At 33.2% G+C, this 230,686-nt stretch carries 180 protein-coding genes, 17 tRNA genes and 2 pseudogenes (2 of these 199 only partly in view); 93 read left to right on the top strand and 106 right to left on the bottom strand.

Annotation, left to right across the window (positions count from 1 at the left end; all coding sequences use genetic code 11):
- From D1818_RS18820 to D1818_RS18795, 6 genes are all read right to left on the bottom strand, one after another.
- Positions 1 to 398, bottom strand: partial view of a hypothetical protein gene (locus D1818_RS18820; RefSeq protein ID WP_118460689.1) — the 5' portion only. The gene continues 181 nt to the left of window position 1, outside the view; the window shows 398 of its 579 coding nt (coding positions 1–398); its start codon is at positions 396 to 398; its stop codon lies off the left edge, out of view.
- A 70-nt stretch (positions 399 to 468) separates the two neighbouring features.
- Positions 469 to 1,062 carry a transposase gene (locus D1818_RS18815; protein WP_118460686.1) on the bottom strand — a complete coding sequence of 198 codons (594 nt, stop codon included), beginning with the start codon at positions 1,060 to 1,062 and terminating at the stop codon, positions 469 to 471.
- Between the two features lie 196 nt (positions 1,063 to 1,258).
- Complete coding sequence (locus D1818_RS18810; protein WP_118460684.1) at positions 1,259 to 1,777, bottom strand: hypothetical protein; 519 nt, start codon at positions 1,775 to 1,777, stop codon at positions 1,259 to 1,261.
- Entirely contained in the window at positions 1,777 to 5,556 is a 3,780-nt protein-coding gene (locus D1818_RS18805; protein WP_118460682.1) for a DUF6443 domain-containing protein, read from the bottom strand. The genes D1818_RS18810 and D1818_RS18805 overlap by 1 nt, the downstream gene beginning before the upstream one ends.
- Before the next feature lie 6 nt (positions 5,557 to 5,562).
- The gene (locus D1818_RS18800) at positions 5,563 to 9,252 is read right to left on the bottom strand and encodes a hypothetical protein (RefSeq protein WP_118460680.1); all 3,690 of its coding nucleotides are present in this window, start codon (positions 9,250 to 9,252) and stop codon (positions 5,563 to 5,565) included.
- 295 nt (positions 9,253 to 9,547) lie between these two features.
- Positions 9,548 to 10,741 (bottom strand): hypothetical protein, encoded by a 1,194-nt coding sequence (locus D1818_RS18795; protein WP_118460678.1) that lies wholly within the window; start codon positions 10,739 to 10,741, stop codon positions 9,548 to 9,550.
- A 613-nt stretch (positions 10,742 to 11,354) separates the two neighbouring features.
- Here D1818_RS18795 and lysS point away from each other — a divergent pair.
- Positions 11,355 to 13,046 (top strand): lysine--tRNA ligase, encoded by a 1,692-nt coding sequence (gene lysS / locus D1818_RS18790; protein ID WP_118460676.1) that lies wholly within the window; start codon positions 11,355 to 11,357, stop codon positions 13,044 to 13,046.
- A gap of 117 nt (positions 13,047 to 13,163) precedes the next feature.
- Here lysS and D1818_RS18785 read toward each other — a convergent pair whose 3' ends face one another.
- From D1818_RS18785 to D1818_RS18775, 3 genes are all read right to left on the bottom strand, one after another.
- Positions 13,164 to 14,894 carry an alkaline phosphatase gene (locus D1818_RS18785; protein ID WP_118460674.1) on the bottom strand — a complete coding sequence of 577 codons (1,731 nt, stop codon included), beginning with the start codon at positions 14,892 to 14,894 and terminating at the stop codon, positions 13,164 to 13,166.
- 150 nt (positions 14,895 to 15,044) lie between these two features.
- On the bottom strand, positions 15,045 to 16,043 hold the full coding sequence (locus D1818_RS18780) for a type IX secretion system membrane protein PorP/SprF (RefSeq protein WP_118463935.1): 999 nt from the start codon (positions 16,041 to 16,043) through the stop codon (positions 15,045 to 15,047).
- Positions 16,044 to 16,078: 35 nt separating this feature from the next.
- The gene (locus tag D1818_RS18775; protein WP_118460672.1) at positions 16,079 to 20,455 is read right to left on the bottom strand and encodes a T9SS type B sorting domain-containing protein; all 4,377 of its coding nucleotides are present in this window, start codon (positions 20,453 to 20,455) and stop codon (positions 16,079 to 16,081) included.
- A gap of 406 nt (positions 20,456 to 20,861) precedes the next feature.
- Here D1818_RS18775 and D1818_RS18770 point away from each other — a divergent pair, with 406 nt between their 5' ends.
- A complete protein-coding gene (locus D1818_RS18770; protein ID WP_118460670.1) occupies positions 20,862 to 21,488 on the top strand; it encodes an SPOR domain-containing protein in 627 nt (208 codons plus the stop codon).
- A 93-nt stretch (positions 21,489 to 21,581) separates the two neighbouring features.
- Here D1818_RS18770 and D1818_RS18765 read toward each other — a convergent pair whose 3' ends face one another.
- The 5 genes from D1818_RS18765 to yiaA form a co-directional block, all read right to left on the bottom strand.
- On the bottom strand, positions 21,582 to 21,926 hold the full coding sequence (locus D1818_RS18765; RefSeq protein WP_118460668.1) for a DUF6515 family protein: 345 nt from the start codon (positions 21,924 to 21,926) through the stop codon (positions 21,582 to 21,584).
- Between the two features lie 74 nt (positions 21,927 to 22,000).
- On the bottom strand, positions 22,001 to 22,552 hold the full coding sequence (locus D1818_RS18760) for a GDYXXLXY domain-containing protein (protein ID WP_118460666.1): 552 nt from the start codon (positions 22,550 to 22,552) through the stop codon (positions 22,001 to 22,003).
- Complete coding sequence (locus D1818_RS18755) at positions 22,549 to 23,847, bottom strand: DUF2157 domain-containing protein (protein ID WP_118460664.1); 1,299 nt, start codon at positions 23,845 to 23,847, stop codon at positions 22,549 to 22,551. Before D1818_RS18755 ends, D1818_RS18760 begins: the two co-directional genes overlap by 4 nt.
- Positions 23,848 to 23,901: 54 nt before the next feature.
- Positions 23,902 to 24,699, bottom strand: a complete 798-nt coding sequence (locus D1818_RS18750; RefSeq protein WP_118460656.1) for a ceramidase domain-containing protein — start codon at positions 24,697 to 24,699, stop codon at positions 23,902 to 23,904.
- Between the two features lie 139 nt (positions 24,700 to 24,838).
- Positions 24,839 to 25,315, bottom strand: a complete 477-nt coding sequence (yiaA, locus tag D1818_RS18745; RefSeq protein ID WP_118460654.1) for an inner membrane protein YiaA — start codon at positions 25,313 to 25,315, stop codon at positions 24,839 to 24,841.
- Between the two features lie 180 nt (positions 25,316 to 25,495).
- On the opposite strand from yiaA, the gene D1818_RS18740 reads away from it, so the two are divergent.
- Entirely contained in the window at positions 25,496 to 26,995 is a 1,500-nt protein-coding gene (locus D1818_RS18740; protein ID WP_118460652.1) for a hypothetical protein, read from the top strand.
- On the opposite strand, the gene D1818_RS18735 is transcribed toward D1818_RS18740, so the two are convergent.
- Entirely contained in the window at positions 26,992 to 28,278 is a 1,287-nt protein-coding gene (locus tag D1818_RS18735) for a hypothetical protein (RefSeq protein ID WP_158596897.1), read from the bottom strand. The two genes, D1818_RS18740 and D1818_RS18735, sit on opposite strands and share 4 nt — an antisense overlap.
- Before the next feature lie 178 nt (positions 28,279 to 28,456).
- Between D1818_RS18735 and D1818_RS18730 the strand changes: the two genes are divergently transcribed.
- The 4 genes from D1818_RS18730 to D1818_RS18715 all read left to right on the top strand — a co-directional run bounded on the left by D1818_RS18730 (position 28,457) and on the right by D1818_RS18715 (position 34,454).
- Positions 28,457 to 30,946, top strand: a complete 2,490-nt coding sequence (locus tag D1818_RS18730) for a zinc-dependent metalloprotease (protein ID WP_118460647.1) — start codon at positions 28,457 to 28,459, stop codon at positions 30,944 to 30,946.
- 151 nt (positions 30,947 to 31,097) lie between these two features.
- Positions 31,098 to 31,511 carry a hypothetical protein gene (locus D1818_RS18725; RefSeq protein WP_118460644.1) on the top strand — a complete coding sequence of 138 codons (414 nt, stop codon included), beginning with the start codon at positions 31,098 to 31,100 and terminating at the stop codon, positions 31,509 to 31,511.
- Positions 31,512 to 31,715: 204 nt separating this feature from the next.
- Positions 31,716 to 32,267 (top strand): GNAT family N-acetyltransferase, encoded by a 552-nt coding sequence (locus tag D1818_RS18720; RefSeq protein WP_118460642.1) that lies wholly within the window; start codon positions 31,716 to 31,718, stop codon positions 32,265 to 32,267.
- A gap of 210 nt (positions 32,268 to 32,477) precedes the next feature.
- Positions 32,478 to 34,454: a tetratricopeptide repeat-containing sensor histidine kinase gene (locus tag D1818_RS18715; protein ID WP_118460640.1), complete on the top strand. Its 1,977-nt coding sequence runs from the start codon at positions 32,478 to 32,480 to the stop codon at positions 34,452 to 34,454.
- A gap of 98 nt (positions 34,455 to 34,552) precedes the next feature.
- On the opposite strand, the gene hemL is transcribed toward D1818_RS18715, so the two are convergent.
- From hemL to D1818_RS18700, 3 genes are read right to left on the bottom strand one after another with little or no spacing between them, the layout of a single operon-like run.
- Positions 34,553 to 35,839, bottom strand: coding sequence for a glutamate-1-semialdehyde 2,1-aminomutase (gene hemL, locus D1818_RS18710; RefSeq protein WP_118460638.1), 1,287 nt, complete (start codon positions 35,837 to 35,839; stop codon positions 34,553 to 34,555).
- Between the two features lie 6 nt (positions 35,840 to 35,845).
- A complete protein-coding gene (locus tag D1818_RS18705; RefSeq protein WP_118460636.1) occupies positions 35,846 to 36,712 on the bottom strand; it encodes a glucosaminidase domain-containing protein in 867 nt (288 codons plus the stop codon).
- 1 nt (position 36,713) lies between these two features.
- Positions 36,714 to 37,655 carry a 1-aminocyclopropane-1-carboxylate deaminase/D-cysteine desulfhydrase gene (locus D1818_RS18700; protein ID WP_118460634.1) on the bottom strand — a complete coding sequence of 314 codons (942 nt, stop codon included), beginning with the start codon at positions 37,653 to 37,655 and terminating at the stop codon, positions 36,714 to 36,716.
- Positions 37,656 to 38,053: 398 nt separating this feature from the next.
- Between D1818_RS18700 and D1818_RS18695 the strand changes: the two genes are divergently transcribed.
- On the top strand, positions 38,054 to 38,938 hold the full coding sequence (locus tag D1818_RS18695; RefSeq protein ID WP_118460632.1) for a polysaccharide lyase family 7 protein: 885 nt from the start codon (positions 38,054 to 38,056) through the stop codon (positions 38,936 to 38,938).
- A gap of 65 nt (positions 38,939 to 39,003) precedes the next feature.
- On the opposite strand, the gene D1818_RS18690 is transcribed toward D1818_RS18695, so the two are convergent.
- Entirely contained in the window at positions 39,004 to 39,330 is a 327-nt protein-coding gene (locus D1818_RS18690) for a hypothetical protein (RefSeq protein ID WP_118460629.1), read from the bottom strand.
- A 28-nt stretch (positions 39,331 to 39,358) separates the two neighbouring features.
- Here D1818_RS18690 and D1818_RS18685 point away from each other — a divergent pair, with 28 nt between their 5' ends.
- From D1818_RS18685 to D1818_RS18670, 4 genes are all read left to right on the top strand, one after another.
- Complete coding sequence (locus tag D1818_RS18685) at positions 39,359 to 39,529, top strand: DUF5522 domain-containing protein (RefSeq protein WP_158597013.1); 171 nt, start codon at positions 39,359 to 39,361, stop codon at positions 39,527 to 39,529.
- Between the two features lie 80 nt (positions 39,530 to 39,609).
- Entirely contained in the window at positions 39,610 to 40,140 is a 531-nt protein-coding gene (locus D1818_RS18680; protein WP_118460625.1) for a DUF4136 domain-containing protein, read from the top strand.
- A gap of 92 nt (positions 40,141 to 40,232) precedes the next feature.
- Entirely contained in the window at positions 40,233 to 40,838 is a 606-nt protein-coding gene (locus D1818_RS18675) for a DUF4230 domain-containing protein (RefSeq protein WP_118460623.1), read from the top strand.
- Between the two features lie 94 nt (positions 40,839 to 40,932).
- The gene (locus D1818_RS18670) at positions 40,933 to 42,060 is read left to right on the top strand and encodes a T9SS type A sorting domain-containing protein (RefSeq protein WP_118460621.1); all 1,128 of its coding nucleotides are present in this window, start codon (positions 40,933 to 40,935) and stop codon (positions 42,058 to 42,060) included.
- Here the strand turns inward: D1818_RS18670 and D1818_RS18665 are convergent, their stop codons facing one another.
- From D1818_RS18665 to D1818_RS18605, 13 genes are all read right to left on the bottom strand, one after another.
- Positions 42,061 to 42,594: a DUF2867 domain-containing protein gene (locus D1818_RS18665; protein WP_118460619.1), complete on the bottom strand. Its 534-nt coding sequence runs from the start codon at positions 42,592 to 42,594 to the stop codon at positions 42,061 to 42,063.
- A gap of 1 nt (position 42,595) precedes the next feature.
- Complete coding sequence (locus tag D1818_RS18660; RefSeq protein ID WP_118460617.1) at positions 42,596 to 43,474, bottom strand: ABC transporter ATP-binding protein; 879 nt, start codon at positions 43,472 to 43,474, stop codon at positions 42,596 to 42,598.
- Positions 43,471 to 44,142 (bottom strand): molybdate ABC transporter permease subunit, encoded by a 672-nt coding sequence (gene modB, locus D1818_RS18655; RefSeq protein WP_118463932.1) that lies wholly within the window; start codon positions 44,140 to 44,142, stop codon positions 43,471 to 43,473. Before modB ends, D1818_RS18660 begins: the two co-directional genes overlap by 4 nt.
- A complete protein-coding gene (locus tag D1818_RS18650; protein ID WP_118460615.1) occupies positions 44,142 to 44,543 on the bottom strand; it encodes a molybdopterin-binding protein in 402 nt (133 codons plus the stop codon). Before D1818_RS18650 ends, modB begins: the two co-directional genes overlap by 1 nt.
- Complete coding sequence (gene modA, locus D1818_RS18645) at positions 44,543 to 45,310, bottom strand: molybdate ABC transporter substrate-binding protein (protein WP_118460613.1); 768 nt, start codon at positions 45,308 to 45,310, stop codon at positions 44,543 to 44,545. The genes D1818_RS18650 and modA overlap by 1 nt, the downstream gene beginning before the upstream one ends.
- 6 nt (positions 45,311 to 45,316) lie before the next feature.
- Positions 45,317 to 47,602, bottom strand: coding sequence for an aminotransferase class III-fold pyridoxal phosphate-dependent enzyme (locus tag D1818_RS18640; RefSeq protein ID WP_118460611.1), 2,286 nt, complete (start codon positions 47,600 to 47,602; stop codon positions 45,317 to 45,319).
- Positions 47,603 to 47,719: 117 nt separating this feature from the next.
- Positions 47,720 to 48,169 carry a GNAT family N-acetyltransferase gene (locus tag D1818_RS18635; protein ID WP_158597012.1) on the bottom strand — a complete coding sequence of 150 codons (450 nt, stop codon included), beginning with the start codon at positions 48,167 to 48,169 and terminating at the stop codon, positions 47,720 to 47,722.
- Positions 48,170 to 48,197: 28 nt separating this feature from the next.
- Positions 48,198 to 49,043 (bottom strand): hypothetical protein, encoded by an 846-nt coding sequence (locus D1818_RS18630; protein ID WP_118460606.1) that lies wholly within the window; start codon positions 49,041 to 49,043, stop codon positions 48,198 to 48,200.
- A gap of 98 nt (positions 49,044 to 49,141) precedes the next feature.
- Positions 49,142 to 50,443: a M20 family metallopeptidase gene (locus D1818_RS18625; protein WP_158597011.1), complete on the bottom strand. Its 1,302-nt coding sequence runs from the start codon at positions 50,441 to 50,443 to the stop codon at positions 49,142 to 49,144.
- A gap of 75 nt (positions 50,444 to 50,518) precedes the next feature.
- Positions 50,519 to 51,109, bottom strand: coding sequence for a Crp/Fnr family transcriptional regulator (locus tag D1818_RS18620; protein WP_118460602.1), 591 nt, complete (start codon positions 51,107 to 51,109; stop codon positions 50,519 to 50,521).
- Between the two features lie 57 nt (positions 51,110 to 51,166).
- The gene (locus tag D1818_RS18615; protein WP_118460599.1) at positions 51,167 to 51,772 is read right to left on the bottom strand and encodes a hypothetical protein; all 606 of its coding nucleotides are present in this window, start codon (positions 51,770 to 51,772) and stop codon (positions 51,167 to 51,169) included.
- A 178-nt stretch (positions 51,773 to 51,950) separates the two neighbouring features.
- Entirely contained in the window at positions 51,951 to 52,367 is a 417-nt protein-coding gene (locus D1818_RS18610) for a hypothetical protein (protein WP_118460597.1), read from the bottom strand.
- A 28-nt stretch (positions 52,368 to 52,395) separates the two neighbouring features.
- Positions 52,396 to 53,775 carry an IS110 family transposase gene (locus D1818_RS18605; RefSeq protein ID WP_118456823.1) on the bottom strand — a complete coding sequence of 460 codons (1,380 nt, stop codon included), beginning with the start codon at positions 53,773 to 53,775 and terminating at the stop codon, positions 52,396 to 52,398.
- Positions 53,776 to 54,471: 696 nt separating this feature from the next.
- Between D1818_RS18605 and D1818_RS18600 the strand changes: the two genes are divergently transcribed.
- Positions 54,472 to 55,590: an acyltransferase gene (locus tag D1818_RS18600; RefSeq protein WP_118460595.1), complete on the top strand. Its 1,119-nt coding sequence runs from the start codon at positions 54,472 to 54,474 to the stop codon at positions 55,588 to 55,590.
- 473 nt (positions 55,591 to 56,063) lie between these two features.
- On the top strand, positions 56,064 to 56,474 hold the full coding sequence (locus D1818_RS18595; RefSeq protein WP_120752635.1) for a hypothetical protein: 411 nt from the start codon (positions 56,064 to 56,066) through the stop codon (positions 56,472 to 56,474).
- 9 nt (positions 56,475 to 56,483) lie between these two features.
- Here the strand turns inward: D1818_RS18595 and D1818_RS18590 are convergent, their stop codons facing one another.
- Positions 56,484 to 57,332, bottom strand: a complete 849-nt coding sequence (locus D1818_RS18590) for an AraC family transcriptional regulator (RefSeq protein ID WP_118385764.1) — start codon at positions 57,330 to 57,332, stop codon at positions 56,484 to 56,486.
- 86 nt (positions 57,333 to 57,418) lie between these two features.
- A complete protein-coding gene (locus tag D1818_RS18585) occupies positions 57,419 to 57,874 on the bottom strand; it encodes a DinB family protein (RefSeq protein WP_118460593.1) in 456 nt (151 codons plus the stop codon).
- A 230-nt stretch (positions 57,875 to 58,104) separates the two neighbouring features.
- Between D1818_RS18585 and D1818_RS18580 the strand changes: the two genes are divergently transcribed.
- The 3 genes from D1818_RS18580 to D1818_RS18570 all read left to right on the top strand — a co-directional run bounded on the left by D1818_RS18580 (position 58,105) and on the right by D1818_RS18570 (position 61,419).
- Complete coding sequence (locus D1818_RS18580) at positions 58,105 to 58,437, top strand: single-stranded DNA-binding protein (protein WP_118460591.1); 333 nt, start codon at positions 58,105 to 58,107, stop codon at positions 58,435 to 58,437.
- Between the two features lie 587 nt (positions 58,438 to 59,024).
- Complete coding sequence (locus tag D1818_RS18575; RefSeq protein WP_118460589.1) at positions 59,025 to 60,635, top strand: glutamate synthase-related protein; 1,611 nt, start codon at positions 59,025 to 59,027, stop codon at positions 60,633 to 60,635.
- Between the two features lie 37 nt (positions 60,636 to 60,672).
- Entirely contained in the window at positions 60,673 to 61,419 is a 747-nt protein-coding gene (locus D1818_RS18570; RefSeq protein ID WP_118460587.1) for a hypothetical protein, read from the top strand.
- A gap of 154 nt (positions 61,420 to 61,573) precedes the next feature.
- Here the strand turns inward: D1818_RS18570 and D1818_RS18565 are convergent, their stop codons facing one another.
- A complete protein-coding gene (locus D1818_RS18565; protein WP_118460585.1) occupies positions 61,574 to 62,584 on the bottom strand; it encodes a YafY family protein in 1,011 nt (336 codons plus the stop codon).
- 164 nt (positions 62,585 to 62,748) lie between these two features.
- Here D1818_RS18565 and D1818_RS18560 point away from each other — a divergent pair, with 164 nt between their 5' ends.
- From D1818_RS18560 to D1818_RS18490, 16 genes and pseudogenes are all read left to right on the top strand, one after another.
- Positions 62,749 to 62,979, top strand: coding sequence for a hypothetical protein (locus tag D1818_RS18560; protein ID WP_118460583.1), 231 nt, complete (start codon positions 62,749 to 62,751; stop codon positions 62,977 to 62,979).
- Positions 62,980 to 63,403: 424 nt separating this feature from the next.
- Complete coding sequence (locus D1818_RS18555) at positions 63,404 to 63,601, top strand: hypothetical protein (protein WP_118460581.1); 198 nt, start codon at positions 63,404 to 63,406, stop codon at positions 63,599 to 63,601.
- 470 nt (positions 63,602 to 64,071) lie between these two features.
- Positions 64,072 to 64,221, top strand: coding sequence for a DUF5989 family protein (locus D1818_RS25955; RefSeq protein WP_370449375.1), 150 nt, complete (start codon positions 64,072 to 64,074; stop codon positions 64,219 to 64,221).
- Positions 64,222 to 64,304: 83 nt separating this feature from the next.
- Entirely contained in the window at positions 64,305 to 65,705 is a 1,401-nt protein-coding gene (locus tag D1818_RS18550) for a tetratricopeptide repeat protein (RefSeq protein ID WP_370449374.1), read from the top strand.
- Between the two features lie 12 nt (positions 65,706 to 65,717).
- On the top strand, positions 65,718 to 66,383 hold the full coding sequence (locus tag D1818_RS18545) for a response regulator (protein ID WP_118460577.1): 666 nt from the start codon (positions 65,718 to 65,720) through the stop codon (positions 66,381 to 66,383).
- A gap of 425 nt (positions 66,384 to 66,808) precedes the next feature.
- Positions 66,809 to 67,375, top strand: a complete 567-nt coding sequence (locus D1818_RS18540) for an RNA polymerase sigma factor (RefSeq protein WP_118460575.1) — start codon at positions 66,809 to 66,811, stop codon at positions 67,373 to 67,375.
- Between the two features lie 505 nt (positions 67,376 to 67,880).
- Positions 67,881 to 68,007: transfer RNA gene (locus D1818_RS25480), tRNA-OTHER, on the top strand.
- Between the two features lie 180 nt (positions 68,008 to 68,187).
- Complete coding sequence (locus D1818_RS18535; protein ID WP_118460573.1) at positions 68,188 to 70,431, top strand: hypothetical protein; 2,244 nt, start codon at positions 68,188 to 68,190, stop codon at positions 70,429 to 70,431.
- A 280-nt stretch (positions 70,432 to 70,711) separates the two neighbouring features.
- Entirely contained in the window at positions 70,712 to 71,350 is a 639-nt protein-coding gene (locus D1818_RS18530; protein ID WP_118460571.1) for a hypothetical protein, read from the top strand.
- Positions 71,351 to 71,374: 24 nt separating this feature from the next.
- Positions 71,375 to 73,840 (top strand): hypothetical protein, encoded by a 2,466-nt coding sequence (locus D1818_RS18525; RefSeq protein WP_118460569.1) that lies wholly within the window; start codon positions 71,375 to 71,377, stop codon positions 73,838 to 73,840.
- 68 nt (positions 73,841 to 73,908) lie between these two features.
- Positions 73,909 to 74,645: pseudogene (locus D1818_RS25950) on the top strand (DNA polymerase beta superfamily protein).
- A gap of 151 nt (positions 74,646 to 74,796) precedes the next feature.
- Positions 74,797 to 75,849, top strand: coding sequence for a DNA polymerase beta superfamily protein (locus D1818_RS18510; protein WP_118463928.1), 1,053 nt, complete (start codon positions 74,797 to 74,799; stop codon positions 75,847 to 75,849).
- A 64-nt stretch (positions 75,850 to 75,913) separates the two neighbouring features.
- On the top strand, positions 75,914 to 77,305 hold the full coding sequence (locus D1818_RS18505; protein ID WP_118463925.1) for an RtcB family protein: 1,392 nt from the start codon (positions 75,914 to 75,916) through the stop codon (positions 77,303 to 77,305).
- Positions 77,305 to 77,934, top strand: a complete 630-nt coding sequence (locus tag D1818_RS18500; RefSeq protein WP_118460563.1) for a hypothetical protein — start codon at positions 77,305 to 77,307, stop codon at positions 77,932 to 77,934. The genes D1818_RS18505 and D1818_RS18500 overlap by 1 nt, the downstream gene beginning before the upstream one ends.
- 1 nt (position 77,935) lies before the next feature.
- Complete coding sequence (locus tag D1818_RS18495) at positions 77,936 to 78,598, top strand: hypothetical protein (RefSeq protein WP_118460561.1); 663 nt, start codon at positions 77,936 to 77,938, stop codon at positions 78,596 to 78,598.
- Between the two features lie 66 nt (positions 78,599 to 78,664).
- Positions 78,665 to 79,546, top strand: coding sequence for an aldose 1-epimerase family protein (locus D1818_RS18490; RefSeq protein ID WP_233558517.1), 882 nt, complete (start codon positions 78,665 to 78,667; stop codon positions 79,544 to 79,546).
- Between the two features lie 64 nt (positions 79,547 to 79,610).
- Here the strand turns inward: D1818_RS18490 and D1818_RS18485 are convergent, their stop codons facing one another.
- The gene (locus D1818_RS18485) at positions 79,611 to 80,036 is read right to left on the bottom strand and encodes a hypothetical protein (RefSeq protein ID WP_118460559.1); all 426 of its coding nucleotides are present in this window, start codon (positions 80,034 to 80,036) and stop codon (positions 79,611 to 79,613) included.
- Positions 80,037 to 80,110: 74 nt separating this feature from the next.
- Entirely contained in the window at positions 80,111 to 81,241 is a 1,131-nt protein-coding gene (locus tag D1818_RS18480; protein ID WP_118460557.1) for an ARPP-1 family domain-containing protein, read from the bottom strand.
- Between the two features lie 201 nt (positions 81,242 to 81,442).
- On the opposite strand from D1818_RS18480, the gene D1818_RS18475 reads away from it, so the two are divergent.
- The 15 genes from D1818_RS18475 (at position 81,443) to D1818_RS18405 (ending at position 100,245) form a co-directional block, all read left to right on the top strand.
- Entirely contained in the window at positions 81,443 to 82,132 is a 690-nt protein-coding gene (locus D1818_RS18475) for a DUF2064 domain-containing protein (RefSeq protein ID WP_118460555.1), read from the top strand.
- 169 nt (positions 82,133 to 82,301) lie between these two features.
- On the top strand, positions 82,302 to 85,520 hold the full coding sequence (locus D1818_RS18470; RefSeq protein WP_158596915.1) for a TonB-dependent receptor: 3,219 nt from the start codon (positions 82,302 to 82,304) through the stop codon (positions 85,518 to 85,520).
- Positions 85,521 to 86,441: 921 nt separating this feature from the next.
- Entirely contained in the window at positions 86,442 to 87,131 is a 690-nt protein-coding gene (locus tag D1818_RS18465) for a hypothetical protein (RefSeq protein ID WP_118460551.1), read from the top strand.
- Complete coding sequence (locus D1818_RS18460) at positions 87,116 to 88,507, top strand: RtcB family protein (protein WP_118460549.1); 1,392 nt, start codon at positions 87,116 to 87,118, stop codon at positions 88,505 to 88,507. Before D1818_RS18465 ends, D1818_RS18460 begins: the two co-directional genes overlap by 16 nt.
- Positions 88,508 to 88,563: 56 nt before the next feature.
- Positions 88,564 to 89,259, top strand: a complete 696-nt coding sequence (gene prfH, locus D1818_RS18455) for a peptide chain release factor H (protein ID WP_118460547.1) — start codon at positions 88,564 to 88,566, stop codon at positions 89,257 to 89,259.
- A gap of 4 nt (positions 89,260 to 89,263) precedes the next feature.
- Entirely contained in the window at positions 89,264 to 89,818 is a 555-nt protein-coding gene (locus tag D1818_RS18450; protein ID WP_118460545.1) for a tetratricopeptide repeat protein, read from the top strand.
- 50 nt (positions 89,819 to 89,868) lie between these two features.
- Entirely contained in the window at positions 89,869 to 90,417 is a 549-nt protein-coding gene (locus tag D1818_RS18445) for a hypothetical protein (protein ID WP_118460543.1), read from the top strand.
- A 62-nt stretch (positions 90,418 to 90,479) separates the two neighbouring features.
- Positions 90,480 to 91,043: a 3'-5' exonuclease gene (locus tag D1818_RS18440; RefSeq protein WP_118460541.1), complete on the top strand. Its 564-nt coding sequence runs from the start codon at positions 90,480 to 90,482 to the stop codon at positions 91,041 to 91,043.
- A 201-nt stretch (positions 91,044 to 91,244) separates the two neighbouring features.
- Positions 91,245 to 91,991 carry a DUF547 domain-containing protein gene (locus D1818_RS18435; RefSeq protein ID WP_118460539.1) on the top strand — a complete coding sequence of 249 codons (747 nt, stop codon included), beginning with the start codon at positions 91,245 to 91,247 and terminating at the stop codon, positions 91,989 to 91,991.
- 214 nt (positions 91,992 to 92,205) lie between these two features.
- Complete coding sequence (locus D1818_RS18430; protein WP_118460537.1) at positions 92,206 to 93,111, top strand: hypothetical protein; 906 nt, start codon at positions 92,206 to 92,208, stop codon at positions 93,109 to 93,111.
- An 84-nt stretch (positions 93,112 to 93,195) separates the two neighbouring features.
- The gene (locus D1818_RS18425) at positions 93,196 to 94,578 is read left to right on the top strand and encodes a cytochrome-c peroxidase (RefSeq protein ID WP_118460535.1); all 1,383 of its coding nucleotides are present in this window, start codon (positions 93,196 to 93,198) and stop codon (positions 94,576 to 94,578) included.
- 184 nt (positions 94,579 to 94,762) lie between these two features.
- Positions 94,763 to 96,154 carry a cytochrome-c peroxidase gene (locus D1818_RS18420; protein WP_118460533.1) on the top strand — a complete coding sequence of 464 codons (1,392 nt, stop codon included), beginning with the start codon at positions 94,763 to 94,765 and terminating at the stop codon, positions 96,152 to 96,154.
- Positions 96,155 to 96,692: 538 nt separating this feature from the next.
- Positions 96,693 to 97,577, top strand: a complete 885-nt coding sequence (locus D1818_RS18415; RefSeq protein ID WP_118460531.1) for an rRNA adenine N-6-methyltransferase family protein — start codon at positions 96,693 to 96,695, stop codon at positions 97,575 to 97,577.
- Between the two features lie 32 nt (positions 97,578 to 97,609).
- Positions 97,610 to 98,935, top strand: coding sequence for a hypothetical protein (locus D1818_RS18410; protein ID WP_118460529.1), 1,326 nt, complete (start codon positions 97,610 to 97,612; stop codon positions 98,933 to 98,935).
- 11 nt (positions 98,936 to 98,946) lie between these two features.
- Positions 98,947 to 100,245 (top strand): hypothetical protein, encoded by a 1,299-nt coding sequence (locus D1818_RS18405; RefSeq protein WP_118460527.1) that lies wholly within the window; start codon positions 98,947 to 98,949, stop codon positions 100,243 to 100,245.
- Here D1818_RS18405 and D1818_RS18400 read toward each other — a convergent pair.
- From D1818_RS18400 to D1818_RS18355, 10 genes are all read right to left on the bottom strand, one after another.
- Positions 100,237 to 101,145, bottom strand: coding sequence for a 2OG-Fe dioxygenase family protein (locus D1818_RS18400; RefSeq protein ID WP_118460525.1), 909 nt, complete (start codon positions 101,143 to 101,145; stop codon positions 100,237 to 100,239). The genes D1818_RS18405 and D1818_RS18400 overlap by 9 nt on opposite strands.
- Positions 101,142 to 103,859 (bottom strand): ATP-binding protein, encoded by a 2,718-nt coding sequence (locus D1818_RS18395; RefSeq protein ID WP_118460523.1) that lies wholly within the window; start codon positions 103,857 to 103,859, stop codon positions 101,142 to 101,144. The genes D1818_RS18400 and D1818_RS18395 overlap by 4 nt, the downstream gene beginning before the upstream one ends.
- 11 nt (positions 103,860 to 103,870) lie before the next feature.
- Positions 103,871 to 105,775: an AAA family ATPase gene (locus tag D1818_RS25630; protein WP_199726269.1), complete on the bottom strand. Its 1,905-nt coding sequence runs from the start codon at positions 105,773 to 105,775 to the stop codon at positions 103,871 to 103,873.
- 22 nt (positions 105,776 to 105,797) lie between these two features.
- Positions 105,798 to 106,325, bottom strand: coding sequence for a hypothetical protein (locus tag D1818_RS18385; RefSeq protein WP_118460521.1), 528 nt, complete (start codon positions 106,323 to 106,325; stop codon positions 105,798 to 105,800).
- Positions 106,326 to 106,429: 104 nt separating this feature from the next.
- Positions 106,430 to 107,239, bottom strand: coding sequence for an ABC transporter ATP-binding protein (locus D1818_RS18380; protein ID WP_118460519.1), 810 nt, complete (start codon positions 107,237 to 107,239; stop codon positions 106,430 to 106,432).
- Position 107,240: 1 nt separating this feature from the next.
- A complete protein-coding gene (locus D1818_RS18375) occupies positions 107,241 to 108,209 on the bottom strand; it encodes an ABC transporter permease (RefSeq protein ID WP_118460517.1) in 969 nt (322 codons plus the stop codon).
- Positions 108,209 to 109,762 carry a phosphate ABC transporter substrate-binding/OmpA family protein gene (locus tag D1818_RS18370; protein ID WP_118460514.1) on the bottom strand — a complete coding sequence of 518 codons (1,554 nt, stop codon included), beginning with the start codon at positions 109,760 to 109,762 and terminating at the stop codon, positions 108,209 to 108,211. Before D1818_RS18370 ends, D1818_RS18375 begins: the two co-directional genes overlap by 1 nt.
- 22 nt (positions 109,763 to 109,784) lie before the next feature.
- Positions 109,785 to 110,798 (bottom strand): hypothetical protein, encoded by a 1,014-nt coding sequence (locus D1818_RS18365; protein WP_118460512.1) that lies wholly within the window; start codon positions 110,796 to 110,798, stop codon positions 109,785 to 109,787.
- Positions 110,799 to 111,479 (bottom strand): hypothetical protein, encoded by a 681-nt coding sequence (locus D1818_RS18360; RefSeq protein WP_118460510.1) that lies wholly within the window; start codon positions 111,477 to 111,479, stop codon positions 110,799 to 110,801. It lies immediately after the preceding gene.
- 128 nt (positions 111,480 to 111,607) lie between these two features.
- Positions 111,608 to 112,111, bottom strand: a complete 504-nt coding sequence (locus D1818_RS18355; protein WP_118460508.1) for a hypothetical protein — start codon at positions 112,109 to 112,111, stop codon at positions 111,608 to 111,610.
- 828 nt (positions 112,112 to 112,939) lie between these two features.
- On the opposite strand from D1818_RS18355, the gene D1818_RS18350 reads away from it, so the two are divergent.
- The 12 genes from D1818_RS18350 to D1818_RS25450 all read left to right on the top strand — a co-directional run bounded on the left by D1818_RS18350 (position 112,940) and on the right by D1818_RS25450 (position 114,290).
- Positions 112,940 to 113,012: transfer RNA gene (locus D1818_RS18350), tRNA-Lys, on the top strand.
- Positions 113,013 to 113,018: 6 nt separating this feature from the next.
- A tRNA-Ser gene (locus D1818_RS25475) sits at positions 113,019 to 113,105 on the top strand.
- Between the two features lie 4 nt (positions 113,106 to 113,109).
- Positions 113,110 to 113,196 (top strand) — tRNA-Ser (locus D1818_RS25470).
- A gap of 7 nt (positions 113,197 to 113,203) precedes the next feature.
- Positions 113,204 to 113,276, top strand: a tRNA-Asn gene (locus tag D1818_RS18345).
- 4 nt (positions 113,277 to 113,280) lie between these two features.
- Positions 113,281 to 113,354: transfer RNA gene (locus D1818_RS18340), tRNA-Cys, on the top strand.
- Positions 113,355 to 113,366: 12 nt separating this feature from the next.
- Positions 113,367 to 113,448: transfer RNA gene (locus tag D1818_RS25465), tRNA-Tyr, on the top strand.
- A gap of 20 nt (positions 113,449 to 113,468) precedes the next feature.
- Positions 113,469 to 113,541: transfer RNA gene (locus tag D1818_RS18335), tRNA-Asp, on the top strand.
- 70 nt (positions 113,542 to 113,611) lie between these two features.
- Positions 113,612 to 113,685, top strand: a tRNA-Pro gene (locus D1818_RS25460).
- A gap of 6 nt (positions 113,686 to 113,691) precedes the next feature.
- Positions 113,692 to 113,763, top strand: a tRNA-Glu gene (locus D1818_RS18330).
- A 12-nt stretch (positions 113,764 to 113,775) separates the two neighbouring features.
- Positions 113,776 to 113,846: transfer RNA gene (locus tag D1818_RS18325), tRNA-Leu, on the top strand.
- A 169-nt stretch (positions 113,847 to 114,015) separates the two neighbouring features.
- Positions 114,016 to 114,087: transfer RNA gene (locus tag D1818_RS25455), tRNA-Arg, on the top strand.
- Between the two features lie 131 nt (positions 114,088 to 114,218).
- Positions 114,219 to 114,290, top strand: a tRNA-Ile gene (locus D1818_RS25450).
- Positions 114,291 to 114,332: 42 nt separating this feature from the next.
- Here D1818_RS25450 and D1818_RS18320 read toward each other — a convergent pair.
- The gene (locus tag D1818_RS18320) at positions 114,333 to 115,190 is read right to left on the bottom strand and encodes a bile acid:sodium symporter family protein (protein ID WP_118460506.1); all 858 of its coding nucleotides are present in this window, start codon (positions 115,188 to 115,190) and stop codon (positions 114,333 to 114,335) included.
- Positions 115,191 to 115,271: 81 nt separating this feature from the next.
- Here D1818_RS18320 and D1818_RS18315 point away from each other — a divergent pair.
- From D1818_RS18315 to D1818_RS18260, 14 genes are all read left to right on the top strand, one after another.
- Positions 115,272 to 115,349, top strand: a tRNA-His gene (locus D1818_RS18315).
- A gap of 3 nt (positions 115,350 to 115,352) precedes the next feature.
- Positions 115,353 to 115,425 (top strand) — tRNA-Phe (locus tag D1818_RS18310).
- A gap of 21 nt (positions 115,426 to 115,446) precedes the next feature.
- Positions 115,447 to 115,767, top strand: a complete 321-nt coding sequence (locus D1818_RS18305; protein WP_118460504.1) for a hypothetical protein — start codon at positions 115,447 to 115,449, stop codon at positions 115,765 to 115,767.
- Between the two features lie 29 nt (positions 115,768 to 115,796).
- Positions 115,797 to 115,961, top strand: coding sequence for a hypothetical protein (locus D1818_RS25445; protein WP_158596867.1), 165 nt, complete (start codon positions 115,797 to 115,799; stop codon positions 115,959 to 115,961).
- A 159-nt stretch (positions 115,962 to 116,120) separates the two neighbouring features.
- A complete protein-coding gene (locus D1818_RS18300) occupies positions 116,121 to 116,447 on the top strand; it encodes a DUF6331 family protein (RefSeq protein WP_118460502.1) in 327 nt (108 codons plus the stop codon).
- A 35-nt stretch (positions 116,448 to 116,482) separates the two neighbouring features.
- Positions 116,483 to 116,570: transfer RNA gene (locus D1818_RS25440), tRNA-Asn, on the top strand.
- 95 nt (positions 116,571 to 116,665) lie between these two features.
- A tRNA-Leu gene (locus D1818_RS18295) sits at positions 116,666 to 116,765 on the top strand.
- Between the two features lie 440 nt (positions 116,766 to 117,205).
- Positions 117,206 to 118,315 (top strand): slipin family protein, encoded by a 1,110-nt coding sequence (locus tag D1818_RS18290; protein ID WP_233558479.1) that lies wholly within the window; start codon positions 117,206 to 117,208, stop codon positions 118,313 to 118,315.
- Positions 118,316 to 119,467: 1,152 nt separating this feature from the next.
- A complete protein-coding gene (locus D1818_RS18285; RefSeq protein WP_118460500.1) occupies positions 119,468 to 120,061 on the top strand; it encodes a DUF3575 domain-containing protein in 594 nt (197 codons plus the stop codon).
- A 68-nt stretch (positions 120,062 to 120,129) separates the two neighbouring features.
- Complete coding sequence (locus D1818_RS18280) at positions 120,130 to 120,642, top strand: RNA polymerase sigma factor (RefSeq protein ID WP_118460498.1); 513 nt, start codon at positions 120,130 to 120,132, stop codon at positions 120,640 to 120,642.
- 60 nt (positions 120,643 to 120,702) lie between these two features.
- Positions 120,703 to 121,614 carry a FecR family protein gene (locus D1818_RS18275; RefSeq protein WP_118460496.1) on the top strand — a complete coding sequence of 304 codons (912 nt, stop codon included), beginning with the start codon at positions 120,703 to 120,705 and terminating at the stop codon, positions 121,612 to 121,614.
- A gap of 62 nt (positions 121,615 to 121,676) precedes the next feature.
- Positions 121,677 to 122,216 (top strand): carboxypeptidase-like regulatory domain-containing protein, encoded by a 540-nt coding sequence (locus tag D1818_RS18270; protein WP_120752360.1) that lies wholly within the window; start codon positions 121,677 to 121,679, stop codon positions 122,214 to 122,216.
- Positions 122,129 to 124,264 (top strand): TonB-dependent siderophore receptor, encoded by a 2,136-nt coding sequence (locus tag D1818_RS18265; RefSeq protein ID WP_118460492.1) that lies wholly within the window; start codon positions 122,129 to 122,131, stop codon positions 124,262 to 124,264. Before D1818_RS18270 ends, D1818_RS18265 begins: the two co-directional genes overlap by 88 nt.
- Positions 124,265 to 124,368: 104 nt before the next feature.
- Positions 124,369 to 127,038, top strand: a complete 2,670-nt coding sequence (locus D1818_RS18260; protein WP_147406091.1) for a TonB-dependent receptor plug domain-containing protein — start codon at positions 124,369 to 124,371, stop codon at positions 127,036 to 127,038.
- A 52-nt stretch (positions 127,039 to 127,090) separates the two neighbouring features.
- Here D1818_RS18260 and D1818_RS18255 read toward each other — a convergent pair whose 3' ends face one another.
- From D1818_RS18255 to D1818_RS18135, 25 genes and pseudogenes are all read right to left on the bottom strand, one after another.
- The gene (locus D1818_RS18255; protein WP_158596865.1) at positions 127,091 to 127,516 is read right to left on the bottom strand and encodes a lipocalin family protein; all 426 of its coding nucleotides are present in this window, start codon (positions 127,514 to 127,516) and stop codon (positions 127,091 to 127,093) included.
- 550 nt (positions 127,517 to 128,066) lie between these two features.
- Entirely contained in the window at positions 128,067 to 129,638 is a 1,572-nt protein-coding gene (locus D1818_RS18250) for a T9SS type A sorting domain-containing protein (RefSeq protein ID WP_118460486.1), read from the bottom strand.
- Positions 129,639 to 129,911: 273 nt separating this feature from the next.
- Positions 129,912 to 130,076 carry a hypothetical protein gene (locus tag D1818_RS25945; RefSeq protein ID WP_158596863.1) on the bottom strand — a complete coding sequence of 55 codons (165 nt, stop codon included), beginning with the start codon at positions 130,074 to 130,076 and terminating at the stop codon, positions 129,912 to 129,914.
- A gap of 311 nt (positions 130,077 to 130,387) precedes the next feature.
- Positions 130,388 to 132,496 (bottom strand): thiamine pyrophosphate-dependent enzyme, encoded by a 2,109-nt coding sequence (locus tag D1818_RS18240; RefSeq protein ID WP_118460484.1) that lies wholly within the window; start codon positions 132,494 to 132,496, stop codon positions 130,388 to 130,390.
- A gap of 75 nt (positions 132,497 to 132,571) precedes the next feature.
- A complete protein-coding gene (locus D1818_RS18235) occupies positions 132,572 to 133,645 on the bottom strand; it encodes a branched-chain amino acid aminotransferase (protein ID WP_118460482.1) in 1,074 nt (357 codons plus the stop codon).
- 227 nt (positions 133,646 to 133,872) lie between these two features.
- Entirely contained in the window at positions 133,873 to 135,159 is a 1,287-nt protein-coding gene (locus D1818_RS18230; RefSeq protein ID WP_233558478.1) for a dihydrolipoamide acetyltransferase family protein, read from the bottom strand.
- A 146-nt stretch (positions 135,160 to 135,305) separates the two neighbouring features.
- A complete protein-coding gene (locus D1818_RS18225; protein ID WP_118460478.1) occupies positions 135,306 to 135,902 on the bottom strand; it encodes a transferase hexapeptide repeat family protein in 597 nt (198 codons plus the stop codon).
- Positions 135,899 to 136,651 carry an enoyl-CoA hydratase/isomerase family protein gene (locus D1818_RS18220; RefSeq protein WP_118460476.1) on the bottom strand — a complete coding sequence of 251 codons (753 nt, stop codon included), beginning with the start codon at positions 136,649 to 136,651 and terminating at the stop codon, positions 135,899 to 135,901. Before D1818_RS18220 ends, D1818_RS18225 begins: the two co-directional genes overlap by 4 nt.
- Positions 136,652 to 136,816: 165 nt before the next feature.
- A complete protein-coding gene (paaZ, locus tag D1818_RS18215) occupies positions 136,817 to 139,312 on the bottom strand; it encodes a phenylacetic acid degradation bifunctional protein PaaZ (RefSeq protein WP_118460474.1) in 2,496 nt (831 codons plus the stop codon).
- 9 nt (positions 139,313 to 139,321) lie between these two features.
- Positions 139,322 to 140,122 (bottom strand): hypothetical protein, encoded by an 801-nt coding sequence (locus D1818_RS18210; protein WP_118460471.1) that lies wholly within the window; start codon positions 140,120 to 140,122, stop codon positions 139,322 to 139,324.
- Between the two features lie 12 nt (positions 140,123 to 140,134).
- The gene (locus D1818_RS18205; RefSeq protein WP_118460469.1) at positions 140,135 to 141,175 is read right to left on the bottom strand and encodes a hypothetical protein; all 1,041 of its coding nucleotides are present in this window, start codon (positions 141,173 to 141,175) and stop codon (positions 140,135 to 140,137) included.
- A gap of 2 nt (positions 141,176 to 141,177) precedes the next feature.
- Positions 141,178 to 142,392, bottom strand: a complete 1,215-nt coding sequence (pcaF, locus tag D1818_RS18200; RefSeq protein WP_118460467.1) for a 3-oxoadipyl-CoA thiolase — start codon at positions 142,390 to 142,392, stop codon at positions 141,178 to 141,180.
- 6 nt (positions 142,393 to 142,398) lie between these two features.
- Positions 142,399 to 142,959 (bottom strand): hypothetical protein, encoded by a 561-nt coding sequence (locus tag D1818_RS18195; protein ID WP_118460465.1) that lies wholly within the window; start codon positions 142,957 to 142,959, stop codon positions 142,399 to 142,401.
- A gap of 34 nt (positions 142,960 to 142,993) precedes the next feature.
- On the bottom strand, positions 142,994 to 143,413 hold the full coding sequence (locus D1818_RS18190) for a PaaI family thioesterase (RefSeq protein WP_118460463.1): 420 nt from the start codon (positions 143,411 to 143,413) through the stop codon (positions 142,994 to 142,996).
- A gap of 56 nt (positions 143,414 to 143,469) precedes the next feature.
- Positions 143,470 to 143,739 (bottom strand): annotated as a pseudogene (locus D1818_RS18185) (four helix bundle protein).
- A 90-nt stretch (positions 143,740 to 143,829) separates the two neighbouring features.
- Positions 143,830 to 145,038: a 3-hydroxyacyl-CoA dehydrogenase NAD-binding domain-containing protein gene (locus D1818_RS18180; protein ID WP_118460461.1), complete on the bottom strand. Its 1,209-nt coding sequence runs from the start codon at positions 145,036 to 145,038 to the stop codon at positions 143,830 to 143,832.
- A gap of 3 nt (positions 145,039 to 145,041) precedes the next feature.
- A complete protein-coding gene (locus tag D1818_RS18175; protein WP_118460459.1) occupies positions 145,042 to 145,821 on the bottom strand; it encodes an enoyl-CoA hydratase-related protein in 780 nt (259 codons plus the stop codon).
- A gap of 67 nt (positions 145,822 to 145,888) precedes the next feature.
- Entirely contained in the window at positions 145,889 to 146,272 is a 384-nt protein-coding gene (locus D1818_RS18170; protein ID WP_118463912.1) for a VOC family protein, read from the bottom strand.
- A 1-nt stretch (position 146,273) separates the two neighbouring features.
- Positions 146,274 to 146,777, bottom strand: coding sequence for a 1,2-phenylacetyl-CoA epoxidase subunit PaaD (gene paaD / locus D1818_RS18165; protein ID WP_118460457.1), 504 nt, complete (start codon positions 146,775 to 146,777; stop codon positions 146,274 to 146,276).
- Between the two features lie 62 nt (positions 146,778 to 146,839).
- Complete coding sequence (gene paaC / locus D1818_RS18160) at positions 146,840 to 147,595, bottom strand: 1,2-phenylacetyl-CoA epoxidase subunit PaaC (protein ID WP_118460455.1); 756 nt, start codon at positions 147,593 to 147,595, stop codon at positions 146,840 to 146,842.
- A 43-nt stretch (positions 147,596 to 147,638) separates the two neighbouring features.
- On the bottom strand, positions 147,639 to 147,989 hold the full coding sequence (locus D1818_RS18155) for a four helix bundle protein (RefSeq protein WP_118460452.1): 351 nt from the start codon (positions 147,987 to 147,989) through the stop codon (positions 147,639 to 147,641).
- Positions 147,990 to 148,036: 47 nt separating this feature from the next.
- Positions 148,037 to 148,321 (bottom strand): 1,2-phenylacetyl-CoA epoxidase subunit PaaB, encoded by a 285-nt coding sequence (gene paaB, locus D1818_RS18150; RefSeq protein ID WP_118460450.1) that lies wholly within the window; start codon positions 148,319 to 148,321, stop codon positions 148,037 to 148,039.
- Between the two features lie 56 nt (positions 148,322 to 148,377).
- Positions 148,378 to 149,334, bottom strand: coding sequence for a 1,2-phenylacetyl-CoA epoxidase subunit PaaA (gene paaA, locus D1818_RS18145; RefSeq protein WP_118460448.1), 957 nt, complete (start codon positions 149,332 to 149,334; stop codon positions 148,378 to 148,380).
- Positions 149,335 to 149,414: 80 nt separating this feature from the next.
- Positions 149,415 to 150,488: a 1,2-phenylacetyl-CoA epoxidase subunit PaaE gene (paaE, locus tag D1818_RS18140; protein WP_118460446.1), complete on the bottom strand. Its 1,074-nt coding sequence runs from the start codon at positions 150,486 to 150,488 to the stop codon at positions 149,415 to 149,417.
- 78 nt (positions 150,489 to 150,566) lie between these two features.
- Positions 150,567 to 151,136, bottom strand: coding sequence for a TetR/AcrR family transcriptional regulator (locus D1818_RS18135; RefSeq protein ID WP_118460444.1), 570 nt, complete (start codon positions 151,134 to 151,136; stop codon positions 150,567 to 150,569).
- Positions 151,137 to 151,279: 143 nt separating this feature from the next.
- On the opposite strand from D1818_RS18135, the gene D1818_RS18130 reads away from it, so the two are divergent.
- A complete protein-coding gene (locus D1818_RS18130) occupies positions 151,280 to 151,708 on the top strand; it encodes an META domain-containing protein (protein WP_118460442.1) in 429 nt (142 codons plus the stop codon).
- Positions 151,709 to 151,780: 72 nt separating this feature from the next.
- Here D1818_RS18130 and D1818_RS18125 read toward each other — a convergent pair whose 3' ends face one another.
- Positions 151,781 to 153,457 (bottom strand): T9SS type A sorting domain-containing protein, encoded by a 1,677-nt coding sequence (locus D1818_RS18125; RefSeq protein ID WP_118460439.1) that lies wholly within the window; start codon positions 153,455 to 153,457, stop codon positions 151,781 to 151,783.
- Positions 153,458 to 153,665: 208 nt separating this feature from the next.
- Here D1818_RS18125 and D1818_RS18120 point away from each other — a divergent pair, with 208 nt between their 5' ends.
- Positions 153,666 to 155,426 carry an aromatic amino acid hydroxylase gene (locus D1818_RS18120; protein WP_118460437.1) on the top strand — a complete coding sequence of 587 codons (1,761 nt, stop codon included), beginning with the start codon at positions 153,666 to 153,668 and terminating at the stop codon, positions 155,424 to 155,426.
- A 127-nt stretch (positions 155,427 to 155,553) separates the two neighbouring features.
- Here D1818_RS18120 and D1818_RS18115 read toward each other — a convergent pair whose 3' ends face one another.
- The 4 genes from D1818_RS18115 to D1818_RS18100 all read right to left on the bottom strand — a co-directional run bounded on the left by D1818_RS18115 (position 155,554) and on the right by D1818_RS18100 (position 158,270).
- On the bottom strand, positions 155,554 to 156,159 hold the full coding sequence (locus D1818_RS18115; RefSeq protein ID WP_118463907.1) for a hypothetical protein: 606 nt from the start codon (positions 156,157 to 156,159) through the stop codon (positions 155,554 to 155,556).
- Positions 156,160 to 156,260: 101 nt separating this feature from the next.
- The gene (locus tag D1818_RS18110) at positions 156,261 to 157,238 is read right to left on the bottom strand and encodes a hypothetical protein (RefSeq protein ID WP_118460435.1); all 978 of its coding nucleotides are present in this window, start codon (positions 157,236 to 157,238) and stop codon (positions 156,261 to 156,263) included.
- Positions 157,239 to 157,438: 200 nt separating this feature from the next.
- On the bottom strand, positions 157,439 to 157,849 hold the full coding sequence (locus D1818_RS18105; protein ID WP_118460433.1) for a phage holin family protein: 411 nt from the start codon (positions 157,847 to 157,849) through the stop codon (positions 157,439 to 157,441).
- Positions 157,842 to 158,270, bottom strand: a complete 429-nt coding sequence (locus D1818_RS18100) for a TIGR02594 family protein (protein WP_118460431.1) — start codon at positions 158,268 to 158,270, stop codon at positions 157,842 to 157,844. Before D1818_RS18100 ends, D1818_RS18105 begins: the two co-directional genes overlap by 8 nt.
- A gap of 267 nt (positions 158,271 to 158,537) precedes the next feature.
- Here D1818_RS18100 and D1818_RS25430 point away from each other — a divergent pair, with 267 nt between their 5' ends.
- Complete coding sequence (locus tag D1818_RS25430; protein ID WP_158596861.1) at positions 158,538 to 158,690, top strand: hypothetical protein; 153 nt, start codon at positions 158,538 to 158,540, stop codon at positions 158,688 to 158,690.
- A 72-nt stretch (positions 158,691 to 158,762) separates the two neighbouring features.
- Here D1818_RS25430 and D1818_RS18095 read toward each other — a convergent pair whose 3' ends face one another.
- The 6 genes from D1818_RS18095 to D1818_RS25425 all read right to left on the bottom strand — a co-directional run bounded on the left by D1818_RS18095 (position 158,763) and on the right by D1818_RS25425 (position 169,038).
- The gene (locus tag D1818_RS18095) at positions 158,763 to 161,996 is read right to left on the bottom strand and encodes a M14 family zinc carboxypeptidase (protein WP_118460429.1); all 3,234 of its coding nucleotides are present in this window, start codon (positions 161,994 to 161,996) and stop codon (positions 158,763 to 158,765) included.
- Positions 161,997 to 162,277: 281 nt separating this feature from the next.
- The gene (locus D1818_RS25810) at positions 162,278 to 162,412 is read right to left on the bottom strand and encodes a hypothetical protein (protein WP_256371965.1); all 135 of its coding nucleotides are present in this window, start codon (positions 162,410 to 162,412) and stop codon (positions 162,278 to 162,280) included.
- On the bottom strand, positions 162,396 to 162,683 hold the full coding sequence (locus tag D1818_RS18090) for a hypothetical protein (protein ID WP_118460427.1): 288 nt from the start codon (positions 162,681 to 162,683) through the stop codon (positions 162,396 to 162,398). Before D1818_RS18090 ends, D1818_RS25810 begins: the two co-directional genes overlap by 17 nt.
- Positions 162,684 to 162,690: 7 nt before the next feature.
- Complete coding sequence (locus D1818_RS18085) at positions 162,691 to 165,330, bottom strand: zincin-like metallopeptidase toxin domain-containing protein (RefSeq protein WP_118460425.1); 2,640 nt, start codon at positions 165,328 to 165,330, stop codon at positions 162,691 to 162,693.
- Between the two features lie 124 nt (positions 165,331 to 165,454).
- Complete coding sequence (locus tag D1818_RS18080) at positions 165,455 to 168,880, bottom strand: hypothetical protein (RefSeq protein WP_118460423.1); 3,426 nt, start codon at positions 168,878 to 168,880, stop codon at positions 165,455 to 165,457.
- Between the two features lie 2 nt (positions 168,881 to 168,882).
- Complete coding sequence (locus tag D1818_RS25425) at positions 168,883 to 169,038, bottom strand: hypothetical protein (protein ID WP_158596859.1); 156 nt, start codon at positions 169,036 to 169,038, stop codon at positions 168,883 to 168,885.
- A gap of 291 nt (positions 169,039 to 169,329) precedes the next feature.
- Between D1818_RS25425 and D1818_RS18075 the strand changes: the two genes are divergently transcribed.
- On the top strand, positions 169,330 to 170,133 hold the full coding sequence (locus D1818_RS18075) for a S24 family peptidase (RefSeq protein ID WP_118460421.1): 804 nt from the start codon (positions 169,330 to 169,332) through the stop codon (positions 170,131 to 170,133).
- A 196-nt stretch (positions 170,134 to 170,329) separates the two neighbouring features.
- Complete coding sequence (locus tag D1818_RS18070) at positions 170,330 to 170,755, top strand: hypothetical protein (protein WP_118460419.1); 426 nt, start codon at positions 170,330 to 170,332, stop codon at positions 170,753 to 170,755.
- Positions 170,756 to 170,783: 28 nt separating this feature from the next.
- Here the strand turns inward: D1818_RS18070 and D1818_RS18065 are convergent, their stop codons facing one another.
- Both D1818_RS18065 and alaS read right to left on the bottom strand, forming a co-directional pair.
- Positions 170,784 to 171,731 carry a GSCFA domain-containing protein gene (locus tag D1818_RS18065; RefSeq protein WP_118460417.1) on the bottom strand — a complete coding sequence of 316 codons (948 nt, stop codon included), beginning with the start codon at positions 171,729 to 171,731 and terminating at the stop codon, positions 170,784 to 170,786.
- Between the two features lie 56 nt (positions 171,732 to 171,787).
- Complete coding sequence (gene alaS, locus D1818_RS18060; protein ID WP_118460415.1) at positions 171,788 to 174,418, bottom strand: alanine--tRNA ligase; 2,631 nt, start codon at positions 174,416 to 174,418, stop codon at positions 171,788 to 171,790.
- Positions 174,419 to 174,592: 174 nt separating this feature from the next.
- Here alaS and D1818_RS18055 point away from each other — a divergent pair, with 174 nt between their 5' ends.
- Genes D1818_RS18055 through D1818_RS18045 form a run of 3 tightly spaced genes read left to right on the top strand, consistent with a single transcriptional unit; the run spans position 174,593 to position 177,026 of the window.
- On the top strand, positions 174,593 to 175,570 hold the full coding sequence (locus D1818_RS18055) for a M23 family metallopeptidase (protein ID WP_118460413.1): 978 nt from the start codon (positions 174,593 to 174,595) through the stop codon (positions 175,568 to 175,570).
- A gap of 5 nt (positions 175,571 to 175,575) precedes the next feature.
- Complete coding sequence (locus D1818_RS18050; protein WP_118460411.1) at positions 175,576 to 176,694, top strand: CapA family protein; 1,119 nt, start codon at positions 175,576 to 175,578, stop codon at positions 176,692 to 176,694.
- A 2-nt stretch (positions 176,695 to 176,696) separates the two neighbouring features.
- Entirely contained in the window at positions 176,697 to 177,026 is a 330-nt protein-coding gene (locus tag D1818_RS18045) for a MerR family transcriptional regulator (protein ID WP_027395257.1), read from the top strand.
- 11 nt (positions 177,027 to 177,037) lie between these two features.
- Here the strand turns inward: D1818_RS18045 and D1818_RS18040 are convergent, their stop codons facing one another.
- From D1818_RS18040 to era, 5 genes are all read right to left on the bottom strand, one after another.
- Positions 177,038 to 177,649 carry a hypothetical protein gene (locus D1818_RS18040; RefSeq protein WP_118460409.1) on the bottom strand — a complete coding sequence of 204 codons (612 nt, stop codon included), beginning with the start codon at positions 177,647 to 177,649 and terminating at the stop codon, positions 177,038 to 177,040.
- 11 nt (positions 177,650 to 177,660) lie between these two features.
- Complete coding sequence (gene der, locus D1818_RS18035; protein ID WP_118460407.1) at positions 177,661 to 178,968, bottom strand: ribosome biogenesis GTPase Der; 1,308 nt, start codon at positions 178,966 to 178,968, stop codon at positions 177,661 to 177,663.
- A 247-nt stretch (positions 178,969 to 179,215) separates the two neighbouring features.
- Entirely contained in the window at positions 179,216 to 180,739 is a 1,524-nt protein-coding gene (locus tag D1818_RS18030; RefSeq protein ID WP_118460405.1) for a choice-of-anchor I family protein, read from the bottom strand.
- A 154-nt stretch (positions 180,740 to 180,893) separates the two neighbouring features.
- On the bottom strand, positions 180,894 to 185,687 hold the full coding sequence (locus D1818_RS18025) for a collagen-binding domain-containing protein (protein WP_118460403.1): 4,794 nt from the start codon (positions 185,685 to 185,687) through the stop codon (positions 180,894 to 180,896).
- Between the two features lie 395 nt (positions 185,688 to 186,082).
- The gene (gene era, locus D1818_RS18020; protein WP_118460401.1) at positions 186,083 to 186,964 is read right to left on the bottom strand and encodes a GTPase Era; all 882 of its coding nucleotides are present in this window, start codon (positions 186,962 to 186,964) and stop codon (positions 186,083 to 186,085) included.
- A 238-nt stretch (positions 186,965 to 187,202) separates the two neighbouring features.
- Here era and D1818_RS18015 point away from each other — a divergent pair, with 238 nt between their 5' ends.
- Complete coding sequence (locus tag D1818_RS18015; RefSeq protein WP_233558477.1) at positions 187,203 to 189,215, top strand: OmpA family protein; 2,013 nt, start codon at positions 187,203 to 187,205, stop codon at positions 189,213 to 189,215.
- Between the two features lie 118 nt (positions 189,216 to 189,333).
- On the opposite strand, the gene D1818_RS18010 is transcribed toward D1818_RS18015, so the two are convergent.
- The 3 genes from D1818_RS18010 to D1818_RS18000 form a co-directional block, all read right to left on the bottom strand.
- On the bottom strand, positions 189,334 to 189,870 hold the full coding sequence (locus D1818_RS18010; protein WP_118460399.1) for a hypothetical protein: 537 nt from the start codon (positions 189,868 to 189,870) through the stop codon (positions 189,334 to 189,336).
- A 112-nt stretch (positions 189,871 to 189,982) separates the two neighbouring features.
- A complete protein-coding gene (locus tag D1818_RS18005) occupies positions 189,983 to 191,335 on the bottom strand; it encodes a sodium:alanine symporter family protein (RefSeq protein WP_118460396.1) in 1,353 nt (450 codons plus the stop codon).
- 144 nt (positions 191,336 to 191,479) lie between these two features.
- On the bottom strand, positions 191,480 to 191,953 hold the full coding sequence (locus tag D1818_RS18000) for an RNA methyltransferase (protein ID WP_118460394.1): 474 nt from the start codon (positions 191,951 to 191,953) through the stop codon (positions 191,480 to 191,482).
- Between the two features lie 196 nt (positions 191,954 to 192,149).
- Here D1818_RS18000 and D1818_RS17995 point away from each other — a divergent pair, with 196 nt between their 5' ends.
- The 7 genes from D1818_RS17995 (at position 192,150) to D1818_RS17965 (ending at position 206,958) form a co-directional block, all read left to right on the top strand.
- Entirely contained in the window at positions 192,150 to 192,716 is a 567-nt protein-coding gene (locus tag D1818_RS17995) for a hypothetical protein (RefSeq protein WP_118460392.1), read from the top strand.
- 281 nt (positions 192,717 to 192,997) lie between these two features.
- Positions 192,998 to 196,039: a two-component regulator propeller domain-containing protein gene (locus D1818_RS17990; protein ID WP_118460390.1), complete on the top strand. Its 3,042-nt coding sequence runs from the start codon at positions 192,998 to 193,000 to the stop codon at positions 196,037 to 196,039.
- An 8-nt stretch (positions 196,040 to 196,047) separates the two neighbouring features.
- Positions 196,048 to 196,797: a LytTR family DNA-binding domain-containing protein gene (locus D1818_RS17985; RefSeq protein WP_118460388.1), complete on the top strand. Its 750-nt coding sequence runs from the start codon at positions 196,048 to 196,050 to the stop codon at positions 196,795 to 196,797.
- Between the two features lie 185 nt (positions 196,798 to 196,982).
- Complete coding sequence (locus D1818_RS17980) at positions 196,983 to 198,434, top strand: S41 family peptidase (protein WP_118460386.1); 1,452 nt, start codon at positions 196,983 to 196,985, stop codon at positions 198,432 to 198,434.
- 293 nt (positions 198,435 to 198,727) lie between these two features.
- Entirely contained in the window at positions 198,728 to 199,057 is a 330-nt protein-coding gene (locus D1818_RS17975; protein ID WP_118460383.1) for a hypothetical protein, read from the top strand.
- A 410-nt stretch (positions 199,058 to 199,467) separates the two neighbouring features.
- Positions 199,468 to 204,771, top strand: coding sequence for a CHAT domain-containing protein (locus D1818_RS17970; RefSeq protein ID WP_118460381.1), 5,304 nt, complete (start codon positions 199,468 to 199,470; stop codon positions 204,769 to 204,771).
- Between the two features lie 576 nt (positions 204,772 to 205,347).
- Positions 205,348 to 206,958: an isocitrate lyase gene (locus D1818_RS17965; protein ID WP_118460379.1), complete on the top strand. Its 1,611-nt coding sequence runs from the start codon at positions 205,348 to 205,350 to the stop codon at positions 206,956 to 206,958.
- A gap of 163 nt (positions 206,959 to 207,121) precedes the next feature.
- On the opposite strand, the gene D1818_RS17960 is transcribed toward D1818_RS17965, so the two are convergent.
- The 3 genes from D1818_RS17960 to D1818_RS17950 form a co-directional block, all read right to left on the bottom strand.
- Complete coding sequence (locus D1818_RS17960) at positions 207,122 to 207,538, bottom strand: response regulator (protein WP_118460377.1); 417 nt, start codon at positions 207,536 to 207,538, stop codon at positions 207,122 to 207,124.
- A gap of 34 nt (positions 207,539 to 207,572) precedes the next feature.
- Entirely contained in the window at positions 207,573 to 207,995 is a 423-nt protein-coding gene (locus tag D1818_RS17955) for a response regulator (protein ID WP_118460375.1), read from the bottom strand.
- A gap of 61 nt (positions 207,996 to 208,056) precedes the next feature.
- Positions 208,057 to 208,518: a hypothetical protein gene (locus D1818_RS17950; protein ID WP_118460373.1), complete on the bottom strand. Its 462-nt coding sequence runs from the start codon at positions 208,516 to 208,518 to the stop codon at positions 208,057 to 208,059.
- Between the two features lie 514 nt (positions 208,519 to 209,032).
- Between D1818_RS17950 and D1818_RS17945 the strand changes: the two genes are divergently transcribed.
- Together D1818_RS17945 and D1818_RS17940 are read left to right on the top strand one after the other, a co-directional pair.
- A complete protein-coding gene (locus D1818_RS17945) occupies positions 209,033 to 212,578 on the top strand; it encodes a sensor histidine kinase (RefSeq protein WP_158596857.1) in 3,546 nt (1,181 codons plus the stop codon).
- Between the two features lie 8 nt (positions 212,579 to 212,586).
- On the top strand, positions 212,587 to 213,741 hold the full coding sequence (locus D1818_RS17940; protein ID WP_118460369.1) for a hybrid sensor histidine kinase/response regulator: 1,155 nt from the start codon (positions 212,587 to 212,589) through the stop codon (positions 213,739 to 213,741).
- A 590-nt stretch (positions 213,742 to 214,331) separates the two neighbouring features.
- On the opposite strand, the gene D1818_RS17935 is transcribed toward D1818_RS17940, so the two are convergent.
- From D1818_RS17935 to D1818_RS17920, 4 genes are all read right to left on the bottom strand, one after another.
- Complete coding sequence (locus tag D1818_RS17935; protein ID WP_118460366.1) at positions 214,332 to 215,876, bottom strand: ATP-binding protein; 1,545 nt, start codon at positions 215,874 to 215,876, stop codon at positions 214,332 to 214,334.
- A 224-nt stretch (positions 215,877 to 216,100) separates the two neighbouring features.
- Positions 216,101 to 217,276: a PepSY domain-containing protein gene (locus tag D1818_RS17930; protein WP_118460364.1), complete on the bottom strand. Its 1,176-nt coding sequence runs from the start codon at positions 217,274 to 217,276 to the stop codon at positions 216,101 to 216,103.
- Between the two features lie 190 nt (positions 217,277 to 217,466).
- Entirely contained in the window at positions 217,467 to 218,750 is a 1,284-nt protein-coding gene (locus tag D1818_RS17925) for a DUF4374 domain-containing protein (RefSeq protein ID WP_118460362.1), read from the bottom strand.
- 31 nt (positions 218,751 to 218,781) lie between these two features.
- On the bottom strand, positions 218,782 to 221,118 hold the full coding sequence (locus D1818_RS17920) for a TonB-dependent receptor (protein WP_118460360.1): 2,337 nt from the start codon (positions 221,116 to 221,118) through the stop codon (positions 218,782 to 218,784).
- Positions 221,119 to 221,268: 150 nt separating this feature from the next.
- Between D1818_RS17920 and D1818_RS17915 the strand changes: the two genes are divergently transcribed.
- Positions 221,269 to 222,270: a helix-turn-helix transcriptional regulator gene (locus D1818_RS17915; RefSeq protein WP_233558476.1), complete on the top strand. Its 1,002-nt coding sequence runs from the start codon at positions 221,269 to 221,271 to the stop codon at positions 222,268 to 222,270.
- Positions 222,271 to 222,332: 62 nt separating this feature from the next.
- Here the strand turns inward: D1818_RS17915 and D1818_RS17910 are convergent, their stop codons facing one another.
- The 5 genes in view from D1818_RS17910 to D1818_RS17890 are tightly spaced (at most 18 nt apart) and all read right to left on the bottom strand, a layout consistent with a single transcriptional unit that may run on beyond the window.
- Positions 222,333 to 223,439 (bottom strand): heparan-alpha-glucosaminide N-acetyltransferase domain-containing protein, encoded by a 1,107-nt coding sequence (locus D1818_RS17910; protein WP_118460356.1) that lies wholly within the window; start codon positions 223,437 to 223,439, stop codon positions 222,333 to 222,335.
- 18 nt (positions 223,440 to 223,457) lie between these two features.
- Positions 223,458 to 225,908 carry a GNAT family N-acetyltransferase gene (locus D1818_RS17905; RefSeq protein WP_162897287.1) on the bottom strand — a complete coding sequence of 817 codons (2,451 nt, stop codon included), beginning with the start codon at positions 225,906 to 225,908 and terminating at the stop codon, positions 223,458 to 223,460.
- Positions 225,909 to 225,921: 13 nt separating this feature from the next.
- Positions 225,922 to 228,363, bottom strand: a complete 2,442-nt coding sequence (locus D1818_RS17900) for a GNAT family N-acetyltransferase (protein WP_233558475.1) — start codon at positions 228,361 to 228,363, stop codon at positions 225,922 to 225,924.
- A 10-nt stretch (positions 228,364 to 228,373) separates the two neighbouring features.
- Entirely contained in the window at positions 228,374 to 229,555 is a 1,182-nt protein-coding gene (locus D1818_RS17895; protein ID WP_233558474.1) for an MFS transporter, read from the bottom strand.
- Between the two features lie 11 nt (positions 229,556 to 229,566).
- Positions 229,567 to 230,686 carry the 3' portion of a lysine N(6)-hydroxylase/L-ornithine N(5)-oxygenase family protein gene (locus D1818_RS17890; protein ID WP_118460352.1) on the bottom strand. It continues 215 nt past the right edge of the window, so 1,120 of the gene's 1,335 nt are visible here — the last part of the coding sequence; the start codon falls outside the window, past its right edge; its stop codon occupies positions 229,567 to 229,569.

Here is a 230,686-nt window from a genome sequence, read left to right as displayed (position 1 = left end):
AAGTTAATATCATTAGGATTATTCGCTGTATAATCATCTAGATTTGTTTGTTGGAATGTAGATTTTCCTTCTTTTTTAGAAAAAACGAAAACATCACTATCATCTACTAGAATAACTCCAGTGTAAGATTTATTAATGCGATTCGTTTCAATTAATTTAAATTCTGATTTTTCTAAATTAACCTTCGAAAAGAACTCTTTTCTAAGTTCTATAATATCTGAAAGAGCTTTTTGTCGTGCTTCAATATTATCTCTATTAACCTTATTTATCTCATTATCCTCATTAATAATATGTGTCAGTTCCCTATTTAGAGATTCTAAAATTATGACATCCTGACTTTTACATGATAGAAAAGTGAACAATAAAATCGTTGTAATATGAATATATCTTTTAATCATTATTTAAAGCTTTACTTGCTAGCGCGAGCGTCTCGCTCGTGATGTTATCCATTAGTTAGTTAGTCCTCTGCTAGCGCGAGCGTCTCGCTCGTGCCGAATCTACTAACCCATACAAAAAACCATTAGTATCAATTTCTAAGACTGTATGATCATCCTGATAATTTCTGGCACTGCTATACTTCCAATCTACAGGATCGGTTACAAAACCAGATTGGACCGGATTGTTATGAATATAGTCTATCTTTTGTTGGATCACTTTATCTGTCCAAAGTTCTATAGGTTTGTTATGTTGTTGCCAAAACTGGTATTTTACCACATTACTATTTTCTTTCCCTGCTTTTCCCATCATTGATACTAACCATTCTTTTCTACTTTCCTGCGGATTTTCCTGTATTGTCTGTATCATTTTTCGAGCAGTGAATCCTTTAATATCTCTTATGAGATCGGATGGGTTTTCATTAGCTGCTCTAAATAGTAAATGAATATGACTTGGCATAACGCAATAAGCATAGATTTCCATCCCTTTTTCTTTTCTACAATAATCGAGACTTTCTGCAAGTACAGAAAAGTAAACCTGACGTGAAAAGACGTCCATCCAATACACGGTAGCAAAGCTTATAAAATAAGCTGCCGATGGATTATGAAATTTATACTTTCTGCTCATCCTACCAAAATACAAAAAAGACTGTCGTTATAAACAGTCTTTTTAGCTATAATTATTGTTTGTCTTTACCCGCTAACCTGTATTAGTACGAGCATGAGAACACAACTTTTACTATTGTGCCTTTTCTTTATTTTTTTTCTCATACCGCTCACTCTTTATCGGCACGAGCGTGACGCTCGCGCTAGCGGGGGGAGATTCATTTATCATTGGTTAAATAACCGGGAGGTAAGGGAACATCTCCCGCAGGTGTAGGTGTTAAGCTAAATATATCTATTTTAACTATGCCTTTATCACGAATAAATTCAAAAACATTTTTTGTTAATACCTGATTATAACCCTCATCAATATACCCCAAATCTAAGGAAGATTGATATGAATATTTACTACCTAAAATCGTAATACTTAGGGTATCCATATTTAAGGGATTGAAAACAATTTTTTCCTCACTATTATCTAAAAACTGATTAATTGTTTGAAGTTTTATCTTCTCAATTTCCTTTAATAATTCTTGTCCTATATTACTACCTTCAGAAGGTAGCAAAAATTTTGAATGAGCATCTGAAAAAGAGGAGTTTTTCTTTCTTATCAACTCATTTGTTTTGTAATTTTCGTAACCTGAATAGAATAGAACAGTTATAATTATAATAATCAGTAAAATTAAAATAATTTTTAAATTCTTTTTTACTTTGCTCAAAATATGTTTACTGTTTTTCATTATTTAATATCTAAATTTATTTTTTTTCGAAGTTCCTCAAAAAAATGTTCTTCATTTCTATAAGTATTTCTTCTATCTCTATAAGTATTTCGAATTCTCAAGTATCTTTTACCTTGTTCTGAATTTTCGTCGTAAGGATTATCTCTACCAAAACTATTGTATAAGTTATCAACTTCATCCTTTAAATTAGCAAGCCCAAATAATTTTGCAAGTTCTGGATTTTCTTGAATTAAATTATTCAAATAATCTTCTCCAGATTTATTTAAAAGATTTTCAAAAATCTTGTGAGTTTCTGCATCGGGAAGATAAAGTCTCATGATGGTTGTTGTACCTCCCGTCAACTCGACAACAAATCCTCCATCAAATCCAGATGCATAAGAAGTATATCTGCTTCCATCCTTCCCAGTTAGTACATCAACTGAATTAATCTCGTGATAACTATTATTACTTTTTTTATGAAAGGAGCCTATTATATCGAAATTTCTTCCGTTCAGAGCGACCTTCCCATCAAAATTGACTTCATTTGTTCCTAACAAAGCATTTAAATAACCTTCTTCAAATATGTATTTTTTTTCTCCTTTAGGTATTGAAGAAATTACTGGGCGATCTAAACTTGTTTTACCAAAAACTTTTTGATGAGCAGCATTAATTTTATTTATTGCATAGGTTACAGCAAAATTTTGTATAGCATTTTGTACAACTTTCAATAAAACGGGATCAGGAGCTTTTCCATCAAAATCAACGAAATTAAGAGGATTATTCAAGGCATAATTATATGGTGATAAAGAAGGGAATTGATCTGCCAATGGATCAATATTCATCCATCTACCAATTTCAGGATTATAATTACGTGCGGTAATATCTATCCATCCCAAACCAAGTTCATCCTGTTCTTCTTTACCAGTAAAACCATAGTTATGTTCTGATACAATGAGGTCATTGTACCCTTTATGTTGTAGTCCAAAGGGATAATAATTCTTTTCTTGTAAGATTTCGTGAGCATAATCATTATCACCGTCTGCATCTGCATTATTTCTCAGCACATCAATTTTCCCATCTTTATCCTTATCAGAAAATGAGAGTCTTATATTTCCCAGATGGTCTTTATATTGGTATACGTAATCAAACTCACCTTCTCCATTAGGTTCTATATACCCTTCTGCATGGTTAAAGAACTTAAGTTGTCCGTTTTCATACACGTGGTTACCAGCGTATTCTGTTGCTAAAGAACTTCCTCCAGAGACAACTTTCTTTTGTTTTACTCCGGTGGCATCGTAAATATAAGTAATATTTCCTGTTCCTTCACTATTAGAAATGGCAACAGTATTAGGTAAGTTTAAATGATTATAACTAATACTGGATATTCCTTTATTATGATCCACAGTCATATTACCGTTAACATCATATTGATACTCATCTCCTGCAACTGTGGCATTCTTGGTAAACCCAAAAGGCATAGTTACCTCGTCGGTAACTTTTAATAACCTGTTCCCTGCATCATATTCGTAGGCAAGATGATCCATCATGCCAAAATCACCAGATCTACTTCGATCTGGGTTTGTTACAATGGCACCGGTTCTTTGTAAGGTTTCGATATTTCCGTTTTTGTCATAGGATACATTACTTAAGTTATACCTACCATCACTACTCGTTCCGGCAAGAATTCTATTCAATGCATCATACTGGTATCCATAAGCCCTTTTGGTATTATCATTAGCAGTTTTCCAACTGGTTTCACTAATATTACCATTATACAATGCAATTGCTCCTAAGTTTTCTGTAGTGGTGTTGTAATTAATCGTAAAACCAAATAAATCTCCATTATCTGTGGTGCCCTCATTAATTTCTTTTAACCAACCTCTAACATTATAGGTATAATCTACATCTTGTAATCCACCGCCTATTTCTTTAGACTCCAATTGTCCTAATGCATCATAGGTATTTGATATGATTCGCTCTTCTGCTTGATTATTAATCGTTTGCTTTTGATCTAACAATCTCCCCATATGATCATAGATAAAGGTATCAATGGTTACTATCGCAGCATTGTTGTCTTTGGTGTGGGTAGTTCGGGTTTTTAAAACCTTGCCCACAAAATCCAATTTATTTAAAATCCAATCTTCAGTACCGAGATAATCATTTTTTATATGGGTTTCCCAAGCTCTTCCTTTATTATCATAATAGGTAGCGGTAGTAATCCATTGATCAGTTCCTAACACTCTAACTTGGGATACCGTTGGTAAGCCTTTTACTTCTGCAGTTGCTGTCATACCTTCCCAGGTTCCGGAGCCATTAGCTGGATTAAAAGTTACTAGATTTCCAACTTCATAATTATCGTAGTAGTTGACGGTTAAGATCTTATCAATATACCCAGGAATAGTATTATTCGTATAATATACCGATGTTGCTGCTATTGTGCTGCTATTACTTTGCTTAGTTTCATACTGGGTATAACTTGTATTGTTATCTGCCGAATCTTGTATTGTTAAACGATTTTGATCATTTTTTATAATTCCAGTATACGCAACTCTGCCCAAAGCATCATATTTCGTAAACAACCATTCTTTTGGGGATTTTGCTCTTTGGTTGGCATCCTGAGTTAGCACCGGCTGATCGAGTTTATTATATACAATATACTCCCATCCTTTTCCTGGTATTTTCTTTTCGATCAATCGGTTTCTATAATCATAGATATATTGATAACAGAGCTCATTGAGCTCACTTGAAGAAATTCCATCACTTACTATAACTTTTGGAGGAATGACATAGGTAAGATTCCCAAAATCATCGTATACATAATAGGTATCGTGTGCTCCCCCTCCGCCTGCGGCACCTCCCCCAGAGGGAGAGGAGTTAAAAGTACGCTTTAGAATGACTCTACCAGATTTATCAGTGAATTCCTGTGTAGTGTGATTATCACCATCACCCGTGACCCAATTCTCATCTTTGGTAATGTTTACAAAGAGTTCATTATCTGGATAATCTCCCACTTTTACCAAGCTAGGCGCTTCGGTATTGCCGTCTATAAAGTTTACTCTAAAATAGACCACATCATCCGCGGCATTATTGGCCCTTCTATCTAATTTTATGGTATGATCATCTCCTGTAGTTTTTGCAATCCAGTCTAATCCTGGTGCAGCCTGTTTTAAAGGTCTACTTAATGGAGATTTCTCAAAAATAGTCTCTGAATAGGCATTGACATCAGCTTCTGCCATTCCGATAAAATCATTAGGATATTTTGTTTTATAATAACTATTAATATCTGTAATAACATCAACGGGGTCATAACTTCCTATAACTTCATTTTGTCTCTCGAAAGGTAAATACTGTTTTGCTTGTCTTCCATAAGTATCATATTCCATATGAGTTACAATATCCTTTTTATCAGGAGAGGCTTTGATCCCTATTTGTTGCGTAGCACGACCTAATCCATCAAAGTAGGTAATGCTTTCGATCACATCACTATTATTGCTAACTTCAGAAAAACTGGTCTTCTCCTTTTGATACACTCGTGTAAATACATAATTCTCGTCAGTGCTTAATAATGGATTTACATAAGGATCTCCAGAAATCGTTGCAGAAAATACAGTACCCGGTTGTATCCAAGTGGTTGGTTTAATGATAATTTTTTGACCTGCGCTTATATTAAGTAATGCCGGATCGCTAGATGCATTAATGGTTTCGTTTTCTATAATTACTGTATCTGCTGTTTGGGCAGTTACCACTACGCTTACTAAAACTAGCAAGACTGTAGCAATTTGTGTTACAATATTTTTCATCTGTTACTAGTTTTTGTAGTTATACTTGTTTTCTGATATCAAATTATCATCCTGATCTTTTACCGTTGATAATCGATTAAAACCATCATATTCGTAATACATCGTATATCCCCTAGGATCTGTGATACTAGTCACACCAATTTGTGGGTTATAGGTATAACTCGTTATTTCTGCATTAGCAAAGAATGTGTGGGATCTTAAATCCTTGAACTTAGATCGCATAGCAATCTCCTCAGAAGCAGTATCCTCTGCATTAGAGATTGTTTTGATCTGATCAATCAAATCGATAACCTCTGTAGGCATCCCTATATAGGTAGCGTTGGCAATTTTGGCAATCGGATATCTATTGTTGTATCCCCAAATAAATATAACTGGACTTCCTAAGGTCTGTACAACTTCTAATGGATGTCCTAGATTATCATAATCTACATATCGCATGCGCTCTTCCAGCGTTGCATTTCCTTTACTGGTATACACAAATTCTGGAGATACATGTTTTTCGGTACCCCATAATTTATAATCTGTTCTTTGTGTAGCCAGTAGGATGTTTTCAGTTCCTTGCTTGGTGTACTGCTCTACTTGCAAAGGCATTCCAATACGATGGGTATCTATCATTACATCAATAGCTTTGTTGGCATTAAGAGGTAAGGTACCGAGCGCTGCTCTATCCTGAGGGTAATACATTTTAGAGATCCCGATCTCCCCATTGTTTTTGGTGGTTTGCGTACGTGTCATTTGTTTATGAGTATCGTTATCATAGAAGTATTCTGTTTTTTGCTCTATGAGCTGATCCTCAAAAAACTGTTTTTCTGTTTTTGCCTCTAATCGTGTCCATACAGGTGTTAAGCGGTACTTGTTGGCGAAATAGATGGTATATGGCCCTGATTCTCCTCCTCCAAAACAACCACCCACTATAGGGTCAGCAAGTGAGACGGAAATAGTATAGACGCCATCCTGGTATATTTTTTTCTTACAGGCTTGATGTGCAACTGCCTCTGGGATCATAAAGACTCCGTTGTGTGGCATGGTGGTACTCAGGGTTTGTTGTGAGTACAGCTGTGAGCTTTGCTGCACCATTTTTCTTTGATCATTATAATGGGTCGTCGCTCTCAGTCTTCCGTTTAGATGGTATCTGGGGAAATAAGGACGGTTTGCTACCGCAACACCATCATCTTGATTGTAAAAGGTATAGGTGGTATGCCCTTGATATTGATTATTTTTGAATTGTATTTCAGATACGTTGGTATAGGCGATATTGTATTTTGTTTTTGGAGCCAGGTTGTTGCTATAAAACTTATACAAATTCACATCAGGTACATTGACACCATCACGCACAAGACCACTATGTATTTCTACATCAGAAAAGAATAGTTTTTGATGCACCACTCCGGAAGAAGCATAGTTCCCTTCTATAATACTAGGAGTAATTACTCCATTTTCAGGCAACGTATTATAATAATAATACTTAGTCAATACATCAGTAGCATTTTCTGAAGGTTTGTCTTCTGTTTTAACCAATCGTAAACCTCCTACCATATTGTTTCTTCGTATTTCCCGTTCTACCAGTAATTCATATTGAATATCTAAAGCGGTATTGGAATTTCCATTGACTAGTAAAATGCGATAATCTCCTTCTTCTAATTGTAAAATAAAATCACGATCAGGAATAGTAGTACTGAAATACACAATCTTTGGGTTGGTAGCAGGATTACTGGTCATAATATCACAATAGGTCAGTGGTGCTTCTCCTCTATCACAAATCGTATAAGTATCACCTGATACATCCAAGGAACATCCATTAGGTTGTAAATCTCCTTCAGGGCAAGGACGTGTCTCACACTGACCCGTTCCTATTCGAGATTTATACACACAGACAAATGTCACTCCATTGCCTGCTAATGGGGGCCCGGGATTGTAATTATTGAATGTCACATCAAAAGCAATTGCTTTGTTGGCATTTAACGCATCAATGGTAAACTCCCCATTGGCAATATTCTGAAGGTTGTGTAAGTATCCGATATCATCAATATTAGGACAATCATCGAGATCATTGGTACTGGCTATTGGGTTATCACTTCCTCCCTGAACGGTAGTGGTGTATCTTTGTAGATTAATTGTTGCCTCTTCTTCTAAAGGCCCACTATGTCCATTAAAAAAGAATTCCGTGCTTCCTCCAGTAGGATATGTGATTTTTTGTAGCGTTCCGTTAATTGCAAATTCCGGTTTAGATGTGCGGTCAGCCCCTTGGAAGTCATAATCTAATCGCCTTAATCCATATTGTTGGTTAAAAAGGAACCTGTTCCCCACCACATTGGTTATACTCCCTGTTCCTCCATTATAATATCCCCAAAGATCCATATGATTAGAACTTATGTGAGGAAGTTGTGTCGGGTTAAAATAGTCAAAACTATGCGTTTTCTCTTTAGGAGTTGTAGGTGATGTATTAACAGTTCCTTGATTCTGAAACACCTCAATCTCACGAATTGCATCTAGTTTTAAACGTTTATCACCTGCTGAATATATCCCTGAACCGGATTCTGACACGAAATATGAATAATCAAATTCAAAGGATTTTATAGGCTGTCCTAAAATGTTATAGGCATTGACACCTGTAATCGCAGATTGCCCAAGCAAATCTTCTCGCTGCAGAGTACTTCCAAAATCTACTGCCAGCTTCCCATTATGAAAAATAGCTGTTGGGTTAAATTGTTTGATCTTATAGATCGTTTGCTTATGTTGTTCTACAATTTCTTGTGTAAAAACTGAAGAATTCACGTTTTGATAAAATTGAACAATATGGTCTAAAGGCAACCGCTGATTCTCTGCATAGTAGGCCCCATTACCGTAGTAGTATACGATTGTATCTTCTTTGTCAGCAGTTTCTATGTTGGTAACATACCAACTGGAGATATATTCTGCGGTATACTCATTCTGTTGGGTGCTATAGGATGTATGGGTGTATTCTGCTTTGGCAAACTCATATCGTGTTCCCTGGGTATCAGTAATAATCCAATTGGTGATCTGATCTCCTAACAAGGTATAATCAATTTTGACTTCTGGATTATCAATACAAAAAACTTGATATTTTCCATTTTCAGTCACATCATAGTTGATTCCGATGGTACCTGATAATCCGTTAATAGAAAAACTAAAGGTATCTGCCTGGATATCGATATTGTTCATACTATAATTGGTTAACAAAGCATCGGCAGCATCCATCGCCTCTACGGTAGAAAAAGCAGTCATATGCGCATTGTTGTAGGCAGCATCAAGACCCGCTCGAGTGCCTGGGTCTGTAATTTTAGCATAGGTTCCATCCGCTTGATCAGGAAGTCCATGTACCTGACGAGAAACTACCCCACCATAGTTCAGGTTCCATCCCAAACCAACCTTAGTAGCTAATTGATTCACCTTGATCCCAGAAGCGTCGTAGGTCATCGATATCGGTAGCGAAATACTTTTACCAGAAATTTGACAAATCGGAATCGAAACATTAGGAGTACCTGTATATTGGTTTAATGGAACATTTCCATATTTAATAAATGCTGCTGCTTCTGGAGAGTTAGGAATCGTAACTGCTCTAGAAAGCTCTGCTGTATAATCAAATGCAGTAGTGCCTCCACCGTCATCGCCAGTCTGTGCATATCCCAAACTTGTAATCAAAAAAAGTGTGAGAAATAATGAAATGTTTTTCATAAAAAATACTATTTAATAATTGTTGCCTTACTTATTTTTTTAAATGGATACCCCATCAATTTATTAATATGTTTAAGAAATTTTCTAAGGTGAACTTCGCCTCCCTACTTGTACGTGTCTTAGGAAGGAGAAATGTTACCTCTGTTTTTTTACTTTTTTTATTTATGGTCTATTGTTGGATTATTATATCACTGATTCGTTCTATTATATGAATAGGAACCGTAACTCTAGATATGTATTCATTGGTATATCTCCATATTTCACGAATGAATATATACTAGAAGCAATTGAGATTCTATTTCTTTACTAATAATGTCTCTAATTTTTTAAGACGTTCTTCTTGTTTTTGCAATTTCTTCTCCTGCGCAATCGTATACAGCGTCAATTCTTCTATTTTTTCTAGGAGTTTCGCATTCATAGCTCCTAATTGGATACCGTTTTCTGCTACTTCTGCGGCGGATGGAATATTGATTAAATGACCTTTTGTAGCGATATGATCTTCTACTTGTTCTAGCGTTGGTAAATTGTAACCTTCTTTAAACACATAATCTGCCCAACCGATTAAATCTACTTTTACTTCTTTGGTGTGGATATTTCCGTTTACAGCTAGTTTAGCGTCTGGGGTGCTTGTGCCGATGCCAACATTTCCATTGTCTTTTGCAAAGAATATTGCCTCATTATTTTTGTTATAAACTCCAAAACCAGGCAGATTGGAAATTCCATTACCATTTCTATCAAGTTTAAATATAAAGGCTCCATCTGATTCAAAAAGCATATCATCTTTCGTAGAAGCATTTGTAAAACCATCAGTCATACTTATCCTACCTGGAAATCCGCTAGCACTGTCATCGATAAATAGTCCAGTATTATTAGCAATATGCAATCCTGCCTGTGGACTATTGGTTCCAATACCCACTTTACCATCAGCCTTAATAACAACTTTATCGCTAGTTGAGTTTTCAGAAATGGTTCTAAACTTAATAATATCACCTGTTTTGGATCCGATATGCAAAGTCCCATTACCATAAATTTCATTAGAATCCATAATCATTTTTGAACTTCCTGAATCCGAAATTGTTAAAAAACTCCCAGAAGGGTTCCAAGTCCCTCCGATCGTTCCGCTTTGTTTTATTTCTAGTTTTGATTGAGGTGAGGTTGTTCCAATACCAATATTACCATTAGTCATAATTTTTAAGAATGAAGTGCTAAAATCATTTTTGCCAAAATCAAAACCTTGTGCATCACTTATCCGAAAACCATAAGTTCCGGCTTCTGTATTACCTCCTCCGTGTTTAAACGACAAGTAATCCCCTATACCAGATAACCATCCTGATTGTAGCAGAATTCTATCATATTGTTTATCCGTTAATCTAAATAAAAAGTCCGTGTCGATATCTTTTACTCTTCCTGAAGAAGAATTTAAATTAACTTGCCCAAAAACACTAAAACCAGACACTAACACACACAGAAATAACAATACTTTTCTCATAATTGTAAAATTGATATAATTAAAAATTGTAATAAAACGCTTCTAAATTTCCAATTAGATGCTATTTTATACTAGATAGTGTCATACAGTCTACTTATGTTACTACCAAAATTCAATTTTTTTCATTTTTTTATTGAAAGTTTACGCTTTGGCAGTGTATTCTCACCCTTCGGCTACGCTCAGGGTTCGGATAGGTTCAGAATTGAGGACTGGTTCATATCAGGGTTCGAGAACCTCACCCTTCGTAGATGTATAATAGTTACACCGTAATATCAAGCGAGGACTGAGGTTCTCGAAGTCCGGTTCATATCAGGGTTCGAGAACCTCACCCTTCGTAGATGTATAATAGTTATACCGTAATACCAAGCGAGGACTGAGGTTCTTAGCTGATTACACATTGTATATGCGTCAGGGGTAGGAATGGAAATCCCGCATCCGCCTCAGGCGGAGAGGAATTGTATTGGATAGCCCGCCAGGACGCCCTAATTCATAGAAAATCGATTTTTGTACTGTGTTAAAACATTCTTACATACGATTGTCCTGACTATCCTTAAAAATCAATTGAAAGATTATATCATACTTCGTATCTTTGCACGCTTAAAACGGCAGCATTATGCAATTATCAGAACAAGAACTTGTAAGAAGAGAGAAGCTAAAATCTTTACGCGACTTAGGTATCAATCCATATCCTGCAGCATTATTTCCTGTGGATCATACTTCTGAGGACATAAAACAGAAATATGAAGAAGGAAAAAAAGTAATCATCGCAGGAAGATTAATGTCCAGACGTATACAAGGGAAAGCTTCTTTTGCAGAATTGCAAGACTCTAATGGCCGTATACAGGTATATTTTAACAGAGACGAAATCTGTACTGGTGAAGACAAAACCAAATACAACGAAATCTATAAAAAATTACTGGACATTGGTGACTTTATTGGTGTAGAAGGCGAGCTTTTTACCACACAAGTTGGTGAAAAAACGGTGATGGTAAAAGATTTTACCTTATTAAGTAAAACGCTTAAACCACTACCTCAACCTAGAACAGATGCAGATGGCAAGGTTCATGATGCTTTTACGGATCCAGAATTGAGATATCGTCAGCGTTATGTAGACTTAGTCGTCAATCCCGGTGTAAAAGATGTATTTGTAAAAAGGACAAAACTCTTTAACGCTATGCGTGAGTTTTTTAATACCAAAGGATATTTTGAAGTAGAAACACCAATTCTACAGCCAATCCCCGGTGGTGCTTCTGCGCGTCCTTTTATAACACACCATAACTCTCTAGACATACCTTTATACATGCGTATTGCTAATGAGTTGTACCTAAAACGATTAATCGTTGGTGGTTTTGAAGGCGTATATGAGTTTTCTAAGAACTTTAGAAATGAAGGAATGGACAGAACTCATAATCCTGAGTTTACCGCAATGGAAATTTATGTAGCCTATAAAGACTACAACTGGATGATGGAGTTTACCGAAAATCTGGTAGAACACTGTGCAATTGCTGTAAATGGAACGACAGATGCTACTTTTGGAGAACATAAAATAAACTTCAAAACACCTTATGCTCGTGTAACGATGACTGATTCTATCAAACATTTCACTGGATTTGACATCACAGGAAAATCTGAAGAAGAGATTCGCGAAGCGGCAAAAGGAATGGGGATCGAAGTGGATGAAACCATGGGTAAAGGAAAGTTGATCGATGAGATTTTTGGAGAAAAATGCGAAGGAAACTATATCCAACCAACATTTATTACAGATTACCCAAAAGAAATGAGTCCTTTATGTAAAGAGCATAGAGATAATCCAGAGCTTACAGAGCGTTTTGAGCTTATGGTGTGTGGTAAAGAAATTGCCAATGCATACTCTGAGCTTAATGATCCTATTGATCAACGCGAACGTTTTGAAGCACAACTAAAATTGAGCGAAAAAGGAGATGACGAAGCGATGTTTATTGACAATGACTTTATTAGAGCTTTAGAATATGGTATGCCTCCTACCTCTGGAATGGGAATTGGTATGGATAGGTTAATCATGTATTTAACCAATAATCAATCGATACAAGAGGTATTGTTTTTCCCACAGATGCGTCCTGAAAAAAAGGCTGTAGAATTGAATGATAACGAAAAAGCTATTTTTGAAATTATCAAAAAAGAACAAAGCATGGCTTTAGGTGATCTAAAAACTGCTTCTGGTTTAAGTAACAAAGCTTGGGATAAAGGAATGAAAGGTCTTTCTAAATTAGGATTAACCAAAGTAACTAAAACTGAAGATAATCTTATCGTAGAGGTCGCAGAGTAAATCATATTCTTTTTAAATAGGAAAACGGCTCAGTCAAAATAATATAAAACCAATAAATACAAAAAACGTAACCTCTTCAGGTTGCGTTTTTAGTCACTACTTCTAAATTAAGGCTTTCTAACTATACGAAACTGTTTTCCCAACACTTACAGTGTAGTTTTCTGCAGCGATGGTATTAATAAAATTCCATTGTGCCTGACTACTACTAGTCGTAAAGGTAACCTGTAAAAATCCTCTTTGTGTAGCATCCATATATTGTAAGTCATCAATCAGGATCTCCAAAGCTTGCTGAAAACCTTCGGCCTGATTCCCATCTACACCTAGAAAACCTTCGAATCCCGGAGAAGAAACTGAAGATGTAGCAAATTCTGCTCCTATTTCTTTTCCACTTACATCTTTTAACGCACTATACCAAGCGTTATGAGTATCACCAGCTAGACAAACTGTTTTTCTTCCTCCCAGCATTGCAAAAAGTTGTTCTCTCTCGATAAAATAACCATCCCAAGCATCTAAGTTATAAGGAATAACTGTTTGTACCCTAGCGATCTCTTCGTCGGTCAATGTAATATCTCCAGCTAGCAATCTTGTTTTAATCGCTGTTAGCTCCGTTAATGAAGCTTCAAAAGCAGCAGCCGTTTCTGGAGTAGCAGCTCCTAATGCTCCAACTTCTCCTACGACCCTACCGATAAGAATAAGTAATTCTGCTGGCATAAACATTTTACCCATTAGTACTTGTTGTCCTAATACTTGCCAGTTTGCATTACTTCCAGCGATTGCTCCAGACAACCAATTTAGCTGTTCCGATCCTAATAAAGCTCTACTAGGGTCTTGCAAGGCTGTCTGAAATGCAACTGTATCTAATCCTGTACTTGGGCTAAAGAAATCATTATAAGAAAGTTGCTTATCTCTACCTATAATTCGGGTATCTAACATATGTAAACTTAATACACTACCAAAATCAAATGTTCTGTAAATCTTAAATGGATCTGTAGATCTTAGAGGCAAAAATTCACTATATACTTGTATTGCCGTTTGTTTTCTAACTTCATAGGATCCTTCAGTATCTTGATGATTCTCTGCACCATCTTTATAAGCATCATTGGTAACTTCGTGGTCATCCCACACACAGATAAATGGTTTTTTCTGATGGGCTAATTGTAGTTGAGCATCACTTCTATATTGCTTATACCTCGCTCGATAATCTGTAAGTGATACAATTTCATTTGCTGGTTTATGAACTCTATCTAAGGCTACAGTATTTTCATTAGTACCGTACTCACCTTCTCCATATTCGTAGATGTAATCTCCCAAATGCACGATCACATCTGCTTCAGAATTAGCCATGGCTCCGTACACATTAAATAATCCTGCTGCAAAATTTGCACAAGAACAAACGGCTAACTTCACATCAGTTATCATATCCCCAGATGCTGGAAGTGTAATCGTTTCACCGACTACAGAAGTTGTTTGTGTTTCCAACTCAAAGAACCGATAGTAAAATTTGCTATTAGAAGGTAGCTCTTGAACATCTATCGCTACTGTATAATCCCTGTCTGCTCCCGTTACAAACTCACCACTTCTCACTACATCGTTAAAATTTTGATCTGAAGCAATTTGCCAATTAATTACAGTATTAGAACTACCAGTATCAGGAGTAAATCGTGTCCATATAATGACTTTAGAATCAGTAGGATCAAAACTTGCAACTCCTTCAAAAAATTTGTCTGTACTAAGATCCGGAATACCAATATCTATATCGTCATCTTCATTACAACTGATGTATATAGGAGCTATCATAAAGCCTCCTGCAACTAATAAAGATTTTTCAAAAAAATTTCTTCTGTTCATTGTGTGTATTTATTTTTCTTCAAAAATATTTTATCACAATAAACTTGATGTTATCTCTTCTTTAAATAAAGATCAAACTATTTTTCTTCCAATTAAAGAAGTTAACCATTACATAATGTTTCATTAAAATGGTTTTACCTGACAAGAAATTTATTCTACCCAAGGGCAATAACACGCATACTTTTTAGATCTACAAGAAAAGTCAATACCTAATGTTATTTGATGAAAACCGCCATTATTAAACGTTACTGGATTTGATTGATATGAATAGGTATATGCGAACATATATTTCCCGAAATTAACGCCAACAAAAGGAGTTATATAATTCAAGCTCTGGCTTTGTATTTCAGAATTTTCCACAAAATCTATAGAGTCAAAACTTCTTCTATAAGATAACCCACCCCATAGCTTTCCAAATTCCATATCACTATATACCTTTAGGTTAAAATCAATACTAGACTGCTGGACGCCTTCCCTATGCGAATATAATATAGAAGGTTCGTATGAAAAGGTTTTTCCTGGACGGTCAAAAACATACCCGACAGATACTAGATAGTTTCTTAAATTATTAACCAATTGCAGGTCATTATTGACCCCAGAGTTTTCTAAAAGATTCTTTACGGTAACATGTGTATAAAAATTATATAGATTATATGAAAAACCAACGTCTATATTAAATTCACTTTCACTTAGAGATCCTGGTCCTACCAAAGGATCATTAGGATCGAATCTGGTTTGATCCAATCTGTATTGAATGACTCCTGCACTTAATCCAAAAGACAGTTGATTTAAATCTACCTCACTTCTGGAAAACATCAAATGATGAGCATATGTTACATATCCTCCTGTCTGAGAAGAAAATCCATTTTTATCATTATAAACAATCGCTCCGATTCCTGATTGAGAATCACCAATTCTCCCATTATATGCTGCAGTATACAATCCTGGACTATCTTCTTCTCCAACCCAGTTTCTACGACCGGTTAATCGAACCTGAGAGCAATTAGCTGCCCCAGCCATTGATGGATGTAATAGATAATAATTATCAGTGAGATAATCTGAATATATAGATAAGCCTTCTTGAGCATTTCCAAATCCTATAAACAACAATGTTATTATTGCTACTAGATTTATTTTTGTAAATTTCATCTTGCTTGTTTTGAAATAGAGAAATAATACTCCCATTATCGTTTTAGTGTAAAGTGTCTTCTATACGTAGCTGATCCATCTCTGAACTCTGCTACAAACCAATAATCCGTTGCGGGCAGGGGTTTTCCTCCATATGTACCATCCCATTGATTATCCCTATTCAATTGTTGAAGTAGTTTTCCATACCTATCGAAAATGTAGATATCCATCTCTGGAGTGTCTTCATTTCCAACAACTCCCCACTGATCATTAAATCCATCATTATTAGGAGTAAAGAAAGTAGGAAACCCAATTACGAATATAGATCCTGTTATAGAACCACATCCATCTATGCTAGTCGCAGTAACTTCCCTGAGTCCTACAGGGACATTAGTAAATACATTACTGTCCTGAGGAAAACCACCATCTAGACTAAACTCATAAGGACCATCGCCATCTACCGTTGCTATAATATCATTACTATCTGCAAAAGATCCGTTAGATAACCGAAGGTCTAGGGTTTGTGGACCATTAATCCCTTCAATTATTACTTGAGTAATTCCAGAGCACATTGATACTACATCTGTATAAACTATCGTATACATCCCTGGTGTATTAGCGTCATAGAAAGATTGAGTAGCTCCTGGAATTATGGTTCCGTCCAGACTCCATTCGAATGAAAAATTCGCATCGTTTAATTCTGTGTCAATAGTAAATGAATCGGAAAAGTCTACTCCAAGACATATAGAACCCGGCTCTATCTCTAATTCTTCTATCGTTTGTATTTCGACAAAGAAATCAACTTCATTTTCACAACCATTGGTATCAACTTCCTGTAAAAATATAGTTTGGCTTTCTCTAATTTCTTGCCCAGCACTTAATTGTGTCCCTGTTCCATTAGGTCCGGTATAATAACTTTGCCCTGCTTGTAAAGCTGGTAATGTATAACTTTCACAAAAACGATCTCCAGGATTAACTGGCGCTATAGGATTTGGTAAAGGATTTATGGTAATATCCAATACTTCTTCATCAAAACAATTGGGTGTCGTCGCTGTTTCGGCATACACATATATCACCTGGCTTATATCAATAATATCACCGGCATTGAGCTGAGTACCTGCTCCGTTGGTTTGGGTAAAATAATCCCCAACTGCTAATGTTGGCAATTCATACGACTCACAAGCAGAAACTGGATCTATAGGGTCAATAACCGGAACACTAAGAATTTGATATAAAACCTCTATACGATCACTAGCACAGTTTTCTGTTGTATCAAAAGCTTCTACATTATATACATAATCTCCTACTGCTGTATCTGTAGGAGTAAATGTCGTACTGTTTGTAATTAAAGGACTCCCATTCTCATCATACCAGTTTGCCGTCTGACCAGGCAACACATCTACAGACAAAACAGGTGTTGTAGAACCGACACATATACTCTCGTTACTTGGGTTGGTAGGTTCTACAATATCCGGACAACTACAATCTGGCGCCGTAACTACCAACATCGCTTCGCACGAATCATTACTTGGATTCATAGCGATTATTGTAATATCAATTCCATCCGTAATTCCGGTAATCATTGAATTAGCTACATCAACAGTTCCTTCATTAGCTGGATCTACCGAAATATTCCAGGTACCGTTAGTGGTAAAGGACACATCATAAGTAGCTCGGTCAGCAGCACAGCTTGTAGCTCCAAACGCTAAAGTAGGTACTGTACTAATAGTTACGTTTATTACAGCTGTATCTGTACAACCATTACTAGTTACCGTGTATGTATAATCTCCAGCAATATTTGCATTTGCAGAAATAGCACCACCTGGAATAACTGTATCCGTTGAATCTGTCCAAACACCTCCTGTATCTTCTCCAGTTAATTCTTCAAATAAGTCAATAATCATATTATCTCCTTCACATAGAGCAACCGGTACTGGTGGCATATCATTAGGCTCACCGGCTTCTGGCGGAGCTGTCACTGTAATAATTACATCTACAAGATCACTCGTACACATTCCTACAGGTTCATAAGCTTCTACTCTAAATGTATTATCACCTACTACTAACTCAGATCTTAAGGGCGTGAATGTATCTGTATTTTGAGCTCTTGCTATAGGAGTTACTCCATCGGCTAAATACCAGCGCCCTTCTAAACCAGGTGCTAGTGTAACCGTCACAGACGGTAAGGGTGTTGCATCAATACAAGTAGTTACAGGTGCCGTGGGTACGACAGGTTCATCGATATCCGGGCATTGACAAGTATCATCGATTGTAACATCTATTAGATATCTAATGGGTGGACACCCTGTAGATAATACCGGAAGCGTATAAATATATTCTCCATCCAAAATACCTGCTAAGGCAGGATCTAATGTCCCTAAATGACCTCCAGTTAGCGCAGTACCTGTTGCTGGTACACTCCAAGTTCCTGTGGTCAATGTTCCCATTGGCAACTGATCAAATAAATTGACCGGATCACATATCGTAATATCAAGTGGATCCACATCTACATCTCCTATTTCTTCTCTCCAATCTCTTTCTTCTGTTAGAGGGTTATGATTATTTGGAAAATCAGTAGGAACTGTTCCTCCATTATTTGCATTAATTTGTACAGTCACTCTATCCAGTACAACTGTATCGAATGCATCATCCAATCCATCACCGTCTCCATCTGCTCCACCTGCTACTACATCAGAAACTCCATCTTGATCAGTATCATATCCCTCAATAGTGTCATCTAAACAATCACCAGTTACCGGGTCTGAGTTTGTATCTATATAATCGGGAGCTGGCGTAGTGTTAGAATTTACGGGTGTTATTGCAGAACCATTAGTATCGTAACTATCATCGACTCCATTAAAATCTCCATCGACTCCACTTGGCGCGATATAACCTGCAGTAGATTGCCCTTCTATGTTATCAATAATACCGTCACCATCAGCATCAATATCAAGGAAATCTTGATTAGGATCACTATCAGAATTGATAACATTATGCACTACTGTAGTAGATGTTCCATCGGTATTGATTCCTCCATCAAATTGTCCATCTCCATTCCCATCTGCTGCTGCATTTCCTGATTCTACGATATCATAAATACCATCATTATCGGCATCTAAATCCTGAGAATTAGGAATCCCATCTCGATCGAAATCACAACCTGTGGTAGAAAGGAAAATATTATCAATCCCAATATCATTACCGTTACCATCTATATTTTGTCTATTAATTACTCTTATGGTTACTACTGTAACTCCAGGATCTGGTGTAAATACATCTTCCACTAAGTTCCAAACGTCAGTACCATTTGCTATTTCTCCTGAATCTTCACTAAAAATCGCGATACCTGTATTTTGATCTACTACTTCTATTGTTAGATTAGCGGGGCGTTCTCCCATATTATTATTTAAACTAGCAATAGACATACTAAAAGTATACTCTATTCCTGGAGTAACTGGTAAATTATCCGCTACAAAAATAGGCGCATCTGCGAATACACTGGATTTCATATTTATAGCTAAATATCTACCATCTATATCTCCATTGGCGTCTTCTTCGCCAATAAGATCTGTTGATAAAAATGTCGCATCAAAACCACCAGCTGTTCTGAAATATGTGGAAGTTGCTACATTATATTCTCCATCGTTACTTATATCTTGTGGCAAACCTGGTTGATATGTCAGACCTAAACCTTCGGCATATCGACTCCTGGTAGGGCCTCCAAAACCGAAATCTTCCTCTAAAACAAAAATAGGAGTTATTGTCGCGGCAGTGCAAAAGCCATCTTCTATTATATCTGGAATCCCATCATTATCATCATCATCGTCATCAACGTTTGAAACGCCATCATTATCTGTATCATTATCTTCACATGGTCTAACCGTAATAACTGCATTTACAGTCGGGCAAGAGCCACTTCCTCCAACTGTATAGGTAAACGCTCCTCCATTTGGATTAGAAGTATCATATGTATCAATCCCATTTTCCCATGTTCCTCCTGGGTCTGGTCCTCCATCTAATTCATCAAACAAATTAATAATACCTGTTCTACCACATAAAAATATTGTTGTATTGAGACCTGGATTTCCTGGATCTTCTGTTTGTATAGTGATTCTTTCTTGTGCAAATCCACCACCACCAGATACCTGAACTTCAAGCGTAACAGGTTGCTGTAATGCATCGAAAACAAGGAAAGTTCCATCATCTCCTGTTTCTCTTTTTAATTCTTGTCCCGTATTAACATTCCTCCATACATATAGATAGGCATCATTCGGCGGACTTGCAATAGCATTAATTTGGATCCTTGAACCTCTACATATTGAAGTAGGTCCGCCACCATCAACCTCTAAAACAAGGTTAGATTGTGAATATATTAAATTAGATAGAAGAAAAAGCAATAATAATTGCGCCCTTAAGTATGTCTTTGTGCTCACGATGGTTAAGTTTTGAGTATGGTAATAAAATCCGTATTCTATTTCGATTAGGGTGGGAGGATCGTTAAAATAGAATACCGAAAAAGAAATAACGCGCTATTGAGCATAATATTTTCGTGTCTTAAAAATATTCGACATGGTGTCATTTAAAATCGTCAGGAGTACATTAATAGACTTTTTCTTCATTTATTTGACAAAAAATCCTACACAGGTTTTATGTAATACTTAGAAAGTTAGATTTTATAAGATTTACTTCAGGTATCATTCACTTTATAATTTGTTGATTATTCTACATCTCTAACAATGAAAACTTATCAGTACACCCAACCAATTACGGTTAATCAGTAATTTAATTTTTGGATAAAGCAATAATCTCCTATATTTGAACATATTAAAACCACAAATCATGCCTTATATTAGTGATGACGAACTATTGGATTTCCAAGTTCAAATAGATGAAGCTAAAGAAGAAAAACGTGTTTCTAATTACACTCATACCAAAGCACTTAGAGACGAACAAGAGAATGCTAGAAAGTTTAAAATCGCTACGATTATTTTAGGCATTATTGCACTTCTAGGAGTTGCAGGAACGGTATATTTTATGAAATTCAGCACTTCTGACGGGATGATTTCCAAAAGTGAGTCTAATAAGCAGTCTGCCATGCTTAAGAATAAAATCACGGAACTGGAAGAAACGATCAAGAACCTATCAATGGATCAAGAGATCAATGCTTCAGAAAATGAAATTGATAATCAGGATAACGAATTAGAGAAGGCTTCGTTACAAGATGAGCTGGTATATGCCGTACAAATTGGAGCTTTTGAGGAAAAAGATTTATCGTTATACTCAGATAAATTTGTTAATTTCAAAGAAATCAAAGCAGGAAGTTTTAATAAATATGCTCTTGGTAATTTTGCATCATTATCTGAAGCTAAAAAGTTCCGTAGAGAACTAGTCCGTTTAGGTTTTAGAGGTGCTTTTATAGCTTCTTACCAAAATGGAAAACGTATAAAAATTGAAGAAGCTTGGTAATACAAGTTCTTAAATAAAAATTCCTCGAGATTTTGTTTTAAAAACCTCAAGGAATTTTTCTTAACTAAACTAACCAACTCAATCTAAAACTTACTATACATTTACTACTACATAACTCCTTCCGGTTTTTTTGTAGTATACTCCTTTATGCTTGTAGTATCTCACACCTCTTACCTTAACAGATTTATATCCTGCGGGTAATACATTTATACGTGCACCAACAGGTGCTGCAACAGTCACATATCTTCTATTCTTTTTTACATACCAAACGCCTCCACTTCTGTAATACTTCACATTCTTATGAACTACAATTCTTGGCTTATGCACTTTAGTAACTACCACACGATTCGAGGGGCGTACTCTTACAGTAGTCGCACAAGACGCTGTTAGCGTAGATAACAAAATACCTAATACCAGGGTTCTCAATAATGTCTTCATAATAATTATCTTTTTTTGTTCTTCGTTATTATGACTATTGCTATCAAAAAAGGTTTAACCTTAATCCAAAAATTTTATTTCTCTACGTACTCTTGTATGGGAACATCATCAATGAGTACATCTTTGAGAACTACATTATCTCCTTTGATATATACCAACGCATATACATTATTAGATGAGCCACTCCTATTAGCTTTAGTATATGCCAGCTCCGCATCATATGCCTTCGTTTCTTCCATATAAAAAGTATTAAAAGGCAATTGAAAATTCACTTTACCTTTATAATAATAGGTTACTCGAGCAGTCACATAATCGGCTTCTATTTGTAAAGGTGTTTTGCTGATTTGAGAGACCTCTGCGAAACCTTCACTATCATTTTTAAGATAAATATAAATCTCTTCTCCTACCACATACGTAGAATCTTCTGTATTAAAATGATTCATCTCATACTGCAGTGTAATGTACTTACCTCTAAAAGGATCTGTCGGATCAATCGGTCTTGTTTTAAACTTATAGGCTTCTCCAGAAATCATTACATCCTCACTATCCATAACCATTTGGATAGGAACAAAAATCTGAGCCAACGCTACTATAATAAATAGTATAAATAAATAGATGATTTTCATTTCAGTATATTTTTAGTGTACTTATTTTTTTGCTGTCTTTTTAGCATCATATAGTTGGTCATAAAAAACCCAATCCCCACAATGACAAATAACAGTCCTCGTATTACAAAACTCATATCGGTATCAAAAAATCTGCATATTATCAGTATGGAAACAACTAATAATCCATAGTTAAGAATCCCAAAATTAAATGTATCAGCACCCATCTTGATAGCTGTAATTCCCAATACAAATACCAACACATTAGTTAGAATCATAGGCAATGTAATCATATCAGAAAGCAAGAAGAATAGCACTCCAAATATTATAAATGAAACTTGAAACAGATTTATCGATCGGATCCCTGTTTTAATGAGCGTATATCCCAAAACGGTAATTGCTATGACTCCTAAAAACAGCGAAGTATAAAACTCTTGAGAAACATACATCGTCGTATCATATATTTCTCCCCAAGGCCATCTGAATGTAAATATCATTAGCAAAATAATAGTTCCTAATGAACCGATAATTAGATGACCATTTCTTAGTGTTCTTAATTCTCTATATACAGACAATCTGCCTATATTATAGAATATTCCAAAAAGGGTCATATACATAACAAAACCTAATTCTTCATTACCTTTTACAAATGCACTCAAGCCAACTGTAATACTTGCGGGTATAATCCAGCTAAAAATTGTTGTTGTATTACTGAGTAGGTTATTCTTTATCAGCAACCAATAATGTGGTATGATTACCAAAATAAAGAGCACATATAACCAAGGTGTATCATTACCTCTATTATTCCAAAGACCTACCTCTGTAGCGTAATAAGTACTTGATAATATCAGCAGCAATGTAACTGCATGAGATCTAAGAAGGTAGATCAATGGTAAGCAAAGTATAATCCATGTGCGTAAAAAAGAACCTAAATCACCTGATATATTATAAATCTGACTCACTAAAGATATACTGGCTCCAACAGCAAAAAACAAGAAAGTTCCTGAGGCTTCTTTCCAGGTTCGGCTTTTATTTTTTAGAATAGAAAAGCCTGCTGTGCATTGTCCTATTAGCAATGGGATAAATGCCAAAATTGTCTTTGTCATTCTTGAGAAATCATCCCAATTGTGCGCTAACATCAGGATAATACCTGACCCTACAAGTAATGCTCCAAAAACCCCAAATATCGTAAACAATCTATTAGGTTTAGCAGCCTGCTTCTGATCGTAATATAGCGCTATCTTATCTGAAATCTCAGATGAGATCACTTGATCTCTGACCAATTCTTTTAATTCTTTACTAAATTTTGAACTCATAATTTTTATGATTGTTACTTATAAATTTTGGTCTATTAACAAAATAGCTACCCTTTATGATATTTTTTCCTTTTGCAATTGAGAAGAAAATCCTAAAGGCCTTTTAAAGCTTTTTTCGAAAGTTAAATTTCTTTTCTTATAAGCACTTAATAAGAAATAAAGACCTAAAGCTGCAACTAAATGTTTTAATGAATGACCACTAACAAACCCTAGTAACTTATAAATTTCTGTATCAAAATATTCCAATAATTTCGCAATTATATATGCCGTTAAAAGTATCCAATACTCAAAATCGTTACCATATTTAGATTTGAAAAAAATTAAGATTATAGGAATAGACAACATTGGATAAAACTGTACTAATGCATAAATTCTCAGATCTCCTGATTCACTGAAAACCCAATATCCTACAGAAAATATACCTATTAAAATTAATGGCCATAAAAACAACCCACCTATCCTCTCTGATATATACTCTTTAATTACAATAGAAAACAATGTCATAAATACTACAGTCATTGGTAACCTGTCCCAAACCAAGGATTGAGTAGTAGGGTATAAATGATAGTAACCCGAACCAATTCCAACTAATACTATACCAAAAAAAAGTAATGTATAAGATAACATGGATTTTTTGATAGCCATAAAATTGATTATACCTAAACCTCCAACAACTATAAACGGATAATTAGAAATCACATTCCAAAAATTTGGAATATTCATAAAGCTTCTAGAATCACTAAACAAATGATAATATTCTTTTTGTATAATTGGATTTATAAAAAACATTCCTATTATTACAATCAAACCCAAAATAAGTAGTAAGGAAACTCCTATTTTTTCTTTTTTCAAAACTTCTTGATTTTAATATTAAGTAAAAACTATCAATCAACTTTAAATTAAAAAGACAGCCACAGCAGCAGCTGCCTTTTCTAATCATCAAAACAAGGAACTACAAAAATGCAGTTCCTCCTTTTGATTAATATTCCAATTATGCATCCTTACTTTCAATGAATTTTTTATCTCTAGTGTTTTTTTGCACTGCAATGGCAGCAAACAAACTAAGTGTGAATGACATCCCGTAAAATCCTTTTTCACTAAGATCTAGATCTGCATTCCATAAACCTATGATCAATAACACAATAGATGCTAATGCCGCGAACCAACTGATACCGTAATAGATTTCTGTAACCTGCAATCCCTCTAGCTTATCTCGTACATTTTTCTGAACCGATACTGCAGAGAATAGACCAAATAATAAGATGGTAAAATAATATCCCTTTTCATTTAATAGCATTTCTGCATTCCACAAACCAGTACAGAATGAAATCATACCCGCAAACAATGCTACCCAAGAAGCACTTATAAATGCTGGTGTTGGTTTTTGATCATATACTTTAGTTTCTTTTTTAGCGATGTCATCTTTTTTAATTTCTTCTGTTACATCGTTACTAAACTTGTAGTCCATAATAATTGATTTTGATGATTAAATTTTTATTTCAATTGTTTGTTTTGAACAGGACAAATTTGCAACGACTTGATCGGTTAAAAAACTCAATATTCACAAAAAACTTATGATATATTTGTGATTATTAAGTAATTTATTCAATATTTACAGTATAATCACCCTACATATACTTACGATATAATGAACACAATTTCTTCTATAATTGCTACCTTATCTTCTGAAGAGAAAAGAAGTTTTATAAGCACCCTTAAACAGAAAAATAAAAGAAATGACACTAAAAACATTCAATTATTCAAACTATTAGATCCTATAAATGATAATAGAAAAGACTTAGATATACAGTTATACGGAAAAAGAGCTAAAGGTGCTTTTCACGCTCTCTGTAAAAGATTACACGATAACTTAATCGATTTTATTGCTACCAAAAGTTTTGACAGTGAAACCTCTGAAGAGATGGAAATATTAAAACTACTCCTCGCCAGCAGAATTTTCTTCGAACAAAAACAATATAAAATTGCAATAAAAACCATTAGAAAGGCAACATTAAAAGCTAAAACCTATGATCTATTTAGTATACTGCATGAGATTTATTATACTAAAATTCAATATTCACATGTAGATCCAGACACATCTTTAGATCATTTAATAAAGGATTTTAGAAATAATCAAAAGTTATTACAACAGGAGGAGAACTTAAATCTTTTTTACGCTAACATTCAGGATAAGCTTTCTCAAAATCGTAGCAATATTGCTCAAACCATTAGTGATTCTTTGGATAATTTCGACCTTTCAATTACAAATGACTTGACGTTTCGATCATTATTCAAAATACTCGAAATCATAAATCAAGCAGCAAATGCAGCTCGTAATTTTCATTCGATTCTTTCTTTTGTAGAAGAGACTTATCAACAAATTGAATCAAAGGAACAATTTACTGATAAGCATCTATTCTACCATATTCAGATACTATATTATGTTGCTAATTCTTATTTTAGAAATAAAAACTTTGTCACATCGCAAGAATATCTAAAAAGAATGGAGCAACAGATGACAAAGCAAAGAGGTAAGTACTACAAAAGATTCCTCCCTCAACTTGAACTACTGAAAGCTCTGAATTATAATTACACTGGCCAAGCAGAAAAAGCAATATTGTCTTTAGAAAATTTTGACTTCAACAAAATAAAAGATCAAACCTCTTATATTTTAGATCTAAAACTAACCCTAATTGTATTCTATTTTCAGCAATCTCGATGTAAGGAAGCCTTAAAATTACTAAATGAATTACATCATAGCGATACTTGGTACACTGAAAAAGCCGGAATTATCTGGGTGATTAAAAAAAACCTTACAGAAATACTATTACATATCGAACTAGATCATATAGATATTGTAGAATCGCGAGTAAAAGGATTTAGAAAAAAGCATCGAAATTACCTTAAAAACAATAATGAAGATCGAGTTTTGGAGTTTCTATCATTAACAATGAGCTTTTACTTACATAGTGACACTATAAATACAAAAGAGTTTTTAGCTAAAATAAAAGATTCCTTAAGTCGAAATAATCCTGAACAGGAAGATATTTTTACGATGAGTTTTTATGCCTGGTTAAAAGCCTGGGTATTAAAATCCGATCTATATCAAACCACACTAGAAGTAGTAACTCAATCTAATAAAGATTAATTTTCTGATGCAGAAATAGGATATAATCTTTTACCAATCACATCTAGAAATAAAATAAGTAAAACAGGAAGCATCCATTGATGATAAATCATATATCTACTTATACTATGCTGTACAATACATACCAAAATGACATTACTAAAAGTGAACAACATCCATATAAATGCTATTAAAGCCAATTTTTCTTTATACTTCATCCAAAAATATAAAGAACCTATTAAGAGCAATAGCGATAACCATATCATATAAAATCCTCCAAAAGCATTTTCTACGTTCTTATAAAAAAGATCTAAGCACTTCCAGAAATTATCTAACAACAAAGGCAACCACATATTCATTAAGAATTTATCATTAGCAATCAATGCTTCAGGAGAATCTGGGTTTGATGGCATTAAAAACTTTCTTCCTTCTATAGAAAGTACTCCATAAGATATATTGACAAAATTATAATCAAAATGATGAAATACATTATCATTCACTGGGACATAAAAATCATCCAGTAATTTTCGATCCATAGCAATTTGATACATATGCTTATAATATTCCTGAGTTTTGGAATCATCATAAATCTTATAATCCTCTTGATCCGCTACAAAAAAAGGCATAATCATTACCTGAAGTCCTGTACTTGAAATATTTATATAAGTATCGTGAACAACATAGTTAAATGTTTTTTGCACTAATGAAATTAACATTGGGAACAGTACTATTACAATGATTGGAATTGCAAATTTTCTGAAATTTTTAGTAGCATACCACTGATATCCAAAAATCAACAACAATACTGGAATGATAAAGAAAAACTGTGTTCGTATTAACATTCCTATAAAAACACTAGATAGTAGATAGATGATTACTTTTTTATTGTTCAAAAAAAGATATTGAATCAAAAATGCTGCAATGACCAAAAAACAAGGATACGCCAAACCCTGGGTTACGATGCGATTTACGGTCAAATATTCAGGAATAAAAATAGGGGCTAATAAAACAACATCAATTAAAATCAATAATCTCTTATCTACCTGAAATACATTTTTTATAGTTCTAACTAAATATATAGAAGAGGCAAATCCTAAAACCAATTGAACGAATACTATAATGGGATAATAATGACCTTCTCCAAATAACTTCCGAAAAACAAACAAAAAAGTACCATATCCTGGCGGTGTAATCAAAGACAGACCTACATAACTTATCGTATCAGGTTCGATTATCACTCCAAGCCAAATAACATATACACAAACAAGTAGATAAAGAAATATTCTAAGTAAATGATTTGACACACTATACTGCATAAGGCACTTTAATAATTGAAGACTAAAGTAATTTAATTATTCTAATTCTTATAAGATTATGCTTTTCAATGCTTAAAACACTAAACATCTGACGTATAGGTTTTAACTTTCCTTTCACTTATAACCCATATGTATTTCTTTATCTTCGGCCGATAAAAAATAACTCATGCGCAAAAGTACTCTATATCTATTACTAATAGTAGTAGTTACATTTTCTAGTTGTTCTGCTTTTCAGAATAAAAAAGGAAAAACTCCTGCAACTGCAGGAGCAAAAAAACCTGGCAAAGACAAAAATGCTATCAAACCATATAGTGAAGTCATTACCAAAAAAGCAAAAAGTGATCCAGGGCTTTTTACAGTTCATAACATAGAAGACAAATACTTTTATGAAATACCAGATTCTTTGTTCAACAGAGAAATGTTAATGGTTACAAGAATTGCTAAAACCGCCACAGGAATTGGTTTTGGTGGTGGCAAACAAAATACACAAGTACTTAGATGGCAAAGAAAAAACAAACAAGTATTACTTCGCGTTGTATCTCATCAGATATATGCTGCTGATTCTTTACCTATTCATGAGGCCGTTGAGAATTCGAATTTCGAACCTGTATTGTTTTCGTTTCCTATAAAAGCATTTCATAAAGATTCTGTTAATAACGCCACGGTTATTGATGTCACAGATTTATTTAAAAAAGATGTGAAAGCACTTGGTTTCCCTGCTTCCAGAAGAAAAAGATACAAGATTACACGATTAGATGCTAGCTTGTCGTATATAGATTCTATTAGAAGTTACCCTCTTAATATAGAAACACGACATGTAAAAACATATAACGCTGGAGAGCCTCCTTCTAATGCAAGTACAGGAACAATTTCTTTAGAAATGAGTAATTCTATGATTTTACTTCCAGAAACACCTATGAAACGTAGAATATTTGATCAACGTGTTGGATGGTTTGCTAGAGGTCAAACGGATTATGGACTAGAGGCACAAGAAAGTAAAACGATACGATATTTAGATCGATGGAGACTAGAAGTACGAGATGAAGATGTTGAAAAATTTAATACTGGAGAGTTAGTAGTTCCTAAAAAACAGATTATTTACTATATCGATCGAGCTACACCAGAAAAATGGAGAAAATATATTAAACAAGGTATAGAAGACTGGCAAGTAGCTTTTGAAAAAGCTGGTTTTAAAAAAGCAATCATTGCCAAAGATCCTCCTACCAAAGAAGAAGATCCAGATTGGAGTCCTGAAGATGCACGCTACTCAGTTGTTCGTTATTTAGCTTCTCCAATACCAAATGCTAATGGGCCGCACGTAAGTGATCCAAGATCAGGAGAAATTCTAGAAAGTGATATTAACTGGTATCATAATGTAATGTCGTTATTACGTAACTGGTTTTTTGTGCAAACAGCAGCGATCAATCCAGATGCGCAAGGAGTAGCTTTTAAAGACGAAGTTATGGGGAGGTTAATTAGATTTGTATCTTCTCATGAAGTTGGTCATACACTAGGATTACCACATAATATGGGAAGCAGTGTTGCATATCCCGTAGAATCACTTCGTGATCCTGAGTTTACTAAAAAATATGGAACAGCCCCATCCATTATGGATTATGCTCGTTTCAATTACATAGCACAACCAGGTGATGGCGATGTAGCACTCATGCCAGAAATAGGAATCTACGATAAACATGCCATTAGATGGGGGTATCGTCCAATTCTTGGAACTACAGCAGAAGAAGAAAAGAAAACCTTAGATAGCTGGATTCTAAAACATGCCGATGATCCTAAATACCGTTTTGGTAGACAACAATTTGGAGTAATAGATCCTAGTTCACAAACAGAAGATCTTGGCGACGATGCCGTAAAAGCAAGTACTTATGGTATTGCCAATCTAAAAAGGATTGTACCTAATCTAATAAAATGGACCGCAGAAGATGGAAAAAACTATGATGATCTAGAAACCATGTATGGTCAGGTTCTAAACCAATTTAACAGATACATGGGACACGTTGCGTCTAACATAGGTGGTGTATACGAATACTACAAAACCTACGATCAAGAAGGTGCCGTATATACGCATGTAACTAAGGAAAACCAAAAACGTGCCATGGCATTTCTACAAGAGCAGTTGTTTTCTACTCCAGATTGGTTATTAGACAGTACTATTTTTAATAAAATAGAATCTGCCGGTAGTGTGGAACGTGTAAGAGGATTTCAGACCAGAACATTAAACAATTTACTTGATCAGGGTAGAATGGCGCGATTAATAGAAAACGAAGCTATCAATAACAAGGATGCTTATAACCTGATTGATATGATGACAGAACTAAGATCAGGCATCTGGAGTGAGTTACGAAAAGGTACTGTAATTGATGTATATCGTCGTAATCTTCAGCGAGCATATATCGAAAGGTTAGAATTTTTAATGACAAAGGAACAAGCGCCAATACCACCAAATTTTAGACGTTTTGTAAGACGAACTAATGTAAACGTTTCACAAAGTGATATTCGACCAATTGTTAGAGCAGAACTAAAAAACCTACAGCGAGATCTCAGAAATGCTATAGGTAGAACAGCAGACCGAATGACACGTTATCACTTACAAGATGCTGCAGAGAGAATTTCATTAATACTTGATCCAAAAAAATAACGGAATAATCTCCGTACTATATTTTATACAAAAACCACGATACCCAATGTCGTGGTTTTTTATATTGAGAATTTTTAGTTTCTTTAAAAAAAACATTAATCGTAAATTATATGTTTACATACAATTACAATTCGCTACAAAAGACCATTGAATGTCTAAGACTAATTTAGCCAATACAAAACAAGGGAAACAGATTACTGAATTGAGGAATCAATTGGAGAAATCAGGGTGGACAATAATTGAAGAAATTGAAAGAGAGTTTAAAGGAAAACCTAGATGGGAATTAAATGATAAAACACCTAATCTAATATACTCTTGGTCAATTCGTAGAAATCCTGTTTATGAACCAATTTGGTTAGATTTTATAGCTTGGTGGGATTATATGACCTACGAAACTTACATAAATGATTGTACACATTGCATAATTAGAAATACCGAAATACAATTAGACTTTAATAAAGATAGGAACTTAAGGAATGAAAATATCAAATTGGACTGGAAAAATAATCTTAAAAACTTTGTGCACAAACTAAATGGAATTGAAAAAAACAAAAAGAGTATATAACGCTATATACAGCAGATAAGGAGATTTAAGTTAATTCGAAAGATGGTTGTTTATTGACAAAGTCGCGAAATCTTTTGATCTAGAACTTCTTTTATTATATATTTTAGTAATTGTAGTTCTTAGGTAGGTATTAAATAAGAAAAACAAAAGTAATCACTTGTTTCCTGCCCGACTTGACACATATTAAACATTATAAGCAATAAAATGAAGACCTTAATTGAAACAGAAAGACTATTGTTAAGAAGAATTACTCTGGATGATAAGGAGAAACTATTTAGGTTGTATTCTGATCCAGATGTACAAAAATATACTGGGGAACCTGTGGTTGAATCTATCGAAGAAATAGAAAAGGCAATACAGATAAGAATTAACGATTATGATAAGTATGGATACGGAAGATGGGCTACTGTTCTAAAGAATGGGATGCAATTTGTAGGTTGGGCCGGTTTAGCCTATTTACCAGAATTTGATGAAATTGACCTTGGTTATAGATTCTTGCCTGAATTTTGGGGATCGGGTATTGCAACAGAAGCATCTCAGGCAATTTTGACTTACGGATTTGATAAACTCAAATTAAAAAAGATAATTGCAATTGCAATGAAAGAAAATAAAGCATCAATCAGAGTGATGGAAAAAATTGGCATGGAATTCGACAAGTTTGCTCCGTATGAACCTGGGAGTGAAGATGCCGTATGGTATTGGTGCGACCAAAAGCTTATATCAAAACATAATACATCTACTGAATATACTAAATAGATTATAATCAATAAAATATTGATTACACGCACGTTAATTTCTGCAAGTAAACTCTACTATTAAAATCCGAAAAACATATCAATTACGGCAAAACCATAAAAAACAACATATTTTAGAAAGAATAGTACTACAAATAAATAGTTAATAAGTAAAATATTAGTATTTTGCGGATCTAAATTGCATTTAATCTGTTTTCCCAAAATAGAATATATGAAAAAAACTACTCTTATCGTTGGCCTACTTATGCTATTATGTTATTCTGGATTTTCGCAAAACAAATCTTTGGATAGTATACTTCCTACAATTAAAACACAGAAAGATTCTGTTGTTTTTGATAACGCCATGAAACATTTTAAAAAACTTTGGTTAACAGGAAAGTATGAGACAGCATTATCTTATGAGAATAAACTACTATCTATTTCTAAGAAAATACAGTATAACAAAGGAATTGGTGATGTATATACCCAAATTGGAAATGTTTATAATTATACGCAGCAGCATATAAAAGCATTTCATAATTATGACAAAGCCATTATTTATTATAAAATAGCAAACTACCCGAGAGGCCTAGCCATCATAAATAATAATAAATCAACAATAGAACAAGGAAGAGGAAACTCAGAACAAGCAATACATTATATCCTAAAAGCTAACTTATATTTTGAAAGAATAAAAGACGGTTTAGTTTTATCTAGTACCTATAATAACATGGCTAATATCTACTCGGATATAGATAAATTAGAACTGGCAGAAAAATATTATAAAAAATCAATTGCTCTAAAAAAGCAACACAATTCAAAAAAACTAGGAGCGTCCCTTAATAATTTAGCTTTAGTCTACATTGCACAGAAAAGAATAGATAGTGCAGAAATATTGACTAAAGAATCCTTAAAGATTAGTAAACAAAATAATAGTACATTAAGTGAGTCTTTAGCATATAACAGACTTGCATCTTTAGCATTGGATAAAAGAGAATACCAAAAATCCAAAAAATACTATGACTCTTCGTATTACGCCGCTCTAAGAGCACAAAACAATAAAGTTGCTGCAAATACAAAACAACAATTAGGTTTAATCGCAATCAGAACAGAAAAATATGAAGAAGCAGAACGTCTATTGACAGAAGCGCGCAAAGAATTAATAAAGCTAAAAACTACCCCTTTATTACTTACTAATTATAAATATTCTGCAACATTAGATTCTGCAAGAGGTAATTTTACAAAAGCATTCGCATGGCAAAAGAAATATCAGGAGATAGCAGATCAAAATTCATCTGATGAAACTACAGAAAAAATCACACAAGCAGAAGCTCGTTTCAAATCTGAACTAGAACAACTAAAACTTCTGGAAGAACAGAAAAAAAGAGAACTACAAACAAAAGAAGAATTATATAGGTATCGAATATTTACTTTTATAAGTTTAGGCGTTTCGATTCTCATATTCATCTTTTTAATTTTCATCATAAAAACACGTAAAGAAAGAAAAAGATACATAAAAGAATTGAACGAGTCTAATCAGGTGAAAAACAAACTATTCTCGATCATCTCTCATGATCTAAAAAATGAGATTCACGGTCTTGATGGCACATTAAATTTATTAAAAGAAGATGCTATATCTACAGAAGAGTTTCAGGAAATTATTCCCTTGCTTGCAAACAAAACACATCAAACTTCGATTATGTTGAATAATTTGCTGAACTGGTCTAAATCACAAATGAAAGAGTTGAATGCAAAACCAACTGAGTTTAATATCAAAGATGTAATCCATAGCAAATTTACCTTTTTCGAACCTAAAGCAGAGCTTAAGGATATTAAACTGGAGAATCAACTAGATTCTACAATGGTGTTTGCTGACAAAGACATGTTTTCCATCGTATCACAAAACCTAATAGCGAATGCTATTAAATTTTGTAAACCTGGAGATTCTATTACCTTACACTCTGAAGAAAAGGAAAAACATTATGAGATTTGTTTTCAGGATACTGGAGTCGGGATACCTCAGGAAAATCTGGGAAGACTTTTTTCAGAAGATACTTTTACCACGGAGGGTACCCAACAAGAAACAGGAACTGGACTTGGCTTAAAAATTTGCAAGGAACTTATAGAGCTAAATAAAGGTGAGATAAAGGTGAAAAGTATCCTTGGCGAAGGAAGTACTTTTTGTATTACATTACCAAAGGCATCTTAAAAAGGAAAGTTCAAAAAAACTTTATAAGCAAAAGTTTACTTCTAATCCCAAAAAGATATATACAAAAGTCGATCTAGACTGGATCGGCTTTTAAGTTTTTATAAATTTTCTGCAGTGATAGAAACTGCTTTTATAGTGTCATCAAGATCATCATAGGTAAGAGCTTCTGTAATGAACCAGGTTTCAAAAGCACTTGGTGCAATATAAATCCCTTGATCCAGCATTCCGTGAAAGAATTTCTTAAAAGTTTCATTATTACCTTCTGCAGCGCTTTCGAAATCAACAACAGGATTTTCAGAAAAATGAACTGAGATCATGGATCCAATTCTATTGATGGTATGTACTACTTTTTTCTCTTCTAGAACCTTAGCAATTCCCTTATGTAAATATTCGGTCTTCTTATCTATACTATCAAAAATCCCCGAATTATCATTCAACTCACTTAACATAGCTAATCCTGCCGCCATGGCTAAAGGATTACCACTTAATGTTCCTGCTTGATAAACCGGACCTAAGGGAGCCAAATGATTCATAATCTCTTCTCTTGCAGCAAAAGCTCCCACGGGAAGTCCTCCTCCGATGACTTTACCAAAAGTAACGATATCGGCATCTACCCCTAACAATTCCTGTACTCCTCCTTTTGCTAACCTAAATCCTGTCATTACTTCGTCAAAAATCAACAAAATATCGTGAGCATCACAAAGAGACCTTAATCCTTCTAAAAAACCCTTAACCGGTGGAATACATCCCATATTACCAGCAACAGGTTCTATAATGATACAAGCAATCTCTCCTTTATTAGATTTAATAATACTTTCTACATTTTCCAGATCATTATATCTCGCAAGTAAGGTGTCTTTTGCTGTTCCTTCAGTAACACCTGGACTATTAGGACTGCCAAAAGTTACTGCGCCACTACCCGCTTGAATCAGAAAAGAATCACTATGTCCGTGGTAACAACCTGCAAACTTGATGATCTTATCTTTTTTTGTATAACCGCGAGCCAATCTCACGGCACTCATACAGGCTTCTGTACCAGAATTCACAAACCGTATTTTATCAATATTAGGAACCATCGATACCGCTAATTCTGCAATCTTAGTTTCAATTTCGGTTGGCATTCCAAAACTGGTTCCTTTTTTGGCTTTTTCGATGACAGCATTCACCACTGGCGGATGTGCATGTCCTAGAATCATTGGTCCCCAGGAATTAATGTAATCGATCAGCTGATTTCCATCTTCGTCATACAAATAGGCACCTTTTGCCTCTTTTACAAAAATTGGATCTCCTCCTACCGCTTTAAACGCACGTACTGGTGAGTTAACTCCTCCAGGAATTACTTTTTGAGCCTCTGCAAAAAGAGCACTACTTCTTTTATAAATCATATTGGATTAAAATTCTTCAGAATCATCATCAGGTTCTTCTACTTTTAGAACTTGTCCGATGGCAATTGCATTATCTTTTAAATTATTATACGCCTTAAGCTCAGCAACTCTAATATTATATCTTTTGGATATGGAATATAAGGTATCTCCTTTCTGAACAATATATTCTCCTTTTTCTGTTTTAGCAACCACTGGCTTTTTTTCCTTTTTTGATTTTTTGGCTACATATTTTTTTCCTAAAACCTCAGCATCATACTTATCTAACTTATATCTTTCTACAATACTTATAAGTTTAGCCGGATACTTTTTATCTGTAGCATATCCAGCTGCACGCAATCCATATGCCCAAGATTTATAATCATCTTGTTTATATGTAAACAGCTTCGCATAACGCTTTCTGTTTTTTAGAAATAAAGAATGATCTCTAAACGAATGACTTGCCTTTTCGTATTTCCTAAAACATTCCTGAGAACGATCATCATCGTGATATACTCTATCTCCAGTCCAGTCGTGGCATTTTATTCCAAAATGATTATTAGCTTTTCCGGTGAGTTCACCATAACCAGCTCCGGACTCCAAGATACCCTGAGCTAATGTGATACTCGCTGGGATGCCATACTCAGTCATCTCATGCTTCGCAATACTTGCATATTCAAATATGTAATTCTGAACCTTTTCCTTATAGGAAATCGTATTAAGTGGTTTTTTGATTTCTTTTTTGGGCTCCTTGATTTCCTTTACTTCTCTACTTATCTCCGTTTTTCTTGAAGAAGGAGTATTGTCCCTTCTGGTAGTTGCTACCTTTTTACTACCACCACAAGAAATCAAAAGTGCAGTGACACAAAACAACATTATAATTTTCCTCACGTTCATATCAAATTGTAATAAGCGGGAGCTTCTTTTTACTTAGCTTTTTATTCATACCCAAAATACCTTGTAAACCTCCAGTATGAATGGCTAAAATACGAGTATTTTTTGTAAAAGCCCCGTTCTGAATACTATCAAAAAGACCATATAACATCTTTCCAGTATAAATAGGATCTAATGCTATATTTTGTTCTTGTTTGAATGTATTGATAAACTCTATTAACGTTGTATTTATTTTACCATATCCGCCAAAATGATAATCTTTTGCTAAACTCCAATTAGTTTTACTTGTATACTTTTCAATTTCTTCGGAAAGAAAATCTCCTTTTAAAGCAGGAAATCCAATTACATGTTGATGCCCTAAACTTGAATTAATAATTCCAGAAATTGTTCCACCAGTTCCCACGGCACAGCATACATAGTCAAACATCTCGTCTTTGGATGTTAGAATTTCTTCACATCCTTGTATTGCTAAATCATTGGTTCCTCCTTCCGGAATACAATAAAACAAACCAAATTCCTTTTTTAATGATTCCAAAAAGTGTTCCGATCTTTTTTGTTTGTAATCATTTCTGCTAACAAATTTTAATTTCATACCATTTATAGAAGCAAATCTAAGTGTATCATTTTCTAATAACGTACGATCTAAATCTTTTGCTAACTCATCACCTCTGATCACTCCAATAGTTTGTAATCCAACTAATTTCCCAGCAGAAGCAGTAGCTGCAATATGATTACTATAAGCTCCACCAAATGTAAGAATGGTATCACAACCGTTTCTCTTAGCTTCCAGTAAATTATATTTTAATTTTCTAAACTTATTACCAGAAACGTATTCATGAATAAGATCTTCACGTTTTATATAAAGTGATACTCCGGACTCCGTTAAAGTAGGATGAATGATCTCTTGATTTTTAGACACTAACAATTCAGAAGAAAAAAAATGCATGTAACGGTTTTATACAAAGTTGTGCAAAATTACGATTATTAATTCTATACAGGAATGCTAAGTTTTTGGACATTAATTATATCAAAATAATTAACTGAAAATGAAAATTTTATAAAAACCACAATTCCCAATCCGATAGGTTTTACAAAAAAAGCGATAAAAAAAACACTAAATCAAGGTTCATCTTTATAAAATTTCATTTTTTAACATTTTACGCTTTCGCCATAAAAAACGTTCTTAGATACTATATTCTAAGGCAATCATTGAATGTTCAAAATTTAAACACAAGGTCTTGAAAATATCAAATTATTATTTTTTTAGTCATTTTTCTATCAATATCATATTTTTTTATAATTATTTTTATAAATTGGTCAACCAATTCTCAAAATAATATAATTATGAAAAAAAGTACTATTTCTAAATTTTGTTATTCTTTATTAACACTAATTTTCGTTTATTCATTTGCTAGTTGTTCTAATGACTTAGCAGAGGAATTATCTTCCGAAACCGAAGAAATTAAAGACAATATTGACCAAAAACTATCTACTGGAAATTTTACTTGGAAAAACTGGTATCTATCAGTTCCAATAAACAGAGGTAACGGTAAAGCTACATCTATATATTATAAAGACTTAGAAGCTGCAAATTTTACTAATGATGAGTCTTATTATGTTAAGAAAAATAGCAACGGAAGCTATACCTTCAAAACTAAATTTACCGGATACACAACATCAGGAGAATATGGACTTGACAAGAAAAAATACTGTAGAACTGAATTAAGAGAGTATTGGAGAGGAAATCAATCCACTTCTGATAACTGGTCTATGAATTCTGGTTATCACAAAATGGAGTCCAAGCTAAAAGTAGAATCTATTGGAGGTAACAAAAGAACATTTGTAGCACAGATACACGGATATGGCGGTAACAGTCCTGCTACTGTAAAAGTGGCTTGGGACAAGGGAAAAATTAAACTAGAATACTACGTAAAACCAACAAATGGAAGAACAGATTGGACTAGTAAAGACATTGTAAAAAAAGACCTAGGATATGTGGGACACGATATATTTACGATTTATCTAGAAATCAAGGACGGAAGGTTACGTACGAAACTATACTGTTCTGCCCTAGGGATTAATACTGGATATGTAACACAATATGACTATGATGCGAATGGTTATACTTATGATAACTACTTTAAAACTGGTAACTATTTTAACTGGAATAAAGATTATAACGCCACGTCCACTGTTAGAATATACGGAGTAAAGACCACACATTATTAATTGTGTGTTCCTAATAAATAATTTGAATTACCTGCTTGAAAATATTTTCAACAGGTTTTTTTAATTCATAAGTACTTAATAAAACTCCAAAATTTTCGATGCTTTAGATAAGAAAGTTCAGTTTCCATCTCATATGCCTCCCTCTCAAAAGAAATATTGCGATACGCTTTTTTTGAGTTTCGATATTGAATTAAACGAATTAGATACTCAGTTAGGTATACAAAATAAAATGGAATTACCAGTAGTTCTAACTGTTGTTTTAAATGAATTTTTTCGTGGTTTATAAAAACTTCATCTCTCTTTAGACGATGATCTTTTACCACAATAAATGGCCAAAGTGCGATTCCCACAAAATGACGACCTATCAAATATTTGTTAACTACAATTGGCATCTTAGCGCAAGATAGTATTTTTGTAGCGATGAACAACCCAAAAAAAATACTAAAACCTGAGGAAGGAGACTACTATCTTACTCCTGAAGGGTACCGCTGTTTTACAGAACAATACCACTTAAAAAGAGGATATTGCTGTGAGAGCGGTTGCAGGCATTGTCCTTATGGCTATGATAAAAAGACAAACAAGTATACTTAGAGCAGTTTTTATAGCACTCATGGTATGATTATTGTGCCTGTTTATTAAAAAATATTGTTGAACACACAAAATACCGGATTATGAAATTTTACTCTCTATTATCGCTGATCCTTATTATAACCCTTAGCTCCTGTTCCAGTGTTCGGGTAGCTTCTGATTATGATAAACAAGCTAATTTTAATACTTACAAAAGCTATGCCTTTTTTAAACCAGGAATTGATAAAGCCGAAATTAGCGATCTGGACAAAAAACGTATTCTAAGAGCTATAGAGGCGGATATGGCCGCTAAAGGATTTACAAAATCCGAAAAACCAGACTTATTAGTAAGTATCTTTACTAAAACTAAAGAAAACATAAACATTTATCAAAATAACTTTGGATTTGGTTACGGATGGGGATGGAATCCTTGGTTTTGGGGAGCAGGACAAAATACTGTGTCTAGAACCACCGAAGGCACCTTATACATTGACTTGATAGATGCTTCAAAAAAAGAATTGATTTGGCAAGGTATGGGAACGGCTGCTTTAACAAAAAAAGTAGACAAAAAACAGCAAAACATGAATAAAATTGTCACTGAGATACTAGAAAAATATCCGCCCGAAATTAAATAATTACTGTAATACTTAATAACGCCATAGCCTTTCTGTTAATAGATAGGCTATTTTTTTTACGTACATTTATAGTAAACTTGACCAATAAAAATATGCGTAATTTTCTTCTAGGTGCATTAATTGCTGCATTCATTGCTTTAGGAATTAACTATCTTATCACTCAGTCTAAAACTCAAAAAACTGAAATACAGTCCTCTGATCTTATTTTAGATCAAATAAAAAATGTGGGCAAGCTAGTAGTTACCGAAGGGCACTTCTCTGAAGTTATTACGTATAAAGATGCCAAAAAATATTATTTAGATATCCTTAAGGCAGAGAAAAAAGCTATTGTTGTCGTTAATGCTAGTGTAACGGTTTCTTATGATTTAAGTAAAATTGAACACACTTTAGACCAATCTAATAAAACAGTTACGATAACCAACATTCCGGAAGCTGAAATCAATATAAACCCAGATATTAAATATCACGATCTGGAAGAAGATTTTTTTAATCAATTTAATCCTGAAGACCATAACCTTATTCGGAAAGAGGTTATTCACCAACTTAATAAAAAGATAGCAGCTTCTACCCTAAAAACAAATGCTGAAAACAGATTGATTAGTGAGCTTCAGAAAATATATATACTTACAAATTCCTTAGGCTGGAAATTGGTTTACAAGGGTAATTCAATTACTGATTCTGAACAGTTATTGCTCTAACACAAAGAAATACTGCCCTTTTGGGGTGGGAAAACAAGTGCTTTTTATATATAACTTAGCTATAATTCATACTATAAACCAATCGATTATTTTCATGAAATCTATCCCCATGTCCCAATCCTGTATTTTTATCTTCTTATTAGTATCCAGTCAATTGATAATGGCACAAGCTCCTTACGGCAATGCTGGTGAGCATACTGCCGTTACTTTAGAAAATACATATGCCCCAAATGGGTATTACGAGTATTTACCTACTGACTTTGATCAAAGCTCGGGAAACACGTATGCGTTGGTATTGTTTTTTCATGGAAAAGGAGAAAGAGGAGACGGCAATAGTAATCTAGACAAGGTTTTAAAGCATGGTCCGCCTAAATTGATAGAAAATGGAACCGATTTTCCTGCAATAGTTATTTCTGCTCAATCTCCAAAAAACAGTGGTACTTTTAGTCCTTCGGATTTCACTAATCTGTACGAATATATAATAGCAAATTATCCTATAGATCTGAATAGAGTATACGTTACTGGTTTAAGCGCTGGTGGAGGTAGTACCTGGAATGCGTTAAGAGCGGATTATACGAAAATTGCTGCTGCAATACCCATCTGTGGTGCAGGAGGAGTAAACGATCCATCAGGTTTTTTGCAACAAACTCCTATATGGGCGCATCATAATTTTAGTGACGGAACCGTAGGAAGGGGTCAAACTATAAACAATATGAATCGAATTGCTAATACAGGTAACTCTGTTATGGAAGTATATCCATATGGTACTGGAGGGACCGTTGCAGATAGTGATTATACTATGCAATTTGATACTACAAGCAAAATCTGGTCATCTGCGATTGGAATTAATAGTCCTTCTGATAAAATGTCATTTACTTTATATCGAAATGGTGGTCACGATGCGTGGACCAAAACATATAATAATCAAGATGTGTGGGATTGGTTATTTGCGCAAAGTCTAAACACACTTAGTACAGAAGAATTTGTAACCATATCAACAAAGATTTACCCTAACCCAACCTCTGGTAATATTATAATTAAAACTCAAAAAACTTTAGAAGAAAAATTAGAAATATATGATACAGTCGGAAGGAAAATATATGATCGTATGGTAACCAACAACGAAGTAATCGATATAGCTTCTCACGGATCTGGAATATATATAGCCAAAATCATCACTTCTTTAGGTAGCCAAAATTCGTTTAAAATTGTTGTACGATAATTAAAGAGTTCTCTTTTTTACTTCTTTAATCACACTTTTTAACATAGCGGGAACTATCAGTCTATGAAATGGTTTTACTGGAAGAAAATATAATTTTCCGAACCAATTATTAAAATTTACTGTCGTAGAAATAGTAAAATCTTTCTTATCATCGATTTTCGGGCCTAATAACAGGGAAACTCTAAAATTAAGATGACTGTCATCTTCGCCTAAAATAATTTCACTATCTGATCTATCAAATACCTTAAAAATTCCAACTCTTTCCCCTATCTGTCCTTTAAAATTATTTAACAATTCTCTTTTACTCTTGGTCTTACTCCCTGTTTTTAAGCCAAAAACAGAAACAATCTTATTTCTTAAAACAAATAATTTTCCAATCCACCCTGGTGAAGCCGAAAAGAAAGTTTTAGTTATAGTGATGATATCAATAGTATTTTCTTTATCGGTAAACTCGGCTTTAAAACTATCCGAATAATCATAATTACTTTGTGAAAGTAATGATTCGCGAGGGATGCATACTTTTTGGAAGCTCATACTATTTCTCAATTTTTAGAAGAACAGGATTAAAAGCTTTGGAAGCAACAATAACCTTATCTCCAATTCTTAAATCAGTAATTTCTGATTCTTGAGCAATTACTTTTACCACATTAGTACCTATAAGCACAGTAACAATATAGACTACCTCTTCTTTTGCTATAGCAATTACCTCTCCTGTAAACTGAAACTTACCACTAAGTTGATCATTAGTAAAAATGGATAATGGGTTTCCTTGTTTACTGATTTTGCCATTCTCAAGACAGTATATTTCATCAGACATTTTCATAATCTCTCCTACATCGTGACTAACTAAAATTGTTGTGAGTTCATACTTTCTATGTACTTTTAGAATGTAATCCTGTAACTTCGTTCGCATTTTAATATCCAGCGCAGAAAGCGGTTCATCTAATAGTAAGATCTCAGGCTTACGAACCAAAGCACGCACCAATGCGACCCTTTGTTGCTGACCTCCAGATAATGTTTCAGGTTTTCTATGCTGTAATTCCTCTAACTCTACAATGGTAATCAACTCTTGGATGATACTTCTATCCTGATCTTTTTCTAGAGCGAACTCTAAGTTTTTTCGCACTGTCATATTAGGAAATAACGCATAATCCTGAAAAACGTATCCTACCCTACGTTGTTGTGGACTAACATTTATCTTTTTTTCGCTATCAAACCAAATTTTATCATCAACCACAATTTGTCCTTTATCTACTGATAATAATCCAGCTAATGTTCTAAGAGTAGATGTTTTTCCAGTACCAGAAGGGCCATATAAAGTAACAAATTGTCCCTTCTTAATATTCAGCCGAATATCAAGAAGCATCTTTCCGTTAGCGGTACTAAGTGTTTTATAAATATGAGCTTGTATCATCTCCAAAACCTTTTAAGATATCCACCATTAATCAAATACACTGATAACAATACTATAAAAGTTATGATGACTAAAATCAGGGAATACGTATGTGCATTACTATAGTTCAATGCTTCCACCTCATCATAAATCGCAATAGAAACCACTTTGGTCTTTTCTGGAATGTTCCCTCCGATCATTAAAACAACACCGAATTCTCCAACGGTATGGGCAAAAGCCAATACAATTCCTGTTAATAATGAAGGTTTTATATTTGGTAACAACACGCTAAATAGGGTTTTAATTTTGGACTTTCCTAAAACATAGGAAGCCTCTGTTAGCGAAGCAGGTAAACTAGCCAAACCCGACTGAATGGGATTAACCATAAAAGGCAAGCTATAAATAACGGATCCTATCACTAATCCGGAGAACGAAAAAATTAAACGAATTCCAAACCAATCTTGCAACCAACTACCAAAAGTATTTCCTGGACTAAAAGTCATTAACAAATAAAACCCTAGAACCGTTGGAGGTAATACCAAAGGCATACTCACTAATGTTTCTACAACCGGTTTGATTCGTGATTTAGAATGCGCTAACCAATATGCTAAAGGGATTGAAACAATCAATAGAATTATTGTAGTCACCAAAGCAAGTTTAGCCGTTAATATGATTGGGCTCCAATCCATCATTTAGAAATCATAATTTCATTCACTTTTATCATAGCGATTACTTCTTGGTTTTCTGTTAACATCATTTCATCTAGTGCTTCAGTAGCAAGAATAGCAATCATGTCTCCTATATCCGATTTCAGGATTAACTTACTTAACAGCATTCCTTTTGTAACATCCTTAATAGTAGCTTTGACTTTATTTTGAATACTTATCGAAAGGGTATCTTCCTTACTGATGATCACCTCCGTTTCTTTAAATAATACTTCTACAGCATTTTCTATCTTCAAATAAGAAGCTGTTTCTGGAGTCTCTACTATTATAGCTTTAAGTTCCACATGCTCGCTTAATCTAACCGAGACCATTGATAAACTTTCGCTTACTTTTATATCCGATATATGTCCTGAGAAAACATTCATTATTTAGTTACTAAATATCCGAAATCTTCCAGTATTTCTTTGGCTTCTTTCGAAAAAAGAAAATCATAAAACTGTTGAGCATTCTTAAAATTCCGGTTTTCTCTTTTAATCATAACAACTCCTTGTTCAATAAGCGAATACATTCTTTCATCCAATGCTATCCAGTGTCCATTGCCTTTCATTTTAGGAGATAATACGACAGATTTTGCAGTAAAACCAATCTCTGAAGACTTTGAGGTAATAAATTGATTGGTTTGTGCAATACTTTCTCCGTATACCAATTTACCTTTAACCTGATTATACATACCATTATTTTCTAACACTTCAATTGCTGCCTGACCGTAGGGTGCAGTTTTAGGGTTTGCCAAGGCAATGTGTTTGATATTTTGATCTTTTAACATTTCTATAGAAGGTTGAATATTATCATACATAGACCACAAAACCAATTGACCATACCCATAGATTTTAGGAGGACGAACAGCTAAATCGTTTGCATGAATTTCTTCTGGATACTTCATATTAGCCGAAACAAAAACATCATATGGAGCACCTTCTTTTATCTGTGCAGTCAATTTACCAGAGGAACTGATAACAAGTTCACATTGTATTCCGGTTTGTTTTGTAAATATTTTAGAAATTTCTCCTATCGCAAACTGCATATTAGCAGCTGCAGCAATCGTGATCACACCCTTTTCAGACGGTTTACATCCTAAAAGCAATAGAAGAATTATGATACTTATGGTAGTGACTACTTTTGGCTTAGGCATTTTCTTCTATTTTAAAATCATTTTTTGTGTTTGATAATACCTTTCTAATACCGCATCTATAGTATCCACAACTTCTTTGGCGTTTTCTTTTGTAAAACATAAAGGTGGCTTCGTTTTCAGCACATTATCATCAGGTCCATCCGTACTGATGAGTATGAATTTATCTCGTAATTCATTTTTAATATGGTGTGCTAATATGCTATTGGTCTCGCGATTCTTTCCTTTTATGATTTCGATTCCTAAAAACAACCCTGATCCTCGTACATCACCGATACAATCATACTTTTTCTGAAGCTCGGATAAGATGGATTTATAATAATCACCAACCTCTTTAGCATTTTCTTGTAATTTTTCTTCTTCGATTACTTCCAAAACCGATAATCCAATGGCACAGGAAACAGGGTTTCCTCCAAAAGAACTAAAAAACTCCACTCCTTTGCTGAAAGATTCGGCTATTTCATCGGTAGTAATAACTGCTCCCATTGGATGCCCATTTGCAATTGGTTTCCCGACAATAACCATATCCGGAACAACATCTTGCGCTTCAAATCCCCAAAAGTGATCTCCCAAACGACCAAAGCCTGTTTGAACCTCATCACTAATGCAAATCCCACCTTGTTTTCTAATCACCGGATATATTTCTTTTAGATATTCTTCTGCAAGAGGTACTTGTCCACCACATCCTACGACAGGTTCTGTAATAAAAGCTGCAATAGGATGATCAGTATCTTCTATTTGTTTCACTGCTTCTTCAGCATATAATTTACCTGCATTTTGTCCAGTATGTTTACCTCTGTAGGTATCCGGAATTTGAGTTTTTAGAATATATTCTTTTTGTCCTTGTCCCTTTGGGTTATTGAATTTATAATCACTGATATCAATAGAAATCTGGGTATTACCATGATATCCATGTTCCATGATCATTATTTTTTTATGTCTGGTATGTGCATACGCCATTCGCATCGCAAGATCACTAGCTGCACTTCCTGAGTTTACAAAAAACACTTTGTTGAGCGTATTTGGGAATTTTGACAACAACTTTTCGGCATAGGTAGGTAATAGATCATAAAGATATCTGGTATTCGTATTCAATTGAGCCATTTGCCTTTGACCAGCTTCCACTACTTTGGGATGTGAATGTCCGATGTGTGGAATATTATTATAAGCGTCTAAAAAGGTATTTCCATTAACATCATACATATATTGAAAAGCCGAACGATTCATAAAAATAGGTTCTTTATAGCTTAGGGATAGAATAGGGCTTATATACTGATGTCTTCTTTTTATCTCTTCTTCAGTAGATGGTATTTTATGAACCGACAATCCTATTGCTTTCCTAAATACGTTCTCTGCTCCGATTGGACTGATTCTTAACCATTTGTGCAACATCTGCCAGGCAGATTTTTCACTAACAGTAGCATATACATTATCAGAATTTATTTTTCTGGAATGCGCAGAATTACATACACTCGTGCAAAGTCTTGCGGCGATCAGGTAATACAAGATTTTAATTTCTTTTTCTTCCAAAGGAAGAACGCTGTGATACGCTTTTAGAATAATTGGTACCCAATCTAAAGGCTTTTCTTTATCATAACACGCATAGGTAATGGCAATCGCTAATTCATTGATTAAATGCGAATGTGCTAAATCTCCAAAATCGATAATTCCTGAAACTCTCTCGTTGTGAACCAAAACATTCCATTCATTGGCATCATTATGAATCACCTGTTTTCTTAATTCCGGCAATACTGGAACTACATTTTCTTCAAACTGCTGAAAAAAATAGTTTACAACATTTCTATTATGAGTATCTGGAATATCGTTAAGGAATTTTTTATTTAAATGTACATATTGAATATCCCATTCCCATTGTCTTGCTTTAAGCACATAACTATCAAATTTTTGGAATTTAATATCCATTTCAGCAAGAAAGGTTCCCAATGACGAAAATAGTTCTTCTGTAGATTCTATATCACCTAAAAATTTACCCTCCAAAAACGAAAGCATTCTACAGATAGTTTTAGATCCATCGATATGTAATACTTTTATAAAAGTACCATCTGTAAAAGGAATTGGCTTAGGAAATATATCCGTTTCTTTTTTCTGAAGGTTCAGCAATGTCTCGTTTTCTGCTTCAAGAATAGCCAGTAATTCTTTATTATAAGAATACGTTTTAAAAACATATTGCGTAGATTTAGTTTTGACAATATAATTCACATTATCATAGCCGTTTAATCTTTTAACTTCGGGCTGACCAAAAGAAAATTCAGATTCTAAGAGTTTATCTATCATTGTGTGAATGAGAAAAATGTTCCTTGGATATCTATTTTAGAATCCTATGATAAATATACTGTATCCAACCTGCATTCACGAAAAGAATCCATTATAAATTTCGACAGTTTTAGTCACTTAAGAATTTTTATCTATCGGTAATTCCATTAGATACAGATCTAAACCAGGCCCCCAATAATTCTGTTCTGTTTCTTTTAAACTAAATCCAAATTTCTCAAAAAACTTATATGCAAGTTGCGACGTAGTTACAACTACTTTTTCTAATGTTAAATTCAATTTCAAAATTGACAAGCAATGTTCTACCATCTTTTTCCCTAGTCCCAATCCAGTATAATTAGGATGAAAAAATATCCATGTTATTCGGCCTGTATTATCTTTTTCTCGAAAATTACATCCTGCTCCTCCAACGATTTTGTTTTCATATTCAATTATCAAATAAGTAACACTATGCTGTTCTAAATATTCTTCAAAATCGTTCACCTCTTTTGGATCAAAATATTTAGGAGTATTTAGTTTAAAAATATCAAATAATTCTTTTTTATCGTGTACGTTGTATGGTCGTATCATACTAAACATCTTAAAAACAATACAATTCCTAATTAATTTGAATAGAAAAATTATCTACAAAAAGTTCTATATCTTCAGTTGTTGGATTAGCCGTAGCTCCTATTTGTACTCTTTCGTAAAAAGTGGGTTCCTGTAAATTAAAATCGATTCCATTTTCGGCAAAGACTTCTCTAAAAATTGCTGCATTGGGCATGTTCATGCCATTACTTGTGATAACGTCATTATTATTTATAACTAGCTTATTCACTCCATCCTCATTATCAGATAAAGTTAATTCCCAACGAATAGAAACCCATTCGTTTCTTGGAAATTGAAATGTTGTTTGAGCAAGAGTACTTGCAGAAATTTTCCCTCTTTCTATAGACAAGAAATCGTTTCCACCTGACATCTTTAACCGAAGTCCTGGACATTGGTTATCTCCATCTGATGATGGATCGGCATCTACTAAAGGGTCCCAGCAAGAGCAACATTCTAGATCAATCAAAAAAAGATTTTCAATGTTAGCAGTAGTGTTTAGATAAAAATCTGCCTGGATAATAACTTTATCACCTACAAAAGCCTTAAACTCGCCTTTCTCAATATCCATTTTTGATAGTAGATTATCTGATTTAAATGCAAATATCCTCAATGCATTGTTTCCTTCTGAGAGCGTAGTATTAGAGATTGTAATCTCATTTATTTGATCTGAAGGGTTTGATTGCTGTATATTAGACCATCTACTATTATCTGAAAGAAAAAGCTCGTCAACACTACTGCTCTGAGTTTCGAACCCGTCCTCAAACAAAAAGGACGGAGCAGTTTCTATCAAAGTATCGTCATTACTAGAACAAGCAAAACAAAAAGCTAGAATAATTACTATACATAATATCTTCATGACAAACTAGGAATTTGTTATGAAGATACTATATTTATTTAATATTTATAATAATAACAAAGCCGTGGAACCTTCATCTTTTCAAGACTTATGAGTACTTATTGATCCAATCTTTCGGCAATCATGGACGCGAAATAATTTACTCCTGTCTTAATACAATTCTCATCAATTGCAAAATTTGGAGCATGCGGCATCGAGATAATTCCTTTTTCAAAATTAGAACCTCCTAAGAAAAAATATACACCAGGCACTCTTTCTAGAAAATAAGCAAAATCATCACCACGACCGTCTGGCATTTCTCCATATAGCCTGATTACATTTTGCTGTCCATAAACTGCAGAAATGGAATTCATAGTTTCATTCGTTAACTTTTTATTATTCATAAGATTCGCTCGATCCCCAGAATACGATACATTTACCAACTTCTCTGAATATTTTGATGACTTAATCTTCTGTTTTACTTGAGGCAAAATTTTAGCTAATTCATTAAAGATACTAGAGCCAACGTACGTTTTAATTGATATTAGATCATCCGTCTTTTTAATATCAAAATTATCATATACCGTTATATAATCTTTAAAAATAGTATTCGGGTTTGCTAAACCAATAGCAGGACTTAATAAACTTTGCGGATCAAAAAACTCACTATCAGCCGCTACATTTTGAAAGCTTTTAAGCAATGTTTTGGTGTACTCAAGCACAGCGTCATTATCAGCTGAGTTTTTATAAACCACTTCTATCATTTTATAATCAGCAAATAGCCATTCTGGTTTGGTTGAAATCATTGTTGCAGGAAGTGGAGCGATATGTGTTCCATATATTTCATCTGGATTAATGATATCAAATAAGCCATCTTCTATCATTGCCTTTGCTCCTTTATAATTCTCTTCAGAAGGTTGAAAAATAAAATAAACCGTTCCTTCTAATTGATCTTTTTGACTCGCTAGTACATTAGCAATCCCTAATGCGATAGTGGCATGCACATCATGTCCACAAATATGGCGAACACCCTCTTTTTTTGATTTAAAATCTACCATATCTGGTATATCAGATTGCATCGCATCAATATCTGCTCTCCATGCAATTTTCTTTCCTTCTTTTGCTCCTTTTAAAATACCAACAACACCATTCCCTCCAATATTTGTTTTAACCTCTAATCCGATAGAGAGTAAATATTCTTTGATTTTATGAGCTGTTCTTTTTTCCTGTTCTGAGACTTCTGGGTTCATATGAAAATCTCTACGAATCTGTACAAGATCGTCAAAGATTTTATCTGTTTGTTGCTGTATTCCTTTATGAATAGTAGCCTCTATTACTGCTTCTTGTCCAAAAGACACTAACCCACAAAAAAGAAATAATAAGGAAACTGTTGTGTTTAATATTGTTCTATGAGTAATCATTTTTACTGTATTTAAATTTATACCGTAAAAATGTGATATAATTAAATAATGTACCTGACACATATGTGACAAAAACTATCTTTTTGCAATTTTACTTCGTATTCTACTCAAAGATTGGCGTTCTATCCCTAAATAAGTTGATAAATGAGATAGGCTTATCCTATTAATGATATCTTTATTATGAGCTACAAAGTCTAAGTATCTTTCTTCGGCATTTTTAAATAGAAAACTCTCTACTCTATCTGTTTGGAAAGTCAATACATATTCGGCAATTAATCTTCCGTACATCTCGCTTCTCTTATACCTTTTATACCCTTCTTGAATTTTATCATAAGGTAACTTTATAATAACAGATGGTTCCAAGCATTCGATAAAGTACTTAGATGGTATTTGTCTAATAAAAGCCGGGTAATCTGTGGCATAATTATTTTCGTTTACAAAACCTGTAGTTATCTTATTTCCTTTTTCATTAATATAATATCGTCTTAAGAGACCTTTACACACGAATGCAACTTCTTTCTGAACTTCTCCGCTCCTGAATAAAAATTCTTTCTTATCATATTCTTCTATAGTCAGATATGAACGTAAAAAACTCAATTCTTCCGAGTTCAAATCAGGAAATAATTTGATATATGATTTATAATACTCCTGGTGTTCTTCTTTCAAATTCTTCTGTTTTTAAATACTATTAACAAAGTGTTACTTAAAAAAAAAACTTTGTTTTCATTGGCATTCGATATTTAAATGTACTTCTTTTAGCTGATTCCAAATTGGGTGATTTGTTTCTTTAGGAGACAAGTAAAACCAGACCAAATGTTTTTTTCTAGCATTACAATATTCATATTTGATATTTGCATTTAACGTAATCATATCCTTTGCAAAAAATTCATCATAAAGTTTTATTGAACCATTATAATGATTGTCTTCAATTTTCTGTATCAAAGATTGTGTCTCTGGAATATCTTTAAAGAAACTAAAATTCGTGATGGCTCCAGTATTCATAAGTCCGTCAAAATAAATATTCATTATGTTTTCTAATACCCTTTCATTTAATGTTGGGTTTTCCTCTAAGACCCATAGAAAAACATAAGAAAAATAATCTTCGGTATTTGTTTCTCCCCAACCCGGAGCAAATCGAATATGTTCTTCTCCTTCATAATCCAAATCCCCCGCAAATATTAAAGGAAACTCTAATACTTCACTCCGCCAATCATTCTTTGCTTCAAGAACATTTTCTATATTATTATGCAATCTGAAATAAAGATATCCCGCACCTATGGCAATGAGTAAGATCAAAACCAATAGTATTTTTAATAGTTTTTTTAGCATAACGTTTAATATATGTGTCGTAGCAGGGCAAAATGTTACCTTGCTTTTCGATTTTTTACGCATTGGTTGCTAACTTTTCCTTTCTGCAAGCATTGCACCTTACTACATATACATGAACCAATCGATTTATCACCGAACTGCTATAATCACATATATGTTGTTGTACGTTCGTTTTTTTTTACATTCCAACAGTTTCATAGATATAGCTTATTCCAGTTTCTGGATTTCGTAAATATCTTGAGCGTTCAAATTCGTTTGTTTGATCTTTTGCATAAATTAGAAAATTTTGGTCAGGTTCAAACCATTCAGGCAGTTCAGTCCAATTTTTCCAATCATTTCTGATTGTGTCAATTTCAAGTCCGTTATATTTAACAAATTTGTCAAACCATTTTTTGTCAGATTTAAATTTGAGAAATAGCTCATATTCGAGTGAAAAATGTGGTGATTGATAATATTCACCTTTAATTAATTCAATTTCATTTGGGATCTCACTACGAGACCAATATTTATAAGCTTTCTCAGCATTCTTGGTTTCAACAGGGAAGCAACTAACCAAAAGAAAAACAAATCCGATTAATGTTATTTTTTTTATCAATTTTAAGTTTTTTCAATTCTGACTAACGTCAATTTTGTTTATTGATTATTATGCTGTTGTTAAACCCTAAATCTTCGGGTTTTAAGTCAAATTTATCGATTTGTTTTTTAATTCTTTTGACAAGCCCTAGTTTTCTTTTTTGATCGAGGAATAAATATAGTTTAGGCGGTTGGTATTGTATTTTCTTAGTTATCATATTCCATATTATTACTGCCAACTTTCTAGCTGTTGCGCTTACCGCTGAGTGCCTTCCCTTCCTGTAGGCTACTCTTCTGAAAAAATCAGAAAGATGAGTATCTTTTAAGTTTCCAATAGCATTTGCTGCTTGCCTGAGTGCTATTTTGAGTCTGTTACTTCCTTTGGGCACTCTATTACTTAGTATTTTTCCTCCAGATATTTTGTTGTTGGGAGCCAACCTTAGCCAAGAGGTAAAATGTTTAGCAGTAGGGAATTTTTTAAAACCTTCAGGTCCAATTTCGCTCATAATGCTAAGAATGGATGAATGACTCAATCCTTCAATTGCAAAAAGGTCAACACCATCAAAATATCTAAAAGCAATTTGATTCATATTTTTAATTTTAGGAGCATTTTTATTGATTCTTTTATAAGTTTTTTCTGTTGTTTTGAGTTTTTTTCTTTCGGGATATTGTTTGAGTTCTTGTTTTATAAACTGCTCAATCTTTTTGTCACAAGCTTTTATGTTTCTTTGGAAGAATTGATAACTTTTGAGCTCTTGTTGCAATCCAAAAAGGAAGTCTTCTCTATTATTACCGTGTAGCGCTTTTGCAATTTCTTCTTTAGGTTTTCTACAGTTAAAATGCCGATGTTCTGCTAGGTTATATGGATCAAGATTACCTTTACAGATATCTTCAATGATTTTCATTCCAGTAAGTCCGCAAACATCTTTGACTACTACATCCAATCTGAAGTTCAGTAGTTTTAGATATTTCTGCATTTTATGTGTTGCAGATGAAGCAAGTTCAATCCAATTTGTTCTTTGTCGGCAATATGTTCGTAAATGTTCAGTAACAAGATCTGGTAGAAAACTTCCCGTAAGTAGCCCAAGAGTATGTAGTTTTTGTATCCATCTACAATCTTTCACATCGGTCTTTTTTCCTTTGGCATTTTTAGTGAATTTCCCATTGACTAGTACTACCTCAAAACCAAAACTAATAAGTTCCGTATATAGATTCTGCCAATAATCTCCTGTAGATTCCATAGCTACAGTAGTTACATCGTTGCTCACAAACCACTCACATAATGAAGTCAAATCCTCAGCATATACGCCAAACTCTTTTACATCTTCTAACTCTTGACCAATAGCAGCATAATGAGAACGACTTCCAATATCAATTCCTGCTGCATTGAAATTCACCACATCCATTCCTAGTTTCATTTTTCTTTCCATTTTAAAAAAATTAAAGATTCATAAAAAATGACCCTAAGGAAATGTAACTTTGTACTTGAAAATTATTCTGAACGGGGTAACTGAGCAATCAGTTCCACCACTGAAATTATCAACAAGCCTCTGAACCACGAATTCAGAGGCTTTTACATTTCAACCAGAATTACGCCCGAGCTATTATGCATCAGTTTAAAAATCGGCCTTTCATAGGATCACAATAAAGTTCGGGACTTCGTAACGTTAGCAAAAGAAATTAATAGAGTTTCTTTATGTGGAGAATTACCCACAACGGTTCGGCTATGGTTAATACGGAAATTAAAATTACTTAATTTCCGATTAAGCACTTAGCCAAAACTTTTTATTTTGCTTTAATTTTTTATTTTAATGCTAAATCAAAAAGATTTGGCGGACTTTATAAAAATACACTAAACTTTGGATTAAACCCCAAACCCCGTATTAATTATAGCCCTTGTTATCGGTTTTTTTCTAATAAATCTAAAATAGATAGTATTTAGTGAAAATTGACCTGTTTATTCTTTTAAGATCTTCATTTATTAGAGGTAACTATTGGTATATTAATATTTTATATATAATAATTTTTTTTATTGTCGCTTGCTTTTTGATAATTGTGAGGCTTCTGTTAAATCTAGTCCATTAGTTTATGAATTGAGTTAACTATATGAATAAAAATATTGCAAAATGAAACAAATAAAATTTATAGATTCTCTCACACCATTGCGAGGTATTGCTGCAATTATGGTAATGTTTTTTCACTATGATGCATTTTTAATGATGCAAGGTTTTCCTAGGTTGATATCGACAAATAGCACCTTTTTTATAGCTCGTGGTGACCTTTGGGTAGATTTTTTCTTTATTCTAAGTGGTTTCGTAATATGTCATGTGTACAGTCAACAATTGAGTAACTTAAACAAAAAGGTAATTAAAAAATATATTTGGGCAAGATTTAGTCGAATATATCCATTGCATTTTTTCATCATGATTTTATTTGCAATTCATTTTTTAGCATTACTTGTCTTTGTTCCTGAGTTTGCAGATAAATTAAAACCACCTTCTGGTTTTAATGATTTTGTTTTGCAATTATTTTTCCTTGATGCCATAGGTCTTATTGATGGATGGTCTTGGAATGTACCTTCTTGGTCAGTAGCTTCGGAGTGGTGGATATACCTATTAGCTATTTTAGTTATCCCTTTTATTAATAAGAATAAAAATACAATTACTGCTTTAGCACTTGTTGTAAGTCTTTTTGCTTTAATATTAATACACCATTTTACTAAAGAATATGCAGCAGGTACTCCAATTTGGAGAATCACTAGTACTTTTCGCTGCTTATTCGAATTTTCTATAGGCGTATCTATCTATCAATTCTATAAAAGTCTCAACAACACTCAATCCATTTGGGCTAGTGATTGGATGATGTTTTTAATTGGAATTGGAGTAGTACTTAATTTACATTTTGATATTTATTTAATTTTAATAATTCCTTTTTTTTCGGCTTTTTTATTGTGTGCTGCATTAAACAATGGTTTGCCATCTAGAATACTGAATGCAAAACCTTTTGTGTTTTTAGGTGATCTTTCCTATTCCATTTATTTAATACACATTTTTTGGTTGATGCGATTCGGAAGAATGTGGGTTGAGTTATATTATAAACCAGATTATCCAGAGAGTGAGCCCACTTCTATAGATCATTTTATTTGGCTCACTGTTTTATTTTTCGCCACAATTAGTTCTTCATATTTAACACATCGTTTTGTAGAATTAAAAGCACAGAAAAAACTTAGAACTATTTTTCCTTAAAGTATTATAATCTTAATAGTGCTAATTAATAATAAATAAAAAAAGATTAGAAGTGAAATAATATTTAAATATCTATTTAAGAAAAAATATCAAATAAGAATTTTCACAACATCTAAAGTTAATTGATGAATTCTAGTTTTCTTTTAATAGGGTTGCTTTTTCATTATTTTGATAAAACAATCTTTAGCTTAGTTCAATTGGTTTTTGAAAAGTTGACGTTTGTTTACGTTTTAATTGGGCTATTATTATGTTGTTATTTAGAATTAAAGGATGGTAAATCTGGTATAAGAAAAATCTTTTATTATAATATAAATTAACAAACATTTCGTCTAGGACAGAAACCATAATTAATTAGAACTATCATTATCGGTTTTTTTCTAATAAAATAGATAGTGTTTATTGAAAATTGACCTGTTTTTTCTTTTCAAACCTTCATTTCTTTGCTGTGATAATTTAATTTAAATTTTATAGTTATGAAAAAAATATTGTTTTTAGTAATGCTTGTTTTTAGTCTTTTCTCTTTTTCTCAAACATCGAATAGCTTGGATAAAGAAGAGTATTTGTTAGACGGATATAATTTTACTTATCAATATCAGACAGGAGCTGCTGTCGATATTTCATTTAATGGAAGAAAATTAACCTATCAATGGATTGCAGGAAGAAATGCTGGGAAGCCACCAAAGACTTATGTTTATAAATCAAGAAAGTTAGATTCTGGAGTTTATATGGTTAACTGGAATGAACCAAAATTGAAAAATTTTATAACTCTAGTCTACAATTTTAATACAAACACTTGTGCTTCATCAGTTATTGTCAAATATGGTGATGCGAATCCTATATTAGCATTTGATGGTGGTATTATAAAAAATGTAATAAAACAGTAGGTAGCTAGGTCAGATTGTTTTTCTGAAATGATTTGCAGTTTGACCTGTCATTTTTTTAAAAAAACGATTAAAATTTGAAACATCAGAAAAATTAAGCCGATTCGAAATCTCACTAACCGTATTGTTTGAAAATAACACCTCTCTTTTTACCTCGATCATTAAGCGTTCATGTATAATTTGTAGTGCAGTATTTAATAAATATTTTTTACATAACTTATTTAATAGGTTGTGACTTATTTTAAGAGCCGAAGCATATTCACTAACAGTATGCCATTCAATAATATGTTTGTCTAATAATTTTTGAAACCTGTATATAATTTGATTATAATCAGATTTGTAAGTTTGATTTTTTTCACGGTAAATTCTATCAATTAAGCTAATGGAATAATAAAGCAAGCTTCTAAAAATATGTGAACTGTCTCCTTTTAGTAAATTAAATTCTTTTTCTACTTCTTTAAAAACCCATTGGCATTTCTTGAAGTTTGATTTATTTAATTGGACTTGAATTGAGGGACGATTATAGGAAAATATTATAAAGCGATTCAAAAACACATCGTCTCTAAAAAATGTGTTTAAAAATTCTCCTTCAAAGAAAAAACTAAAACCTTTAGTGGGTTTGCTAACTTCCCATTTTCGTATTTGGTTAGGAAGTGTAACTATAACAGTTCCTTTTTTGTAAGGAACTTTTTGATTATCCAAACTATAGAATCCATTACCTTCTGAGATGAATAAGACTTCGTAAAATGTAATGAAATGTTGTTCATTAGAAAGTACATATCCTTCTAATGTTTCAATTCTCCCCAAATCAACTAATAAGTTTTTACCGTATTTGTTTTTTAGGAAGTCATATTGTTTCATATTAAAATTGATGAGTTTTTGTAATTACCGATAACAATAGTATATCAAAACTTTTTTTATTCTAAGATCATATTAACGTTTCTAAACTAAACGTCCAGTATTCTTCTATGATAGTTGATTTGACCTAAATGATAGGTTAGATGTGTTGTAAGATGTATAAAAAACCTTAACGTACTTGGGTTCTTATCCATCAGTACTCTAGGATACTCTTTTTGTAGGTCTTCCTGTGTTACCTTATCCAACGCATCTTGTACAATAGTCATCGTTTCATTTACCATAGCTATTAACTGTGATCTTGGTACATTTTTTAACGAAAACTCTTTATCTCTTTGTCTTACATATCCAGTTTTACCATATTCTGCACCTATATAGGTATTGAGATTACCCACAAGATGTAAACATAGGTTTCCAGCAGAATTACTGATTTCTTTTGTTTCGATCCATAGATTTTCTTCTTTGGAATACGCATTCACTTCTGCTTTCAATTTTGTCAAATCCCTGTCAAAGATTGTTTTTAAAACTGCTATAATTGAATCATTCATAAGTTTTTATACACTGTTTATTAATATTTCTAAGGTATCATTTTTTTAGTCAAAACCATGTTTTTAACTGTTTTCAAACGACTACAAACGTTTACAACCGAAAATAAACACTTCCTAACCGAATCTAGAGATCATCCGATTCTAAGTTTGCATCATCGAAAAACATAAGAACTCGATATTATCAATTCTTTAATCTCCCTGTTATAGACAGGCTTTTAAAAACTAAAATCATGAACACACTTAAAAACAAAGTACAGTTAATTGGAAATTTAGGACAAGAACCAGAAATCGTAAACCTAGATTCTGGAAGAAAATTAGCAAAATTCTCTATCGCTACAAACGATTACTACTATAATAAAGCAGGTGATAAAATCACTGATACACAATGGCACAATATTGTCGCTTGGGGGAAAACCGCAGAAATCATTGAAAAATATGTAAACAAAGGCCAGGAAGTAGCTATAGAAGGTAAACTTACATCGCGTAGTTATGATGACACAGAGGGTAATAAAAGGTACATCACAGAAGTCGTTTGTAATGAGTTTTTGATGCTAGGAAAATAGTTAGAAAGGAGCTGTATGGATTTCATACGGCTCCTTTCTATTTACAGAAATTCACTTAACTCATCTGTTTTGATCTTTATATATTTTTCCGCTTTGTAGTCTAAGTTTATAATTTTAATGACTCTTTTTTTGCTGTGATAGTTAACTAAATAAACATCTTTTGAAATTACCCAACCCAGAAATCTCTTTGCTACTAACTCTATAACATTTCTTGGCAGCTTCACATTTTCAAACTTTTATATAGTATCTAAGACTTTTCCATTTTTATCATAAGCTGCTAGTATCTTACCATCGGGGATATAAAAAGAGACATAGGTTGTTATACCAATATAATTATCTATTACAACACTCTATATGAACCTTAATCCAATAATTATATACAGTCTGCATTAAAGTTTTACTAGTAAAATTCGGAAGTACGATGGAAACTTGGTAAATTTAAGACTAATTGTATTGCTCTTTAATGAAAACCTACTAGAAAAGATTTACAAAAGTTCTCTTAAATTATTAAGACAAATAAAATACTTGTTCGGATCAATTAAAAAATAAATCTCATATAACTAACATCTAAAAAACTGAAACAACCTATGAAAAAACCTGTATCAATTGCCAAAATCAGTGATTTAGAAAACAAACAACCTACGCATGCCTTAGTAAATGGATTAGACCTAGTTATTGTCAAGTTTGATGAAGAAATATCTGTACTATATGGTCGATGTCTTCATAGAGGTGCCTTGATGGCGGATGGACATGTTGATGGGCATAATCTTATTTGTGGAGTACACGGTTGGGATTATAGAGTAGATACTGGTATTTCTGAGTATAACAATAAAGAGGTTTTACATAAGTTCAGTACTAAGATTGATGGAGATAACTTATATGTAGATGAAAAAGAAATCGATGCGTATTTGGCAAATCAACCACAACCTTTTAACAGAGATGAATATCTAGGAGCTTATGCAGATACACATCCAGAAGACACAGAACCTTATACTGGATACATTAAAGAGCTTGCTAAAAACGGATTAAAAAATTTAGGGCATCACGGTTTTTCGGCTTCTATGGGTGTAGATAGAAATACATTGCCTAAATGGAATGATATTCAATTTTTACCTGCGCAATTGGCAAGTAGGCCTTTATTAGATGATGAAGAAGTAGCTACCAAAGTAGTAATTGGTCCTAAATCAAAAAAACCTTTGCATATAGATATTCCTTTATTTGTAAGTGATATGAGTTTTGGAGCACTCTCTAGAGAAGCTAAAATTGCTTTATCCAGAGGTGCAGAAATGGCTGGAACCGGAATTTGTTCTGGAGAAGGAGGCATGCTACCACAAGAACAAGAAAGCAATACTAAATATTTTTATGAACTAGCGTCCGCACAGTTTGGATTTTCATGGGATAAATTAGATAAAGTACAAGCTTTTCACTTTAAAGGTGGGCAAGGAGCAAAAACGGGTACAGGTGGTCACTTACCAGGGAGTAAAGTAAGTAAAGAAATTGCAGAAGTTAGAGGTTTAAATCCAGGAGAAACTGCTATTTCACCTGCAACCTTTCCAGATTTTCATGGTGTGAAAGATTTCAAAGCTTTTGCCGAACAAGTACGGGAACGAACCGGAGGAATTCCAATTGGTTTTAAAATTGCCGCCAGTCATATCGAGAAAGATATCCAGTTTGCTTTAGATGTTGGTGTGGATTATATCATCTTAGACGGACGCGGTGGTGGAACCGGATCCGCTCCTACAATTCTAAGGGATAATATTAATGTACCAACAATTCCTGCCTTAGCCAGAGCTAGAAAATATCTTGATCAAGTGGGCGCTACAGATGTTACCTTAATTATCACTGGAGGATTAAGAATCGCAGAGGATTTTGCAAAAGCAATGATGCTTGGTGCTGATGCTATTGCTGTATCTAATTCAGCTTTACAAGCTATCGGTTGTTTAGGAATGCGCGCATGTGGAAGTAACAATTGTCCAGTAGGCATTGCTACGCAAAAAGAATCGTTAAGAAGTAGATTGATTATTGAATCTTCGGCAAAGCAATTACACAATTATTTTGACGCAACCAACAACTTAATTAAAGTTATTGCAAGAGCCTGTGGATACGATGATATTTCGAAATTCAATCACGATGATTTATCAACTTTTGATCGGGATATGCATAAACTAACCAATATCAATTATGCTGGTGTACTTTAAAACACGATAACTGACACATACTAACTAAACCAAAAATATGACAACTCAAATGCATTTAGCAGCTCAATATCTAGCGGCAGCTGGAATAAGTTTTGTAGATAAAAAAGATGATGATAGTCATACAAATCTTGGATTTTCAGTAGAAAAAGAAACACTTTATACAAGGAAATTAGACAATAAACCAATTGTCCTTTCTCTTAGCTATGATCTTTTTACATTAGAATGGAATGACGCTAGTTCTAAAAGCACCTTGCGATTAGATGGTACAACACATGCTGAAGTGATACAATGGATCAATAGAATGGCGAATAATAGTAATACCTCTGTTCCTTATTCTTATGACATTCACTATGAACTTCCTTATCAAATAAAGGATGACTATGTCTTCAAATTAGAAGATGCTTCAACGCTTCAGCAATTAAAAGAACAAAGAATATTAGCACATACTGTTTTAAGAGAATTTCTAGATAGAAATAAACTAGATTCTGAAATTAGAATATGGCCTCATCATTTCGATACCGGAGCTTTCGCTCCTTTAGAAGACGAAGCAGGTCTTGCCATTGGATTAGGTTTAGCAATTCCTGATGAATCTCATAGTGAATATTATTTCTATATAAGTGCGTATCAGGGTCACGATGGTGTAGATACAGCAAACTTTAAATCGTTATCTCTTGGCGAATGGAAAAACGAAGGTTTTAAAGGTGCTATTTTACCCGTTACAGATGTAAATAAAAATAATGGAGTTACTTTTTTTGAAGAAGCTCTTTCCATTTATAAAAACTAGTAACTATACAACAAATTCATTCTGGTGAAAAAAAAGTTAAAAAGCCCTGCTTAGAAAAGTCAGTAGATGCACTGGATAAAATTAATTCGATATATCTAATGGATCCTTTTATGCAATATTTCATTCATAATGCAAAACAGATTATAAAATAATACTATTCATACCTTCCTAATGCCCGTTTTAACTTGGTATGAATCCTGTCACGCAATCGTTCTGGCTGTAATACCTCGATACTATCTCCAAAGCCTAAAATTAATCGCTCTAACTCAAAATTCATTTGCACTCTAATACTAAAAGTTGCCCCTCTCTCATCTTGCGATAAAATTTCTTGGGAGTTATGAAATGGTTTTGTCACCACATACGGAGCATTACGATTATCTATTCTAAATTTTATCAGTTCGGGAACTACATTTTCCGAAACCGTAACACCAATCACATCTTTATAATATACATCACCATCAACATGCTGATCGATATACGTAATATCTTCATCAGAATTATGAATACTTTCGATTCTATCTAAAGCAAAAGTGGTCAACATCTTTCGTTTATGGCCTATGGCTAATAAAAACCATCGGTTATTAAACTCTTTCAATAACTGCGGATGGATATTAATTTCAGTTTCGTCCTTTGCCTTAAAAGACTTGTACGCAATCTTCAATACCTGTTTGTTTTGTATGGCATGATACAATCTATCGATATGCTCTAACCCCTTTAGTTGTTCATTTTTTTCTAAATGAATAATTGGGATGTTATCTTTCTGAGTTGCATATACAGAATCTTCTAATCGTTCTATGACTCCATTCATTTCTTTAAACAGCGAAAAATCTTTAAACTGGCGTAATATCTGTATAGATTCATTCATAATCTTAATATCATGATCCGTGACAGGGATATTCATAATGCTGTAATCCTCTTCTGCATATCGATAATATTTACGCTGATACACTTCTATGGGTGCATTATACCCTAATTTATCACTACGCATCATCTGTATGTCCAACTGCACAGTTCTTTTACTTACATATACATCTTTTCCTTCATATTCATATAATGCATCAGAACATGCTTCAATAAGATCGTCTAAAACCCACTGCTTAAACTTATTACGCAGACATTGATCAATTGTCTTATATCGGATTAATGCATTTTTATTAGAAGCCATTTTAAAAATTTTGTAAAAAGTAATAAATAATTTTAACTACGCAAAAAGAATGCGTACTGCAGACAGATATTTGTACTATAAATAATAAACAAATAAAGATTTCGAATACGCCTTGCAAATTTTTGCATTGTGTATCATTTAATTAACAACTAAAAAATACTACAATGAAGTTTAATCAATTTTCTAAAAAGAAGCAGGAGATCAGAAATTATCTGTTAGCCGATGCATTTGAAGGCTTCGATGGAATAGGATTACATACTTCGGTTGTTAATACTACTCCAGAAAAAATGCCAAGTGTAAACGGTATGACAGAACTGGAAAAAGCACTGAATTTACTTAGTAAGAACATTCGTAAAGTGCTAGTAACAGATAGCTATACTTCGCATATAGTTTAGATTTTGTAGGCTACAAAGAGTGATCGTAAAAATTGGTTGCAATTTTATCAAAGTAAAAGTCTCTTCTCCCCAAGGAGAAGGAACTCTAAAAACTTTTTAAAACAGCTACCTAATAAATCACTTATTGTAAGAGTACAAGATACACTTATCGAGCATTATCTGTCATTATTTTCTATGACGCTTATTGAAACAAGGTTACAAAATTAGTTTTGTCAATCTGAGCCTATCGAAGACTCACGTAGATCTACCAGATCCTAACTAACAATCTGATATATCACACGGAATCTATCGAACTACAGTTTGCCGCTACCCGAAAAGGGGAAAGTAAGGTATCGCAACTGTAATAGGATCACTTTCCCAACCCTATTGATTATTTCCCATAGGTACTAGGTATGAATCCACATACTAGCTGGGGTTACAACCTATGGGCGTACCCCAACAATTGGAATATCAAACAACTAACAACATGAAAACTTTAAAATTTTTACTATTAGCCGTCTTATTAGGTCTTAACCTCGTTTCTTGCGACCCTCCTACTCTCCAAGAGGAAGTTGGAGTTGAGGAAGTGGAGACAACTTCTCTCACTGAAGATGATGATGAAGATGTTGATCCAGGCAAATAATAACTTAGTAATTGCTTAGAACACTTTTAAAAAAGGGTTTATCCAAAAATAAACCCTTTTCCCATTTTTTATTTATAATCATTAAATTATTTACATTAGCCATCAAATTAATATTTATATGAAGCTTTTGAGATTGCTAAAAATATTAACGTGCCTTTTCTTTATCTTAATTAGCTGTAATCAGGATCAACAAATCTTGAGAAATAAAAAACCCAAAACCAATCCAATTGATACTTACCTAGAAAATGCAAACGATTATTCCAAAACCATTAAAGAGAGAAAAACGTTTCTCAAAAAGGCATTAAGCATTGTTAAAGACCTACCTGTCAATAGCTTGAAAATAAATTCTTATCATGAAATTTCTTACACATATTATTCTTTAAAGGAATATAAAACTTATAAAAACTTAAATTATAAGGCTCTGGAATTTTCATTAAACACATTGGATTCCTTAGGTATCGCACAAGCATATTCCAATTTGGGGATTTATTTTAGAGAGAAACAAATTTTGGATAGCACCTATTATTATTTTTTTAAAGCTAATAAGATGTATAATTCTTTTGATAGGGGAAACAGATACAACTCTATTCAATACGCTTATCCTCAAGGTAAAATTTTAATTGACTTGGCAAAATTATCCAGAAAAGTAAAAGACTATAATAAAAGTGAGGCATTTACAATACAAGCTATTCAAAAATTTAAAATGTCGGGTGATATGAAATATATACCTTTATCTTATAATAACCTTGGAATAATATCCAAACAACTACAAAAGTATGAAGATGGTATAAAATACCACAAAAAGGCTATGCAATATGCAAGAAATTCTCTTAAAGACACACTTTATAGAGCAATTTCATATAATAACATAGGTACCGCATTTAAATCTCAAAAAAAATATAACAAGGCAATTAAATATTATAACAAAGCTTTATCTTTTACAAAATTTTTAAATAATAGACCTAAACGATATGCCCGCTACATTGATAACCTAGGCTATGTAAAGTTTCTGGCTAATAAAAACAATGACAGTGCTTTCTATTTATTTAGCAAAGCATACAGAATAAGAGATAGTATTAATGACAAAGTTGGATTATCAACTAGCTATCTACATTTAACCGAATATTACCAATCAAAAGGAGATAATAAATTATCCCAAGATTTTGCAGAAAAAGCCAAACAAGCCGCTACTACAATCAATGAGAACGCAGAACTCCTACAGGCCTATGATTTATTGGCACAAGTTTCGCCTCCAGAAGAAGGAAGAAGATATGCTATGGAGTATATTAAATTAAGCGATAGTCTGACCAAAAGAGATAATCTATTTAGAGATAAATTTGCCAGAATACGTTTCGAAAGTGAAAACCTAGAAAAAGAAAATCTACAGAGAAAAAAGGAAATCATAGAAATCCAAAATCAAAATACCATCTACTTTCTTGGTATCATATTGCTGATTACATTTATCGGCTTTTTGATTTATTTTTCCAGACAACGAACCCGCTATCTGGCGCAACAAAACAAAATTGTAGAATTCCAGACAGCTTATGAAACAGAAACCAGGATTTCTAAACGATTACACGATGAAATTGGGAATGATATTTTTCAGGTGATGATGCAATATCAAAACGATCCGCACGATCCACAAATCACCCAAAAACTAAATACCGCTTATACCAAAGCCAGAGATATTTCTAGAGAAAATAGTGAGTTCGAGGTAGATGAAACCTATCTAGAGGAATTGACAGATATGCTAACTAATTATACTAAAAATGATATCAAACTTATTCTTAGAGGTATAGATAAAATTAGTTGGGATACCTTAGATAAAAATCTAAAAATTACCATCTACAGAGTATTACAAGAATTGATGACCAATATGCAGAAACATAGCCAAGCAGATCTGGTGGCGGTTGTCTTCAAAAATGAAAAAAAGAAATTGATCATAAAGTATTCTGACAACGGTGTGGGTATCCAGAAAGACGAAATAAAATCCAAAAATGGCCTCCGCAATACGGAAAAGCGTATTCAAGCTATTAAAGGAACTATTATCTTTGACTCAGAAATAGATAAAGGCTTTAAAGCTGAGATTAAAATCCCGTGTTAAAAAGGATCAAATATGTTTACAAAAGTATTGGTAGCAGAAGATTATGAAATCGCTAATCAAGGTATTGTAAAAGTACTGAACGATGAAGTTAAAATTTATAACATTCACGAAGCTCAGTATTGTGATGATGCATATTTAAAATTTAGAAAAGCACATCAGGATGAAGAACCGTTTGAGTTGCTAATTACTGATCTTTCTTTTAAAGAAAATCATAAAGTACAAACCAGAACTTCTGGTATAGAACTCATCCAAGATATTAGAAAAATACAACCTGATATCAACGTAATCGTATATTCTCAAGAAAGCCGACCTGATAAAATTAATATGTTATTCCAAAAACTCAATATAAACGGCTATGTATGCAAAGGTCAGCATGCCATAAAAGAACTAGTGCACTGTATTCAAGGCGTATATAAAGGAACTATTGTACTCCCCCCAGAAGTAAAAGATGCTAATCAAGATAACATTATCAATCTAGATGATTTTGACATCATGCTTTTAGAAGAATTGGCCCTTGGGTTTACCAAAAAAGAGATTGTACAAAAATTAAAAAAACAAAAAATCTCTCCTAATAGTGAAAGTACCATCGACAAAAGAGTGAGTAAGCTCTTTGATGATTTCAAAGCCAAAAACACAACCCATCTGGTAGCAATCGTAAAGGATTTGGGGTTATTATAGTATTCTTCAACCTTATTTAATTTATAACCTTTTCTTGTACTTTGGATGCTTGCTTTCGCCAGAATGACAAGTCAACTACCTCGGGGGCAAGCCCACGAGGCATTAAAACGAACTGATTTTTAATTTCGAGGCAAGCCTCGGAGTATTAAACCCTTTGGCCGTGCCAATAAAAAAGTACTACAAAAGAACTTATCATTCCAATGAAAACCGGAATCACCTACTATACTTCGAAAACAAAATTTAAATAAGATCCTCGAGAAATATTTCTTTCATTTTTTTTTTCAAAAAAAACTCTCCAATTACGGAAATCTGTAAGGACTTCATCCGTAGTAGATTTATGTTTGTACTATCAAAAAAAAGTAGCATTGTATTTAAATATTCTAGTCAAAAAACGAACAGTATAAACAAAAAAAGTAACAGGAAAAATGAATACAGACCAGGCAATTATATCCGGAATTATTAGAGGGGATGAACGGGTGTTAAAAGTTTTTTATCGGGATAACGTTAGATATATTCAGGGGTACATTCTTCGGAATTATGGAAGCATTGAGGATGTAGAAGATGTTTTTCAGGACGCATTAGTAGTTCTATATCAAAAAATAAAATCAGGGCTTTTTAAAATTCACGTTCCTATAAAGACCTATTTTTATGGAATCTGTAAAAATATTTGGAGAACTCGATTACGTAAAAAACAACAGCTTAGTACGGATGACAATCTCTTCGAAAATAAAGAAGAGATAGTAGATTCTATCACTATCGAAATCGAAAATAAAGATCGTGAACATTTATATCGAAAACATTTTCAAAAACTAAGTAGTGACAACAAGAACTTAATGCTTCTTTATTTCGAAGGAAAATCCGCTAAAGAAATTTCACAAATAACAGGGTATACAGAGGGATATACCCGAAAAAAGAAATTTGATGTCAAAAAACAATTATTAACAATGATCGAAAAAGACCCTTTATATGATGAGCTAAGAATCACCGCATAATAGTGAATGTCACTGTTTTCAATCTAAGTTCGATCTAAGAAAATCACGTCAATTCGAGTGATCTGACGAAGGAGGATTGTATCGAGAATAATGATTTTCTATCTAAAAAAACTATTCTCGATACAATTTTTCTCCATTTCATTCTGAAAAACCACTCGAATTGACGCTTTTTAAACATTATAAAGCAGATTGAACCGTGGTTTTCAGGTAAAATCAAATATTCAAAAATTAAATAAACCAGATAAGAATCTGGTTTTTTTGTTTTTGAACATAATATGTACTCAAGGCTAACGGATCATTTATGGACCGAAATACATTCTATTTTCATAAAAAAAATGAAAAAAAATCATTTTATTTTTTACTACGCAAAAACAATGCGCAATACCACAAAATATTTGCAGAGTAATTAACAACAAAACGTTCTTAAACATAACAAAACAGGTCAAGTAATAGTTACTTCTAATTCACCTTTAACTGAAACAACTTTTACAATTACCTGTTTATTGATGCAGTAGCTCAGTGGTTCAGAGCATATGGCTTATAAAGTTTTTTAATTATCATTTAAGATTGGTCAAAACAAGCTTACTCCATTTCCACCCATAGGGTCGTGGGTTCGAATCCCACCTGCATCACAAAATGGTCAACAAATGCTTACTTCTATAGGTTCGATTCCTGTCCTTTCGAAAGAAAGGCATTGGTTATAAAGTATTTGAATTACCATATATAATTGAGGTCAATTACTTCTTACTTCACACTTAGGATAAAGATTAGAAGTAAAATTACCTAATTGTTTAATTTTAAATAAAAATGAAATGAAAAGAGATTTACTAAAAATCAGTTTACGACAACAAGCTGTATTCATTCCTGAAAACCTTATTTCAGAAGAATCACAGGAGCTTAACCAGATTACTGCTGGATTAGTTGCTAATGCCGCTAAGCTAGGATTTGGTTTTTCTGAAGACTTACTAAAAGCATTAAATACAACTTCTCCTACATATAAGTTAGCGTTTTTGGATATGCTAAAAGAAGTTACAGGTGTTCATAAAAACTGGACTCCTTTAGTAAAAGGTTGGGATACTCCTACTAACGAAGATGTTTGGGATCATATCGCTACTTTTTTAGGAAATGTTTTTAAGGATAGAAAAGGTAAAACATTACCATGTGGACACTTGATTCCTGAGAACACCTTTCCATTAGAACGCTATAACGGATGCCCTTTTTGTGGAACTCCTTTTGAATTTTCAGCATTAGAAAACTTTGGTCAAGGTAGTAAACTTAAAGTTCTAGAACTTTGGACTAAAAAGGATCTTCATAAATTTTTTATAGATCTTTTATCATCAAAAACAGTATTGGACGCTACTCAGGTAGAAAGTTTACAATGTTTACTGAACTCTTTCTCAATTCCTAAAAATGTAACTATAGGAATTAAGGAAACCTCGATGCTTGTTATCGATGCTTTGATACAAAACGGGAAAGAAAAGGAAGTTCAATCATTATTAAAAAACCCAAATGATATTCTTAGGTATTTATGGTATAAACATACTGGTTTTTTACAAATCATAGAGCCTAAAACGATTATTAAAAGGGCTAAGGGTAATAGTAGTCATATCTATCTTCCTTCTGATAAAAGTAGTAAAGCAAAACTAGAAGCTAAAGCTTCATTAAAGCTTAAATATACAAGAGAAGAATGTAAAAGAGTCGCTGGTTGGATCAATGCTTTAGAAATACCATCGGATAAAATCTGTGAAACGATGCATCCTAAAAGAGGAATCTGGGTACGAATGATTCGTGCTTTGCGATTAGCAGAATATAGTAAGAGAAAAGAATTTGATAAGCTAGCAGAGGTATTGGATATTTTCTATAATGAAACCTATGAAGTGTGGCAAGGATATGTAAATCATTATAGATTGAAATATGATGCAGAAAAAACCTTCGAGTTATTAAAACAACGTCCTGGTTTATTTGCTAGATCGCTTTTTTCTAATATGCTTTGGTTTGGAGCGGATATTACATTAAAACATTTTAATGACATCGTAGATAAAGTACCAGCTCGTTTAATTTTTACATTAAATATGTACGCTAAAAATTATTTTGACAAAACTATAACAAGAGCTGTAAAACCTCTTGGAGGAACGAACAAAATGATTCCGGCAAATAAATTCTTACAATTTTATACGGATACACAATTAAAAGATATGCAATCCAAGATTGAAGATATCTGCATCGAAATAATTAAGGCGAAGTTTGCCAATAGTGAGAATGAGAATCAAACTGTTTTTATTGATGAAGCTTTGTATAAAATACCATTAGCGATAGGCGATAGAAGTGAAACAGTACAAGATCTTCCATCTGTATTGATGGGAACTCGTTTCCCATTAGAAGGAGACAAAGTACGCTTGTTCATGCAATGGGGTACTGGATTAAAGGCGCAACACTTAGATATGGATCTAAGTTGCACCGTATCTTATGAAGATACCTCTGCTTATTGTTCGTATTCTCAGTTAACAATTCCTGGTTGTAAACATAGTGGTGATATCATTAACATTCCAGAAAAAGTAGGTACTGCAGAGTATATAGAAATTGATGTAAATAAGCTTTCTGAAAAAAATGCAAAATATGTAACCTTTACATGTAATGCATATAGCAACGGAAGTATTTCTCCTAATCTTGTTGTAGGTTGGATGGATAGTAAGCATGCTATGAGAATTTCTCAAAAAACGGGCGTAGCCTATGATCCATCTTGTGTAATTCATCAGGTTAGAATCACACAAAGCCTTACAAAAGGTTTGGTGTTTGGTATCCTTGATGTAAAAGCTAGAGAGATTGTTTGGTTAGAGATGAGTTATACGGGGCAAATTGTTCAAAATTTAGATATGAAAGGCGTTGAAGCTTTATTAACTAAGTTAGATAGTAAACTAAATATAGGATATCTATTAGAGCTTAAGGCAGAAGCACAAAACCTGGAAATTGTTTCTGATGAAAAAGAAGCTGACGAAGTTTACACTCGAAAATGGGCGATAAACGCTGCAGCAGTAACGCAACTATTCATAGATTAATTTCTAATATTTTATATAGGAAAAAAAACCAGGTCTCTCAACCTGGTTTTCTAAGTTAAAACATATTCACTGACGACTGACTAGTCGAGTATGAATTGAGATATAACCCCATTCTTCTTTTTGTAGCGCTTTTATATAGTAAACAGTTTTCTATAAAAAAACCCTACTCGTTTATAGTTAAAAAAAATCCATAACACTAAATAATTGGATACCGGAATAAAAGATCACTTTGAACCCAAGAAAAATTTCCCTATCATTATAACACTAAAACTAATCAGCTATGAAAAAAGTATTGCCCCTATTCGTATTGGTCATTTGTCTATTCTCGTGTAAAGATGATCAAAAGCAAAAAACTACTGATACAGAAAATGAAACAGAAGTTGTTGAAAAAAATCAAGACAACGATTTTAAAAAAAAGAATACTGACCGGATCAAGACTAGTACTAAACTAAGCAGTATTGATCTTGCTATAGAAGTAGAAAATTTTATCATCTGTAAAAAAACAGCCACTGAACGAAATGACTGTAGAAACAGTATTACCAAAACAATTTCTAAAACCTTTGGACTTACCGAGTTTAGTGATCCAAAACTAGGTTATGTAGTATACGACAGTATTCGCCCGATCGCAGAACGATCTAGGAACTGGTTACAGTTAGGATCTGTAAACCAAGAAACCATAGATCAGGCATTAGCACATACCAATAGAGGTGGTTTAGCATTGATCATTGACACCGCAGAAACGTATGGACACGTGGTAATGATTGTTCCAGGAGACAGTAAAAAATCGGGTTCTTGGGATATGAAGCTACCCCAGGTACTATCATTGACCAACTATAAACCAGAAAAATCATTTAGTAACAAGTCGTTGTCCTATGCTATGAAGAAAAGTGAAGATCTTAAAATTTTTATCAGACAGTAGTTAAACCAATAGTTTTTAATCCAAATGCGCAATTTATTTAGTAGCAAAAAAGAAAACAATATTCCAACGTTTTCGCCATATAATATTTCTATTCTCCCAAATTTTCAACTATCCGGGTTACAAAATAAATTAAGTGATTTCTTAAAAGAAACTTCTAAAAAAGAATACCAAGTTATAGTAGATAAGGGTACACTATCTGTAAAAACAGAAATTACTATTGATACAAAAAAGAATAAAAAGAGTTATACACAATATGCAATAGCACAAAAGGCTAATATGTTAACTGTAATTGCCAACAAAACATTAATTAATTTAGATGCCCAAGAAGAAATCAATACTCCGATAGATCTTTTTACCAAAAAAAATACACTGGTAGCATATATCTTAACACATGTAAATGAACTTTTTGAAGATGGTTTCTGGAAAACACATCAGCAATTAAAAATGGAGTATATTACTAGTATATCTCCAATAGAAAAAAACTATATACTCGCAAAACTTCAAAAACAAGAAGTTTGTCTTGTATGTTTAGGTATTACCAATCTAAAAAGTGACCTTTTTGAAATAAACAAAAAAAATAATTATTACTTCGTACTCACTTCAGAAAGAAACCTAATTTTCGGAACAGATAATAAGAGTTTCCTTTTAGAAAATATAACAGGACACACACTTAATATTAATGAAAAAGTAGGAAAAGATACTATTACAAGTGATCGATTATCTTTTGATACAGAATTATTTAATGATAGCCTATTTGCAGATCTAAAGGAAATATTAAACCAATCTTCTACACACAGAATTGAGTATTACACCGATATTCTTTTTGAAAAATACAATGAAAAAGAAGCACACCTTCAGCATTTAGAAAAGTTATATCAGTATCAAACTTCAAAAGAAGATCGATTCAAGAGAAATCTAAAAGCACAATTAGTATATCAATTTGAAAAAAAACAATGCAATGAACAACTTGTTGTCAAACCATCCTTCTTAGATCTTTTGTATTCTGAAACTGATTTTGGAAATACACTATTTCACGTGCTAAATGATTGGAATATCCATCCGAAAGAGCAAATTACTTTTTTGGAACTACTAATTAAAGATGTTGATAATTTCAAACTTAAAAACCTCGATGTTTTTTATGACGCAGCAATTGCTGGTATCATAACACAAAAGAAACCACCGAAAAACACTCAAGAATATCGAATCAAACACCTACAATACTTAAAAGAAACAAAGCAATATGAGAAAGCAATTCCTTTTTATGAATTTGTACTGGAAAACTTAGAAGATGATAGCATCCTAGAACTCATTTCTGATACAGAAACCAATGTTCTTGACGGACAGGATTGTCATCCGCTACGCATACAGTTATTAGAGGATTTATCCGAAATAAAAACATCATTACAATTATCCAATAGCGAAGAATTATTGGAACTAGCACGGCTTCAACCTCTCGTTCTGGATCGACTTACCCAATTAGTTGCTTCAGGGATTTTTGTTGATAAAGTAAATGATATTTTATCATTATTTATGGAGGAATCTTTTTCTAGTACTCCAGTAAACAAAACTGCTACAGATACTCAAAAACAATATAGCAAAAAAGAGCTTTTCGAATTGGTAGTTCCTGACTGTTTCAAGGATGCCAAAAGTTTTCTGGATTCCTTTACAAATATGATTGCTCAAGTCAATCCTCCAGATTATAAGGAAGTAACTACATATTCAGAAAAACTATCTGCATCCAATTTTCCGGAAGCTCAACAGATTTTAGAGGAACTTATGTATCAATTGCAATTGGATAAAATGGAGTGTTATATTGGTAATGGAAATTTTTCTAAAGAAGTTATTGGAATTGAAGGAAGTCCTAACTTTTTAATCCTAGGAAAAGATCACTTACTTAAAAATAATGCATATTACTTTACACCTAACGAACTAAAATTTAATCTTACGTTAGAACTTACCCATATTCTATTCGAACACACTCGAATCACTTCTAAGGATATCTGGCGTGGAGCTAAAAGCAAAGGAATGGATCTCGCAGGAGTATTGTTGATCGCACTTCCTATGGTTAGCACCTTAGGTAACTTTGCCGGTAAATTTATAAATATAACTCAATACACAAAAATATTCTCCAGCGTAGACCAAGTAACCAATGTAGTTGATAAAGGACAAACTGCACTTGAATATGGTGAAAAGATTACAGATAAATTCACAAACAACAAAAAAGAGAGTGAGCTGTTAGCCACTTCCAGACTTATGGAGATATCAGCCGATCGTATTGGTTTATTATTGACGAATGATCTAAGAAGTTGTGTAAGCGTTTTACTAAAAACAAGTGACGATTTTGCGAAATCCCAAGAGAAAATAAATACAAAAGGACTCCTAGAGTATCTCGGACAAAAAAATAAAAAGGGAGAATTCATACATCAGGAATTAATTATTAGAATAAAAACTCTATGCAGTTTCCATCTTAGAGAAAGCGAAAAAATCTAAATCATTTTCTTATTACGCAAAATGATTGCGCAGAAATATTTCTTCTTTGTACCATAATTGAAACAAAGATGAAAACAAAACTAGAAAAAATAGAAAAAGAACGCGGAGTCAAAATAAACTTCGCTTGTGAATCTGGAAGTAGAGCTTGGGGTTTTGCATCGCCAGATAGTGATTATGATGTTCGCTTTCTGTATACAAAATCGTTATCATGGTATCTTTCCGTATCCGAAAAACGAGATATAATAGATATCATGGATGGAGATTTTGATGCTGTGGGATGGGAGTTACGTAAAAGTTTACAACTACTAAAAAAGTCAAATGTCCCTGCAATTGAACATTTGTTTTCACCAATCATATATCTCGGAGAAACACAATACTTTCAGAACTAAAAAGTATCGCTACCGAGTGCTTCTCACCTATCGCTTGTATGTTTCATTATTTAAGTATGAGTAGAAAGTATGAAGAGAAGTTAGCTAGTGAAACAATTAAATTAAAGAGTTTGTTCTATGCATTAAGAACTTCTTTGGCTGGAAAATGGATATTAGAACACAAAACAATGCCTCCTGTAGTCTTCAGTGAAATGTTATCTTTAGTTTCAGATGATATTGCAGATGAAATTAAAAACTTAACAGTTATAAAATCTATGAATGATGAAAGTTATGTACATACCAGAAATGAAAAAGTAATACGATTCATATCTGAAACCATAACAACTAATAACAACTATGCGAAATCCCTTCCCTCAGGAAAACCTGATCACGAAAGAATCGATGCATTTTTGTTTAAAAGTATCACTGAAAAATAAGAGTAAACGTCACATCGAGTGCCGCGCTTTTTGGGCGCGGTGTATCGAGATGCATCTAAGATAGGTCTCGTTATAATTTTTCTACGCCAAAATGCTTCAAAAAATCACTCGACCAGACGTAAATCAAATAGTAAAAACACTAGATATTAAAATGAAAACTATAGCAGAACTTAAAGCATCAGGAACTATCATATTCGAATGTATTAGCGGCAGTCGAGCATATGGTTTGGATACAGCTACCTCGGACACAGATATCAGAGGTGTATTTATCTTACCTAAAGAAAAATTCTATTCACTTGAGTATACAGGACAAATTAATAATGAAACAAATGATATCGTATATTATGAACTACGAAAGTTTATTGAATTGTTATACAAAAACAATCCTAATATATTAGAATTATTAAATATTCCAGAAGCGTGTGTTTTAAAGAAACATCCCATTTTTGATCAAATTAAAATAGAATACTTTCTATCTAAGCTATGTAAAGATACATTTGCGAATTACGCATATACCCAAATCAAAAAAGCCAGAGGACTTAACAAAAAGATTGTAAATCCGGTAGATAAAGAACGAAAATCTGTAATCGATTTCTGCTATATTAGAACCAACAAACAATCTTTAACATGTAAAGAGTTTTTGACTAAAAGTGATTTGGAAATTGCTAACTGCGGATTGGTTAAAATCCCACATATGAAGGATTGTTATAATTTATTTTATGGTGAGGAAAAAGAATACCAGGGAATTGCAAGAGAAAACGCAAATGAAGTTTGCCTAAGTTCAGTTCCCAAAGAAGAACAACCAATTGCCATGCTATATTTTAATGTCGACGGATATTCATCTTACTGCAAAAAATATAAAGAATATTGGACTTGGGTGGAAAAACGAAATGAAGCACGCTATAATAATAATGTAGCTCACGGGAAGAACTATGATACCAAAAATATGATGCATACCTTTCGATTATTACACATGGCGGAGGAAATAGCAAAAGAAGGTACAGTACATGTTCGAAGATCAGATCGAGATTATTTATTAGGTATAAAAAATGGAGAATTTGAATATGATGATCTAGTTAATAAAGCTGAAGAATTAAAAGTAAATTTAGATGTTTTGTATAACAAATCAAATTTAATAGAAAGACCAAATTTGGTTAAAGTAAATGAGCTATTGGTCAAAATCAGAGATAATTTTTATAATTAATTTTATTTACGCAAAACTATTGCGCAATGCAGCCTCATCTTTGCTTCATCAATTAGATAATACCATGAAAAATAAAGTAAACATTACAGGAAAAACATTGATCGATTTAGGATTCAGATCTGGGAAATGGTTTCCAGAAGCTATTGAACATATCAATACACATCAATTGGTTGATGAAGCAATGGATGCATATTTAGAACAATATAAAATGCCTCCTATCCAGGAATTACATAAAGCGCCTATAGATTTTAAAATCAATATCAAAGCGGAGAACGAGCTAGAAGAAGATAATGTTACTTCGGTGATTACTTCTATGGAGCAATTAATGAAAACTCCAACGGTTGTAGATGGTGCGGTGATGCCAGATGCTTGTCCTGCTGGTCCTAAGGGAACCATTCCTGTAGGTGGTGTTGTGATTGCTAAAAACGCTATCCATCCAGGAATGCATAGTGCCGATATCTGTTGTTCTGTAATGTTAACCGATTTTGGAAAAACAGATCCTAAAAAAGTATTGGATGCAGCGCACGCCAGTACACATTTTGGACCTGGAGGAAGACCTAGAGGACAACAATATAAATTAAAGGATGAACTATTAGCTGAATTCAAATCTAATTTCTTTCTTAAAGAAGATAAAGATATCAGTATGGCCAGAGAACATCTGGGAACACAAGGAGATGGTAACCATTTCTTATTTGTAGGTACCTCTGCAAAAACAGGAAATACGATGATGATCACACATCACGGATCTAGAGGCGTTGGTGCCAGATTGTATAAAAAAGGAATGCATATCGCCGATAAATTCAGAAGAGATTTATCTCCAGATACACTAAAGCAAAATGCTTGGATTCCTTTTGATACAGAAGAAGGTCAAACCTATTGGTCTGCCCTGCAAACCATCAGAAAATGGACAAAACTAAATCATGAAGTGATTCACGATGCTACATTAAAAGCATTGGAGATCGAAGCTGAAGATAGATACTGGAATGAGCATAATTTTGTCTTTAAAGAAGGTGATTTGTTTTATCATGCCAAAGGTGCTACACCATTAGATGCTAGGTTTATGCCAGACATTACAGGACCAAGATTAATCCCTTTAAATATGGCAGAACCAGTATTGATCGTAGAAGGTGCAACCACTACTAATAATTTAGGATTTGCACCTCATGGAGCAGGTAGAAACATGAGTAGAACGCAACATAAAAGAAATAAAGAAGGACAAACCAGAGAAGAAATCTTTGCCATCGAAACTAAAGGTTTAGATGTTAGATTCTACTCTAAAGAAATTGATATTTCTGAATTGCCAAGTGCTTATAAAAATGCTGCTACGGTTAGAGATCAAATGTCAAAGTTTGGTTTAGGTACTGTGATTGATGAAGTAATGCCTTATGGATGTATTATGGCTGGTGATTTTCAGATCAATGCACCGTGGAGAGTGAAGAGAAGAAATAGAAAGTGATGAAAGAATTAGAACTTAACATATCCAAAGTACTATTAGATTCAATTACTCTTGATGAATTCGAAAATAATATTTATCAAGAGTTTTATGTGGATCAAATATCCACTAATAGCTTTATTTACAAAGTAATTACCATTAATTACAAAGGTAAATGTTGGAAGAAAGAATTAGAAAAGTTAATATATGAACTTTGGGGAGAGAAAAAATACTTGACCTATTCACTATATAAATATTGCCTAAAAATCACTCAAACTGATAATTCAGAATCCATATTTAATATCGTTGACAAAATATCAGAACTGAATGTAGAATACGATTATGAATATAAAACTCTAATGCAATTTTATAGCTATTCTGATGAATTAGGTTTGATTTTATCTGGTTATGGTTCTTATTCGATAGAGAAGTTAATAATCAATATAAAAACTTATGCTAAGCAATATCTCAGTACATATAATTTAGATACTGACATTAGTCTATTATTAAACCTTGAAGAAGATTTGAACAAAACCGATAATCGAATTGAAAAGTTGGTAAATAAAAAAGCTCAATCTAATTTTCTAAAAAAAGAAAAAACTAATTACAAATGGTTTCTATTTTGGAAGAGTAATAAAAGAGAAGACAGCTAAAATGAACCTACATCGAACCATACAAAACAGTACTCAGTTCCTTTCAGATTCCTGGAAGGAACAGTATGGTGGTTTTTTACAGAAAGAACATCTACAGGTTTTCTCCAAAAATCTGGAACACTATTATCAGTTTGGAGTTCCAGATAAACATCCACTACCCCATTTTGATGAAGAAACAACTCCTCCACTATCACAAGCATTCAATAATTTTGAAACTTTACTAAACGATCAAAATACAAAAGTAACAGATTGGGCAAAAACTATAGAAACAACTCCGTTCGAGTATCTTTTGATATTGATTGGACAACGATGGACCTCTGCAACCTTAAAAAATGAGGAGGCAATTCCTCCTCTAAAAGAAACCTTATTGGATAGTTGTTTTACACCGTTTAATGATCAAATTTGTATTGCTACCAGAGCCTGGGAAAAACATATCGGAAGATCTACTGATAATTTTTGGGGAGAGATAAAAGGTAACCCTACTCAGAAAGAAGAAAAAGTACGAAAACGTATTCTAGAAATTATAGAAAATAAAACTTGGTGGAATATCTTTTATCATTATCAACACGAATATGTATATGAGATTAGAGTACCAAGCGGTCATGGAATCCGATGGAGTTCGGATGGAACAAAATTAATAGGTTTTTTAGAACCTTTTCTATAGATTCATATATCGTAGTAACTTCTTTCTTTACTTTTGTAATAACCATTAACCAACATAATACGCATAATGATCCATACCATAGAAAACGACCACCTAATTGTTAGTATCGATACCACTGGAGCAGAATTAACCAGTATCAAATCAAAAAAAGACAATAACGAGTTTTTATGGCAAGGAGATCCGAGTATCTGGGCAAGTCAAGCACCAGTGCTTTTTCCAATTATTGGTGGTCTAAAAAATGGAAACTACACTTATAAAGGGAAAAAGTATTCACTACCAAAGCACGGATTTATTCGATATAACAAAAATGTTATAGGAACACAAAATTCTCCAACCAAAGCTTCATTCGCACTATCTTCTTCAGAAGAAACTATGAGTAGCTATCCATTCAAATTCAGTTTTACGATTAGCTTCGAACTTATCAATAATCAGCTCATTGTTTCTCACACCATAAAGAATAATGGGTCTGAAACCCTGTGTTTTTCAGTTGGGGGACATCCCGCTTTTAATTGTCCTCTCCACGCAGCTGAAACTTATGAGGATTATTATATTGAGTTAGAAAATGTAGAGAACTCTAAAAGCTATGTTCTAAATGATCAAGGACTTATTCCTAAGAATACTATTTCCGTCATGAATGATCATAAAATATGGTTAAACGATACCTTATTTGATCAAGACGCTTTAATTTTCAAAAATGTAAATGCCAAAAAAGCAACACTTACCCATAAAACCAAAGGTCCAGTTCTATCTATGGATTTTAAGGACTTTCCAGATCTTGGTATTTGGGCAAAACCCAAAGCTCCTTATGTCTGTATAGAACCTTGGTTAGGATATGCTGACGTAGAAGATACATCCCAAAACATCGAAGAAAAAGAAGGGATCCAAAAACTCGATGAAGGAAAAACGCATAACAGTAGTTATACAATTACCATAACCGATTGCAAATAACACGAAGTGAATATTAGTATCCACTAATCTGTATCAAACATTGCTAAAATTGCTTTAAAATCTTCTAATATTCGTATAAAATAGTTTGGTCAGAGTTTGTAATATTCAGCAAAACTTGATTCCCCTCAACTTGTAGATTCGAGATATTAAAATCCAATTCTTGGGTAATAAAAGCTTGGCAAGCTTCTTCATTTTTCAATGATAATCTTAAATTTCTTTGTGGTGGATTGGATTCAAATACATTCTCAGAATCAATTAAAACTAGTTCCCACGTATTTCCATCACAACCTGACGCTCCAAAATTAATTTTTAAACAGTTATCAGCTATTGTTATACTATTAATGGTTACTTGATCTGAAGGTGCATTCATATATTCCGAAGCACTTATCAAAGTTGTAAGATCACAATTGTTTGGATTTACATTATCATCATCATTTGAACAATTTAAAATTGTCATTGCGATTAACAAAAGGATAAGTATATTTTTCATAATTACGATTCTTTTTTATTACATAGATGAAACTTTATCCAAATGGTTGCGGTAAATTCTACAAAAGTTTTATACTAACGATTGCGTTGTTGTATTCTTCTATAAGGAAGATCTTCTTTAGATTGAGTAGTATTTGTCTTTTCATTTTTCATATAACTTTTATGGATCCATTTTTTCTTATCCGTATCTTCAGTAGTAAAAACGATATTTCCTTTATTATTCTCTACTGTTCTGAAATTGGTTGTTTTATTGATGTTTTTAACCACACCTTTATTTTCGGTTTTAACTGCATCCATAAATGTCGTTACATCTGTTATTGTACAAGCCTCATAATCTTTATCATTTTGTTCGCTAATAGCTTCGACAATAATCGATTCTAATATTTTATCCCACAAATTCTTAAAAAGACGTTGATTATTATAGATCTCTACTGCATAAACTTCACCATTGATTGCGTATGCATATCCAATTGTATTGTCTGTTGTTATTAGGTCCTTAAACTTGTTGTAGTATTCTTTTTTTGCACTATCCAATTCGTCACTCTCTAGCGCTAATTGCAAGCTCGTATTGGATGCATTATTAGCTACATTAACCGTTTTTCCATTTTTTCTGGAAAGGTTATCATTTAAACGATCCTTCTGTTCCGCTACTTTTCCCCAAACTTTACTCTGATTTTTTTCGTGTCTTGCTGCAAGTTTTAATTCTCTCGATGATAACATTTTGGTATTAGATGCGAAAGAAGAAAGCGTTTCATTACCACGTTGTCTCCATCTACCTTGTTCTACACAAAAACTTTGTAATTCTACATTCTTTGCTTTTGGCGGAATAATAACATCATAACTTATTGTTCTATCCTGTTTTCCTCCTTTTACAATATCTCCAGAATGAATAAATATATAATCATCGCTATTATTATCTAATAGTAATTGATTTACATTTCCTGTTTCTTTTACCGTCACTTCTCTTTTATTCATTGCTTCAGATAAGGTTTTATAGATATCACCAGATATTTTTTCTTCACCTGTAATCATAAATAGCGTAAGGTTCTGAACATGTATTCCTTCCTTAATTTTAATTCCTTCTATAATCTGTTCATTACTTTGATCATCAGTAATCTTTTGGTTTTCTGAAATTTTGATGTTTTTGAAACCAAATAATAGAATACAAATACTAAAAACGGATAAAATAATTGAGTATGCCTTCATGATTGTTTTTTTCAAAAATATCTAGTTGAATGACAATCCTCAATACATATCGAGTGAGATGACCTTTTCATTTAGGGAATCACTTCTACGGTTGAGGCAACTCATAAAAGAAACACATTAAAAAAAATAATCCACATTCTTTTGTAAGTTTTATTTCTTTATCTTGACTGAGTATGACAATTAATACCTTAAAGCACCTCTTTGATCTGTAATAAAAAAAATATTGCAATTCTAGTTTTTGCACTTTCGCAAGAAGAAGAAATTAAAAGAAAGCCTTTTCTAAAGAACAGTTCATTACAATCAGATCTTACTTCTAGAACGATTACTCTAGTCAAAAAAACAGGATTAGATTACTTTGTATATAACGAGCAACAACAATCAGGCACTGGTTTTGGAGAGCGTTTTGCGAATGCGATCAGTGATATTTATGATAAAGGATATCACGCGGTAATCACGGTAGGAAATGATACTCCAAACCTGAACAATCTGCACTTATTAAAAGTAGTTGAAACCATACAAAAAGGACACGCTGCAATTGGCCCTTCTTATGATGGAGGTTTCTATCTTTTAGGAATTCATAAAGAGACTTTTCATAAAAAAGAATTTGCTAAATTTTCCTGGAATACTGCTAATGTAAGAAAGGAATTATATACCTATCTAGAATACTATAATGCGTCTTTTTCTGAATTAGACTTTTTATATGATTTGGATCATTTTTCAGATATTATAAACATATACAAAACACTTCCATTTTTATTAAAAAAATTACGAAGTGTGTTACAAACAATACTTCGTACAGAAGATAGAATTCCTACTGTAACACAAGTATTTTTATCACATATTTCTTCGCAAATATATTACAACAAAGGATCTCCTAGCCTTACTCAATAGTATAGAAACAGGTGTTTGTTACATATCCAGGACTCTTATTCTATCAAAACAATACGAATTATCTTATAGGAAATACAGAGCATTGATTCGCTTACATCGTTTTTAAGTGTTTCGATAAGCGTGTTTTTATATGGTTAATGATACACTCAATTATATTTTAATTTATGAAATGAGTCATAAAAACTTGTTGGTACTTACCAAGAAGATTATTGGCGAATTCCATCTGACAATTAAAAACAATACATACAAACAGATGAAACTTTTTCTTAAAGTTATTTTTATATACTTAATTCCCTATATAGCAATTGCTCAAGAGACTACTGGAACACTTCAGGGAACACTTACAGATACTCAGAACAACCCAATACCATTCGCGACTATTCAATGTATTGATGTCTCTACCAATTATAAATATGGAACTATCTCTGAAGAAAATGGGTTTTATAATATCACCAATTTATCTCCTTCTAACACTTATAAAGTACAAATTTCATCCGTTGGTTATCAGACCATCATAGAAGAAAATGTTACCATCCAATTGGGAAATACCACTATTAAAAACTTTGTCATCTCGGAGGATAGCGTATCCTTAGAAACTGTTGTTGTAACAGGTTCTTCTAAAAGTCAAAAAAACGGTAACGAAACCTTACTAGGAAAACGAGAACTCAGGACAACCCCAACAATCAGTAGAAGTATTCAAGATCTTACTAAAAATCTAACCGAAAACAATCTTAATTCTTTTGGTGGAGCCAGTAATCGTTTTAATAATCTTAATATCGATGGTATTGCTAATAACGATGTCATTGGCTTTCAGGAACCTGCCAGTGGTGCTGCTGGATCTTCAGCTAATGGAACACCAGGAAGTCTCTCCAGAACCCAACCAATAGGATTAGGTGCAGTAAAAGAACTTTCCGTAAAACTAGCTCCGTTTGATGTAAGTATCGGAAATTTTAGCGGTGCTAGCATTAATTTAGTAACTAAAAATGGGACCAATACCACAAAAGCAGAAGTATATGGATACGGAAACAATCAGCTTTTATTAGGCAACTATGCGGATGGTATTAAGCAAGAAAGTGCTAACTTTTATGATGTTCAATTTGGAGGTGGAATCGGTGGACCGATTATAAAAGATAAATTATTTTATTATGTAAATATAGAACAAGCACTTTCTGACAATCCTGTATTAAATGCTCCTGGTAGTTCTACATCTAATATTTCTTCAGAGGATGTACAATTAATTTCGGATCGTCTAATTTCAGAATACAATTACGATCCAGGTTCTTTTACCAACGCCTCTATTAAAACTGCCAGTACCAAAATATTTGCTCGACTAGATTATAATCTATCAGATCAGCATAAAATTACATTACGAAATAACTATGTAAACAGTTTTGCCGATAATTTAGAATGGAGTTCTTCTATATTTAACTTTGGAAATCAAGGATATCGGCACAATAGTATTGCTAATAGTTTAGCCCTAGAATTGAAATCTAATCTTAGCAATGGAATTACTAATCAACTTACATTAGGATACAATACGGTCAAAGAAGATAGAGATTTTGATGGGCGTGTATTTCCACATATCCAGATAGCTTCTAATTCTAGTAATCGAATATTTGCAGGAACCTATCGAGAAGCTTCTGTATATAGTACCGATTTTTCTACATTGCAATTGGCAGATAAAATATCATATACTTCCCAAAAACATACAATTACTGCAGGTGGATTAGCACAATTTCATGATGTAGATTATGGTTTTTTATCTGCCTGGAATGGACGTTGGGAATACCGATCTGTGCAAGACTTTCTAGACGACACCCCTAGTCGTGTACGAGGAGTGTATAATATCAATAATAATGATTTTGATTTTGTAACTAGTCGACCATCGGCAACCGTTTCTGTTATAGAAACTGCGCTTTATATACAAGATCAATTTAGGATTTCTAATCAATTTTCTCTTACTGCTGGTATTCGACTCGATGCACAGTTTCTACCAAGTGACTTACCAATTAGTCAAGAAGTATTAAATACACCAGAATTTAGTCAGTTTGATAACAAAATATCCAATGCCCCTCAATTTAATCCTAGAATAGGGTTTAATTATTCGTTAGATGCTAATAACAACTATAAACTACGCGGAGGTACTGGATTATTTTCTGGTCGAATCCCTTATTTATGGTTTGCGTATGTAGAATATATCTCCGGAACAGAATATTTTAATATTGATTTACGTCCCACAGACACAACTCCTCTTACCGAAAACCTGGCTGATCTGAGAAGCGTACAACCAAATCTTACCGAAATTAATTTAATTGATAATGATTTTACATTACCTAGAGAATGGAAAACAAATCTCGCATTAGAAGCAAAATTACCTCATCAATGGACCGTTAACTTAGAAGGAACATATACCGAAGTATTAAATGGATTATTTTTTCAATCTATTAATCGAAGAAATGAACTTGGAAATTTTGCTGGTGCAGACAATCGCCCCTACTTTTTGCAAACAGGTGAGGATATAAAAATCAATCCAAATTTTACCAATGTATTTCTATTAACCAATACAGATAAAGGATACCGCTACAATATAACAGCAAATGTTTCTAAAAGAATAGGAAATTACAGAGGAGCTATTGGCTATACCTATGGTAAAAGTAAAGATATCTCAAGCACCGTTAGAAGTTCTCCTGCTGCCAATTTCGAATGGAATCAGGCTATTTTTGGTAATGAACCTGCTATTTCTTTTTCTAATTTTGATCTAAGACATAAAATTGTATCCACACATTCTTATGATGTTAATTTTGGAAAAGCCAATACCGCGTCAATTTCATTTTTATATAACGGCCGTTCCGGAAGCCCATACTCATTTGTTTATCAAGGAGATCCTAATCGTGATGGTTCTTCTAGAAATGACCTTGTTTATGTGCCTAGAGATCAATCAGAAATACAGCTAGTAGATATTGTAGATAGTAATGGTTTGGTTACAAGCACAGCAAATGAACAATGGCAACAATTAAATAATTATATCGAAAACAATTCTTATTTAAGAAGCAGAAGAGGTAATTACGTAGAAAGGAATGGAGCCAAAACTCCTTGGAATCATGAATTAGATATGAAACTGCAATATGGAAAACAACTAAAAAATGGACATAGTATCACACTTTCTTTAGATATGCTAAATGTATTTAATTTTATTAATCGTGATTGGGGACGCCTAGTATTTGTGCCTAATGTGGTGAACTCTAGTTTTAGTTTACTCAATTTCGTAGGGATAGAAAATGAACAACCACAATATCAATTTAATGTTGATCCAGATGAGCAACCTTGGAACATAGATTTACAAAATTCTAGATGGAGAGCACAAATTGGGATTAAATATGGTTTCTAGAAATCTTACTTATCTTATTCAGAATCAAAATGAATTATTCCTAAAATTTGGAACTTATTCAATATTAAACTCATATTTGCAATATAAATAAGAACAAAAATCAGTTTTAACTATCTATGAATCTATTTTGTACACATAAAAAAGGACGCTGTAAAGCTGTTTTCTAATCGAAAGCATAGATAAAAAACTAGAAAAACATATATTCTAAAAAGCGTCCAAAAAAATTGGACGCTTTTTTTATGTATTATTTTTTAGAAACTATGAACACTCAATAAAATGTTGTTTGAACGATACTCATAAGAACTACAGTTAATTAGCAAATAGATCAATATTCGTTACTAAACGAACAGGAATTCCCTTGCTTAAAAACAAACATAAATTACTGATAATCAGTAAATTAAATTGAAAAATAATTTGCATACTTAAAAAATAGATTTCATATTTGCACCGCAATATCGACACTGAGCTTGTCGAAGTGCAGCAACAAAAATAATAACTATTAATAACCGAAGTAATATGACATTTAAAAACATATATACATATACACTAAGAGAACAAGGTTCTTTTATGCGTATGCTTCGGGACTTCTATAATTCATAAACTGATTACAACAGTTTGATATAAAGTCCGAAGCCAGAAAAAAGTTTCGGACTTTTATTTTTAGCAACTCCTCTTAGGATTAACTAACACTCAGAATATCAATACTAATTGATATATCGCACCGTCACGTTCAGTTATAGCACTGATCTATCATATTGAGCTTGTCAAAGTGTTGTCTAAGTATTCCGAAAAAATCAACAAATATTAATTTTTTAAACAATAATCAAATGAAATTTTATAACCACAACAGTTAGGGTTTCAGTGATCAAGAGATATGCTGGAATCATTAGTAAGACAATTGTAAATTAAATAAAATGTCTAATGAAACCGGCACATATCAAAAGCCAAAGACAAAAAGAAATTCGTCGTATTCAAAAAAGACAGCGTAACATCTGGGAAGAACAACGAAATCTAGGCTATATAAAATTAGAAAAACCTATTCGTCATGGTTGGTTTAAGGAATCTGTAATTACTAAAAATGTAGAAAAATATAAAAACCAAAAATACATTGAAGAATTACACAAAAAGTTAGAAAAATCATTTTGGGGAAGAACTAAAGAAGAAGCCGAGAAAAATTGGCTTCATGAAACTTCAAAATATTTAATTAACAAAGAATTACCAACCATAAGTCGCAAATCTTTTAATAAGTTAAGTGATGGTGCGCAAAGAATGTGTGTTCCTTTTAGATATTACACTAAGGAAAAAAGACTAAAACTTCGGTTTTATGTCAATTTACCAAAAGGTACTTATAAGATCAAATTCACGAAAGCATATGTTACACATAGCAAACGAATTGATCCTAAACTAGAAAGTGAAGATGCATTACTAGAGCAGCAATTACTAAAAAACGGATACTTCGAAGAGGCACAAAAACAATACAACTGGAAAGATTATTGGCAAATCTCCAAAAGTAGAAAAGAAAAGCTAAAAACGAATAGCAAATTAAGGGATCTAAAAAAATATAAGATCCCAGAAATTATAAAAGAAGAAATATCATGGGAAAGAAATTAAGCGGAAAAGACTTAATCAAATTAGGCTTTCCAAAAAACAATAGTATTAATGTGACATTAGGTCAGATTAATCGATATCAAAAAAGAGTAAAAAAAGAACACATATTAATAGAAGCAAAAAAAGTATTATTAAATCCAGAAGCCTATCAAGGTGATGGCGTATGGGGCAAGATTGCTGAAAGTTTACTAAAGCCAGTGGAAGTAAAAAAACATGCTTTAAAAACTACCAGATCACCATTTCAGATTTATGGAGAAAATGAAATCGATGACCAGGCAAAATACCAACTGTATGATGCACTCAAGTTACCAGTAGCAGTTGCAGGTGCTTTAATGCCAGATGCACATAGTGGCTATGGGTTGCCAATTGGTGGAGTACTTGCTACAAAAAACGCAGTGATTCCTTATGGTGTGGGGGTAGATATTGGATGCAGAATGTGTTTGACCATTTATCCAATTGCTATCTCTTATTTAAAAGGGAAAAAGCATCAATTGGAAAACATATTGTCTGAGCATACCAAATTCGGAATGTATGAAACCCATAAAATAAAGCATGATCATGAGGTCTTTGAACGAGAAGAATTTAAAAATATTCCATTAGTAAAAAGACTAAAAGACAAAGCTTATAAGCAATTAGGAACCTCTGGAGGTGGTAATCATTTTGTAGAATTTGGAACTGTAGCGATTACAGATACAGAAAATGAATGGGGACTGGATGTAGGAACCTATATAGGTGTATTATCACATAGCGGATCTCGAGGATTGGGAGCCAATATTGCAAAACACTATACCTATTTAGCAACTAAACAATGTCCATTGCCAAAGCACGTACAACAATTGGCTTGGTTAGATCTAAATACGCATGATGGTCAGGAATATTGGTTAGCTATGAATCTTGCCGGAGATTATGCGCAAGCATGCCACGATGATATTCACGCCAGAATCGGAAAATTATTAGGATCACGACCTGTTGCAAAAATTGAAAATCATCACAATTTTGCTTGGAAACAAGAAGTAAACGGCGAGGAGTGTATCGTGCATAGAAAAGGAGCTACTCCTGCTGCAAAAGGCGAGCTAGGAATTATTCCGGGATCTATGACAGCTCCAGGATTTATTGTGAGAGGATTAGGAAACCCAGAAAGTTTGCAATCCGCATCACACGGAGCTGGACGATTACATTCCAGAAGAAAGTGTAAAGAGAAATTTACCAAGAGTGATATCAAAAAACAATTAAAAGCAAATGATGTCACCCTGATTGGTGGAGGAATTGATGAAGCACCTATGGCTTACAAGGATATTAATAAAGTAATGTCTAATCAGCAAGAATTAGTTGAGGTAGTAGGAACATTTACACCAAAAATCGTGCGAATGGACAAATAAGATATTGAGGAATTTAATGAATCAAAACTCCTTAATGTTTATAAAAAGAATATAAAATGAAAACTAAAATAATTCAAATAACCGCTGGACGAGGACCCGCAGAATGTTGTTGGGTAGTAGCGCAAGTATTGAAACTATTTCTTGAAGAAATTAAAAATAGTGGATTTACATATAGCATCCTGCAGAGAGACAAAGGTTTCGAAAATGGAACCGTACAATCGGCAACCATACAACTAAAAGGAAAAGAAGTAGACACCTTTTTAGCATTGTGGTTAGGAACCATTCAATGGGTTGGAACGTCTAAATTTAGAAAACATCATAAAAGAAAAAACTGGTTTATCGGAATGTATGAAATCAAACAGACTGAACTGATTACTCTAAATGAAAAAGACATTTCTTTTCAGGCAATGCGCAGTTCAGGTCCTGGCGGCCAAAATGTAAACAAAGTAAATTCTGCAGTGCGTGCTACTTATAATCCAACAGGTGATCAAGTAGTAGTTATGGACAGCAGATCACAACATCAAAATAAAAAAATCGCCATAGAACGATTAAAAGAAAAAGTACATCAAAGTCAGCTTACCAAACTACAAAAATCGTTATCGGATCAATGGGAAAATCACTTGAATATACAACGTGGTAATCCCATTAAAGTGTTTAAAGGAACTGACTTTAAAAAAAATCATAAAAAACAATCGTATGCGTCTAATCGACAACAATTAAAAAAAGATTTGCGTAACGAATTAAAAAACTAGCATCATGGGAAATTTACTAGACAAATATCTATTTCAGGCATTGGATGCATATCCATATAACTTAGAAGAAGCAGTAGAATCATTGAACTATGCATTGTCATATGATGAAAAAAATCCAGTAGCACTATGTTTAATGGGACAGATCTATGCAGAAAACCTAAGAAATTATGAAACTGCAAAAGAATACTACCAACAAGCACTAGCAGAAGACATGTATAGTTTGGATGTATATCCAAAATATATCAATGTACTACTTTGGAATGAGGATTATGACGAAGCAGAAAAGCTAATTGATTTTGCTTTGACCTTAAAAGGAACTGATAAAGCAGTGCTATATTTAAAAAAAGGAATCCTTTTTGAACAAAAAAAAGAATATAAAGCCGCGCTTAAAGTCCTAAAAACTGCTAAGATATATGCTTATAACAACTATTTCATAAGCGATATTGAAGGTGATGAAAAAAGGATCAAAGAAAAAATGCCTAAAAAGAAGAAGAATAAAAACAAAAAGAGTAAGAAGGCAAAGAAATCTTCTAAAAAGACAAAGAAAAAAAATAATTAATAATAATCTGTCATTCCAGCTTACGCTAGAATGATAAAAAATCAATATATATGGGAGCTCCACATAATAAAAAAAGATATGGAGAGCTATGGCCGAACTATAGAATCCAATATGCACTAGCTGCACTAGCTCCATTAAAAGAATTAGTAATACTTTCTGGAGGTTGGGCTTGGCATTTTCTATCACATGTAGGACATACAGAATATAAACACGCGCATGATCATAAGGATATTGATCTTTTTATTGATCCGAAAAATGTAGCGGAGGTAATGAACATATTACTGGAAAATGATTTCCAAAAGGTATGGACGCGATATGATAAATTACCAAGTGATGAGAACTTTAGACGGTACGAAAAAACCGTGATCATAGAAGATGAAAAATCGGTAAGAATCACGATTGACTTTTTTGTAAAAGCGAACATTCCAGTTCGTAATACAAAAGGATGGACGATCGTAGAACCCTCCTACCTATTAGGTTTGTATTCTAACATCCATTCTAGTGACAAATGTTGGGCAGTACAGGCTGCGATCAAACTATTAGATCAAAACATTGATCCTTTAGATAGAGAAGAATTAGTAACAATTCCGAAAAAATAAAAATAACCAGACCTTACAATCTGCAACAGCAGACTGTGAGGTCCATAATTATAAAGACCAAAATGAAAACAACAAATACAATCATAATTATAGACCTAGAAGCTACGTGCTGGAATGGTCCTGTACCAAAAGGACAGGTAAACGAAATTATAGAAATTGGTATCTGCTTATTAAATACAGAAACTGCAGAAATTTCTAAAAATAAAGGAATCCTAATCAAACCAGAATGGTCTGAAGTAAGTCCTTTCTGTACAGAATTGACCACTATTACAAAAGAATTGCTAGATCAAGAAGGAATTTCTTTTACCGAAGCTTGTGAAATTTTAAGAACTGAATATCTAGGACATCACTATACTTGGGCAAGTTATGGTCAATACGATCTGAATATGATGAAGAAACAATGCAGCTTCAGAGGAATAGAATATCCGTTATCACAAAACCATATTAACGTAAAAGAGCTTTTTGCTCAGACCAAAAGTTTACGAAAAAAGGTTGGGATGAAAGGTGCTTTAGGTATTTTGGATATTCCTTTAGAAGGAACGCATCATAGAGGTGTTGATGATGCTAAAAATATTGCTAAAGTTTTGAATTGGTGTTTGACTCAAAATGAGAGCCAAAATATATAAGGGAAATTTCAAATTAATAAAAATTGTTAAATTTTAATAATGTTATGTTAATGGTTTTACAGTAATGTAGTTACAATCTTACAATAAAATGTAAGAAATTACGTGTATTTCATCGAATTTTTAGACATAAAACCTGTTTTTAATCTATTTTTTAGGTAACTTATCTAACTACTAACAAAAAAACCCTAAAATAACTTCAAAATGAAAACTCTTAAAACCCCTTTACTTTTTTTAATTTCATTGTCATTTATCAACATTAATTCACAAGAAATTGTCGATCATAATGCGTGGGATCAGATTCTGATTCTTAATGTTACCGATGAAGGTTTAGTTGATTATGACGGTGTCACAAATGACGTATTAGTATTTTATAAATACTTTAGATATCTACAGAATATCTCTCCAGAAGATAATTGGAGTAAAGAAGAAAAGTTAGCTTACTGGCTTAACGTGTATAATGCCACTGTCATGAAAATGATTATAGATGAATATCCAATTACATCAATTAATCAAATAGAAAACCCTTGGAAGCGCAAAGCATTTAAATCAAAGGATGTCCGATATAGTTTAGATGATATTGAACATAGTATCTTAAGAAAATTTGGAGATCCTAGAATTCATTTTTTACTTAACTGCGGATCTATGTCTTCTCCAAGATTATGGAACAGAGCATATACCAGTAGTAATATAGGATACGCTTTAGAAGAAAGAACTAAAGAATTTATTAATGATCCACAAAGAAATCAAATCAACTCTAAAACAGTTAGAATCTCCCAGTTATTTCAATGGTATGAAAATGATTTTATAAGTAACCACACTAATGTAATTGATTTTATTAATGAATATGCAACTACTCCAATCGACAAAACAATTGTCAAAAAATATGTTACATATGATTGGTCGTTGAATAAGAATAATGAAAAAACTCCAATTACGAGTAATAACTAAATCTAGTTTTTTGGTTATAACTCCATTGATTATACATTCTAATTAACATCGAACAACGTAACGTTTCCTAATCTAAAGGATAGTAAAGTAAAAAATGTGATGAATTTCTATTCATTAACGGGTTACACCACGCTATTTAATTAAAAGCTTTTTTAAAATCTATTATTTGACATAACCTTATACATAAATACTTTTAAAACCTAAATACCTTAATATGACTAACACAATCAACCCAAAAAAAGCATTCATAATACTATGTCTAGTATGTATTTCATCAGTATCCGCCCAAACCATTATCAATGGTTTTTTTCCTAAAAAAAAGGATTTTACGGTGGCCACTTCTTATTCATATAAAAGCTACGATAACTTTTTCAGAGGAAGTACAGAATCAAAAGCTAATCCTATGAATATGGGCGAAATATCCTCTACAATTGTAAGCGTATATGGAGAATATGGTATTCTAAACTGGTTATCCACCGCAGTTACTTTGCCATATATTTCTACCCAAAATGAAACAGGAGTTTTGGATCCTGTATCTCAAACAAGTGAGGTAAGTGGTGTACAAGATTTAAGCATGTTTCTAAAGGCTAAAGTGCTGGAAAAAAATTTAAAAAATTCATCCAAAATAGCTATTGGTGGTGCCGCCGGAGTATCTTTACCTGTTGGAGGATATGAAGAAGCAGGGATACTTTCCTTAGGTAACGGAGCTACTGCATTTGACGGATGTGGTTTCATACAATTTAAAACCGCGTCTAATCTATTTATAGAATTACAAGCCGCTTATAGTTTAAGAAATAATTCGGATTTCGAAATACCAAATGCCACACTATTTAGTGCCAAACTTGGGTATTATAATAAATGGTTTTATGCACACGCAAAAATAGGCTCCCAAAATTCATTAGATGGATTTGATATTGGATCTCCAGAATTTGCCGCAGCGGGAGGGGCACAAGCATTACCAGAAACCGAAGTAGATTATACCAATTTTTATTTTGACCTATACATTCCTATATACAAACAAAGTTTTGGAATTTCTTCTGGATATACAACAAACATGAGTGGAAAAAACTTTGATAGAGCCTCTGGTTTTTCTTTAGGGTTGGTATATAAAGTAGAATAACTTCTAAGACACCTATAATTTCTAACCTAACCAATAAAAAATAATGTTCCGCCAAAAATTATTATTATTATTATTATTATTATTATGAAAAAATATTCTTTTTTACTACTATATCTCATTTTGGTTTCTTGTGAAAATGACGATTATATTTTGTTAAATGATGAAATAGATAATACATCCTTTTCTAAAGCACCTTCAGGCCCAACAGGATTAGATAAACAGATTTTAGATGATTTAGAAAATATTTCTGGTGGTGTTGGAGTTTCATTTTTTATTCTTCCAGAAAGTAATCAATATAGTAATATTCCTCAAGATCCGTTAAATCCAATTACTCCAGAAAAAGTAGCATTAGGAAAATTACTATTTCATGAAACAGCTACTGGAGGAAATCCGACAACACCTTCTAATTTATTCACGTATTCTTGTGCTTCATGTCATCACGCTGCAGCTGGATTTGGTGCCGGAATTAGACAGGGTATTGGAGAAGCTGGAATAGGTTTTGGAACCAATGGAGAAGGAAGAGTTTTCAACCCTAATATCCCAACTGTAGATGCAGACATACAGCCTATTCGTTCTCCAACAGTTTTAAATGTAGCATATCAGGATATTATGTTATGGAATGGACAATTTGGAGGTTCAGGAACAAATCTAGGTACAGAGGCAAATTGGACAAACATTCCAGAAAATTTCATTGGGTTCGAAGGTGTAGAGGTTCAAGCTATTAAAGGGCAAGGAGTACACCGATTATTAGTTGACGACAGCTTTGTCACTAGTTTTGGATATAAACAAATGTTTGATGATGCCTTTCCGAATTCAGCGATGTCAGAAAGATACAGCACCACAAATGCAGCCTTAGCCATTGCTGCCTACGAGAGAACCATATTACCTAATCAATCACCCTGGCAGCAATGGTTAAACGGAAATTATAGCCTATTATCCAACAATGAAAAAAAAGGAGCTAAAGCTTTTTTTGGTAAAGGAAAGTGTTATCAATGTCATACGGGTCCTGCATTAAACGACAAGAATTTTTATGCTTTTGGAATGGGGGATTTTGATAACACTAGTGAAGCATTTGTATTAGATCAATCAGGTTTCGAGAATGTAAAAAAAGGAAGAGGTGGGTTTACTAAAGTAACCACAGATGATTACAAGTTTAAAACCCCTACCCTTTATAATCTTATAGATAATGGAGTTTATGGACACGGAGGAACTTTTACTTCGGTGAGAGAAGTGATTGAATATAAAATCGAAGGTGTCCCAGAAAATACAGAAGTACCAACAGAAAATTTAGCCGAACAGTTTGGTGATATTAAACTAAATAAAACCGAAATAGACAATTTAGTATTGTTTATCGAAAATAGTTTGAGAGATCCAAATTTATCAAGATATGTCCCTTTAACTATAAATTCTGGAAACTGCTTTCCTAATAATGATTCCGCATCGAGAATAGATCTCGGATGTGATTAATTTTTTAAACCATTATTACCCCTACGTTCTATACACTAGAATACAATGTCATTTTTAAATCATGCTAAGTTTATTAAAATCTATTCCCCCAAATGGATGAGTCTAAACCGATGTATTAATGAACTTAGCACGATTACAGAAATAATTAATTAACAAAAACATCACTTAGTTTAAAATTATTTTCATGAAAAAAATACACTTTTTTGTTATGATTTCCGTGCTGTTCTCCTGCGATAAAGATGATTACATATCATTACCTGAAATGGATCAAAATCAACAATTTATTTCAAAAACGTATTCAGGAGAACCTACAGAATTAGATATAAAACTATTAGCAAAGCTAGATAGTGTAAGTGACGGAGCAGGAGTTTCTTTTTTTATGTTGCCAGATAACGATGATTACAATAGTATTCCTCAGGATCCCTTAAATCCAATTACGGCAGAAAAGGTGGAACTAGGGAAATTACTTTTTCATGAAACTGCTACTGGAGGAAACCCCAAAACGTCATCCAATTTATTTTCGTATTCCTGCGCCTCTTGTCACCACGCTGCTGCCGGATTTAGCGCTGGTATTAGACAAGGTATTGGAGAAGGTGGTGTAGGGTTTGGCACCTCAGGCGAAAGCAGAGTTTTTAATAATATTATCCCAACAAATGATATTGATATACAACCCATTCGCTCTCCTACCATATTAAATGTTGCTTATCAGGATGTAATGCTTTGGAATGGACAATTTGGAGGTACAGGAACTAACGAAGGAACAGAAGCCAATTGGACTAACATTCCAGAAAATGCTTTAGGTTTTCAAGGAGTAGAAGTACAGGCTTTAAAAGGGCAAGATGTGCATCGATTATTAATTGATAAAAAGTTTGCAAAGAATTTCAACTATAAAAAACTGTTTAACAAAGCATTTCGGGATATCCCAAAAGAAGACAGATATACTAGAGAAACAGCAGGTTTAGCCATTGCGGCATATGAAAGGACTGTATTGCCTAATCAATCACCCTGGCAGCAATGGCTGCAAGGAGATTTCGGCGCCCTAACGAATAAAGAAAAAAAAGGAGCCAGAATGTTTTTTGGCAAGGCTAAATGTTTTAAGTGTCACACAGGGCCTGCCTTAAATGACAAAAAATTCCATGCCTTAGGGATGGGAGATTTCGATGATTCTGGTAGTGCTTTAGTTATAGATGACACCAATTTTCCAAATGTTAAAAGAGGAAGAGGAGGGTTTACTAATAAACCTAGAGATTACTATAAATTTAAAACACCTACATTATATAATCTTATAGATAATGGAGTTTTTGGACACGGAGGAACATTTACTTCTGTAAGAGATGTAGTTGAGTATAAACTCAATGGAATTCCTGAAAACATTGAAGTACCAGAAGAAAGATTAGCCAACCAATTTACAAATGTTCAGAATCTTACTGAAAACCAAATAACTAACTTAGTATTGTTTATTGAAAATGGATTAAGAGATCCTAATCTAATGAGGTATGTTCCCGATCACGTTAATTCAGAAAACTGTATTCCTAATAACGATACACAATCAAGAATAGATCTAGGATGTTATTAATTCTGTACTATAATTATGATAAGCATTAATAATTCGGTTTCTAAATTACTGATGCTTTTTAAAATACTTTTTTTGTCCCTTAATATTAAACAATAAAATGTAATGCCATTTTAAATCATGCTACGGCTCATTGAAAACTATTTCCCAAATAAAATAGCCTAACACAAATTGCTCAATGAGCTCGGCATGATTTTTCTATACGTAAAGCTTACGCCACAATTAATTTTACGATATCCGAATACTGATCACCAATAACTTTTTAGAAAAAACGTCCCTTTTTAATCTAAATTAATATTCATTAATTAGTGATCAGTTTATAAACAAAAATCAATTCTTCACTATTGTATTTTATCTACATCCGGTATTATGAATTATACGTTAAGTAATTCGATCGTATTATTAAAACGCGCTACTTTATAAATACCCTACCCCTGACTACCTTAACTTTTATAAAAACATTTTCGTTTTTAAGTTTTATCCCTATTCATATCTATAACACTCATAATTATTATATTTACTAAAAACAATCACTAAAGGAATGAAAGACAAATTATTTGAGGAAGTAATTGATAATTACGATGCGCTAAAATACAGCCTGTTAAAAGCACAAACGTTTGATGAATCACATTTTGGTTTTCCTGAAATCTACTATAAGATTATGGAAACCGATAAGCAACGTGTGGATGCTTTTCATAAAGCATTTCAACTTAATAATAATTTTAAAGATGCTACCGTTTGTGAAATTGGTGTAGGAACGCTTCCACTTACCAAATTATACATGCCTTTTGTAAAAAAAGCGTATTTAATTGAAAACAATCCAGATCTGATTCCTTTTATTAATAAAGAGATTGCTAAATACCCTTGGGCAGATAAAGTAGAGGTCATCTATGCCGATGCATTAACGGTTGATCTACCAGAAAAAGTAGACTTCGTCGTAGGAGAGTTAATGAGTATCTATTGTGCTAATGAGTTTCAGGTACAGATTTTTCAACATATGCGGGATTTTTTAAAACCTGGAGGAAAACTATTTCCTAATCGTATTGTAAATTTTGCGAGGCTTTGTGAGGCAGAAATTGATGCAGATGTTCATCATTATCCAGTTAATTTTACCAGACATCAACCAATGTTTTTAACTCAGCAATTTCTTGTTAATGAAATAGAATTATTAAAAGAAAAGAAACAAGGTGTAAAACTTAGCTTTTCGGTTCCGGTTCTCTTCTCAGGAACAGTGAATGCTTTATATCTAGAGTCTTATGTGGAAATTACGGAAGGATCTAATTTTACTGGTACGGATAGTTTAATGCCACCAACAGTACTAAAAACTACCAATACACAAGAAGTAGAAGCTGGAGATTTGGTACATATTGATTTTAGTTTTGATTATGGTTCTTCTTTAGATGACATTAGTTGTGTATTGTCTTAAGCCAACATCAAAAAAGTTTTTATAGTTGGTAAATGAATCTGGATAAATTACTTTCTAAAATATTTGGGATAAAAAAACAAAAGTTTGAGTTTACCCAAAAGGAAAAAGATATTCTTTCTCAAGAAAAATCTATCCCCCATGAAACATCCGCTATGAACGTTGATGATGCTTTTAATATGGATTCAGATCAAATAGCTGGAAACAAACGGGCAGCTTTCGAAGAATTAATTATTGAAATATATGAGGAAGCTAAATTAAAATCTGATTTAGAGACGTATAATCTATGGGCAGAAGATTTTGATTCTTTGGAATGTTATAAAATTTTGATTGTAAAACCAAGACAAGAACAAAAAGAATTTATTTTATTCTTATTGAACAGAATAGTTGATCAGGAGAGGAACTTAAAAAAAATCCCTAATCGTTTTAAATCTGAAATCATTAACCGTTTATTAAGATTCTTATTATCTTTTAGCGAAGATGAAATACAATTCCTGATAAACTTTTGTATCCGTGATGATAGTAAATTTGGACATTTGATCTCATTAAAACTGATCATTAATCAATTAAAAACATATGCTCCAAGACAACAATTTTCTAAATCTTTCCTTCGATTTCTAAAGTCTTTTTTAACGAGTAGAGCATTAACCAGTACTGCATTTGAATCTTACACAAATCAAATTACTATTTTACAAAGAATAATACAAAATAATTCTGGAATCTATAAGAATAACGGTGAACCATTATATTTATTAATATCTGATCATTTTGGTGGTTTTGTAAACAAAAAGATATTGGAATTAGAAGTAGATCAAAAAGAAGGGTTGTCCGAAATTGCTCATAAGTTTAGTAATTATTCAAATACTAATTCGCCGGAGTCATATTTTAATATTATCAAATTTTTAATTCCCACAGTAAGATTAAAAGAACTTGAAATTTACTGTAAAATCTTTGTAGAACGTGCTGTGTTTTTTAAACCCAAAGTACGCTCGGTTTATGCTCGCACAGATTATCGAGGTAATTTTTATTATTATAAATACCAACCAATTTCCAAAGAAAACCTGATGGTACTTAGAGGTTTTGTTTTCCTGGTAGCACATTTCAAGCTCGAAACTTGCCTGCATTTATTTCATAAATTAATTGAAAGATCATATTCCAAAACAAACGGGGTTGCCCTTGGTAACGGTCATAAACTTGTTGGAGAACCAAGTATCCATATCTTAATGCATTATTTTGAAAACAAAGGGCGTAAAATTTTATTAGAGTTGTATCATGACACAAAATTCAAGTCCATCAAATCTCAAATTAAAAAAGAGGCAGCTAAATTAAAAGAAGAAAAATTATTTTGGTTATCACCTTAAGGTATCATTATATGGACATCAAAAAGATACTTTCATTCTTAAGGTTCAAGAAACCTTTTAAAATATCAGAAGAAGAATTAGTACAGATTAATTCTGATACACTAACTGAAGAAAGAGGAATCATCAAAATTATCGATTTAGATGTTATCAACACAGATATATCTCAAGTCGAGGAATTATTATTCGACATTTATGAAGAGGCTAAAATGAACTCTAATTATGAGGATAACGATCTTTATAAAATTGGTTTCAACTCGTTAGAGTATTATAAAAAATTGATCACATCGCATCCGGAAATTAAGAAGCAATTTTTCTATTTTATTTCTCGGGATATATCAAAAAAAGAGCGTTCAAGACGTAAGAAAAATATAGAAACTAGCTTAGAAGTTCCCGAAAATTTTAAGTTAGCTCTCTGTCAACAGGTTCTCAACTCTAAAATACGACTAAGCAATACTGACTTTACGCATTTTTTTAATCTATGGAAGAATACATATCCATATTACTACCCTATACGTCCGTTATTACGGCAACTACAAAAACATGCTTCGAATTATAAAATAAGTCCTGAACTTAATACTTGCTTACATTCTTTCATACGTTCTAAATCTATACAATACTTACCCATAAAAGAATATATGGAAGCCAAAAGTATTATTCATAGGATTATTCTAGAAAACAGTAAAATAAGTTTAGTCCCTTCTTCATATGTTTTCCAATTATTACCAGATCCATTCGGAACACACGTAAATAAACTCATTTCTGGTATGAATGAAAAGTATCAACATAATTTTTCTAAAATACTAAAACTCCTTTGTCATAGAATAAATCAAACCACTGTAGCACAAATCGATACGTGCATTAGCAATATCGATGAAGATAAATTTGACAGCTTTTTATATGGTATTATTCGTAAGGCAGCTTATTTAAGGCTAAGAAGTGTTACTCTAAGAAATAGAGTATATAATTCCAAGGATAATATCTATGGCGCTTACGAACAGATATATATCGAAAATATCAACCTAATAAAGGGTTTAATGTTTATTGCCAGCACCAGAAAAAACCAAAAACACATACAATTGATTACAATTATTTTGGAACGATGCTTTAGTGTTACTCTAGGTAGTAATTATGGTGCTACGTCCAGATCGCTTGGTATTGTCTGTATTAAAACACTTGCATATAAATTTGATATAGAAGGTAAAAATAAATTACGTGAACTGTATCAAAAGACTAATTTTAAACTTATAAAAAAACAAATAGAAAAAGAATCAAAAATTTTAGAAGAAACCATAGGAGTTTCTTTACTCTAAAATATCCATATCAAACCCTATAATATCTCGTATTCCAGGGTTTGTGATATCCTCTGGTTCAATCGGAGTTACATAATGCCAAAGATCATTTCCGAAAGTAAATTCCTCTCCTGTATCGGCTTGAAAAATAAATTCTCCTGGCTGTAACACTTTTTTGTAGATAAGTTCATTAGTATCCGAAGCTGTTTTTTCATAAACTTGACTTTCTGCACCGGTTATGTTTTGCCGATTCACCACTAATGCAGACATGATATATTGAGCACCATCTTCGTGTACTCCTTCTGGAGAGTTTTCTCCTTTTATTTTTTCTTCGGAAATGGTTCGCATAAAATGACTCGTAATCTGAATTTTTCGAACTTCTGGATGTATTTTTTTAACAAGACCTGCCATCTTTTTAAGCAATTCAGAAAATAACTCGTTCTCTACAGCTTCCCTTGTTGCTTGTTTAAAAACTCGTTTCCATACTCTAAAATCATCTACATCCTGCTCAAAACCTTGTTGGACGATTCTTTCTACAAAATATTGATCATCCCATATCTCAATCAAAAAAGAAGAAATATTTCGTTGTCTTGTAATGGTCGATAATTGATCAAATTCTTGTTTTTGATTCGCATCTAACTGTTCTATCCAATATGCTAAGGCGTCTATCGTTCTTGTACCTTCAAAATAAGGTTTATGCAGCTTTTCAATCGATACTGAATCTGAAGGAAAGACTTCTTTTAAAAAAGTAATTTGTTTGCCTCTTACTAGATATACATCATCTTGTAATTCCTCGAAAAAAGGTTGAAAAAAATGCAAAAAAGAATTTTCATCTATTCCCAAATCAGCAACATTGCCAACTCTAATTGGAGATTTAATAGGTCGACCTAAAGATTTAGATATGTTTTTTTCTGTAATCACTTTTTGATTCTTACTTTTTTACTAATATGCTCTAAACAAGCATTCTTATTAAACAACCAATATGCATAAGGTATCGTTATAATGGGAACCTTTGTTCTAAACAATGTTTTGTATTGATCAATAGAAAATGTTTTTTCTAATGCTCCCGGATACCCTACTAAATCAATGCAGATGGTTCTTTGGTTATAAGTTAATAAAATATCCATTACATATCCTGCCAATAGATAATTAACAATGATATCTTCTTCCTCGATACCTAACTGAATCAATTCTTCATGTACTTCTGTTGCAAAATTATCAATATGTGCTTCAGTCGTACTATGTTGATAATGTATCCTGGTTTCAGACTGATAATCTATCAGCAAATGTTTATTCTTAAAGTTTTTTGCGTCAAAAGAATAGTATAAAAATTGTTTTTGCTTTGCACGAGTGATGCTGACATTAAATACATCTTCTCTATCCAGATATTGAAAAACCGAAGGACTAATATTATTATCAATTGTAAACGTGATATACATTTGATCTCGTTCTTCTCCCTGAAATTCGAAAGGAGTTCCCACAGCAATTCTATGTTTTTTTATTGCAGAAAGATCGTATTCCTCTATTTTATCCTTTAGATAATTTACCTGATCTCTAAAAGGAGAAAGAATCCCAATGGTAGTCGCAACACCAGAAGCTACCTGAAGCTCTTCGTCAATTACTTTTTGTACATCTTCTAATATTTTATCAGCTTCTTCAAGATTTCTACCATCTTTTAGCTTCTCTCCATCACAAAACATCCAGTGTACAGCTGATGATTTATTATGAATCTGTAAGTCTGACATTACTTTTAGCTTATCAAAATAAAATTTCTGATTACTATATCTTATAATACTTGGCACGCTACGATAATGTTCATCCAGAAAGTGAACATTGCTTTGAGAAGGTAATCGTTCCATTGCATAATCTAAGAAACTGGTCTTTCTATAATTCACCACATCCTCACCTTTTAACAAGCCATAATTGTTAGCAGCATTTTCCATTACCTGTCTGGACAAAAAGGAAACATGTCTTAATTGTTTTGGATCTCCTACTACTACCACTTTTTTAGCTCTTGCCAATACCGGAATCATCGTTGTAATATCACATTGAGAAGCTTCATCAATAATTACAACATCAAAAATATTATTCTCTAAAGGGAATACATCACTTACATCAGTAGACTTTGTTATCCAAATAGGCAAACATTGTAACAACGATGGAAAATCTATAGCTTGAAACAACCGCTCTCTCTCTACAACATCTTTTGTCTTGATCAGCTTTAATAATTGAGAAAACGTCTGATCTTTCTGTAACAAATTAGAAATCTTATCCTGATACTTTAAGGAAATAATCTCTTTGATCAATTTGTTCTTCTGATGAATATAATGATCTAGTAATTCAATCAATTGCCAAAAAGGGTACTCTTTTAGCACTTGTTTGGATACATACTTCCGTTTTAATCTTTTGAAAAAAGAAGGTTTATGATCTAGGAATAGTTCTGCATTTTTTATTTCACGATGCTCTCTTTCCTTAATCTCTTCGCTTATTTCTTTAATCTTTTCTTGCGCATAATCAATTTCGCTTTGCTTCTTAGGAATGTAATAATCTCCACTGGATTTTGTGAATCTAGTAATTGATTCTATTTTCTTTCTTAGAGTAGCGCGATGACTTCTTCCGGAACCAGCTCTAATCGAGAGGCCTTTCACACCTAGATCGCTTACAATCTTATCTTGCAATACATCTACTGCTTGGTCCGATTTAGAACATATCAATACACTTTTATTATGATATACCTGATCTAAAGCTAGTGAAGCAATTGTATAAGATTTACCGGTTCCTGGAGGACCGATTACCACAGTTACATCATTTGATTTTACCGCCCGAATAATATCTAACTGCGAGTCACTAAGATTAGAAGGTACATATACCTTCTCTTTCGATTTTCTATCTGAATTAATTTCTATCTTTCTCCTTGAAAAAAATCCTTGAAGCGTATTATTAAATAAATGTCTTTCTTTTATTTCATCGATCTCGTGTAAAACGTTACGACTTGATTTTGATTTCTCGACAATCCCTAAGGCTATTCCAGGAAGTAACTTTAGAGAGGTAGACTTTAGATGACTTCTTAGTTTTTCTCCAGAAATAAGTTCAGGTAACTCTTCTAAAGCACTTATATCTATTTTTATATTTTCATTGAGCTTTCTGGCAATTGAATGGATATCTTGTTTACCAGGCTCCTGATCATTAATTAATGATTTTATCTCCAGAACAAATGAATCATCAAGATTGTAATTAGATTTTAGCAAATTTAGCAACGCATCATTCGCTCTGTTCTCATCAAAGTTATAATTGATATGATACAGTGCTTCACTATTAATATCTAGTGTAGCAGGTGTAACTATTAGAGGAGCACAGATTGTTCTCTTTTTTCCTAGAAAAGTTAGTTTCCCGGTAATAAAAAAACTACACGTTATAAATGTTTTTTCTTTTCTATGTATCTCGAGATATTTGTACAACTCTTCACCAAAATCGGTTTTCATAAAAATTGTATCCTCCTCACGATATAACTGATCAACAGTATTTAGAAAGAATCGTTTATCTACTTTAGTTCCTAAAAAATTAAGTACATCATTATCTCTGAATTCTTGTTTATAACAATCCTGATAGTAGGATAAAACTTTTTCTATGTGCATAGAGTACTAATTTAGGATTCTTCCTCGTCCTTCTGAAATCTTAAATAATCATCTACTGTTTGATTGACAGGCGGAATATCGTCTTCGACTATGGTTTTTAGTAATTCTTCTGTAAGCGGTGTTATCGACACTATACGATTGGCTTGATATTCAATTATTTTTTCGAATAAATTTCTGGCAACTCTGGCATTACCAAAACTCTTATGTCTTTTTTCGTATAACTTATCAAAGATGAACTCTAATTTTTCTTTTGCTTCGTCTGCCAACACAAAATCATTTTTCAGACAAAACAGTTCAAAAATTCCAATCAGTTCTTTGGGTTTATAATGATCAAAAGTAAAATATCTGTTAAATCGTGACTGCAATCCTGGATTGGATTCTATAAACTCCTCCATCTCATCAGGATATCCTGCAACGATCACCACTAACTGATCTCGGTGATCCTCCATTTTCTTCAGTAACACCTCTACAGCTTCGTTACCAAAATCCTTTTTATTGTCTTTAGCTAGAGAATATGCTTCATCAATAAATAGTACTCCATCAAGCGAAGTTTTTATAACCTCTTCTACCTTTAGAGCTGTTTGACCAACATATCCAGCAACCATTCCGGTTCTGTCAGTTTCTACCAGATGCCCTTTTTCTAAATAACCTAAGTGTTTGTATATTTTAGAGACTAAGCGTGCAACGGTTGTTTTACCTGTTCCTGGAGGTCCCATAAAAACTGAATGTAGTGAGTTATTTACATTCTTTAGTCCTTTTTCTTCTCTTAACTTTTGAACCTTCAGAAAATTAGAGAGTTCTTTTACCGAAGTTTTGATATTGTCTAAACCTATCAATTCATTCAATTCATCCATCACATCATCCAGAGTTTCATTCTCATCGATCTCTGTTTGTTTGACTCCTTCTAGTTTTTCTTTAGGATGCTGCAACTTACTATTGATCTTCTTTAGCAGTGTGGTTTCTTCTTCAGAAATGGTACCGTCTGCTTTGGTTATTAAAGAAGCGATTCTATATAAGAAAGATGCTGAATTGGCAAAATGCTGACTATCTAATCGCTTTAAAAGTGATGGCAATAAAAATTCATTTTTATATTCCTCCCCTAAGTCAAAAAGACTGGCTGTTTTAATCACTTCAATATTTTCATCAAACTTTTCTGACTGCACGAACTTATTAATACGTTCTATAGATAAAGAAGCTATGATATCATTTCCCTGTAACTTCTCGAACATAAAGGCTAATAGAAACTTCACCTTAGCGTCAGCTACTGTATTCTTATTATCACTCAATGGATAAATCATATTGAATACTCTAATGATATCCTGAAGAATTACATGTTCTGCTTTAAATTCTAAGGCATCATCTGTTTTATGAACAATGGCATTTATTGTATTAGAAAATCGTTTATTATTGTTTAAATCTTCTGCGAGATTCTGAATCTTTTCCCCTTCATTTTTTAATATCTGAAGAAACTCATAATCAATATCAAACTCCTGAGTAGTATCTTCTTTTTGATTTACAAAATCCTTAAACTTATTGGTAAAATCCGATAAACTCTTTTTTTCATCTTTTTTAGTCAACAACAAATCATCTATCAAATTATTTAATAAAGCGACATGCTCTTTTGGAAAAGCACTAAACTTTACATCCTGAAAAACATCTGTAGCCAGTGGAATTTTACTTTCTGCTATATGAATATGCTGTGTAGTAATAATAAAATCCAATTCGTCAATGGATTCTTTTAAAGAATATAAAACCAACAAATCTTCATCTTTTATTCTCAATGTTGGAAACGCAGACGAAATAGATAATATTTTTAATGGATTGACTGATTTTCCTTTAAAAAAAGAAGCTTTATCTTCTTGACTTAATTTTGAAAAAAACTGATCTGTGGCTTTATGGTATTTTCTGTTGGTCATAATGCTCCTTCTAAAATTTGATTTAGGATGATAGTTGTTGTTCTTTCTTCTTTTTAGATCTCTTATCAGATTCTATTGCAAGTATTACAAAACCAGTAGATATAGATAAAAATGCCATCCACATTAGGATGCTCCACAACGTATTATTCGGATATACTGCTAATCCTTTAGGCACTGTAACTCTGGTATTTTTACCTGTATCTAATAAGGTTTCTCTCAGCTTTATTAATACGTTGGTTCTTTCTAAAGCACTTTCTGACCTCAAATTCTGAAGTTCAGTTTGACTTGCTTTTAAGTTTTTATACCAAAAATCAATATCTTCATCTGGAGTTTCCCATAAAACAGAAGTATATCCGCTGGTAATATTATTAGCTTCTAAATAATCAATCACTTTGGTCAATTCATCATTAGCAAGTTCTATAGTGTTTGCATCTGCCGCCCTTTTCAAATATCCAGAAACATTTTGCTTAAACTGTATCTTTTTTGAAATTCGAAATCCAAAAATCACTAATGATACTGCAATCAAGATTATACTTATTATACTTTTCATTCGCATATCCCTTTTTATTTTAATATTCTATCAAAAAATACCAATAGAGTTTTCTTACAAATTTTCAGAAGGACAAATACTAATATGAATCTTGTATACTGATACTAACTCCCAGCATCGATCTGCATCATTGCATCTTCTACTTCATGTACTAGTTCATCAAAGTGTGCTAATCGTTTTGTTTCCCTCGTTCTATTAAAGGGTAAATCGACATCTATATGCTTCACGAAATGAGAAGGTGCATGTTTCATGATATAAATATCATCTGCCAGATAGACCGCTTCTTGTATATCGTGAGTAACAAACAAGATTGTAGGACTGAACTTTTCCCAGATACCAATCAGTAAATCCTGCATTTGTAAACGCGTCTTGATATCTAATGCTCCAAAAGGTTCATCCATCAATAAAATTTCTGGATTAGACATTAAACTTCTTGCAATCGCTACACGTTGTAATTGTCCTCCAGAAAGCGTAGGATATTGTGCGTACTTCTTTTGATGACCATCTAATCCAACTAATTGAATCATTTCCATTGCCTTTTCATCACGTTCTTTCTTAGAGATCCCTTTAAAACGTAATCCTAAACCAACATTATCTAGAACTGTCATCCAAGGCAATGATGAATATTGCTGAAATACCATACTCACCCTGTTCTCCTTACTTACAGGTTTTCCTTTTACTAACACTGTTCCTGCAGTTGGTTCTTGTAATCCTGCTATATATCGTAACAAAGTAGATTTACCACATCCGGACATTCCTAATATGACAGAAAATTGCCCTTGCATGGGTTTATCCTCTACCAATAAATCTAAATTTTCTATGATTTTGGTTTTCCCTCCATCATATGATTGAGAGATCCCTCTAAGTTCTATAACATTAGGAGCCTGAGGACTATCTGTAAACTGTAATGCCATATTAATGTTTGTTTCCTTTATTAATGTGTTTATATGGGAATAATATTCTATCGATCATTACAAACAATCGATCTTGTAATATCCCTATAACCACTATGATAATTAGTATAGCAAAAGCTTTATCAATTCTACTTTGTCGTTTTGCAGTCCAAATTAACTCTCCTATTCCTCCTCCTTTATTTAGCATTTCTACAATCGTAATATAGGTCCAGGAAATTGCCGTCAATACTCTAATATCGTCAATAATCTTAGAAAACACATAAGGCATATAAACCGTTCTTATCGTTTGCCAGGATGTTGCTCCTAAAGTAAAAACGGTATTCAGATATACATTTTGGACCTCATCGATCCGCTGGATGACGACGGGTATCAAATATACAATGATACCAAATGCTAGGAAAGATACTTTCATATCACTCCCTAATCCTAACCACATAATAAAAATACCTGTTACTGCAGTTAAGGGAATAAATCGATAGGAATTGATAATTTGACTAAACAACCCTCTAAATAAAGGAATCAACCCTAATAAAAAACCAATCGGAATGGAAACTAAAATTGCTACCAGATAACCTAAAAAATTTAATTTAATAGAATAAAAAGTATTTCCTATCACATCATCATTTTGATTAAGATCCGGAAATGCCTTGATAACTTTGATTGGTGATGGTAACAACGGATAAACTTTGTTTTTCTTCAGCCCAAAAGATGTTAATTCCTCAACACTCATTTGTTCTAATTCATCGTAACTAGCCACCAATAGTGAATCACTTTCGTAATACTTCCTTTCACTTAGTGAAATCTTAGAAATATCAATGGACTCATCTTGTGTGATTACTGATGTGGATAAAACCTCAGCTAGTAAAAACCATAATCCAATTAGAATCAAAGCACCGACGACCGTGAGAATGGCCTTATCCTTTGACTCTAGGTTACCCCTAAGTTCAAATAGTTTTTTGATCTTTACCATTAGTCTACTACTAATTCAAAATCGGTTCTTCTATTCTTAGATTTACAATCAGCATTTTGATTACGCTCACATCCGGAAACCGGTTTATCAGGACCATTACCAATAATAATAAATCTATTGGTAGGCATGCTGTGTTGTGCTATCAGATAGTTAGCTACAGATTGTGCTCTTTTTTTAGATAAAGTAACGTTTGGCCCTCTAGAACCAACATTATCTGTATTTCCTTCAATTCTAATACGAGCATTAGCAAATGCCTTAGCAATCGGTGTAAACTGAAGATCAATCAACTGCTTAGAGTTCTCATCTAACTGAAATTCTCCCGTTCTAAAACTGATACTTACTTTTTTAGAAGAAAGTGATTCTTTTTTCTCCAATGTCTCATCGACAGCTGTAAACTGTTTTTGTTGCTCTGCATTATGGGAATTACCAGAAAGTGATGTCTTATTTACTAAATCCTTTGTAGAAAGCAATCTCCAACTCTTAGCTCCAGCGGTACTATACCCAAGAGCATTATATTTTACTTTCATTTTATTATACAAATCCTCTCCTGTTACACCAGTATAATTAGAATTTAATCCAAAGAAATCTTTATTATCTCCATGTGTTGCTAATCTTACATTATTGATAGCATCATAACAGAAATCTTCTGGCTGTGATAATCCTTCTGCAAGAATCTTAGCCGCTTTTCTCTTATTACTATCAGAGTTGTTTAATTCTGAAGCTCCGATCATCCATCCTTCATATAAATCTTGTAATTGTTCTTTATGAGTTTCAATAAACTCTTTTTTCGAAACAAAAACATCAGCAATAATATGTGTTGCATTTTTAGTACTCTCTAAGACTTTAGACCCTGCTACTTTGGCAACACAATCCGCATCATCCGGACTCCAAACCACTGCTGCATCTACTGTATTACTTTTGAAAGAATCCGCAGCATCAATTGCACTTGGCACTTCTACCAATTGCACATCCTTAGTCGTCATATCACTCGCTTCTAATAACCAAATCAAGAAAGAATGCGATGGTGTCATAGGTGCCACTGCAATTTTCTTTCCTCTAAGATCGCTTACTTTATTGATTCCTCTCGCTGCCACGATTGCATCTCCTCCACGACTCCAATCTGCCTGAAACACTACTTGTGGTTGATATTGAGACAATCCTTCTACTTCTGTTGGGAATGCATCAATGGTTGCCCACATTAGATCGATAGAACCATTCTTAAAAGCATCTCTAGAAGCATCAAAGTCATCAATTACTTCAAAATTTACTTTAAATCCATAGTCCTTATAGAATCGAGATGCGGTATTCGCTTTGAAGCCTTCATTAAAGTATTGCCCTCCAGCATATCCTCCCCAGGTTACAACTCCAACGTTGATGACATCTTTATATCCTTCTTTTGTTTCTCCTTTATCAGAAGAAGAAGTTACTTGTTCTATCTTATCTTTTACATCTGGATTATTTCTTACAAATTTATTTAGTAAAAAATATAATCCACCTATAATGAGTACTACAATTAAAATTTTTGAAAACGGTGTTAATCTTCCTTTTGCCATGATTTTTGATTAGTGTTATGTTTTAATCCTCAAAATTAAATAAGTCTGAGTATTGATTATTTTGAGTTTTAGTTTTTACTATTGGTGCATCAAGATCTACACTATGTTGATCATGTACCAATAAATCCTTTTGATTTCCTAAAATAAGAGAAACACCTTCGTTCTCCCATTTCTCCAATAATTCTAGACCTTCTTCTTCGAATATTCCATTCTGTAGGTCAATAGAATCCATAAAGTTATTTGACATTTCCATAAAACGCTCCATCTCTCCTATTTTCATGCTTACATCATCCGCAATTGCCTCTAATGCTCGATCAAACATTTCTTTCTTATCATTATTACCAGCTATAATGTTCATTGCTGATTTCATTGCAGAATGTCCAGCTCTTACAGCTTTTCTTTCTTGCTCTTTAACCATTACCTGATCCTCTATATCCTCTAGTAATATTTCAGAATTCTCATACATCTTTACTAGAACTCTATATAAGATTTCCATCTTTTTATACAGTTCATCTAGCTTCATATTAGATTCCTTTAGTCTACCTGCTTTTCTGGATTTAAGGATCATAATTCCTTTCTTATCTCTTTCTTTTGCAGCACTAGCTAACTTCAGATTATTATTGATATTCTTTTTGTTATCATAGATAATCGTTTGTAAACGTTTCATCTGTCCTTTTAGAGAAGCGATCTGCTTGTTCATCTTCTTTAAATTATCATGAAGATCTTCTATATAACTTTTCAGAATTCCGATAGGATCTATCTGAATAAAAATTCCTGTTAACCAACGCATAAAAGATTTATACATATAGAAAATAAGATTTCTCATCTTAGGATCTAATACAATATAAAGTAGCGCTCCTAAGACTGCTAATAAAACTCCTAGATATAAAGTGTTCTCTACAATAGTAATTAGAAACGGAAGCACTTTGTACAATCCGTACAATCCTCCAGCTCCCAAAAGCCCCATAAATAACATCCCGGTTTTACCTTCGGGTCTTTTCCAAAATGTTTTTGGTTTTAGTGAGTTGTTGTCCATTTATTTTAAGTATTTCTGCATTTTAACAATATCTTCTTCGAACTGAGCTTTCAGGTGATCATAAGACACTTTAAAATCATTTTGTGTTTTATTAATCTTACTATTACTCTCTTCTACCTTAGCTTTTAGATCGCCAATTTGTTGTTGATGTTTAGCAATTTCTTCTGTTAATCTTTTAATTTCCTCTGATTTCTCTTTTATAATTGATTCAAACTGGGCAATTTCTCGCTCTCTACCAGATACCTTGCTATCAAATTGATTCTTAAAAGCTCCCGTAAATTGTTCATTTTCTTTGTCCAGTACACCAATATAAAAATTAGTAGTCTGTAAAAGTTTATCTAATGTAACTCCCATTGTAGAAGCAGTAGCAAAAGCCGAACGGTACTTAGTCGCCTCGTCCATTGGCATTTTCTCCAATGCTTTAAGAGATTTTTTATATTCGAGGTAGTCAAATCCATCCAGATTATTCTTCTCAATTGCCTGTAATAACTTCTCTACAATTTTAGTATCCAACGCTCCTTCTGATGAAACACTTACTGGATTATTAGGAAGTGGTGGAGGAACTGATGCAGCCGGTTTTTTATCCGAATTTACATCAGTTTTTTCTGTTGACTCATCCGTTTTTTTATTTTCTTCCTCAGAATCGTCAACTATAAATAAGGACTTTAAATTTTTTAGCATGGTTAGTGAATTTAAACAAATTTAAAAAAATAAGTGTTCTATAAGGAGATAAGAGTGTTTTTTCCTCTCATACCTGTATATTATTCGTATGATCTATTGTCAAAACGTTACAATTATTTTGTAAATCGTCATTTTACTATTCGATCCCAGGCAATTTTTAACCCAAATAACAAAGCCAAAAAGAATACTATTAAGTATTGAAATCTTCCGACAAAGAACACACCAAAAAACATTCGTTGTAATATATATGTTATAATAAAGGTAATAATGACTATAATAAAAAGACCAGATAGTTTTCCGAAACCCGGTATTTGAGACATCGGTATCGTTTTATTGATAATAACCAAAGTGATAATCAGAGATATTAAAGGAACAAAGTATGTTACCAAGTCTAACTGAAGTAAATTAGTTTTTAGAAAGAAAAAACTATATAATAATAAAACCAAAGCTAGTAATCCCGGAATTGTAACAGCATAAATTAAAATTCCATATAAATAATTAATAGGAGGTTTAAAGTTTGCTGGTTTTACAAAAAGTAAACCTATTAAGGAAAATGCTATAATTATTGCGAAATAACCTAATACCAAATTAGGGCTATTTCCGAACCAATTGATAAAATCTTGAACTGTCATTGCTGATAAAAATACAAATATAGTTTTATATAGTACTATTTGCTTATTACAGAAAAAACACTTAAATTGATTCTAAATTATTAGGATAACCTCAGAAAACCCGTTCGATATTTGGATTATATTGCCATATTATTGAATATTTGTTTAAGAAATGACAAAAAATAGATTACATATTATGCCGAAATCACTGTTTAGCCAGTGTGATTACCGATGGATAGAAGTATCTGATACCGGTAAAAGGACGCCTTGTAACTATTTTTGACTATTATTTTGATATGATTTAAAGATAAAAAAACAGATATAGTACAAGCGTCCAAGAAATTGGACGCTTTTTTTATTAAAAATTTTTGAAAAAATGTTTAAAAGTTAATTAGCACATAAAGAATAGTATTTGGAAAGGAAGCATCAGAGAGACAGACGATTGCAAAAAAATCCAATATCCGTTGAAAAACGGACAGGAATTCTTATACCCTAAAACAAATATAACTAATTGATTATCAGTAAAATAAATTTAAAAAAAGTTTGGAGATTTAAAAAAAGTTTTGATCTTTGCATCGTAATCACGATGAAATAAAAATCAATAGTGAATTAGTTATTTACAACAATAAAAGAAGTAAGAATGATACCGAATATTTTACAACATAGTTTAACCCGACTCTTTAGCAAACAAAGAGAATATTGTTCCGATTGGAATATACATGGTGTCTATTATATAGAAAGGAAACGTATGCGATTATAACCGACATACAACAACAAGATATATAAAGGCGCCCGAATAAGGCGCCTTTTTTTATTCACATAGTTCATTGACATACTGAAAACCAAAATTGACACGTAGCTTAACTGGAAAAGCACTCGACTTTTAATCGAGGTGATGTGGGTTCAAATCCCTCTGTGTCAACTTTAAGGAAGAGCAAGCCAATTGGCGGTGGCCGCAGTCTTGAAAACTGTTAGGAGCTAATGACTCGTGTGGGTTCGACTCCCACTTCTTCCGCTTCGGAGGATAGGCAAATATTGGTTTGTTGCGCTTGTCTGCTAAACAGGTCTGCATAACAGCAGTGAAGGTTCAATTCCTTTGTCCTCCGCAATACTGATACTGTAGCTTAACTGGTAAAGCTAGGAGCTGTTAACTCTTAAGATGTGGGTTCAAATCCTACTGGTATCGCTAAGACAAGGTGGCCGAATGGTTAAGGCGACGGACTGCAACTCCGTTTTTTTACAGGTTCGATTCCTGTTCTTGTCTCAATTTCAAAAAGGGAATTCGCTGGAGTTGGAGAGCCAGGGCAGTCTGTAAAACTGTTGCGAAAGCTGAATAGGTTCGAATCCTATAATTCCCACTGAACATTCATAATTAAAAAGTATCGTAGCACAGTGGCTAGTGCACCCGACTGTCTCTCGGAAGGTCGCGGGTTCGAATCCCGTCGGTACTGCAAAGCAGGACTCGGGATGAGAAGTTTATCCTGAGCTAGGTCGAAGGGAATCCCGTCGGTACTGCTATATCTGAGAAGATAACGGTGGTTTTGTTTACTCGCCTTGGACGCGAGAGGTCGCAGGTTCGAATCCTGCTTCTCAGACAAATTGCTCTATTAGCATAGTGGTTAGTGCACCCGGCTTTCTACCGGAAGACAAGGGTTCGATTCCCTTATAGAGTACAATTTTAATGAAGGAATGGCGGAATGGCATACGCGCTTGACTTAGAATCAAGATCTTGAGAGTTCGAATCTCTCTTCCTGTACTAATACCATTTACATTTTGAATTTACCGCAATAAAATACTCTTTTTTGCCAATGCTTTAGAATAAATTCAAAGTGCAAAAGGTATAATGCTCCGCTAGCCCAACGGGAAGAGGCATCCGGTTTAAGCCCGGTTCAGTCTTGGTTCGAATCCAAGGTGGAGTACAAAACAAGCTCATGGTGTAAATGGAAGCACCCAAGGTTACGACCCTTGAAGTATAGGTTCAAATCCTATTGAGCTTGCAAATTGACCTGTGATGTAACGGCAGCATCCAAGACTTTGACTCTTGGTGTAAAGGTTCGAAATGCCAAGCATTCACAAATACAAAATTATCAAATATTGACCTAATGAGTAATCCTTTCGGGTCATCAACTAAGGTATAACTCAGTGGCAGAGTGCTGCGGCTATATCGCGGAAGTCTTGGGTTCGATTCCCAATGCCTTAGCTATTATCAATTCACAAAAAAATAAGGTCAATATATAGAACTTTATTTTTTACTGTTTCGAATACTTAAAAATATTGCGATCCCTCCTGTAAAAAACATTAATAAACTATATACAGCTGGAGCAATTGCAAAAGAAGTATTATGAAGTATCGCGATAGCAACGGTTATAGCTAAAGTACCGTTCTGAATACCGGATTCTATTCCAATAGATATGGCACCTTTTTGATGAACACGAAATAGCTTTGCAGAATAGTAACCAATAGCCATTGTCAATACATTTAATAATAAAGCGACTAATCCAGCTTCTTGCAAATAAGAAATAAAATTGTCTTTTTCTTTAATTAGAATACCTATAATAACCAAAGCAAGTACTAATGCTGAAGCTATTTTTACCGGTTTAGCCATCTTTAATGCAAAAGACTCATTATACTTTCTTATTATCATACCAATAGCAACAGGTATAATAATTATAACTAAAATCTGAATGATAGTTTCAATTACATTTAATTGAATAGTTTGATCTTCGGATAAAAAGTAAAGTAACGAGAAATTAACTATGAACGGTATCGTAATTATAGTTATCAAACTACTAAATGCTGTAAGTGTTACAGATAATGCAATATCTCCTTTAGCTAAATGAGAAATCAAATTAGAAGTCGCCCCACCAGGACAGGCTGCTAATATCATAATTCCAATAGCTATTTCCGGTTCTAGCGACAGCACAGATGCTAACAGAAAACCTACAAGTGGTAAGATTATAAGCTGATTCGCTAAACCAACCAAAATTGCTTTAGGATAAATAAGTATTCTCTTAAAATCATCTATAACAAGAGATAACCCCATCCCTAACATGATAATGAATAAAGATGCGGCTAAAATAATCGTCGAAATATTATCCATAAACTTTGTTTTCTAATCTATGGACTAATATAAAGATTTATTTATCAAAACTCTGAAAATCAAAACCTACAAAACCATAAAATGGTGTCTCTAGCTTATCTGGTAAAGCATCTCACTGTGAATGAGAAGAACAGGGTTCAAGTCCCGGAGTACACCCTAACAGGAATAGTAGCAAAGTTGGTCAACGCGTCGGATTGAAGATCCGAAGATACAGGTTCAATTCCTGTCTGTTCCACTAACAATTAAATTTAAAACTATGAAAAACAATTTATTACAAAGGTTTTTATGCAAAACCGAAGACACTGGTAGATTCATAGTTCAATCCAAAATTACTGGTATTACCTATTTCGTAGAACCGATTGATAATGGCAAACCAGATAAGCTTTGGGGTGATCTAGATCCTGCTACCAAAAAACTTACTGGTGATTACGGAAATTCTAGAAGAGGAGCTGTTAAAAAGGAAGATTCATTAATTCTAGAAGAAAATGGATTTAAAAATATTTCCACTTTCAAAGGAAGTCCTCTGGGCGAAATTGACAGACGTGATCACGAATATGAATTATTAAACAAGCCATAATCAAAAAACATGAGCTAAAAATCAACATCATGAAAACACAACTAACAATTACCAAAGAAAAAACTAAAAACAGTTTACAACTTTTACTTTTAAAATGGGCTACAATCTATATCAATAGTATGACTAAAGCTCTGTATCCTGACACGGATACTCCTAATAGTAAAAATGAAAAAAATCGTATTTTTTATAAATAAATAATTACTACGCAAATACATTGCGCTTACATGATAAATATTTGCAGAGTAATTAAACAAACCCTCTTTTATAAGGGGTAAACAAATTAGGGTTTGTAGTAGCGCCCTGCTATTAAGTAAGGGAAATAAATAGCAGGGCTTTTGATAAAAAACATGATTATGAATACTAAAAAAATATCTAAAGTTATTGATATAGATCAATTCATAGAAAACAATAAAGAATTTTGGAGAGATTTAGAAACATACTGTGTTGCTGAATGCTGTGGAATTGATGCTTTTGATTTTTCAAAAGAACATATAGAAAAAACTGTTTCTTTTTATAATTCTAAAGACATCCTATCCAATATAGATGAGGCCATTTTATTTATAAATACAAATCACTTAAAACTTATGAGTAGTTCAATTTTGAACCATCGCGCTTCAAAAGAAAAATTTATTGAACTCTTTAAAAATATCAAGCAAGTCTTGTTGGGTGTTTCTGTATAGCACTATTGTATGAAGTATTGCAGTTTTGTATGATCACTTCATATCCAACTTGGTTTGAAGGTTTGACTATTAACCAAATAATAGTCTCAACTCTATGTGTCATGGGTTCGAATCCCATCGGGACCGCTATAAAAGTAAAAAAAGGTCCCGTAGCTCAGTGGGTAGAGCAATAGACTTTAGTTCATGTGGGTTCGAATCCCACTATCCTTTTGGGATATGGCGGAATTGGTAAACGCACTAGACTTAGAATCTAGCGAACAAGGTACTGAAAATGCCTTTTTTTCAAATGCGCAGGTTCGATTCCTGCCGAGACCACCAAACTAGGTTTCGTAGCTCAGTTGGCTAGAGCACTACACTCATAATGTAGGTTAATTGAAAGCTAATCATCTTTTAAAAATGATTGAAAAAACGTTGACTAGTAGATCAGTTCTTATGCTACTCTTGGGATAAGAACAATCTTAAAGGTTCTTTGAGAAATTAAGAAGGTTGATACTAAGAAATAGTTACTTTTTTGAGTCCAGATTTTAGAACAATCGTATTTTTCTAATACTTATTCTTCTATCTCGATACTAAAAACTAATTGCAGAAAATATCACATATTATTTTCTCCGATCTGGAAAAGATGATTTGCTGTCACCGTTTTTAACAAAAAAATAAAACTCCTTAATACGTATAAAAGGAAATAGATAACACCTCCGTTACGGGATTATCGTCCAATTAATGTTGAATCTGTCTTTTTCAAATAAAAAGACGTAAAAATGAAAAAAATGAAAAGAGTAAGAATCAATGCTGGCAAAGTAGGCTTGGTTTTCAGAAAAGGAGATTACAATCGTGTTATAACACAAGGAATCCATTGGTTAGGATTTAATGAGCGTGTTATTCAGTATGATTTATCTAAACCCTTTGCAGCTCCAATAGCACTGGAACTCTTATTAAAAGATACAGTGTTGGAAGATATGTTACACCTAATTGAGGTAAAGGATAATCAAATTGTATTGGTTTATGAGAATGGTAATTTTAAAAATGTATTCTCTGCAGGGAGATACACACTTTGGAAGGGATTGTACGAATATGAATTTACAACAGTAGATCTTAGTAAAATCTATATTACCGAGAAAATTGATAAATCTTTATTCAGCAATTACGCACTTAATAAATACATCCGAGTTTTTGAAGTTGCAGCGTATGAAAAAGCTGTACTCATTGTAGATGATGTATACGCTAAAACTTTGGGTAGCGGTACATATCGTTTCTGGAGAAATGATACAACTATCAAGATCGCTAAAGCAGATCTGCGTCAGCTACAGTTAGAAATGTCTGGTCAAGAATTATTGACAAAGGATAAAGCTGCTATTCGTATCAATTTCTACATACAATATAAAGTGCTAGATATCGAAAAAGCATTATTGGAAAATAAAGATTATGAAAAACAATTATACATCGCGATGCAATTAGCTCTTAGAGCTTTCGTAGGAAATTACACCTTAGATGAACTTTTGGAACGTAAAGATAGTATGGCAGAAGCTATATTAGAAGTTACCAAAAGTCAAACAAACAAACTAGGTGTGAAAGTATTGAATTGTGGAATCAGGGATATCATCCTTACCGGTGAAATGAAAGAGATCATGAACCAAGTACTGGTAGCACAAAAGAGAGCTCAGGCTAATATCATTACTAGACGCGAGGAAACAGCATCTACCAGAAGTTTGCTAAATACAGTGAAACTAATGGAAGATAATGAAATGCTCTACAAATTAAAAGAAATGGAATATGTAGAGAAAATCGCTGATAAAATAGGTGAAATTACTCTATCCGGTAATGGTGGAATGGTAAAACAATTAAAGGATATATTCTCTGTGAATAGGTAGGTGTGAAAAAATGCACTGATTGTAATGATCAGTGCATTTTCTATTTAATGTATCAAATAGAAAATATCAGTAACTTTTCAGTAGTATATTTCTAATTAAAATAGTTAAAAACAAAAAAGAGCGTCTCCACGCTCTTTTTCTTCACACAAATCATCTTAATTTAGGGGCTTATTCTAAAATTAAAACTCACTTTTTATAAATGTTTTCATCTTGGGGAGGATGAAAACGCTAACTCATTAACTCTGGTGTAAAGATACTACTTTTTTTAAATCTACCAAACTTTTTGTGTTTTTTATCATAAAAATATGCTTTTAAACGTTTTTAAATTACTTTTTAATCAAAAATGTAGTAATAATCCTACTTTTTGTATTTCCATTATTCTACTACAAAATCAACAAAATAGATTTTGAACAAAAAGAAATTCTTGAGGAATCACTAACGGGAAATAGTGAAAAACAAAAAAGAGCGTCTCCACGCTCTTTTTCTTCACACAAATCATCTTAATCTTGGGGCTTATTCTAAAATTAAAACTCACTTTTTATAAATGTTTTCATCTTGGGGAGGATGAAAACGCTAACTCATTAACTCTGGTGTAAAGATACTACTTTTTTTAAATCTACCAAACTTTTTGTGTTTTTTATCAGAAAAATATGCTTTTAAACGTTTTTAAATTACTTTTAAATCAAAAATGTAGTAATAATCCTACTTTTTGTATTTCCATTATTCTAACTACAAAATCAACAAAATAGATTTTGAACAAAAAGAAACTCTTGAGAAATCACTAACGGGAAATAGTAAAAAACAAAAAAGAGCGTCTCCACGCTCTTTTTCTTCACACAAATCATCTTAATCTTGGGGCTTATTCTAAAATTAAAACTCACTTTTTATAAATGTTTTCATCTTAGGGAGATGAAAACGCTAACTCATTAACTCTGGTGTAAAGATACTACTTTTTTTAAATCCACCAAACTTTTTGTGTTTTTTATCAGAAAAATATGCTTTTTAGCATTAAAAAGTATTTTAACTAATACAATTTGTAGTCTTTTTCTTTCATTTATTGATTTCATAAAAATGTTTCTATTTTTAGGTAGGGTATATTCTTACCTTTTTGTTTTAGGGTTGTAATTTTTGAAAACAGGAAACAAAAAGTTGATGAGAAAAATAGTTTTAACGCTGATATTTGTAATTTCGGTTCTGAGTATAGGATATTCACAAGAAACAAACAATAGTAACCAAGATAAAACAGTAAGTACTGATTATAAAAACAGTATCCGTTTACTCCCTTTAACTATATTATACGGAGGAATAAATTTTGAATATGAGCGTATCCTCAAAAATAATTTCTCGTTAATACTGCAAGGTTATGGAGATTTTTCCAATACCAACGTTATATCGAATGGATCTCTTGCTTCTGGTGGAAATGTCTCTGGATATGAAATAGGGCTAGAAATTGGGGTCAGATACTATCTATCAAGACGTAAAACAGCCCCAAAAGGATGGTTTATAGGAACCGGTATCATTGGAGGTTATAAGGAAGTAGATTATAAAAACACGTTTATATTTACCCCAAGAGATTATGACACTTTTATTATTGGAGCTTCTATTAGAGGAGGTTATCAATGGGTTTTTAAATCTGGTTTTACAATTGGAGCAGCGAATCATATACAATTTACAAAAGAACTTTCGGGACTAAAGGACATATATATCAATGTTTTGCCAGAAATTTCTATAGGTTATTCGTGGTAATATTATTAATTTAACAAACTTATATATGACACCTTGTTACCTTATAATTGACCTAAATTTTATAGAGAATGCCTGAAAACGTAATTAGTGTATGTGATGAGAAAGTATATGAACAGCTGTATAGAGAACACGCAGAAAAGATATGCTATTATCTATATTATAAGTATGGGGATATGGAAAAAGCTCAGGATATTGTACAGGATAGTTTTGCAAAACTTTGGACTAATTGTTCTAAAATTATTTTTGGAGCAGCTAAAAGTTTTCTATATAAAATAGCTAATAATGCTTCGATCAATGATTATAAGCATCAAAAAACAGTTCTAAAATATAAATCAACTGAACAAAAAACCTATACCAACGAATCTCCAGAGTTTCAGATGGAAGAAAAGGAGTTTATGCATCGCTTAAATACTGCTATCGCAGAACTCAAAGAAGGGCAAAGAGAAGTTTTTCTTTTGAATCGTATTGAAAAGAAAACCTATAAGGAGATTGCCGAAATGTTAGATATTTCGGTAAAAGCTGTTGAAAAAAGAATGCATTTAGCATTAGTAATTTTAAGAAAAAAGATAGGTAACGTATAAACTTTACATTAGGAAGTCTTTGGATTTCCTATTATAGATATAGTAATAATATAAAGTATTATGGAAAAAGATAATTTTCTAGGAAGATGGCTGGCAGATGATATCTCTGAAGAGGAGAAGAAAGAATTTGAAAATTCGAAAGATTATCTGGCCTATAAAGATATTTTAAAAAGTGTTGAAAAATTTGAACGCCCTGCTTTTGATATCGAAAAAGGATTAGAGAATCAAAAAGAGTATAACAAAACATATAAAGCAACTTCTAAAAGCAAGGTACTTAAACCAAGGTTTTGGTTATATACCGCTGCAGCAGTAATTGTAATATTAATCGGTCTAAGAACAGTATTTTTTACGACAACCGAGGTGTATACTGAAATGGCAGAAACTAAAACTCTGACATTACCGGACAACTCATTAGTTACCTTAAATGCAGATTCCTCTGTAGAATATGACAAAAAATCTTTTGAAAAAAATAGAATTATTCATCTAAAAGGAGAAGCTTTTTTTGATGTCGCTAAAGGATCTAGTTTTACTGTACAAACCAAAAATGGAGATATTACTGTACTAGGAACAGAATTCAATGTATATTCTAGAAATAAACTTCTAGAGGTTGATTGTTTTGAAGGAAAGGTAAAGGTAACTAACTCAAAACAGGCAATTATACTAACTCCTGGAAAAAGTGTTAGATCCAATATCGAAGGCGTATTAGATTCAAAGGAAATTAAGGAATCTAAGCCTAATTGGATGAGTGGTAAAAGTACTTTTAGTCAAGTTACTCTTAAGCATCTTATCGAGGAATTAGAAAGACAATATGACGTTCAAATTACTACTAACTCAAATGTTGATTTAAATCGTTTATTCTCTGGTTTCTTTGTACATAATGATCTTGATAAAGCACTAAAAACTTGTTTTGATCCCATGAATATTAAGTATATATTAAATAGTCCAAAAGAAATATCGTTAAGCAATAAGTGAAATCCTTTAAACTAACTACACTTTTAATATTTTTTTATACAGTTTTAGGTTATTCCCAAAAAGTGGATCTACCAAAAACGTCTGAAAACCAGTCTTTAGAAAAGGTTTTAAAAGCTTTCGAAAATCAGCTGCAATTCAATCTTTCTTATGATGTAGATGCTGCGAAGAATATTTTCTTAGATATACAAAAAGAAAGTCTGTCTATCAGATCATTACAAAAAATAATAGAACTTCAGACTTCTTATCTATTACAAAAAGTAAGTGAGATCGATTATATTCTGGTCAAGAACACCAAAGTAGTTGATATTTGTGGTGTGCTTGTAGATGCCATCTCTCTATTTGAACTCCCACAAGCAGATATTCTTTTTAATAACCAAACCGTTGGACTTACTAACAACAAAGGTGTTTTTAAATTACAACTTCATCCTTCTGACTCCATATCCATATCGTATTTAGGATACAAAAACAAAACAGTCAGAATCTCTAGGTTTACTGCTAATTGTGATACTATTAGATTACAGCCAGAAATTCAGAATTTAGGGCAGGTTTTAGTAAAAGAATACCTACAGGAGGTATACAGAAAAATCAAGATGCATCTGTAAGTATATCCACTAAAAAACTTCGAATTCTTCCTGGACTTGTAGAACCAGATGTTTTACAGAGTTTACAATTACTCCCTGGTATTAATAGTCCTACAGAAGATCCTGCTGGATTATACATCCGTGGAGGAACACCAGGCCAAAATTTAGTGCTCTGGGATGGAATAAAAATGTATCATAATGGTCATTTTTTCAATCAAATCTCCACATTTAATCCTTTTATCACAAAAAACACAACTGTATATAGAGGAGGTACTAGCGTACGCTATGGGGATAGAATATCCGGAGTGATTGCTATAGAATCTGATGATGATCTTCTGGAAAAAGTGAAAGCTGGAGGAGGTCTTAATCTAACTCATTTAGACACATATATAAAAGTTCCTTTATCTAAAACAGTAGGATTGATGCTTGCTGGTCGGAGATCTACAACCGATTTGTATCAGAATATTGCTTATAATAATTTAGTAAGAAAGGTATTTCAGAACACACGTGCTAACATTCCTGATAACGGTGAAGGGGCAACTCCAGAAGAACGCTCTAGACAAGATGATTTTTCTTTTTCTGATAGTAACTTTAAAATTCTTTGGAAACCGAATGATAATAACAAGATAAAGTTCAGTTCTATCTTTGCAGAAAATAGACTTGATAATAATAAAACTATTTTGGTCCCAGGAGCTAATATTGAAGCAGAAGTTAAAGATGTGCTTAAAATCAGAAATTTTGGGTTTAGCTTACATTGGGATAAAAAATATTATAACGATATATCTCAAAACATGAATTTCTATTTTTCATCCTACGATCAGAGATATAATAATATCGAGAAAAGCACTTTTAATAATTCTATAGAAAATTTAATTAATAACAATACAATAAAAGATATTGGGGGTGAATATACTGTGCACTTTCCTCTTAATAAAAAGGAATCTTTAGATGTTGGATATCAATTTACCTATAATCAAACGGGATATGAAATTAAAACTATTTTTCTTGATGATCCTGGATTTGAAGATGACGGAACTACTCTTGATGGTAATGGTACCAACCATACCATATATTCTGAATACAAATACAAAACATCTAAAACATTCGTAAATATTGGTTTGAGAGGATCACAAGTAAGTAATGCAAATACCTTTTTTATAGAACCACGAATGTTTTCTTCTTATAAATTATGGAATGACTTTACACTTAGTACTTCTGCGGAACTAAAAAACCAACAGCTTAATAATTACCTTACTTATAATAGTGCGTTTGGAACGATTAAAACACTTCCTGTTGCGGATAATGTTTGGATTCTTTCTAATAATTCTTCAAACAACGAAGAAGTAAATGTTCCGTTTATTAATGTTGTAAAAAGTATGCAATTTACGTTAGGAGCTTTATACACCTATAAAGGTTGGAATTTTGACTTAGAGGGGTATTATAAAAAGATAACAGACATTTCTTCTTTAAGTGATTTAGTATTAGATCTAGCCGTTCCTGATGATGATGATACCATTATTTTTTATGGAAAAGAAGAACGAATAGGAGTCGATTTTTTATTAAAAAAAAGGATTCATAATTATAGATTTTGGGCTGGTTATTCATTAAGTAAAACCATTACATCTTTTCCATTTGTACAAGATTCTTATTATAATGGTAATTATGATCAACACCATGTATTCAATCTTTCGCAAACCCTACAAGTTAAGAAGTTTGAGTTTTCCCTAGGCTGGAACTATGCTTCTGGAAGACCTTTTACTAAAATTTTTAGAGATGATGATGACCTTGATGGTGCATTTATTGATCCTAAGGGAATTAATTCTAGCAGATTTAAACCTTATCACAGATTAGATACCTCTGTTACCTACAGATTTGCTTTAAATACATCAGAAGGTGCAAATGGAATGGGAATGATTGGAATTTCGCTAAGAAACATCTATAACAGAAAAAATACCATTAGCCAAGGTTTTAGGGAAATTCAGGATGAAGATTTTAATTTTTACCTAGAAGGTTTTGAAAATAAGTCTTTACGTTTTACCCCAGATTTTGTACTTCGTTTTAATTTTTAATGAGTCTACAATTCGTTAGCTATTATTCAAAAACCTATTACTAAGTTTAGAATCATTAATAATAGCTATATTTAAATCTTCAAAAAATTAGCCCTAAGAAATAAGTGAGATTCATAAAACTAACTACATTATTAATACTTTTCTTTTCGGTTATAGGCTATTCACAAGAAGTGAATTTACCAGTAACCACTAAAAGGATGTCTCTGATAAATATCCTAAAAGTTTTTGAGAACCAGCTAGAGTTCAATTTCTCTTATGATGTTACTGCTATCGAAAATGTTTCATTAGAATTACAAAAGAGAAACCTATCTATTACATCTTTACAACAGATAATAGAACTTCGGACTTCTTATTTATTACAACAAGTAAGCGAAACCGATTTTATTTTAATAAAGAATACTAAAGTTATAGATATCTGTGCTGTAGTGGTAGATGCTGCTTCTAAATTTGAATTACCGCAGGCAGATATACTTTCAAATAACCAAACTATAGGGATCACTAATAATAAAGGTGTTTTTAGATTACAACTTCATCCTTCTGATTCTATAACTATATCATATTTAGGATATAAAAATAAAACAGTCAAAATTTCGGAATTATCCGATGTAGATTGTGACACGATTAGATTGCAACCAGCGATTCAAAATCTTAGTGAAGTACTTGTAAAAGAATATTTAACAGGTGGGATACAGAAAAATCAGGATGCTGCTATTACTGTATCTACTAAGAAGCTTAGAATTCTTCCAGGTCTTGTAGAACCCGACGTATTACAAAGTTTACAATTACTCCCTGGAATTAATAGTCCAACAGAAGATCCAGCTGGACTTTACATCCGTGGAGGTACACCAGGTCAGAATTTAGTGCTTTGGGATGGAATTAAAATGTATCAAAACGGTCATTTTTTTAATCAAATTTCTACATTTAATCCCTTTATCACTAAAAATGTAACAGTTTACCGTGGAGGAACTAGTGTACGTTATGGAGATAGAATTTCTGGAGTAATCAATATACAATCCGATGATAATCTTACCGAAAAACTTAAAGTTGGAGGCGGTCTTAATCTTACTCATACAGATGCATACATAAAACTTCCTTTATCCAAAAAATTTGGGATTATGCTTGCTGGCCGAAGATCTACTACAGATGTGTATCAGAATATCGCTTATAACAATCTTGTTAGAAAAGTTTTTCAGAATACACGGGCCAATATTCCTGACATCGATGATGTAGAAACAGCAGAAGAACGTTCTAGAGAAGACGATTTTTCTTTTTCTGATACTAATTTCAAGATGTTATGGAAACCTAATGATAATAATACACTAAAATTCAGTTCTATTTTTGCAGAAAACAGACTTGACAATAATAAGACAATAATAGTAACACCTTCTAACAATGAGACTTTAGTTAAAGATATACTTAAGATAAGAAATCTAGGTTTTAGTCTAAACTGGGATAAAAAATATTATAATAATATTAAACAAAATATAAATTTTTACTTCTCTTCTTATGATCAGCGTTATAACTTAATTGATGAACGAGAAACTACAGATAATTCTATTAAAGAAAATGAAACTATTAACAATAGAATAAAAGATATTGGAGGAGAATATTCGCTACGTATGCCTATTTCAAAAAATAATTCTATAAATCTCGGTTATCAATTTACGTATAATCAAACTGAATTTGAGCTCATCGATAAAATCTCAGATAATTTTTTCGAAACAGAAGATAGATCGGCAATTAACGGAAACGGAACTAATCATACTATCTATTCTGAATATAACTATAAAACTCCTAAAACATATATTAATGTTGGAGTAAGAGGATCGCAATTAAGTAATGCTAATAGTTTTTTTGTAGAGCCTAGAATGTTTTCTTCTTATGAATTGTGGGATAATTTTACACTAAATACTTCTGCTGAACTAAAAAACCAACAACTTAATAACTACCTTACTTATAACAGTACCTTTGGTGGAGAGGTAGAGGCATTACCTGTTTCTGATAATGTATGGATTCTTTCTAACAATTCTAGTACGGGCACGGAAGCAGATGGAGATGATCTTTCCTTACGTGTTGTGAAAAGTATGCAATTTACTCTTGGAGCTCTATACAGTTATCAAGGCTGGAATTTTGACATAGAAGGCTATTATAAAAAAATTACTGATATATCTTCATTAAGCAATATAGTTTTGGAATTAGGTTTATCTGATGATGATTCTGAAATAGATGTTTTTTATGGAAAAGAAGAAAGAATAGGAGTTGATTTTTTAATAAAAAAGAGAATTAATAATTATAGATTTTGGGCAGGATATTCATTAAGCAAAACGATTAATTCTTTCCCATTAATACAAGAGTCATATTATAATGGAGATTTTGATCAACGTCATGTATTTAACTTCTCACAAACTTTAAAAGTTAACCATTTTGAATTTGCTTTGGGTTGGAATTACGCTACCGGAAGACCATTTACTAGAATCATTAGAGATGATAATGATCAAGACGGTTCAGTAATTGATCCTAGAGGTCTTAATTCCAGTAGGTTTAGAGATTACCATCGACTAGACGCCTCTGCAGTGTATCGTTTTAAATTTGATAAACAAAAAGATTGGAACGGAATGATTGGTCTTTCGTTAAGAAACATCTACAATAGAAAAAATGTAATTAGTCAAACATATCGTGAGAACGTAGATAATAATTTTAATTTTTTCATTGAAAGTTTTGACAATGAATCTTTACGATTTACTCCTGATTTAGTTTTACGTTTTAACTTTTAAGTTGAGAATAAGTAAAACCGTAACATTTTACGGTTTTACTTATTGGAACATATTATACCCTAGTTAATATTTCTTTAAGTTCTCCATCTTCGTCATTCGTAACTATGGTCATTGTGTTGCCGGAAAATGTTATGGTAGCTTCTATAGCTTCTTCCCCGTCTAAGTCGGGAGTAATTTTATATTTGTTGCTTCCAAGGTTTTCCCAACCGCCAGTTAGTGTTTCTTGCAAAACGCATGTTTCGTTTTCTAAATCGTATGAAGCGCCACTATATTTCTGATCATCTGTAACTGTTAATCTAGATTCTAGATCACAGGTTTCTAATGTTTGTTCTACACCATTCTCAAACTCTTGAGTTATTTTCCAAACTCCAATAAATTTATCCTGGGTATCTGCTGGTCCGGCAGCGTCATCATCAGATTTACAAGATGTCATGCATACAGAAATTGAAACGACTAGTAATAAAAAGATTTTTTTCATGATTAATTTTATTTTTTTGTTTTTTACAACCTTAAAACACATATCAATCAAAACACCCTACTATTTTTTTTTAGAAAAAACCATCCAAGACAAACAAATAGAAAACAAAAAACGGTTTGTCAAAAACTTAACATTTTTTTACTTGTTCTAAAAACACATTAAAAAGATGACCTTCTTTTCATAAAGACTAATTTCTATTGAATATTAAGAAGCAGTTATATTGATTAAAAAACAATACGAAAAAAAGAATAGAAAGATCACTAATTATATATTCGCCGAAACTTATTAAAAACAAAAAAGAGCGTCTCCACGCTCTTTTTCTTCACACAAATCATCTTAATTTAGGGGCTTATTCTAAAATTAAAACTCACTTTTTATAATTGGCTTTCATCTTGGGGGAAATGAAAGCGCTAACTCATTAACTCTGGTATAAAGATACAACTATTTTTTAGTTTACAAAGTTTTTTGTGTGTTTTATCTAAAAAAATACTCTTTTTAACGTTTTTTATAATTTATTATTAAAACAATGTAGCTTTTATCCTACATATTGTTATTCAATTATAATCCCTTGTGTTCCTTTTTTTCGAACTCTCAAAAAGTACATTCCAGAAACTAGATGCGCTATATTAATATCTTTTACAGCTTCTTTTCCCGCACGACCTTCTTTTATAACTACTCGACCGGATACATCCAATATGTCTACCATATCTCCCAACTCAAGTCCATTTATAAATAAAACATCCGAAACTGGATTGGGATATGATATAATCCCAAAATCACTCAGACTAAAATCCGATACTCCTAATACACTGGAACAATTTGATGGAGTAGTATCTAAATCTGTAGGATTAGACACTTCATTATGTAGTATTATTCTATCAATCAAATGGTTTTTAGATCTTCCCGATATTTGTAAGGTATACGTTCCAGGAGCATCAAACTCTACATAAACAGGCCTACCATCTTCAAAGTCACCTGTAGTCGCATTGAAATTCCAATCTAAACTATTAGCATATATTTTAAACCAACCTTGGTCTCCTGCACCTCTGGGATTAGGTGTTAGTCCAGATCCTCTTGGATACGTTCTGGCACCACCTGGTTTTTCGCCATAAAAATCTTCTGGAGGAACATCAGGAAATTTTAGCCAACTATCGTTATGTTCACTTCCACTATTTCCAAATCCTACACGATTTCTCCATTGGAAACGATATTTACCTGTTTTAGTTATCTTAATTTTCGCGGAAATAAGACCATTACCAGGGGTGTTAAAAAAATCATTCCCTAACCATTCTAAGTAACTTATCCCAGTATATTGTGTTTTTAATGTCCTGCGTTGCCACGCAGTTCCACTAATATCAAAATCCTCTGCTTCTATAATTACTAAACCATTTGCTTCTTCGATTTCATCACCACAGGGATCTCCTAAGAAATCGACAACAGATACTCCGGTAAAATCATTCGCTATAGCTGTAGCGGCTGCCGTAGTCTCTCCAGTAGGTACAACAAAAGCTTTGTAAAAATAACCTTCTCCTATATTTGGAGCTTGATTCATCATTAATGTTAGAGTTTCGGTATTTGCTCCACCTGGAACTGTTTTCCTCACTTCTCCTAATTTACCTGCTCCAGACCATAATTCTAAGATAAGATCTCTTTCCTGAACAGCTTCATAAGCTAAGTCAATATTATAATTTGTCTGACTAAAAAGTTGTGTAGGTGGCCGTTTAAAGTCTACTTTATCTTCTGTAACATTTATTGTCATTTCGATACCAGTGACATCTGTAACTGTTCCGGTAACAATGGAACCGTTTTCGAAAAAATAAGTTCTTATAAAATAATCATTCCCCTCAGGAGGAAGACTATTAGCTGTTATAGGTACAGTTATAATTTGATCGGTACCAGCTTGAGCACGAACATTTGCAAAACCGAAACTCTGATCTGGAGCTTTTTTAAATTCAAAAAAAATGTTGATATCCCTATCTGACGTATATTTTACCTTAAATTCATAATTGATCATACTCTCCAGAGTCATTGGCGGTTGATAATGCTCAATGGCTAACTGAGCAGAGGTACTAAAACTTATAAAAAGAAAGAGCACCATTAATAAAGAGGAGTTAAATTTCATAATAAACCTTTGTAAAAAATTGATACCTGTGTGAAATCAAATTTACCTTTACCTTGTGATAAGTGATAATACATATGATTTAAAAATGATAACATATTATTATGAAATCATTTTTACTAATTTATTTTATTTGGGTATATGCGTATAAATAAATCAGAAGAACAGCAATATTGGACACAACGATATATTGAAAATCACACAGGTTGGGATATCGGTTACATATCTACACCACTTAAAAGAATATATTGATCAATTAACTAATAAAGATATTAGTTAATTGATTCCTGGAGCAGGAAATGCATATGAAGCTGAATATTTATTCAAACAAGGATTCAAAAATATTTTTGTGCTTGACATTTCCGAAAAACCGTTAATTACATTTTCAGAAAGACTCCCTGAATTTCCAGAATCATAATTAATTCTTGGAGATTTCTTCACTCATAAAGGTCTTTATGATTTAATAATAGAACAAACTTTCTTTTGTTCTTTTGTTCCTACAACAAAAAAACGTTTTGAATATGCATCCCAAATATCCAGTCTTTTAAAATCAAAAGGAAAACTTGTTGGTCTATAGTTTGATATTCCTTTAACGGGAGATATGGAAAAACGTCCATTCGGCGGTGACAAAGAATTATACCTATCTTATTTACAAAAACAACTTAAGGTTATTACCTTTGAGAGGTGTTGTAACTCAATTCCAAAAAAAGACAAGGAAGTGAACTTTTTGGAATTTTCAGAAAAAAATAAACCTAATATCCCAATACCTCTTCTATCTTCTTTCTTACTTTTTCTGTAGAAGGAATCATAGTCTGTTCTAATGTACTATTTAAGGGGATAGCTGGCATATTCTCAGAACCTATGGTCATTACCGGTGCATCCAGATAACGGAAACACTCTTCCTGAATTTTTCCAGATAATGCTCTTGCAAAAGAATTATTAGTTGGTTCCTCTGTTACTACTAAACACTTCTTAGTCTTTTTTACAGATTCCATAATAGTTTCCTCATCTAATGGATATAGGGTACGTAAATCTATAATCTCTACTACATCTTTCAGATCCTTTGTCGCATTCAATGCCCAATGCACTCCCATTCCGTATGTAACGACAGTTAATGTCTCCGTTTCATCTTGTGGCCATATTTGTTGTACAACATTGGCTTTCCCAAAAGGCAATATATAATCTTCTGATGGTTCAATAGTTCTAGCGGCATCAGTACCTTTTACTTTGGACCAATACAATCCTTTATGCTCCAGAATAACAACTGGGTTAGGATCATAATATGCAGCTTTCATCAAACCTTTTAGATCAGCTCCATTACTAGGATAAGCTATTTTGATTCCTCTGATATTTGTCACTACAGATTCAACTGAAGATGAATGATAAGGGCCTCCACTACCATATGCCCCAATTGGCACTCTTAATATCATAGATACTGGCCATTTTCCATTTGATAAATAACAAGATCTACTTACTTCTGTAAATAATTGGTTTAAACCTGGCCAAATATAATCTGCGAATTGTACTTCTACAATCGGTTTTAAGCCAACAGCAGACATTCCTACAGTGGACCCAACAATAAATGCTTCTTGGATAGGTGTATTAAAAACACGCTCATCACCAAATTTTTGTGCTAATGTAGCCGCTTCTCTAAACACTCCACCTAATCGCCCTCCAACATCTTGACCATATAACAAACATTCTTTATGCTTCTTCATCAACTCTTCTACAGCAAAAAGCGCACAATCTACCATTACCACCTCATCTTTATCAGAAGGAGATCGTTCTCCAGCTTCTTCTAGAATTGGTGTTGGAGCAAAATCATGAGTGAACAAATCTTCTGGTTTTGGATCTTCTGCTTTCATTGCTTCCTGAAGATCGTTCGCAACTGTTTGTTGTGCTTCAGCTTCAATATTATTTACTTCATCTTCTGCAAAACCTGCTTCTAACAGTTGGTTTCGTAATACAGGGTATGGATCTCTTGATCTAGCTTCTTCTAGATCATCTCGATACCATTCCATTCGTACTCCTGATGTATGATGATTTAGTAATGGCACCTTTGCATGAACTAAAATAGGTCTTCTTTCTTCTCTTATAATTCGAATCGCTTCTTGAACCGCCAAATAGCTCTCCGTAAAGTTTGCTCCATCAATAGTAATAGCATCCAATCCAAGGAATCCAGCTGCATACTCGTAGGCGCTTTGCGCTCTTGTTTCAGCTTCATTTGCAGAAATATCCCAACCATTATCCTGCACCAAATACATTATTGGCAACTGCTTTAAAGCTGCCATCTGGAATGCCTCTGCTATTTCTCCTTCGGTCACTGATGCATCTCCTAACGAACATACCACAAGTGGTAATTTGGATATCTCACTCTCCATCAGAGATGGTTTTGATATCTCACTCATATGAAAACCAGTATGATCGATACCTACCAATTCCTTATACTGCATTCCCAAAGCCACTCCGGTAGCAGGAATTGCCTGCATACCTGTTGCAGAGGATTGATGAGGAATTTTTGGTTTATCATCATCATTTAAACTTGGATGCGAGTAATAGGTTCTTCCTCCAGAAAAAGGATCGTTCTTTTTCGCCAACAATTGCAACATCAAATCATAAGGTTTCATTCCGATTCCTAATAACATTGAATCGTCTCTATAATACGGAAAGGCATAATCCTGAGGTAATAATTGCATCCCTACAGCAATCTGAATAGCTTCATGTCCTCTGGATGTTGCGTGAACATATTTTGAAACCGTCTTAAAATTTTCTTCATATAGTTCTGTCATACTTTTAGCAGTACAAAGCGTACTAAATGCGTTTTTCAGAACTTCTTTTGCTATTGTTTTTTCAGCTAACATCTCTCTTTAGTTTTTGATATACGATTTGTGAGTTACGATTACTCGTAATCATGAATTTTAGTTCATCATTAATACTTATCCTACCTTCTCTTCTATCGAAACAGGTATAATCCAATCAAATTTATCATCTACTTTTTGAGTCTTAATCCCATCTAATGTGTTTTTTATATCCTGACTTACCGGATTATTATCAGACAACGTAATTACCTCATCCTTATAACCAATAGCTTCTATCATTGCAATAGCAACTGCTGTTCCCGTACCGAAAGCTTCCTCCAATTTTCCTGCTCCAGCATATGCGATTAACTCATCAATTGTTATTGGGCGTTCTTCTACCTCAAAACCTTTATCTTTTAATAAAGCAATAACACTATCTCTCGTAATTCCTTTCAGTATAGAACCATTTGTAGAAGGTGTTATGAATTTACCGTCTATTTTGAAAAATATATTCATCGTACCTACTTCCTGAATATATTTATGTTCATTAGCATCTAACCATAATACCTGATCATATCCTTTTGCTTTCGCTTTTTCAGTAGGAAGAATAGCCGCTGCATAATTTCCAGCTGCTTTTGCCTCACCAGTACCTCCATCTGCTGCTCTTATGTACTCAGTTTCCGCATACAATCGGATTTTTTTAGTAAAAAATGGCCCTGCCGGAGAACAAATCACAATGAATTTATAACTCGTAGCTGCTCGCATCCCAATGAACGGTTCATCGGCATACATAAAAGGTCTGAGATATAATGCACTGCCGTCCTGAGGAGGAATCCAGCTATGTTCTACTCCGACAATTTGTTTTACTGCTTCAACGAATAAATCCACAGGAACCGAGGGCATTCCTAATCTAACAGCACTATGGTTAAAACGTTTTGCGTTTTCTTCAGGTCTAAAAAGTAGTGGTACATTCTCTTTACCTACGGTAGCTTTCATTCCTTCAAAAATTGCTTGTCCATAATGCAATGCCATTGCAGCAGGATGTGTTGGGATAAACTGCAGTGGTTCAATTCTAGGATTATTCCACGCTCCGTTTTCATATTCACAGATAAACATATGATCTGTAAAAGTTGTTCCTAAAGGAATATTATCAAAATCAATATCCTTTAGTTTAGAGTTTTCAATCCTTGTAATTTTGATTTGTTGTTCCATTTTAATTTATTTTGGGCGCATCCCGCTTGAGGCGGATCGGGCTATTCGCTATATCTTTTTTACTTGTTAACCCTTCGACAAGCTCAGGGTGACAAGACAAAAGGATGTCACTACTATCCCTTGCGCATTTTTTTGTTTTTATGTCAGTCTGAGCTTGTCGAAGACCAATTGAAAGTCTACATTGATTACACTTCGACAAGCTCAGTGTGACATTTTACTGTTATTAATTATGTTTCTCTATTACTATCAAAAGCTTCTAGTTCATCTCCTACTTTACGCAAGAACGAACCTCCTAAAAATCCATCTACCACTCTATGATCAAATGATAATGATAAATACATCATACTTCTAATCGCAATTTCATCTCCTTTCTCCGTAGTTATTACTTCTGGTCTTTTCTTGATAATTCCCAATGCTAAAATGGCAACTTCTGGTTGATTTATTATTGGAGTTCCCATTAAACTACCAAAGGTTCCAACATTAGAAATCGTAAAGGTGCTTCCTCCTATTTCATCAGGTTTTAAAGCATTGTTTCTAGCACTATGTGCTAAATGATTCACATTTTTTGCTAGCCCTAATAAGTTCTTTTCATTAGCATTTCTAACCACAGGAACAATTAAATTTCCACTAGGTAAAGCTGTTGCCATACCCACATTAACGTCTTTATGAACTACAATTTTCTTACCATCTACAGAAACATTAATCATTGGATATTCTTGAATCGCCTTTGCTACAGCTTCTACAAAAATTGGAGTAAACGTCAATTTCTCACCATACTTTTCTAAAAACTCGTGCTTCGCTTTATTCCGCCAATCTACCAAGTTTGTAACATCTACTTCTATATAACTTGTTACGTGAGGTGATGTATGTTTAGAATACACCATATGATCTGCAATCATCGTTCGCATACGATCCATTTCTACGATACGATCCTTTCCTTCTACATATGAAATTGGAGGTGCATTATACGAGGATTTTGGTGCAACAGATTGCGGTCTGCTAGGTAATGGATATTTTCTGTTTTTAAGGTATAACATCACATCACTCTTACGAATTCTGCCACCGTCTCCAGTTCCAGCAATACTTTGCACTTCTTCTATTGTCAAATTTTCTTTTTGCGAAATGCTTATAACCAGAGGAGAAAGGAAACCATCATTATCTCCAGAGTTCTTAAACTTAAAATCAGAACTATTTGCCGTTCTCGATTCCGCTCGAACTGACAACTCCGGTTTTATTGGTGTCTCTGTTATAGTTGATTCTTGCTTTCCTTTTTTACCGTTTTCATCCTCAGAACTTTGATTAGCATCTCCATCAATAATTGCAATAACCTTTCCTACTTCAACCACATCATTAGGTTGAAAAAGTAATTCGGATATAACACCATTACAAGGAGAAGGTACTTCTGAATCTACTTTATCAGTAGCTACTTCCAGAATGGTTTCATCTTCTTCTACAGAATCACCTACATTCTTTAACCAGTTAAGAATGGTTGCTTCTGATATACTTTCACCCATTTTGGGCATTTTTAGTTCTACTCTTGACATTTTAGTTAACTAATGTTAGTTAGTTTGTTATTGATTCTTATTGTAAGCCTGAGCTTGTCGAAGGCCACATTTGATTTATTGTTTTTGATATCACCTCGATAAGCTCAGTGTGAATGTTACTTATTTTTAAATTCTTCTAAAGTTTTATAAAACGCCTCTTGCATTGGCCTATCTTTTGGTAACTCTCTTAATGGTTCTACCTCTCTTAAAGACTCGAAGCAATTCGCTGGTAATTGCTGATATAACCTTGTTCCTTTCGTTTTCCAGTTAATCATTTCATCACTAACTTCTTTGATAACTTTTGCAGGATTACCCACAATCAAGCTTCTTTTAGGGAAAATGGTATTTGCTTTTATAAAAGACATAGCTCCAATGATACACTCATCTCCAATCTCCGCATCATCCATAATAACCGTATTCATTCCTATGAGGCAATTACGTCCTAAATTAGCTCCATGAATTACCGCTCCGTGACCAACATGAGCACTTTCTTTGAGCACTATAGATTTACCAGGAAACATATGCACGGTGCAATTTTCTTGTACATTCACTCCATCTTCAAGGATAATTTCGCCCCAATCTCCACGTATGGCGGCTCCAGGACCGATATAACAATTCTTACCAATAATTACATTACCGGTTACAGCTGCTAGTGGATGTACAAAGCTACTTTCGTGCACTACTGGTATATATCCTTTAAAACTGTAAATCATTTAAATCGTTTCAATGTTTCTTTTGTGAAATCAGACAGCACCAATCGCCCACTTATTATCGCTCTATCTGCCAACATCGTATCCCAATGTTCAGTTCCCTCCCAAAAGGCTTTTTTCATATCCTGCATTGCTTCAGGGTTGTAAGTACATAAATGCTCCGCAAACGCCTTTACTTCTGTATCTAATGTTTCTGTATCTTCAAAAACCTTTGTAAATAATCCTTTATCTCTTGCCCATTCTGCATTATAAAATGAATTAGCATCAATAGCTATTTGTGTCATTGCAGACAGCCCAATTTTACGCTCTACCGCTGGTCCTACAACAAAAGGACCTATCCCTACATTCAATTCACTTAACTTGATGGAAGCAAATTTTGTAGCCATACAATAATCTGTGGCAGATGCAACTCCAACTCCTCCTCCAACAGTTTTTCCTTGTACACGTCCAATAATAAATTTTGGACACTTACGCATAGCATTAATCACATTGGCAAATCCTGAGAAAAACACCTTACCTGTTTCCGCATCATTGATATTTATCAACTCCTTAAAACTCGCTCCTGCACAAAATGTTCTATCCCCACCACTTTTTAGAATAATTACTTTAATAGCATCATTATCTCCTGCCTCTGTTATAGTTTGGGCAAGTTTTGCCAAAATATCTCCTGGTAAAGAGTTATGCGCTGGATGAAAAAACTCTATGGTTCCTACTCCATTTTCTATTTCTATGTTTACGTATGGTTGTGTCATGAACCTATCCCCGAATCCTTCTCCTTAATAAAGAGAGGGCATGATTAGGGCTATATTTATATGTTTAACTTCAATTTATCTTCTTTCTCATTCTAAGCTTCTCGAAATTCTTTCCAACTAAAATTTCCTTCGACAGGCTCAGGATGACATTCATTTTCTAATTATCTAATCAAATAATCCAAACTGCGAAAAATGATGGTTTAGATGTTTTACGTTTAATAGATCCCATTCGAACTTATTCATTTCTCCAAAAACAACATTCTTAGTAATTGCGTCAGGGTTTTCTTTGAAATAAATTTCAAATTCATCCATTGCTTCTAACAATTTCATTTTGGCAGTTGTCAAATCTTCATGAACCAAATCTTCTAATACTCCTTCTTTCATTAAAGGATGCTTATGACCCTTAGGCATTGGCTTATGATTATACACCATTTCTTGTACTTTTTCTAAATACTCTTCTGGTGTTGCAATTTCAAAATCCTGAATTTCTCCAGCACCAATCCTAATTGTTTTCTCCACATGTTCTAACATATGCTGAGCAGTCATCGTTCCCCACTTAGGTTTGGTGTCTTCTGTTAGCTTTGCTAAATATCCTTTAATATTTGATCGATTTACTTGTACAAATGGTGATTTTTTTTGTACCATCGTCAAAATTGTAGCGATTGCTGTTAATTCATCTTCTTGGTCAAATACTTCTACGAACCATTTTACGATACCACTAGGTAATTCTTTGCCACGATGATCTCGATCTATTTTTTGTTTACAAGTTAATCGTACATACACTGTATCATTATGATAAATCGGGCGTAAGAATCTACATTCTTCTAATCCATAATTAGCTGCCACAGGTCCTTTATTAGGATACACAAACAATCCGGCAGCCGCAGCTAGAATAAAATATCCGTGAGCAGTACGCTTTTCGAAAATACTTCCTTCTAAAGAAGTGATATCTGTATGGGCATAGAAATGATCCCAAGTCAAGTTTCCAAAATTGATAATATCTGTATCCGTTACTGTACGCTTATGTGTTTTGAGTGACATTCCTGGTTGGATATCTTCCCAATGATAAGCAAAAGGATGTTTATCTGACTCTTTATATTTTGAGTTTGCCTGATAAATTCCGGTAACTTCTGTTAAAGTTGTTGGTGTTCCTTGTATTGCGCATCGCTGCATATAATGTTTGATACCACGCATTCCTCCCATTTCTTCTCCTCCTCCGGCTCTTCCTGGCCCTCCGTGAGTAAGCATTGGTAATGGAGAACCGTGTCCTGTACTTTGTTTTGCATTTTCTCTATTACCAATCAAAATACGTCCGTGATGAGAAGCTGCCCCTACTACATATTCTTTCGCAATCTGATCATCATAAGTAAATATAGATGATACTAAAGACCCTTTACCCATCTGAGATAAAGTAATTGCATCATCCAATGTATCATAAGGCATTATGGTTGATACTGGTCCAAAAGCTTCTATTTCATGAACACCTGTGTGTTGGAACGGATTATCTTGTCTCATCAGAATTGGACTTACAAAAGCTCCTTTTTGAGCATCTGCACCAACAGTTTCGATTTTATCAAGATCGCCATACACTATTTGTGCTGTTTTTGCTATCTCAGTAACGTTATTTCTAAAACTTTCTACTTGTTGCCTACTTGCCAATGCTCCCATTCGCACTTCCTTCAATCGTGGATCTCCAATGGTTACTTTATCTAATTGTTTTCCTAAAGCTATTTGTACATCTCCCACCAATTTTGATGGTACAATAATTCTACGAATAGCAGTACATTTCTGACCAGTTTTTACGGTCATTTCTTTTCGGACTTCTTTAACAAACAGATCAAATTCTGGCGTACCTGGTATTGCATCTTCTCCTAGAATACAAGCGTTTAATGAATCTGCTTCCATAGTAAATGGTACAGACTCTTCTATCAATCTCGGGTGTGCTTTTAAGATTCTTCCTGTATGAGCAGAACCTGTAAATGTTACTACATCTTGAGATTCTACTGTATCCAAAATATTTTTAGTCATTCCACTTAGCAATTGCAAAGATCCTTCAGGCAAGATTCCAGAATCTACAATAACTCTTACTACAGCTTCCGTTAGATATGCTGTTTGTGGAGCTGGTAAAACCACTGCTGGCATTCCTGCCATCCAATTCACAGCGCATTTTTCTAACATTCCCCAAATTGGAAAATTAAAAGCATTAATATGAACTGCTACACCACGCTTAGGTACTAAAATGTGATGCGCCATAAACCTTCCACCTCGCGAAAGATCAATCGGATCTCCTTCTACGTGATAGGATTGATTCGGGAATAATTTACGCAGAGATGCATTCGCAAAAAGATTACCAAAACCACCCTCTATATCAATCCAACTATCAATGCGTGTTGCGCCAGATCTATAACTTAATTCATAAAATTGTTCTTTTCTTTTGGTAAGATATAGTGCTAATGATTTAAGCATGTTTCCTCGTTCTTGGAAAGTCATTTTTCTCAGCACTTCTCCTCCTTTAGTTCTTCCGTATTGTAAAACTTCTGGAATATCCAAGCCTTCCGTTGTAGATGTCCCGATAATTTCTCCTGTAACGGCATCATTCATTACGACTCCATCACCTGAACCTTCAGCCCATTTACCGGTTATATATGATTGTAGCTTCATCTTGTGTAGTTATTGATCTTCTTTATAGTACTGCTCTATCTCTAATAATATATTATAGACTTCTTCTTTATTGTTTTCTAATTCTCTTCGATACCAAAATGTTTTGTCCCATATCTCATAATGGGTATGTGTTTCATCTGCCTTCGACAACAACTCATCAAAATAAGATTCTTGATCTTCTATACCATTAATGAAATCATAAGACTCCAATAATTCTGTTACTTGTTTTTTAAAAACTTTTTGATAGAAACTTTTAGGAATATAATCGAGAAACTCTGTTTTGTGTTTTTCAAAAGCATTTCTAAGATGGATAGGGTTTCTAAGGGTATCCATCTGCTTTTTGATAACAGTTCTCATAATTCCTTCTGGAGTATCTAAGTTCTGATATACGATAAGAATATTTACAAAATTATGTAATGAAAAATCACTTGTATCAATTTTAGTTCTATCGTGGAACAATTCATACCCTAAAATGCTCTTGTAAAAAGTCATTTCTCCACGTGATTTGTATAACTCCACCAGGCTTTGAGGAGCACCTGTTTCCTGAAATCTGGGTCCATTTCTTTTTTCGATTTCTAATGCTCTATATAAATCCCAATCTTCGATATCGGTAAAGTAATGAGCAATAGTTTCGGAGTAATTCTTCTCGTTATCTTTTGCTTCCTGTAATGCTGCACTATAGTCGTACAACTCATCCATTGATTCTTTTGAAGCACCTTTCTCCACCATATGAACATTATAATAAAAATAGGCTCCTAACGCGATAAGAATTGTATTAATTATTCCGAAAATCCAATATAGTTTTTTCATGGTTTTTTCCTTTTATTGAATCTCTTTCAAAATTTTTAATACAACTTCTAAATTTCCTTCTGTATATCTTCGATCCCAAAATCCAAATAATTCCATTTTACGATCTACATCTTCTACATAATAATGTTTAACTGTATCTATTTTGCTTAAATTAATATCTTCCAAAATTAAATTTACTTCATCGACAAACTCCTGATCATCATAGTTATATTCTTTAAATAGAGATTTATATGGTGTTTTAAGAACACCTTGATTATAAATCACTAATAAATCTTCTATTCTTTGTTTAATTGTTTCATCATATTTCATATGTACAGATGGCATAAACTCTATTACCCTATCTTTATGAGCTTCCCAAAAATTCTCAATAAAACCAGTTGAACGAATTTCTTGAGATAAGTAATTAACTAAGCTTTTTGTAATCACTTCTTCTTGTATATAGGCTTCTGTAGAAATACCCTCTGGTTTAAAAAAATTGTTTTTGAATTCCATTAAATCATAATCTTCACCTGAGTCCTCTCCTTCATAGACTGAGTAACCGTAAATATTATAAAGAATCACCCAAAACGGAATTGGTGGAGGAAGACCATCTGATAATTTTTCTTTGGAAATATTAAAAAAATACTCTGAATTATAATCCATATCATAATTATACAATTCTTCTTCAATTTCATCTTTAAACGTATAATCTTCGAACAATTCTGATCTGGTTCTATATTGATTTAATGTATAACTGCTTGTGTTTTCCAGATATTTATAATGGTTTTTGATATCTACTATCAGCTCTTTTTCTGCACTTCCTTTTTGGAAATCTTCCAATTTTTGTTTTGCAACTAATATTTGTTTTTTAGCATCTTCCTCACTCAAAACCTCTTCTTCTGAGTAGTCTTCATATAGCTTCCAAGTAATCGCAGATACTACGTACGTGCCTAGTACCATTAAAATAACTAATAATACATTACGTATGGATTTAGCATTGGGATTTTTGCTATGGTTAAAAATAACCACAGCAATAATTAATGTAAAGACAAAAACTAAAAAAGGTATACTCATTATTATTTTAGATTTGTATTCTCTATAACAGCAGCATATCCCTGTCCAACACCAACGCACATGGTAATTAACGCATATCTTTTGTTTTGTTCTTGTAATTCCAGAGCTGCCGAGTACGCAATTCTTGTTCCTGTTACACCTAACGGATGTCCAATTGCGATAGATCCGCCATTAGGATTAATTCTAGGATCATCATCTTTTAATCCCCATTCTCTTATGCATGCTAGTGCTTGTGAAGCAAAGGCTTCATTCAATTCAATCACATCAATATCGTCCATAGTGATTCCTGCCTTTTCTAATGCTTTATTAGATGCCTGAACAGGACCAATACCCATAATCCTGGGCTCTACTCCAACTACTGCCGAACTTACAATTCTTGCAATTGGTTTTAGATTATATTTTTTCACCGCATCCTCTGAAGCTATTATGGTAGCTGCCGCTCCGTCATTTAAACCTGATGAATTCCCAGCGGTAACACTGCCATCTTTTTTAAATGCTGGACGCAGCTTTGCCAGTACTTCTTTACTAGTAGTTGGTTTTATAAATTCATCCTGCGAGAATTTAATTGGATCTTTCTTTCTTTGTGGAATTTCGACCGTGGTAATTTCTTTTGCTAATCTTCCGGATTCTTGCGCTTCGGTAGCTTTCATCTGACTCCTGTATGCAAAAGCATCTTGATCTTCTCGAGAAATATTATATTTCTCTACCAAATTCTCTGCGGTATTTCCCATCCCATCTGTACCATACAACTCGTGCATCTTATTGTTTACAAATCTCCATCCAAAACTTGAATCATACATTTTAGCATCATTTCCGAATGCTGAAGATGGTTTTGCTATAACGTATGGTCCACGTGTCATGTTTTCAACTCCTCCAGAAATAAAAAGATCACCATCGCCTGCTTTTATTGCTCTATTTGCGTGTATGATCGCTGAGAGTCCAGAACTGCATAAACGATTTACGGTCTCTCCTGGTACTGTAAATGGAAGTCCTGCTAATAAAGAGCACATTCTAGCTACATTACGATTGTCTTCTCCTGCTTGATTTGCACATCCCATAATCACATCATCATAGGCTTCTTTTGGAATATTAACGTTTTTTTCTATCAATTCTTTAATTACCAAAGCTCCCAAATCATCTGTTCTAACAGCAGATAATGTTCCCTTATAACTTCCTATAGGAGTTCGAACTCCATCTATTATATATGCTTCTTTCATGTAATATTAGTTTTTCAGTTTTGCCGTCACAACAGATTGTTCTATAAGCGGCAAGTATTTAGATTCTTCTTTTTCCAAAAAATAAGATGATATTACGATTGTTTTTTCTCCTGTAGGGAAGGCATGCATCATCAATATTGTTTTATTTCCAGCTTCATTCACAGTAGCTAATTTTTCTACCAAAACTTTTTTCCCTTTAAGTTCTATTTCTTCCAATTTTAAAGTTGTTCTTCCGTCTTGATTTTTTGGTTTTTCTTGAGCTTGTTTTTTAAATGATTCATACGAATCAGAGGCTAACATTTTCATAATTCCAGCCGTTCTTTCTTCATTTTCTTTATTAATAGCATTATCCACTGTAAAAACAGTTTCGTCAACCTCCATCTTAATATTATCATTAAACACTTCATTAAGTCCTGTTTCCAATTCTTCTAGAGTAAAGTCAATTTCCTCTTTGACGGTCTCCAGTTTTATCGATTCAGTACCTGAAAGGGTTTCTGTTTTTGACCTTGGTTCTTTTCTACAGGAAATAATTGATAAAAACAATATTGTTACTAAAAAGGCTTTCATTGGTTTGTGTTAGTTAGTTATATTAAAAATATTATTACCAATCTTTATTGGTTCTGTATACTACTCCTTTAAAAAGTGCTACAATCTGTTCTCCTCTTTTAACCTCAACGATATTAAAACCAATCTTGGTTTTTGCTATATCGGTCACCGCTTCTGCGGTCAGATAATCTCCTTCTTCTAATGCTTCGATGTGATTGATAGAAGTTTCTATGGAAACTGCATATTTACCGTGAGTATTTGCGGAAAAACCAAAAGCCGTATCTGCCAAACTGTAAGAAATTCCTCCATGAGCTTTACCCATGCTATTCAACATCTCTTTTCTAACTGTCATTCCTACCTTGCACCTTCCTTTTTCGACATGTAAAACCTTTATCCCTAACCATTGACTAAAAGCGTCTTGGTTTAGCATCTTGACGGGTATGAAGTGTGAGGGAGTAGGTGTGAGGTTTTTCATGTTTTACTATTTCTTACTTTTTATTCTGTCTGAAATTCTATTTCGTAATGTTGTTATCATTTTTGAAAGCTCTGTAAGTTTTCTTCATCTTCTTCTAAAGTTATGTATCTTCTCATTTTAGCTTTAGAACTGCAGGAAACACATTCATGAGCGCTATGCCAAGCATTTCCCAAATAATTATAAAACTGAGGATCAGTTCCTCCAGATCCTTCAGCTATATTGAGAGCTATAGAATCTGCGGCTCTCCTAAACTAAGAACTTAACTCAAATCGTTCCTCTTTTGGAAACTTTTTCGTTAATGTATTCACAATTTCTCCAAACTCCATTGCCTTGTCATAAACTGTTAAATTCTCGAATTTAAAATTATATTTAGAATCCATATTTAACTATTGTTTCTCATTCCTCACACCTTACCCCTACAAGAAAAACTTTTTGTTTTCCTGCTCCATTCTTCTTAATAATGGACTACAGCGATATCTATCCTCTCGATATTCATTGTATAGTTTATCTAATTTATTAACACACCAATCGATTCCTTTTTTGTCTGCCCAAGACAGCAAACCTTTGGGGTAATTAACTCCTTTAGTCATCGCATTATCAACATCTTCTGCCGAAGCAACATTCCAAAATAAAGCATCTGCTGCTTCGTTAATTAACATCACTAACACACGATTAAAAATATATTGAGAAAGCTCTTCTTTAGATAACTTCTCGGATCCACTCATTCTTCGACTGCGCTCAGGATTCGTTTCTATATTCTGAGATATTATTTTACCTTGTTCATCATACTTATAATATCCTTTCCCTGATTTTCTTCCTAGGTATCCTGCTTCCGACAACCTTTTTTGTGTAAATGATGGTTTGTATCTAGGATCGTAATAAAAGGCTTCAAAAACTGTTTCAGTTACCGTATAATTCACATCATTCCCTATGAAGTCCATCAGTTCAAAAGGTCCCATCCTAAACCCTCCTAATTCCTTCAGACTAGAATCAATTGTAGTTAAGTCAGCTAATCCTTCTTCGTATATACGTAGTGATTCTCCATAAAACGGTCTTGCAACTCGATTAACTATAAAACCAGGAGTATCTTTTGCAATAGCCACCACTTTTTTCCAGTCCTGAATGATATCAGTCACCTTATTTATAATAGCATTAGATGTTTGTACAGCTGGTATAACCTCTACTAACTTCATTAATGGAGCTGGATTAAAAAAATGAATTCCTATGCAACGTTCTGGTTTTTTTAAAGAAGATGCGATTGAAGCAATAGACAGTGAAGATGTATTAGATGCTATAATAGTATCTTCAGAAACATACGTTTCTAATTCTGAAAATACTTTCTTTTTAATTTCTAAATTTTCAATAATCGCCTCAATAGTAAGGTTGGTATCTTTTAGATCTTCTAGCGTATTTACATAAGAGATATTGGTTTGAATTCGATTCTTTTCTACCTCATCTATTCTTTCTTTTTCTATTAAACGAGAAAGAATTTTTTCCAGAGATTTTTTACTTCTATCGAGGGCTTCTTGTTTTGTGTCAAAAACTTTTACCTTACAACCAGCAGTAGCCGCTACCTGTGCAATACCGCTGCCCATTGTCCCTGATCCTATTACGCCTACAATCATAACTTAATTTCCTTTAAAAACAGGTTTTCTTTTTTCTATAAAAGCATTTACACCTTCTGCATAATCATTACTCTCTGCTGCTTCTATCTGCAAATTGGATTCCATTACCAACTGTTGATCAAGAGTATTGACCACCGATTGGTTTAGTAATCTCTTAGTCAACCCTAAAGCTTTTGTTGGCATTTGAGCAACCTTGAATGCTAACTTCATTACTTCCTCTTCAAATGTTTCGACAGGAAATACTTTGTATAGCATTCCTAATTCTTCTGCTTCTTTTGCATTTATCTTATCTCCTAACATCATTAAGGCAGATGCTTTTTGAAAACCAATCAATCTTGGCAGAAAAAAAGTCCCTGCACTATCAGGAATCAATCCGATTTTACTAAATGCTTGTATGAAGCTAGCTGCTTCTGTAGCTACCACTATATCGCAAGCTAATGCAATATTTGCTCCAGCACCAGCGGCCACTCCGTTTATCGCAGCAATTATTGGCTTCTCTATATTCCGTATTCTTTTTACTATAGGATTATAATGTTCCTCTAGTATTTTTCTAAAACCAGGGTTTAATTCAGGAGAAGTAACTTCCTTAAGGTCTTGTCCAGCACAAAAAGCTTTGCCAGTACCTGTGAGAATTATCGCCCTAACCTCGTCGTTGGTTTCGCAAGTGTCTAAAGTATCCTGTAATCTTAATGCCATTTCTCTGTTAAAACTATTAAAAGTTTCAGGACGGTTTAAGGTTACTTTGGCAATTCCGTTTTGTATTTCTAATTCTATTGAGTTCATAGGTCCTCACCCCAACCCTCTCCTACTTCGACTGCGCTCAGCACAAGCTAGGAGAAGGAGTCTTAGGTTATTTTTTTAAATCTGTTAAACTTTCTATTTTAAAATGTGGATTATAAATTATCCCAATAATATTATTCCATGGATCTTTTACAGAAGTTACCATTAATTCACCTCCAACATTGGTAGGTTTCTCGTGCTCCACAGCTCCTAATTTGATCAGTTTTTCATAGGTTTCATTAATATCCTCTACCCCCCAATAGGATAAGACGCTATCCGTTTTTTCCTTTGCAACATTCTCTTCAGGTAAAAGTCCAAGTTCATATCCGCCAATATTGAAACCGACATAAAATGGTTCATCAAAATATTGTTTTGTATCAAAAGCCTTTGTATACCATTCTTTGGCTTTTTCTATATCACCGACTTTATATATGGTTGTCCTTAATCCTAACATATCATTTAAGGCATTTGAAATAATCAAAAGGTTCTAGACAATCTTCACATTGAAATAAAGCTTTGCAAGCTGTAGAACCAAACTGGCTTATCATCTTTGTGTTCCTAGATCCACATTGAGGACATTTTACAACTTTCTTATTTCCAAGCAAAGCTTCTTTATCAGCTATCTCTTCTAGAGGAGCAGCAATACCATATTCTTCTAATGCTTTTCTGCCTCTAGGCGTAATCCAATCAGTAGTCCAGGCAGGAGATAAAACTAACGTGACTACGGCTTGCATATTTTCTTCTCGAAAAGCTTTTACAATATCATCTCCAATGACATCCATAGCAGGACATCCGCTATATGTTGGTGTTATTGTAATCTTGACAACATCATTAACCATTTGAGCAGATCGTACGACTCCCATATCCATAATAGACAATACCGGAATTTCCGGATCACTAACCTTCTCGAGAATCGCGAATAATTTAGGATCTATATGTTGCTCTAACTCAATTGTCATATTTTTAAAAAGTTCTTCTGAAATAATCTTTCTACCGACTGAAGGTGATTATATAGTATTTGTTACCACTTCATATTTGGATAAGTTCTTTGCATATATTGTAAATCTGAAAGCAGGTATCCCATATGTTCACTATGTACTCCTTCTTTTCCTCCTTTTCTAAACCACTTAAGTTCAGGAGCTATCAAAGTAGCTTCTTCCAAAACTTCTGTAACAATTTGGTAATACTTTTCTTTCAAGAGACTAACATCCACTCCAGATCCTAACTCAACAACAGTTTTATCGTCCTCTGTTAGTTGGAATAACTCATCTGTAAATTTCCAAAGATCATTTACTGCTTCCTGAACTTTTTGACGACTTACTTCTGTGCCATCACCCAATCTTTTAATCCAATCAGAAGAAAAACGCTGATGATAACTTACTTCTTTAATTGCTTTTTTTGCTATCGCCGAAAGCGTTATATCTTTACTGTTTTGTAACTCCTGCAATAATAGTAAGTGGAATACATCATAAAAAAACTGACGCGTAATCACATATCCAAAATGATTATTTGGTTGTTCTACAAGCAATACATTTTTATATTGTCTTTCAGTTCGTAGAAATGCAATATCATCTTCCGTAACATTTTCTCCGGTTAATTGAGCTGCATATTGATAGTAACTGCGTGTTTGCCCTAATAGATCTAACGCCATATTAGTACAAGCAATATCAGTTTCTAAATTTGGCCCATGACCACATAACTCAGAAAGACGCTGTCCTAATATTAAAGCATTGTCAGCAATCCCGTAGATATATTGTATTAGATTTTCTTTTTTCATATAATGAACTTGAAAACGAAAGTAAAATCGAAATCGAAAACTTTCAATTAATATTTTTAATCCTTGTAACTATTATCCTGATCAATTGATCATTTTCATCTTTTAATGACCCGAGATCATTTTCAGTTATCAACTTTGCTTTTGTTTGAATATTAAGGTTTCGCAATGACTCCCGTAATTCCTTCAAACAAATTCTTAACTTATTAATTTTATCTTTGTCTGTTCCTGCCCCTAAAGCTTCGCCATAATTTAATGCTGAAGAACAAGAAGATCTTATCAATTGCTTTGCTAAGTATTCTCCTGCAAACGAAAGTGACTTTTTATCAAATAATAAGATAATTCTAGCGGCAAAATCTTCTAATCTTTCACTTAAGTCAAACTTACTGTGATTCATACTTCATATTCAATTTCACTTTCAACTTCAATTTTTAATTTTTAAAATCACATATGTTTTACCTCATCTGGTAAGGTATAAAAAGTAGGATGCCTGTACACTTTATCTTGAGCAGGTTCAAATAACTCTCCATTATTTTCCGGATTGGAAGCGGTGACATTCTTAGATTCTACAACCCAAATACTAACCCCCTCGCTTCTGCGAGTATATACATCTCTTGCATTCTCCAAAGCCATTTCTGCATCGGCAGCACGTATACTTCCGAAGTGGCGATGTTCTAGTCCATTTTTACTTCTAACGAAGACTTCCCAAAGTGGCCAGTTTTTTTTCATATCTTAATATATCCTCATAATTGACTTTTTTCAGAAAGAGAAACTGAGGAACTTTTTTAAATTGCTTTCTTTATTTTATTATCCTGTTGTTTATCCGCATATGCCATTGCCGCATCACGCACCCATTCACCTTCGTTCCAAGCATTTACTCTTGCAGATAATCTTTCTTTATTACAAGGCCCGTGACCTTTTACAACCTGCCAGAATTCATCCCAGTCAATTTCACCAAAATCATAATGCTTTGTTTCTTCATTCCATTTTAAATCAGCATCTGGAACGGTTAACCCAATAAGATCAGCTTGTGGAACTGTTTGGTCTATAAATTGTTGACGAAGTTCATCATTAGTCTTACGTTTCAGTTTCCATTTCATTGATTGTTCTGTATGCACGGATTCTGCATCTGTAGGCCCTAACATCATTAAAGATGGCCACCACCAGCGATTTAACGCATCTTGTGCCATTTCTTTTTGTTCAGGAGTTCCTTTGGCCAATGTCATCATAATTTCATATCCCTGACGTTGATGGAAACTCTCTTCTTTACAAACACGAATCATAGCTCTTGCGTATGGACCATAGGAAGTACTGCACAGAGGTACTTGATTAATAATCGCTGCTCCATCAACCAGCCAACCAATAGCACCGATATCTGCCCAGGTTAACGTAGGATAATTAAAAATACTGGAGTATTTTGCTTTTCCGGTATGTAATTGTTCGTATAATTCTTCTCTGGAAATACCCAAAGTCTCGCAAGCACTATATAGATATAATCCATGTCCGGCCTCATCTTGAACCTTAGCTAACAAAGCTACCTTACGCCTTAAAGATGGTGCTCTGGATATCCAGTTACCTTCTGGTAACATACCGACAATTTCAGAATGCGCATGCTGTGATATCTGCCTGATATGCGTCTTTCGATACTTCTCAGGCATCCAATCTTTTGGTTCAATTTTTTCGTCTCTGGCAATTCTTTGCTCAAAGATTTCCTCTAAATTCTTGACTTCTTTTTCACTCATAACAACAATTTTTATTATGATTTAGATCCAGCCTACACTTCTACAGACTTAGTATCACATGCTGGAATAATAAATAAAATTTAAACATCAAAATCTACTACTACTTTTTCTGTAGTCGGCACTGCTTGACAAGATAATATTAAGCCCTTTGCCACTTCATCTTCTTCCAGCGCATAATTTATTTTCATCTCTACTTCTCCTTCTATCAATTTACACTTACAAGTACTACAAACGCCTCCTTTACACGCAAAAGGAAGATCAGCTCCTGCTGCCAATGCGCCATCTAAGATATTGTCGTATTCATCATCCATCCCGAAATGAAATTCTTTACCACCATCAATGATAGTAACTTCTGTTCCATCAAACTTATGCTCTACAGCTGTGGTGGCTCTTTTCTTATCTTCTTCAGTAGCTCCAGAGAAGAACAGTTCATAATGAATTTTATCCTTTGACAATCCAGCTTCCACTAGCTCATCCCTTATTAAAAATATCATTTCTTCTGGGCCACAGATAAAACATTCGTCAATATCAGAAGCATCAATAATTTTATCGGTAAGCTCTTTTAACTTTTCCGAAGTAAATCTTCCATTAAGTAACGGAATATCACGATGCTCCTTAGTTAAAAAATAAAATATTTCGAATCTTCCAAAATATGTATTTCTCAGGGCCTCAATCTCTTCTTTAAAGATAATAGATTTAACGGTGCGATTCAAGTAAAACAGCTTGAAAGTACTATTAGGCTCTAATGCAAGATGTGTTTTTATTATTGAAAGAATTGGTGTAATCCCACTTCCTGCAGCAAAGACAATATAATTCTTAGCTTTAATTACATCTACTTCAGTAAAAAAACTTCCGTTAGGTGGTAAAACTTCTAATTCATCTCCAGCTTTTAATACATTACAAGCATAGTTAGAAAACAATCCTCCATCTATTCTTTTTACAGCCACTTTCCATTGATTATCGATCGGACTAGAGCATAAAGAATAGTTACGTCTTACTTCTTCTCCCTGCAATATTGTTTTTAATGTTAAATATTGACCTTGCTTATATTCAAATTTCTCTTTTAAACTTTGAGGTATATCAAAGGTTATTGAAGTACAATCCTTAGTTTCCTTAAGAATTTCGGCTACTTTTATGGTATGGAAATCACTCATGCAATGTTAAACTATATCGTTATAGTTTAACAAAACTAACGATTGTTAGTTTCATACACAATTAATTAATTGTTAATTTTAAACCACTCCTTGTAGTAGTACGGATATCATATCTTTTTTAAGAATGCTGGCATCAATATTTTTTTGTTTTGGATACCATAAATAGAGCGTTCTGAGTGTAGATAATGTAGAAAATACTATAATTTCTATATTATTGGGTTTAATCTCATTCATATCTACTCCCTTTTTAACAATTTGCCTGAAATTATCCTCATAATCTTGACGCATTTTCTCAAAATACAACAGGTTATCCTCTTCCAGATGCATCCAATCGTTATTAAGCGAAGCCAAACCATCTGCATTTCGTAAGGTCACATCAATATGTAGGCTTATAATATTCTCTAATTTTTCAATTGAACTTCTATCAGAATTTACTATTTGATTCATTCCATTAGTAAACTCTTCTGCAAGCTCAATAATAATCGTGGATAAAATCTCTTGTTTGGATTGGATATGATTATACAAACTTGCTGCTTTTATCCCCATAGCTGTGGCCAAATCCCTCATCGTAACCGCACTATATCCTTTTTCCTTGAAAAGAATCGCCGCAGCATTTACTATTTCTTGCTTTCTACTTTCTTGTTTCATAGGCAAATGGGCTTGAGTTTTGATAAAAAAAATAATTTCTAATTAATCTATCGCAACCGAGATTAAAGACTAAAATATAATAAATTTGTTATATTAGAAATAATATACATCGCTTTGATGTTTTACACAAAATCCAAATCATTATGAAATACTTAGGTTTACTTTTAATTTCTCTCACTTTATTCTGTAATTGCAATAGCACAAATACAGCTACTTCTAAAAACACTGAAACTAAAAATCAATCTGAACCAGAAGGCAAATATTTAGTTACTTCACTCTATGGGAAAGATGTTTCTGAACATAAGCTTACTTTAGAGTTTGACAAAGCAAATAAAAAACTTTCAGGTTTTTCTGGATGCAACATTTATTACTGCGACTACACAGTAACAGATTCATCTCTTTCTATAGGAGCTCCAGGAGCTTCTAAAAGATATTGCGAACAAACCATGAAATTAGAAAAAGAATTTTTTAAGGCACTATCTGAATTAAAAACTAAAAATTTAAAAGAACCTACTTTGACTTTCAAAAATGAAAATCAAAATGAAATCCTTGTAGCAAAAAAATCAGAGTAAAAAAACAAGTAATAAAAAAGGTTTTGCGAATAGGATTCGCAAAACCTTTTTATTTATACTATAAGGTAATTTCTATTTGTTAATTACTATCTTCTTCGTAACATTTACATTAGTAGCTGCATCCGTAATAGAAATAAAATACACCCCACTAACATTGGCAGACATATCTACTATTGCATTTTTATTTATCATCTCGCCTGTCCCTACTAACTGACCGGATAGACTGAATAAATTATAGGTCAATCTACTTTCTGAGTCATTAGAAACGTTAAATACTCCATTAGACGGATTTGGGTAGAGCGCAATATTACTATTTAATTTATTTTCTTCAACACTTAAAACAGCGCCAAAAGAAATAGAATTAAGTGTAGTAACTCCTGTATTATCTGGATCTAACCAATTAGAAAGCCTAGTATTATTAGTAGTACCAAAATTCCACGAGAGATCAAATCTACCATACCAATCTTCTGTATCATTATCATTAGTAAATGAACACGCCGCGAATCCGCCAGCTAACTGACCTATGATTCTACCATTCGGATCAAATAGAGCAGAACCCGACGAACCACCTTCTGTAACTCCTAGCTCCCATCCTTGATTCGAACCTCCACCAATTATTCTCCATAATTCTGTAGTTGCATTACCGTTAAAATTACGAATAAAATATTCTGGAGCATCATTATCTCTACACACTTTCATGATATCTCCGGCAGGATGGTGAATACCTACAGTATAAGAAGGAATGTCTCCAGTTCTATCCCAACCAGCAAATTCTAAATCCCAGGAATTGTTCAAACCCCCATCTAACCTCAATAACTTAAAATCCGTTTCAGAATTTGCAGCTAATCTTGTTGCACCACTTGTTGTCTGATTTACAGCAGCATCGGTACTATTAGCAGTTGTAGCACAAGAAGGATTTGGACTTATCCAATTAAATCGAAACGCCCAAGTTGCTTCTGTTCCATCATCATCACAGTGATTCGCTGTTAAAAAGAAAGGAGCACCATCGTTATTTACATTATTAATCAAGTTACCCGAGCAAACAAATCCATTCATAATTATGAACGCTACAGAATGCTTTAATCTATCTTTTATAGCGTCAAAATCATTTCCAATAGCACAGTCTACATCCTGATTACAATCACCTGAATCGTTTAATGCCTTTTCCTGAACCTCCGCATCTGTAATAGATCTATATCCATGTACTACTCGCCCTAAATTTAATTTACCTTGTCCTATAACATTTTCCGGTTCTCTATATTCCATCCATATTTTATCTCCTGCTACCATCCAAGTTCCCAGCATTTCATCAGGACGATTAAAAACGTTAGTGTATGCTCCCAACAAATCAGTTTTATCATCATTATAAAAATAAATAGTAGCACCAGTTGGCACTTGATATTTATTAAAAATAAAATTCAATGTCTTTGCTCCTTCTGAATAAATTGCAACTCTATATACGTGATCTCCATTTGGTAGCACATCCAGTGTCCCTTCTTTTTTGATATCAATATCTACTTTAAACTCATGCCCAAATCTATAAGGTTTAGATTTATCTAAGTCATTTACTACATCTTCAGCCTTAATTTTCTCCAAATCCAATGCAGGCATACGGATTTCAGAAAGACTTTTTTTCATAATGCCACCAAAATTTTCATTAAAACTAGCTGGCTTTCCTTCGTTTGTAACTTGACCACTAGCAATTATACAAAAAAGCAATGCTGCGGTACATAAAATAATTTTTTTCATAATATTTGTGTGATGTATTAAGTTAGTCTAATTTTTTATTCATTATGTATTTAGGACGATAAAAATTGCTTAGCCCTCTTATAATAATAACAGCATACATTGTTAAAACCCTACACTGAATAAACAAAATTAGTTAATTAATTCTAATATTAGCTGTAAAACCAGTACTTTTCCGCAACAAAAACCCTGCTTAAAATCTGTTTTATAAATGTCATCACAAATAGAATCAAACCCTTTACTTGATAGATTACCTCCTCATCTAAAACAATTTATCAAACCTCAAAACTATGATGAGTACACTCCTATTGATCAAGCCGTATGGAGATATGTGATGCGTAAAAATATTGCTACATTAAGCAAAGTTGCGCACAATTCTTATTTAAAAGGATTGGAAAAAACGGGTATTTCTATAGATGAAATCCCTAGTATGTATGGAATGAATCGAATTCTGAAAGAAATTGGCTGGGCGGCAGTTGCTGTAGACGGATTTATTCCCCCAAATGCTTTCATGGAGTTTCAAGCCTATAACATTCTAGTAATTGCATCCGATATTAGACAATTAGAAAACATAGAATACACGCCGGCTCCTGATATTATTCATGAAGCTGCGGGGCACGCTCCGATCATTGCCAATCCAGATTATGCGGAATATTTACGTCGTTTCGGGAAAATAGGATGCAAAGCTATTTCATCTAAGAGAGATTATGATATATATGACGCCGTCCGCACGCTTTCTATATTAAAAGAATCACCAAATGCCGATCCTGTAGCGATTCAGAATGCAGAAAATCGAGTCACCGATTTACAAAATCAAAAGTCAGAGCCTTCGGAAATGGCTTTGATTCGTAATCTACACTGGTGGACAGTAGAATATGGGCTTATTGGCACTATAAATGATCCTAAAATTTATGGCGCAGGATTACTTTCTTCTATCGGAGAAAGTGAATGGTGCATGACCGATAATGTAAAGAAACTTCCCTATACTCCAGATGCTGCATTTCAGGATTTTGATATTACAAAACCTCAACCGCAATTATTTGTAACTCCTGATTTTGCATATTTGTGTCAGGTTCTGGAAGAATTTGCCGATACTATGGCTTTACGAAAAGGAGGACATCGTGGACTTGCTAAACTTATTGAGTCTCAAAATTTGGGAACCATAGAACTAAGTACTGGTTTACAAATCTCTGGGATTTTCACCAGAATGATCAAGAATGAGGATAATGAGGTTATCTATTTTGAGACAGAAGGACCTACTGCACTTTCTCATAGAGAAAAAGAATTGATTGGTCAGGGAACCGATACACATCCTAACGGATTCAGATCTCCTCTTGGAAAATTAAAAGGCATAAATCTAGCCATAGAAAATATGTCACCAAGAGATCTGAAAGCATATAATTTTTATGATGGTGAATACATCGAATTTGAGTTTGAAAGTGGAATTACAGTTGCGGGAATAAATATCACTGGAATGCGAAACATTAAGGGAGAGCTTATTCTCATCCAGTTTAAAGAATGTACTATTAAATATAAAGATGAATACTTATTTAAACCGGAATGGGGAACCTTCGATTTTGCCGTAGGAAAAGAAATTATATCAGCTTTTTCAGGACCAGCAGATGACTACTCCTTCGATATGGTTACACATAACCCAGACATGAACACTATAAAGAGAACTTACACCGCACAAGAAGAAGAATTACACACTCTATACCAAGCGGTTAAAAATGTAAGAAATGGTGAAAACACTAAATTTTCTCTGGAGGCTGTTTTTGCTATCATAAAAAAAGATCATCCCTCGGACTGGTTATTATCGATTGAGATTTATGAATTGGTTTGTGATAGAGATCCTAATTTTGCTGATCATATTCTTAAACATCTAGAAAATGTTAAAACTAAAAAACCTGAGATAAAACATCTAATTGATAGTGGCATTGAAATTATTGCACAGAAAACTTTGATAAGCTAAAGATGAGTTAAAGCTATCTGACGAAATGTTTTTTATCAACCTGAGCCCTTCGGTAAGCTCTGGTATAGTTGATTTCGGCAGACCAACAATAAATATTAATACTTTTAAACATATTATTATTTGGAATCTATCTGATTCTGATTCCTATACCCACATTATGGGTTACGCTAGATAACTCACTAAAATTCAATCTGTAGTTTACAAACCATTTCCCTTTTCTGTTGTATTGCAGACCAAGGCTTATATTGCTATACTTTTCTTGATTGCCTCCTACTTCTCCAAAACCATATAAACCACTTCTATACACAGATGGATGTTCGATAACGGTAGTTGTGTTAATTTCCTTAGGGACTTTCAATTTATAAGAAAGATTGCTTTTTAACAATTCTCCTTTCAACAAACCATAACTATATATTTCTATATCTTCATTCTGCAATGTATCCCTATACTCTCTAGCTTCTTCAAAAAGATGTGCTTTTTGTTCTGGAACTCCTTGTTTTTCTCTGATAGATATCTCAGAATTATTCTCGGTAACGATCTTTGGGACATATACTGTTCTATATTTTTCTGTTTGAAGATGAAAAGTATCTATTTTAGTTTGCCAAATCGTATCGGTTACGATCGTTATTTTTGGTTTCGGATCTAGATCCAGTTCTCTAACACATTGCCTTTGGATTAAAATATAAATAAACAGTACCATTATAATAAACAACAAAGACTTATTGCTTGACATTTTATACAACATTTAATTTAGAATTTTAAATTTCGGAAAGTTTACCAGGTTACAACTAAATGCAACCTGGTTTTATTATTTAACATCACCAATCACAGTAACTATATTACTTTATCCAAAGCAGCCTTTAAAGTTTTTAAAGAAACCTGAGCTACTATTTTTCTTGAGTTAGCATCTGTAGATAATTGTAAATATCCATTTACAACATCAATATTCTCAATTACACGATTCTTAATAGATTCTACTTCATCATTCATTGTATCAACCTGAATAAGTTCAAATTTCAAAGAAACATCTTCTAACAGTTTATTAGTTACTGGACCACTAAACGATATCATTCTATATCCTATATAATTACTATGGACGAACGTCTCTTTAGTAGTATCAACAATAAAAGAGAGCGGATATTTATTTGCTCTAACTTTTATTTTTCCTTTGTTTTTAAAATATGCGAATGCACCAGTAGAGGATGAGTAAATATTTTTCACAAAGAAAAAGCTTCCGATAACCGTGCCATCAGGATCCTGAAGCTTATCTACTTCAATAAAATCTTTATCAAAAGTAATTTCATCTATTTTCACATTAGCATATGTTCTAACGTCATGTTTCAAAACAGAGTTTTTTAATGCTTTATAATCCCCTTCAGAATTAGACACTTTGTTATTTAATGCAGCCGTAATCGCATTATTTCGAACCGGGTTGACTGAAGTAGCAGATAACACATTATCAACGGTAACACTACCGCCTCCTGATAAAGATAAGGATGCTAGTTTCTCTTTTTCAGCATTTGTAAAATCATTACTAGACAGCCCTTTATTTGTTTCGACAGTAACTTTCTCAGCCAAAGCTTCTAATAACCCATTTACTTGATCAATATCCCAAAATTTCGGAATATCAACACTAGTTCCATCAGTAAATTCAATTATTACTGGATCATCAGCATTATCCAACACTTTTTTTACAATTTCCCCTTCACTTTTGTGATAAAAACCATCTATTAACTGCTCGTATTGCTGCTCCGTCGGAATATCTCCTGTTTCAAAATATGACTTAAGTTCTTCTTTTGTTTTTATTGACATTTTTATTTTTTTAAGCACATTATTAAATTATTTTCCTTTTGAAAATTGCCACATCCTGATTATTTCGGCACTTTGATTTACAACATAATTGTACATATCACTACCTGTAAGGTGTAACGTGTAAAAAGTTTATCGAAATGGTATATGTTGTAATTTCAGTGAAGAAATAACCAGAAAAGTAGCAGTTTATCTATATCTCTTTATTTTTTTCCTTCTTTCGAGATACTATTTATGGTTTCCGAAATACCTCCGGATTTCATTAAAGTCATCAATGCTTTAAATAAATCTATACCATAAATTTTATTGAAGTTTTCTAAAATAGATTTTATCTCCGTAATGGCCACAAATCCTGCAATAATCTTAAGAAAAGGAACCTCATCTACGATGAAGGTTTCTAATAAAAAGGATGCTAGAATTACCAAGTTATAGATAAAAAACTTAGAGATCGTATTACCAATACCTTGACTACTTATTGGAATTTTATTTTTATAGGACGCATACGAACCTGTAATAAAATCCACCAAAATTAGGAAAACCATTGTCATCATAACACCGTTCACTGGTGAGAGGATCGTAAGCAACCAAAATACCATACTTATAATTTTATCCATGTCTTGTTAATTTTTTATACTCTAAAACTCGATTCTTAGGATATGCACTTATACACACCTTATTGTTCTGATTACCTCCCAGAACATAAACAAACCCTCTGGTTTCTTTGATAAAAAAACCAACATGGCCTTTCCAGCTATTGGGGCTTTCACGCCACAGCACCACTACATCTCCTACACTAGGTGTATTGGTAGATTTCCCAACATTGAGCCAACTACGAGCATTAAGTTTACCAGAATAAGAATAACCAGTTTTTTTAGCTACCCAATTTGCAAATGCACTACACCAGGCAGTTTCATCTTTCAATTTCACACCATCAAAGCCTAATTCACTAAAGTAGGAAACGATCTGTGGATGATCTTTGGAGCCATTAATCTCCGTAACGCCATACTGAGATAGCGCCATTTCTAAAATATTCATACGTTAAAAATGTTTTGATTACTTCCTTGTAAATTATTCCTATTCAAAAAAAATCTATCATATTCGTCACGAAACTTCGTAACTTCTTTTTTGAGGATTCTTTTTGAATTGTACTCATTACTTAGAAATAGATTAATTGCACAAAAAAAGTTATGATTTTAGAGCTTAATTATAAACCTGCAGGAACCTAAAAAATCTCTTTCTTTTTTGCACATAATTACAGTAAACTGTTAGTACACTTTTATCATCAATTTGTCATTAAAACTAATGATTACCAGTACGTTGAAAAGCGTATACAAATATACGAATACAACAAGGGTTTATAAAGATTATCTCCCTTTACTTACTGCAACTACGGGAGCAAAACCGGCTATTTACTATTTCGGATTATTAACTGTTCTCGAAGAAGAAAAAAGCTGAATCCTAGGTAAGAACCATAGAATCCAGCTTTCTAAAAAAATACATAATCTCTCTTCTAAAAGAAGGGAATTTTTATTGTATTATAAATCTCTTGATTTTTTTGTCAGCATCATTTCCTACCTGCAAAAGATACAAGCCATTAGACAAACTACTTACATCAATATTCCCATCTGTCATTTCTTTACTTATTACCTTTTGACCGGCGTAATTATAGATCGTAATACTAGCATCTTGACGTGGAAGACCACTAATAAACAAGACTCCTTCTGTCACAGGGTTAGGATACAATTGAAGCGTTCCTCTAGTTTTCAAGCTACTTGTAACATTCGCTCTTGAAGCAGTCGCCCCTCCGATATTTACGGTATAATCTTCTACTTCTCCATATGTAAATGTTTCACAAGGAGTAGCAGTAGCATTGTACTTTAAACTTACACGCATTCTTGTGGCTCCTGTTGATGCACTAGATGGCACCGTAAAATCATAGGATTGATTTGCATCACTACGTGTAGATTCTGAAACTATTAACTCTGAAGTATCAAAAGTTCCATCTTGGTTATAATCAATCCACACATTCCAATATTCTGTATAAACCGTTCCAGTATAATTAAGGCTTAATACAATCGTATTTTGTCCATAAGACACAGCACCTGTTAAGTTTGTATAATCTGTATACCCGCTAGTAGCTGCAGAAGTATTATCGATTCCTCCAATACTTACATAATCGATATATTCATCATTTACATTATTACCTTGACTGCTGCAATACGTTATTACAACTCCTGAAGTGGTAAAAGTTACAGAATCACTTGCTAAGGAACTATTTCCTGCGGCATCTTTAGCCACTATAACCAATGTGTATTCTGAATTAGGATTCAATCCACTAACCGTAGTATTAGCAGTGGTAGATGTAGCTATTAAAGTAGTTCCTTCATAAATTTCATATTCAGAAACCCCAATATTATCCGTAGATGCATTCCAAGATAAATCAACGGTAGTTCCAGTAATATTTGATGCTGTTACATTGGTTGGTGTAGATGGAGCTTGCGTATCAGGAGTTGTAGAAATGATCTTAAGATCATCAATAGCCATATCACTTCGGAATCCATTTCCTGTAGTACCTTTAAACTGAAGCTTGATTACAGATCCGGCATATGCAGAAAGTTCTATAGAAGCCTGGTTCCATTGATCTCCTTGACTTCCGTTTCTACCCCAAAGCGAAGTGTAATTAACTCCATTATCAGTACTTACCAACACCTCTAATGACCCCATGTTAGTTCCATTCATATGATATCCAAATTCTAATGTTGCGCCAGTTAACGCTTCGAGATCAACACAAGGACTATCCAGCAAAGCTATTTTCCCAGGATATCCATTTCCATTACCAGAAGCTTCGGTAAACATATAAAATGAACCTTCCTGAGCTGAGGATGGTCCTGTTCCGTTAGACGGTGTTCCATTACTATCACGAGTCCAATTAATATCATCGCCTGTAGCATTTACCCATACACCTACACTGGATTCAAAACCTTCTGTATATGGAAATGTAGAAATTCCTGAACAAGCAGGTACTCCTGTTGTAGTAAAAGTTATTGAACTACTATATGGAGATGTAGTTGCACCTGCACATATACTACGTACTTGGACTTCATAAGCCGTTTCTGTCGTAAGATTCGTAAGATTCGTAGTGTTCGTATTAGCAGAAACCACAGTCCAATTCGTAGTTCCGGTTTCCCTATATCGAACATCAAAGGTAGCTCCAGCACTACCAGACCAACTTAGGCTAGCACTAGTTGATTGTACCGAAGATGCAACCAATCCTGTTGGTGCAACCGCTCCAATAGGAGTTAACTGTACATCTTGGATTACTGCTTGACCATCTGCAATCGTGACTCCGGTGATTGTTTTTGATTCGTAGCATTCTGCTTCATAAACTAAAGTGTAAGTTCCAGATTTGATAGGCCGATAATAATCTCCTTCTGGTAATTCTGTTGGTGTCCAGGTTTCGTAGGTCTCTTTTCCTACGACAGTTACTTTAGCATCAATCGCTTGATTAGTCACAGCATCTGTAACAACACCGCGTATCCCATAGTTTACTTGTTTCAGAAAACCAATCAAAGCTTCTTGATTATAGTTCCAAAAATTCACTAACTGATTCGCTGGCGGTGTTTTGGCATTAGAAAGTTCTACTGTTACTTCTCTTCCTTTATGATAATATATCTGATAATCTTGTCGTCCTCCTTGCACTTCGTACCAAGCATAACCATTGGTAATTCCATTATTCAGTGCATCAAAATATCCATTAGGGCTATTCTGCTGACAAAAATCTCTGTATTCTTCTGATACGTGTACAAAATAGTCCTCATCAGGATGTGCTCCAGCATACGTATCCCAAGGATAATTAATAAGTTCAATTCCTCCATGAAAATTAGCCGATAGTACAAAATGTTTAGAGGCTGCAAAATCCATAAATCGTTGCGTTTCTATCTGATGACTATTCCCATCAGGATTTGTTCCATCATCCGGATCAGGATAGTTTCGATTAAGATCTACGTTATTGGCATTACCTCTAGTTGCATTTGCTACGGATGTATTATTTGCACTATTCCTATACGTTCCATCTGGATTTGCTAATGGGTTAATCCACACCTCATTATTATCCAATAGTTGTTTAATCTCTGCATGTCTTGGATGCGATGTATCATTATATGTAGTTAGTAAAAAATCAATCAGATTGAGCATCATAGGATATCCTGCAATCTCATCTCCGTGCATTGAAGAAGTATACATTACTCGTGGTTCTTGTTCGTTTGACCCCACATTATCGGACAGCTTCACAAAAAGCAAGGATTTATCTCCTTCTGTAGTAGCGCCTATATTTTCTACTTGGCATATGGTAGGATTATTAGTTGCAAAATCATTCATCATACTTACATAATCGGCATATGTAGGATATGCAGTTAGTGGAAATGTAGCTGCTTTTACAGATAAGTCTGATGTCATCGTTCTATACCCTATGATATTATCTTCCTGTGTTGTTGTAAAAGGTATATTTTTTTGCAGAAACTGATCAAACTGCATTTGATTCGCCATTAGTTTTACGATTCCTGTAGCTTCATCATAATGAACAATGGATAACTCCTGAGTGATAGATTGTAGTTGAGAAGGATTGCTTATAACGATATCGAATATCACCTCTCCTTTTAGGTTTAGGTATTCAATAGCTCGTTGTTTTTGGGTTTGCTGTGCAAATAGTGAAGTGCCTAGGATCATACAGACCCATAAGGCAAGCGTTAATTTTTTCTTCATGGTTTTTAAGAGTGTTTGTGTGAGACATACTTTGGTTAAGTAGCGGTCAATACAGTTAAATTGGTTTATTAATCCTAAAGATAAGTTAAAAAAGAATAAAAACCCCGCAGAACAACAGATCTTTTAACTAACATACACTCCAGTATTTCAATAGATTAACTAGTTAAACCACCCTATCACCAGTACTGTAAAAAGCTACTATTACGAGAAAAAAGAATAAAAAAAACCGCTCGAATTGAGCGGTTTTAAAGTTCTGTTATCTAAAATAACTAGAAATATTTTTAAAGCTCTTGCTCATCACTTAAGCCATTCAGAAATTCTTTAAATGAACTTGCTAAGAACTCAATATCCTCACCTTCATCCATATCATGATACCAAATGAAAATGTTACCATAATTTTTATTCCAACTCTTCAAAACCGTGAGGAGTAATAATATAAAGAGGTTCACCAGTTTCAGCATTTATATCTATCCCCATAGTTCGCTCTTCTAAACCCCAAATCTCTCCATATGTGACCATATAAATATTAATTTTTTGGCCCTTATATTTTCCAAAAGGAATTGGAGATGACAAATCCGCCTTAGATTTGAATCTAACATCGTCTTCTTTATCAATACTAGAATATTCAACACTTTTTTCCTCTAAAATCTTAAGAGCTATATCCAAAGCTTCCTTTTTACTAATCATATTGAAGTTATTTTTTATTAATAATTTTATTTATATCTATTTGTTTTCTGACAGTTGGTATATCATCTAAACTAAAACTAGGGATGACAGGATCCTTTCCAAACACACTCCTAATTCGCTCATTAATATACCATAATGCATGTTCAATTTCTTCTTTGGTGAGATAATTTCTATTATTGATTAATTTGTTGAAAACAAATGTTTCTTTAATCAATTCTCCAGAAGTACCTTTACCGCCTAATTTTAGATACCTTTTTAAACCTAATTCTTTAGCATGTCTAAAATGCATAAATTCATGGAAAAACTCATAGATTGTAGCACCTTTTCTTAAAACAATTTTCATTTTCACACCATCAGTTATAAAAATAGCCGCGGCAGATTTAGGCATTTTAACACTCCTTCCTTTACTTAAGAAAAAACCCTTAATGACTTCAGAACTATTCACGGAATGTAACTCCAATTCTACTCCTAATTCATCAAGTTTTTTGCTGATCAATCTAATATCAGCCTTTTTCAACCTCTGACCTCTTCTTCTTCCCCTTCCACTTATTTGTATTTTATCCCAATCTTCTAATAAGTCAATTTGAGATTTTCTAAAACTTATTTGTTCATCCAAATACTTCAACAAATCATCTTCTTTCTTCTTAATGATCTCAGACAATTCTTTAACCAAATCCTTTTCTTTTTCAAAACTTTGAATGATGAGGCCTTTGTATTGGATTTCGTATTTAAGTGTTTCCGGATTCTTTCCAAACTTAACTCCAACTTTCCCTAACTCTTCAATAGTTTTCTTACCAAGCTTTCTAATAGCAACCGCCGATAAAGGGTCTAAAGAAAATAATCCTTGAAACTTAGCTCCTACGGCAGCCTCCGCCTTTACAAATGCCAAAACATCATTCAACCATTTCTCCAGATCCTTTAATATCTTAGGAAAATCTTCGAGTTTTTTACGTATAACAGCTATGAGTGACAAAAAGGTATCTACACTCATAGTTACTGTTTTTCTTACTGCTTTATAAGCTCCTTTAGCTAAAGATGCGTAGGACTTAACAGCCAACTGCAAAGCCGTTCCCACGGTTTTTGCACCTCCCGTAAGAATCCCAAACACTACTTCTTCTACTATAAAACCAATCAGATATCCAATACCATATCCCAGAGAATCTCCGGTAATATTGATACTTGGTGGCGATGTAATAAAACGCACGAATAATTTTCCCATAAATACAAAAGTTGCCTTAATATTTTTGAGCGTAAACAACTTTACAGTAGTTTCCAAAGCATTCTCAAACATCTCCATAAATAGACTAAATTGAGAACTCGGATTTTCCAGGGTATTCTGCTGTACATTATTTAACCCGACAACGGCTTTGCAAATCAAGCTGATGATATCAAAAATCCCTTTTACTACATCTACCAGACTATTGATAATCCCTACCAAAAAAGCATTGATAAAAACAAAGGAGGTTTTGATAAATTCAATCGCCTGCCCAATAATATCTTTGATAAAACCTTTGGCTTCTTTGATTACATCAAATAATACCCGAAGTCTCCTTTTGATATACTTTTTAAGCGAATCTATCTGTAAAGCATCCACTCCGCGCTGAATCTGAGCTTCTAGTACATTCAGAATTTTAGTAAACTGAATGAATACCTGTTCATTATCTGCGTTTTCGTTTGCTTTATCCGCAGTTTGAATCAAATTGAATCCAGGTAATATAGGTGTATAGGTTTTGGATATATTACCTTCCTGATCATACGCTTTGTAATAATTATCTCCAATTTTTAGGTTATTCTCGATCGCTTTGGAAACTTCATCCATCGCATCCGCTATCTTCCCTAAAGCAAAATTCACAGGAATCTTACTAACACGACTTCCCCAAAGCAGTGCTTTTCTTATAAAATAAAAGTTACTACTCTTATCTTGCAGGTGATCTTGCAATACTTCGAGCACAGCTCCCCTGCTAACATCTAAGTCATATACTCTTGCCAATTTTGTAATATCCTTAAACGGAAGATCAGCATTTTGCGAGATTGAATTTCCAGAACGTATTCTAATAACAGATCCAAAAAGATTATACTTATCATTTTTCTCAATGAATAACACTAGTTCATTATGTAAAATATCCGTTGTTTTCTGATAAGCTCTTTCTAGTTTTACACCATCATTAGAGATAAAAAGAACAATGGATGTTTTTTTCTGATTCAATTCATCATTAAGCTCTGTAAGCCTAGGAGGAAATTTAGTTTTTCTTCCGATTCCTTGAGCCGTTATTACTACCTCATCTAATACATTACTTTCTGGAATATGAATAAAGAATTTAGTTTCAAATAAGAAAACATCAAATTCTCTATTCAGTTGATCCACTCTTCTTTGTTCTTCGGTATTTAAAAAAACCTCTTGAGGAATCAGATAATCTTCTACTACTATCGCAGGATATATAGTTCCTGACTCTTTCAGTTCAGCTTTATTAGTATCTTCTAGCAATGTAATTTCTTGATAAATTCCGAATCCTGTTGTTGCAGTATTATTTTCATCTAGTATTTCAATTTTATCATTGAAAACGGTAATATTTGGAAATGGCTGGTATTTTTTATCAAAATTCCTGATACCATATTCATATGCATACATAATTGTTTTCTTTTGCATTAATATTAATTTAAGGCATACAGTATCCCCTAATCCTTAATTTGCGGGGACACTGTATGCAGTGAATTTGAAACCATTTTTTTTAGGTTTTACAATTCACCTTTTCCTTATATTCAAAATGAAATTATGATACTGCTGTATCACCTACTGCATCAGATCCAACACCTACCGTATCTGTAGATTCATTATCACCCCCAATAAGCTCATTGGTTTGCTGGATTGGATTAAGATCAGAATCAAACTGAGACCAGTCTGCGCAATCAGAATCGCATGGTAATCCTTCTACATTAAGGCCAATTGATCCTGCCTGAATAACTGTTAGAGAAGTAGGAACACGAGTTTCCCAAGTTTCTTCTACTACGCTTTCTGGATTCTGAAGTTCTTCTACAATAGAAACAAACTCTTCATCATCAATGGTTGGCACTTGACCGCCATTCCAGATCTGACCTGTTGCCAGATACCAGTTCACCATTTCTTCAAATCCAGGACGTACTGTAATAATTACTCTGGCCATACCGCTCTGCAAGAATGCTTTAAATAATGGGTCATTATTTTCTACGATATATTTACCACTCCATTTAGATTTTGCCGCCCAGTAAAACGGGTAGAACTGATAACTCATAATATCCCATTCAAAAGCTTGTTCAAAAAACTTAACTTTTGCTGCATATGAATCTAATCTATCGTTTGTATGATCTGGTCTGATTTCTCCTAATTTATTTCTTTCCAGAATCATATCTTTACCAATATTTTCATTACCTAGCAAATACGTAATACAGTTTTTTCGAAGCACCGTTTTTTCGATCTGACGATAGAATCCCGGATTTGTCTTAAAGGTTTCATCTTGTAATTTTCTTTGTTCTGCAATTTTTTCTTCGTACTCGGCTAATTTGGTCTCATAAGCTTCAATAATTGCATTAAAAGATTGTTGTTGCCACTCTTTAAGTGCTTTATCAGTTAAATCACAGTGAGCTACTACATTAATACGAACTCCTCCGACATCTGCGCCAGAAACAGAAACTGCTAATTCATTCTCAATACCTCCAAGAGAAAAGCTTCGTTTTTCATCCCAACTTGCTCCTCCTTTTGAGAAATGATAATCACCAACTGAAACCGTAGCGTATGTATATTCTATCCCTTTTGGAACAAAAACAAATCCTGCATCCATATTAGCATAGGTAGCTTTATACCCTTCAGGAATTCTCATATTAAAATTACTAGCACCTGGATAATTATGCGCGCTCATATAGGTATTCCCATTTACGCTAAAGGATTCAGAAACTTTTATTCTTCTGGAAATACTATCCACCTCTGCATTATAGACTCCAGCCCAATGTGAAACCGTACTATCATTTATCTTTGTTGGATTAGAAAGATTAAACGAACTTGATACTCTTGGATCTACGGGTTTTATTAAGACTTCTGCATCAATATCTCCTTTTAACCTTACCGCTTCATCATGAAAAGCAGCTGGTTCAGGAATCATAAATTCATACATCAATCTCTTACCATAGTTTAGTATGCTATTGTTATAAATTTTATCCACCCAACGATATACTCCTGAGATATGCTTGTCTCCTTTGCGGTTATCAAATCCGTGCGAACTATTTTCTTCGTATTCTTCGATTACCTTAGTCACACGTTCTTCTCGTACTTTTTGCACTACGCGATCTAATGCTCTTTCTGTTAATTCTTTTGCTTGGCTTACTGCTTGAAGATTTGATTCTTCTTTACTAGTATTATTAGCATAACTCACATTGGCGTTGGCACTAAATCCGGCATTAGAATACGACACTCCAGCCGCTGCAGCAAAGGATTGGTCTTTAGCAATTATACTTGCTACCTCTTGATTCATCTCAAAACGCCCAGTAGAGGTTGTTTCCGTTAAGGTTTCCGTTTCTTGCTCCGTGGATGTAGTCAGAGTATCTTCTTGTCTACGCAATCTTCTGGTAGATTTTTCTTTATACTCACGCGCCATAATATTCTCGATATGAGAAACTTCTCCTGGAACATAACAACACACTTCCTGCTCTACTTTACGATAATCTGCTATTCCTAAACGTTGAATTCCAAAACCAGTAGGCGCTTCATCGTCAGAACTTCCTGGATTACCTCCAGAAACTAATGTCAATGTTCCAGTAGAACATCCATTGGTACTAAACCCAGGAATATTGAATTTGTACTTAGCTCCATTAGAGAATGTAATATCACCCTTAAATCGTGCAATTGGTTTATTAATTATGATCCCTTTTGATAAAATAAGAGATATACTATTGTTAAATTTCCTTTGCGTAAAAGCTCCATTGGTATTATTCGTGCCGTCTGCAAAGTTTACGTGATATAAAGTACTTGCTACATCAAGACTCGAATCTGGAACTTTTATGGTCATTATAATCGAATATCGATTAGATTCAATCTGTCCCAAAGTACAGCAACTATACGTAAACGCACTTCCATCAGAAACTCCCAATACTGGAAACGTTGCTCCCAACACGTTTATTTGCTTTGTTCCTAATTCAGTATTCTCAGAGATAACCTCATTGTTCTCCTTGATTTTTTCAGAGACCATTTCCTTTACTTCTGCCAGAGAATCTATTAGGAAATTCGTACTTAAAGAATTTACATAAGACTTTGTATTATCACCTAACAAACTAAGAACCTTAGGGTCTTCTAACTCATTTGTTGGAATAAAATCATATTCTGGAAGTTTTAAATTCTCATATTTTTGAATTGCTATATTATTACCCGTATCAGAATCCTCTATAACTTTATCGATAATAGTAGCATCAGCATAAGCTTTCTGTATCTGGCCATCATATTTTTTTTGATAAGATTCCTGTGCTTTTTGATTTTCTTTAATATAGAGGTTTTCTGCACGCTCCACCTCTGCAAGAATAACATTTAGCTCATCATTTTTCTCCGTAGCTATTGCAATATTCATTTCTTTCTGAAAATCTTTTGCCATTACAGGCTGATCAGGTCTAGGGTCTATCGGACTCGAACCTTGATCGAATAAAGATTTATCAATAACAACTCTGGTTTGAGCTAATTTTCTATAAGCTTCATCTGTTTTTTCTAATCTAACAGACTTTTTTACAAAATAGTCCGCTACAATTAATGACAACAACAAATCTCTTAAATAAGGAGATCCTTCTGTTAAAATACTGCTATGTAAATCATCCCATATCTGTAATAACTGTCTATTCGTAAGCACTTCTCCATCCACATCTGCTATTTTAGCATCAGTTTCTGCAACTGTTAACTTTGTTCTATTTGCAATTAACCACCTGGCAAAGTCCACTAAATCTGGTACATCATTCTTAAGATCATCAATAGAAGTGTATTTCGGAACATACGTTGTTACCGCTTCAGCAAGAGCATTAGTAGCCATCTCAATAGAACCTGAAGATCTAGCCGCTGAGATAATTACGCTATCATTAGAAACGGATGGGTAACTAATAAATCCATTTGCTTTTTCTTGATCCCCGATTAATTCTGGAGAACGCATGGTTACAAATCTGTATAATGTGTTCTTAATGTTTTGACTCATGTTTAGTCTTTTAAAATGTTATAAATTGTTTTTTCTGAAATGAAGAGCTGATCTATCAACTCTTCGACAATGACTTTCATTTGTTTTTCTGAATTGTTTTCGACATAATTCTGAACAAACTGTTTACGCTTTTCTAATAACAGTCTACTTCGTTGCATAGGTCTTTTTTAATTTTAAATTAGACACAGAAATACCACCCTATTCAAACTTTTGTTTGAATAGTTAACCGTCTAAAGTGATTTTAGCACGACGTCTTATACTAGTTCACCTGAAAATGTTGCAATAGAAATAACACAAATGTTTGATTATGAATTATTTTTCGTACTTTAGCAACTAATTACAGTACAAATATACAACATTTTACAGAAAATAGCAACAAAATACAGAAATATTCTGTAAAATGTTTAAATTTATTTTCATCATATGTTTTTAACTAAAAAATTTAAAAAATGGTAGCGATAGATGAAAAGATTAGGGAAATAATAGATTTTTTTGGCTTAAACAATCATTCTTTTGCTAAACGAATAGGCGTAACAAGCACAACAATAGATAGCATTACCACAGGAAGACTACAGTCTGATGGTTCTAGAAAGCGAACTAAACCCGGATATGATTTACTGGAACGTATTATTGATGAATTCGATATTGATCCAGAGTACCTTTTTGGAAAAAGTAAGGAATTATTGAAACAAAAACATCAAGAAACTCAAACATATGGTGGAATTCCACAAGTAGTTGCTGTAAATCAAGAAGGCGATGAAAATGTAGTATATGTCCCCATCAAAGCAAGAGCCGGATATCTGGATGGATATGGAGATACCGAATTTATAGAAACCTTACCTTCTTTTAATATGCCACATCTAACTAATGGTACCTTTAGATGTTTTGAAGTACAAGGGAATTCTATGGTGCGTACTTTTTTTGATGGAGATTTGGTTTTTGGCAAATATGTTGAGGATTTGAATGATATTAAGGATGGACGCATCTATGTTATTGTAAGTAAAAATGATGGTATCGTATTAAAAAGAATTATTAATAGAATCGAGGAACGAGGAAAGCTCATTCTTAAATCCGACAACAAAGATGGTAATTACCCAACCTATACCATCAATTCAGAAGAAATCATGGAAGCTTGGTATGTTACAATGTTTGCTTCTAAACAAATGCCGGAACCAGTTGATGTATATGATCGTTTGCACGATTTAGAAACCAAAATCGTTATACTAGAAGAAGAACTGAGAAGAAATAATTAGATAAAGATCGGGCATAACCAATATAGTTATTACCCGATCTCACGTAAAAAAACCTCACAATAAAGCTTTTGTACTTATGTATCTATCCTAACCTTTAGTGTTACCAAATACCAATAGGTCAACATTATAATATATATACTTATGGAATGTTTTTTGATGCTATAAACAATCTAATTGATCAACTAATTTTTCTAGTATGAGAAATTCTAAACTTCTATTTTTTATTATATCATTTACTTTTATCGGTTCCTTGTGTTCTCAATCCATACAAACACCATCCTTAAGTTATAAGAAGACAACTAAAACATTGATCATAGACTCTATTCCAGTTACCACTCCTATTAATTATCGTTTAACAGGGATTAGCAAAAACGATTATAACTATAGGCAATTCTTAGGAACTATAATAGTATCAGACTATCCTTCTTTTGGAATTTCAAGAGTTTGTCCATTTTTAGTAGTAAGAAACAATGCGTTTACTCATAAATCGCTTTTTGATCCTCTAGTAAATAACTCTTTACAGCAACAACAATCCTGGGATAATCCTTATGGTACAGATTCATTTGGAGTAGGAGTTATAGCAGGTAGTATACAATTTTTATCGAGTATATTTAAAAAGTAACTATTTCTTTTTTACAACTTCAAGTATTTTAGAATGTAATAAAAGAATATTTTTGTTGAAGTTCATGCTTTTTGTGTTCTAAATTTTGCAGAAAAGAAAGATGCTGCTTGCTTTTTGGATTAAATGGCCTATGGGCTATTGCATTTTGGATTTCCTTAACTCTATGCATCGTTTTTAATGCTTCTTCAGAAATCCAAGTTTGTTTAAAATATTCCCATATATAATCGATAGCAACCTTACTTGGATGAATCATATCCGTATCATAAAATCTATAATCTCTTAGTTCATCCATCATAATTTCATAAGAAGGAAAATAACCGCAGTTATTATCAGAAGTTATTGCTTTATGCACTGCAGCAATCAGGTGTGATTTACTTAGATTATTTTCTACAAAACCATCCTTACTATGTCTAACTGGAGATACGGTGAATATAATCTTTACAGTTGGATTTAGACTTCTAATCAGACCAATACTATTTTGCAAACACTGACACACTTCCTCTGCAGACAATAACTCTTTAACAAACTCCTTTTGCGGTACTTTATGACAATTTGCAACCACCATATCCAGTGACTGTAAACGATATACCCAAGCCGTACCTAATGTAATACAGATATGGGTAGAAGATTGAATCTTCTGATGCGCATGAGCCAAGGATTCATTTAGAGATTGCAACAACTGTTTCTGATCTGGATGACTTAACTTAGAATGTGCATCAAAACAATGCCATTGTTCATTATGATAAAACAAATCAGTTTCAGTATATTTTTCTTTCTGAGTAGCCATCCAAAGAAAAGTTTCAATTGCTTTCGGATGAAAAAGTATTCCAAAAGGGTTGATCAAGGTTTTGAACTTAAAATACTCAAACTTTTCTCCGATATTTTCAGCAAAGCAAGATCCTAACAATAATAAATCAGCATCGTAATCTATTTTAGGTTGCTGAGGTTTTAAGGGTATTTTGGTTTGTAGAATCATTGACTTACAAACCCTTAACTTCTCCCACAAAAGAGTGCTAAGGGATATATTTTTAGTTATACATATTGTTTAGCTTTTTCCAAAGCTTCTTCTATTCCTGCTGGATTCTTACCTCCGGCTGTTGCAAAGAACGGTTGACCACCACCACCACCTTGGATGTACTTTCCAAGCTCACGAACTACCTGACCAGCATTTAGTCCTTTTTCCTCGACTAGGTTTTTAGAAATATAACAAGATAATAATGCTTTACCATTATTCTCAGTTCCAAAAAGCATAAATGTATTTTCTATTTCTCCTCCTATTTCAAAAGATAAATCTTTTATTCCTGCCGGGTCAAGATCTACTTTTTTAGCTAAAAACTTAATACCGTTTATCTCTTCAAATTCTGACTTAAGATCTCCTTTTAGGTTTTTCGCTTTATCCTTGAGTAGTGCTTCAATCTGTTTTTTAAGACTTGTATTCTCATCTTGCAATGCAGTAATTGCTTTGATAGGGTCTTTTGGGTTTTTCAAAATAGTTTTCACCTCAGAAAACGCTTCGGATTGGTTGGTAAAATAATCCTTAGCTGCATCACTGGTAATCGCCTCAATTCTTCTGATTCCTGCCGCTACTGCACTTTCTGATGTTATTTTAAAATGCCATATATCACTAGTGTTTTGCACATGGATCCCTCCACATAATTCCATAGATTCTCCAAAACGGATTGCACGAACAGCATCTCCATATTTCTCACCAAACAAAGCAATTGCTCCTTCAGCAATAGCTTGATCATAGGATATATTTCGTTTTTCTTCCAGCGGTAACGCTTCTCTTATTCTAGCATTCACAAAATCTTCTACCTGTTGTAACTCATCTGAGGATACTTTAGCAAAATGAGAGAAATCAAAACGTAAGTTTGCGCTGTGCACCATAGATCCTTTTTGCTCTACATGAGTTCCTAAAACTGAACGCAATGCCTGATGCAATAAATGAGTTGCGGTGTGATTTGCCGCCGATGTAGCACGCGCCTTATCACTTACTACTGCTGTAAAAGTGTCTTCTATATGACTAGGTAAACTTTTTGTAAAATGAATAATCAAGTTATTCTCTTTTTTAGTATCTATTATATAGCATACACCACCATTAGAAGCTTCTAGATATCCTTTATCTCCAACTTGTCCTCCACCCTCTGGATAAAAAGGTGTATTATCTAAAACCAATTGATACAACTCTCCATCTTTCTTGCTGTTCACTTTGCGGTATCGAGATATTTTTGTCTCGCTTGAAGTATGATCATATCCTATAAATTCCTCTTTGGCATTAGGAATCAAAATCTCCCAATCTCCAGCTTTCACCTCAGAAGCGGCTCTGGAACGATCTTTTTGTTTTTGTAATTCTTCTTTAAATACTTTTATATCATATTCATATCCTTGCTCAGATAGAATTAAAGCTGTAAGATCCTCAGGAAAACCAAATGTATCGTATAATTCGAACACTTTTTCTCCAGATACCACTTTTCCTTTAGTCCCTTTAATTACATTATCTAACAATACTAATCCTTGGTCTAGCGTTCTTAGGAATGAGTTTTCTTCTTCTTTTATAACATTGGTGATTAAATTTTTCTGAGATTTTAATTCAGGAAAAGCATCACTCATTTGATTGCTAAGCGTATCTACCAGTTTATAAATAAATGGCTCTTTGGTATCCAAAAAAGTAAACCCGTATCTGATAGCTCTTCTCAAAATTCTTCGGATTACATATCCTGCACCCGTATTGCTTGGTAATTGACCATCTGCTATAGAAAATGCAACGGCTCTAAGGTGATCCGCAATCACACGGATTGCCACACTTACTTTACCGTTTTCATCAGTCGGTAAACTATCTTTATCATAGGTAGCATTGGTTATAGTCTCTATCTCCCTAATTATTGGAGTAAACACATCCGTATCATAGTTAGATTTCACACCTTGCAGCGCCATACACAATCGTTCGAATCCCATTCCTGTATCTACGTGCTGTGCTGGTAGTTTTTCTAAAGAACCATCTGCCTTACGATTATATTGCATAAAAACAAGATTCCAAATTTCCACCACTAATGGATCATCCTGATTCACTAAATCACGACCAGGTATTTTTGCTTTTTCTTCTTCAGATCTTAAATCTACATGAATTTCTGAACAAGGTCCACAAGGTCCTTGATCTCCCATTTCCCAAAAGTTGTCCTTTTTATTACCCATGATGATACGATCTTCTGGAACTATATTTTTCCATAAATCATACGCTTCCTGATCCATATTCAGGTTTTCATCTTTTGCTCCTTCAAAAACTGAGACATATAGGATATCTTTATCAATCCCAAAAACCTCTGTTAATAATTCCCAAGCCCACTCTATAGCTTCTGTTTTGAAATAATCACCAAAACTCCAATTCCCCAGCATCTCGAACATCGTATGGTGATAGGTATCCATACCTACTTCTTCCAGGTCATTATGCTTACCACTAACTCTTAGACATTTTTGCGTATCGGTAATTCTATTATTCTTTGGAATTCCGTTTCCTAAAAAGAATTCTTTAAACTGATTCATCCCCGCATTGGTAAACATCAAGGTAGGGTCGTCTTTAATCACCATAGGTGCAGAAGGCACGATACTATGCTTTTTGGATTCAAAAAACGCTAAAAATTGGTTTCTGATGTCTTGGGATTTCATTTTTTTATATTTTCTTTATAATCAATTAATTACCGTTAGTTATCTGAAGATATGCTATCGATATTTGTCAGTTTTTTCTGGACTTGGTCACATTTTATTATATTTGTTCCAGCCCCAAAGTATAAACAAGCCTATTTTTGGCTAATATCCTGCAAAAATAGTATATTTTAGATTATGTCAAAGGTTAAATATTACTACGATAGCGAGACGCTATCTTATCGTAGAATTGAGCAAAAGAAAGGACGCAAATTTGGCTTTGCTATTTTAGGTGTTCTCGGTGCTTTTTTAGCTGGTTTTGTGTTATTATTAATCTACCTAAACATCCCTCAATTAGAGACTCCCAAGGAAAAAGCATATAAACGAGAATTGGAAAACATGAAGCTTCAGTATGCGCTTATGAACAAACAACTGAAGAAAGATCATGCGGTTCTAGACGAAATTGCAGAAAGAGATGATAATATATATAGACTTTATTTTGGTGCTCCACCAATTCCTGCAGAAGTAAGAGAAGCTGGTTTTGGAGGAGTTAATAGATATAAAGGTTATGAAGGTTATGATAACTCAGAAATGATTATCGAAAGCCAAAAGCAAATAGATAAGCTCACTAAACAAATAGCAGTACAATCTATTTCTCTGGATGAAATTAAAGATTTAGCAGAGCAAAAAGAAGAATTGTTATCCACAATACCAGCCATCCAACCTATACAAAACTCTGATTTAAAACGCATGGCTTCGGGATATGGATGGAGGAGTGATCCTTTTACAAAAGCAAGAAAGTTCCATTATGGCATGGATTTTTCTGCTGCTACAGGAACTCCAATATACGCTTCTGGTAACGGTGTAGTTACTAGAGCAGATGCTAATTCTACAGGTTATGGAAAGCACGTTCGTATCGACCACGGTTTTAACTATGTGAGTCTTTATGCCCACTTAAATAAATACAATGTAAAAAAAGGGCAGAAAGTAAAACGTGGAGATGTTATAGGTTATGTAGGAAGTACCGGGAGATCTGTTGCCCCTCACTTACATTACGAAATATTCAAAGATGGTGAACGCATCAATCCACGTAACTTTTACTATGGAAGTTTAACTTCTGAAGAATTTAATATAATGCTAGAAGCTTCCAAATTGATTAATGAAACCTTAGATTAAATCTTATGCGTAAAGCACTTCTTTTTGTAATTCTAATTGGTTTTAGTTACACTATACAAGGACAGAAATTTTCAAAAGAAGCTATTGACTCCATGACGGGAATCGTTGAGAATTTCAAGTTGGAAATGGAAAAACTTTCGGCTCCAAAAAGCATAAAATTGATGGCCGTGGGAGATATCATGATGGGAACAAATTTTCCTAAGGAGCATTATATGCCTCCTGGTGATAAAGGTCCTTTTGATGATGTAAATATTGTTTTAAAAGAAGCTGATATTCTTTTTGGTAATTTAGAAGGCACACTTACTGATGAAGGTGAAAATGCAAAACGATGTTCTGATCCTTCTAAATGCTATTCATTTCGCTCTCCAGAATCTTTCGGCAAATACTTAGAGGAAACTGGATTCGATGTTATGAGTATTGCCAATAATCACATTGGAGATTTTGGGGCTATTGGTATTAGAAATACTGCTAAAACTCTTGAAAAACATAATATTGCCTATGCCGGGATTTTCGCTCAGGAATCCACTATATTCGAAAAAAATGGAATCACATATGGATTTTGTGCTTTTGCCCCAAACAAAGATTGCGTAAAAATTCATAACTTAACAAAAGCAAAAAGCATTGTTAAAGAACTAAAGGAAAAAGTAGACATCGTTATTGTTTCTTTTCATGGTGGAGCAGAAGGAGCGGATCATACACACGTAACCAGAAAAACGGAACGTTTTTATGGAGAAGATCGTGGAAATGTCTATCTATTTGCTCATACGCTGATAGATGCCGGAGCTGATATTATTTTAGGACATGGCCCTCACGTATCAAGAGCTTTTGAGGTTTACAACAATAAGTTTATCGCCTACAGTTTAGGTAATTTTTGCACCTATTCCAGGTTTAATTTAACTGGAATTAAAGGATACGCTCCTATTGCTGAAATAGAAGTAGATCCAGAAGGAAATTTTATCAAAGGTAAGCTTCATTCTGCTAAACAGATTGATGAGGTATATCCTTTTATCGATGATAAAAAAAGAGCGCTAAAAGAAATTAAAAAACTGACTGGGAAAGATTTTCCGGAAAGCAACTTGGTGTTTGAAGAAGATGGAAGTTTTACCCAAAAAAATGAGAATTAACTATGTATGTTGACTTACCAAAAAAAATGTACTATGGTATTGGCGAAGTAGCCGATGCATTTGATGTAAATGCTTCTCTTATCCGTTTTTGGGAAAAAGAATTTGACATTCTAAAACCAAAAAAGAATGCTAAAGGAAATAGAAAGTTCACTCCAGAAGATATCAAAAACTTGGAGCTCATATATCATTTGGTAAAAGAACGTGGGTTTACGCTAGAAGGTGCTAAAATTCATCTCAAAGAACAAAAACAAGAGGCTCTTGATAGTTTTGATATCATTAGAAAGCTAGAATCTATCAGAGGACAATTGCTGAAGATTAAAGAGCAGTTATAACAATCTAATTATTACCTTGTCATAAGGTAATTTCTATAAATACTGGCTTCAATCTTAGAAACATCCGATTGCATCCGAGTAAGCTTTTTGATGCTGGCTATTAAGGGGAAATCTTTAAAGTTAACTTCTAACCAATTCCTCCTTCTACCATCCCTATCACGCACTTGGCCAGTACTTAAAGTATTATTTATTTTGGTTTTTAGTCTTGGAGTTTCTACTAACGCAATAAGATTCTCCCTAAGCTCATTGGTTCTCGTAATAAACTCTTTTCCTTTTTGAGATAACCCATTTTCGGTAAAAAACATGTTATTAGGTTGATCCATCAGCTCATAATTTTCCGAATCTTTTTCTCCTAACATTTCTAGTTTTACTGATTCCAGATATTTTTTAAAATCTTTCGTTAAAAAACTAACCTCTTGAGCTTTGTGCCACATGTCCGGATCTGTAATCAATTGCAACAACGAATCATTTTCTTTTTCTAAAGGATACGCTATTTGCTCTAATTTTTGATCCATACGAACATAATCAGTAAACATTTTCTTTCTGGCTCTAGAAACTAAAAAGCTGATTCCCGATACAACGAAGACCAATAACACCAGTATGATCAAAAGTGGTTTTTTCATTATAAAGATTTCTATTTCTTCCTAAAATACACTGCTACTGGCACTCCATGAAAATCAAATTCTTTACGTAATTGATTTTCTAAATATCTTTTATAAGGCTCTCTTACATATTGCGGTAAATTACAGAAAAATGCAAATTGCGGCTGAGGTGTAGGCAATTGCATACAGTATTTAATTTTCACATACTTACCTTTATATGCTGGTGGAGGATTTCTCTCTATAATAGGTAACATAGTGTCGTTCATCACACTAGTTTTGATCTTTTTAGAGCGGTTTTTAAACACTTCTACAGCTGTTTCTATCGCTTTAAAAATACGTTGTTTCGTTAATACCGAAATAAATACAATTGGAACATCTGTAAACGGTTCAATTTGTTTACGAATATGTTTTTCAAAATCCTTTAAGGTATTACTTTCCTTATTTTCGATTAAATCCCATTTATTTACAAGAATCACAATCCCTTTGCGGTTACGTTCCGCTAACCAAAATATATTTTGGACCTGAGCATCAAAACCTCTACTTGCATCTACTACTACTAAACATACATCACTATGTTCTATTGCCCGCACAGATCTCATTACCGAGTAAAATTCCAGGTCTTCTTTAACCTTCGCTTTACGTCTTATTCCCGCCGTATCAACCAAATTAAACTCAAAGCCAAAACGGTTATATTTAGTATCAATAGAATCTCGAGTCGTTCCCGCTATATCTGTAACAATATATCGATCCTCTCCTATCAGCGCATTAATAAATGAAGATTTTCCTGCATTGGGTCTTCCTACCACTGCAAAACGAGGTAGTTCAGTTTCCTCTACTTCTTCTACTTCTGGTAATGCTTCTACCAAAGCATCCAAAAGTTCTCCTGTACCACTTCCGTTAATACTTGCTATAGTATAATATTCTCCAAGCCCCAGGCTATAAAACTCTACGGCATTTTCCGCTCTTTTACCATTATCAACTTTATTGATAGCTAAAAAAACTGGCTTATTCACTTTACGTAGTAAGTTAGCAACTTCTTCGTCCATACCAGTAACACCAGATTCTACATCTACCATAAAAATGATAGCATCCGCTTCATCAATTGCAAGCTCTACCTGTTTATCTATCTCTGCTTCAAAAATATCATCACTTCCTACTACATAACCACCTGTATCTATAAGTGAGAATTCCTTACCATTCCAATCACTCTTTCCATAGTGACGATCACGAGTAACTCCACTTACCGCATCTACGATTGCTTCTCTTCTCTGAATCAATCTATTAAAGAATGTAGATTTTCCTACATTAGGTCTCCCTACAATTGCCACTATATTACTCATTATCCTAAATTCTAAAATTTGTGCAAAATTAGTCTTTTTATTCTACCTAAACTATTGAAGTTTGAATATGAGGCAAATAAAATAAAAGGGAGGGTATTAAAAAACGAAAAAGTTCAAAGGTCAGCGCATCAACCTGTTGAACTTTTTCATAATTGATAGTCAGTCAGTGAAATAATTACTTACTTCAAAGATAAAAACAAATACAGATATATCGGTTACTGTAAAACATCAAACTTTTTATGGACGATTATTTGATCTCATAAATCGCTATAGTATTAGAAACCTCATGTGTTATAATCACTAAATCATTTCCCGTTGGACTATCTGCAGCTTTTATTGCTATTAATCCTTCTGGCCCGACATCTGTAGTATCTACCATCCAATCTAGAAATATTGGGTTCGCAGGTTTCGAGATATCGAATACCATTGTACCTCCTGTTCTTTCTAAACCAACAAAAAGCAATGTTTTATCGCCTATTTTTAAAGTTTCTACCGCTTCCGGTTCTGCTCCTTTATCATCAGATCGACCATCTACCTCTCCTTCGTCGTTATTAAACAATAACGGTTCTAACTCAAAAGTTTTTTTACCGATAAAATCTCCGCTATCATATATTATACTTCCTGATGTACTCCAAATTGTAAAGGATCTACCTCCGTATACATATATCTCGTCGTAATCTCCATCTCCATCAGTATCTCCTTTTGCAGTTGTAGTTTTTAATCTTCCTAAGTTCTCATCCAATTGCAAAGTTGTAGCATCAGGAAATGCGATTGGATCTAAAACCAAATCCTTTACCCTTTCTTCTTCAGAGAACCCATCATAATCTCTAGCATCTCCTTCATTTGCAGATATGATATAATCCACACCACTAATAGACACAAAATCTATTGCATCCGGTTGATACATTCCAAATACCGGCCAATTCTTAAAGTTTCCAGAGAAATCATCTCTATTACTAGCATCTAATTGGTTCTGAGGTAGTTCGTGGTCTTTTAATCCAAGCCCAATGATATTCGTAACTACTTTAGTATCTAGATCTACCACCGCTAATCCGTTATTTTCTTGTAATGAAATATATGCAGTTTTAGAATCATCTGAAATAGCAATATATTCTGGCTCTACATCTTGTGCCAAAGTAGCTCCTTTTCCAAAAACTCTAAAATCATTACCTATAGTTTGACCATTAAAAGCAGTAAACCCAGCATTCGTTGTTTGTCCAGAAGCCACCTCTATAATAGTAACAGATCCCTCTGGATCATTTGCATACAAATCATCTGGTTCACCTTCATTAGCTACTACGATAAATTTACCATCTGGGCTAAAAGTTACCATATCTGGTAGCGCTCCGGCATCATATATATTTAATAAAGATTGATTATCAGAACTGTAAGTTGCTATAGTTCCGTTAGCCTGTTTATTGGCTGCGTTTTCTAAGGCAACTGCCACTACTCCATTAGAAACAGCTACACTATTTGGCACTCCATTCACTGTTATATCTGTACCTGGTATTGGAGTTGCCGGATTAGATAAATCCCAAACTGAAATTTCGGTATCATTAGGATTCACAATAAACAACTTATTAGTAATAGGGTCGAATGCCGAAATCTCGGCAAATCCTTCTTCACCCATACCATTACTAAAGGTTCCTATTTTTTCAAAACTTAATTCAGCTGTGTCAATAGGATTTATAACAATATCATCATCAGAATTACAAGAAATAAACATGCTTATTACAGCAAAAACTACAACAATTTTATTAGAGATTTTCATTATTAATTTGATTTGAATTAGCTATCAAAAATCAATAATGAGTATATCCTTAATGTTACGAAAAGAATAAATTATAAATAATTTATTCTTTCATAAAAAAACTGCCTGAAAGAAATTTCCAGGCAGTTTTAAAAATATCATTTCTGAATGTTTATTATTTTATAATAATCTTTTTGTATTCAGTACCTTCTTCTTTATTTATTTTTACCAAATACATTCCAGAAGGTATCGATCCAATCATATCAAAAGTCAGTGATGTTTTACCTTTTTGAATGACATTTTTAGCTGTCGGAATCATTTCAGAACCAGACATACTATAAAAGGATACGTAAACATTCTGATCCTTTTTAGACATTACGTCTACAGTAAGTGTTTCTCCTGATTTTAACACAGTAGGATATACACTCGATGCTACTATACTTTCATCGCAATTTTCTACAAAAACAGTTACCTTATCAGTATCATTACAACCTCCTACCGTCAATATTAACGTGTATTCTGTTGTAATTGCCGGAGAAACAACAATAGCTCTTGTAGTCTCACCCGTAGACCATAAATAACTATCCCCTGGAGAGGATCTCAGCGTTACTTCTTCTCCAAATCCTTCGCATAAAAACTTATCTCTACCTGCACTAACTTCTACTATGGTTACACCTACTGTTACCTCATCCATTGCTTCACAGTTTCCACTTGTTACAATCACTGAATATGTAGTAGTGCTTTCTGGCGAAACCATAATACTAGCAGTAGTTTCTCCTGTGGACCATAAAATATCTCCTTCACCTTGAACGGTAAGTACTACCTCTTCTCCTAAACAGATTTCCTGATCGTCTCCTGCATCTGCAGTAAGCGTACAGCCTTCTACAAAAACAATAACATCGTCTATCGCAAAACATCCGTTTGCAGATACTGTAACACTATAGGTTGTTGTTTCTTCTGGAGAAACATCAATAGTTGCTGTAGTTTCTCCTGTTGACCATAAGTACGTATCACCACCTGTTGCAGTAAGGGTAACTGTTTCTCCTGCAGCTATAGTTTTATCTTCTCCTGCATCAGCAGTTACAGAGTTCACTATAACTATTACTGTATCAGCAGCTTCGCAATTACCGTTAGTAACTGTCACACTATATGTTGTTGTTTCTTGTGGGGAAACTTCGATACTAGCAGTCGTTGCTCCAGTTGACCACACTATATCGCCATCTCCAACTACTGAAAGTGTTGCTGTATCTCCAGTACAAATCTCCTGATCATCTCCAGCATCTGCAATTGCGGGACCTACCACAACAATTACCTCGTCAGTAGCTTCACAAATACCGTTAGTAACTGTCACGCTATACGTTGTGGTTTCTTGCGGAGAAACTTCGATACTAGCTGTCGTTGCTCCTGTTGACCATACTATATCTCCACTTCCAACTACTGAAAGTGTCGCCGTGTCTCCAGTACAAATCTCCTGATCATCTCCAGCATCTGCAGTTGCGGAATCTACAGTTACAGTTACTTCATCTTCGCCAACGCAATCAGTACAGCCAGTCACAGTTACAGTATATGTTGTATCTTCTTCTGGTGATACAGTAATACTTTGAGTAGTTTCTCCGGTGGACCATAAATAACCTGCTTCTCCTGCTCCGGTTGTAATACAATCACCAAAATTGATGTTGATATCTCCATATGCAAAATAACCATCAACTACATTCAGCCAGCCAGAAGCGCCATTTTTACCTTCTTCAGTTTCGAAAACATTAGCACCATTCCCTACCTGGAATGCTTCTCCTCTTCTTGTAATCGTAATCACCTCTGAACCATCAGTTTTAGTAATCGTACCGTTCATTTCAGGATAATACGTCCAACCGGTTGCATTTTCATTGTTACATTCGTGCTCTTTAGGACTATTCGTAGGCGCAATAGTTGTTCTGCCAGAATATGTCACATCCAATTCATATGTTTCCTGAGTTACTGTATAATCTAAAACCGTACCTGTTAAAGTTGCTGTTCCATCCTCATTTTCTTTCCATACTAAATCGACGTTAGAGTACCATCTTTTATCACTTCTATCTGCATTTGTCATCCAAATAACAAAGTCGTGATTTCCTGCGCAATAATCCGTACCAGTAATAGCGTATTCTGTACAATCCGTGCAGTTTTCTATACCACTAGCCTGTGCTATAAGAGTTACTTCCTCGCCTAAACAGATTTCCTGATCTTCTCCGGCATCAACTATTACAGGATCATTTACAACAACGGTTATAGAATCAGAAGCCTCACAACTTCCGTTGGTTGCCGTAACAGTATATGTAGTAGTCTCGGCTGGAGTAACAGTAATCGTTTCTGTAGTTTCTCCGGTAGACCATAAGAAAGTACCTTCTCCTGTAGCTGATAAGGTAATTGTTTCTCCTAAACAAACATTTTGATCATCACCAGCATCAACTGCAGCAGACTTAACCAATACCATTACTTCATCTGTACCTGAACATCCATTACAATTTGTTACAGTTACAGAATACAAAGTATCTTCATCAGGTGAGACAGTAATACTTTCCGTAGTTTCTCCAGTAGACCATAGGAAAGAAGTGTTATTTGTTTCTGAAGTTATGCAATCTCCTAAATTAAAATTAAAATCTCCAACAGAATATTCGCTATCATCAGTATCAAACCATCCACAAGCTCCAAACTTACCTTGTTCTTTTTCTGTCACATTAGCTCCATTACCCATTTGGAATGCAGGACCTCTTCTTGTTAAACTTGTAGACCAAGATCCATCTGCACTAGAAATTGTACCTGTAAATTCTGTATAATATTCCCATCCAGATTCGTCCTCGTTATTACATTCATGTTCTTTAGGACTATTTGCAGGTGTAGTATTTGTTCTTCCACTAAAAACTACATCTACTTCGTAGTTTGATTGTGTATTTGTATAATCAAACACCGTACCTTTTAGCGTAGCAGTTCCATCTCCAAGTTCATCCCATTCTAAATCAACATTAGAAAAGAATCTTCCTCCTTTTAACCACAATACATAATTCTCATCTCCATTACAAAAATCAGTATTTTCAATACCATACTCAACACAACTCTCACAACTTTCATTATCACTAGTTGTAGCAGTTAAAGTCACATCATCACCTAAACATATTTCCTGATCCTCACCAGCATTTACCTCAGGCGCATCATTTATAATCACTTCGACAGCGTCTGAAGCTTCGCAATTTTCACAATCCTTTATTGTTACAGTGTATGTGCCTCCTTGATTTACAGTAATTGATGAAGTAGTTTCTCCTGTTGACCATAAATAACTAACTCCTTTAGTTGAGGTAGTAACACAATCTCCAAGATTAAAGTTAAAATCTCCTCGATTATATTGACCATCGGTAGTATCGAACCATCCACATGCTCCATATCTTCCCAATTCTGTTTCGGTTACATTAGCCCCATTTCCTAACTGAAAAGCAGGTCCTCTTCTTGATAAATCAATCGACCAGGATCCATCTGTACTTGTTACTGTCCCTGTTAACCCTGTATAATAAATCCATGCTGATTCATCTTCATTATTGCATTCATGACCTTTAGGACTATTTGCAGGTGTAGTACTTGTTCTTCCAGAATATATAGCATTTACTTCATATGTCGTTTGGGTTAATGTATGATCAAAAATCGTCCCGGTTAATGTAGCTGTACCATCTGCTAATTCATTCCACTCTAAATCTACATTGGAAAACCATCTTGGATTATCTCCATCTGTTAACCACATTACGTAGTCCTGATCTCTTTTGCAATTATTGGTATTTTCTACACCATATTCTCCAGTGCAATCAACACATTCTGACTCTCCAGATATTGTAGCTGTAAGTGTTACTTCTCCTTCTCCACAAAACTCTGCATCTTCTCCTGCATCAACTGTTAGTTCACAACTTATTTCATCATCAGTACAAGAATTAAATATATGCTGATGCAATTCTCCTTGGATATGATCGTAATTAGCCGCTATTACTTGTCCATTAATATTTCCAGAAGAATCCTTAATAATATCCGACTTAGGAGCGAATACACTTCCTATAATTGTTGAGCCACCTTTTAATGTTAGACTGGAATTATTATAAAAGTTCCAAATAATAAATGCTCCTTGCTGATCTCCTATTCCCGTAAGGTTTAAGATATTCCATTCGAAATCACCAGATGCGTCAACATTAATAATTAATGGCGTATCCTGATTAGGTTTGTTTTCAAAAGTTAAATAAGGAAGGTTTTGCAACTCGGTTCCCGTAATATTTAAAACATTAATAACATTCTGAGCAAGTAAGATTTTATTATCATTACTTACCACTACATTAGGCTGCTTATTACTATAAGAAATTGACTTTGCTTCAAATAATACGAAAGCCGCTTCGAAATCAATTAAATTAGCTTGAGTAACTGAATTTTGAGTTTGTTTTCTCTGCACCTGTACTCTAGGCTTTGATTCATAATTTCCTGAAGTAATTCTGGTATTTACTGAAGCGTTATTATAATCAACATCAAAAACTGATGAGCCATTCAAATCACCTACTTTCACATACCCTTGATTAAGATGTATTCCTTCTCCAGAATTGTAAATTACTTTTCCGTTTACAACTAATGAAGATGCTTGGTCATCTCCATTGAAAAAGTTAGAACCTGCCGTTTGAGCAGCTAATGTAATAATCCCATCAATAGTTAGATCTCCTCCTAGTGCAATAGGGCCTTCGGTATCTCCCCCGTGGACTGTGGTATTATATCTAACAAATGCATTATATCCTAATGCATCCGATAACGGGTTATTACATACTGATGATACTGTACTCTTATCATCAATTTCTTTAAATCCAGATGTCATAATAAAAATGACGATCATAGTTAAGCCAAATAAAGACGAAACAATTGGAGTTGCTCCGATTTTACTGCTCAACAAGTTAAGCTTGTTAGTAGTTTTTGACATTGTGTAGTTGTTTTTCGTTTGAATTTCAAAAAATTCAGTCTGGTTAATTTATTTTGGGTTTTACTTGAATAAATACAGAGGATGCCAAAACACGCAGCAGTCCTTGACCGTACGAATAAGGTAATCTCTAGTAAAATATTTGATTTTTAAAGTTAAGCCGTTACTTAAAAAACGTGTGAAGATAGCGTAATTGTTTATATCATATTTTAGGGCGTTTTAAATATGTTAATAGTGCTAAATTAGAGGATTCACTTCAAAAAAGCATTAAAAAAAGATGCAAAAACGTTCAAATGCAGTATTTTATCTTCAAAATACAGTTTTACCACAAACAATAAAATTGAAACACTTACAAAAATCTTACAAGTCTTTCAATTTTAAATATCTTAATCCTAAAATTATCGATTGTAGCCAAATCGTTTTAATTGACGTTCGTTATTACGCCAGTTTTTATTAACCTTTACATACAACTCAATATGAATTTGTTTTCCAAAAAACTTCTCTAATTCTCTTCGAGCCTCTACTCCAACTCTTTTAAGCGCAGCACCCTTATGGCCTATAACAATTCCCTTCTGAGAATCACGCTCTACCATAATTACCGATCTTATTCTTATAATTTTCTCATCCTCAAAAAACTCTTCGGTTTCAACTTCTACAGAATATGGAATTTCTTTTTTGTAATGCATTAAGATTTTTTCGCGAATAGCTTCGTTTACGAAAAAACGTTCTGGCTTATCTGTTAGCTGATCTTTCGGGTAAAAAGGCGGTGAATCAGGCAATAATTCAATGATTCTTCCAAATACTTCTTTAACGTTGAAGTTCTCTAAAGCTGAAATCGGATACAATTCCGCATTAGGTACTTTCTCCGCCCAAAATTGCACTTGCTCCTCTAATTGTTCCTGATTAGATTGATCAATCTTATTTAACAATAAAAATACTGGAATCTTTGCATTCGTGATCTTATTAAAAAATGCTTCGTCTTTCAGTTCTTTTTCTCCTATTTCTACCATATAGATGAGAACATCTGCATCTTCGAAAGCAGATTTCACAAATCCCATCATGGATTCTTGTAGCTCATATGCTGGTTTAATAATCCCCGGAGTGTCCGATAAAATCACCTGAAAATCTTCACCATTTACAATACCAAGAATTCGATGCCTTGTAGTTTGCGCCTTAGAAGTAATAATGGATAATCTTTCTCCAACAAAAGCATTCATTAAAGTGGACTTTCCGACATTAGGATTTCCTATAATATTTACAAAACCAGCTTTATGACTCATACATAATATTTTGATGCAAAGTTAATTGATTATTCTACAAGTTTATCCAATCTTACAAAGGATTATTTATCCAAATATCTATTATTCTATAGATAAGATGATCTCATAATGATACCCAGAGAAAGTAAAAAACAATATAGAGAATTAACCTTTTGTTAATTTTTCGTAAATTTAATTCCAGTACGTTTTCAAAACCCCACGAAAACAAATAATTTATTTTAAAAATACTGGGATAATTTTGGGAAACTATTCATTCTTTTTTTCACCTTATTGGAAAACATATTGCAATATACATCTATGTGTATCTGCAATAGTATTACTATTGTTCTCATATCCCTGTTTTGGACAAGATAGAAACAAGCAACTTGCTAAAGCTGATCAAAGTTTTGAAGCATTGGCATATATTAATGCGCGTGATATTTACCTGAATGTCGCTAACCAAGGGTATTCCTCTTATGACCTATATAGGAAACTAGCTGACTCCTATTATTTCACGGGAGAACTAGAAGAATCTATACAGTGGTATGAAAAATTAATTTCGAACTTTTCTGAAGAAATAAAACCCGAGTACTTATTTAGATATGCACAAAGTTTAAAAAGTGCAGAGCGATATAATGATGCTGATGCTATTATGGAAAGATTTAACGCTGTTACCGGAAACGATAAACGAGCAAAATCGTTTATTAATAAACGAGATTATCTGGATTTTATAGAAATGCAATCAGGGAAATATGATTTATACAAATTAACAATAAACTCTGAATATTCTGATTACGCACCAAGTTTTGATCATAAAGGTCAAATTGTATTTGCTTCTTCTCGAAGCAAGAATTCTAAAGTTCATGAATGGAATCAAATGCCTTTTTTAGATCTTTTCTCTTCTACTATCAAAGAAGATCATATATCTACAGAGGAGCCAAAAAAACTAAAGGGTAAAATAAACACTAAGTTTCATGAATCTTCTACTAGTTTTACTAAAGATGGAAATACAGTATATTTCACCAGAAATAACTTTACCAATAACAAACTCGGAAAGAATAGAAAAGGTGTGGTTTTATTAAAACTATATAAAGCTACGCTAACCAACCAAAGGTGGTCCAATATTACAGAATTATCTTTTAATAGCGATAATTATTCTATTTCTCATCCTGCCTTAAGTCCAGATGGCAAGCAATTATATTTTGCCAGTGATATGAGGGGAACGAGAGGCAAGTCTGATTTATTTGTTGTTGACATTCTACCCGGAGGAAAATACGGAAAACCAAAAAACTTAGGTGATGATATTAATACAGAAGGCCGAGAGACTTTTCCTTACATAAGCGATAGTGGTCGATTGTATTTTGCCAGTGATGGACACGTTGGACTAGGCGGATTAGATGTTTTTGTAGCCATTTCCAAAGAAGATGGTAGCTACGAAGTATTCAATGTAGGCAAACCAATAAACAGCCCTAAAGATGATTTCTCTTTTGTACTAAATGAAGAAAACAATACAGGATATTTTGCCAGTAATAGAAAGGGAGGAAAAGGCAATGATGACATCTATAGTTTTAGACAAACGTCAGCATTAATTACCAGTTGCAAAGAATATATTAAGGGTATCATCACAGATAGTGAAACTAAAGAACCTTTATCTAATGTAGAAATATCTTTAATAGATACTGATGGAAATATCGTGAGCGAAATAAAATCTGATTATAACGGTTCTTATAGCTTTGAAGTTGATTGTGACAAAACATATATCATAAGAGCGTCTATTGAAGGATTTAATCCTAACGATATCATTTTTAGATCAAAAGCTACTTATGAAACAACTAATAAGGTTCCTATTGATTTTAAGAGAGAAAAATTATTATCTACCACTTCAGAGCCTGTTAATATTGGAGATGATATTGTAGCTCCATTACAGCTAAGGACTATCTTTTTTGATCTAGATACTGATGAGATCAGACCCGATGCAGAAGCTGATTTACAAAAGGTAATAGCTGTTATGAAACAAAATCCTAATCTAAAAATTGAGGTTCGTTCTCATACAGATAGTAGATCCAGTTATTGGTACAATAAAAGACTTAGTGTAAAACGCATGCGTGCCACTGTTCGCTATATTATTCGTAATGGAGGAATTAATTGGAGGCGAATTAGAGGAAAAGCCTACGGAGAGCGACGGCTTATTAATAAATGTGCTAATGGTGTTCCTTGTACAGAAGAAGAACATCAAGAAAATAGAAGAAGTGAATTTATTGTTAGAAAATAATTAACATTCTAAACTTAACATTTAATCAAAAAAGATCAGGCTAATAATTTGAATATTAACGTATTCGATTAAAAAAGCGTGAAAAAAAATTATTCTTTTTCACGCTTGAAATTTCTTTTTAAAGACCTAAGATATTGGCATCCACTCTAAAAACGCAGTCTACCTTTATATTATGATCTTCATTTATAGTTTCATCTATAGTTGTAGATGCACGAAGTGTGAAAGAATCTTGCTTCAGAAAATCTTTCAGTTCCACACCTGTAGTTTCCAACTCAATAACTTTAAGGTCTTGGTTTTCTAAATTTTCTGCAAAAGCTATTTCTGTTTCTTCTAAGCCTTCTGCATCGATAAATAAACGTACTTCTTGTAAAAAATTAAAATCTCCATCCGTCGGATTCTCAACAATTAACCTTAGTCTTTTTAGTTGAATACTTTCTATTAAAGAGCTACTCGTATTATTGTTTTCAAACTCGGACTCAGAATTTGTCGGAACCGGTGGAGTTTCTATACTAATAGGTATATCAATTAAAGTAGTGGAAGCAACTGTGAAATCCGATTCATAGTCCAATTCGAAGACAGTTAAACGATTTAACTCTTCACAAGAAGTGGAAACGGTTAATAAGAACAACACAAAGATGTAGAAAAACTTATTCATAATTTTATATTTTGAGGTTATTTCAAATATATACGAAAAAATGTGATTTTCGGTTTTCTTCAAAGGAATTTTAAGTAGTCTACGATTAATTAATTAGACTAGAAACAAGATTTTACTTTCTTTTAGAATTAATTTCAAGAAAGTAAATCTTTGCTTTTTTATTAACTTCAGGAGCTAATAACAAACCAGAAATAACGGTAGGAATTGCCATTAATGCAAATGCGCTGTCAATTAAGTTAATAGCAAAATCTATCTTGACTACTGCTGCGACTACTATAGATACTATATAAATATAATTGTAGTACTTTCCATATTTTGGCTTGGTTAAAAATCCTAAACAGGTTACTCCATAATAAGAGTAAGAAAACAAAGTAGAAAAAGCAAAGACTAGCACCATAATTATTACAACACCATCCCCTATTCCATATGGTAAAACCGAATTAAATGCTTGTAATGTCAAAGAAATCCCATTCCCATCAGAATGTTGCCACACTCCCGTTGATAAAATTGCCAATGCAGTTAATGTACAGACCAGCAACGTATCAATCGCTGGACCAATCATAGCTACTAAACCCTCCCGAATGGGTTCGTTCGTTTTGGCAGTTCCATGCATCATCGGAGCAGTACCAATTCCAGCTTCGTTAGAAAAAGCCGCTCGTTTTACACCGGTTTTAATTAAATAACCTAAAGCACCTCCTGCTGCGGCTTCGCCAGAGAAAGCATCAGAAAAAATTAAGACAAACATCTCAGGTACTTTATTAATTTGTAATATCAGAATAGCAAACACTGTGATGAAGTATAAAATCACCATAATAGGTACTAGTTTACTTGCAACCAAACCGATCCTTTTAATTCCCCCAAGAATTACAAAAGATGCAATAACAGCTAGAACAAGACCTATATAGAATTTATCGCTATCGCTCCAATCTAATACATCCACTAATGTTTGTGTAAGTTGATTTGCTGTAAAAGCAGGTAATGTTCCTATCAATCCTGCTAATGCAAAGAAAACAGCTAATGGTTTCCAACGTTTTCCTAATCCTTCTGTTATTACATACATCGGACCACTAAGTGTGGTTCCTTCTTCACTTTCGGATCTATACATAACCGCTAGTGTACACGTATAAAACTTAGTCGCCATACCAATCAATGCACTGATCCACATCCAGAAAATAGCTCCCGGACCACCCATAACCAATGCAATTGCTACTCCACTAATATTTCCCATCCCTACGGTTGCGGCAATTGCCGATGATAATGCCTGAAAATGACTTAATTGTCCTGGAGCATTTTCATTATCATATTTTCCTCTAAGAATATTAATAGCATGTCTGAAGTATAAAAAAGGTGTAAAACCAGAATATATCAAAAAAAATAGTCCTCCACCAATCAAAAGGGTTAGTAAAGGCCAATCCCATATCCAGGAACTAAATGCTGCAATTGCTGTTTCTAAGGTTTTAATCATATAACCACATTGGATTGTATAAATGTAGTTAAAAAAGAACTCAATAATTCGAAAAATGCTTCTGTTTGCGTGAAGGATAGAAGTAAGCTACCATGTAGCACGGGATAGCCAGATCCGTCTGAAACGGAACACGCCCCAAAAAGACTACTCTACAGCTCTAATAAATCTTGGTTTATTTATGCCTCTATCATACATCACGATACTACCGGCTACAGCCACATTAACACTTAACACTGATGTAAATTTAATTAAGAAATGTGATTTTTCTATAGCAGTCTTGGACAACCCATGATCTTCTGCCCCTAGCAAATATACGCATCGCTTTGGGTGATTAAAGCTTTCTAATGCAACCGCTTTTTCTGTTAATTCTACACCTACCAGCATTGCTCCTTTAGGAAGATGATTATAAAAATCCTGAAAAGTATCATAATGAAAGTAAGGCATTGATTTTACAGCATTATGCGTATCACAGGCTTGTTTAGCATAGCGATTGCCTATCGTAAATATATAGCTTGCTCCCATATTCTGTGCAGTTCTCCACAGAACTCCTAAATTCTCTGGTGTCTTCCCATTTTGAATCCCAATACCAAAAAACTCATTTTCGAAATTATCAATCATACTACAAAAGTAAAAAGTGTACAATCTAATAACAATAAAAAATCACGCAGGATAGACAATTCTTTTCTAATTATGTTAAAACCGTAATGAGTTATACGAATTCTAAATTGATGGCAACGAATTCTAAAACCTAAACATCGCAACTAGATTAAGTACATAAATTCGTACAAAATAATCAACCTCAAAATATACTGTTATGAAAAAGATCATTGTTTTTTTCATCCTAATTTTAGGATTTCAGTTTATGAAAGCACAAAGTTTTCAGAAAACAGAAGAGTACGCAGCAGTTACTGAAATTAAAGAGAATGGATCAGAACAACCAACTTGCATTGTTAATCTGGTTCGTTTGGGGGGAATTTCAGAAAACTTAACTACTCTCTCTATCAATGATATTGAGCTTTTTGAGGACATCTTTATCACCACCTTAGAGAACCCTGGTCTGGAAGGGGTCTCTGAGGTGATTAAGATGGAAGTGGAATATTTATCTTGTTGTGCCCAAGTAGAATCTTACTATTTTATGGTTACTAATGAAGATAAGCTTGTTGCACTCCCGCAATTAACTAATGTTTATTGCGAAAACTCAGACACCAATTCTCAATATACATTTCCTAACCAGGAATATGGTATAAAGGGTAATATATTAGAGACAGAAACTTTATATAACGAGAAGTTAGAAACGAAATACGTAAATTTAAAATTAAGCTTAACCTGGAATGACAATAAAGTTAATACTCCAAAAAATACTGCAATTACCAGCTACTAATATCGTAAGTAGAGAGAAATATAACATTTATTACTCTATTATTTTATTGTACTGTATTGTTTTATTTTTTTTCACGATTCTATTAAGTTTTAAGGTTTTCTATTAAAAAATAAACCAATGTATACGGCAGGCGCGTCCAATTATTTCCAATTGTTTTTCCCAAAAAAACTGCCTGCTTGTATACGGTTTTACAGAACACATCTTTTTATCTAAGTATTTAATGGGTTTACAAAACAAAAAAAAGTCAGTTTGATTATATTTGTTATCAAACATTAGTTTTTATGAGCCCCAATTACTTTTCTTATTTACTCCTTATTTTTGCTATATGGATAAACTCTATCTATTTATTATCTGCACAAAATAATGGTTTAAGAGCATATACATTAGAAGATGGACTTCCTCAATCACAAGTATATGATATCATACAAGACGATATTGGTTATCTATGGCTAGGAACTCGAGGTGGAGGTCTAAGCAGGTTCAATGGAGAAGAATTTAAAACATGGAATGAAGATGATGGACTATTGTCTAACTATATTCATTCTTTGAACTTTGCCAATGATAGTTTGTTTATTGGCACTAGAAGAGGACTTTCTATTAAAACCAAAAAACAATTCCTCAATTTTGAAGGGTTACAGATAAATAAAATATTTAGAATTCATAATAAAGTATATCTTGCTACTAATATTGGGATTCATATATATACTCCTACTTCCGGATTAAAAAAAATACAATTAGACCCCAAAATAAATACTAGTATCGTAAATGATATTGTATTTGATGGTAAGCTATTCTGGATTGCTACCAATAAAGGTCTCTGGAAACTAAACAAAATTGAGAAAAGTGCCAGTATTATGGTAAGACATAGTGCTTATAACTTTACTACCGCACTATATCACAAAACAAAAGTATTTGCAGCTGCCATAAATCAAGGCGTCTTAGTTTTAAACACTAACGCAAAAAGCTATGGAAATAAATGGTTACAGGGGTCATTGAGTGTTAACAATATTGCCATTCTAGATACAGAATTATGGTTTTCTACCAACAATGATGGAATCACCATATTGGATGCTACTAATTATAGATTAAAGAAAAAAATAAACCGCAAAAACGGCTTAGCAGTTTCTAATATTAGAAAAAGTATTTTAGACCGTCAATCTAACATATGGATTGCCACATCAGGAGGAGGGTTTTATAAATATTCTCAAAACAACTTTACACACTACAATCAAGATACCGGATTAAAGGGAAATCGAGTATACGCGGTTCATACATTCAATGACGAAATTTGGGCCTCTAATTCAGAGTCAGGACTTATACGAATAGATAGTACAGGAATACATCAAATCAAACAAGATAAAAGATTATCTGATATAAAAATCAAAAGCATTACTAGTGATAACAGAGGGAATGTTTGGGCAGGTACAGAAGGAAAAGGTCTTTTATTAAAAGAAATTAAGGTTAAAGATAGTGTTATAGTTACTAACAAAAGATCTAGAAACCCTACAAAAGATACGATTTCTAAAAAAGTAATTAAGAACTATATCATCAACAAAAAACGCGGGCTATCTGGAGACTGGGTGAGATCAATACATATCTCTAATGACACTGTTTGGGCGGCTACCTATTCTTCTGGAATTACAAGATTTATATATGATTATAAAAAACATAAAGTAAGATCTGTACGAAGATTCTCTAAAAAACGAGGGATAAAAGATCTGGAGATCAAACATATGGCTTCTGACGGAAAAGGCAGAATATGGTATTCTACAGAAAATGGAAGTATTGGATTTATTAAAAAGAATAAAGTCACACATCATCGCAATGTTCTTGACCAAAAAATTGCAATTAATTCTTTTGTTTTTAAAAATAACAAACTGTACCTCGGAACCGCGGGACAAGGAATATGGTGGAGCAGTTTAGAAGGAGATCTTTCTTTCAAAAAATTAAATGGGGAAAAGAATTTATATTCTAACAATATATATCAAATGATTTTTGATGACGAAGAGAATCTATGGGTTGGAACCGAACGTGGTGTGGATCGCATAGAGATTAATCTTCTGAATCAAATCAAAGATGTACTTCATTTTGGAAGAAATGATGGTTTTTTAGGAATCGAAACATGTCTTAATGCGATTACAAAAGACACAGAAGGAAACTTATGGTTTGGTGCCATTTATGGATTAACTAAATATGAACCAGGAGAGATTGGTAAAGCCACCATTAAACCTGAAGTACATTTCGAAAATGTAGAAATAGCCTATCAGACACTAGATTCTATCAATCCAGATATATGGGCTAAAAATGATAATGTATTACAATTATCTCCAGAACAAACGGAACTATCCTTTAGTTATAAAACCATTGATTTAGATCATCCTAACGATATAGAGTATCGTTATAAGCTGAATAATACTGCCTGGAGTCCTTGGTCATCAGAAAAAAAACAAAATCTGGCAGGTTTGGCTTATGGAGCACATTCTTTCTCTGCTCAATCCAGAAATTATCGATGGGAAGAAAGCCAACCTATTACTTTCAAAATATTTATCGATAGTCCTATTTATGAAAAGTTTTGGTTTCAACTCGCCATGCTTGGAATTTTACTTTTGGTATTGACAATTATTACCTTGTTATATATCAGAAAAGAAAAAAGAAAAAATACCGAAGAACGGGAGAAGCTACAAATGCAGAACCATTTACTCTCTTTAGAACAAAAAGCATTGCGTCTACAAATGAATCCTCATTTTATTTTTAATGTTCTAAATGGTATCAAAGCTATGGGAACGAGTAACCCAACTAAAATGAACAGTACCATTAATACTTTTGCTACACTTCTTAGAGAAACTCTATATAATTCCAGAAAAGATCACATTACACTTGATCAGGAAATGAAGACACTAAAACATTATATAGAAGTAGAAAAACTAATGGCTAATAAGCCTTTTGAGTATACAATTTCTATAGACTCAGAATTTGATCCAGAAGAAGTTTTAATCCCACCGATGCTTATTCAACCTTTTGTAGAAAACGCAATACGACATGGTATCCTGAAAGGAAACAGAGATGGAAAATTAAAAGTATTTTTTGATACTGATGAAGAATTCTTACATTGTAAAATATTAGATAATGGATTGGGTATTTTTCAATCTCAAAAAGCAAAGACCAAAACTGATCACCAATCCATGGCTCTGACGGTAACTAGAGAAAGATTAGAATCAATCTCAGGAAAAGATGCGCTACAGATAAAAGAAATTCTAGAAGAAGATGCATCGGTAGCCGGAACCGAAATATCGTTCAGAATACCATTATTAACAGACTATTAATAACCACTATGCTAACAGCTATTATTGTAGAAGATATGCCAGATGCTCTTCAACTTTTAAAAAGTGATCTGGAAACCAATCATCCCGAAATAAAGATTATTGATACTGCTCGAAGTGTAGTAGAAGCAGCGAAGGCTTTACGAACTAATGAACCGGATATATTATTTCTGGACATTATGCTTGGTGATGGAACTGGATTTGATGTATTAGAAATATTTCCTGAATTAAAATCCAAAATCATTTTTGTTACTGCCAGTGATGAATATGCAATCAGAGCTTTTAAGTTTGCTGCCATAGATTATGTCTTGAAACCATATTCTAACGAAGAATTGGCACAAGCCGTTGATAAAGCGAAACAACAAATCCAACCCAATAAGGAACGTCTGGATATACTTAAAGACACTTTATCTGCTCCAGAACAAAAGCCTGACAAAATATCCTTACACACTTTGGATAAAATCATTATAGTAAGCCTTGATGATATTGTTCGTTGTGAGTCTGATAGCAACAACACCATCTTTTATCTACAAGATGGACAAAAAGTTTTTGTAACTAAGACATTGAAATATTTTGCAGACATGCTTAAAAATTATCAGTTCTTGCGAGTTCACCAAAGCCATTTGATCAACTTACAATGCATCAGCGCTTTTATAAAAGCCGATGGTGGTTATCTTATGCTTAAAAATGGTGAAAACGTACCTGTTTCTGTTCGTAAAAAAGTAGAAGTCATGGAAATTTTGGATAGTATGCACCGATAAAATTAAATACTAAAAATATTAATATGACAACCACTCAATTTTTCTTATTGGGTGGTTTTTCATTAATATAATTCTTAATCACATGTTGAAATCTACAATATGATTTTCAAAATAGAGTAACTGTTTGCAACAATCTTATTAGAAGTTGTGTCTCTATATTATCTTATTTGTAGAGGTTTATCTATATGGAAAACAAAAAACTTATAATCCTAATCTTACTTAATGTATTCATTATAGTAAATAGCAATGCGCAAGAAGAAACATTCTTTGACCCTCTAGAAAAGTTTTCTGCTGATAGCCTAAAAGTTTGGACAAAAGAACTTATGACAGGTGTAGAAAAAGGTCATCCTGGATTCTATAGATATACAACTAAAGAATCTTTTGATAGTATTATTGACGCTACTGTAAGCACAATAACAGATTCCTTAACATCTATCGCATATTATAGAAAACTCAAGCCTTTATTCGCTCAGATTGGTTGTCTTCACACTTCGGTAAATTTATCAGAAAACTACCATACGTATTTAGATGAAACTTACAAACTACTTCCTATAAACATATTCATAACTAAGAATAAAAGGATTTTCATTACTGAAAACCTTTCGAACAATAAAGAATTGCCCATAAAAAGTGAACTCATTACTATTAATGGTAAATCAAGCTATGAAATATTAGAAACATTATTAAACGCAATCCCCTCTGATGGTAACAATGAAACATTAAAAATACTTTTATTAAATCATCGTTTCTCATATTGGTATCAAAGTATGATTGAATGTGAGACTTCTTTTAACATTCAGGTGAAAATTAATGATAAAATTAAAACGTTTCAACTGGATGGTGTTGATAAGGAAACTTTTCCTTCATTTCTATCGCAAGAAGGTTCGGATGAAGAACAATTACATTTAGAAATTAAAAATGATGTTGCATTTTTAAAAATAGGATCTTTTGCCAAAACTACGATAAAGAAAAATGGTCAGAACTTCAGGAAATTTATAAAAAAATCTTTTAAAAACTTAAAAGATCAGGAAATCAACAAATTGGTTATTGATCTAAGATATAATGCTGGTGGAACAGATGGTAACGCTGTTTTTTTAGCAAGTCATTTTTTTAATAAACCTTTTAGATATTGGGAAAAGATAGAAGTAACAGAACATACAGCTGAGCAAATAACAGGAGTCAACCGGCTTTTTTATAAGAAACCTATAAAAGTTGGTGACACATACCATTGGCAAAAAGCCAAGCAAACCAATGAATTTGATTACTATGAGACTCAAAATCCCGCTAAGAACAACTATGAAGGAGATGTCTATATCATAACCAACGGTTTATGTATGTCCTCCTGTAGTGACTTTGTAGCAATTCTTGCAGAAAATAATATTGCTAAAATAGTGGGACAAGAAACAGGGGGTGGATTTCAGGGAAACACCAGCGGAATGATGCCTGAAATTCCAATACACGGTAATATGTCGATCACCATACCTTTACAAAAATATACTACTGCAGTAGACTCAAAAAAGAATTTTGGAAGAGGCGCAATTCCAGATTTCGCATTGTATCCCACTTTAGACGAATGGATCGCAAAAAAGGATATTGACATGGCATTTATTCTGAAGCATTTAAAAAAAAAAAGTTAAAGTGATCCTTCAGAAACAGGAATAGATTTTACGAATAGAACGAACGATTCTAAACACAATCATTATTACAAAACCAATCTTACTATCTATGTCTTACAACACATAATATTCAGAAAATATTAGAATATTCGCTACTAGTTTCGTCTTTTGCATATTGGATTGAATAATTGCAATCCTACAAAACACCTTAAGGGGAAACAACCCCTTAACAATCAGTTTTTTAACTCTTTCATCACTCCATAGCAAGGTTTACTTTTGTGACTACACAAAATTTAACTTTTAAACCAAACAAAATGGTAGTTTCACACAAAATTAAAGATTATAGCACCCTAATTATTAGTAATTATTCTGGAGGAAAACAAGTAGGCTTCTTATATCTATATGATCCAAGTAACAAATATTTGGGGTATTTTGGAATCATAAAGGACGGGCAAGTATTACCTCAAAATGTACAGCACGCCAACGGAATTCTTAATATATATTTCCACGAAGCTGAGATGGAAACATTACTTGATACTCTAAGAAACGAAGATCCTGTATATGTGAAGTTTCATACTACACTAAAATGGGGATCTCTTAGTACTGGCAAGGAACCTGTAGGTGAAGGAGAAGATACTCCATAAACAAAAAACACTAAGTAGTAAGATGTGATGTTAACGTTTAGTAAGAACCATCACATATTTTCTAACACCACATCTTATCAGCTTAATTAGTAATTGATTATCAGTTATTTAAAAAATTAATTTAAGGGAATTTTTACAATTAAACTGTAGACTCTTAACTTATTTTAATTAATTTTATAATACTTAGCGTGTACCACCTATCATCTTAGTAAGATTACCTCGTTTTTAAACATCAGATTTGAAAACGGTTTTTTTATTTCTATCCATTTAAAAAAACAACATTATGGGATTAATAATTGCTTAGAAATTCTCGGATGACGAAGAATCTACCCTGTTTACAACTACCCCAGTCAAGATAGTATTTCGATAGTATCGATTTAAACAAAGATTATAATGACAACTTCTGTATTATGACAAAAACGGCAAAACTCTTCGGAAAAAAAATAGATACAAATAAGATGTCTCATTTATTACCTGAGCATCTAAAAGGAACATACGAATTAGGAAATTGTATAGAAGTATCAGCTACTCGTTCAAGTAATGAAGCTATCAAGATTGATGTTGACGATACAGATGTATTAGCAATTCAGTTTACGGATAAAACAGAGTGGATCGGTCATCTAGAAGATATTCAGGAAATCTATGATACAAAAACACAGTCAAGTCGTTCTGCGGGAAAAGAAGATTATGTATTCGAACCTTTTATACTATCCAAAGAAACTTCAAGAGGAAGCATAAAACAAGCCGCTATTAAGCTATTCAGTGTTTTCAAACCAAAAAACACAGCTGCAACAGCAATAAAAGTACTAGGAGCGCAATATGACAAAAAAGTGCAGCCCGAACCTGGTCTTTATTATCTGGATGCCAATATGGAGCGTAGACCTTATGATATAGAAGATCATAAAAACGGCAAATATCTATTGTTACTACATGGAACACTGTCCACGTCTCAACAAGCGTTTGGAGAACTTATAGGAAATGGAGTTTGGCAAGAATTGGTAGGAATATACAAAGATAGAATTATAGCCTTAGAACATGAGACGCTTTCTAAAAGCCCGTTAGATAACGCTTTGACTTTTCTTAATAACACTCCTAAAAACTGCGAAATAGACATACTAAGTCATTCTAGAGGAGGTCTGGTTGCTGATATTTTGGCAAAATGTGATTATCGCAATCGATCTAATGGTACTATTGGATTTAATGAGGAAGAACTTAACATTGTTAGAAAAAACAATAAATCCCTAACCAAAACCATAGCAGAAATTAATAAAAAAGCTGAGGCGCATCGCCTCTATGTAAACAAAGTGGTGAGAGTAGCTTCGCCATCTAGCGGTACCACAATCTTATCTCGCAGGGTAGATCATTTTTTTAATTTATTACTGAATGCTATATCCTTAGGTTTAGGAATTAATAACCCTCTATATGGAATTGTTAAATCCTTTCTTTTAGAATTACTCGCCCAAAAAGAAGATCCCGATGTATTGCCAGGACTTAATAGTATGATGCCAGAATCGGCTTTTCAGCAAATGATGAACAGCGGAATCACTAAGGTTCAGAGTGAATTGTATTGTATAGCAGGAGACGCTGAGGTTGGTGGATTCAATTTTGAGTCTTTGAAAGTCATTTTAGCCAATTTATTTTATTTTTCGCCTAATGATTTGGTAGTAGACACACAACGCATGTATCATGGTATTCAGCGTAATCAAGGAATGTTTATTTATGAATCTCAAAATAGTGATACCAATCATTTTAAATATTTTTCGAATCCTGACACTTCTCAGGCAATAGTAGAAGCTTTGTCTGTTTCTGAAAAAACATATACTTCATTATTTAAGAAAAAGATACATGTAGAAGGAGATCGAGGCGTTTTACTGAAGTGGTTCTCCATGAAAAGTGTTAGCTATAAACCTACCACTTATGAAAGAGATGTCGTTATCATTATTCCTGGTATTATGGGATCTGCACTTGCTGAAGGTGAGGAAGAACTATGGATACAGTTTAAAAAAATAAAAAATGGAGCAATAGCAACTCAATTAAACATTAGTAATGACGACATAAGACCTTCTGGAGTTATTGAGAAATATTATGACGATTTTGCACAATACTTAAATACCAAATATGATGTTGTTACGCTAGAGTTCGATTGGCGTCTTTCGATATCTAAAGCAGCCGATGAACTAAAAAAAATTATAGATGAGGTTTCTAACGCTTCAAAAGAGTTAAATGTTCATATCGTGGCGCATTCTATGGGCGGTCTTGTTGTGAGACAATGCATGATGCAACACCTAGAATTCTGGAAAGATTATCAAAAAAATAATCAAAACAAATTTATTATGCTCGGAACGCCCTGGTTAGGTTCTTATTTAATCATGGAAGTTCTTACTGGACATAGTGGTAGAGTTAAGCAACTTGCCATGTTAGATTTTAAACATAATAGAAAAGAATTACTACGTATATTTTGGAAATACAAAGGAGTATTTGAGTTACTACCTATTGAATCCACAGAAAATCGCCCTTTTTGGCAGTCAAAGTTTTGGGAAGAACTAAAAGAAGATGCCAAAATAGATACTATGCCTAACCCCAAAAACAATCAACCATCACTCCATCACTTCGAAAAATACAGAGACGAAGTATTATCTTTTTTACAAGAGATTTATAGTAAAGATGACTTCTTTAAAAACATTTATTATATCTGTGGTAAGGATGATCGCACTGTATTTGATTATAGATTAGGAAACAGAACTTTTTCGAGTAAAAAGAAACTTATCTATAAATCTACCTCGAGAGGAGACGGAAGCGTAACCTGGGATACCGGAATTCCAAAACCACTTATCGGAAGTAAAAATCTTTATTATGCTAATGCAACTCACGGCAGTCTTGCCGATGAAGAAGAGGTATTTAAAGGGGTTGGAGATATTTTAGAAACAGGAAGTACTACAGCATTAATGACTACAGAATCCTCTCTTAGAAGTGAAGAAATTATTACCGAAGGAGAAGAATACCCAGTTCCACTATTTGACTCTGATGAAGTATTCAATACCATCTTTGGAGGCAGAAAAGTAACCCGTAAAATCGAACCTAGTGAATTAAGAGTAGATGTCATACACGGAGATTTAAAAGCATCATCATTTCCTGTTATGGTAGGACACTTTTTTATGGACTTGATTTTAAGTGCGGAAAAAGCGTTGGATAGTTATCTGGGAGGTAGACTTTCTCAGAGGATGGGAATTGGTTATTATCCTGGTAAAATTGGTGAAAGCGAAGTGTTTTTTAATCTTCTGACAAAACCTAAAGGAGCAGTTATTTGTGGATTAGGTGTGCCTGATGAACTCACTTCTTTTCTTTTAGCAAAAACTGTAAATCTTGCCGTCAGAAAATATGCCATGTTCATGAGAGATAATTACACGCTGCCCAGAGCAAAGCAGTATTCTAAAGGACTTTCTTTTGTAATGATCGGTATTGGATACGGTAAACTTTCGATAGAACAATCGATCAAAGGAATTCTTCTTGGAGTAACTCAAGCAAATAATTACATCAAAAAAACCAATCACGGTTTGAGGCCTATTGAAAATGTAGAGATCGTGAACTACTATCAATCACTCTCTAGTCAGGCATATTTTTGTTTAAATCGAATTCAAAAACAAGATGAACGAATTAAGTTTAAGCTAAATCCCAAAATCATACGAGTACCTGGAGCAAAAAGACGTCATTTAATAGAAGAAGATCAATATACCAGATGGTCCAACTTGCATATTGCATGTGTGGGGGGAAATAGACTAGAAGTATCCACAAGTAACAATCAAGCTCGAGTCGAAAAAAAGACCACAGGAATTGGAATTCGCCTCGTAAAGCATCTCCTGGATAAAGATATATTAGAATCTTCATGGAATAAAAAGTTATCAAAGACCCTTTTCGAAATGCTGATTCCTAATGATTTTAAGAATATATTCAGGGATCAAAATAGTATGGTAGTAAAGCTAGATAAATGTGCTGCGCAGATTCCCTGGGAATTATTACATGATAGTTATATCGATAAAATGCCAGCTTCCGTAATGGCAGGTTTTATTAGACAGTTAATTACTAAAGATAGTTATCAAGTCGAAAACGCAAAACTAAATAACAACAATGTGTTAGTCGTTGGGGATCCATTATACAATAGGGATGACTTAAAACCCCTTATGGCTGCAAAAATAGAAGCAGAATGGGTTGTTGATCGCATGAGGTTTAATAGTTATAAACCCAACCCGGTAATACGTATGGAAGCTTCGGATATTTTAAAAGAATTATTTAATCATGAATACAAAATGCTCCATTTTGCAGGTCACGGTGTTTATCATCCAGAAAAAGGAGAAGTAGGAATAGCTATAGGTGGCAATCTATTTATTGATCCTGGAATGATAAAACAACTCAGTACAGTCCCAGAGTTTGTATTTATAAACTGTTGCTACTCTGGAGCGTTGAATGCAGAGGATGACAAGTATTATAAATCCAGATATAGTTTAGCCGCAGACGTGGGAACACAACTTATCGAAATGGGTGTTAAAGCAATCGTAATCTCCGGATGGGCAGTTAATGATGCAGCAGCAAAAACTTTTGCTGAAACATTTTACAACAATATGTTTATGGGGTATAATTTTGGTCAATCCGTTCAGAAAGCCCGCATGAGTTGTTATCAGAATCACTCAACGACCAATACTTGGGGGGCTTATCAATGTTATGGAAATCCATTTTATAAGTTCAATAATAATCAAGGTAGTCAACACGAAGGATTAGAATACGTAATCTCAGACCAGATTCATACAGATATGGATAATTTGCTAGTAGCCATAAGAGACCAAGAACATCATACGTCTGTAACATTAGAAAAACTAGATAACTATCTCCATAAAGCCCGTAAAGCAGATCTACTGGATGCAGTAGTTATAGAGAAAGAAGCTTTGATTTATGACGAATTGGGAATGGAAAACATAGCGCTTTCAAAATTTAAAGAGTTGTTTTTAATACCCAATGGAAATTTTTCTATTCGTGCGCTTCAGCACTATTGTACCATAAAATCGTATCATCTGACCTCGGAGAGTGTCGAAGGCGATTTAAATGAAATAAAAAAATTATGCCTGCTTGGGCGTAATCCAAAACGGTTAAACATTGTAGCTAATTCTTTTAAAATGGCTTCTTTACTTTTTAAGGATACTCCCAAAAAACAAATAGAATCCTTAGAAAAGGCTTTTTCATTATATACGGAAGCTTTTGAAATGGCTTCTGGTGATATTGACGATGGCGATTATCTTGATGCCATTACCAATTTAATTTTCTTAGGTTATATTTTAGAACTAAGAAAAAACAAAACACTTATTGATCGATTAAGCAATATTAAAACGCTTCAGCAAGTAAGTAACGTAAAAGATTATCTATTACAATTACAAGATAAATTACGAAATATGAATACTGTAAATTTTGATGTATCGATTCAAATAGGTATCACAGAAACTCAATATAGTTTGATGTTACTGAATAATGATTTCAAGGTTGATCCTAAAATAGATATTATAAAAACCTATCAAAACGTATTTCAACTATTATACAGTCCTCGTTATATAAATATTGAGATTAGACAAATTGATTTTTTATTGCATTATATGGAGAATGAAACTCTTCTAAAACAATTAAAATCAATTCAGACAGAAATACGAAAAATGTTACATCGGGATAGGTGATTGAATCTTTAACAAATTAGATTTTTTTAGAATAAACTAATCCTGTGAATACTTTTTTACAGGATTTTTTACATCTCTTAAAATAATTTATTAAAAAATAATCAAAAAAAAACAGATATCTTCAAAATAAAAAACACATAAAAAAACAAATGTAAATTATTGATATTTAATGTTTTATATAAATAAAATTCTTTTTTCTATTTAGACTAAAACGATTAAAACGTTTTCTTGCGGAAACAATCTTTTTTATTTTTTTATTAATTTTAGCGAACGTTCGCTTTTTTTATCAAAAACTTTTTTATAATATTGTCCTGTAATTAATTTATGATAACAGTTAGTAAATCATATTACAAAAAAGAAGAATCTGGTAGATGCTACTATGTAGCAATTGGAATTCGAATTATTAATAAAACAAAAATCTAAGAAGATGAAATCTCAAGTAAAAACTAAAACACTGGTTACCAATTGGGCTATTAATAACACGATTGACTACAATTCGTACGTCTACAGCCCACAAAAACCAAACAACTCTAAATAAAGACTTTATCCTTAAAATAAAATATAAAACATTACATTATGACTACTTATAATTCGGCACTTGATACAGTACGTACATTAAAAACGAAATACGGAAATACCTGGGCAACCATAAGCCCAGAAAATGCTGCACGTATTGCTGTACAAAATAGATTTAAAACCGGACTAGATATCGCTAAATATACTGCGGCTATCATGCGAAAAGATATGGCCGCATATGATGTCAATAGCGTAAATTACACACAATCATTAGGTTGCTGGCACGGTTTTGTTGCCCAACAAAAAATGATCGCGGTAAAAAAGCATAAAGGCACAACCGATAAAACATACTTATACCTTTCCGGTTGGATGGTAGCTGCTTTACGCTCTGAGTTAGGGCCTTTACCAGATCAATCCATGCACGAAAAAACTTCAGTTCCTAAGTTAATTGAAGAAATATATACCTTTTTACGTCAGGCTGATGCCGTAGAACTGAATGACCTATTTCGTCGTCTGGATGCTGGAGAAGATGTTCAGGCAGAGATCGATAATTTTGAAACCCACGTTGTACCTATCATTGCTGATATTGACGCAGGTTTTGGTAACGAAGAAGCTACATATCTTTTAGCTAAAAAAATGATTGAAGCTGGTGCTTGTGCTCTTCAGATCGAAAATCAAGTATCCGATGCTAAGCAATGTGGTCATCAGGATGGTAAAGTAACCGTGCCACATGAAGATTTTATCGCGAAGCTAAATGCGCTTCGATATGCTTTCTTAGAGCTAGGCGTAGAAGAAGGTGTAATTGTTGCCAGAACAGATTCTGAAGGTGCTGGTTTAACACAAAAACTACCAGTATCTCAAGAGGAAGGCGACTTAGCATCGCAGTATATGGATTTTGTGGAAGCAGAAGAAGTTCTTATAGATGGGGTGAATGAAAATGATGTATTATTTAAGCGCGATGGTAAATTAGTTCGCCCTTCTAGAATGCCAAACGGTTTGTATAAATTTAAAGAAGGCTCTAATATTGATCGTGTAGTATTAGACTGTATTACAAGTTTAGAGAATGGTGCAGATTTATTATGGATAGAAACTCCAACCCCAAATGTGAAGCAAATTGCACATATGGTAAATCGCGTAAAAGAAAAGGTGCCTAATGCAAAATTGGTATATAACAATTCTCCATCTTTCAATTGGACAATTAACTTCCGCCAACAAGCATTCGATCTTATGGTAGAACAAGGTGAAGATACATCTGCCTATAACCGTTCTAAACTTATGGATGCTAAATATGATGGTACCGAATTATCAAACCGAGCTGATGAAATGATTAGAATGTTCCAAGCAGAGGCATCTCGTGATGCTGGCGTGTTTCATCACCTGATTACATTACCAACATATCACACTACCGCATTACATATGAATGATCTTGTAGAAGGTTATTTTGGTGACGAGGGAATGTTAGCGTATGTAGATTCTGTTCAACGTCAAGAAATACGAAAAGGTGTATCTTGTGTAAAACACCAACGTATGGCAGGTTCTGACCTGGGAGATGATCATAAAACCTTCTTTGCAGGGGAAAAAGCTTTAAAAGCTGGTGGTGAGAAAAACACCAGTAATCAATTCGAAATTAAAACAAGTACCAAAGAACCAGAACTGGTTTTAGATAAATAAGACTCACATTTGAGTTATGCAGAAAGGTGACCTATAATAGGGTCACCTTTTTTGTTTTAACAATGTCCATACTCTTAATATATATACTATAAACTAACATCTAAAGACTTTCGCTTCTATCGAACGTACTTTCCAATTGTTCCAAACTTGGTCAAATCATACATCAACATACTTCACATTTGTTAACTATAGAGTTTTCTTGATACTTAGCAGCTAAATCCATTACAATATTGTTAGTAAGCATTTTCCCAATACTTCCTTTTATATTAGGAATAGTACTAATTAGATCTTTCTTTTCTTCGGATAATTCCGCTCCAATCATTAAAATGATCATAACATCCTTATATTGCTTTTGTAGCTTACTAAATCCCTCTAAAAACTCCCATCCATCCATTATAGGCATATTAATATCCAATAGGATTAGATCAGGAATATAAAAAGAATTCAAAATTTGCAAAGCCTCTTCTCCATTCTTAGCAATTTGTATTTCTTCTGATATAGAATTTTTTTCTATGATTACTTTATTAAAAAAGTTGGTAGATGGGCTATCATCAACAAGTAAAAATTTTAGTTTTTTCATAAGTTTCTAGGGGATATATAGTTTAAAATTAAGTTTACCTCGCAATTTTGTATGAAAAGTGTTTTTCTATGATTTGATCAATAACATCATTTGATAACGGTTTATTAATAAAGTCATAGATCAATTCATTTTTTAGGGCTTTTTCTATATCGTTAGGATCATTAGAAGTAGAAAGCATTATTATTTTTATATCCTGGATTACATCTTTTTCTAAATTTGCAAATTCATCCAAAAAATCCCAACCATTCATAAAAGGCATATTGATATCTAAAAAAATTAATTCTGGTTTTACATGTAGTTTATTATTCAAATTCTTTAGATACTCTAGGGCATTTTTTGCTTCTCGAACTACTTTTACATTTTTAAAAGCTTTGTGCTTCAATAGCATATGTTTGTTATAGAAATTCGTTGCTATATCATCATCAATTAATAATGAGCAGGTAACAATATCGTTCATTTAATGTAGGTTTTAAGAGAGAAAAAAAGGGCTGTATTTTACTAGACTAGGATATTATTTTTTAGAAACCAGCATATTGAGTAGAATTAGTGAAAATTTCTGAAAAACCGTGATAATCATTTAAAACTTCAATACTCAGATATTCTAGTATAGGATAATTTACTTTGTTATACATTGAAGTATAATCATCTAATCTGAAATTTAGAAGTTTAGCCTCTACCCAATCCTTTTTCCGCTTTTTGATTTGTGTTTTTGTAATAGATCCATCTTGAATTCTATTATTATTTTCTGACAGTTTATCTGTTAATTCTTTAGCACGTATAATCATGGATTTATACTCCGCTAATGCGTACATCAGAGTATATTCTTTGGACACAATAATTTCTTTAGGTATATACTGCTGTTTTGTTTCAAGTTGTTCTAAGGTTCCTATTTCTGAAAAATAAATTTCCTCATTTTGAGAATGTAGAACGGTAAAATTTACAAAAAACAAAATCATTGCAATTTTCTTAATAGTCTTCATATAATAATATTGTTTATAATTCTGGTCCGAAATTAGATTCGAAACCCTAAAAAGGCAATTCCAACAAAATATCCAAACACTTTTCTTCGTCAAAAAACCACTTTTTCGGATAAAGTGCATATTATTTATAATTGACTAAATTATTTATTATCAATTGTTTAACGAATGAAAAATATCAATTACGGCTGCACCTCATGTTTAGTGATAAATAGCCATAAAACTTCAGGTATTATTAATTTATAAAACCGATATATACATTAGATTCGTTAATCCTTTTTCTTTATTTGATTTTATAAACTCCCAATTTCGCTTCTAGAATGGAGAAAATAACTTATTTTAAACTTTATAATCAAGGTTTTATCACCAAACAGGTCTCTATTATTTTTTATGCAGAATTATCGTTAATATATTATATTCAAAAAAAAAGAACTATACTGTGCATAGTTAGAGAGTCATTAAAAAAGAATATACATATAGGAATCGTATGATATATAGTAGCGATATAACATCAACAATGAAAATACCTTATTTCGGAAAAAGTTATGTATTTGGTATTATTGATGTAAGAAAATACATTTGGTGTGTAATGCTACTTCTTACAAGTTTAACTATATCGTCTCAAAAAAAATCTCAAAAATTCATTCACTATGGAAAGCAAGACGGTCTTAATCAAAGTAGTGTAAATTTCATTTATCAAGATTCTCAAGATTACCTATGGATTGCAAATTTTGGAGGAATTAACAGCTTTGATGGTTATAATTTCACTTCTTACATAAATGAATTTAACGATGAAAATTCGATTTCGGATAATTCAGTTTGGACAATTTTAGAAAAAACAAATAAGACCCTCTGGTTTGGAACAAAAGCCGGGTTAAGTAAATATAATCGTAAGACTGGTAACTTTATCAATTACTTCATTCGAGACAATAAAAAATCATCTAGTACGCTAGCCGTCAAAGCTCTTTTTGAAGATAAAAACGGGAGGTTTTATATTGGATCAGAAGGGGAAGGACTCTATACATTTTCTGATGAAAATAAGACATTTAACTTGGTTGATCTTATTCCTGATACTGCCAAAATAAGTGCTATTTCCGAAGATATTTATAATAATTTATGGATAGGTACAGAGAATTTAGGGCTTTTCAAAATTTCATCTGACAGATCCGATGTAGTTCATTTTCTCCAAACAGACTCTTTTTTAAGCGAAGTCATATGGAGTCTATATTCTGATGAAAAAGGCAATACCTGGATAGGTACTGACAAAGACGGTTTAGTACGATATGATGAAGCTAATAGATCTTTTATTTTTTATAAAAATCAATCAGACAGTCTTAACTACAAAGCAGGTGATAAAATAAAAACGATCACAAAATTTGAAGATGTTCTCTGGGTTGGTAGTGCTACTGAAGGATTATCCTATTTTTCATATAAGGAAAATCGATTTTTTAATTATGTAAAAGACCCATACAATCCTAATTCATTATTTGACAATGATGTAAGCAGCATATTTCCAGGAGCTAATGGTGTATTGTATGTTGGTTTTTATACCAAAGGATTTGACAAAGTAGTTTCAACTCCTTTTCGAACATTAAAACATAATCCCAAAAACGACAATACACTAAGTGATGATAACGTGTATTGTATGTATCTGGATCATCAAGATATCCTTTGGTTTGGTACTTTTGGAGGTGGACTTAATTCCTATAATCCAAAAACAAATCAATTTAAACACTATAAACACAATAAAGAGGATGTAAACACAATAAGTCACGATTGGGTGCGAATTATTTATGAAGACAGTAATAATACTATGTGGATTGGCACCTGGGGAGGTGGATTAAATAAGTTTGATAAAAAAACCGGTGTTTTCAAACGTTATTTGCCAAAACCTGGAAAAACTAATAGTTTAAATCATAATATTATTACAGCCTTATTTGAAGATAATGATGGTGAATTATGGATTGGAACCTACGGTGGTGGAATCAATATTTATCAACCAAAAACGGATGATTTTAAGTCTATAATTCATGATAAAAATGACCCAAACTCTCTAAGCGATGATCATATTACTTCTTTTTATCAAGATAAAAATGGTTTAATATGGATTTGCACTTATGGCGGTGGTCTTAATGCTTATGATAAAACTACAAATACATTTGAAAGATTTCTACCCAATCCGGAACAAGAATACAGCCTAAATAATTATAAGACACTGCATATTTATGATGTAACTAATGAAGATTTCTTTTGGGTTACTACACTAGGAGGCGGAATCAATAAGTTCTATTATAAGGAAAATAAATTTCTTAACTACACCGAAAAAGATGGACTCTCTAATAACTCAACCATGGGTATGTTACTGGATACTTTTCAAAATTATTGGATAAGCTCTAATAACGGGCTATCCCGTTTTGATCCGGTTAAAGAAACTTTTATCAATTACACTACCCTTGATGGATTAGGTAGCGATGATTATAATTTAGAGGCATTTGCCAAAACAGATGACGGAACGTTATATTTTGGAGGCAAGGAAGGCGTAACCTATTTCAATCCAAAAGATGTAGGTTCTCAAAGCAATTTCCCAAGAGTTGCATTCACAAATATCAAAATAGAAGATAGTGCACAAGCTACTTCTCCTAAAAAATTAGAAATTCCGTATAAAAAGCGCATAACTATTGAATATGCAGCGCTGAATCCAGATAAAGCAGCTAATATTAGATATGCATATCAGCTTATTGGCAGGGATGAGGACTGGAATTTTGTAGGCAAAAACAGGTATTTAGAATTCACCAACTTGATTCCTGGAGATTATGAGTTAAGAATAAAATCTACCAACAGCGACCAAATATGGGATACGCAATACGCTAGTGTTTCTATATACATTCCTGCCCCTTGGTACATGAACTGGTATTATAGAGGGATCGCTATTTTCGTGTTTTTATTATCCGGGTATATTTATTATTGGATGAAAATAAATCAAGCCAAACGTCGTAATAAGTTATTAGAAGAAAAAGTAGAACAAAGAACCATAACTATACATCAAAAAAACATAGCCCTAAAAAGCGAAAAGGAAAAAACAGAGGATGCTTATAAACAATTAAAAAAGTTAGAACTATTTAAAAATGAGTTTACTGGTATGTTAGCTCATGATCTTAAAAACCCATTAGTGACTATTTTAGGCTACTCTTCAGAGCATTCTTCTAATACAGATTTAGAAAGCATTAATAAATCAGGTAAAAAAATGCTTCACCTAATAGAAAATATGCTGGAAGTTCAAAAGTTCGAAAATGCCGAAGTAAAACTTGACCTGGAGAAGAGCAATCTTAAAAGCATAGGAGTTGAAGCCCTAAAGCAGGTTAAGATTCTTGCCGATGAAAAAAGAATTCAAATCCATAATACGATTAAAGAAGAATATACCGTACATGTGGATAGACATATTATTGAGCGTGTTTTTGTGAATCTATTGTCTAATGCAATTAAATTTTCTCCTACTGATAGTGAAATCGAAATTTTAGGAGACATAAATGAAAACAATTCTGATGAAATCATTGTTTGTATTAAAGATTATGGAGCAGGAATACCGGTACTTAAACTACAATCCATCTTTGCCAAATTCTCACAAGCTGAAGCCAGAGATTCTGGTGGTACTCGTTCTACTGGCTTAGGACTTACTTTCTGTAAAATGGCTATAGAAGCTCATAAAGGTACTATCTGGGTAACATCAGAAATTGACAAAGGGAGTTCATTCTATTTCAACCTTCCTAAACTAGAGGATAAGATTTTAGTTGAAAATATAGGGGAAACTGAAAGTAGTAATTATAGGAGTCCTCTATATACTTTAAAATTTCAAGAAGAAGACTTAATTTTGTTTCATCCATTTACAGAAAAAATTAATACCTTAACCATTTATGAAACAGGCGAATGGTTTGATATTTTTGATCATTTAGAAGAAACAGAAAATATTAAACGATGGAAGCAAATGATGATGGAAACCCTTACTAGTTTTGATGAAAATGCTTTTTCTTATCTTAAGGAATTAGTTGTAAAGACAATAGTATAAATACCTATATGGAATATTCTATATTGGTCGTAGATGACCAACCTGATAATATCAAATACATAAGTCTGTTATTAAAAGAGATGGAATTAGGAAAAAAGATATACTCTGCTCCTAATGGAAAAATAGCTCTTGGATTAGCAGAAAAAATTACACCTGATATAATTTTATCAGACTGGGAGATGCCAGAAATGAATGGTTTAGAATTGCTGAAAGCATTAAAACAATCAGCTAAAACAAAAGATATTCCTTTTATAATGATTTCTGCAGTAAAGGTCGATGCAGTATCAATGAAGGAAAGTTTTGACGCAGGTGTCCATGATTATCTAAAAAAACCTTTTGACAAGCTTGAATTTATGGCACGAGTAAGTGCTACTTTAAAACTACAAGGTGCTTATCTAAAAATTAAAAAAAATAATGATGAGATAGCAAACCAAGCACTTTTAATTTCGAAACAACACGAAGAGCTTAAAAAACTTAATAAACTAAAGGATAATATTTTTTCAATTATATCTCATGATGTTAGATCACCGTTGGCTACACTAGATGGGCTTTTACAATTATTTGATGACGATCAACATATCCTTAGCGAAGAAGAATTAAGAGAATATACGGGTGTTGTCCGACTAGAACTAAATAAAGTACAAACACTATTAGATAATTTGCTGTATTGGGCAAAATCTCAATTAGCAAATATGCAGGATACCAAATCTAATGTAGATGTTTATGAAATTACTCAGGAAGTATTAAGTTTATTTGAAGAAAGGACTAAAAAGAAGAAACTAAACCTCCATAATAATATAGATCCTGATTATGTTATTTATGCAGACAAGAATATGTTATCCTTTGTAATTAGAAACTTACTTGCCAATGCTGTTAAATACACCTTAGATGAAGGAATTATTACTATAAATGCAGAGTTTTTGATGGATTCTGTTAAGGTGTCAATCAAAGACAATGGTATAGGAATGCGTAGCGAAACATTAGAGAATTTATTTAAAGATAGAACGGTGGACACGCAAACCGGAACATCAGGAGAAATGGGTACAGGGCTAGGTCTTGTTCTATGTAAGGATCTAATTGAACAGAGTGGCGGTTCCATATCCGTAAAAAGTGTATCAGGAGAAGGCAGTGAGTTCATTTTTATAATTCCTTACAACACGTAAAGAATTTCTAAAATTAATGTATCAATAAATAAGCCCTACAACAACAAAAGAACCTATATCATTATATTACAATGATTTACATTTACACCACCTCCTAAAAAAACACAAACCTGCACTTTATCGGATAAAGTGTATTTCATCGATTTTTTATTTTTAAATTTAATCTAAAAATATGAATACTAGGTAGTTCAAGCTAGTTTCGTCCTCAACGAAAAAGAAATATTTAATTTTTAATATCTCTAAACTTAATTGATTGTCAGTTTATTAATTCAGTGATACTAATAATTTTTTATTTAATTTAAAACACACAAGTATGAAAATTTTTTACGGAATCTTGGTCGTAGACCTAAAAGCATTTAAAAAATTTATTTCTCAATTGCCTGCGGCAAGTAGTAACGCGATACATCGATAGATTATTACTTTATTACAAAAAAATACTTATCCATTTTTGATTTAAGTATAAAGAATAGAGTGTAAAAAAAGGAAGTTTTAATGTATAAAAAATCTTTTTTTACACTCTATTATTATTTAATAGCGTATTCGCTAAACATTTGTTAGCGTAAATAAATAAACCCTTTTCTGAATCTATGTTAGTCGATATTACGAGATATGTGCTTGTAGATCTTGTTAAGGAGATCTTCTTGTATAAACGGTTTATTGATAAAGTCGTCCATACCAGATCTAAGGCATTTTTCCCTTTCTCCCTTTGCATTCTGAGCAGTAAATCCGATTATTGGGATTCGTGATACATCCTTATCACTATAGTTGTTTCGGATCTTGCGAGTAGCCGTATACCCATTCATTGGGGACATCATAAGATCCATTAATATAATATCGTATTTCTTTTTTTCAATACATTTTAGTGCTTCTTTACCGTTCGTGGCAGTATCGACAAAAAAACTTCCGTGAGAAATTAATAATTTCATCACTAAATATTGATTTACCTGTTTATCCTCAACCAATAAAACCCTAAATTTTCTACCAATTTCTGGAAGCTTATATTTTTTAATTTTCTTTGTATGTTGAGTGTCTACTATTTCGGTTTTAAAAGGAAGATTAAGGCTAAATGAACTCCCTTCATTGATATTGCTGATTACTTTAATAGTTCCATCCATCAGGTCAACTAAATTCTTAACAATCGTTAAACCTAATCCAGTTCCAGTAACCTGCTTGTCCTCGTGGAATCTGGTAAACCTATCAAATATGAATTCTAAGTTTTCCTGAGAGATGCCCTCCCCTGTATCCGATACAGTAAAGTTAACACTAAGTTTATTATGCTTTTTATAATTTCTGGTTACTTTAAGACTTATCTTACCTTCTTTTGTGTATCTAAAGGCATTATTAAGAAGATTAAGAAGTATCTGTTGTACCCTTATAGGATCACCAATAAGTTCTTGTGGTAAGTTTTTATCCAGGTAAACTTCAAAATCAATATCTTTTTCTTTTGCTAAATGCGTATATCTTTCTTTAATTTCATCTATAAGTTTTGTAAAATCAAAGCTTTCTTTTTTGATTTCTAAAGTGCCTGCTTCAATTTTTGAAACATCCAGCATATCCGTAATAATAGACTCCAGATATTTACTTTCTCTTTTTATAATACCAAGCATTTCTTCTTGATCAAAACTTAGTTTGGTTTTTTCCAAAAGCTCAGTGAAACCAATAATACCAGTTAAAGGTGTTTTAATTTGATGATTGATATTGGCAATAAGACTGTTTTTAAATTCTTCTTTTTGCTCTAAAAACTGATGTTTTAGCTCTAACTCTCTATTAATAATCTTAGTCTCTTTCTTCTGTTGTACAATCTTAGTAAGCTCCTGGTATTTTTTTGTGTATTCAAAAATAGCCACTAGTATTTCTGTAGGTTCAAAACTTACAGTTACATCGCATATTTTAACATTGGATGATTCTTCAAAATGGATGCAAGGAAAAGTGTGTTCCTTATCGATGCTATTCGGGTTTTTCTGTAATTCTTTTAAAACTCCAAAAAAAGGATGTTTATCAAAAATGGAGCTTCCTTCTTCCCAATCAAATAATACTGCGTCTGTTTGTTTTATGACTCCATCAAAAGAGACTGCAATAATCTGCATATTCTTTTGAAACTTTAGCCTATATTCTTGATTAAGTATAGATCCCATATCATCTTAAATCATTTGCTTTTAACCTAATGTGTAAAGACCGTCTTACGTTGTGCTATAAAAAGCGTGTTTAGACCAACCAATATTCTGGAGATAATAAACTTCTTGCTAGGGGTCATTTAAATATAACACTTTTATGACCATCATCCAATTGATCTATAAATAAGAATATGTATTAAATTTTCTCGCAGCGCACATTAAGCATAAAAAATCGTAGACAAATATCATTTCACAACTACGAGGTCTTTAACAATCTTATTTCCTTTTCGTGTTTTATACTTTCTTCCATACCAAAGTAAAATTCCACTTACAGGTAATGAAGCACATATTAGACTCACTAAAAAAGCAATGATTTTACCTACTATTCCACCTATTGCTCCGATATGAATATCATAATTCATTCGAATAACTTTATCTGCAAAATCAGCGTTTTTGTACTTACCGTAGATACTGGGAGTTTCTATTTCTTTTAATGTATTTTGATCAAAAAATAGATAGTCCATATTATAATATAGGCCTTTAGAATTGCTTACCTCAACAAGAATTGAAGTAGAATCATTTTCTGGATAATGCAATTCAAAACTATGCGCATCTTTATATTTTTTTTGCAGAATAGGAATCAATTTATCGTATTCAAAATTAGAAATTGTAGTAGATACTACTACTTGTTCACTCTCTGGAATTACAAATCTAGGGTCTTTATCTCCTCCTGTCGCTTTGTAAGCAATAAAATAGAACCAATTAAAAGCCATCACACATCCTGTAAAAGCCAGTATCAAACCAAAAGATGAAATATAAAACCCCGTTACCGTGTGAAGATCAAAATTTTTACGTTTCCATCTAGTTTTACTATTCCAATCAAATTTTAATCGCTGACGCCAATTCTTCTTGTTTTTTGGCCACCAAAGAAAAAGACCGCTTATCATTATAATTAAAAATATTAATACTGAATAGGATACTACTCTAGATCCAATACCAGCTGGCAACCATAATCGTAGATGTCCTTTTAATATAAAACCAAAAAATCCTGCGTCATTGTCTATTCTCTTAATGAATTCTCCAGAATAGGGATTTAAAAAAACACTTTGATAAAATATCTCTGGTTCCGCTTCATAAAAAACAACCTCAACAGCTTCATCCGATTGTCCGTAGATAACTCCGTGAATAATCTTATCAGGAATAACTTGCTCAGTCAATTCTTTAATCACAGAAGCTTTTAGGAACTCTTGATCTTGCTCAGTTACATATTTATAGTCATCATAGAAGCTCTCTATTTCTTCTTTAAAAACCCATAAACAACCGGTAATAGAAACAATAAAAAGTACTACACCAGTAACTAATCCCAGTATTTTATGAAGTTGTAAAATTCTTTTACGACTATTATTTCTTTTTTTTGTCATTTATAGCTTATTAAATACATGGGGCCTGAAAACAAATACTCAGTCCTTTTATTTTGAACAAAATCACTAAATAAAGTACAATTACTTATTAATTCGACTTTGATCCATTCTGAGCTCCAAATGGGGGTATAAGCATCAGCATAAAAGTTTTGAAGTTTTTCAGAACCCCATTAAATAGAGTCTAGTTGAGTTAATTACTAATCTTAAAAATTCCTTTTAGTCCTAATCCTAGAACTTTAGCACCTTTTGTAGCAGTAGCAGTTTCAGGATCTACGATATACACATAAGTCTCGGTATCCGTAGAGCTACTAATGTATGCTTTGCCATCTTCTACGAACATAGGAGATGTATAACGATGACCGTGGGTTGGTATTCCAGCAACATCAGTAACAGTTTGATTTACTAAATCAATCACAACCATTTTAAATACGTCTTTTTTAAAGAACGCTCCCCATTCTCCTGCCCCATTCGTATCATCTACAATTATTCTTGCAATTGCTTTTCCATTACCCACATAATCCATCCAGAATAACTTCCCTCCATTAGTTGCTTCTTCTATATTAAAGAAGTAATCAGAATCGAATTCTGTTTCGCCATTGTTAATTCTCAAAATTCCTGAAGGTTTAGAAGCTGCCGTAAAACCAGCACTTAATGCAGATGTTGAGAACGAATAAATATCACCGTTTTCTATCTGTTCGATACCTGTGCTATGACCGTTTACTCCGATCGGACTGGTTCTATCATCTTCGATTATTTTTTCTAATACGAAATCTGGATAACTAAACACCGCGACATAAGCACGATCCACATCTGGAGTGACAAAAGAACCGTCTGCCAACCACTTATGATAAGAAACAAATAATTTTCCATCTCTAAGTACCATCCCAGTAACCCAAGGAGTTGATCCAGGATTTTCTGCCGTACCATCTCCCATATCTGTATCTACAGGATGTTCTTCTACTTTTTCTAATAAACCAGTTTCCGCATTTACGATATGAAAACGTTTATCAGAAAGTCCTCCATACGTTAATTCTACTGCTAGCAGAGTATTCTCATCTAAAGCTGCATAATTATCTAAGGTAGATTGAAACGCAAAATTTGCTTTTTCTTCTAGCTCACCTTCTTCATTTAATTGATATGCAATACACTTGTCATCATCAGAATATCCTGCAGTAAATATCGTATTACCGACTCCGTGAAAAAATCTCCAACCTTTCAATGGAATTCCTTGACCTTCTACCGAAATTTCACCGGTCGTTAAAGATTCTAATGATGGTAATTCTAAAATATAATCCACAGGACTTGCATCTCCAACAGGAAATGCCTCGAATCCAACCACATATTTAGATACAGCTATTGGATCCGGGTCTGGATCTATAGGTGTCCCTCCATTATCATCACTACTACAAGATATAACCACCGTGGTTATCGCTATAAATAACATTACATTTTTTATCCTTTTTATTGTTTTCATTGTATATGATTTTTGATGTTTAAAATTTATTTTAATTTGATATATAGTATCTAAGCTTTACATAAAAAGCTCTTCCCGGTTGTTGAATTTCGAAATTGTCATAGACCTTCGCATCCGTAATATTTCTGGCTAAAACTGATATATTGTAACGTCCATCATTAAAAGAATATCCCAGCTCTAGATTGTGCGAAACTTGTCCTGGTATAATATCTCTATCTTCTGGATTTCCTTCTACAAAAGATGTAAGTGGATAGTCATGAACATAATATGTATTCCAAGAAATGTTCAATTGGTCTTTTATGAAAAGTATATTTTCGAATGCACCTCCAATACGGGCATTTCCAAATAGATAAGGAATATTCGCTATTCGTTGGTTTCTTAAAAAATCTACACCAGCATTTTCTCCGGCATTTCTATCAATAATATTTTGATAGGTAGCATTAACATCCAAAAAGAACTTATTATACAGCATTCTTATCTCTCCTTCTACACCTGTACTTCTGGCATCTGCTGTATTATAGTATCGGGAGAAAATTCCTTCCGATCTAATCGCTATAAAATTCTCGGACTCTCTAAAAAATACATTGGTATCCACCTGAAATTTGAAACCATTAATATTTGTATTGAAAAGCCCTCCAAGATTGGCATTATAACTTTTCTCTGGGGACAAGGTCGGGTTCGATTTCAATAAAAATCCATCTCCAAATACTTCATAGCCTTCCGGAATCCTAAATGTTCTTTCAAAGGATCCTTTAATTCGAAAATTGTCAAGAATTAGGAAGGTCGTAGCAAAACCATATCCCAATTCTTCAAAAGTATTTTCGATTCTGGTGAATCGATCTTCCTCTATATTGGTAAATGCATCTTCTACAATTCCTTCTGAGTTCAATAAATATCCTTTAGAAAAAACAGAAGTATTCCATCTAGAATCTAATAGCTTGAGGTCATAAGAAAGCCCTAATATATTTTTGTTTACAATATGAGGATCTTCAAAGGCAATTCTTCCTGTTCTGGCAGCATCTTCTCCTTTTCTTCGAATATAATTTTTGGTATAATTAAAACTCAATAAATGATTCTCATCAAAAGTATAGGTAGCTAATGCATTAATCAAATGTAGATTATCCTTAAACTCGAATAGTGTTTTACTAGCTTCAAATTCTCCTAATGTTTGATCTCCACGCTCTATAAAATTTCCAAACCAATCATATTTTCGAGACGAAGTATCTACTACTCTTTCGTTATTTTGGGTTATAGAACCATAAATTTTAAGTTTCAGTTTTTCTTTAAACAGATTATTTTTTTCGAACTCAAGAGATCCAGAAATAATATCATTCTCACTAAACACTTCTCCAAAAGGGTTTTGTGGGTCTATCGGATGTTGAATTTCATTTTCATTAGCAGACGCAGTGAAACCAATAATCAATCGATCAGCATATGATTTATCAACTAATCCAGTTTGCACACGTACCATTTGAGAATTATAAGCGTCATGAAATCGCTCGACATTATCTCTGCGGATGCCGGTATCATTTCCTAATTCATCTCTTACCTCAATATCATCAATGGTATAATTGTTATCCGAATAATTATAAAATGAGGATACCTGAAACATCCAACCTTTTTTATTATAATATTGTCCATTTATAGTAGCACGATGTGTATTAAAAGATCCTATATCATAAGACACATCTAGAAAGTCTTTTTTACGTTGATTTGTAATGATATTGACTGCACCGCCTAGTGCATCTGCTCCTAAATGTATCGGAACTACGCCTTTATACACTTCTGCTCGTTCTATAAGCGTAGCTGGGAAATTATTTAGCGTTAAGGAGCTTCCGAAATTTTCGATTGGAATTCCATCTATAAAAAACTTCACTTGCTTCCCTGATAATCCATTTAAAGAGAAATCAAAAGCAGCCCCTAATCCTCCTCTTTGTCTAACATTTACTCCTGGTATTGTTGTTAAAACAGCATTGATATCTACACTACTATTTTTTAATCCTTTGGTTTCAATAACCTCTACTTCAAATGCTCTTTCTTTAGTCTTTTGAGCAGCTGTTTTCCCTTTAACAATAACATCATTTAACTCCTCTATACTTTGATTGAGAATGATCCGAACATATCGCTCATTAACTCCATTTACGGTAATATGAGAAAGCTTTGTATGGAAACCTACAAAACTAGTTTTTAGAGTATAAACTCCTTCGGGAAGTGAAAGTGTAAACTTACCGTCAAAATCACTGCTCGTCCCTATATTTTTTTGGCCAACGACCTTGATAGACGCTTCGGGTATTGGGTTAGAATTTTGATCCATAACAATCCCTTGTATTAGCTCCTGACTTTGACAAAAGAGCGTAACCAAAAGCATCAAAAAGATGCTGTTTTTTCTTTTTAAAATAACCACTGACTGTAACAATTTTTTATTTATTTTAGCGACTTCAAATTCATTATTTATAATTAGTCTAAATAAAATTAAAGTGCAAAATTAGTGTCTAAGAGAAGAGAAAAATGACGCATTATGGATAAAAAAAGACGCGAAAAGACGTCACTTAAAACCGAAATACAAAATCTAAAAAAGATAAACACTTTATCAGCTGTTACAGAATTGATAGCATCTAAAGAACAATGTGGTATCCTTTCAAAAAAAATTCAATTCCTGAAACAGTTTGGTGTAGGTTATTTTCAAACACATCAGTTCGAAGGGTTGTCTATCACTATTTTCGATGTTTTATTTAAGCAGAATCTGCTACTTGAAGGTACTCTCTATGATGATTTTCTGGAAATGTCTTTTCTGATCGAAGGAGAACAGATAATTAAAATAGAAGGAGTAAGCCAAGATTTAATTTATGAAAGTCAGGAATGCTATCTCTTATATCTAGAAAACATAAAAGGTAGTATTACATATCGTAAGCGAAAACGGCTTAAAGAAGTTAAAATTAGAATGAGTATAGACTTCATTAAAAGACACAAATTAAATGAAGAGTATGATATTGCGGAGAAATATTCTTTACTGCAACTACAAAGTCATTTTTTAAAACCCTTGTGCTCCAAGACTCAAGATATACTTTCGGAAATTTTGACTGATCAACGAAAAGGTTTATTGAAACGATTATTTTTAGAATCCAAAACACTAGAATTGATCGCATTAAAACTAGAAACTTCATCGCAAGAAACCAAAACATCGAGCAGTTTACCAACAGATAATTTAGTAAAAAAATTATATCAAATACAACACATGGTTTCTTCTGATCTATCTACTAAATATTCTATTCATCAATTATCAAGACAGATTGGATTAAACGATTTTGTATTAAAAAAGGAATTTAAAGTACTTTTTGGTAAAACAATTTTTGAATATGCTACTGAATTAAGAATGGAAAAAGCCAAACAACTATTATTGCATAGTAAAAAGCCTATTTATGAAATATCAGAGCTGGTTGGTTATAAAAACTCTACCCATTTTACAGCTGCTTTCAAGAAAATAGAAGGAATTACACCAAAAAAGTATAGAGATATATAACTCTTTGAAAAATACTATTATAAAATGTGATTTTTTTATTTTTCATAGTTCATCTTATGAACTTAACTTTCTATAGGCAATCTTTTTTTAAGAATTATGCTATTGGACCTGTAGATATTTCTAATTTTATTTATCAAGAAATGAATTACAAATGTTAATCCTATAAACAAAGGCATTAATAGCATTGTACCGATTTCAGTTTTACTTTGAAAACCAAAAATTACCATCCCCCAACAAATCAAAACCCACTGTATAACATATAGTGATGTTACATGTTTGCTGCAATAATAGAAGCTTTGATATAAGAAATTATCTCTTGTTGTCGATAACATCCAATGGAATATAGACAATACTGCAAAATTCCATCCAGCGAGGTAAATCACTCCTCCAGGTCCCAAATGAAAAAAGTCATTAAAATGATATTCTTCATTTGTAAATACTAATGGAGCTCCAGCCATAATACATACTAAACCTATAATAAACATGCGTTTGAATAATTCATTTTGATTATACTCCATCTCCACATACCATTTCCCAAAAAACATCCCTAATAAAATAAATGATATCCAAGGGAAAACAGGAAAATACACCCAATATGCATCACTCCATAACAATTGAGTTATATAATTCAATCCAGATATTTCTGATTGAACACCTCTTAACTCTGGAGATATAAATGCGATTAAAATGGCAATTATCAATATTATAAACTTATTTTTTATATAAGATCTTACAAACGCTAATATGAGTAAGGAAACTCCTGCCAGTTGTAATATATCACCGGTTAATAATAGATATGCATACTTTTCAAAATTCAAAGGCATTTCCCATCCATATGCCGCAATAAAACTATCTGGCATTAATCCTACAAGTATGGGTGTTAAAAACTTGAGAAAGTTCATTAAATATGCAACTCCCAGAATTATTACCCCCCGTTTTAGGGCACTTTTTATATCTTGATTTCTTGATACCATGAAAGATACTCCCATAGTTATTAAAAAAACTGGTGTACCTCTTCCAACAAAATGAATAAAATGTCCTAGAAAAGTATCGGATTGCACATCTTGACTAGCATGAATCCACAATGTATGGACCATTATCATAGCAATAACACTAAATCCTCTTCCAAAATCTATAGCTAAAATTCTATTTGGTTTTATAGTTGACATAAGATATTTTTAGTAATATTAATTGTCTTCAACAAGTTCAGACTTTCGATTATTCAATTTTGTATTCTTAAACTTAGCTATGGGATTTTCTAGCGTTCCCTCTAGAATCAAGCTTGCCATGGGATCTGCAAGATTTAGCATTTGCTGAGTATTCTTAAGTTGTAATCTGTTCAGACAACATCTATCAAATTTCTGCACGAAAAGATCATATCGATCAAACTTCGATTGTAATGCTGGATGTTCTGATTGATAGGAATGAATACAAAACGCTACTTCTTGCCAAAAATCATTCTCAGAATAACCAAGATCTCTATCCAAAATCGGAGCCATAAACCTAAAAAAACAATCGAAAACATCTGTGAAAATCGATAACACTTTCATCGTATCAGAAGTTTCTGTATATAACCGTTTTACTTTTTCGGGTAATTCTAATTCCTCATTAAAAACAATCACTTCTTCCGTAATATCTTTCATTAGAATTTTTACTGGAATATGATTTTCCAAAACCATAATAATGTTTTCTCCGTGTGGCATAAAAACAAATCCATAGGTATAAAAACAATGCAATAACGGCGTTAGATATGCATTCAAATATTTTCGAATCCAGCTTTTGGCATCGCATGAAGAAGCATTGATCAATGCTCCCATTAACGAATGACCCTCTGTATCGACATGAAGCAATGCGGCCATCGTCATTAATTCTTGATTCTTCTTTATTTTAGTATGTGGACTTTCTCTCCATAAAGCAGATAACATATTGTTATGAGCATTGGTTTTTCCTAGCACTTCATAGAAAGTATTCTGGAAACCAACAGTAGCAACTTCTCCTAACATAGTAAAACCGTTCTTCTTTAGATAGGCATCCTCATCCAACAATTCTGTAATCCAACTCGTAATGTGGGGCGTACTCTTCATATAAGAAGGAGAAAGTCCTCTCATAAACCCCATATTCAGAATAGACAAAGCTGTTTTGGTGTACATTTTTTCCGGATTACTCTTATTATAAAGTGTTCTAATTGATTGTTGCGCAGAGAAATAATCTTCCCCTTCTCCTAAGAATACTAAATTTTGATTCGCAATATCTGCTGCAAATACCTGCAGTATCTTGTTATTCCACTGCCAGGGATGTACAGGAATAAAAAAATACGAACTGGTATCTAACCCCAAGGATTCTAATTTTGTATTAAATTTTGCGATTAACTGTACACCTAACTCTTTATGCATTAAAGATTTGTATTCAAATTTATGGATCGAAGTATAGGTTGTTTTACTTTTATGACCTGCTATCCAATATATTTTAAAAGGCTGATTCGTTTCTGGGGCGTATTGCAAATAATCCTGACCATCGAAACCTATTCTTCCGTTATTTGCTACAAAACAAGGGTGCCCTTCTGTCATTGCGTGTTCTATATCCTGGAAGGAGCTATTTACCAACTCATCTGATGAAAATAAATTGTTTACTTTCTTATATGCCGCACCTGATAATGTACTGGATATTTCTTCCAAATACACAGGAAGTAAATGCTTTGGTATTTCTAAAGTGTATACAAAATCAATAATAAATTGTAAAGCGTCAACTGGTTCTGGTATGTCATTGACTTTTTTAACAATGGAAGTTTCATCAATATACCAATGATCCAAAGCATATCTCTGAGCGATAAACTCATAGGTAATTCCAGGAGTATCTGCAATTAGGACATACTTATTCCACTTTTGGTTATTTGTTTTTTGTTGAGGTTTAAAAAGCAATTCGTGTGAAAACTCACTAATTGCTTTGCTTACAAGAGATCTATTTACACTTGCCCAAGTCAATGGATTGAGATGAGCATAGGACTCTTTCAACGAATTTGATATATCTAAGTTGGTCATTAGTTTTGTTTTTTCTCGCAACGCATTTTTTGCTTTTCTATAATCCAGTGTTTCACAAAAAGCTAATCCCGCTATTTTTTCAGGTAATTCGATTTCTTTTTGGTATATAAATCCTGCTTTTTTATTAAGGGTATGAATCTTTTCATTTCTAATATCTGGTTCTACTACTATCCTTTCTACCTCTGGTAATCCAAAAAAATATTCGAGTACTGTACTAAAAACATTCCATGTAAATCCAGTTATTTTATGTTCTGATGGGGCTACCAAAATGTGCATCCCGTAATCAGTATCTCTAGCAGAATAGTATTTAGCAATTCTATCTGTTGAAGCTTTATATTTTTCCATCAAGAAGATGGGGGCTCCATTATAAATTCCTACAAAAACATCATAATCTTTTCTAGAAACTAATGCTGTATATTCTGATTGTACTTCTTCTAATGAGCTATCCAACATGCCCCAATATCTAGTATATTCTTTTGTTACCCATTTATGAATAGTAGTAATATCAGAATCAAAATCTAAATGGCGTAGATGTATGGTTCCAAAATTTTCAATCGTCCTCGAAAAAACAATGCTTTGTATGATTTCAGTATTTTCCATAATGCTCGTTTAACTATGAAGTTGTACCTACTAAATCTTTTCTAAAAGCAGCAATGGGATTCTCTAGTTTACCAGCAAACTGAAGTAATGCTACAGGATCATCTAAATCAATCATTTGTTTATGATTGTTTAGTTGTAATCTATTTAAACAAGACAATTGAAATTCTGGGGCAAACAAATTATATTGCTTAAATTTTGCCTCTTTTTCTGGATAACGATCCTGATATTCTTGAATAACATCTGCAACCATTTTCCAAAATTGTTCTTCTTCAAAGTTGGTATGTGCAACTAGAATGTGAGACATAAACCTGAAAAAACCATCGAATATATCTGTAAAAATCGAAAGTAATTTCACATCCTCAGGAACGGGAGCATACATCCGTTTTAGATGATCCGGTAATTTAACTTCCGGATTTAGAATACAAGCTTCTTCTGTTATGTCCTTTAAAAAAGATTTTACTGGTACTTGATCTTCCAATACCATAATAATATTCTCTCCATGAGGCATAAACACTAAATCAAAATGATAAAAGCAATGTAATAATGGACTTAAATAAGCTTCTAGATATTTTTGAAGCCAATCCTTAACGGTCAAACCTGATTTTTTGATAATTTTTGGTAATAAAGCTTCTCCATTATGGTCTATGTGCAGAAACGCCGCCATAGTCATGGCTTGTTGTTTTTCTGTTATGTTTGCAATAGGACTTTCTCTCCAAAGTGAAGCTAACATCTTATTGTAATCATTGTGCGGCCCAAATTCTTCAAAATAAGGATTCACATAGCTCACAGATGCAATTTCACTTAACATCCTAAAACCAGTTTCCTGAATATAAGGGTCATTATAAAGCAATGCTTCTAACCAGACTGCCATTTTAGGTGCGGTACCTAGATAATATAGCGGAAGCCCACGCATAAATCCCATGTTTAAAATAGAAAGTGCTGTTTTAGTATAGAATTTTTTAGGATTGGTTCTATTAAATAAGGTTCTGATAGATTGCTGAGCAAGGTATTGATCTGGACCATACCCTAAGCATATTAAATTTCCGGTAGCAATTTCTGGCGAAAAGATATTAGCCAACTTATTAAACCATTGCCATGGATGCATAGGAATAAAGAAATAGTCATCCGGATCAAAACCTTTATTTCTTATACTTTCTTTAAAATTTTCTATTGTTTCACTAGCTAATTCTTGTTGTATCAAAACATCATATGATAACGCTTCTGTAGCAGCATATACTGCTTTACTTTTATGACCTGCTAGCCATAATAAGGAAAAGGAATTACCAGCTTCGGGAGCATACGACCTATAATCACTACTGTCGAAACCGATACGACCATTATTAGCGACAAAACCAGGATGTCCCTCTGTCATAGACTGTTCAATAGTCTGAAAATCTGAAGTTGCTAGCTCTTCCGAAGTTGGATTACCTTTTAGATATTTAAATGCACTACCGTATAATGTACTGATGATCTCTTCTAAATATAAAGGCATTTGCGTATCCTTAATACCCAGTTGTTTTCTAAATTCCTTAATAAACAAAACACCATGAACAACTACCGATTTACTTTCTTCGTATTTCTTAATAGATGCTGATTCTATATATAAATGATTTAATGCTAACGGTTTTGCATTAAACTGATATTGGATGGTAGGATTATCTGTTTTTAGGATATAACTATTCCAACCATCTTTTAATTGTTCTAAAACAACAGGTTTAATAAGAAGTTCGTGACTGAATTCGCAAATTGCTTTGGTTACAAAAAGTGTATTTACTTCAGCCCAAACTTCTGGCTGTAAATGAGCTATTGATTGTTGGGGTGAAACCGGGTTGTCTAAGGTGTTCATAGCACTTCTTTTATTAATTTTTGAAATTGATGTAAGATGTTGTTGCCTGTCCAAAAATGCTATTTGAGCAGTCTTATTTGGGAGTTCTATAATTTTATCTAGTTGAAAACCTATTCGCTGACATAGGGCAAACATCTTTTTATTACGGATATCAGGTTCTACCAAAATTCTATTAACTGATGAATCTCTAAAAACAAAATCCATAATAGCCGTAAATAGATACCAAGTAAAATTTGGAAGCTTAATACGCGGAGGGGCTACAATAATATGAATGCCACAGTCCCCGTTTTGAGGAGGATATAAAGTACCTACAACATCTTGTTTAGGATGATATCTTTCTAATATAAAAACCGGATTACCTTCAAAAACACCTACAAAAACATCATAGTGTTCTGGTTCCATTAATTTTATATATTCTTGTCGTACCTGTTGTAAATCATACCCTTGCATTCCCCAAAAAAAAGCATAGTCCATATTTACCCACTCGTGCAATACTTCGCAATCTTCAGATATTCTAAAGGGTCGTATTTCTATCGTCCCAAAATCTGAAAAGAATTTTGAATAGATTTTATGATATTGGTGTTGTATGTTATTTTTTATTTTTTCCATTCAGAATTTCTTATGACTTAGCTAATTGTTTAGAAGTGAGTTTTGGAGCAACTTTAAAAATTAAATAATACAGTAATAAAGTGATACTAAAACCGCCTAAAGCAACTAAAAATGGAATTCTCAATCCATAATTATCTACCAGTAAACCCACAGAAAAAGAAGACAATAACACTCCTAGATTTTGAAAAAAGTGCACTTTACTATAATCCATAGCATAAGAATCAGGTGTGCTGAATTCGAAGAGTAGCACATCAAATTTGACCACTCCCTGAAAAATTGCCCAACCATAAATGATTCTTCCTATGATGACCATTATTTCCATATGAATCCCTTGCAGGAATAATCCAACGATACCTATAAAAAGTATCGAAACTATTTGTAGAAACCCGTTATTTGTTTCTTTTATTTTGGTATTTATCCATAAAGCAATCAGCGCTACAAAACCAGGTATCGCATATATTGCTCCTGAAATTAATTTAGACTCGTACCCCGAAATACTTTCCCAATAGGTTGCAAAAAATGGTCTTATTAAAAAATCACTGAAATATAAAATCATAGTGATCAATCCTATTTTGAGGATAAAACCTTTAGGAATCATTTTTGTTTTTTCCTTTATGAACTCTTCGGGTTCTGAAGTTTTAGTTATCTTATATTTTTTGCTTCTTAATAAATACGCGCTCATACCCATCTGTATAAAATCTCCTAATGCCATAATCAGAAAAATATAACTAGCATCAATTAAATCTACTGTGGCACCTCCTATTACTGCGCCTAATATTCCGCCAAGATGCACGACTACAGACAACAAACCTATGGTTTTGGGATGCTCTTGTTTTGTAATGATTTTTAGAATATATGGATACACTAATAAATAGCTTCCTTTAAATAAGATCATTACTAAAGAAATGATCCAAAAGTTTATATACGATGTAGTTGCATAACAACATAAAGCTAATATTCCTGCTACGAACTGTGTATATATAAGGATATTTAGCTCTGCTATTTTTTTAGAAACATATGCCCAAAAAGGAAATGAAATCATAACCATAAAGCAAATGGCAGCAAAATAATAACCCACCAACTCTGGATCATTTACTCCAAATCGAGCTTCAAAAAATTGAGGATAAAATGGATGCAGCAAATAATCACTTACTACAGCCACCAAGGTCATTAGGATCAGAAAATTCTTCATTGGAATTTTAGTTACTTCATCGATGCTTCCATCATAATTTCCTCTTCTTCTAGCACATCAAACTGCTGAAACGCAACTTTCTTTTCTATAGCGTAATAATCAGTACCCATAAATTCTTTGATGATATACGAATTGCGATAAGCAGCCATTCCTAAGTCAGGAGTTACAAATCCGTGCGTATGTAGTTCTGCATTTTGTACAAAGATTTCATTTTCGGAATGATCAATCGCATAATTACGATGTACATCATATCTGCCTTTTTCGTCCCACTGAATTCGATCACTAATACTATCAATAAATTTCGGTTTTTGATATTGATATCCTGTGGCCAAAACCAATCCTTCTGTTCTATGACGATAGTATTTATCTTGCTCGTGTTGATGGATTTCTAGATAGAATTTCTCCAAAGTATCATCATACGTAACGTTCTGTAACTCTGAATTTGTTCTTAAATTAATTTTGACATCCGCTAGTAGTCGTTTTGTATATATCAAATCAAATATATCAGCAATTAAATTCTGATTGATCCCTTTATACAGGTGTTTTTGACTATTAATCAAATGATTACGCTTATGCTTTGGTAGATTATAAAAATAATCTACATACTCTGGAGAAGTCATCTCTAGTGTAAGCTTAGCATATTCTAGCGGAAAAAACCTTGGTGACCTAGTGATCCAATTTAATTCATATCCTTTATCATCTATTTCCTGTAAAAGATCGTAGAAAATCTCTGCAGCACTTTGTCCACTACCCAAAACTGTTATTGATTTTTTGGCTTGTAGTTTCTTCTTGCTTGGCAAATAAGAGCTAGAATGTACAGCTTCTTTTTTCAAAGAATTACAACAACTCGGTATATAAGGACTTGTTCCGGTTCCTAAAACAAGCCTTCTAGCTTTATAAATGTTTCGTTTATTCGTTTTTACACACTTCGAAAAAACGGTATAATACTTTCCTTTTTCGTCATATGCAATCTCTACTACTTCTGTTTCAAAATGGACGTTCGTTAATTTGTCTATCGCCCACCGACAATACTGATTGTATTCATTTCTTAGCAAAAGAAAGTTCTCTCTAATGTAAAAGGAATAGATTCTTCCTTGCTCTTTGATATAATTTAGAAAACTAAATGGATTA

The sequence above is a fragment of the Aquimarina sp. BL5 genome, assembly GCF_003443675.1.
Classification (GTDB): Bacteria; Bacteroidota; Bacteroidia; order Flavobacteriales; family Flavobacteriaceae; genus Aquimarina.
This window is presented reverse-complemented; position numbering and strand designations above follow the sequence as displayed.

Bases quoted from the DNA above. Each gene is read 5' to 3' on its own strand.
- D1818_RS18205 (WP_118460469.1), bottom strand. From the start codon at position 141,175: ATGAGTATACCTTTTTTAGTTTTTGTCTTTACATTAATTATTGCTGTG.
- D1818_RS18375 (WP_118460517.1), bottom strand. From the start codon at position 108,209: ATGGTAAAGATCAAAAAACTATTTGAACTTAGGGGTAACCTAGAGTCA.
- D1818_RS18625 (WP_158597011.1), bottom strand. From the start codon at position 50,443: ATGATTACTCATAGAACAATATTAAACACAACAGTTTCCTTATTATTT.
- D1818_RS18690 (WP_118460629.1), bottom strand. From the start codon at position 39,330: ATGCCAATTGTAGTTAACAAATATTTGATAGGTCGTCATTTTGTGGGA.
- D1818_RS18550 (WP_370449374.1), top strand. From the start codon at position 64,305: ATGTCGGGTGATATGAAATATATACCTTTATCTTATAATAACCTTGGA.
- D1818_RS18385 (WP_118460521.1), bottom strand. From the start codon at position 106,325: ATGAAAAGTATAATAAGTATAATCTTGATTGCAGTATCATTAGTGATT.
- D1818_RS18485 (WP_118460559.1), bottom strand. From the start codon at position 80,036: ATGAAAAATATACTTATCCTTTTGTTAATCGCAATGACAATTTTAAAT.
- D1818_RS25445 (WP_158596867.1), top strand. From the start codon at position 115,797: ATGAAAACACAACTAACAATTACCAAAGAAAAAACTAAAAACAGTTTA.
- paaA (WP_118460448.1), bottom strand. From the start codon at position 149,334: ATGAGTGAAAAAGAAGTCAAGAATTTAGAGGAAATCTTTGAGCAAAGA.
- D1818_RS18075 (WP_118460421.1), top strand. From the start codon at position 169,330: ATGGTAGCGATAGATGAAAAGATTAGGGAAATAATAGATTTTTTTGGC.
- D1818_RS25630 (WP_199726269.1), bottom strand. From the start codon at position 105,775: ATGACCAACAGAAAATACCATAAAGCCACAGATCAGTTTTTTTCAAAA.
- D1818_RS18355 (WP_118460508.1), bottom strand. From the start codon at position 112,111: ATGACAGTTCAAGATTTTATCAATTGGTTCGGAAATAGCCCTAATTTG.
- D1818_RS18395 (WP_118460523.1), bottom strand. From the start codon at position 103,859: ATGCACATAGAAAAAGTTTTATCCTACTATCAGGATTGTTATAAACAA.
- era (WP_118460401.1), bottom strand. From the start codon at position 186,964: ATGAGTCATAAAGCTGGTTTTGTAAATATTATAGGAAATCCTAATGTC.
- D1818_RS18405 (WP_118460527.1), top strand. From the start codon at position 98,947: ATGGACATCAAAAAGATACTTTCATTCTTAAGGTTCAAGAAACCTTTT.
- D1818_RS18050 (WP_118460411.1), top strand. From the start codon at position 175,576: ATGCGTAAAGCACTTCTTTTTGTAATTCTAATTGGTTTTAGTTACACT.
- lysS (WP_118460676.1), top strand. From the start codon at position 11,355: ATGCAATTATCAGAACAAGAACTTGTAAGAAGAGAGAAGCTAAAATCT.
- D1818_RS17905 (WP_162897287.1), bottom strand. From the start codon at position 225,908: ATGGAAAATACTGAAATCATACAAAGCATTGTTTTTTCGAGGACGATT.
- D1818_RS18705 (WP_118460636.1), bottom strand. From the start codon at position 36,712: ATGAACGTGAGGAAAATTATAATGTTGTTTTGTGTCACTGCACTTTTG.
- D1818_RS17935 (WP_118460366.1), bottom strand. From the start codon at position 215,876: ATGGGATCTATACTTAATCAAGAATATAGGCTAAAGTTTCAAAAGAAT.
- D1818_RS18440 (WP_118460541.1), top strand. From the start codon at position 90,480: ATGAAAACAACAAATACAATCATAATTATAGACCTAGAAGCTACGTGC.
- D1818_RS18030 (WP_118460405.1), bottom strand. From the start codon at position 180,739: ATGAAAATCTCTAATAAAATTGTTGTAGTTTTTGCTGTAATAAGCATG.
- D1818_RS18480 (WP_118460557.1), bottom strand. From the start codon at position 81,241: ATGAAGGCATACTCAATTATTTTATCCGTTTTTAGTATTTGTATTCTA.
- D1818_RS18545 (WP_118460577.1), top strand. From the start codon at position 65,718: ATGTTTACAAAAGTATTGGTAGCAGAAGATTATGAAATCGCTAATCAA.
- D1818_RS18080 (WP_118460423.1), bottom strand. From the start codon at position 168,880: ATGAGTCAAAACATTAAGAACACATTATACAGATTTGTAACCATGCGT.
- hemL (WP_118460638.1), bottom strand. From the start codon at position 35,839: ATGATTTATAAAAGAAGTAGTGCTCTTTTTGCAGAGGCTCAAAAAGTA.
- D1818_RS18585 (WP_118460593.1), bottom strand. From the start codon at position 57,874: ATGAATGATTCAATTATAGCAGTTTTAAAAACAATCTTTGACAGGGAT.
- paaZ (WP_118460474.1), bottom strand. From the start codon at position 139,312: ATGAAGCTACAATCATATATAACCGGTAAATGGGCTGAAGGTTCAGGT.
- D1818_RS17930 (WP_118460364.1), bottom strand. From the start codon at position 217,276: ATGACAAAAAAAAGAAATAATAGTCGTAAAAGAATTTTACAACTTCAT.
- D1818_RS18250 (WP_118460486.1), bottom strand. From the start codon at position 129,638: ATGAAATTTAACTCCTCTTTATTAATGGTGCTCTTTCTTTTTATAAGT.
- D1818_RS18465 (WP_118460551.1), top strand. From the start codon at position 86,442: ATGAAACCGGCACATATCAAAAGCCAAAGACAAAAAGAAATTCGTCGT.
- D1818_RS18095 (WP_118460429.1), bottom strand. From the start codon at position 161,996: ATGAAGAAAAAATTAACGCTTGCCTTATGGGTCTGTATGATCCTAGGC.
- D1818_RS18805 (WP_118460682.1), bottom strand. From the start codon at position 5,556: ATGAAAAATATTGTAACACAAATTGCTACAGTCTTGCTAGTTTTAGTA.
- D1818_RS18320 (WP_118460506.1), bottom strand. From the start codon at position 115,190: ATGGATAATATTTCGACGATTATTTTAGCCGCATCTTTATTCATTATC.
- D1818_RS18070 (WP_118460419.1), top strand. From the start codon at position 170,330: ATGAGAAATTCTAAACTTCTATTTTTTATTATATCATTTACTTTTATC.
- paaE (WP_118460446.1), bottom strand. From the start codon at position 150,488: ATGAGTGATTTCCATACCATAAAAGTAGCCGAAATTCTTAAGGAAACT.
- D1818_RS18525 (WP_118460569.1), top strand. From the start codon at position 71,375: ATGCGCAATTTATTTAGTAGCAAAAAAGAAAACAATATTCCAACGTTT.
- D1818_RS18105 (WP_118460433.1), bottom strand. From the start codon at position 157,849: ATGGATAAAATTATAAGTATGGTATTTTGGTTGCTTACGATCCTCTCA.
- der (WP_118460407.1), bottom strand. From the start codon at position 178,968: ATGAGTAATATAGTGGCAATTGTAGGGAGACCTAATGTAGGAAAATCT.
- D1818_RS18760 (WP_118460666.1), bottom strand. From the start codon at position 22,552: ATGAAAATCATCTATTTATTTATACTATTTATTATAGTAGCGTTGGCT.
- D1818_RS18770 (WP_118460670.1), top strand. From the start codon at position 20,862: ATGCCTTATATTAGTGATGACGAACTATTGGATTTCCAAGTTCAAATA.
- D1818_RS17940 (WP_118460369.1), top strand. From the start codon at position 212,587: ATGGAATATTCTATATTGGTCGTAGATGACCAACCTGATAATATCAAA.
- D1818_RS17980 (WP_118460386.1), top strand. From the start codon at position 196,983: ATGGAAAACAAAAAACTTATAATCCTAATCTTACTTAATGTATTCATT.
- D1818_RS18700 (WP_118460634.1), bottom strand. From the start codon at position 37,655: ATGCATTTTTTTTCTTCTGAATTGTTAGTGTCTAAAAATCAAGAGATC.
- D1818_RS17990 (WP_118460390.1), top strand. From the start codon at position 192,998: ATGAGCCCCAATTACTTTTCTTATTTACTCCTTATTTTTGCTATATGG.
- D1818_RS18370 (WP_118460514.1), bottom strand. From the start codon at position 109,762: ATGGCAAAAGGAAGATTAACACCGTTTTCAAAAATTTTAATTGTAGTA.
- D1818_RS17995 (WP_118460392.1), top strand. From the start codon at position 192,150: ATGAAAAAGATCATTGTTTTTTTCATCCTAATTTTAGGATTTCAGTTT.
- D1818_RS18280 (WP_118460498.1), top strand. From the start codon at position 120,130: ATGCCTGAAAACGTAATTAGTGTATGTGATGAGAAAGTATATGAACAG.
- D1818_RS18590 (WP_118385764.1), bottom strand. From the start codon at position 57,332: ATGAAACAATATGACTTCCTAAAAAACAAATACGGTAAAAACTTATTA.
- D1818_RS18420 (WP_118460533.1), top strand. From the start codon at position 94,763: ATGAAAAAAATACACTTTTTTGTTATGATTTCCGTGCTGTTCTCCTGC.
- D1818_RS18450 (WP_118460545.1), top strand. From the start codon at position 89,264: ATGGGAAATTTACTAGACAAATATCTATTTCAGGCATTGGATGCATAT.
- D1818_RS18660 (WP_118460617.1), bottom strand. From the start codon at position 43,474: ATGATACAAGCTCATATTTATAAAACACTTAGTACCGCTAACGGAAAG.
- D1818_RS18575 (WP_118460589.1), top strand. From the start codon at position 59,025: ATGAAAAAACCTGTATCAATTGCCAAAATCAGTGATTTAGAAAACAAA.
- D1818_RS17960 (WP_118460377.1), bottom strand. From the start codon at position 207,538: ATGAAAAAACTAAAATTTTTACTTGTTGATGATAGCCCATCTACCAAC.
- D1818_RS18435 (WP_118460539.1), top strand. From the start codon at position 91,245: ATGAAAACTCTTAAAACCCCTTTACTTTTTTTAATTTCATTGTCATTT.
- D1818_RS18800 (WP_118460680.1), bottom strand. From the start codon at position 9,252: ATGAAAAACATTTCATTATTTCTCACACTTTTTTTGATTACAAGTTTG.
- D1818_RS18680 (WP_118460625.1), top strand. From the start codon at position 39,610: ATGAAATTTTACTCTCTATTATCGCTGATCCTTATTATAACCCTTAGC.
- D1818_RS18600 (WP_118460595.1), top strand. From the start codon at position 54,472: ATGAAACAAATAAAATTTATAGATTCTCTCACACCATTGCGAGGTATT.
- D1818_RS18425 (WP_118460535.1), top strand. From the start codon at position 93,196: ATGAAAAAATATTCTTTTTTACTACTATATCTCATTTTGGTTTCTTGT.
- D1818_RS18240 (WP_118460484.1), bottom strand. From the start codon at position 132,496: ATGTTAGCTGAAAAAACAATAGCAAAAGAAGTTCTGAAAAACGCATTT.
- D1818_RS18380 (WP_118460519.1), bottom strand. From the start codon at position 107,239: ATGGCATTACAGTTTACAGATAGTCCTCAGGCTCCTAATGTTATAGAA.
- D1818_RS18025 (WP_118460403.1), bottom strand. From the start codon at position 185,687: ATGTCAAAAACTACTAACAAGCTTAACTTGTTGAGCAGTAAAATCGGA.
- D1818_RS18580 (WP_118460591.1), top strand. From the start codon at position 58,105: ATGAACACACTTAAAAACAAAGTACAGTTAATTGGAAATTTAGGACAA.
- D1818_RS17985 (WP_118460388.1), top strand. From the start codon at position 196,048: ATGCTAACAGCTATTATTGTAGAAGATATGCCAGATGCTCTTCAACTT.
- D1818_RS17970 (WP_118460381.1), top strand. From the start codon at position 199,468: ATGACAAAAACGGCAAAACTCTTCGGAAAAAAAATAGATACAAATAAG.
- D1818_RS18765 (WP_118460668.1), bottom strand. From the start codon at position 21,926: ATGAAGACATTATTGAGAACCCTGGTATTAGGTATTTTGTTATCTACG.
- D1818_RS17950 (WP_118460373.1), bottom strand. From the start codon at position 208,518: ATGAAGACTATTAAGAAAATTGCAATGATTTTGTTTTTTGTAAATTTT.
- D1818_RS18505 (WP_118463925.1), top strand. From the start codon at position 75,914: ATGAAAAATAAAGTAAACATTACAGGAAAAACATTGATCGATTTAGGA.
- D1818_RS18120 (WP_118460437.1), top strand. From the start codon at position 153,666: ATGTCATCACAAATAGAATCAAACCCTTTACTTGATAGATTACCTCCT.
- D1818_RS18665 (WP_118460619.1), bottom strand. From the start codon at position 42,594: ATGAGCTTCCAAAAAGTATGCATCCCTCGCGAATCATTACTTTCACAA.
- D1818_RS18445 (WP_118460543.1), top strand. From the start codon at position 89,869: ATGGGAGCTCCACATAATAAAAAAAGATATGGAGAGCTATGGCCGAAC.
- D1818_RS17910 (WP_118460356.1), bottom strand. From the start codon at position 223,439: ATGTCAACTATAAAACCAAATAGAATTTTAGCTATAGATTTTGGAAGA.
- D1818_RS18555 (WP_118460581.1), top strand. From the start codon at position 63,404: ATGGGCGTACCCCAACAATTGGAATATCAAACAACTAACAACATGAAA.
- D1818_RS18085 (WP_118460425.1), bottom strand. From the start codon at position 165,330: ATGCAAAAGAAAACAATTATGTATGCATATGAATATGGTATCAGGAAT.
- D1818_RS18365 (WP_118460512.1), bottom strand. From the start codon at position 110,798: ATGGACAACAACTCACTAAAACCAAAAACATTTTGGAAAAGACCCGAA.
- D1818_RS18110 (WP_118460435.1), bottom strand. From the start codon at position 157,238: ATGTCAATAAAAACAAAAGAAGAACTTAAGTCATATTTTGAAACAGGA.
- D1818_RS18675 (WP_118460623.1), top strand. From the start codon at position 40,233: ATGCGTAATTTTCTTCTAGGTGCATTAATTGCTGCATTCATTGCTTTA.
- D1818_RS18650 (WP_118460615.1), bottom strand. From the start codon at position 44,543: ATGAATGTTTTCTCAGGACATATATCGGATATAAAAGTAAGCGAAAGT.
- D1818_RS18195 (WP_118460465.1), bottom strand. From the start codon at position 142,959: ATGAAAGCCTTTTTAGTAACAATATTGTTTTTATCAATTATTTCCTGT.
- D1818_RS18560 (WP_118460583.1), top strand. From the start codon at position 62,749: ATGAAGTTTAATCAATTTTCTAAAAAGAAGCAGGAGATCAGAAATTAT.
- D1818_RS18130 (WP_118460442.1), top strand. From the start codon at position 151,280: ATGAAATACTTAGGTTTACTTTTAATTTCTCTCACTTTATTCTGTAAT.
- D1818_RS18430 (WP_118460537.1), top strand. From the start codon at position 92,206: ATGACTAACACAATCAACCCAAAAAAAGCATTCATAATACTATGTCTA.
- D1818_RS18755 (WP_118460664.1), bottom strand. From the start codon at position 23,847: ATGAGTTCAAAATTTAGTAAAGAATTAAAAGAATTGGTCAGAGATCAA.
- D1818_RS17900 (WP_233558475.1), bottom strand. From the start codon at position 228,363: ATGGAAAAAATAAAAAATAACATACAACACCAATATCATAAAATCTAT.
- D1818_RS18255 (WP_158596865.1), bottom strand. From the start codon at position 127,516: ATGAAAAAAATCTTTTTATTACTAGTCGTTTCAATTTCTGTATGCATG.
- pcaF (WP_118460467.1), bottom strand. From the start codon at position 142,392: ATGAAAGAAGCATATATAATAGATGGAGTTCGAACTCCTATAGGAAGT.
- D1818_RS18530 (WP_118460571.1), top strand. From the start codon at position 70,712: ATGAAAAAAGTATTGCCCCTATTCGTATTGGTCATTTGTCTATTCTCG.
- D1818_RS18045 (WP_027395257.1), top strand. From the start codon at position 176,697: ATGTATGTTGACTTACCAAAAAAAATGTACTATGGTATTGGCGAAGTA.
- D1818_RS17965 (WP_118460379.1), top strand. From the start codon at position 205,348: ATGACTACTTATAATTCGGCACTTGATACAGTACGTACATTAAAAACG.
- D1818_RS18605 (WP_118456823.1), bottom strand. From the start codon at position 53,775: ATGGAAAGAAAAATGAAACTAGGAATGGATGTGGTGAATTTCAATGCA.
- D1818_RS18535 (WP_118460573.1), top strand. From the start codon at position 68,188: ATGAAAAGAGATTTACTAAAAATCAGTTTACGACAACAAGCTGTATTC.
- paaD (WP_118460457.1), bottom strand. From the start codon at position 146,777: ATGACAATTGAGTTAGAGCAACATATAGATCCTAAATTATTCGCGATT.
- D1818_RS18630 (WP_118460606.1), bottom strand. From the start codon at position 49,043: ATGAAGATATTATGTATAGTAATTATTCTAGCTTTTTGTTTTGCTTGT.
- D1818_RS18410 (WP_118460529.1), top strand. From the start codon at position 97,610: ATGAATCTGGATAAATTACTTTCTAAAATATTTGGGATAAAAAAACAA.
- paaB (WP_118460450.1), bottom strand. From the start codon at position 148,321: ATGAAAAAAAACTGGCCACTTTGGGAAGTCTTCGTTAGAAGTAAAAAT.
- D1818_RS17895 (WP_233558474.1), bottom strand. From the start codon at position 229,555: ATGAAGAATTTTCTGATCCTAATGACCTTGGTGGCTGTAGTAAGTGAT.
- D1818_RS18305 (WP_118460504.1), top strand. From the start codon at position 115,447: ATGAAAAACAATTTATTACAAAGGTTTTTATGCAAAACCGAAGACACT.
- D1818_RS18155 (WP_118460452.1), bottom strand. From the start codon at position 147,989: ATGAATCACAGTAAGTTTGACTTAAGTGAAAGATTAGAAGATTTTGCC.
- D1818_RS18715 (WP_118460640.1), top strand. From the start codon at position 32,478: ATGAAAAAAACTACTCTTATCGTTGGCCTACTTATGCTATTATGTTAT.
- D1818_RS18795 (WP_118460678.1), bottom strand. From the start codon at position 10,741: ATGAGAAAAGTATTGTTATTTCTGTGTGTGTTAGTGTCTGGTTTTAGT.
- D1818_RS18780 (WP_118463935.1), bottom strand. From the start codon at position 16,043: ATGAAATTTACAAAAATAAATCTAGTAGCAATAATAACATTGTTGTTT.
- D1818_RS18180 (WP_118460461.1), bottom strand. From the start codon at position 145,038: ATGATTGTAGGCGTAATAGGATCAGGGACAATGGGCAGCGGTATTGCA.
- D1818_RS18360 (WP_118460510.1), bottom strand. From the start codon at position 111,479: ATGCTAAAAAATTTAAAGTCCTTATTTATAGTTGACGATTCTGAGGAA.
- D1818_RS18040 (WP_118460409.1), bottom strand. From the start codon at position 177,649: ATGAAAAAACCACTTTTGATCATACTGGTGTTATTGGTCTTCGTTGTA.
- modB (WP_118463932.1), bottom strand. From the start codon at position 44,142: ATGGATTGGAGCCCAATCATATTAACGGCTAAACTTGCTTTGGTGACT.
- D1818_RS18285 (WP_118460500.1), top strand. From the start codon at position 119,468: ATGAGAAAAATAGTTTTAACGCTGATATTTGTAATTTCGGTTCTGAGT.
- D1818_RS17925 (WP_118460362.1), bottom strand. From the start codon at position 218,750: ATGAAAACAATAAAAAGGATAAAAAATGTAATGTTATTTATAGCGATA.
- D1818_RS18235 (WP_118460482.1), bottom strand. From the start codon at position 133,645: ATGGAACAACAAATCAAAATTACAAGGATTGAAAACTCTAAACTAAAG.
- D1818_RS17920 (WP_118460360.1), bottom strand. From the start codon at position 221,118: ATGCTTTTGGTTACGCTCTTTTGTCAAAGTCAGGAGCTAATACAAGGG.
- D1818_RS18785 (WP_118460674.1), bottom strand. From the start codon at position 14,894: ATGAACAGAAGAAATTTTTTTGAAAAATCTTTATTAGTTGCAGGAGGC.
- D1818_RS18565 (WP_118460585.1), bottom strand. From the start codon at position 62,584: ATGGCTTCTAATAAAAATGCATTAATCCGATATAAGACAATTGATCAA.
- D1818_RS17955 (WP_118460375.1), bottom strand. From the start codon at position 207,995: ATGAACGATATTGTTACCTGCTCATTATTAATTGATGATGATATAGCA.
- D1818_RS18720 (WP_118460642.1), top strand. From the start codon at position 31,716: ATGAAGACCTTAATTGAAACAGAAAGACTATTGTTAAGAAGAATTACT.
- D1818_RS25425 (WP_158596859.1), bottom strand. From the start codon at position 169,038: ATGCAACGAAGTAGACTGTTATTAGAAAAGCGTAAACAGTTTGTTCAG.
- D1818_RS18495 (WP_118460561.1), top strand. From the start codon at position 77,936: ATGAACCTACATCGAACCATACAAAACAGTACTCAGTTCCTTTCAGAT.
- D1818_RS18730 (WP_118460647.1), top strand. From the start codon at position 28,457: ATGCGCAAAAGTACTCTATATCTATTACTAATAGTAGTAGTTACATTT.
- D1818_RS17975 (WP_118460383.1), top strand. From the start codon at position 198,728: ATGGTAGTTTCACACAAAATTAAAGATTATAGCACCCTAATTATTAGT.
- D1818_RS18685 (WP_158597013.1), top strand. From the start codon at position 39,359: ATGAACAACCCAAAAAAAATACTAAAACCTGAGGAAGGAGACTACTAT.
- D1818_RS18290 (WP_233558479.1), top strand. From the start codon at position 117,206: ATGAAAAAAATGAAAAGAGTAAGAATCAATGCTGGCAAAGTAGGCTTG.
- D1818_RS18500 (WP_118460563.1), top strand. From the start codon at position 77,305: ATGAAAGAATTAGAACTTAACATATCCAAAGTACTATTAGATTCAATT.
- D1818_RS18635 (WP_158597012.1), bottom strand. From the start codon at position 48,169: ATGATACGACCATACAACGTACACGATAAAAAAGAATTATTTGATATT.
- alaS (WP_118460415.1), bottom strand. From the start codon at position 174,418: ATGAAATCCCAAGACATCAGAAACCAATTTTTAGCGTTTTTTGAATCC.
- D1818_RS18065 (WP_118460417.1), bottom strand. From the start codon at position 171,731: ATGATTCTACAAACCAAAATACCCTTAAAACCTCAGCAACCTAAAATA.
- D1818_RS18230 (WP_233558478.1), bottom strand. From the start codon at position 135,159: ATGGGTGAAAGTATATCAGAAGCAACCATTCTTAACTGGTTAAAGAAT.
- D1818_RS18470 (WP_158596915.1), top strand. From the start codon at position 82,302: ATGAGTCATAAAAACTTGTTGGTACTTACCAAGAAGATTATTGGCGAA.
- D1818_RS18810 (WP_118460684.1), bottom strand. From the start codon at position 1,777: ATGAAAAACAGTAAACATATTTTGAGCAAAGTAAAAAAGAATTTAAAA.
- D1818_RS18815 (WP_118460686.1), bottom strand. From the start codon at position 1,062: ATGAGCAGAAAGTATAAATTTCATAATCCATCGGCAGCTTATTTTATA.
- D1818_RS18570 (WP_118460587.1), top strand. From the start codon at position 60,673: ATGACAACTCAAATGCATTTAGCAGCTCAATATCTAGCGGCAGCTGGA.
- D1818_RS18740 (WP_118460652.1), top strand. From the start codon at position 25,496: ATGAACACAATTTCTTCTATAATTGCTACCTTATCTTCTGAAGAGAAA.
- D1818_RS18695 (WP_118460632.1), top strand. From the start codon at position 38,054: ATGAAAAAAAGTACTATTTCTAAATTTTGTTATTCTTTATTAACACTA.
- D1818_RS18615 (WP_118460599.1), bottom strand. From the start codon at position 51,772: ATGCTAAAAAAACTATTAAAAATACTATTGGTTTTGATCTTACTCATT.
- D1818_RS18540 (WP_118460575.1), top strand. From the start codon at position 66,809: ATGAATACAGACCAGGCAATTATATCCGGAATTATTAGAGGGGATGAA.
- D1818_RS18115 (WP_118463907.1), bottom strand. From the start codon at position 156,159: ATGTCAAGCAATAAGTCTTTGTTGTTTATTATAATGGTACTGTTTATT.
- D1818_RS18300 (WP_118460502.1), top strand. From the start codon at position 116,121: ATGAATACTAAAAAAATATCTAAAGTTATTGATATAGATCAATTCATA.
- D1818_RS18170 (WP_118463912.1), bottom strand. From the start codon at position 146,272: ATGTTAGGATTAAGGACAACCATATATAAAGTCGGTGATATAGAAAAA.
- D1818_RS18415 (WP_118460531.1), top strand. From the start codon at position 96,693: ATGAAAGACAAATTATTTGAGGAAGTAATTGATAATTACGATGCGCTA.
- D1818_RS18055 (WP_118460413.1), top strand. From the start codon at position 174,593: ATGTCAAAGGTTAAATATTACTACGATAGCGAGACGCTATCTTATCGT.
- D1818_RS18460 (WP_118460549.1), top strand. From the start codon at position 87,116: ATGGGAAAGAAATTAAGCGGAAAAGACTTAATCAAATTAGGCTTTCCA.
- modA (WP_118460613.1), bottom strand. From the start codon at position 45,310: ATGCCTAAGCCAAAAGTAGTCACTACCATAAGTATCATAATTCTTCTA.
- D1818_RS18190 (WP_118460463.1), bottom strand. From the start codon at position 143,413: ATGAAAAACCTCACACCTACTCCCTCACACTTCATACCCGTCAAGATG.
- D1818_RS18125 (WP_118460439.1), bottom strand. From the start codon at position 153,457: ATGAAAAAAATTATTTTATGTACCGCAGCATTGCTTTTTTGTATAATT.
- D1818_RS18210 (WP_118460471.1), bottom strand. From the start codon at position 140,122: ATGAAAAAACTATATTGGATTTTCGGAATAATTAATACAATTCTTATC.
- D1818_RS18010 (WP_118460399.1), bottom strand. From the start codon at position 189,870: ATGAATAAGTTTTTCTACATCTTTGTGTTGTTCTTATTAACCGTTTCC.
- D1818_RS18670 (WP_118460621.1), top strand. From the start codon at position 40,933: ATGAAATCTATCCCCATGTCCCAATCCTGTATTTTTATCTTCTTATTA.
- yiaA (WP_118460654.1), bottom strand. From the start codon at position 25,315: ATGGACTACAAGTTTAGTAACGATGTAACAGAAGAAATTAAAAAAGAT.
- D1818_RS18225 (WP_118460478.1), bottom strand. From the start codon at position 135,902: ATGATTTACAGTTTTAAAGGATATATACCAGTAGTGCACGAAAGTAGC.
- D1818_RS18725 (WP_118460644.1), top strand. From the start codon at position 31,098: ATGTCTAAGACTAATTTAGCCAATACAAAACAAGGGAAACAGATTACT.
- paaC (WP_118460455.1), bottom strand. From the start codon at position 147,595: ATGAAAAAAGAAAATCTAATACAATATATCTACGGGATTGCTGACAAT.
- D1818_RS18595 (WP_120752635.1), top strand. From the start codon at position 56,064: ATGAAAAAAATATTGTTTTTAGTAATGCTTGTTTTTAGTCTTTTCTCT.
- D1818_RS17945 (WP_158596857.1), top strand. From the start codon at position 209,033: ATGAAAATACCTTATTTCGGAAAAAGTTATGTATTTGGTATTATTGAT.
- D1818_RS18090 (WP_118460427.1), bottom strand. From the start codon at position 162,683: ATGATTAGTAAAAAGGAAGCTTTGGATATAGCTCTTAAGATTTTAGAG.
- D1818_RS18640 (WP_118460611.1), bottom strand. From the start codon at position 47,602: ATGATAGATAAACTCTTAGAATCTGAATTTTCTTTTGGTCAGCCCGAA.
- D1818_RS18510 (WP_118463928.1), top strand. From the start codon at position 74,797: ATGAAAACTATAGCAGAACTTAAAGCATCAGGAACTATCATATTCGAA.
- D1818_RS18000 (WP_118460394.1), bottom strand. From the start codon at position 191,953: ATGATTGATAATTTCGAAAATGAGTTTTTTGGTATTGGGATTCAAAAT.
- D1818_RS18100 (WP_118460431.1), bottom strand. From the start codon at position 158,270: ATGAATATTTTAGAAATGGCGCTATCTCAGTATGGCGTTACGGAGATT.
- D1818_RS18005 (WP_118460396.1), bottom strand. From the start codon at position 191,335: ATGATTAAAACCTTAGAAACAGCAATTGCAGCATTTAGTTCCTGGATA.
- D1818_RS17915 (WP_233558476.1), top strand. From the start codon at position 221,269: ATGGATAAAAAAAGACGCGAAAAGACGTCACTTAAAACCGAAATACAA.
- D1818_RS18220 (WP_118460476.1), bottom strand. From the start codon at position 136,651: ATGACACAACCATACGTAAACATAGAAATAGAAAATGGAGTAGGAACC.
- D1818_RS18490 (WP_233558517.1), top strand. From the start codon at position 78,665: ATGATCCATACCATAGAAAACGACCACCTAATTGTTAGTATCGATACC.
- D1818_RS25430 (WP_158596861.1), top strand. From the start codon at position 158,538: ATGATTACCAGTACGTTGAAAAGCGTATACAAATATACGAATACAACA.
- prfH (WP_118460547.1), top strand. From the start codon at position 88,564: ATGAAAACTAAAATAATTCAAATAACCGCTGGACGAGGACCCGCAGAA.
- D1818_RS18275 (WP_118460496.1), top strand. From the start codon at position 120,703: ATGGAAAAAGATAATTTTCTAGGAAGATGGCTGGCAGATGATATCTCT.
- D1818_RS18175 (WP_118460459.1), bottom strand. From the start codon at position 145,821: ATGAACTCAATAGAATTAGAAATACAAAACGGAATTGCCAAAGTAACC.
- D1818_RS18135 (WP_118460444.1), bottom strand. From the start codon at position 151,136: ATGAAACAAGAAAGTAGAAAGCAAGAAATAGTAAATGCTGCGGCGATT.